Origin of the sequence: Methylobacterium sp. XJLW, assembly GCF_003254375.1 — a bacterium.
Lineage (GTDB): Bacteria > Pseudomonadota > Alphaproteobacteria > Rhizobiales > Beijerinckiaceae > Methylobacterium > Methylobacterium fujisawaense.
The window spans coordinates 1,074,307-1,300,789 of sequence record NZ_CP016429.1 but is presented as its reverse complement, the minus strand read 5'-3'; the positions used below and the strand labels follow the sequence as shown (position 1 = coordinate 1,300,789).

Here is a 226,483-nt window from a genome sequence, read left to right as displayed (position 1 = left end):
CGTCGGCTACGGCGAGCGGATCGCGGCCGGGCCCGAGCACCTCGCCGACGACATGCCGGCTTTCGTCGCCAGCGTCCGCCGCGATCCTGACGGGACGGGCCTCCGGCTCGCCCTGCAGCGGCCTTACCAGGTCAACGTCCAGACGGCCGGCGAGCGGGTGTTCGTGGACCTGCTGCCGGAGGGCTGGTCCGGCCTGCCGCCGCCGCTCCCGCCGGAGGTGATCGCCGAACTCGCCCGCCGGGCTCGGGCCGCCGAGGAGGCGCTCAGGGCGCGCATCCCGGAACCCGTGCGCCGGCCGCTGGCGCTCGAACTGGCGCGGCTTCCGACCTTGACGCGGCTGTCGCTGCGCCTGCCCGCCGAGGCCGTCTCAACGGTGACCGCCGAGGGGCCGGCGACGCGGGTGCGGGTGGTGGGGGCCTGGACCATCGACACGGGCGAGACCCGCGGCCGTCCGAGGCCGGGCATCGCCAAGCTGGCCACGGAGATCGACGCGAGTTCGGCGAGCCTGCTCGTCACCCCCGAGGACGGGTTCACGATCGGCACCGAGCGCGAGGACGGCGCCATCATCGTGGACGTGGTCCGGCGCAAGCCGCCGGAGCCGGCGACGGCCGCCGTCGACGTGCCGGGTCCAGCCGCTGCGACAGCGTCGCCGCCGATCCCGGTCCCGGTCCCGCCACGCCAGGCGGCGCCGGCCGCTCCGCCCCGGCCTCCCGAGGCACCGCCGAAGCGCCGTGCCGGCGGCGGCCTGGTCTTCCCGTTCCAAACCCTGCCGCCGGCCATCCTGTTCGAGCGCGGCGGCGTCGCGACCCTGGCCTTCGAGACCGCCGAGCCGGTGACCCTGCCGCCGGCGAGCCAGGGGCTCGCGCCAATGGGGCCGCCCGCCCGGAGCGGCCCGCTCACGGTCATGCGGTTTCCCGTCCCGCCCGGACGCCTCGTCGATCTCAGCGCCGTCACCACCGCCAGCGGAGTCGCCTGGGAACTCTCGGCGGGCGAGACGCTGAGTCCGAGCGACACGATCGATCCCGTCCGCAAACCCGATCCGTCCGGCCGCATGGCCGTCACCCTGGCGCTGCCGCATCCCGGTTCGGCGACGTGGCTCACCCTCGACAACGAGCGGATCGCGGTGGTCACCTCGGCCGCGCAGCGCCCGGTCGGCAACCCGAAGAGCCGCCGCTTCGTCGATTTCGAGATCCTGCCGAGCCGGCACGGTCTCGCGGTGCTGGCCGGCGCCGACGATCTCGCCGTGCGGCCCGAGCTCGAGAGCGTCTCGATCGGCCGTGAGGGCGGTCTCGCCGCCTCCATGGCGGCCCGCAAGCCGGAAGCGGTGCTCGCGGATGCGGGTGCGCTTGCGATCGCGAAGGAGCCCTGGGAGCGTGCCCGGATGGGCAACGTCCGCGAGACCCTGCGCGGCCTCTTCGACGCGGCCGTCGCTGCGACGCCATCCGAGCGCGGTCCGGCCCGCCTCGCTTTGGCGCGTGCGGATCTGGCCAACGGCCTCGACTACGAGGGCCTCACGGTCCTCGAGATCGCGGCCGCCGACGATCCGCTCCTGGCCTCCCAGCGCGAGACGGCCATCCTGCGGGGCATGGCCCTGGTGCGGATCGGCCGGAACGCGGAGGCGCTGAAGGCCCTCAGCGTGCCGCCCCTGGCCGATGATCGCGAGGCCGCCCTGTGGCGGGCGATGGCGGCAGCGGGTGCGGGCGACTGGAAGGCGGCGGAAGCCGGCTTCCTCAAGGTGCTGCCGCTGGCCAGTGGCTATCCCACGGATGTGGCGCAGCTGATCCGGGCGAGCGCGGCGGAATCGGCGATCGAGAACGGCGATGCCGAGACCGCCGCCGCCCGGGCCGAGGCAGAGCGTCATCTGGCGCCCTGGATCCGGGACCGCTTGGCCCTGGTCCGCGCCCGCGTGGCCGAGGCGACCGGCCAGACCGAGGCGGCCCTCGACGCCTATGCCCGCCTGGAGGATTCAGCCGTGCGGCCGGTCTCGGGCGAGGCCGCCCTCAGGGGGGCGCTCCTGGCTCGGGCTTCCGGCAAGCTGGCCCTCGATGCCGCCACGGAGCGGCTGGAGCGGCTCGCCCTGACCTGGCACGGCGGCCCGGTCGAGGACGGCATCACCGCCGGCCTCGCCCGCCTCTACCTCGACGCGGGCCGGTGGCGGGACGCCTTCACGGTGGTGCGCCGGGCCAATGCCTCCGCGCCCAACGCCCCCACCACGGAGGCCCTGACGCGGGAGGCGCAGATGGCCTTCGAGAACCTGTACCTCACCGACAAGGGCGACAAGCTCTCCGGGATCGAGGCCGTGGCGCTCTTCTTCGACTTCCGGGAGCTGAGCCCGATCGGGCGGCGCGGCGACGCGGTGGTGCGCCGGCTGGCCGACCGCCTCGTGGGCCTCGACCTCCTCGATTCCGCCGCCGACCTCCTGAAGTACCAGATCGACAACCGCCTCACCGGCCCGGCGCGGTCCGCCGTGGCGACGCGGCTCGCGACGGTGCGGCTGATGGACGACAAGCCGATGGAGGCGCTCAAGGCCCTCGACGCCACCGAGCTGCCCGAGCTCCCGGGCGAGCTCAGGCGCGCCCGCGGCCTGATCCGCGCCCGTGCCCTGTCGGACCTGACCCGGACCGACCTCGCCCTGGAGACGATCGACGGCGAGAGCGGCCCGGATATCGACCGGCTGCGCGCCGACATCTACTGGGGCGCACGCCGCTGGCGCGAGGCCGGCGAGGCCCATGAGGCGCTGCTCGGCGATTCGTGGCAGTCCGGCCAGCCGCTGGACGATCAGGCGCGCGCCGACGTGATCCGCGCCGCGATCGCCTACGATCTCGCGCACGAGGCCATCGGCCTGGAGCGGCTCAAGGCGAAGTTCTCGGAGGCCATGGCGGCGAGCCCGGACGCCCGCACCTTCGCGCTCCTGACCGGCATGGACCCGACCCGGGCGCCGGGCTTCCGGGACATCGCCGCGCGCGCCACGAAGGCTCAGACCCTGTCGGCGTTCCTGGCCGAGTATCGCAAGCGCTACCCGGACGCCGCCACACCCGCGCGCGGCGGGCCGGACGCACCCGGCGCGAGCGGCGAGGCGTCCCAGGAGGCTCCGCAGGCAGGCGGGGCGGGCGGCCAGCAGAGCAGCGCCGGTTCGCCCGGCGCGCCGCCCGGGTGAGCCGGCCCGTCGATCCGGACGCCTTCCTGACGACCGACGACGGTCGCGTCTGCACGCCCGAACGGAAGGCCGAGCGGCGCGAGATCCTGTGCGGCCTGCAGGGCGCCGGCACGTCGAGCGGGATCGCCCGGCAGGGGCCGCAGGCCGGCCGCGTCTAGGCCGATGCCGCGCGGCCCGTCAGGCAACTCCGCGCACCGATCCCCGCCATCGCGCGATCCTGCGGTGTCGCCGCGGAGGCCGTCCGGATTCGCCCGGATCGTCGACGGCCGGTCGCGGCTGCCGTCATCCGCCGTAGCTCTGGACCAGCGAACCGGCGACCAGGGTCCAGCCGTCGACCAGCACGAAGAAGATCAGCTTGAACGGCAGGGCGACCGTCGCCGGTGGGACCATCATCATGCCGACGGCCATCAGAACCGACGCGACCACGAGGTCGATGATCAGGAACGGGATGAACAGCAGGAAGCCGATCTCGAAGGCACGGCGCAGTTCCGAGATCATGAAGGCCGGGGTCACGATTTCCAGGCCGACATCCTCCGGGCCTTTCGGCGCCGGCACCTTGGCGAGGTCGAGGAACAGCTTCAGGTCCTTCTCGCGCACATTGCGCAGCATGAAGGTCTTGAACGGCGCCGAGGCGCGCTCGAACGCCTGCGCCTGCGTGATCCGGCCGGCGACCAGCGGCTCGATGCCGGCGCTGTAGGCCGCGCGGCCCGTGGGGGCCATCACGAAGGCGGTCAGGAACAGCGCCAGGCTGACCAGCACCGCGGTCGGTGGCGCCGTCTGGGTGCCCAGCGCCGACCGCAGGATCGACAGCACCACGACGATGCGGGTGAAGGCCGTGGCCATGACCAGCACCGACGGGGCCACCGCCAGGACGGTGATCAGCGCCACGAGCTGCAGGGCACGCTCGGTGGTGCCGCCGGCGCCCAGATCGAGGGTGACGCTCTGCGCGAGGGCGGGGCCGGCGGCGAGCAGACCGCCGGCCAGTCCGGCCAGGGCGAGCAGCCGCAGGCGCGGCTTCGGGACAAGGGCCGCCGGGCGAGGCGGCACGGGACGATTCTGGGTCACGGATTGTCGCAGCTGGGTGTGGCCGGACGCACCCCGGCCCGGCGCGCTTCGAGGTTCTGCCAGACGAGGAGCGCCGGCAGGCCGAGCACCACGTCGGGCACCCGGCGGGCGAGCGAGAGGGCGAGGGCGGTGCCGGCATCGATACCGAACAGACCGCAGACCAGGACGAGCCCGCCCTCCTGCACACCGAGGCCGCTCGGGACCGGAAAGGCGGCGGCCTTGATCGCCTGGCTGAGCGCCTCGATCACCAGGATGTCGGCCAAGCCGACATGATCCACGCCGATGCAGGCGAGGACGACGGCGATCTCTGCCGTGCCGAGCAGCCAAGCCAGCGCGTGCAGGACGAAGGATTGGGCCAGGTGGCCCCGTCGGCTCGGCGCCCAGATCGTGTCCAGAGCCCCCTGGATCCGCCGGGGCGGCTCGGGGCGCGCTTCGGTCTCGCGCACGAAGCGCCGGCCGAGGGCGGTGAGCCGATCCTCGATCACCCGCACGATGCCGATCCGCTGGAGGGCGAAGAACGCCGCGACCACCAGACCGGCCACCGCCAGCGTCCGCAGCGTCCAGCTGGCGAGCGCAGCCGCTTCGGCGCCCTGGACCCGGCTCAGGAGGCCCGCGCCGAGACTGGCGAACAAAGCGAGGGTTCCGACCTGGAAGAGCAGGTCGGCCAGGACCGAGGCCGCCGCCAGGGACCCGGCAACACCCCAGAAGGTGAGGAGGCGTGCCCCGAGGACGTCTCCGCCCACCGAGGCGACGGGCAGCAGAACGTTGATGCCTTCGCGGACGAAGCGCAGGATCAGACAGGCCGGGCCGGCCGGGGGCGGCAGCCCGTCGAGGATGCGCGCCCAGGCGAGGCCGCAGAGGAGGATCACGAGGATCCGCACCAGCGTGACGCCGGCGAAGCCCGCGAAGCCGATCCGCCCGAAGGCCGTGGCCACGGCGGCCAGATCGTTGGTCGCCACGAGCCAGACGGCGAGACCGAGGCCGATCAGGGTACCGATCAAGGGGAGGCGACGCAGCACGGCGTGGGCTGCCCGCCGCTTCCGGGAAACGTGGTTGCCGGTCACGGTGCGGGGGCCTCGCGTCGAGAGGCGGGCAAGAGCGCGCTCCAGGTTGTGCCGGTCAGCGGACCGGCGGCGATTCGTCGGATGGTATCGCCGCTAGAGCGGTATTGGGGCCGAATTCGGGGATTGCACGACGGGGCAGGACGGGATCGAGTACGGCGGCACGCGCTTCGGCCGGGCCGGCGGTGGGATCGAGCAGGAAAACGCGGCCCGCAGCCAGGCTCGCGCCGGTGGCGACCGCCACCGCGCGCTTGGGGCAGGGGCCGAGGCAGCCCGATTCCACGACACAGAGCTTCCTCCGGCGGCCGGCTCCCCCGTCCTGGACGGCCTGCTTTCCGGCCTTTTTCAGCAGGGCACGGAGGTCTCGGCCGCGCAGACCCTGCCGCTTGGCGCATTTGGAACAGACGACGACGATCTCGGTGAGCTTGGTCTTGGCCGAACGGCCGGTCGGGCGGCCATCCACGCCCGGGACATGGGGTTCTGTCATCATCCAGAGACTGTAGGACGCGATACCCGGTGCGGGCTACGGTGCCTGTCGCCGCGGTGCAGCGACGGGCGGAGCGGCCAAGCCGGGTGCCATAAAAAGGGCCTAAAAGAACGGGATTCCGGTTATCGCGCACGGGCCGCCCCTCGGCCGGCGCCGCGGCAGCGGAACCGGCGCAGACCCAGGAACAAAGAGCGGATGAGCTTCGACGACGTCAAGGACGACACGCGCGAAGGCGAGATCGTGACGTTCGCCGCACCGACGATGACCGAGTTGCGGCGGAGCGCGGAGACGATCCGGCCGGTGCCGGAGAAGCGCACCGCACGAGCGCTCGTCGCCTCGGTCCGTGAGCGCCTGGACTGGACCCGTCTGCCCGGTCTGCGCCCGCGGCAGGAGGACACGTCGAGCTACGGCGCACGGATCATCCGCCGGATCGGCTTCTTCGTGCTTTTGCCCACCCTGGTGGTCGGCCTCTACCTGTTCGCCTTCGCGTCCAACCAGTACGTCGCGGAGGCCCAGTTCGCGGTCCGCGGCAATGTCGAGCCGATGGAGAACATCTCGCTCGGCCAGTACACGAACCTGATCCAGAAGCATAACAGCCAGGACAGCTTCATCGTCCGCGACTACATCAACAGTCAGACCCTGGTCGAGGCTCTCGAGAAGAGCATCGGCATTTCCAAGATGTTTTCGCGGTCCGAGGCGGATTTCTGGGCGCGCTTCGATCCGATCGATCCGATCGAGGATCTCACCAAATACTGGCGCAAGCACGTCGAGGCGCATATCGACTCGATCTCAGGCGTGATCCGCCTGTCCGTGCGCGCCTTCACGCCCGAGGACGCCCTGACCATCGCCCGCGCGGTGGTGTTGCGCTCTGAGGCTCTGATCAACGACATCTCGAAGCGGGCGCAGTCCGACATGGTCGCCCAGGCCGAGGCGGACGCCAAGGTCGCGCAGGACCGTCTGCGCAAGGCGCATCTCGCGCTGCAGGCCTTCCGCAATCAGTGGGGCGTGATCGATCCGATCAAGTCAGCGGAGGGAACGCTGACGGCCCTGACGTCCCTGCGGAAGGACAAGCTGAAGGCCGAGAACGACCTGCAGGTCCTGCGCGGCTCCAATCTGGACGAGCGGTCGCGCTCGATCCAGACGCTGGTGGCCAACATCGCGGCCATCGACCAGCAGATGAAGACGCTCCAAGACGAGATGACGAGCGCCACCGCCGGCGCGGGCGGGCAGAACCTGACCGAGGCGCTGCTCCAGTACGAGGGCCTGCTGGTCGAACGGACCATCGCCGAGAAGCTCGAGGAATCAGCCCACACCCTCCTCGACCGGGCCCGCGTCTCTGCCAGCAAGCAGCACATCTTCCTGGCCACCTTCGTGCCCCCGGTCCTTCCCACCGACAGCCTCTACCCCGAGCGGGGCCATACCCTGCTGGTGGCGTTCTTCTGCTTCCTGGTGATCTGGAGTTCGTCCGCGCTCCTGCTCGCAGGCATCCGCGACCAGAGGATGTAGCCGCGGTCGCGGCTCCCGGATCTGGATCCGGGGCGGCGCGGTCTGTAGAGGGAGGCGGCCCGGCCTTTCGGGCGTCCCAGAATGAGCGAACGCTAACACGCCATGTCGGATTTCTCCGATCTCGTCGCGAAGGCGATCCAGCCGTCGATGACCCGTGAGGAGCGCGAGGCGGTCTACACGGTGGTGCGGCAGGCCGTGCTCCGGTTGCAGGAGCGGGAGGCGCTGCCCGCCGACGATCCGCGGGTGGCCCTCCAGCGCCACCTGGTCGAGGAGACGATCCGCGACGTGGAGGGCGACGTGGCCCGCTACGAGTCGCTGCGCAAGCTCGACGCGGCCTTCGCGGCCCAGACCGAGGCCCACAAGGCGGCGCAGAGCGGGCGGCGCTAGGACCGTTCACCACCGCGTCGAGACACCGCCATCCGCATCGATTCCGGGCCGGATTTCCGCCGAGCGGCAGCGCGCCTGAGCGGGGATCGGTCCCGCGACCCCTGGCGCGTCAGCCGCAGGCGACACTCGTCCGGACGCTCCCGGGCTCGGCCACTTCGAGCCCTGCCGAGACGTATTCGTTGAGCTTGTTGCGCAGGGTCCGGATGGAGATGCCGAGGATCCGGGCGGCGTGAGTCCGGTTGCCGAGGCAATGATCCAGGGTGTCGAGGATCAGGTCGCACTCGACCTGCGCCACGGTCCGCCCCACCAGCCCGCGGGTGGCGGCCTCGGCGACCTGCGCGGCGCGCGCGGCCGGTCCCTCGGCCGCGAAAGTCTCGCCGTCGGGCGAGAGAATCGCCTCCGGGCCGATCGTGTCGCCCGAGGCGAGCAGCACCGCCCGGTGAAGGGTATTCTCCAGCTCGCGGACGTTGCCGCGCCACGGGTTCTTCAGCACCAGGGTCCGGGCTTCCGGAGAGAGCGGGCGGACCGGCATCCCGTTCACCGCGGCGTATTTCCGGGCGAAGTGGGTGGCGAGTTCGATGATGTCGGCCGGACGCTCCCGCAGGGGCGGCAGCCGCAGGGCGACGACGTTGAGCCGGTAGAGCAGATCCTCGCGGAACGTGCCCTTCCGGACTTCCTCGGCGAGGTTGCGGTTCGAGGTGGCGAGCACGCGGATGTCGACCCGCACCGGCGCCGTGCCGCCGACCCTGTCGATCACCCGCTCCTGGAGGGCCCGCAGCAGCTTCGCCTGCAGGCGCACGTCCATCTCGGAGATCTCGTCGAGGAGCAGCGTGCCGCCATTGGCCTCCTCGAACCGGCCGATCCGTCGGGCGACCGCCCCCGTGAACGCCCCCTTCTCGTGGCCGAACAGCTCGGATTCGAGCAGCGCCTCGGGGATCGCCGCGCAGTTCACCGACACGAAGGGCTTGCCCGCCCGGTTGGACTTCTGGTGGACGTGGCGGGCCAGCACCTCCTTGCCGGTGCCGCTCTCGCCGGTGATCAGCACCGAGGCTTCGGAGCGCGCGACCTGCTCGGCGAGCTTGACCACCCGCTCCATGGACGGGTCGCGCCAGACGAAGGCCGCGCGATCCGTGGCGACCGCCTCCAGCACCGCGGCGATCATCTCCGGGTCGGGGGGGAGGGGGATGTACTCCTTGGCGCCGGCCCGGATCGCCGCCACGGCGGCCGACGCGTCCGCCGACACGCCGCAGGCGACCACGGGCGTGCGGATCCGCTCCGCCTCCAGGGCGGTGACGAGCTCGCGGATCGGCAGCCCGACATCGATCATGATCAGGTCGGCGCCCCGGGCGCGCAGGACGTTGAGGCCCTGCGGCACGGCATCGGCCTGCGTCACCGACGCGCCGCGCTGCATGCAAATCTTCGAGGCGGTGATCAGCTCGCCATTGAGCCGCCCGATCATCAGGAGCCGCATGGTTCGTCCCTCTCAAACATCCTGGCGCGGGTTACGCGCCGAACTGGCCTGCGGCCGTCGCCGGCGCCCGGGCCACATTCTCGGTCGCCCGGGTCATTCACCCTTGACGATCTCGGTCATCGTCACACCGAGCCGATCCTCCACGAGGACGACCTCGCCGCGGGCGACCAGCCGGTTGTTGACGAACACGTCGATCGCCTCGCCGACCTTCCGGTCGAGTTCGAGCACCGCCCCGGGCGCCAGCCGCAGCAGGTCGCCGATCGGCATCCGGGCCGAGCCCAGGACCGCCGAGACCATGACGGGCACGTCGAAGAGCTGCTCCAGGTCGGCGGCGGTCTTCGGGGTGGTGGGCGCGTCGCGGATCGAGCCCGCCGCGTAGTCGGTGTCGTGCTCGCCGAGCTGGGGCAGGCTGAAATCGTCGGACATCAGGATCTCCTCACAGGCTCGTCGGCAGGCCGAGGGCGTCCAGCACCGCCGCCTCGATGCGGGCGCGCTCGCGGACGATGCCGCCGTCCGCCCACTCGATGCGGGCGTCGCCCGCCGCCATGTCGGGGTCGCCGAGGACGACGAGGCGGCCCTCGTAGCCGCGCTCGCGGGCGAGGCGCTTCACCAGGGTCTCGACCTCCTCGACGAGGCTGTCGTGCACCCGCACCACCAAGTGCGGCACGCCGCGCAGATGCTGGAGCGCCGTCCGGGCCGCCTCGCCGATGCCGGCGAGCGGGGCGGCATCGAGGGCGTCGCCCGCCACCTTGCGGGCGATCAGCATGGCCACCTCGACCGCTTGCGCCTCGCGCTCGGTGTCGCGGGCGTCGGCCTGGGCGATCAGGCCCGCGGCGGCGAGCGCGAGGCGGGTCATGGCGTCGGCGAGCCGCCCCTGGACCTGCGCCTCGGCCTGGGCGCGTCCCTCCTGCAGGCCGCGGGCATGCGCCTCGGCCTCGGCGCGGAGCGCGGCCTCGGCGGCGCGCTGGGCCTCGGCGCTCGGGCGGGCGCTGCGGAAATCGGTCTCGAACAGGAACGGCTTGGCGCTCCGGGCGGATTGGGCGCTCAATAGACCAGCTCCTCCTCGGCGCTATTCTTGGCGATCATGATCTCGCCCTTCTCGGCGAGGTCCTTGGCGATCTCGGTCATCTTCGCCTGGGCCTCGTCGACCTCCTTGAGCCGGACCGGCCCGAGGGCGGCCATCTCGTCGGTGAGGTTCTTGGCAGCCCGGGTCGACATCTGCTGCATGAAGAAGGCCCGGGTCCTCTCGTTGCCGCCCTTCAGGGCGCGGCACAGGGTGTCGTTGTCGACCGAGCGCATCAGCGTCTGGACGCTGCCGGGATCGAGCTTCAGCAGGTCCTCGAAGGTGAACATCAGCTCGCGGATGCGCTTGGCCGAGCCGCGGTTGGCCTGGTCCAGGGCGGCGAGGAAGCGGCCTTCCGTCTGCCGGTCGAAGGCGTTGAACACATCGGCCATCATCTCGTGGGCGTCGCGGCGCTGGGTCTGGGCGATGGTGGAGACGAACTCGACCCGCAGGGTCTCCTCGATGTGGCGCAGCGCCTCCTTCTGCACCGTCTCCATGCGCAGCATCCGGTTGAGGCAGTCGATGGCGAAATCCTCGGGCAGGATGGTGAGCACCTTGGCGGCGTAGTCGGCCCGCACCCGCGACAGCACCACCGCCACGGTCTGCGGGTACTCGTTGCGCAGGAACGAGGCGAGGATCTCCGGGTCGACCTGGGCGATCGAGGCCCAGACGCGCTTGCCCGACGCGCCCTTGATCTCCGCCATGATCAGCGAGACCTGATCGCTCGGGAAGATCTTGAGGAGCAGCGCCTCGGTCCGCTCGAAATTCGACGAGATGCCGCCGCTGTTGCCGAGCTTCGTCACGAACTCGATGATCAGCTTCTCGACGGTCGTCGCCTCCAGCGTGCCGAGCTGGACCATCGCGGCGCTGACCTTCTTGATCTCCTCCTCTTCGAGCGCCTGCCAGATCGGCGCGCCTTCCTCCTCACCGAGCATCAGCAGGAGCGCGGCGGCGCGCTGCGGACCGGGCATCGCCGCGAACGAATCGCCGCCCGCCGTCGCCAGCGTGTTCGCCAAACCCTGTCCCGCACCTGCCGCCATCGTGTTGCCCTCGACGCCCTACGCTTCACTCTTCCTGGATCCAGGTGCGCAGCACCTCGACGGTCTCGGACGGGCTCGCCCGGACCATGTCGACCACGCGCTGGACCGTCTCGGCCTGGACCTGGCCGTTGATCTTGGCGAACTCCATCAGCCGCGCGGTCGGATTGTCGCGGTCGATGACCGTCACGGTCCCGCTCGGACCCGCAACCACGGCGTCGCCGGGAAAGCCCATGCCGGCCGCGGCCAGAGCCGGCGCCTCAGGCACCGGCGCGAGCACCTGGCGCACCAGGGGGCGGACCACTGTGAGGAGGACGATGAGGGTGAGCAGCGCCAGGACGGCGAGTTCGGCCATCCGCAGCACGTCCTCCTTGGTGGGGGCGAGCAGCGACTGGATGAGCGTGGGCTCGATGAATTGCGGCACGCTCGGCGCCTCCGCGAAGCGCAGGTTCACCACCTCGATCTGGTCGCCGCGGGCCTTGTCGAAGCCGACCGCGCCGCGGACCAGGGCGGTGATCCGCTCGATCTCGGCGGGCGTGCGCGGGCTGTAGGTCTGCTTTCCGTCGGGCGCGGTGGCGTACACCCCGTCGAGGACGACGGCGACCGACAGGCGCTTGATCCGTCCGCCCTCGGCGATCTCGGTCTTCGTCACGCGGGAGATCTCGTAGTTCGTGGTCTCCTCGTTCTTGTTCGTCGCGTCCTTCGGCGTGGGCGCCTTGTCGCCGCCATTGGCGCCGGGCAGCTCGTTGCCGACGCTGACCTGCCCCTCGGCATTGCCGGTGACCGCCGATTCGGTGCGGGTCTGGGCGGAGCGCACGACGCGGCTCTCGGGATCGAAGGTCTCGGAGCGGCTTTCGATCCGGTTGAGGTCGAGTTCGGCGTTGACCTGGACGCGGGCCCGGCCGGTGCCGACGATCCCGGCGACCACGTCCTCGATCTGGCCGCGCAGGCGCCGTTCGAGGGCGGCCTGCCGGTCCTCGAAGCCGCTGGCGACGTCGGTCCCCGCGTCCCGGGCGCCGTCCGCCAGCAGCCGGCCGCGCTCGTCGACGATCGAGACCCGGTCGGGCTTGAGGCCTTCGACCGCGGAGGCCACGAGATGGCGGATCGCCCGAACCTGCCCGGCGTCGAGGTCGCCCATCAGCTTCAGCACGATGGCGGCGCTCGGGCTCTCCCGGTCGCGCTCGAACAGGCGGCGCTCCGGCAGGACGAGGTGGACCCGGGCCGCCTGGACCCGGCCGATCGCCCGGATCGAGCGGGCCAGCTCGCCCTCCAGGGCGCGCAGGTGATTCACGTTCTGCACGAAGTTGGTGGACGAGAACGCATCGCCCTTGTCGAAGATCTCGTAGCCGACCCCGGCCTGGGTCGGCAGCCCCTTGCCGGCCAGATCCATGCGCAGCTTGGCGAGGTCGGGGCGGGGAGCCAGGATCGTCTGCCCGGCATCGCCCCGGGTCTCGTAGCGGATTCCGCGGCTGTCCAGCTCGCGGACCACGGAGGCCGAATCCTGCATCGACAGGTCGGAGAACAGCACGCCCATATCGGGGCGCGAGACCCGCAGGATGATGAACGCGAAGAAGCCGATGAGAGTCAGCGTCACCGCCGCCATGGCGGCGATTCGGGCCGGTCCGAACTTCGTGACGAGATCGAGGACCGGCTTCACGGGAGGATTCGCTGCACTCTAACGCTGGCGGACCCCGGCGGCCCGCTCGGCAGAAATTGCCCAGGTCGTGGTTAGCGAGGCGTTAATGCCGCGCAACCGAGGCCCAAAGGCGGGCGCCGGAACAGCACGAAGCCGCGCCCGGAATCCGGACGCGGCTTCGTGGGTTCTCGGATTCGGGCGATCCACCCCACCGGCGCCGTCGACGTGGTCGCTGCGGGAGTGAGGCCATCGCGTCAGTCCAGGATTGCGAAGCGGAGCCCGTCATCCAGAGCCGCCGACGCGCCGGGTTTCGGCACCCTCGGTCGTGTTGGGGTTCCGGGGGCGTCTGCAGCATCCCGGAACGATGGCGCCCGACAGAGGCGTCGGATAATCAGTGGCGGTAATGCTGGATCCGCGTCGTCCGCAGGCCGGCGAGACCGTGCTGGTCGATGGAGAACTGCCAGCTGAGGAATTCCTCGGTGGTCAGCGTGTAGCGCTTGCACGCCTCCTCCAGGCTGAGAAGGCCGCCGCGCACCGCGGCCACGACCTCGGCCTTGCGCCGGATCACCCAGCGACGGGTGCTCGGGGGCGGAAGATCCGCGATCGTCAGGGGGCTGCCGTCGGGCCCGATCACGTACTTCACTCTCGGGCGGCTCGGTTCGGTCATGATACGCTCTACACTCGACTGACCTGTCGAGCATTGAAGGTACTTGCGCCCGCTTAAGAGATGTTGAAGCGAGTCACTCGGATGTGATTCGTTAAGTGCCACTTGTGGACAACCCGATGGTCTGCACGCTGGACAGCGGCACTTTCTGGGAGCCGATGATCAGCACCGGTGTCGTCCCGCTGAGATCGACCTCGTCGACGGTGCCGGTGAGGCTCGTGTCGACCGCCACGGTGGCGCCGGTGGCGTCGGTGGCCGAGACCTTGATCGAATAGTTCCCATCCGGCGCGGTCAGGCCCGCGGAGGTCTTGCCGTTCCACGTGTAGGCCTGGCTTCCGGCGGTCAGCGTCGTGCTCTGCGTGGCCACGACGTTGTTCTGGGAATCGAGGATCGAGATCACCGCCTTGGAGGCGGCCCGGGCGGGCGTCAGCGTCCAGGAGGCCGAGCCCTTGGACAGCTGCGACGCGCTTCCATCCGCCGTCACGGTCTTGCCGATGTAGCTCGTGGCCGAGGCCGAACTCGCCGATTGCGACGCGCTCAGGATGCTGTCGAGGCGGTCGTTCGATTTGAGCTGCTGCTCGACGCCGGCGAACTGGACCAGCTGCTGGGTGAACTGATTGGTGTCCATCGGATCGAGGGGGTTCTGATTCTTGAGCTGCGTGGTCAGCAGAGTCAGGAACTGCGTGAAGTTGCTGGCGATCTCGGTGGAGTTGCCGCTGCTGCTGCTCGACGACGCGCTCTTCGTCGCCGTCGTGCTGGTGAGGCTCGATATGCCGCTCGTCATGCTGATCTCTCCGGTGCTGCGCCCTGGCGCGGGCCTGGATGCGCGCTGTGTCTGTGTCGGTTCGCGATGCGGGCGCTTGCGCGCGCCGCCTAGATTCTCATGTCGACGCCGCCGTAGCCGCGCAGAAGGCGGATCGGGGCGATGTCCTGGGAGGCCTCGGCCTGATCCTGGGACCAGTTCACCCCGTTGCTGCGGGGGGAATCCCCCTGCTGGCCGCCGCTGCCGCCCTGGGCGCTCCCGTCGCCCCGCAGCGACAGGTTGATTCCGCCGCCTGAGGGGTCGAATCCGGCCTGGGACAGCGCCTGTTGCAGCTGGCCGGCGTCGCGCTGGAGCAGGGCCAGGGTCTCGGGCCGGTCGACCACGAGGTGGGTCATGACCCTGCCATGCGCCTTGTCGATCTCCAGCTTGACGTCGATGCGCCCGAGTTCGGCCGGATCGAGCCGGATCTGGAACTCGTTCGATCCGCGCAGGGAGCGCAGGCCGATGGTCATCGGCACCTGGCCAAGGGGGATGGGCGGATCGGTCTGGACCGGCGCGGCGGTCTGGTTCGGCGCAGCGGTGCCCTCTGCGGCCTTCGTCGTGCCGACGGCCGGGCTCGACGGGACCGGCGGCGTCTGGCCGCCCTGCGGGGCCGGGGGCGTGCCTGGGAGCGGACCTGCGCCCTGTCCCATATCGGCCAGGGCAGTCAGGAAATCCTGGCCGTCCTTGTCCGATGTCGCGACCGCAGAGCCGCCGGCCGCCGGGCCCTCCACCGGGACGGTGCTCTTCCCCACCGAGCCCGGCTCGTTGCCGGCGCCTGCCGCCTTCGCCCCGGAGGGGATGCCGGCGATGCCCGATACGGCATCACCCGCGGGGCTGCCGACCGGCCCGCCGCTGCCGGGAGCGCCCACGGCCGCGCCCGTTCCGAGGAGCGCTGTCCCGCCGTCCTGCGCGGTCGCCGCGCCGGTGCCCGCGGGCGCCTCGGTCTTGACCGTTCCGGTCGCCGCGCCGCCTTCGGTCAGCGCGGCGATGAGGGCCAGCAGCGAGGCGGCAGGGTCCGAACCGGCGGGCGTGGCGGCGGGCTCGGCCGTCTGCGGCGCCGTCTGCGGCGCCGTCGTCTCAGCCTGCACCGTCGTCTCGGCCTGCGCCGCCTCGGGAGCCGCCGTGTCGCCTGTGGCGGAGGCGCGATCCGATGAGGTCGTGGCAGCCTCGGAGCCCTGTCGTGCGGCGGGTTTCGCCTGGCCCGTCTGTGCGTCGCGCGCCGCGGCCGGCATCCGCGCTTCCGGGCGTGCGTCTGCGGCGGCGCGCGGTGCGTCGGCCTTGCCGGTACGCCCCGCCGGAGCCGCCGCCTCCGCCTGTCGGGCGCGGTCGGCCGTCCGGTCCGCGGCGCGGGCCTCGGCCTGCCGCGCCGAATCCTGCGCACGGTCGCCGGCCGCCCGGGCGGCCTGGGCCTGATCGCGCTGATCGGCCTGTCGGGTGCGGGCCGACGCGGCGAGGTCGCGCAGGTCGACCGTGCGGGCGCGCGTCTCCGCCGCGTCGTCGCGGGCCTGGGCGGCGGTCAGGGCGGCGCCGAAGCGATCCTGCGTCGAATCCCCGGCCCGGGCGGCCACGCCCGCCGCCTCCCAGCCTGACCGCGGGGCAGACGCACTCCGCGCGGACGGAATCCAGGTGGTGACATCCAAACGATCCGCCGCACCGCTCGCCATACCGGACTCCTCTGGGCCGCCCGCAGCAAGCCGCGCGCCACCGGGGTGGCCCGCTAAGAGACTGAAAAATATAGTGCTCTTCCGCGGCGCGCGGCGCGGCCCTGATCGAACCTGCCGCCCGATCGGCAGGATCTGCCGGGTGTCGGCGCTGGCCGCCCTGGAAAGCCGGGCGAAGTCCCGCTATAGACGGCCCGTGCAGCCAGGAAGCTTCCGGGCCGGCGGCTGCGGACCCTCGCGATGAACGCCCTCGATCTTCCCAAAGCCCCCCACGAGACGCGCGTCGTCGTCGCCATGTCGGGCGGCGTCGATTCCTCCGTGGTCGCTGGCCTGCTGAAGCGGCAGGGCTTCGACGTGGTCGGCGTGACGCTCCAACTCTACGACCACGGCGCGGCGAGCCACCGCAAGGGCGCCTGCTGCGCCGGCCAGGACATCAACGATGCACGGGCTGCGGCGGAGCATCTCGGCATCCCGCATTACGTCCTCGACTACGAGGACCGCTTCCGCGACGCGGTCATCGAAAAGTTCGCCGAGAGCTACCTTGCGGGCGAGACGCCGATCCCCTGCGTCGAGTGCAACCGCACGGTGAAGTTCCGCGATCTGCTGGGCCTCGCCCGGGACCTGAACGCCGACGCGCTGGCCACCGGTCATTACGTGGCGAGCCGGGCGCTGCCGGGCGGCGGCCGGGCGCTCCACCGCGCCCTCGATCCGGCCCGGGACCAGAGCTACTTCCTCTACGCCACCACGGCGGAGCAGCTGGCATTCCTGCGCTTTCCCCTGGGCGAGATGGAGAAGACCGAGACCCGCGCGCTCGCGAAGGATCTCGGCCTGTCGCTCGCCGAGAAGCCGGACAGCCAGGACATCTGCTTCGTGCCGCAGGGCCGCTACAGCGACGTGATCGCCCGCCTGCGCCCCGATGCGGCGCGGCCCGGCGAGATCGTCGACCTCGCCGGCCACGTCCTCGGCCGGCACGACGGCATCGTCCACTACACGGTGGGGCAGCGGAAGGGCCTCGGCCTGTCCGGGCCGGAACCGCTCTACGTGGTGCGCCTGGAGCCGGATGCGGCCCGGGTGGTGGTCGGACCGCGCACAGCCCTGGCCACGACCCGGATCCGCCTCTCGGACCTGAACTGGCTCGGCGAGGGCCCGGCCGAGGCCGTGCGCGACCTGCCGGTGGCGGTGCGCGTGCGCTCGACCCGGCCGCCGCGCCCGGCGACACTCACGGTCGGGCCGGACGGCACGGCCGAGATCGTTCTCACCGAGCCCGAGGACGGCGTGTCGCCGGGCCAGGCCTGCGCGATCTACGCGGATGACGGGCCCCGGGCCCGGGTCCTGGGCGGCGGCACCATCCGGCGTGTCGACGCGTTGTCGGCCCGGCCCCGCGAGGCCGCCTGATCTCAACCTCTGGAACCTTCGAACGATGCTGAGCGAGCCGCAGATGGCCGGGCCGAGCACGGCCCTGATGCGCAAGGCCTATGCCCGCTGGGCCCCCGTCTATGACGTGGTCTACGACAAGCTCACCGAGCCCGCGGCCCGCGCCGCCGTCGAGGCGGCGGCCGAGCATGGGCCGCGGATCCTGGAGGCCGGCGTCGGAACCGGGCTGGCGCTGGGCTACTATCCGACATCGAGCTTCGTCTGCGGCGTCGACCTCTCCGAGGACATGCTCAAGCGCGCCCGTGCCAAGGTCCGGCGCCGGAACCTGTCCCACGTGAAGGGGCTGCAGGTGATGGATGTCTGCCACCTGGGCTACGCCGATGCGAGCTTCGACGCGGTGGTGGCACAGTTCCTCATCACCCTGGTGCCGGATCCCGAGGCCGCGATGTCCGAGTTCCTGCGGGTGGTGCGGCCGGGCGGCGGCATCGTGCTCGCCAACCATTTCGGCCAGAGCGACGGCCCGGTCGCCCGGGTCGAGGAGATCGTGGCCCCGCTCTGCACCAAGATCGGCTGGTCGTCGGACTTCAAGGCGACGCGGATCGAGGCCTGGGCCCGGCGCAACGGCGTCGAGGTCCTGGGATTGAAGCCGACCTTCCCGGGCGGGTTCTTCAAGATCCTGCGGATGCGCAAGCCCGGGTGATCGAGACCGGGAACGCGCCCGTCGGCGAAGAGCGGCGTGACGGACGCTGGAAGCGGCTGCGGCGCTGGCTCCCGCTGGTGCTGCTCCTGACGGTGTCGGCGATCGTCGTGGTCTCCGGCGCCGCCCAGCTCCTGAGCCTCGACCGACTCCTCGCCTCGCGGATCTGGCTGCGCGGCTTCGTCGAGGCCGGCTATCTCCGCGCCTTGGTCGCGGCCTACTGCCTCTATGTCGGGGCCGTGGTCGTGTCGGTGCCGGCCACGCTGATCCTGACGATGGTCTGCGGCTTCCTGTTCGGCATCGTGCCGGGCGCGCTCACTGCGGTCTGCGCGGCCACCACGGGGGCCGCCCTCGTGTTCGCCATCGGCCGGGGGCCGGGGGCCGACCTGCTCCGGCGGATCGGCGGCACGCGCCTCGCCGGGCTGGCCGAAGGCTTCCGGCGCGATGCCTTCGGCTATATCGCGGTCCTGCGCCTCCTCCCCCTGTTCCCGTTCTGGGTGACCAACCTCGCCCCCGCCGCCTTCGGGGTGAAGATGCGGGTCTTCGTCCTCGCGACCTTCCTGGGGCTGCTGCCCGGCGCCGTCGTGTACGCCACCACGGGAGCGGGCATCGAGGACGTCGTCGCCGCCCACGAAGCCGCCAAGGCGGCCTGCCTGGCGGCGGGGGCGGGCGGCTGTGACGACGCCCTGAGCCTGCGGGCCCTCGTCACGCCCAAGATGGTGGCGGGCCTCGCGATGCTGGCCGTCTTCGCCCTGGTCAGCGTGCTGCTGAGCCGGCGCGCCAGACGCGGCTGAGAGCGACGCCCGGGATACGCAATCCTCCGCCGGCTGTGTTTTTCCGTGTCTGAGGGCACATGCAACCGCCTGCGGGTGGATATCGTATAGTGCTCACTGCCGAGAGCCTGTATTGCCGCCTGCGAATCTGTGGCTTGCGAACATGTATCCCGCGAAGGCCGGACCCGGCTCGAGCTTTCTCAATCCGCCCTCCGCCGATCCGAATCCGCGATGCCCGCGCGGAGCGTGACCGGCGTGTCCGTCGAGTCCGATGAGGCCGCGGCACCGGCGATGCCGGCGTCCGCCCCGAGCCGCGATCTGCCGGAGCGGCGCACGGCCCGCCTCGGCCTGTCGGGGCGGCTGTTCCTCGTCACCGTCGCGTTCGTGGTGGTGGCCGAGGTGCTGACCTATGTGCCGGCGGTGGCCAATTACCGGGTCGAGTGGATGTCGGACCGCCTGGCGGCCGCGCAGGTCGCCGCCCTGGTCCTCGACGGCCGGACCGGGGAGCCGGTCTCCGAGGCGCTGGAGAGCCGGCTCCTGGCCGGGGTGAATGCTCGGGCGATCGCGGTTCGCGGCGGTGGCGCCCAGCGCCTGCTCGCCATCGAGCCCATGCCCGAGCAGGTCGCCGACATCGTCGATCTGCGCGACGTCACAGCGCTGTCGGCGATCCGGGGGGCGTGGCGCACCCTTGTGGCGCCGGTCCGCGAGCCGATCCGCGTGATCGGGGAGGGGGGAATCGGCTTCGACCGGGTCGAGATCCTCCTCGACGAGGCGCCGCTGCGCACCGCCATGATCGACTATGCCCTGCGCCTGCTGGTCTCCTCGCTGATCATCGCGGCCGCCGCGGCTGGCCTCGTCTTCGTGGTGCTGCAGGTGCTCATCGTGCGGCCGGTCCGGCGGCTCGCCACGAGCATCACGGTCTTCGCGGACGATCCGGAGGATGCGGGGCGGATCATCGCCCCGTCCCGCCGCAGCGACGAGATCGGCCAGGCCGAGCGGGCGCTCGGGCGGATGCAGCGCAGCCTCGCCGACCAGCTCCGCCAGAAGCGGCGGCTCGCCGAACTCGGGCTCGCCGTCAGCAAGATCAGCCACGAGCTGCGCAACCTGCTGACCGGCGCGCAGCTTCTCGGCGATCGCCTGGAGGGTACCGAGGATCCGACCGTTCAGCGTGTGGCCCCGCGCCTCGTGGGGACGCTGGCCCGGGCGATCCGCTTCTGCGAGGCGACGCTCGCTTACGGGCGCGTCTCCGAGCGGACGCCGCTCCTGGCCAGCACGCCGCTGGCGCCCATCTTCGCGGAGCTTCCGGATCTCGCCGCGCTGGCGGCGCATCCGGTCTCCGTGCAGGTCGCGGCGGCCGACCTGAGCGTGCAGGCCGATCCGGAGCAACTGGCGCGGGCGCTGGCCAACCTCGTCCGCAACGCCGTGCAGGCGCTCGACGGGGCCGCCGTGCCGGAGGCTGCGGTCCGCGTCGTGGCCTCCCGCGGGGCGCCGGGCCGGATCACGATCCTGGTCGCCGACAACGGCCCCGGACTGCCGGCGCGCGCCCGGGAGAACCTGTTCGCGCCGTTTCAGGGCTCCATGCGCTCCGGCGGCACGGGGCTCGGCCTGCCGATCGCCGCCGAGCTGATCGGGATCAACGGCGGCACGCTCACCCTCGATGCCTCCGAGGCCGAGGGGCTGAGCGGCGCGCGCTTCCGGATCGTCCTGCCGGAGGGCTGACGCGAGCGGCCGTGGGCGGCGGCCGTCACCACCCCATCAGCGCGCGCGGCAAGGTCCGAGCGGAAAGGCGTCCGTGGGCCTATTCCGCCGCGGCCCGAACCGGCTCGCCAACCCGGATGCCGAGATCGGCCAGCAGGGCCGCGTCGTCGTCCTGCCCGTTATTGGCGGTGGTCAGCAGCCGCTCGCCGTAGAAGATCGAGTTGGCACCCGCGAGGAAGCACAGCACCTGCGCCTCACGGGTGAGGCTCTTGCGGCCGGCGCTGAGACGGACCCGGGATCGCGGCATCACGATCCGCGCCGTGGCGCACATGCGCACGAGATCGAACGGATCGACCGCCGGCTGGTCCTCCAGCGGAGTACCGGGCACCGCCACCAGGGCGTTGATCGGCACGCTCTCGGGATGGGGGGCGTGGTTGGACAGCACCTGGAGCATCGCGGCGCGGTCGGTGACGCCCTCGCCCATCCCGACGATGCCGCCGCAGCACACGCCGATCCCGGCCTCGCGGACATTCGCGAGGGTCTGCAGGCGTTCGTCGTAGGTCCGGGTGGAGATGATGTCCTCGTAGAAATCCGGGCCGGTGTCGAGGTTGTGGTTGTAGGAGGTCAGCCCGGCCTCGGCGAGCCGTCCGGCCTGGGAGGGCGTGAGCATGCCGAGCGTCACGCAGGCTTCCATGCCGAGGCCGCGCACGCCACGCACCATGGCGAGAACCGCGTCGAACTCGGGCCCGTCCTTGGGCTGGCGCCACGCGGCGCCCATGCAGAAGCGCTGGGCCCCCGCGGCCTTGGCGGCGGCGGCCTCGGCCAGCACGGTCTCCACCGGCATCAGCCGCTCGCGGGCGACGCCTGCGCCCTTGTGGTGGGCCGATTGCGGGCAATAGGCGCAATCCTCCGGGCAGCCGCCGGTCTTGATGGACAGGAGCGACGCCCGCTGGATGTCGGCCGGGTCATTGTGCCGGCGGTGGACCTGCGCCGCCCGGAACACGAGGTCCATCAGCGGCAGGTCGTGGATCGCGCGGATCTCCGCCACGCTCCAGTCGTGGCGGATGTCGCCGAGGTCGGGCTGCGGGGAACCGGGAAGGGAAGTCGCGCTCATCCGGTGTTTGAGCCGGATCGGCGGACAGAAATCAAGCGGGCCGGGCGCCCGAACTCCCCGCGGACGGATCGGTCTGGACTTCGAGGCCGTGCCAACCGAGGCCGCGCGACGTCTCGCGGCCCGGTATCCGGGGGAGGGCCGTGCCCGTGCCGGTCCCGCTCGACGCCGCTCGTGAGACCGTCCGGTTGGCAGGACGCCCGCCCGGTCAGCGATCCAGTCTGATCGGAGGCCCCAAGGATCCGGCCGCCGGCCCCGACCAGGCGCGCGAGGCGATTGGGCTGCGCCGCGATCCGCTGGATCCGGTCGGGCTCGTCCCGCACCGCCTGCTTGACGGTGTCGGCCCGGATCTCGATCACCTTGCGCGTCGGCGGCTCGGGTTCCGACCCTGCGCGCGGGCCTGCGGACAATCCGATGTCGCAGTCTTGTCCGGCCGAAGCGCGGGACGATCACCGATACCGGTGTCTGTTCCTGGAACCGGCACCGCCGCCCGGATGCGGGCGGCGGCGCGGCCAGTCAGTCCGTCGGCTCGCCGGCGGAGACCTTGGCGGTCCAGTCGTCGAAGGCGATGACCTGCTGACGCTGCTCGCCGAGCCGGTCGATCCGCAGGACCATCTCGTCCCCGGCCTTGAGGTAGCGCGGCGGCTTCATGCCGAGCCCGACGCCCGGCGGGGTGCCGGTGGTGATCACGTCGCCCGGCTCCAGCAGCATGAAGTGCGACGTGTAGGCGACGAGCTGGGGAACGTCGAAGATCATCGTGGCGGTGGAGCCGGTCTGACGGCGCTCGCCGTTCACGTCGAGGCTCATGGCGAGGTTCTTCAGGTCGGGAATCTCGTCCAGCGTCACCAGCCAGGGGCCCAGCGGCCCGAAGGTCGGTGCGCTCTTGCCCTTGGTCCAGGTCGGACCGCGGTTCATCTGCCATTCGCGCTCGGAGACGTCGTTGCAGATGCAGGCCCCCGCCACGTAGCTCAGCGCCTCGTTGGCGTGGACGTAGCTGGCGCGCCGCCCGATCACCACGGCGAGTTCGACCTCCCAGTCGGTGCTGTGCGACCCCTTGGGGATGATCACCGTGTCGTTCGGCCCGCACAGGCTGGACGGCGCCTTGTTGAAGATGATCGGCTCGGCCGGGATCGGCGAGCCGGTCTCGGCGGCGTGGTCGGCGAAGTTCAGGCCGATGGCCACGACGTTGCGGGTGCCGCCCACGCAGGGGCCGAGGCGCACGTCCGGCGGCAGCTTCGGCAGGGTCTCGGGATCGAGGGCGCGCAGGCGCGCCAGCGAATCGGGCGACAGCGCCGGCCCGGCGATGTCCCGCACGATGCCCGACAGGTCGCGCAGGCCGCCTTTCGCATCCACGAGGCCGGGCTTCTCGTCGCCGCTCGGGCCGTGCCGGAAAAGCTTCATGGCCGCACTCCTCATCCTTCCCTGTGCCGGTCTGCGCCGGACGCCGGGACCATGGCCGGGCCTCGACCCGGGTGCAAGGCCGGCGGTCCGCACGCAGCGCCCCGCCGGGTGTCGCAGCCAAGCAACAGGCCTGCAAAAAGTTCATGGTCTGATGATAGTGGATCTATTGTTCAGGGCGCGGCGCAAGAGGAAAAGTTGGGTGCGTAATTATCGAAAACAGGTCTTCGCCGGACGTCGGCCGCAGTGAGACAATGCATCCCGATGTCTCTACGGATCTCCTTTTCGCCTCCTGAGGCCGTCCTGGTCATTGCGGTTCAGTCCCCGCAACCGGCACCATGCCCGAAAGGGTGCCACCTGATGAAGCTCTAACAATCCTCGGCGCCCGCCAGAACGACAACGCTTGGGGGACGAGATGGGCGGAACGGTGCGCGCTGCAATGCTGGCGGCGACGGCAATGATCCTCGGTGCCGGGCAGGTTCAGGCTGGGGCGTTCGGTCTGCGGGAGCAGAGCACGCAGGCGCAGGGGCTGGCGTTTGCGGGCGCGGCCTCGGGATCGGGCGGCGTGTCGTCGATGTTCTGGAACCCCGCGACCATCACGATGAACCCGGGCTTCGTCGCGGAGCAGAACTTCACCTATATCGGCCTGTCCTCGGAGATCCGCCCGGCGCCGGGCACCAATCCGGGCTTCGCGCGGCTGGGCGGCTCGGGCGAGCTCGGTCAGGGCGCCCTCGTGCCGGCGGGCGCGACCTCGTACCAGCTGAACGACCGCCTGTGGCTCGGCCTCTCGACCGGCGCGCCCTTCGGGCTCGTGACCAAGCCCAACCAGGTCTGGGCCGGGGAGGTCTACGGACGCTCGTCGCGGATCTTCTCCCTGGCGATCAACCCGGTGATCGGCTTCAAGGTCAACGAATGGCTGTCGATCGCGGCCGGGCCGAACATCGAGTATTTCCGCCTGACCCTGCGGCAGGCGCTGCCGGTCCCGGGCCTCCTGCCGACCGCCTATCCGAGCTCCTTCCTCAAGGGGAATCCTGGGGGTGGGCTTCACCGCGGGCGCCACGCTGACGCCCCGCGACGGGACCGTGCTGGGCATCGGCTACCGCTCCTCGGTGCACCACGACATCGACGGCTCGATCGGCGTGCCGCTGCTCGCCCTGGCCCCGCTCGCCGGCCAGGTCCGGGCGAGGCTGAACACCCCCGACAAGCTGAGCGTCGGCCTGACCCAGGCGGTCTCGCCGGTGGCGCGGGTGAACCTCGGCTTCGAGTGGGACAACTGGTCGAGGCTCGGGACCATCGGGATCGTGTCGAAGACCCTCGGCCTGCCGGTGAACACCCTGCCGCTCAACTACAAGGACGGGTTCACCTACGCGATCGGCGCCGAGTACGACGCCTCGCCGAACCTGACGCTGCGCACGGGCTTCGCCTACGAGACATCGCCGATCGACTTCCGCAACCGTTCGGTGCGGCTGCCGGACGGGGACCGCTACATCGCCTCGGTGGGCGCCAGCTACCGCTGGAGCCGGCAGCTGACGCTGAACCTCGCCTATTCGCACTTCTTCCTGGACCGGTCGCGGGTCCTGGCGGGCCTCGGCCGCGACTACAACGTCGGCAACATCGCCTTCGCGGGGGTGGTGGATTCCAGCGCCGACATCGTCTCGGTGGGCTTCCGCTACGTGTTCGGCGCGCCGCCCGCCCCCGCTCCCGCGCCCCTCGTGCGGAAATGGTGATGCGCCTGCGCGGGGCGCCCGGCTCCCCCGGGCGATCCGCGACGGGCGGTGCCCCGCTCCGGTTCGCCGCGGATGGCGCGCCTCAGGCCCGCATGCGCACGTAGGTCCCCGGCGCCGGGCCGAGGGATTGGAGCGCATCCCCGCCGGGTTTCCGGGCCGGCACCCGCTCCGGCGCCTGTGCCTCGATCCACTGGAACCAATACGGCCACCACGAACCCTTGGTCTCGACCGCGGCGCTGATCCAGTCCTCCAGCGTCCCCTTGACCGGGCCGCCGGTCCAGTAGCCGTATTTCGGCTTGGACGGGGGGTTGATCACGCCGGCGATATGGCCCGATCCCGCCAGCACGAAATCGACCTTGCCGCCGAACACCTTCGAGCCCTCGAAGACCGAGAGGGCCGGCGCGATGTGATCCTCCCGGGTTGCGAGGTTGAAGATCGGGACCTGCACCTTCTTGAGGTCGAGGCGGACGTTGCCGAGCACCATCCGTCCCTGCGCCAGCGTGTTGTCGAGGTAGCAGTTGCGCAGATAGAAGGAATGATTGGCCGCTGGCATCCGCGTGGCGTCGGAATTCCAGTACAGCAGGTCGAAAGCCGAGGGCGATTTGCCCTTGATGTAGTTGTTGACGATGTAGGGCCAGATCAGGTCGTTCGGCCGGAGCATGTTGAAGGCGTTCGCCATCCGGGCGCCCTCCAGGTAGCCCTGCTCGGCCATCCGGGCCTCGACCTGCCGGATCTGCTCCTCGTCGGCGAAGACCTTCAGGTCGCCGGCATGGGTGAAGTCGACCTGCGTGGTGAGCAGCGTCGCGCTCTTGATCCGCCGGTTTCCGGTGGCGGCCTGCATGGCCAGCGTCACGGCGAGCAGCGTCCCGCCGACGCAGTAGCCGGCCGCCGTGACCTCGGTCTCCCCGGTGGCGACCCCGATCGCGTCGATGGCCGCCTCGATCCCCTCGCGCATGTAGGACTCGAAGTCCTTGTCGGCATGCCGGGAATCCGGATTCACCCACGAGATGCAGAAGACCGTCAGGCCCTGGTCGACCATCCACTTCAGGAAGCTCTTCTGGGGATTGAGGTCGAGGATGTAGAACTTGTTGATCCAGGGCGGAACCATCAGGAACGGGCGCCGCAGCACGGTCTCGGTGGCGGGCGCGTACTGGATCAGCTCGATCAGATCGTTGCGGAACACCACCTCGCCGGGGGTGACCGCCATGTTGCGCCCGACCTCGAACCCGCTCGGGTCGGTCTGGCGCACGCGCAGATGTCCGCCGCCCGCCTGTAGATCCTCCTCGTACATCTTCAGGCCGCGGACGAGGTTGGCGCCGTTCTCCTGGAGGGTATGGCGGATCAGCTCCGGGTTGGTCGGCAGGAAGTTCGACGGCGAGAGCATGCTGGTGAGCTGGCGCAGGTAGAATTGCGCCTTGTGGCGCGTGTGCGCATCGAGCCCCTCCGCCTCGTCCACGAGGCTTTCGGCCCAGCGGGCGGCGAGCAGGTAGGCCTGCTTGATGAAGTCGAAATACGGGTTGGTCGACCACTCGGCATGGGCGAAGCGCGCGTCCCGGGGCTCTGGAAGAACCACCGGGTCGGCGGGCTGGCCCTGCAGGCGCAGGTAGGTCGAGCCCCAGAGCGACAGGAAGGCCTGCGACAGGCGGGCCTGGGCCTCGGCGCTCCGCTTCGGGTCGGCGAGCCAGGTCTCGGCCACCTGTCCGAGGACCCTGGCGGCCTCGTTCATCTCGCTTCCGGGGGCGCCTCCCTGTCCCTCGGGCCCGAGGGCGCGGGCGATATTGCGCCCCATCGCCTCGACGAACTGTCCGGCATTGCGGGACAGCGCCTCGAAATCCGGCATCGGAGCAGCCATGCCGTCCGGCATCGCGCCGTTCGAGACCGACTTCGGAGGGGCGGTCCGATCCGGCGCCTGCGGACTCGTCAAACGTGCCTCCCTGTGTTTCGTCTGTCGACCCGATCGCGCGGGCCTCGTTTCCGACAAAATAAGGAGCGAGCCAGAGCTTTCGCCACCCCGGTTGCGGACGTCGCCGAAACATCCGGCCGTTCTTTTCAAACCCATGTGACGATGGATCGTGCCATTTTGAACCCTGTCGCCCGCATGTCCCGCAGCCTGCCGCTGATCCGCACGGCCGGCCTCGGGCTGCTGGTCAGCCTGCTCGGGGCCTGCTCGGGCGACGTCGTCCGCTCGCTGGCCTCCGATGCAGGCTACGGGCCGCGGACCGTCGCCGCGCCGGATTTCGTCGCGGAATCCCGCAGCAAGGCGCAGCCCGACTTCATGCCGGTGGGCGTCGACGCGCCGAAGCGCCCGGTCCGGGCCAAGTCGGTCACCGGCCAGAAGGCCCTGGAGGCGGAGCTGGAGAGCGCCCGCGGCCGCAACGAGGTCCGCGGCCGGGCGGCGGCGAGCGCCGGGCAGGGCGCCGCGGCCACCATCAAGCCGGCCCCGGCGCCGCCGCAATAGCACCGATTTGAGCACCGATTTGTGGGTCGGCGGCGGCCCGCAACTCTGCTAGAGCATGGGGTTCGCGCGACCGGCCCAGACGAAAGACGCCAGATTCGGGACGCGCCGATGGACACGCCCATGACCGACTTCCACCGCATCAAGCGACTGCCGCCCTACGTCTTCGAGCAGGTCAACCGGATCAAGGCCGCCGCCCGCGCGCAGGGCGCCGACATCATCGATCTCGGGATGGGCAATCCCGACCTCGACGCCCCCAAGCACGTGATCGCCAAGCTGTGCGAGACGGCCGGGCGGCCCCGCACCGACCGCTACTCGGCCTCGAAGGGCATCGCGGGCCTGCGCAAGGCCCAGGCCGGTTACTACCAGCGCCGGTTTGGCGTGACCCTCAACCCCGACACGCAGGTGGTGGCGACGCTGGGCTCCAAGGAGGGCTTCGCCAACATGGCTCAGGCGATCACCGCCCCGGGCGACGTCGTACTGGTGCCGAACCCGAGCTACCCGATCCACGCCTTCGGCTTCCTGATGGCCGGCGGCGTCATCCGCTCCGTGCCGGCCGAGCCGACCCCGGCGATGTTCCCGGCCCTCGAGCGGGCCATGCGCCACTCGATCCCGAAGCCGGTCGCCCTGGTCGTCTGCTACCCGTCGAACCCGACCGCCTACGTGGCGAGCCTCGACTTCTACCGGGATCTCGTGGCCTTCGCGAAGCAGCACGAGCTGATCCTGCTGTCGGACCTCGCCTACGCGGAGGTCTATTTCGACGACAACCCGCCGCCCTCGGTCCTGCAGGTGCCCGGCGCCATCGACTGCACGGTGGAGTTCACCTCGCTGTCGAAGACCTACTCGATGGCCGGCTGGCGCATGGGCTTCGCGGTGGGCAACGAGCGCCTGCTCGCGGCGCTCACCCGGGTGAAGTCCTACCTCGATTACGGCGCCTTCACGCCGATCCAGGTCGCCGCGACCGCCGCCCTCAACGGGCCGGACGACTGCATCCACGAGATGCGCAGCATCTACAGGAAGCGCCGCGACGCGCTGGTGGAATCCTTCGGCAAGGCCGGCTGGACCATCCCGTCGCCCGCCTCCTCGATGTTCGCGTGGGTTCCGATCCCGGAGCGCTACCGGGAGATGGGCAGCCTCGAATTCTCCAAGCTGCTGCTGGAGAAGTCGGATGTCGCGGTGGCGCCCGGCATCGGATTCGGCGAATTCGGCGACGAGTATGTCCGCATCGCGCTGGTCGAGAACGAGCAGCGCATCCGGCAGGCCGCGCGCAACATCCGCCGGTTCTTCGACGGCACCGACAAGACCCTGCACAACGTCGTGCCGATGGTCCGGGCCGGCTAGCCGACCCCGCGCGGATTGTTGCCGCGGGGCGACAGGCTCCGCCAAAGGCGCCGACGCCCCGCGCCGGCGCTTGTCAGGACGGATCGCGATGGCCAGGGTCAGGTGCGGGGGTCCTCCCGCGTCCCGAGTGTCGCATGCGCCGCCTGAACCTGATCGCCGCCCTGCTGCTCGCCGCCGCGGCCTCGGCCTGTGCGCCGAACCCGATCATCGCCCGGGATCCGATCCCCGCGCCCGGCCCGGCGGACGTGTATGCGTGCGACTCGAAGCCGTTGCCGGTCAACGCCTTCACGACGGATTGCCGCCCCGTGCCGGCGAGCCCGCAGGTTGTCCTGCGCGCCCGCGGCTGATCTGCGCCGGCATTTCGGTAACCGGTCGATTCGGATGGGCCGGACAAGCCGCCCGCGATCAGCTAGACTGTAGGCCAGATGCCGGCCCGGCCGGCCCCCTGACGGAGCATCGCGTGAGCACCAAGACCCTGATCGCCGCCGGACTGCTCGCCCTCCTGGCGGGGCAGGGCGCCTCGGCCTCCGACGCCGCCTACCCGCCCGCGCCGTACCAGCCCCGCGCCTTCGTGTTCACCGCGCCGAACGGGCCCACCGTTCTCGAGACCGAGGGGTGCTGCCAGGTGGTGGTGCCGCCGGGCCGTCCCGATCTCGCGCAGCCCGCGGTCCCGGTCGCCGAGGTGATGAACGGCGGTGGTTTCGGCTATACGGGCTTCGACTATTACAACGACCAGATCACTGAGGGCCGGTTCGGCGCGCGCAAGCGGCCGAAGGAGTACGTGATCGCTCCGTCCTACATCGTGCCGCCGCGCTACTGAGCCGCCGGGCGTTCCGGAGCCTCAATCCTTGTGCGGATCGTGGCCCCAATTCATCAGCGACAACCGCCACGGTGAGTCGGGGTCCTTCCGGGCCTCTCCGCCCTGCTTGAGGTGGCGGTGGACGTAGCCCACCACCTTGCGCATGGCGGCGTAATCGTCGTCCGTCAGGTCGGCCTTCTTCGTATCCTTGATCGCCAGGATGCGCCGGCCCATCGCGTGGCCGGTGGACTCGCCGCCGCCCTTCTTCTGGCCGACCTCCTTGCTGGCCTCGCTGTCGAGGTGCTTCTTCAGCGCCGCGGGCGTCATGTTGACGGCCTCGTTGAAGTCCGCCCACGTCGCCGCGTGATCGTCGTCCGCCATCCGCTTGCCTCCTGGGCCCTGTCGTTCGTGCCCGACAACGCGCCCGAGGCTTGCCGGCTCGCCTCCTTCCCTGCGGTCGGGCGCCGCACGGGCGGCATGCGACGCGACGCGGAAGCGTTTACAGGCCGGGTCCCGGGGGCTATCACCCCGACCCGACGGACCTCCATTCTTTCCCCAAACCCCATTCCCGAAAAACCAGATGCGCGCCGAGATCGAGCAAGCCTCGGATGCCGCCAAGCAGTCTATAGGGCTGCTGAGGAGGCATCTTTGACTGGGATACAGTCGATAAACGCCTCGCGGAGCTGAACGCGGCTTCCGAGAACCCCGACCTCTGGAACGATGCCGAGGCCGCCCAGAAGGTCATGCGCGAGCGCCAGCAGCTCGACGAGGCCGTCACGGCGATCAAGAAGCTCGAGCGCGATCTCGAGGACGGCGCCACGCTGATCGAGCTCGGCGAGATGGAGGGTGACGAATCCTCGATCCGCGAGGGCGAGGCGGCGATCCTGGCCGTCGAGAAGGAGGCCGCGAGCCGGCAGGTCGAGACCCTGCTGTCCGGCGAGGCCGACGGGTTCGACACCTATCTCGAGGTCCATGCCGGGGCCGGCGGCACCGAGAGCCAGGACTGGGCCAACATGCTCCAGCGCATGTATGCCCGCTGGGCCGAGCGTCGGAAGTACAAGGTCGAGGTCGTCGAGATGACCGACGGCGAAGAGGCCGGGATCAAGGGCGCCACGCTCCTGATCAAGGGCCACAACGCCTATGGCTGGCTCAAGACCGAGTCCGGCGTGCACCGTCTGGTGCGGATCTCGCCCTACGATTCCAGCGCCCGGCGGCACACCAGCTTCGCCAGCGTCTGGGTCTATCCGGTGATCGACGACCGGATCGAGATCGAGATCAAGGAATCCGACTGCCGGATCGACACCTACCGGTCGTCGGGCGCCGGTGGCCAGCACGTCAACACCACCGACTCGGCGGTACGTATCACCCACAATCCGACCGGGATCGTGGTGGCGTGCCAGCAGGAGCGCTCGCAGCACAAGAACCGGGCGACCGCCTGGAACATGCTGCGCGCCCGCCTCTACGAGGCGGAGCTGAAGAAGCGCGAAGAGAAGGCCAACGCCGAGGCCGCGTCCAAGACCGATATCGGCTGGGGTCACCAGATCCGGTCCTACGTGCTGCAGCCGTACCAGCTGGTGAAGGACCTGCGCACCGGCACCCAGTCCACCGATCCGGACGAGGTGCTCGACGGCGATCTCGACCCGTTCATGGAGGCCTCGCTCGCCCAGCGGGTCTACGGCGGTGGCGAGGCGGTCGAGGATATCGACTAATCCGAACCTCCGGGGATCCGAACGACTGTCGTTCCGGTCCCCGGGGCGTCCAATCCGATCACCTCATCCTGAGGTGCCGGAGCGTAGCGGAAGCCTCGAAGGAGGCCTCCGGATACCGTTGCGATTGCTGGAGCCCTCCTTCGAGGCCCGCTGACGCGGGCACCTCAGGATGAGGGCGGTGGGTGGCAAGGCCTTGAGCATCCCACCGGCCACGCCCCTCAATACCCCAGCGCCGCCCCGTCCTTGCGCGGGTCCGAGCCGGCCGCCAGCGTGCCGGCCTTGCGGTCGATCCAGATGATCTGGCCGCCGCCGAGCGGCAGCGGCGCGCGGATCGCCGGGTGGCCGCGCTCGATCAGCCCCGCCATCACCGCGTCGGAGATCCCGCCCTCGACCTCCAGGCTGCCGCCATAGGCGAAGCTGCGCGGGGCATCGAGCGCCTCCTGCACGTCGAGGCCGCGGTCGATGAGGCCGGAGAGCAGCTCGACATGGCCCATGGCCTGATAGTGGCCGCCCATGACGCCGAACGGCGCGACCGCCTGCCCGTCCTTCATCAGCATGCCGGGGATGATCGTGTGCATCGGCCGCTTGCCGGGCCCGACGCTGTTCGGGTGGCCGCCCTCCGTGCGGAACGACAGGCCGCGATTGTGCAGCAGGACGCCGCTCTCGGGTGCCAGGATGCCGGAGCCGAAGCCCTGGAAGATCGAGTTGATAAGCGACAGGGCGTTGCCGTCCCGATCGACCACGCAAAGATAGACCGTGTCCTTGTGGGCGCGGCCCTCGGCGATCTCCTGCCTGATCTCGGGATAGATCTCCGGCTCGCGGGCCCGGCCCATGTCGATCGCCCCGTGGGCGGCGGCCTTCCAGGCGTCGGAGAGGAGGTGCTCGATCGGCACCTGGGCGAGGGCGGCGTCGCCGAACAGGACGTCGCGGTGATGATAGCCCTGCTTGCAGGTCTCGGCGAAGAGATGCAGCCGGTCGAGGTCCGAGAGGGCGCCGACGTCGTAATGCGTGAGCACGTTGAGCATCATCAGCGCCGCCAGGCCTTGGCCTGCGGGCGGGCACTCGTAGACGTCGTAGCCCCGGTAGCGGGTTGAGACGGGTGTCACCATGTCGGGCCGGGCAGCGGCGAAGTCGTCCAGGGTGTGCAGGCCGCCGAGCGCGTTGAGCCGGCTCACCATGTCTTCGGCCACCGGCCCCGTGTAGAAGCCGCGCGCGCCCTCCTGGGCGATGCGCCGGAGCGTCGCCGCGAGCTTCGGCAGGCGCAGGACGCTGCCGATGGCCGGCACCTGCCCGCCGGGCAGGTAGGTCTCGGCGGCGTGCGGATCGGCGGCGACGCGCTCCGCGCCCCGCTGCCAGTCCCAGCCGACCCGTTGCTGGATCACGAACCCGTCCTCCGCGTAACGGATCGCCGGCTGGAGGAGCTCACCCAGCGAGCGGGTGCCGTGCTCGCGGACGAGCAGGTCCCAGGCTGCGACGGCACCCGGCACCGTGACGGCGTGCGGCGAAGTCGGCGTGATGGCGACGCCGTGCTCGGCGTACCAGTCGGGCGTGGCGGCCGCCGGGGCGCGGCCCGAACCGTCCAGGGCGAGGGGCTTGGTGGCGCCGGCGGGGGCGTAGAGGGCGAAGCAGTCGCCGCCGATGCCGGTCATCAGCGGGTCGACCACGCATTGCACGGCGACCGCCGCGATGCCGGCATCCACGGCGTTGCCGCCCGCGCGCAGCACCTCGATGGCGGCGAGAGTCGAGAGCGGGTGCGAGGTCGCGACGGCGGCGTTGGCGGCATAGACCGGGGAGCGGCCGGGGGCGGAGAAGTCTCTCACGGGATGTCCTGCTGTATGGATCGTCTCGACGAGACGACGCTGCTTGATCCAAAAATCGGCCTGAGTTGCCGGAGCGCAGCGGAGGCCTCGAAGGAGGGCTCCAGGGATCGTGCGGCTCGCTGGAGCCCTCCTTCGAGGCTCGCTGTGCTCGCACCTCAGGATGAGGGAGGAGGGTGGGAAAGAGAAAGTGCGCTTGTCACGCGCCCTGACCCTCGGGCATCGCCACCCAATGCCCCGGCGCCACTTCAATGAGCGACCCGTCCGGCGGCTGGTCGTGGCCGGCGAGGTCCCGCGCGGCGAGCCGGGCGCGCTCCTCGGCCGGGTGCGGCACCGGCACGGCCGCGAGCAGGCGGCGCGTGTAGGGATGGCGCGGATCCTCGTAGAGGGCGTCGGCCTCGGCCATCTCGACGATCCGCCCGCGCCAGAGCACCGCGACCCGGTGGCAGAGGTAGCGGACCATCCGGAGGTCGTGGGAGATGAACAGGTAGGACAGCCCCATCTCGTCCTGCAGGTCCTGGAGCAGGTTCACCACCTGCGCCTGGATCGAGACGTCGAGCGCCGCGATCGGCTCGTCGGCGACGATGAAGCTGGGCTTCAGGGCGATCGCCCGGGCGATGCAGATGCGCTGGCGCTGGCCGCCCGAGAACTGGTGCGGGTAGCGCCCCAAGAACCGCGGATCGAGCCCGACCCGCTGGAACAGCGCCGCGACGGCCTCACGCCGCTCCGGGCCCCGCATGTCCCGCCGGTGCAGCTTGAACGCTTCGGCGACATAATCCCCAGCGGTCATGCGCGGGTTGAGGGCCGCGTAGGGGTCCTGGAACACGGTCTGCATCCGGGCGCGCATTCTGCGCATCGCCCCCGCCGAGAGCTTGGCGAGGTCGGTGCCCTCGAAGGCGATCGTGCCGGATGTCGGCGGGTTGAGCATCGTCACGGCCCGGCCGATCGTGGACTTGCCGGAGCCGGATTCGCCGACGAGCCCCAGGGTCTCGCCGGGACGGATGTCGAAGCTCACCCCCTCGACGGCGCGGAACACCGAGGCCTTGCCGCCCCACCACGAGCGCAGGGGATAGTGCTTGGACAGGTCCCGCACCGAGACGACCGGATAGTCCTGCGGGCTCATCGCGCGGCCTCCCGGCTCAGAAGCTGCGGCAGGTCGTACCAGGCGGCGACGAGGTGGCCGGGGGCGGCGCCGGGCGCCTGCGCCAGGGGCGGCATCTCGGTCCGGCACCGGGGCGTCGCGTAGGCGTTGCGCGGCGCGAAGGGATCGCCCGGCGGCAGGTGGCGCATGTCCGGGGGCGCCCCCTCGATCTGGTGCAGGCGACGGCGCCCAGCCCGGCCGCCGGAGAGGTCCGGCAGGGAGCGCAGAAGCCCCAGCGTGTAGGCGTTGCGGGGATCCGAAAAGATGTCGTCCACCGGGCCGCGCTCCAGGATCCGGCCGGCATACATCACCTGAACGGTGTCGCTGATGCCGGCCACCACGCCGAGGTCGTGTGTGATCCAGATGATCGCCATGCCGAGCTCGCGCTTCAGCTCCTGCACCAGGCCCACGATCTCGGCCTGGACGGTCACGTCGAGGGCGGTGGTCGCCTCGTCGGCGATCAGCAGCTTCGGGCGACAGCTCAGGCCGATGGCGATCATCACCCGCTGGCGCTGGCCGCCGGAGAACTCGTGCGGGTACTGGTCGAGGCGCGCTCCCGCGTTCGGGATGCGGACGAGGTCGAGCAGTTCCTTCGCCCGGACGCGGGCGGCGCGGGCGTCGAGGCCCAGATGGATGCGCAGGGGCTCGATGATCTGCGCCGCTACGGTCATGCCGGGGTTGAGCGAACTCATCGGGTCCTGGAACACGAACCCGATCGCGCCGCCCCGAACCTTTCGGAGTTCCCGCTCCTTCAGGGCGAGGAGATCGCGCCCCTCGAACAGCACCTGCCCGCCGGTGATGCGGCCGGGCGGGCGCGGGATCAGGCCCAGCATGGCGAGCACGTGCACGCTCTTGCCGGAACCCGACTCGCCGACGATCCCCAGGGTCTCGCCCTCGTGCAGGGTGTAGGAGACGCCGTTGACGGCGTGGACCGCGCCGCCGTCGGTGTCGAAGGCGACCGCGAGGTCGCGGACGTCGAGGAGAGGCTTGGTCATGGGCGCTGTCATGTGCGCTGCCTCGGGTCGAGGGCGTCCCGCAGGCCGTCGCCGAACAGGTTGAAGGCGAGGACGGCGAGGAAGATCGAAAGGCCGGGCCAGATCGCCATCCAGGGCGCCTCGTCCATGAAGTTCTTGGCGGTGTTGAGCATCGCCCCCCAGGAGGGTTCCGGAGGCTGCTGGCCGAGGCCCAGGAACGACAGGCTCGCCTCCGCGATGATGGCGGCCGCGATGGTGAGCGTCGCCTGGACGAGGATCGCCGGCACGATGTTGGGCAGGATGTGGACCCGGGCGATCCGCCAGGGCGGGTTGCCCATGGCCCGGGCCGCCTCCACGAACTCCTCCGCCGCCACGGCGCGCACCTGCGCCCGGGTCAACCGGATGAAGGTCGAGGTCGCCGAGAGGCCGATGGCGATCATCGCGTTGACGAGGCTGGGGCCCAGGAAGGCCGCGAGCGCGATCGCCAGGATCAGGAAGGGAATTGCCAGGAGCGCGTCGGTAAGGCGCGAGATCGCCCCGTCGATCCAGCCGCCCGCGTAGCCGGCGAGCAGTCCCAGCGGCAGGCCGAGGGACACCGCCAGCGCCACCGACACGAGGCCGGCGCCGAGGGAGGCGCGGGCGCCGAAGATGATCCGCGAGAGGACGTCGCGGCCGACCTCGTCGCCGCCGAACGGGTGCGCGAGGCTCGGCGCGCCGCGGACGTTGCCCCAGTCGGTGGCGGTGGGATCGTAGGGGGCGATCCAGGGGGCGAAGACCGCCATGAGGATCAGCAGGCCAACGATGATGAGGCCCGCGACGGCGCTCGGGCGCGCCCGCAGGCGCCGCCAGAAGGCCGCGAGGGTGCCGGGTTCCTGGATGAGGGCCGGCGTGCCCGCGGGGGCCGCGAGGCCGGTGGCTTCGGCGATGGGGGTGCCGGTGCTCATCGGGGGCTCGCGGGGTTGGCAGCGATGCGTACGATCCGCGCACACTGCTTTTCAGCGCAGCCCATGATGGTTTCAGGCCGGCCAGTGCGAGATGCGACGCGCTCCCTCTCCCGCTCGGGAGAGGGGACCCGCGCTTCACTCTGTGCACTCAATTGTAACTCCCGAAGTCGCAGCTCTGAAGACTGCGAGAGCGAGGCGCGGGCAATCCTTGCGCTCATGCCCGCCTGAGCTTCGGGTTCACGGCGGCCGAGAGCAGGTCGGCGGCGAGGTTGAGGGCGATGTAGGTGGCGGCCGTGCAGATCACGACGCCCTGCACCGTGGCGAAATCCCGGTTGAACACCGCATCGACCATCAGCTTGCCGAAGCCTGGCACGGAAAACACCTGCTCGGTGAGCACCGCCCCCGACAGGAGCTGCCCGAATTCCAGCGCCCCCAGGGTGATGATCGGGATCGCGGCGTTCGGCAGCGCGTGCCGCAGGGTGACCCGCAGGGGCGAGACGCCCTTGGCGCGGGCCGTGCGGACGTAGTCGGAGCCGAGCACGCCCAGCATCGCCGCGCGGGTGTGGCGCATCATCACCGCCGCGATGGCGTTGCCGAGCACGAAGGCCGGCATCACCATGGCGGCGAGGTTGTCCGACAGGCTCTCGAACGGCGAAACGTAGCCCGAGGCCGGCAGCCAGCCGAGTTCCACCGAGAACAGAAGGATCAGCAGGATCCCGAGCCAGAAGTTCGGCACCGAGAGGCCCCACAGGGCGATCCCGTTGGCGATCGTATCGGCGGCCTGCCCGCGCTTCACCGCCGAGAGCACGCCCGTCGGTACGCCGATGGCCAGCGCCACCAGCATGGCGAGACAGGCGAGTTCGAGGGTGACCGGCAACTTCTCGACGATCAGCTCGGAGACCGGCTTCTGCAGCCGGATCGACTCGCCGAGATCGCCCCGCAGCACGCCGCCGGCCCAGTAGGCGTAGCGTACCGGCAGGGGCTCATCGAGGTGGTACTTCTCGCGGATGAAGGCGATCACCTGCGGGTCGCGCTCCTCGCCGGTCAGCGCGGTGGCGACGTCCCCCGGCAGCAATTGCTGCAGGGCGAAGATGATCATCGAGGCCAGGATCAGGGTCGGGACCGCCAGGGCGAGGCGGCGCGCCAGGAAGCGAAGCATCAGGCGCGCAGCGTCAGTTGAGCTTCAGGCCGGTGAAGCGCACGAGCCCGTCCGGGTAGGGTACGAAGCCGGTGATCTTCTGGCTGTAGGCCCAGAGCAGCTTGCGGTGCAGAATGTAGATGCCGGGCCGGTCCTTCAGCACCTGATCGGCCAGGGCCTTCCAAGCGGCCTTGCGCTTGGCCGGATCGATGGTGCCGCGTTCGGCCTGGAGGGCCGCGTCGGCCTCCGGGCTGCAGTATTTGGGATAGTTCAGCGCCGCCTTGCAGGCGAGGAAGCTGTAGGTGTTCCCGTCCGGGTCGGACCGGCCGCTCCAGGAATAGAGCTGCGCCTCGTAATTGCCCTTGTCGGCGGCATCGAGCGCCGTGGTGAAGTCCACGGCCTGGATCTTCACGTCGAACCCGGCTTCCTTGGTCATCGCCTGGATCACTTGGCCCACCTGGGGCGACTCGCTGTTGGCGTAGACGGTGAGCGTGATCTGCGGGTTCGGCTTGCCGGCCTCGGCGAGCAGGGCCTTGGCCTTGGCCACGTCCCGCTTCGGGATCGGGTATTCGGCGACGTAGTTCGGGTTCTTCGGGTTGACCCACTGATTCCCGGCCAGGAACTCGCCGTTGTAGACGACCTGATTGATGGCGTTGCGGTCGATGGCGGCCTCGAAGGCGGCGCGAACCTTCGGGTCGGCCACCGGCGAGCCGGCCTTGTTGGGATTGAACAGGATCTCCTGGAAGCCGAGTTCGGTGGTGGACTCGAGCTTCAGCTTGGCGTCGCGCTTCACCTGCGGAACGTCGGTGGGGGCGAGCCGCTCCAGAAGGTCGAGCTGTCCGGCGCGCAGGTTGGTCAGGCGCACCGTGGCGTCGGGGATCGGCCGGAACTCGATCCGCTGGATGTGGATCGCGTCCTTGTTCCAGTAGTCGGGGAAGCGTTCGACCACGATCCGGTCCTGCGGCACCCGCTCGACGAACTTGTACGGCCCGGCGCAAACCGGCGCGGAGGCGAACTTGTCGCCGAGCCGCTCGGCGGCCTTCGGCGAGACCATCATGCCGGCCCGGTCGGTGAACTGCGCCAGCAGCGGCGCGAAGGGCTGCTTCAGGTTGATGCGGACGGTGAGGTCGTCGACCACGTCCACCGAGTCGATCGGCGCGATCTCCGAGCGGCGCTGCGAGCCCGGCATCGTCCTATGCCGCTCGATGGAGTACTTGGCCGCGGCCGCGTCGAGCTTCTCGCCGTCATGGAACAGCACGCCCGGACGCAGGTGCAGGGTCAGCGCCTTCTCGTCCGGCGACAGCTCCCAGGAGGTGGCGAGCTGCGGCACCGGCTTCAGGTCCGGCCCGATATCCACGAGCTTGTCGCACAGGGCGGCGAAGACCATCCGGCTCGCGAAGGTACGGGCGAGCGTCGGGTCGAGAGCGTCCGGATCCTCCATCATGCCGTAGCGCAGGGTCTGCGCGGCGGCGGGCCCGGCGAGGGTAAAACCGGCAAGGAGGCAGGCGGCGAGACGCAACATGAGACCAGTCCGGATGCAGGCGGAGAGGGCGGCACGGATCGGCCGCAGCCGATCCGGGAGACGGGCGACACTGTCGCGCAGCCTCCTGGCATGCACAATCCCAGGCAGCATCCATGCCATGCGGCCAATCTGCATCTTGTATTCGGTTTTCCGTGGCAATCTGGCCCGGGCCTCCCGGATCGGGCCGGCGCCGCATCCGATCGGCGCCCCCCGCAGGCCCGGCGCCGACCGCGTCCGCGATGCGAAGGTCCGGCTCGAGAGGGATTGTACAGGGCCCGAGATAAATCCAATTTTATAGATCGCCTGAACAACCCGGAAAAATTTTGGGCCGCAAAAGACAGCCTGTGTATTCCTATTGATGATGCAGGTGTGATGGTCCGGCGGCACGTCGTCATGTTGCCTGCGTTGTGCTGGAACCAGCGCCGTCGCGACTTCTACGCCGTGACCGCCGACGTCTCGACGGAGGGGATCCGCTTCCGCTCCTCCTCGCTGTTGGCGATCGGCGAGGATCTGACCTGCAGCATCCGCCATGTCGGGACTCTGGAAGCGCGCATCGCCCAAGTGGCCGGTCAGGAATTCGTCGCCTGCGTCCGGGGTGGCCGCGCGATCCTCGCCGACCTCGCCCGACAGTTCGTGACGCTGGCGCGCGCCCAGGACCTGCAGCCGGAGCCGATCCGAGCCCACAAGCGGATCGTGCCGAAGCAGAAGATCGTCCAGGTCACCACGGCCTCCGGCCAGGCCTTCCTGGGGCATGTGCTCAACGTTTCAGCCTCCGGGGTGGCGCTGCTCGTCGACCACGAACTCGAGATCGGCGCGACCATCCAGGTGGGGCACAAGGCTGCGACGGTGATGCGCCACTTCGCGCACGGCGTCGGGGTCGCCTTCACGGAGCCGTTCGAGCCGGCTGCGGTCCACGAGGCGATGTCGTTCTGACGCGCCGACCCGGGGCGGCCTGATCCGGGGAGGCGCCCCGCGGCGATGGCCGCCGGCCCCTCGCAGCAGCGGTGGAACGGCGCTACATCTTCGCAGATCCAGCGAAGGATTTCCGATGAAGCGTCTGCTCTCCTCCCGACCCGCCGCGTCCCTGGCGCTCCTGCCGGCCGCGCTCATCCTGCTGCCCCAGGCGGCGCTCGCCCATCCGGGCCACGGAGCCGCGACGGGCGCGGAGGCAGGCTTCCTCCACCCGCTGATGGGCGCCGACCATGTGCTCGCGATGGTGGCGGTCGGACTCCTCGCCAGCCTGCGCGGCGGACGCGCACTCTGGGCGCTGCCCCTGTCCTTCCTGGCGCTGATGAGCGTGGGGGCCGGCCTGGGCATGGCCGGTTTCGGGCTGCCCCATGTCGAGGTCGGGATCGCGCTCTCCATCGTCGTGTTCGGCCTTGCCGCCATCATCGGCCTGCGCGCGCCGGTCGCCCTCTTGGCCGGCTTGGTCGGCGTCTTCGCAGTGTTCCACGGCTACGCCCACGGGACCGAGATGCCGGAGACCGCCACAGGCCTGACCTTCGGACTCGGCTTCCTGGCGGCCACCGCGCTCCTGCACGCGGCCGGGATCGGCCTCGGCGTCGCGGCGGCCCGGATCGGGGCGACGCGGGCGGCGCCGACCCTCGGCGCCGGCCTTGCCGCGGCCGGTCTCGCCCTTCTGGTGCTGCCCGCCTGAGTGCGGCGGCCGATAGGGTCCCGGGGCGAGCCTCCGCCGCAGGCGAAGGGCCGCGCCTGAGCATTCGCATCGATCTCGGGCCGGGGCACCGCCTCGGTCCCGGCAAGGTGCGGCTTCTGGAGATGATCGCCGAGCACGGCTCCATCGCGGCGGCCGGCCGCGCGCTCGGGATGTCGTACCGGCGGGCGTGGATGCTGGTCGAGGCGATGAACACCGGTTTCGGCCGGCCCGTGGTCGAGGCGCAGACTGGCGGGCGGGCCGGAGGGGGCGCCCGCCTCTCGGACTTCGGAACCGATGTGGTCCGTCGGTACCGGGCCATCGAGGCGGCCGCGGAGGCCGCGGCCGCCCCGTTCCTGGGGCGGCTCGGGCAGGTCGGGGACACGTAACCGCCCCGGGCCCGGGCGCGATATCCGGGGTGCGATGTCACAGGCCCCCCGGGGCTGACCTCGCCCCACGCCGCCCCACGTCCCGCCGGTCGCATCGATCCCGGCGGCAGGAAAAGGACCCGACATGACAAAGTTACCGACGCTCGTCCTGGCGAGCCTGCTGGCCGTCGTCACCGGCGCGCAGGCGGCCCCGAAGATCGAGCGCCTGCGCGGCACCGTCGAAGCGGTCTCCGGCGATGGCTTCACCGTGAAGACCCTGGACGGCGCGTCGGAATCCGTGGCGCTCGCCCCCGACGCGAAGGTCTCCTGGGTCGTCCCGTCGAGCCTGGACGCGATCAAGGACGGCGTCTTCATCGGCACGGCCACCAAGGGCGAGCCCCCGGTGGCCCTCGAGGTCGTCCTGTTCCCCGAGGCGATGCGCGGCACCGGCGAGGGGCATTACGACTGGGACATGATTCCCGACCGCACGGCGGCCGGGGCGCCGGTGAAGAGCGCCATGACGAACGGCACCGTGAAGGCGGACGTGCATGCGACCGCGCCGGACGCGCCCCGCGTGAAGAGCGCGATGACCAACGGGACGGTCAAGGCGAGCAGCGGCAGCGCGGAGCGGACCCTCACGGTTGATTACGGCCAGGGCCAGTCCCTGCAGATCCTCGTGCCGCCGCAGGCGCCGGTCGTCAGCTTCGAGCCTGCCACCGCGTCGGCCGTCGCACCCGGCGCTAAGGTCTTCGTGATCGTTGCGCGCGGGGATGACGGCCGCGTCACCGCCCGGCGGGTCGCCGTCGGCAAGGACGGCCTGACGCCGCCCATGTGAGGGAGATCCGCCGGCGCCCCGTCGCCGGCGAATCGCGAGACGCTGATGCGCCGCCCGGCCCGGGATCCGAGTCGGGCGGCGTCCTGCCTGTCGACGCGGCACATAAGCCTGTCAGGACAGCATTCGTGCACATTGCACGACCCGTTGCCGACTAAATCACCCGGGGAATGTTGCGGGGCCGCAACATCACTCTGGAACTGCCAAGGCGCTCACGAATCCTCGTTGCTCGCCGAAACCCGTTCGCACATGGTGATCGTGCACGGGGGCATCGCCAAGCGAGAGCCCGCAGGAGCCTGCCACCTAAGACGCGGGCCAAACCTACAGAACGTGCGGCTAGACCCGGACAACCGGGCACGTCCGCATCATTGGGTCTCGAAGCTTTGGAGATGTCTATGAAGCTCTTGAAGAGCTCATTGCTCGGGTCTGCTGCTGCGTTCGCGGCGGTAGGCGCAGCTCATGCCGCCGACCTCCCGGTCAAGAAGGCGGTTCCGATCGAGTACGTCCGCGTCTGCGGCGCCTACGGCGCCGGCTTCTTCTACATTCCTGGCACCGACACCTGCCTGCGCATCTCGGGCCGCGCCCGGTTCGAGGGCGGCTACATGACCAGCTACTCGCGCCAGGGCAGCAACGGCGACACGTCGGGCTACCAGGGCCGCTTGCGCATCAACATGGATGCCCGCACCCAGACCGCCTACGGCACGCTGCGCGCCTTCGTCCGCCTCGATGCCGGCTCCCGCACCGGCTACTCCGGCGTCGGCACCTCCGGCACCCAGCAGCGCATCGGCCAGGCCTTCCCGGGCCTCGGCATCGACCAGTTCGGCCGCGCCCAGCAGTTCGTGAACGTCGACAAGGCCTTCATCCAGTTCGCCGGCATGACCGCCGGTCGCGCCTCGTCGTTCTTCGACTTCTACGCCCACGACTTCGAGTTCGCCGGCGCCACGCTCGGCTCCGACATCGCCTCGACCAACCTGCTCGCCTACACGGCGACGTTCGGCAACGGCCTGTCCGCCACGATCTCGGCCGAAGATCCGGTCTTCCGCCGCAGCGTGATCTTCTCGCAGACCATCAATCCGGCTGGCGTGACGGTCAACGGCAACCTCGCGAACTTCGCACAGACGTCCTCCCCGGCCGAGGTGTTCATCGGCTACACCAACGGCGTGCCGACCCGGTACAGCTTCGTCGACGTGATCCAGCGCTCGCGCATGCCCGACTTCGTCGGCGCCCTGCGCCTCGACCAGGCCTGGGGCTCGGCTCAGGTCTCGGCCGCCGTCCACGAGCTGAACGTCGGCAACGTGGCGAACGGCGCCGGCACCGGCACCGGCTCGAACATCAGCATCCCGCACGCCAGCAACTCGTACGGCTGGGCGGTGCAGGGCGGCCTGAAGATCAACACGCCGTTCATCGCGCCGGGCGACGCCCTCTACCTGCAGGGCGCCTACGGCTCCGGTGCCCAGATGTACACCGGCTACTGCGCCTTCAGCGGCTGCTACTCGCAGAACCCGGCCACCATCCAGGGCCAGAAGTTCGCGCAGTACATGAACGACGCGACGCTCAACCCGTTCACGGGTCAGCTGGAGCAGTCGACGAGCTTCACCGCGACGGCCTCGTACCTCCACTATTGGTCGCCGGAGTGGCGCTCGGCCTTCTTCGGGTCGTACGGTGAGATGAGCTACGGCAGCGGCGCTCGTCTCGCCCAGGGCGCGGCCTTCGCGCTGGCGAACAACACCGGTGGCAACTCGTTCGGCGTGAACGGCGTCGGCGTGCCGGGCACCCGGTTCTTCCAGCTCAGCGAGGCGCTGCGCGACACCTACCAGTTCGTGGCGGGCGGCAGCATCATCTGGTCGCCGGTGAAGGACCTCGATATCGGTGTCGAGGGCTTCTACACCCAGATCGGCGTCAAGAACGGCCGCGTGATCGACCGCGACAAGAGCCCGACCGCTTACGCCAACGTCGCCGGCATCAACAACGGCACCTTCGTGCCGCGGACCACGACGGCGGACAGCGTCTCCACCTTCCGCTTCCGCGTCCAGCGCGACTTCTAAGCCGCTTTACCGGCGCCGGGGCTTCGGTCTCGGCACCGGTCCCCGTGCTTCAGGAACCTCAAGGCTCGGCTTCGGCCGGGCCTTTTTCGTTGTGGTCGCCCTTTTGGACGCGCGAAGCGGCGCGTCGCCACGCGGCCTGATCGAGCTCCACAATCGCGCCTGTCGAGAACGGCGCCGAAGCAATTCGGCCGCCCTCCGGCGCCCGTCCCGGCGCACGCAGGCGCCATCTCGCTTCCCCCTTCCCGTATGCGTCGAACCGAGGCGTCGGGCCGTCCCGCCGCCTGTTCGGGTCCGGGCCGCACGCCTCTCCACGCCGACGCGGAGCGCGGGTCCGCCTGCTTCGGCAATTCGCGGGACCGCGGATTCCGGGTCGAGAGAGCCGCGCCATCGGCGCACGATCCCCTCTCTCGCCGCCCCGTCCGCGAGCGAAGCCGGGACCCTGTGTCGGGATGAACCGGCCGTGCCCTGGGCCGGGTCAGGGCCCGCGATCCCTTCTCAATCCTGATCGACGGCCCGGACGAGGGCCGCTCGCACGCCGAATCGGCGCCCCGGAATCACGCCGCGCTGCGGGTCCGTAGCGGCCTTCGGCCCGGTCCGTCGCGGCTGCTCCGGCGACGCGGAGTGTCCGGAACTGGCGTTTGCAGCCGCCTCGGGCGGAGGGATTTCGCGAGCCTCTGCGGTGTCTTTGATCGATGAGATGGCCTCCATCGGGAAGAAGACACTCGATTATTTTGCGGAATGAACAAAGCAAAAATCCAATACGGCTTCTGTATTGAAAGAAGAAATGTTGCCTATCTACAACAAAAACATAAGCGTTTCTGCGGCGTCAGGTTTTATGTTGCTCTGATATGTTCATGCGCACAGTGTTGTCGGCGTATCTTCTCGGCTTGGGACGAAATCAGTGAACGGAGACCCGGATCGGACTCTGTGTTTCCCAAGGGGGAGATAATTACTCTTTCGTTGTGTCGTAAATATTGAGGGATCGGGGGGTCTCAATGAACTATTTGGAATCGGTATTGCTCGGGGCCGTGGCGGCGATCACGACGGTGGGTGTCGCAGAGGCCGCCGACCTGCCGGCCAGGACGGCGGTGCCCGTCGCGTATGTCCGCGTCTGCGGCGCATACGGCCCCGGCTTCTTCTTCATCCCCGGCACCGACACCTGCCTGCGGCTCTCGGGGCGCGCCCGTTTCGAGGGCGGCTACAGAACCAGCTACGGGCGGCAGTTCGGCACGAACCTCGGCGACACGGCCGGATTTCAGGGCCAGATGCGCATCAACCTCGATGCCCGCACCCAGACCGCCTACGGCACGCTCCGCGCCTTCGCGCGCCTCGATGCCATCGCGCGGACGGGCTACATCACGTCCGGGACCCAGCAGCGCATCGGCAACGCTTTTCCGGGCTTGGGCATCGACCAGTTCGGCCGCGACCAGCAGCACGTGAATGCCGACAAGGCGTTCATCCAGTTCGCAGGGCTGACCGCCGGGCGTGCATCCTCGTTCTTCGACTTCTACGCCCACGATTTCGAGATCTACGGTGCCACCGCTGGCTCCGACGTCGCCTCGACGAACCTGCTCGCCTACACGGCGACGTTCGGCAACGGCCTGTCCGCCACGGTCTCGGCGGAAGATCCGGTCTACCGTCGCAGCCCGATCTTCTCGCCGACCAACAATCCGGCGGGTCTCCAGAACAATGCGACGCTCGCGAACTTCGCGCAAACCAGCGCACCCGCGCCGGTGTTCATCGGCTACACCGACGGTTTACCCTCGCGGTACAGCTTCGTCGACGCGATTGAGCGCTCGCGCGTGCCCGACATCGTCGGCGCCCTGCGCCTCGACCAGGCCTGGGGCTCGGCTCAGGTCTCGGCCGCCGTCCACGAGCTGAATGTCGGCAACGTGCAGAACGGCGCGGGTATCGGCACCGGCTCCAACCTCAGCATCCCGCACACCAGCACCGCGTATGGCTGGGCGGTCCAGGGCGGCCTGAAGATCAACACCCCGTTCATCGCGCTGGGTGACGCCCTCTACCTGCAAAGTGCCTACAGCAATGGCGCGCAGATCTATGCCGGATATTCGGCCTTCGCCGGGAGCTATACGCAAACCAGCGCCGGATATCATGGACAGAAATTCAATCAGTATTTTTCGGATGCGACGATCGATCCGTTCACCGGCCAGCTGCGGGAGTCGCGGGCCTTCTCGGCGGTCGCGTCGTTTCTGCATTACTGGACGCCGGAATGGCGCTCGGCCTTTTTCGGATCGTACGGCGAGCAGGATTTCGATCGGAGCGCCCGGCTGGGGCAGGGCGCGATCTTCGGACTGGCGAATCCGAGAGGCGCCAACAGGTTCGGCGCCAGCGCCGTCGGGTTGCCGGGGACACGGTTCTACGCGCTCAGCGAGGCCCTGCGCGACACCTACCAGGTCGTGGCGGGCGCCAGCCTCATCTGGTCACCGGTCCGCGATCTCGATATCGGCGTCGAGGGCTTCTACACCCAGGTCGGCGTGAAAAGCGGCCGCGTGATCGACTTGGACAAGAGCCCCACCGCCTACGCCAACGTCGCCGGCATCAACGCCGGCACGTTCGTCCCGCGCACCGTGACGCAGGATTCGGTCTCGCAGGTCCGCTTCCGCGTCCAGCGCGACTTCTGATCGGCAAAGCCGGTGGCGGCGCGCTGTCCCGCCGCTTGCCGCCGTGCCCGCCGACTTCGAAGCCCGGCACCCAGCCGGGCCATTGTCATGCGCACAACGATGGAGAGTGGTCTTTAATCCCGGCTTACGGGACAGGTGGCGCCCTTTGTTCCGCGGGTCGCGTTGCCGCCCATTCTCGACGCTGATACGCCGAATGTCACTTTATCTCCGCCGACCGTGCGGGACTCGACGGACCGCGTCCCATCACGCGGCCGCGACGGCGCGGCGAAAGGCGAAACGGCCCGCAGGCGGCGAGATATCCGGGGGGACGCCATGACCAGCACCGCTTCGACGAGCCCGATCCCATCACCGTCGAAAGGCCGTACCCGAGACGGGCGCGCGACCCGGTTCTGGCCGGACGTGTGGTGGCGCCTCATCGACCTCAAGATCGGCATCATACCGCTGCCGATCTTCGTCGTGCTGGCGATCCTCCTCACCGTTCTGGTCCAGGAGGGCGAGATCAAGCCTGACGGGCCGACCATGATCGCCGTCCTGGTGATGGGCGGCTTCACCTGCGCGGAGATCGGCAAGCGGATCCCGATCCTGAAGAACATCGGGGCCGGCGCGATCTTCGCGACCTTCATCCCCTCGGCGCTGGTCTACTACGCCCTGGTGCCGCCGCAGATGGTGAAGGCGATCACCGATTTCACCAAGTTCACCAACTTCCTCTACATCTACATCGCCACGATCATCGTCGGCTCCATCCTCGGGATGGACCGCGAGGTCCTGATCAAGGGCTTCCTCAAGATCTTCGCGCCGCTCGCCCTCGGCTCGGTGGCGGCGGCCCTGGTCGGCACGCTGGTCGGCACGCTCCTCGGCCTCGGCCCCTACAAGACGTTCTTCTTCATCGTCGTGCCGATCATGGCCGGCGGTGTCGGCGAGGGGGCGATCCCGCTCTCCATCGGCTACGCGGCGATCCTGGGCGTGCAGCAGGGCGTCGTCTTCGCTCAGGTTCTGCCGCCGGTGATGCTGGGCTCGCTCACGGCGATCATCCTGTCGGGCACGCTCAATTCCGTCGGCAAGCGCTACCCGCACCTCACCGGCGAGGGGCGGCTCCAGCCCGATTCGGACGAGATGAAATCCAGCGATGCGCAGGCCAAGTCCGAGGCCGCACGCGGTCAGATCGACCCCGCCACGATCGGCGCGGCCGGGCTGACGGCGATCACCCTCTACCTGCTCGGCGTCATGGCCCACCACCTCGTCGGCCTGCCGGCCCCTGTGGCGATGCTGTTCCTGGCCGTGTTCGCCAAGCTCGCCAGCGCGGTGTCGCCCCATCTCCAGGCGGGCGGCTTCGTGGTCTACAAGTTCGTGCAGGTCTCGATGACCTACCCGCTGCTCTTCGCCATCGGCGTGGCGATGACGCCCTGGCACGAGTTGATGGCCGCCTTCACGCTGGTGAACCTGATCACCATCGTGTCGACCGTGGCGACGCTGATGACCGTGGGCTTCGTCGTCGGGCGCTGGCTCGGGATGTACCCGATCGAGACCGCCATCGTGAACGCCTGCCACAGCGGCCAGGGCGGCACCGGCGACGTGGCGATCCTCACGGCGGCCAACCGCATGGCGCTGATGCCCTTCGCGCAGATCGCCACCCGGATCGGCGGCGCGCTGACCGTGACCGGCACCATCATCGCCATGAAGTGGATCGGTGCCTGACGGGCACCCGGAAAGGACGTCGTCATGGCCGGTGATCCCGGGGCCGTCGAGGCCACCCTCAAGTCCAGGATCGGAGCGATCCTCCGCTCGACCAGCGGCAACTTCCTGGAGATGTTCGACTTCTTCCTGTTCGGCTTCTACGCCACCTATATCGCGCGGGCGTTCTTCCCGGCGGGCAACGAGACCACCGAGCTGCTCCTGACCTTCGGCACGTTCTGGCTCGGGGCGCTGATGCGGCCGCTCGGGGCGATCGTGCTGGGCGCCTATATCGACCGGATCGGCCGCCGGAAGGGCCTGATCATCACGCTCGCGATCATGGCGAGCGGCACGGTGCTCATCGCCTTCTGCCCGAGCTACGACACGATCGGCGTCGCGGCCCCGCTGATCGTGCTCGCCGGGCGCCTGCTCCAGGGCTTCTCGGCGGGCGTCGAGATCGGCGGCGTCTCGATCTACCTGTTCGAGATCGCCACGCCCGGGCGGCGCGGCTTCTACACCTCGTTCCAGTCGGCGAGCCAGCAGGTGGCGATCATGTTCGCCGCCTTGATCGGCTACGGGCTGAACGCCTTCCTGACCAAGCAGCAGATCGGCGATTTCGGCTGGCGCATCCCGTTCCTGATCGGCTGCCTGATCGTGCCGTTCATCTTCTTCATCCGGCGCTCGCTCCAGGAGACGCAGGAATTCGCCAAGCGGACCCGCCACCCGACCACCCGCGAGATCCTCACCACGGTGGCCGCCAACTGGCGGATCGTGCTGCTCGGCATGATGCTGACCACGATGACCACGGTGACCTTCTACATGATCACCGTCTACACCCCGACCTTCGGCAGGAACGTCCTCAAGCTCACCGAGACCGACAGCCTGATCGTGACGCTGTTCGTGGCGATCACCAACTTCATCTGGCTCCCGGTGGGCGGAGCCCTGTCGGACGCGATCGGGCGCAAGCCGGTGCTGCTGACGATCTCGACCCTGTCGCTGCTGACGACCTACCCGGCGCTGCACTGGCTCGTGGCCGATCCGACTTTCGGCAAGATGCTCGCCGTCGAGCTGTGGTTCTCGTTCTTCTTCGGCGTCTACAACGGCGCGATGGTGGTCTCCCTCTCCGAGGTGGTGCCGGCCCATGTCCGCGCCAGCGGCTTCTCGCTGGCCTACAGCCTCGCCACCGCGCTGTTCGGCACGGCCACGCCGATGGTCTCCACCTTCCTGATCGAGAAGACCGGCGACCGGGCGGCGCCGAGCTACTGGCTCATGGCGGCGGCCGCCTGCGGCATCGTCGCGACGCTCGCGCTGTTCCGGGGCCGGCCGAGACTGGGGCGCGTACCCGCCCACGCCTGAGGGCGATCGCCGCTCAGCTCTCCTGCCAGATCCGGATCCGGGCCTTGAACGCGGCCCGGATATGCGCCCGGGCCGCCGCTTCTGCGCCGTCTGCATCGTGCGCCCGGATCGCCGCCACGATGGCGGCATGTTCGGTGAGCGACTCCGCGGCGCGGTCGGGGGCCGCCAGCGTGGTGGCGCCCGGCAGCAGCACCAGGGACAGGCGCATCGTCTCCAGCGTGCTCTGCAGGAAGCGGTTGCGCGCCGCTCCGTGGATCTGCCGGTGGAACAGGCGGTTGGTCCGCGCGAGCGCCGGCGCGTCCCCCAGCAGCGTCCGGTCCCGGGCGACCATCTCCTCCAGGATCTCGGTCTCGACCGCGCTCGCATGGATCGCCGCGAGGCGGGCGGCCGTCCCCTCCAGCACCTCGCGCAGATCGTAGAGTTCGCTCACCTGCCCGTAATCGAGCTGCGCCACGCTGGCGCCCCGGTGCGGTTCGTGGGCGACGAGGCCCTGCGCCTCCAGCCGGCCCAGCGCCTCGCGCACCGGCGTGCGGCTGATCTGAAACCGCTCGGCCAGCTCCGCCTCGCGCAGGCGGCTGCCGGGCGCGAGTTCGCCCTCCTCGATCGCCCGCAGCAGCCGCTCATAGGCGCCGGCGCCGCTGGAGCGCTCCGATTCGCTCGCCTTCATTCCCGGCTCTCCTCGGCTTGGCCATAGCCCGAAACCGACGCCGCCGAAACGCTTGCGGCATATTGCATGCACTCGTATACAATAACGCGAGGCCGAACGGCGAAGAGGAGGTTGGCATGCAGCGCCCGGGCGACGCGCAGTGGGACGTGGTGGTGGTCGGGTCGGGAAACGCCGCCATGAGCGCCGGGCTCGCCGCCCTGGAGCGCGGCGCCTCGGTGCTGATAATCGAGAAGGCCGAGCGGGATCTGGCCGGCGGCAACACCGCCTACACGGCCGGCGCCATGCGCTTCGTCTACGCGGGCAACGACGACCTGATCCCGCTGCTGGCCGACCCCGAGGATCCGCGCCTGCCGCGCACCGATTTCGGCGCCTATACGGCGCAGACGTTCGAGAAGGACTTGCTCGGCTTCAACGACGGGCGGCCGCTGTCGCGCGAGCAGCGCATCCTGATCGACGAGAGCGGCGCGGCCCTGCGCTGGCTGGCGACGCAGGGCGTGAAGTTCGAGCCGATCTACTCTCGGCAATCCTTCGAGAAGGAGGGGCGCTTCGTGTTCTGGGGCGGCCTGACGCTCGCCACCCACGACGAGGGCTTCGGCCTCGCCCGGACCGAGTTCGAGGCCTTCACCGAGGCCGGCGGTACGATCCGCTACGGCTGCCCGGCCACCGGGCTGACCGTCGAGGACGGACGCGTCGTCGGCGTGGAGACGCCGCAGGGAGCCTTCCGCGCCAAGGCCGTGGTGCTCGCCTGCGGCGGCTTCGAGTCGAACGCCGCCCTGCGGACGCGCTTCATCGGCGAGGGCTGGGACAAGGCCCGGGTGCGCGGCACGCCGCACAACCAGGGCGACGGGCTCCAGATGGCCCTGGACCTCGGCGCGAAGGCCCACGGCTTCTACGGCGGCTGCCACGCCACGCCGATGGACCTGCACACGCCCGATTACGGCAACCTCGACCTGCCGCACGGCGAGCGCAAGCACTACCGGAAGATCTGCTACTTCCTGGGGCTGATGCTCAACGCGAACGGCGAGCGGTTCGTCGACGAGGGCAAGGATTTCCGCAACTACACCTATGCCCAGTTCGGCCGCGCGATCATGGAGCAGCCCGGCCACGTGGCCTGGCAGATCTTCGACGCCAAGGTCGATCACCTGCTCTACAGCGAGTACCGGTTCCACGACGCGCATTTCGTCGAGGCGGATACCCTGGACGGGCTCCTCGACAGGCTCGACGGCATCGACCGCGCAGCCGCGAAGAGGACCATCGCGGATTTCAACGCCGCCGTGGACGGGACCGTGCCGTTCGACCCGACCGTCAAGGACGGGCGCGGCACGAAGGGTCTCGCCCTGCCGAAGTCGAACTGGGCCCAAACGATCGAGACCGGGCCGTTCAAAGCCTACCCGGTCACCGGCGGCATCACCTTCACCTATGGCGGCGTCGAGGTCGGCGACGATGGCGGCGTGAAGCGCGAGGACGGCCGTGCGATCCCTGGCCTCTACGCCTGCGGCGAGATGGTGGGCGGCGTGTTCTTCAACGGCTATCCCGGCGGCTCGGGGCTGACCTCCGGCGTCGTGTTCGGCCGCCGCGCCGGCTACGGCGCCGCCGCGGGGGCGCGGGGCTGAGGACCCTCGGCCGAGCGCGACAGGCTCCGTCTTCCGTGGGGGCTAGGGTGCTTGCCCATCGGCCCGGACCGGGCCCGACGCGCGCCCCTTTCCCGCGTGGGGGAGGGGACCCGCGCGTCCTCCTGTGCCCGCGCTGCCAGACTGAGGTGTGAATCCGGTCGCCCGCAGAGGGGGGAGGGCGCGTGGGAGACCCGTCCGATCCCCGCATCTCGACCCCGCGCCCCCTGTCCGAGCCGCCTCGGCGGGCGTAGAAGCCCGCCCATGCCCGCCCGACACGCCGTCTTCACCATCTCCCGCGGCGTCCCGTTCCTTCCGACGCTCGCCGAGGCGCTGCTCTCCGGCCGGCTCGTCGGGCCGGTCGCGGACGATCCGCTGGCGCTCGCCGCCGTCACGATCTACCTGCCGACCCGCCGCGCCGCCCGGGCGCTCGGCGCGATCCTGGCCGAGAGGCTTGGCCGGGACGCGCCCGGTCGGGCCACCCTGCTGCCGCGGATGATTCCCCTCGGGGAGGCCGACGAGGCGGAACTCGACCTCGCCGCCGAGCCGCTGCTGGAGGCCAACGCCGATCCCCTGAGCGCGCCGATGCCTCCGCTGGAGCGCCGGCTGATCCTCGCCCGCCTCGTCCAGGCCTGGGCCAAGACCGTCGACCGGACCCTGCTGCCGCTGGACGCCGAGGTGCCGTTCCTCGTGCCGTCCTCCCCGGCCGACGCGGTCGGCCTCGCCGGTGATCTCGAACGGCTGATGGACGCCCTCACCGTCGAGGGCCTGCCCTGGTCGGAGATCGGCGCCGCCGTCGAGGCCGAATATTCCCGCTACTTCGGCCTGACCCTCGACTTCGTGAAGATCGCCGCCGAGAACTGGCCGAAGCTTCTGTCCGAGCGGGGCCTCGCCGATCCCGTCGCCCGCGCCCGCGGCCTCGTGCTCGCCGAGGAGCGGCGTCTGTCGCGCAATGCGACGCCGGACCCCGTGATCGTCGCCGGCTCGCTCGGCTCGGTCCCCGCCACCGCCCGCCTCATCGCCGCCGTAGCGAAGCTGCCGCGGGGCGCGGTGGTGCTGCCCGGGCTCGACCTCGACCTCGACGCAGCCGGCTGGGACGGCATCGACACCGGCGAGGGCTTTTCCCGCGTCATCGCGCACGGCCACCCGCAGGCGGTGCTGCACCGGCTGCTCGGGCCTGAGAACCTCAACCTGGACCGCGCGGAGATCGTCGCCCTCGGCGCGCCCGACGCCGGCCAGGCTGCGCGGGCCGCGCTCCTGTCGCAGGCTCTGCGGCCGGCCGACACGACCGACGCCTGGGCCGCCCTCGACCCGGCCGAGCGCGACACCGTCGCCCGGCGCGGCCTCGAAGGACTGGCGCTGGCCGAGGCCGCCGACGAGCGCGAGGAGGCGCTGGTCGCGGCGTTGGCGCTGCGCGAGACCCTCCAGACCCCCGGCGCCACCGTGGCCCTCATCACGCCCGACCGGGGGCTCGCCGGCCGGGTCGCCGTCGAACTCCTGCGCTGGGGCATCGTCGCCGAGGATTCCGCCGGCCTGTCCCTGGCCGGAAGCCCGGCCGGGCGGCTTGCCCGGCTCGCCGCGGAACTCGCCGCCGATCTCGCCCGCAGCCAGGCGGACACGATCCCGGCCCGGCTGATCGCGCTGCTCTCGCACCCGATGGTCCATCTTGGTCTGCCACGCGCGGAGGTGGTCCGGGGTGCCGCGGCCCTGGAGATCGGGCTGCTGCGTGGCCCGGTTCCGGCCCCGGGTTTCGACGGCCTGCGCCATGCCCTCGCCGCCGAGCGCGCCGGACCGCCCGAGCGCCGACCCCGGGCCAAACGCCGCCTGAAGGATATCGACTGGGACTTGGCCGCGGACCTGCTCGACCGGCTGGATCTGGTGTTCCGGGATTTCCCGGGCCCGGACGGGACGGGGGCGTGCGACCTCGTGGCGACGGCTGCACGCCATCGGGAGGCCTGCGACCGGCTGATCGCCGGGCCGGAGGACGCCCCCGAGGAGGAGCCGGACGGATCCCTGTCCTGCCTCGACGCCCTGTTCGACGATCTGGAGATGGCCGAGCCCGACCTGATGCCGGGTCGGTTCGACGATTACGCCACCTTCTTCACGTCGCTTGCCCGGGAACGCACCGTCGCCTGCTCGGGCGAGGCGCCGCATCCGCGACTGCGCATCCTCGGCCTGCTGGAGGCGCGCCTGCTCTCTGTCGACCGGGTGGTGCTCGGCGGGCTCGACGAGGGCGTCTGGCCGGTGCGCACGCTGACCGATTCGTTCCTCAACCGGCCGATGCGCGAGCGGGTCGGCCTCAACCCGCCCGAGCGGCGGATCGGGCAGATGGCCCACGATTTCGTGCAGGCGCTGGGCTGCCGGGACGCGGTGATCACCCGGGCCCTGAAGCGCGAAGGCGCGCCGACCGTGCCGTCGCGGCTGATCCAGCGCCTGCGCGCGCTCTCGGGCGACGCAACCTGGGAGACGGTCCTGGACGCCGGGCGCCGGTTCAACGGCCTCGCGGCCCGGCTCGACGCCGCCCCGCCGGAGCCGCGGCTGAAGCGCCCCGCGCCCAAGCCGGACCCGGCGCTGTTTCCGCGCTCCCTCAGCGTCACCGAGATCGAGACGCTTGTGCGCGATCCCTACAGCATCTTCGCCCGCCACGTGCTCGGGCTCGACCCTCTCGATCCGCTGGCGGCGGCGCCGAGCGTCGCGACCCGCGGCTCCCTGGTGCACGAGGTTTTCGCCGAGTTCGCCCGCCGGCATCCGCAGGATCTGCCCCCGGATCCGGCAGAGCGCCTCCTGAACCTCGCGGTGAACGCCTTCGCGGAGATCGAGGCGGAGTACCCGAACCTCTACGCCGAGTGGTGGCCGCGCTACGAGCGCATGGCCGCGGCCTATCTCGACTGGGAGACGCAGCGCCGGCCCGGGCTGAGCCGGATCCACCCCGAGGTTTCCGGGCGCTGGGTGATCCCGATGGGCCGGGAGACCTTCACGCTGCGCGCCCGGGCCGACCGGATCGAGCTGCGCCCGGACGGCACTGCCTGCATCGTCGACTACAAGACCGGCACGCCGCCCTCTGCCAAGCAGATCTTCTCCGGCTTCTCGCCGCAGCTCACCCTGGAGGCCGCGATGCTCATGCACGGCGCCTTCGCGGATCTGCCGGCCGTGACGGTCACGCCGGACCTGTTCTACGTCCACGCCTCGGGCGGGCGTAAGCCCTTCGTGCCGGTGCCGGTGAAGCCGCCGAGAGGCGAGGAGCGCGCCGTCGCGGCGATCGTGGCCGAGCACGCCGAGCGGCTGCGGGGTCTGGTCGCCCGGTTCATGACCGGTGAGGCCGCCTATACGGCGCGCCCCTATCCGCAATACGCCAGCAAGTACGGCGCCTACGATCACCTCGCCCGGGTGCTGGAATGGTCGCTGGGCGGGGAGGAGGGCGGGGAGTGACGCCGTCCCATCGGGCCGAACTCATCCCGCCCGCGCCCGCATCCTGAGACGCCGGAGCGCCGCTAACGCCTCGAAGGCGGAGTCCGCACGGCGCCGCGATCCCTGGGCTCCGCTTTCGAGGCGGTTCCGCTGCACCTCAGGATGCGGGGATCGGCTGGCAGGCGCGTCCCCCGGGGCTCAGAAGAACGCCTGCAGCCCCGTCTGCGCCCGGCCCAGGATCAGGGCGTGGACGTCGTGGGTGCCCTCGTAGGTGTTCACCGTCTCGAGGTTCTGGGCATGGCGCATCACGTGGTACTCGCCCATGATGCCGTTGCCGCCGTGCATGTCCCGAGCGGTGCGGGCGATGTCCAGCGCCTTGCCGCAATTGTTGCGCTTGACCAGCGAGATCATCTCCGGCGCCATCTTGCCCTCGTCCATCAGCCGCCCGACCCGCAGCGAGGCCTGGAGGCCCAGCGCGATCTCGGTCTGCATGTCGGCGAGCTTCTTCTGGACGAGCTGGGTCTGCGCCAGGGGGCGACCGAATTGCTTGCGCTCCAGCGTGTAGGTGCGGGCGCGGTGCCAGCAATCCTCGGCGGCGCCCATCGCGCCCCAGGAGATGCCGTAGCGCGCCCGGTTGAGGCAGCCGAACGGCCCCTTCAGCCCCGAGACGTTCGGCAGCAGCGCGTCCTCGCCGACCTCGACGCCCTCCATGACGATCTCGCCGGTGGTGGAGGCCCGCAGGGACAGCTTGCCCTTGAGCGTCGGAGCCGAGAGGCCCTTCATGCCCTTCTCGAGGACGAAACCGCGGATCGCGCCCTCGTGCGCGTCGGACTTCGCCCAGACCACGAACACGTCCGCGAAGGGCGCGTTCGAGATCCACATCTTGGCGCCGGTGAGCCGGTAGCCGCCGTCGATCTTCTCGGCCTTGGTCTTCATGCCGGCCGGATCCGAGCCGGCATCGGGCTCCGTGAGGCCGAAGCAGCCGATCCATTCCCCCGAGGCGAGCTTCGGCAGGAACTTCTGGCGCTGCTCCTCCGAGCCGTAGGCGTGGATCGGGTACATTACGAGGGAGGATTGCACGCTCATCATGGAGCGGTAGCCGGAATCCACCGCCTCGACGGCGCGCGCCACCAGCCCGTAGGCGACGTAGGACGCGCCGGCGCATCCATACTCCTCCGGCAGGGTGACGCCGAGGAGGCCCAGTTCGCCCATCTTCCGGAACAGGCCCGGATCGGTCGTCTCGTTCGCGTAGGCCTCGACGATCCCGGGCAGGAGCTGCTCCTGCGCGAAGCTCTGGGCGACGTCGCGGATCGCCCGCTCATCCTCGGTGAGCTGATCCTCCAGCAGGAAGGGATCGTCCCAGACGAAGCGGGGCGAGGCCGGGGCCGACGGGGAGGCGCTGCCCGGAGGGCGCATCGGAGCGTTCATCGAAATTCCTCGCCTGCAGGGATGCGCCGGGCCTCGCGGACCCGCGCTTGCGCCTACCCTAGACCCGGAAAACGCCCCGTCCAACGCGCGCGGTGACGCCGGGGCGCCGCCGTCACGCCCGGCCGAGGAGCATCAGCCACGCCAGAGTGGTGAGCGGCGCCAGCAGGGTCGAGACCAGCACGGAGGCCGCCACCATCCCGGTCTCGGTCTTGTAGCGCGCCGCCAGCAGGTAGGCGTTGATCCCCACCGGCATGGCGGCGAACAGGGTCGCGACGCCCGCATAGGCGGCCGGCATCGCGAAGACGTGGAAGGCCAGGATCCAGACCGCCAGCGGGTGCAGGAGGTTCTTCAGGAGAGCGATGACCAGGGCGCCCTTGAGGTCGAACAGCACCCGGTAGCGCTTCAGGCCGGCTCCGAGCGCCACCAGCGCACAGGTGGAGGCGGTGCCCGCGAAGGCGTCGATGAGCGATCGGGCGATGCCCACCGGCGCGAGACCGAGCCCCTTCATCGCCATGCCGATCAGGAGCGCCACGAAGATCGGGTTGCGCAGCAGCACCAGGGCGAGCCCCCGGATCCGCGCCAGGACCGGCAGGCCGGAATCGGATTCGATCAGGAAGGTGGCGCTGCCCATCATCAGCGGCAGGTGGACGGCGAGCAGCATGAACAGCGGGAAGGCGCCCTCCTCGCCATAGGCCTGGAGGATCATCGGCACGCCGACGAACACCGTGTTCGACTGGCTCGCCGCGAAGCCGTGCAGGATGGCGCCCCGCCGCTCGATCCCGGCGCGCCGCCGGGCGATCAGCGTGCCGACGAACCACGAGATCGCGGCGCCGCCGAAATACGCGACCCAGTAGGACCATGTGACGGTCCCGCTCATGCCGGGCTTGGTCAGCGTGGCGATGATCAGGGCCGGGACGGCGACGGCGAAGACGTATTCCGACAGACCGTCGCTCACCTTGTCGGAGAGAAGGCCCGCGAGGGCTGCCGCCCAGCCGATCAGGACGATCCCGAAGATCGGGGCGATGATGGCGAGGGCGTTCACGGATCCGGGCGACGTGCGGGAAGGCGGGGATGACCGCCCTTAGCACGCCGCCTCGGTCCTATGCCTCGGCGCCGGGAGAATGGCTCGTCGGCGCCCGCCGCGGCCGGGACGGTCTCCGGCGCGCGGGCCTATTTGTTCTCCAGCACCTTCATGGGATCCGTGCGCTGGCTCGCGGGCGGCTCCTTGGTGAGGCTGGCGGCGCCTTCGCGCTGCACCTTCACGTCCCGCGGCGAGCCCGGACCGCCCACCGCGCGGCCACCCTCGTCGCTCTGCGTCGGCACGGTACCGGAGGCGAGTTCCAGGCAGGTCACCATCTCGACGTAGGACGGATAGCCGCCTGCCTTGAACTGATCCTCGCACTGGCGCTTGGCGGCGGGGGTGTAGCTGCTCCAGTGCCGCTCGGCCTCCTTCCGGGCTTCGCGCTCGGAGCGGAGGCAGCCGTCGTAATTCGCCTTGTCGCTGATGGACGTGTTGGTGACCTGCGCCGACTGGCAGGTCCGCTCGACATCGAGAGTCGGGACGGCGTCGGCGCGCGCCGGGAGCGAGGCGAGCGCCAGGGTGAGCAGCGCGAGGGTGCCGGGGACCGTCGCGCGGAAACGGGTCGTCATGTCGTCGGACTCGCGATCTGTGGCGGCGTGCGCCGTCGGAACTGCCGGCACAACGCGCCAGGAACCCGTTCGGCACCAACCACCCTCGACAATCACCCCCCGTGGGCGCTGCGCAGAGCCTGGTCGAGATCGCCGTACAGGTCCTCCGTGTCCTCGATGCCCGTGGACAGGCGCAGGAGATCCGGCGGGCAGGGGCTGCCCGGGCCCTCCACCGAGGCGCGGTGTTCGATGAGACTCTCGACGCCGCCGAGGGAGGTCGCCCGCTTCCAGAGCCGCACCCGCGCCGCCGTGGCGATGGCGCCGGCCTCGCCGCCGGCCACCCGGATCGACAGCATGAAGCCGAAGCCGTCCCGCATCTGACGGCGGGCGATCGCGTGCCCGGGATCGTCCGGCAGTCCCGGATAGAGGACGTGGGTCACGAGCGGGTGCCCGCTCAGGCGCTCGGCGAGCCGCAGGGCACCCGCCGATTGTGCCGCGGCCCGCAGGTGCAGGGTCCGCAGCGAGCGCATCAGCAGGTAGGCCTCGAAGGGCCCGAGGATGCCGCCGCTGCCGGCCCGGATCCCCCGGATCCGATCCCAGAACGCGTCGGCCCGCGCGCCCGCCAGCACGCCCGCCACGACGTCCGAATGGCCGTTCAGGATCTTCGTGGCCGAGTGCATCACGATGTCGGCGCCGCGTTCCAGGGGACGCGTGTGCACCGGCGAGGCGGCCGTGGAATCGACGGCGAGCCGTGCCCCCGCCGCGTGGGCGATCTCGGCGGCGGCGGCGATGTCGGTCACCGTCCAGAGCGGGTTGCCGGGGGTCTCGATCCAGACGAGCCGGGTCCGGCCGGGCGCGACCGCGGCGCGCAGGGCATCCAGATCGGCCGTGTCCACGAAGGTGAGCGTCAGGCCGCGCCGGGGCGCCTCCTCGCGCAGCCAGCGCTTCAGCGCCCAGTACATGACCGTGCCGGCGACCACGTGGTCGCCGGGCTCCAGGGCGCCGAACACCGCGGTCGCCGCTGCCATCCCGGAGCCGAACAGCAGCGCGCCGGCCTCCGCACCCTCCAGCATCGCCAGGACGGATTCGGCCTCGCGCACCGTGGCGTTGTCGGGCCGCGCGTAGCTGTAGCCGGAACTGTAGCCGTTGTCGGGATCGCGGATGAAGGTGGTCGAGACGTGCAGCGGCATGACCACCGCCCGCGTCCCGGGCTCGATCCGGCCCATGGCCTGGGCCGCGAGGGTTCGGGGCGTGAATCCCGGCGCAGCGTCGCTGCGGCTATCCGACGGACCCTGCGGCGCGTTAGGCAGTGACATCTGGCGATTCTCGGCGGATGGAGACGGCCGCGTGCCACGGCGCGTGGGCCCCGGCAAGCCACGCCCGCAACCCGCGCCTGCAAGCCACGCCCGCAAGCCCTGCCCGGTGGAGACGAACGATCATGACGGCCGCCATACACGTCCCCCAGGGGGCGCCTCTGTCGCGCTGGCTACGGCTCGCCGCCGCGATCCTGCCGGTGGCGGCCACCGCGGTGGTCGGCTCGATGGCGACCCAGGCCGAGATCCCGGGATGGTATGCCGGCCTGAACAAGCCGGTCTTCAACCCGCCGAATTGGGTGTTCCCGGTCGCGTGGACGATCCTCTACACGATGATCGCGATCGCACTCTGGCGGCTGCTCGGCACCATGCCGCGCACCGGACCGAGCCGCACGGGCTGGTGGCTCGCCCTGGCGGCCTTCCTGGTGCAACTGGTGCTCAACGCCGCCTGGACGCCCGTCTTCTTCACCGCCCACGCGATCGGCGCGGGGCTCATTGTCGTCGCGATGCTGCTCGTGATGGTGCTCTGGACCATCCGGCTGTCCTGGCGGTTCGACCGGATCGCCGCGTGGCTCCTCGTGCCCTACGCCGCCTGGGTGGGCTTCGCGACGCTCCTCAACGCGGCGATCCTGCGGATGAACTGAGCGCGCATGCGGCCTTCGCTCCGTCATCGCGGACGGAGCGAAGCGACCCGGAGCGGGTGAGCCGCGTCAGGATTCGCCGGCGGGCTTCTCCTCGCCGGCCGGCCGCCCGTCGTCGCGGGCGCGGTGGAGCAGGAAGATCGCGAAGACCATCGTGAGGATCAGCCCCGCCAGCACGCCGAGTTCGATCATCGATGCCTGGAACAGCGCCTGCTTCTCGGGCGACCAGTCCTTGGCGTGCATGATCTCGGAGGATTGCAGCGTGATCACCAGGACGCGCCGGATCGAGGCGATCAGCCCGACGATCAGGAACGGCTCGCAGGTCAGGGTGCCCGACCGCATCGAGACCCGCACCGTGTGCAGGATCTCGATCAGCATGAGCAGGAACAGCAGCCGGTCGATCACCTCCAGGATCTGCTGGGCGCCGCCGAGCGCCCGCATGGCCTCCCAGGTGAGCCCCGCGGCATCGACCAGCGCGACAATGGCGGTGAGGGCGAGCAGAAGACCGAGCGCCGCGTAGATCGCGTGCTCGGTGTGCAGGAAGATCGCGCTGGCGAGCCGCGTCAGGCGGCCCTGGTCTTCCGAATGAGCTGACATCATTCCCCCCTGGAATGTGCCGAAACGATCAGCTTCCGGCGCGCGCGTCCAGCCCATGGACGGGCGCGGCCGATCAATCGGACGCGAGGGTGGCGTTACGCCGCTGACTCGCGGGGCGATTCCTCAGTGGAAGAACGGCAGGGCATGCGGCGCGAGATAGCCGAAGCCGAGGAGTGCGGCTCCGGCGAGACCCAGGAAACCGCCGGCGAAGACCAAGAGGGTGATGCCGGTGATGACCTCGGCCGATGCCAGCACGATGCCGATCTGGAAGGCCGCCGAGGCCAATTCGTAATGGTGGTAACGCAGCAGCGCGAGGTCGCGCCGGCCTTCCGAAGCGCGGGCCTTGGCGGTCAGCTCCTTGCGCCCCTCGCCGGTGGCGGGCTCTGATTCCCAGCGCGTCAGGGTCTTGGCCCACTCGGCACGCTTGGCGGCGATCGCGTCCTGGTTCGGTCCCGGCGGAAGCAGGGCCAGGGCCTCGTCGGCGGTCTTCAGCACCGTGGAGCGGATGGTGCGGGCCTGAAAATAGGCCCATTGGTTTGCGGCCTCGACATTGGCCCCGATCGACTCCGTCTGGGACGCCTTGCCCAGGGTCTCGCTGAAGGCGAGGAACAGCGCCAGCACCGAGATCAGCAGCGCCACGCGCTTGTTCGACCCTTCGATCGCCCCGTGACCACCCGACATCGTTTAGCGCGTCTCCGTTGATTCGATGGGGGGAGTCACAGCCCATCGCGGCGCGGGACGCAATGCACCGCGTCGCGTGGGTCCTATTCCGCGGCGATTCGCGGCGGCAGCGGATGCCCGTCGTTGGCCGGATGGGCCGGGTCGAAGGTCGTGGCATCCTCCGGGTCGTCGCGCTCGCCCACGAAGCGGCCGAACAGGCGCTTCAGCAGGCGCGACAGGTCGTCCATCAGGACGAAGATCGCCGGCACGAAGACCAGGGACAGCACCGTCGAGACGATCAGGCCGCCGATCACCGCCACCGCCATGGGCGAGCGGAACTCGCCGCCGATCCCGTAGGCCATCGCCGACGGCACCATGCCGGCCGCCATGGCGATGGTGGTCATCACGATCGGTCGGGCGCGCTTGCGGCCCGCATCCACGATGGCGACGTTCCGGTCGACGCCGGCGCGGATCTGCTCCACGGCGAAATCCACCAGCATGATGGCGTTCTTGGTCACGACGCCCATCAGCATCAGGATGCCGATCACCACCGGCATCGAGATCGGCATGTGGCAGATCAGCAGGGCCAGGATTGCGCCGCCGATGGAGAGCGGCAGCGAGAACAGGATGGTCAGCGGCTGCAGGAAGTTGCCGAACAGCAGGATCAGCACGCCGAAGACCATCATCAGGCCGGCGCCCATGGCGAGCGCGAAGCCCTCGAACACCTCGCCCATGACTTCTGCGTCGCCGGTCTGGCTGATCGTCACCCCGGGCGGCAGGTTCTTGGCCGTCGGCAGGTTCATCACCTGGGTGATCAGCTCGGCGAGCGCATCGGTGCCCTGCATGTCGCCCTCGAGGGCGACGCGCACGGCGCGGTCGTAGCGGTCGATGCCGGTCGGGCCCTGGCCGAGGCTGATATCGGCGACGGTGGCGAGCGGCACGGCGGCCCCGCCCTTGACCGGCACCTTCAGGGTCTCGAGATCGGAGAGCCGGCCGCGCAGGCGCTCGGGCAGCTGCACGCGGATCGGCACCTGCCGGTCGGTGGCGTTGAACTTGGCGAGGTTCATGCCGATGTCGCCGATCGTGCCGACCCGCACCGTCTCGGCGATGGTGTCCGTGCTGACGCCGAGGTCGGCCGCCACCGCGGGCTTCGGCCGGATCCGCACCTCGGTCCGGTCGAGCGGCGCCGTCGACATGACGTTGACGAGGTGGGGGACCCGCTGGGCCTCGCGCTGGAGCTTGGCGGCGACCTCCGCCACCACGGCCTTGTCGGGGCCGGCGATGATCAGCGCGAGATCGCGCTGGCCGCCCTCGCGCAGGGCCCAGAACCGCAGGTCCGGCTCCTCCCGCAGGATCGCCGCGACCTCGGCGTCGACCTGCTTCTGGGTCTTGTGGCGGGCGTTCTTCGGGGTGAGGTTGATGGTCAGGCTCGCGAGCCGCACCTCCTTCTTGGCCGGCAGCTGGCGGCCGCCGTCCACGAACACGCTCTTCACCTCGGGCAGCGCGCGGATCTTCTCCTCGATGCGGTCGGTGACCCGGACCGTGTCCGGGAGCCGGGCGCCCGGCGGCAGCTCGACCACGAACAGGGTGCGGGCCTGGTCCTCCGCCGGCAGGAAGCCCGCGGGCAGCAGGCCCGTGGAGGCGATCGAGGCGGCGAAGCACGCGATGCCGAGCACCAGCGTGATGAACTTGTGCCGGACCGACCAGGCGACGAGGCGGGTGTAGCCGCGCATCACGAAGCCGTCCCGCTCGTGGTCCGGCCCGTGGTCGCGCAGGAAGTAGGCGGCGAGCAGCGGCGTGATCAGCCGCGCCACGAGCAGCGACATGAACACCGCCGCCGCGATGGTCAGGCCGAACTGCTTGAAATACTGGCCGGCGATGCCGCCCATGAAGGAGACCGGCGAGAAGATCGCGATGATCGTCGCCGTGATGGCGATGACCGCCAGCCCGATCTCGTCGGCGGCCTCGAGAGACGCGCGGTAGGGCGACTTCCCCATCCGCATGTGCCGGACGATGTTCTCGATCTCCACGATCGCGTCGTCCACCAGGATGCCGGTGACCAGGGTGATCGCCAGCAGGCTCACGGCGTTGAGCGAGAAGCCGAGTGCGCTCATCACCCAGAAGGTCGGCAGCACCGAGAGCGGCAGCGCCACGGCGGCGATCAGCGTCGCCCGCCAGTCCCGCAGGAACAGCAGCACCACCACGACCGCGAGGGCTGCGCCCTCGATCAGGCCCATCATGGCCGAGTGGTAGTTGCCGATCGTGTTGACGACGCTGGTGTCGATCAGGTCGAACCGCACGTTCGGGTTCGCCGCATGGAGCGCCGCGATCTTCTTGGCGACGCCCACCGAGACGTCGGCGTCGCTGGCGCCGCTCGCCCGGGAGATCGCGAAGGCGACCACCGGCTCGCCGTTGAAGCGCGCGAAGGTGCGGGGTTCCTCGGCGGTGTCGGACAGGGTCGCCAGCTCGTCGAGGCGGACCTTGCGGTTGCCCGGCACGACGATGGAGGTCTTGGCCAGCGTCTCGAGGCTCGCCGAGGCGGCGAGCGCCCGGATCGACTGCTCCTGGCCGCCGACCTCGGCCCGGCCGCCGGCCATGTCGGCCGAGGTCAGGCGCAGCTGCCGGTTCACGTCCGCGGCGGTGATGCCCAGCGCCAGCAGCCGGTCGGGCTTCAGGGTGACGCGGATCTCCCGGGCGACGCCGCCCAGGCGCTCGACGCCGCCGACGCCCTTCACGCTCTGCAGGCCGCGGGCGACCACGTCGTCCACGAACCACGATAGGTCCTCGGGGGTCATGGCGGGCGCGGAGGCGCCGTAGACCATGATCGGCAGGCCGGCGATCTCCACGCGGGAGACGATCGGTTCGTCGATGGTGCGCGGCAGGTTCTGCCGGATCTTGGCGATGGCGTCCTTGACGTCGTTGGTCGCCCGATCCTGGTTTACCTCCAGGCGGAACTCGATCGTCGTCGTCGAGGTCCCCTCCGTGATGGTCGAGAGGATGTGCTTGACGCCCTTCACGCCGGCGACCGAATCCTCGACCCACTTGGTCACCTGGGTCTGCAATTCGGACGGGGCCGCCCCCGATTGGGTGATCGTCACCGAGACGATCGGGATGTCGATGTTGGGAAAGCGGGTGATCGGCAGCGAGCGGAAGCTCACCAGCCCGAGGATCATCAGGACCAGGAACAGGACCACCGAGGGCAGGGGCTTGCGGATCGCCCAGGCGGAGACGTTGAGGCGCATGGCCGGATCCTTCGACTCGTCCTACCGCGGGGCCGCGTCGGCGATCGGCGTGCTGCTGGCGGCAGCCGGCACGGGGCGTACCCGGTCGCCGTCGCGCAGGAAGCTGCCGGCGCGGGCCACGACGCTCTCGCCGGCGGCGACGCCCGCGCGGATCTCCGTGAAGCCCTCGGCGGAGAGGCCCGTGGTCACGGGCCGCGCCTCGACGCGCCCGTCCTTCACCACGAGGACGCTGGCGCGGCCGTCGGCGGCGTAGAGCAGGCTGGAGACCGGCACGGCGATGCCCGTACGGCGCGCGATCTCCACGTTGCCGCGGGCGAAGGCGCCGATGCGCAGGGCCGGATCGTCGCCGAGGCGGATGCGCACCTTGCCGAGCCGCGTCGCCCGGTCGACCTCCGGATAGACCCGGCGCACCGTGCCGGCGAGGCGGCGGCCGTCGTCGAGGTCGAGGCTCGCCGGATTGCCGACCTGGAGGCGCGCCAGGGACGTCTCGGGCACCTCGCCCTCCAGCTCGATCTCGCCCCGGGCGATCAGCCGGAACAGCGGCTCGGCCGCCGCGGTGGCGGTGGCCCCGATCCGGGCGGTGCGGCGGTTGATGATCCCGGCCTCGGGGGCGCGGATATCGGTGCGGGCCCGCCGCAGGGCGATCTCGGAGCCCGCGGCGCGGGCGGTGGCGAGGTCGGCCTGGGCGGATTGCAGACCGCCCTTGGCGGCGGCGAGGCGCCCTTCCGCCCCCTGGGCCGCCGAGACGCGCTGCTCCAGCACGGCCGCGGTGGCGTTGCCGGTCTTGGCCAGCGCCTGGGCGCGTTCCAGGGATTGCCGCGCCTCGACGTTGGCGGCCTCCGCCTGGACGATCTGGCTCCGGGCCTGGACGATGGCCGCCTCGGCCCGGGCGATCGCCGCGGCGTTGGAGGCCTCCTGCGTGGCGATCATCTCCAGCGACAGCTTGGCGAGGACCTGCCCCTTGGTGACGCGGTCGCCCTCCTCGACGAGCAGGTCGGTGATGCGCAGGCCCTCGACTTCGGGGGATACGAGGATCTCGTCCCGGGGGACCAGCGTGCCGGTGACGACGGCCCGCTCGACGATCTCGCGGCTCTCGGCCGGCACGACGGTCACCGCCGGGGCGATGGCGGCCGCGTCGGGAACGGCGGCAGTCTCGACGGCCCGGGCCGGCGCCGCGGCGAGGATCGCGAGCCCGCACAGGAGACTGAGGCGGGACGCGCGCCAACGGACATACTTCACGACGGGGGCCTCACAATCGGCGCTCGATTGATCTTGTCTCTCCCTCGCCGGGCAGGTCGGCGTTTTCATGGCGAGTCATCCTGGATGCGGATGAGAATAGCGCCATTGCGCGATGCCGTCGCCGGGCCTCGCGCCGCAGGGGATTGGCGCCGACGAACCGCGGCTGTTGCGTTCGGTCCCCCTGCAACCGGCGACGAACGGCGACGTTAATACCGTGAAGGTCTTTTCGCGACCGGGGAGGGATCGATGAGCATTTTCCAGATTAGGCAGACAAAGAGCGGCGCCGTGCTCTGGACCGGGGCGGCCGATGACGAGCAGACGGCCCTCGACGCGATGGCGCGCGAGGCGGGATATCGTGACTTCTCTTCGCTGCCGGACGCGATCCGCGCCGACGGGATCGAGGCCGCGAAGCTCGATCTGATCTCCTGAGCCCAACCTAAAACACGTCCGCCGGAGCGAGCTTCGCTTCGGCGGCGGTGCGTTTGGAGACGGAGTTCGCTCTCCCGCCTCGCTGCGCCCGCAAGGACGCCCGCCCCGGACCGTCGCGGGCCGATCATTCAGACGTGCCGCACCAACGCCTCGATCGCCGCTGCGCAGCCCCGGACCGCATCCGGATCGTGCAGGGCGCCGATCACCGCCGGGTCGAGGGCGAGGCCGTCCCGGATCAGGCCCGGCCAGGCCGAGGCCGGGGGCCAGCCCGGATGGACGATCGCGGCGCCGAGCCGCGCCAGCGCCTCCGCCTTCTCGGTCTGCTCGCCGTAGGCCCGCTCCTCCGGCAGGCAGAGGAAACGCTTCGCCTGCGCGGCGGCGAGCGCGACCACACCGTCGCCGCCGCCGCCAACCAGCAGCGCCGCCTGCGCCACCCGCGCCTCGACGTCGGGGACCCAGCCGTGCAGGTGCAGGTTGTCCGGCATCTCGCCGCTGCCCGAGACCGGCCCGAGGACGTGCCAGGGCCGGTCGGGCACCGCCCGCGCCGCCGCGGCGAGATCCGCGAGGCTGCCCCCCGTGCCGCCGCGGCCGAACACCACCACGATGTCCCGGCTGCCCTCGGTGAGCCCTTGGGCCGGAGCGCCGAGGAAGCCCGCATACAGCGTCTTGGCCCGGACCCAGTCCGGGACGGACGACCCGTCGAGCGCGGCGGGGAAGGGCGCCAGCAGTCGCGTGGCGCTGCGGAAGGCTTCGAGGTGTGGCCGGTCGGTCCGCGTTCCGGCAAGCCGCACCACCAGGGTCGGCACCGACAGCAGGCGCGCCAGGAGCGCGACCTCCACCGAGACGTCGACCACGAGCAGGGCCGGGTCCGTTCGCTCCGCCCAGGCGGCGATGCGTGCCATCCGGGCGCGGATGCCGGGATGGTTCAGAGGGGCGTAGTGGAGCGCCTGCGGCCGCTCGGCCTCGCCGTCCCGGCCGTCGAAGGCCGCGGCGCCGAGGGGGCGATCATCGGGCAGATCGACGACGTCGAGGCCGGCGGTGTCGAAGCCGGCGAGCGTACCGAGGATCGTGCAGGGTCGAGGCAGGGCCCCCGCGACGGCCCAGGCGCGCTGGAGATGGCCGGCGCCCTGGTGGTGGACGTACCAGCCGATGCCGCGGGTCACGCGGCGGCCTTCAGGGAAAGGGCGAGGGCGTCGAGATCCGCGACCGCTTGATCCAGGGCACATTCCCGCGCCGGCGCGCTGCGGGATTCGAGGATGCGGTCGGCCCGCTCCACGAAGGCGATGTCGTTGGGGCAGGCGCCGACGGAGTCGAGATCCTCCGGGGCGAGCCCGAGCCGCCCGCAGGCTGCGACGCGGGCCTCGGGGTCCAGATGGAAGGCCCGGCGCAGCGCCGCCCGGCGCAGGATCAGCGCCTGCCAATGGGCGGCCTCCGGCAGCAGGTAGGCCTCTCCGTGAAGGACACGGGCGCGGCGCAGCATCTCGGTGGCCATGCCCCCCGAGACCCGCCCCTGATGGCGGGACGAGACCAGCACATGCACCTCCGGGCAGTGGCGCAGGCGCGCCCCGTTGGCGCGCAGGAGCCCGACGAGGGCATTGTCCTCGCCGCAGGGCAGCGCCGGCAGCCCCCCGACCGACCGGTACAGGACGGCCGGAACGGCGAGGCTCGCCCCGGTATGGTCGCCGTGGCGGGGGGCGGGATCGTGCGGCGGCGGGTCCAGGAGATCCTCCAGGCGGCGGACACCGGACCAATAGCGCTCGATGCGTGCGTGCAGGGCCACGAGGTCGGGATCCGCGGTGCCGTCCTCGTCGATCACGAGCCGGCCGCCGACGACGTCCGCGGCCTCCAACGCGCGCAGGTTCGCCGTCACCCAGTCGGCGGGCAGGCGGGCATCCGCGTCGGTGGTGAGGAGGATTCCGTCCGGCTGTCCGTCGGCCTCCAGCCAGTCGGCCCCGGCCTCCAGCGCCATGCGCCGGGCCGTGCCGACATGGGCCTCAGCGCCGGCCAGCTCGACGTCGGTCAGGCGGAGGGCGAGGGTTGCGAGAATGCCCGAGGCTTCGACGTCCCGCACCGCCTGGACGGTCCCGTCCGTGCAGTTGTTGGTGAGAACCACAACCCTGAGGGGCGCCCGTGCCGAAACGCCCTCCTGCGCGGCCAGGGAGGCGAGCAGGCGGGGCAGGCGCTCGGCCTCGTTCCGGGCGGGAATGCAGACGACGCAGGGCAGGGGGGCCGGATGGTCGGCGTCCGTGGTCATGTCAGGTCTCCCGTGGCACCGTCATGCGCCGCGGAGGTCGGGGGCGGGGCGTCGAGCCGCCGGGCTCCGGGCTCGGGTGCGGAAATGCGGCACGGCGCGCGTATCTGCGCCGCTCAGCCGCGTCCTCCGGCGACGCGCAGGGCGGGCCGCGCCCGCTCGGCGCAGCGCGCGATCACCGCATCGTACGCTTCCAGGTAGCGTCCTGTCATGGCGGTGGCGTCGTAGAGCGCCTCGGCCCGGTCGCGGCAGGCCCGGCGCGACAGGCCGGCGGCCTCCCGGATGGCCACTGCGAGATCCTGCGGATCGTCCGGACGGGCGAGGCGGCCGCAGGACGCGTCCAGGATGTCGGGCATGGCACCGCGGCGGAAGGCGGCCACGGGGGTGCCGCAGGCGAGCGCCTCCGCCACGACGAGGCCGAAGGGCTCTTCCCAGCGGGGCGAGACGATCGCGACCCGCGCCCGGCCGAGATGATGGGCCAGATCCCGGTGCGCGAGATGGCCGAGATGCGTCAGGTCCGGCCCCATGCGTGGGGCGATCTCGGCGGCCCAGTAGCCGGGATTGAGCTTCGGGCCGGCGAAGGTCAGCGGCAGCCCGGCGGCGCGGGCGGCGTCGATGGCGAGGTGCAGACCCTTCTCGGGCACGATTCGGCCCGACCAGAAGGCGAAGGCCGGAACGTCGGCTTCTTCCGAGAACACGAAGGTCGACAGATCGACGCCGTTGTCGACCACCTGCGCGTTCGGGACGAGATGCGCCCATTCCTGCGCCAGCGACGGCGAGACCGCGAGGAAGGCCATGTCGGGATCGGCATCGACGATGCCGGCGACCAGGGACTCGAAGGGCGGCGTGTGCAGCACTGTCACCCAGGGGAGGCCGATCCGGGTGCTCTCGCACAGCGGCAGCGCGTGCAGGGAATTGTTGTGGACCAGATCGAAGCCCCCGGCCGCAACCATCTCCATCATGCGCCGGTAGGCCTCGTGCTCCGCCCGGTCGATCGCCTCCTCGCGGTCCGGGTCCAAGAGGGCGTCCCCGGTGGGATCGCAGAGCATCACGGGATCGAGCGCCGGGTCCGAGCCCCGGCTGGCGAACAGCGTGACGTCGTGCCCGTGCCGCTTCAGCGCGACGGTGAGGAGATGCGTGTGCATCTCCAAGCCGCCGGCATAGGGCTGGCCGATCGGGTATTTCAGATGTGCGAGGACAGCGATCTTCACGCGCGCACCGGATCCGGTTGGGTGGGGATTTCTGCCGCCCGCAGCGGCGCGAAAGGACTTCTTTCCGCGGCGAGGGTGGCGGGGATCATGCCGAATGTTTCTTCAACAAGCGTTGCGTTGGAGGGTCTGGAGCGACGACGAACGCGACGCTTGCCGACTTCCTAAGCGCCGCGGCCTGAACCAAAGATGATCGAAATGAATGGGGGCCCGTTCACGCCGGGCCGCGGCGGCCCCGTTTCTCGGCTGTCCGGGACCGCGGTCGCGAGGCGCGCATCGGCCTGCTAGGCTGCGTCTCGCGCGCCGGACGCGCGGCCGGGACGGAGAGGGTGTCGATGGGGCTGCCGTTCGGGCTGAGCGTCTTCGCGGTGGGCGTGGCGGCGCTGGCGGTCATCACCCTGGCCGCGGGCGTGAAGATCGTCCCCCAGGGCTACGTCTACACGGTGGAGCGTTTCGGCCGCTACGCCCGCAGCCTCGATGCCGGCCTCGGACTGATCACCCCCTTCGTCGAGCGGATCGGCCGGCGGGTGAACGTCATGGAGCAGGTGATCGACGTGCCGAGCCAGCAGGCCTTCACCCGCGACAATGCCGGCGTCACCATCGACGCGGTGGTGTTCTACCAAGTGCTCGACGCGGCGCGCGCCTCCTACGAGGTCTCGAACCTCGACCTCGCCGCCACCACCCTGACGATGACCAACATTCGCACCGTGGTCGGCGCGATGGATCTCGACCAGCTCCTCGCTCACCGTGACGAGATCAACGAACGCCTGCTCCGGGTGATGGATGCGGCGGCCTCGCCCTGGGGCGTCAAGATCAACCGGATCGAGATCAAGGATATCGTGCTTCCGGCCGATCTCGCCGGGGCCATGGCCCGCCAGATGAAGGCCGAGCGCGAGAAGCGCGCCTCGATCCTGGAGGCGGAGGGGCAGCGCGCCGCCGAGATCCTCCGGGCCGAGGGACGCAAGCAATCGGCGATCCTGGAGGCGGAGGGCCGGCGCGAGGCCGCCTTCCGCGACGCGGAGGCCCGTGAGCGCTCCGCCGAGGCCGAGGCGGCGGCGACCGGCATGGTCAGCCGGGCGATCGCGGAGGGCGACATCGCGGCGGCGAATTTCCTCGTGGCCGAGAAATACGTCGAGGCCGTACGGGCAATCGCCACCGCGCCGAACCAGCGGGTGGTCGTGGTGCCGATCGAGGCGGCGGCTCTCGCCGGCACCCTAGGCGGGATCGGTGAACTCACCCGCACCGTGTTCGGCGATGGTCCCTCGGCGCCCAGGCGCGCGGGAACGCCGCCCAACGTCGCCCCGCCGCGGACCTGACGCCGGCGATGCCCGCCTCCGTCGCCGACGCCGTCGCGGCTCTCGGGCCCGCCTGGAGCTGGGTGATCGCCGGGCTAACCCTGGCGGGGGCCGAGATCCTGCTGCCCGGCGTCTTCCTGATCTGGCTCGGCCTCGCCGCCGTCGCGACGGGCGTGGCCGCCGCCGCGCTGCCCCTGCCCTGGCAGGGTCAGACCCTGCTGTTCGCGGTGCTGGCCGTCGGCTTGGTCGCCGTCGCGGCGCGCCTGCAGCGTCGGGGTACCGGACCGCCGGCTCCCGCGCTGAACCGCGCCGACAGGGGCCTCATCGGGCGCGCCGGCGTGCTCGACGAGCCGATCGTGCAGGGGGCTGGCCGCATCCGCTTCGACGATACGCTCTGGCGGGTCGAGGGACCCGATTTGCCGGCCGGGGAACGGGTTCGGGTGACGGCCATTCGTGGGACGATCCTGCAGGTGGAGGCCGCGTGAGCGCGTCTCCGCGGATCCCCGCCTCAGGCTGAGGCCCGGGGCCGTTCGAGTCGCCGGGCGAGGTGCTGCAGCCGGGGCCTGACCCTCAGGAACACGCCGTAGAGACGCTCAAGGACCTGCAGGACGCGGCCCGACCGCGCGAGGAGCCCGAGCGGGCGCAGAACCGGGATCGCGCGCCACATCGCCGCGAAGGCCGCGGCGCCGGTGAGGACGGACTCGCCCTCGCGGGCATGGAAGCGCGCCAGCATGTCCGCCCGCGAGGCCGGGCAGGTGTCCGCATCCTCTGTCACGTCGACGAAGGTGATCGCGCCGCGCCGGTCCAGCCGGCGCATCAGCGCGATCTCGCGCCGGCAGAGGGGGCAGCCTCCATCGAACCAGACGACGACCTGTTCCATGGTCGACGATATAGGCCGGCGCCGAGGTCGGGCCAGATTGCGCGTCCGGCCTCGGCCTGCGGGACGGCGTCGCGGTCATCCGAACGCGCCGACCTCGTGCTGGATCATCCCGGAGATCTCGCGGACCTGGTCGAACATCCGGCGGATCGGCTGGAACAGGTTGGCGTGCTCCGCCTCGTAGGTGCCGACGTCCCGCGGGCCGGCCGGCTCGCCGAAGTTCAGGCCGAGCGTCGGATCCGGCGTGATCGGGAAGATCGCGTCGAGGAGCTTCAGGCAGCCGTCGATGTCCAGCCGCAGGAAGCGCTCCAGCAGCTGCTCGCGGGAGATGCCCGCCTGGGGCCGGAAACCCGGGATGTGCACCGCCAGGAACCAGATCCGGTGGATCAGCGCGAGCCGCAGGGCGTGGAGCAGGGTCAGCCGCGCCGACATGGCGGGAAGGTCCGGGGCGGCCGCGCGCAGGGCGAGCCAGTCGCGGGTCAGGCGTCCGAACAGGTTCCGGAGCGCGGGGGCGAGATCGAGGCGCTCCAGGGCCCCGGAGATCACGACCAGCTCGTCCCTGCGGAAATCCTTCTGCGTGCGCCGCGCCCGCTCCAGCCACACGGCCGGATCGAGGGTGTCGATATAGGCGCGCAGCACGTCGAGGTCGCCCACCGAGGCGGCGTGCTGCACCAGCCGGAAGGCCCGGGAGAAGCGCACCGAATCGCGGCGCATGTCGCGGAACAGGTCCGGGCCGCGCTGGGCGGCCCGGCCGATCCCGTGCAGGGAATTCGCCAGGAAGCCGAGCTGGTGCAGGATCGCGTTGTTGGGGATCGCCCGCATCTGGCGCGGATGGGTGATCCGCGCCGGGCCGCCATTGTCGGTCTGGCGTGCCACCGGACGTGAGCCGGTCCGGTCGATCAGGCTCGGGCCGAAGGTGCCGAGCAGGGCGGCGTAGCCCGGATCGTCGACCAGCGCCTCCATGTCCTGGCGGGCCGCGGTGAAGAATTCGAGGGCGAAATCCGGCTCGGCGTAGATCGGATCGACCTTGGCGTCGGCCGCCTTGGGATGGTCGTTCAGGGCGTAGTCCGAGAACGAATCCTCCTCCGTCACGTCGAGCGCGTAGACGTGCTCGGCGATGCGGGCGACGCTGGCGCGGGCCAGCGCCTCGGTGCCGTACAGCAGGTAGCCGTCGGTGCCCTGGAAGCTCGATTCGAGCCGGACCCGGATGCCGGCCTTGCGGGCCCGGTCCCGCGCATCCTCGGGGGCGAGGTAGGCGAGGCGGTCGCGCAGGGAGGTCGGATGGGCGCCGCGCCCGATCGATTCGCCGTGCGTGTCGAAGATCGCGAGCTCGACGTCGGACAGGCCGTTCTGGACCAGCATCTCGGTGATGCGCAGCCGCAGTCGCTCGATCCAGAAGGTCGCCGCAAGCTGGCCGACATAGCGGCCCGAATCGGAATAGCCGAACTGCACGGTCAGCCGGCCGATGCGCTTCAGATACTGGCGCCAGTGGGGGTTGCGCAGGGCGTCGTCGAGCACCCGAATGCCCTGTTCGAGGGCGCTTGCCGTCTCGAACAGCGGCGTGATCTCCAGCTTGTCGGCGATGCCGTAGTGCCGCGCCAGCCAGAGGGCGGCCAGCAGGGTGTAGCCGGTCTCGGTCTCGGCGATGAGGAAGCGCACCGGATGGGTGCCGTCGACGTGCTTGAGGATCTGGGCGATCGTCATCATCAGCCGGGCGGCCGAGGCCCGCTCGGCCGCGAGCGCCCCGAAATCGACGGCGACCGGCCGGACATCGTTCAGCAGGGTGTGGATCGTCGCGAGGTGCGACCGGCGCCGGGCCGCGTCGGTGGGCTCGCCTTCGAGGTCGATCACCCGGCGTACCGCATTGTGGATCTGGCTGGCGTTCAGCCGGAAATGCGGCAGGGCGTTCGACAGGCCGTGCGTCGCGACGCCCGCGCGCAGGACCGCGATCCGCCGTCTGTCGGCCCCGTCGTCGGCAGCCTCGAGGGCCTTGGTCAGCGCGGCGACGAGGGCGCCCGCGTCGGTCTGGGCGCGCTCGCGCTCGATGATGAGGGCCAGGGCGAAGCGGTGCACCGCCTCGAGGGACGGCTGGTCGCCGAGGCGCGGCGCCACGGTGAGCTGGCGGTTCACCGCCGCCAGCGCGTTCTCGGCGAGGGCACGGACCTCCCGGCACGCGGGACTCGCGGGCAGATCGCGCATCACCCGGTCGAACTGCATCCGCTTCGAGATCAGCCGGTAGCGGAGAGTGTCCCACCATCCGATGTCGGTCCGCCCGTCCGTGTCGCAGCCGACCCAGCTGGCGATGGCGAAGGGGCGGGGCGTCAGTTCGGTCCAGCGGTCGGGCCAGCGGGCGCGGGCGGCGTCGAGCAGGGCGCCGTTGAAGGCGTCGAGGGCGAGCCGCCCGTTATTGGCCGCCGCGCAGGCCTGCTCGAACTCGACGTCGAGGGTGATCGGCGCGTCCGGCCGCGTGGACAAAGTCGCCGCCCGTTCGATCAGCCCGGCGCGGGCCGCAGCGTCGGGCAGGCTCGCGGCCTCGGCGAGGAGGCCGGCGACCGCCCGGGGCATGCCGAAGGTGGGATGGGCGGTGAATACCACCGCGAAGGCGGTGCGGTGGATGAGGGCCGCGAAGGCCTCGACGCTGTCCGACCGGTCGGGGATTGCCGCCACGAGACGGGCGGGAATCCCCGCCTGCGGATCCTCGGGGCTGGCATCGAGCCCGACATAGGCCCGCAGCCGCTCCGCCCGGGCTGCCAGGGCTTCGGCGCGCAGGCGCACGAACAGGCCGTCCAGGTCGCCTGCCGAGATCTCGTTCCTGTCGAACCGCCGGGTGATCGCCAGGGTCACCGCCAGGACGGGATTGCGGAACGGGTCCTCCCGGGCCTGTTCCCGGGCAGCCTCAATCAGTCCGAGGAGGTGCGCCTCCAGTTCCTCGGGCTCGCGGCTCGGCTCGTGCTGCATCGGTCGGTCCCGGCTCCGGTCTGCCCGCATCTACCCGGTCCGGCGGCGCACGCAAGGAGCGTTCCGCACGCGATCGGGGACGCGATCGGACACGCGACGGGGTGGCGGCGGCCTGAACCGCAGGTTAGAGCTTGCCGCCTTATGGAGCGCCTGTTCATCATCCTGGCCATCCTGGTTTTCGCCATCGCCGTCGTCGCCGTCGCCGCGATGGTGGCTCGCGGCCGGCGCGAGCCCCTGCGCATGGGCTCCGACCTCGATCTTGAGGACGAGGATCTGCTCATCGGCTCGGTCGGTCCCCGCAGGAGCCCGATCGACCGCAGCGCACAGGTGCTCGATCCGCGAGTGCTCGATCTGGAAGCGATGGAATTGGAACCGATCCGCGCCCTCGACAGGACGCAGCGCAGCGAGGCGCTTCACCGCGATCCGCCCGGAGGCAGCCGATGACGGTGAGCCTGCGCGGGGCGGCCGGTCTGCTGCTGGCCGGCCCCCTCTACCTGACGATGGCGCAGTCCGTTTCGGCCGCGCCGGCCGGAAAGCCGCCTGCGCCGGACGTTCCGGCACAGACCGCGCCCGCTGCGCCGGCTCCCGCCCCGGAGCCGAGTGCCCCTCAGGCGACGAGCCCGACGCCGGCGGCCGGCCCGGCCCTTGAGCAGCCCTGTGGGACCCAGGCGGCCCACTTCGAGAGCGGCAAGGGCTTCAAGATGGTGATCACGCGGTCCGGGCAGATCCGCACGACGAACCCGCTCAGGCCGCTGACGCCCGAACTGAACGAGGTGCTGCAGGTCGTGATTGCCGGGAAGGTCGCCACCGCCTACGGGCCTGACTTCACGACGCTGCGGCGCGGCGGCGCCCCGGCGGGAATCGAGGCGATGCTCGGCGGCCCGATTCGCTGGCAGCCGACGCTGCCGACCTTCCCCGATCCGATCGCGATCGTCACCGAGGAGGGCACGCCGCTGGCGCAGCTCACCTTCCGCGCCTGCGAGACCCCGCCCGCCGTCAAGGCGCCGAAGGAGCCGAAGGCCGAAGCCCGCAAGAAGGCGCCCCGGCACGCGGCGCCGAAGGCCGCCGCGGCCCCGAAGACGCCCCCCGGCTTCTCCATGCCTCAGGGGGCGATCGCCGAGTAGCGGCTACTTCTGCTTGGCGATGACCTTGTCCTTGATGCCGTCGTAGACGGTCTTCGGGATGATCTTCTTGGAGACGAGATCGTCCTTCCCGCGATACGGCCGCCCCTTGATGATCGCGGCCGCGCGCGCCGCGCCGATACCCGGCAGGGCGTCGAGTTCCTCGGTGCTGGCGCTGTTGAGGTCGATGAGCGCGCCCTTTGCGGCGTTGGGCGATCCGGCCACCGGTGCGCTCGGTGCCATGGGTTTCGCGGGGGCCGTCGGCGCTGCGGTCGTCGGCGTCTGGGGCGCCTGCGCCAGGGCGGGGGCCGCCACGAGGCTCGACAGGAGGGCGAGAAGGGCGAGGGTCTTGGTGGAGGAAGCCATGGCGTTCTCCCGAAGGACGCGGCCCGCTGCGCGGTGCCGTCGTGGCAGATCTGCGACGGCCTGCTTGAACCCGCGCTTAACGCCCGCGCTTAACGGTTGTGGTCCGGCACCCCTAGCCACGGGCCGGCGCCGGAGCTATAAGCCCGCCCTCATCCGTATCCCGCGGTGTGCGTGGCGATCCTCGATTGAGGAGCCGCCCGCGCGCCGCTTTGTCCGCGGCGTCACGAAGGATCCTGCCATGGCCGTTCCGAAGCGAAAGACCTCCCCCTCCCGCCGCGGCATGCGCCGCTCGGCCGACGCCCTGAAGGCGCCGACCTATGTCGAGGACAAGGATTCGGGCGAGCTGCGCCGTCCGCACCACATCGACCTGAAGACCGGCATGTATCGCGGCCGTCAGGTTCTCAAGGTGAAGTCCGCCGAGGCCTGAGCCTCGCGAAGGCGGCGCCTCAGGCGAGGCGCCGCGCGGCCTCCGCGTAGCGCGCGGCGGCCATCTGGGTCCGTGTCAGGCGTGACGGCAGCAGCGTCGGATCGTCGGCCGTGAGCAGCTGGGCGACAAAGCCGGCGCGGGGTCTTCCTCGGCCCGCGCGATCCGCCGGCCGACCCTCCGGTTCCCCCTCGGACCGCCCCCCGTCGATCACCACCAGCGCCTGGGCTGCGGTCTCGGCCGGCTCCGGAGACGCGTCCGGCTCCGACACCGGCTTGCGCCGGGTGGAGCGGACCTGTGTCGGGCCGAGACGGCTGACTGTTCCGATACGCACCATGCGCACACCTTTCGCACGTTTCCGTGCCGATGTCGCAAAGGTGGGGCCGGTGTTTACTAATCGTCAACCCTTTGTTCGGTCGCGCCGACGGGAATTTACTTTTTCGCCAGCGCTTCGAGCCGCTGCTGCATCTCCAGCATCTGGCGCTTGAGATCGTCCAGTTCGCCCCCGGCATAGGGCGTGGGCTGTGTCGGCGCCGGCGGCTGCGTCCCGGGGGCGGGCGGCCCGAAGCCCGTGAACATCTTCATGGCGTCGCCGAAGAAGTTCATGTTGGTGCGCACCTGCTGCTCGATCGCGTTCTGGAACGCCGACGGACCGAAGCTCTGAGCGAATTTCTCGCGGAGCCCGTCCTGATCCTTGGCAAAATTCGCCATCGAGAATTCGAGGAAGCTCGGCACCATTGTGCGCATGCTGTCGCCGTAGAAGCGGATCAGCTGGCGCAGAAAGGCCACCGGGAGCAGGTTCTCGGCGCCGGCCTTGTTCTCCTGCTCGAAGATGATCTGCGTGAGGACCGAGCGGGTGATGTCGTCGCCGGTGCGCGCGTCGTACACGACGAAATCCTCGCCGTTCTGGACCATCGTGGCGAGGTCCTCCAGCGTCACGTAGGTCGAGGTACCTGTGTGATAGAGGCGCCGGTTGGCGTACTTCTTGATGACGGTCTGGGTGGCCTTGACGGTATCCGCCATCGGGAACGGCCTTTCTGGACTCGGGACCGGGGGGCGTTGCAGACGCGCGGTGCAGTCTGGCGGGGCTGTCTTCGCGCCCGCAGCACGATCCTTAAAGCCTTCCCCGGGCGCAGAAAACAGCAAACTGCACCTCTTCAACGCAGAATAATGCAGAGGGTGTGGGGCCGGAGCGCCATTTCAGTTTCGCGGACGCGTCATCGGCACGTTTTGGCGCTTTGATAGACAACCTTGACTTCGCCCATCTCAAGCCCTTCATCCCAGGGCCGGCACAGAGCGCGCCCCAAAACGTGGAAGGCGCGCCGGCTCGCGAGAGGAGAACGTTCACATGGCAGGCAGCGAAGAGATCGTCATCGTCGGGGCCGCGCGCACGCCGGTCGGCTCGTTCGGCGGCGCCTTCGGGGCGGTGCCGGCCCATGAGCTCGGTGCGACCGCCATCAAGGCCGCCCTGGAGCGGGCCAAGGTCTCGCCCGACGATGTGGACGAGGTGATCTTTGGCCAGGTCCTCACTGCGGGCGCCGGCCAGAATCCCGCCCGTCAGGCGGCCATCAAGGCCGGCATTCCCGAGAAGGCCACCGCCTGGGGCCTCAACCAGGTCTGCGGCTCGGGCCTGCGCACGGTCGCGATCGGCATGCAGCAGATCGCCAACGGCGACGCCAAGGTCATCGTCGCCGGCGGCCAGGAATCGATGTCGCTCTCGCCCCACGCGCAGTACCTGCGCGGCGGCCAGAAGATGGGCGACGTCAAGCTCGTCGACACGATGATCAAGGACGGGCTCTGGGACGCCTTCAACGGCTACCACATGGGTCAGACCGCCGAGAACGTCGCCCAGGCCTTCCAGCTCACCCGCGAGCAGCAGGACCAGTTCGCGACCCGCTCGCAGAACAAGGCCGAGGCCGCCCGCAAGGAGGGCCGCTTCAAGGACGAGATCGTCCCCGTCACCGTGCCGGGCAAGAAGGGCGACACCGTCGTCGACACCGACGAGTACATCCGCGACGGCGCCACCATCGAGGCCATGGCCAAGCTGAAGCCGGCCTTCGCCAAGGACGGCACCGTGACGGCCGCCAACGCCTCGGGCCTCAACGACGGCGCCGCCGCCCTCGTGCTGATGTCGGCCTCGGAGGCCGAGCGCCGCGGCCTGACCCCGCTCGCCAAGATCAAGTCCTGGGCGACCGCGGGCGTCGATCCCAAGGTGATGGGCACCGGCCCGATCCCGGCTTCCCGCAAGGCCCTGGAGAAGGCCGGCTGGAAGCCCTCCGACCTCGACCTGATCGAGGCCAACGAAGCCTTCGCGGCTCAGGCGCTGGCGGTGAACAAGGACATGGGCTGGGACGACGCGAAGGTGAACGTCAACGGCGGCGCCATCGCCATCGGCCACCCGATCGGCGCGTCCGGCGCCCGCGTCCTCGTCACGCTGCTGCACGAGATGAAGCGCCGCGACGCCAAGAAGGGCCTCGCCACTCTCTGCATCGGCGGCGGCATGGGCGTCGCGATGTGCATCGAGCGGACCTGAGCGCAGCGGGGCGTCAGCCCCGCTGGACAACTTAGACTTAAGGCCGAGATCACAAAAATTCGCGTGCGGACGCCATCCGCACGCGGCATCACGGGATGCGAACAGGAGGAAACAATGGCTCAAGGACGCGTCGCCCTGGTCACGGGCGGCACTCGCGGTATCGGCGCGGCGATCTCGAAGCGGCTCAAGGACAAGGGCTATCGGGTCGCGGCCAATTACGGCGGCAACGACGAGGCGGCCAACGCCTTCAAGGCCGAGACCGGCATCCCGGTCTTCAAGTTCGACGTGGGCGATCTCGCGAGCTGCGAGGCCGGCATCAAGGCCGTCGAGGCCGAGCTGGGGCCGATCGAGGTGCTGGTGAACAACGCCGGCATCACGCGGGACGGTGCCTTCCACAAGATGACCTTCGACAAGTGGCAGGCGGTCATCAAGACCAACCTCGATTCGATGTTCACCTGCACGCGTCCGCTGATCGAGGGCATGCGCAGCCGCAACTTCGGCCGCATCATCATCATCTCGTCGATCAACGGCCAGAAGGGCCAGGCCGGCCAGACCAACTACTCGGCCGCCAAGGCCGGCGTGATCGGCTTTGCCAAGGCCCTGGCGCAGGAGAGCGCGTCCAAGGGCATCACGGTGAACGTGATCGCGCCGGGCTACATCGCCACCGAGATGGTGATGGCGGTGCCGGAGGAGATCCGCAACAAGATCATCTCCACGATTCCCACGGGTCGCCTGGGCGAAGCCAGCGAGATCGCGCACGCGGTCGAGTACCTCGCCAGCGACGAGGCCGGCTTCGTGAACGGTTCGACGCTGACCATCAACGGCGGCCAGCACTTCGTCTGATCGCCAGCGGGCGCGCCGGATCGATCCGGCGCGCCCGACGCAGGGCCGAGGCCCCCGCGGCCGGTCCCTCTCGCGCCCGATCGCTTCGATGACGGCCGCCTCGGGCTGCGCCTCATCGAGTGCGCCGCGCAGCCGGCGCGCCGCCCGTTCCCCATCGGGGTGCGCTTCGCCCGTGCAGACCGTCGCCGCGGAGAGAGTCCGGCGGCGCCCGCTGATCGCCCGAGTGCCAGACGTCGCGCGGATTCCGCAGATCGGCGACGCGGACGATCCGACCCGGCAAGCCTGACGAAAGTCCTACCTGGCCTGCGCGGTCTCCGCGCGGCTTCGGGATAACGGGCATTGCGGGCAGCGATCGGCCCCGGCGCCCGCGTGTTCTGCGACACGAACAATTCGACCTGCCTCGTATAGACCTTCTTTCATCGGCTCGCGGATGGTCCTGCCGACAGAAATCGAGGTCCCGGGCGTCATGAACAACTGGTTTCACGGTAAATTCGGCGTTCATTTTATCGGTGGCGGCCAGGACAGTTCTTTGCGCGACACGGCTTCGCGTGCCGGCCAGAGCGAGGGCAGCCTCAACCGCACGCTGCCCACCGTCGCGAAGCTCGGTCTCGCCGCGGCCTGCGCCCTGGGCTTGGCCGCCTGCGTCACGCCGCAGGAGCGCCACGCGATGGATCAGAACCAGTGCTACGCCTTCGGCTTCGAGCCCGACACCGACGGCTTTGCCGAGTGCATGATGGGCCTCCATCAGCAGCGCGCCGTCGCCCAGGCCAACAGCAACCTGTATTGGCAGGCGCAGCTCGCCGAGCAGAACCGCCGCCGCGAGGCCCGGCAGGATCTCTACAAGATCGCCAGCCTGCAGCGGAGCGGCGACCCCCGCTTCCCCATCTGCGGCGCCTCGTCCGATGGCGGCATGGATCGCCGGACCATGACTTGGTACGGCCCGAACTGCCGCGCCCGCTGACCGCTATCAGGGAGATCGACGATGTCGGACGTCATCACGCCGCGGCCGGGGAACGCCAGCACGTTCATCTTCGCCACGACGGCGATGTTCGCGGCCACGATCGGGATGGTCACGCAGGACTGGGGATGGTTCGTCTTGGCGATGCTCGGAAGTGCCGGGGTGCAGTGCGTGATCTACGTGCCGCTTCAGCGATGGTTCGGCTGGAAGCCGCTCGATTTCGGCCATCTGGGTCATCTCGTCCTGCTGCTCTCCCCGCTCTGAGACGCCCATCCCCGGCAGCGCCCCGAGGGGCTGCTGCCGGTTCTCCGGATCGTTCACCCCGAGACAACGCTCATGACGCTCGCCCTGATCATCACCGGCTTCCTCGTCGTCAACTTCATGATGGCCGGCGTCTTCTCCCTCGTGGCCCTGTGGGCCGACTGAGCCGCACCCCTTAGGGCGCGCCGACGCAGTTGGCGTAGAAGGTCGTGGTCGCAGGCCAGTCGGAAAAGACGCCCAGCACGCCCACCTGCCCGTGCAGGACATCGAGCAGCCGCAGGATGTCGCCGTCGCCGGTCACCACCGGCTTGATCGACTGATAATAGTACCCGCCGCCGCCCTTCAGGGGGCCCGAGCGCTCCAGGGACCACGCGATCAGGCCCAGGCCGGCCTTCTTCGCCTCCCGGGCGTAGGTCGAGGGCTCGATCGTCCCGTCAGGCCCCGGCCGCACCAGCATCCAGAGCGGTGGCGCCAGGATCTTCACGCCCTTCTGCGCGAGTTCGGTCATGCCGGGCTGCCACGTAGCGGGCTTCTCCGGGTCGAAACCCTTCGCGGTCTCGTCGCGGTCGTCGAGGAAGATCGCCTGGCGGCCGAAATCCGGATCCTTCTCCAGCCAGTACAGGATGTCCCGCAGCTGGAAGCTCTGCGGATAGACGTCGGAGGCCGGGATGCCGGCCTGCCGGTACTCGTCGATCAGCTGCTGGGCGTACATGTCCTGGGTGTAGGTGCCGTCGAACGGCATCGGCACCTGGGGGGCCTTCAATTCGGGGGTGAACTTCCGCCCCAGCCCCTTCACCAGCGCGATGTACTCCTTGTGGGACATCAGCGTGCCGGTGCCGGCGTAGAGATCGGTACGCCAGCGCGGGGTCGCGTTCATGTAGGCCGTCACGCTGGTGGCGTCCGGATCGGCGGCGTCCATCTTCCCGTTCAGCGACTTGAACTCGTCCAGCGTCAGGTCGCTGGTGCAGCACTTGGCCGAGGCCCTGCGGCCGGTGGCCGGATCGGCCGGCGTGAAGCCCTGCGTGCATTTCGCCGCGAGCTCGGGTCGGGCCAGGATGTCGGTGGTCGTGTGCAGATCGCACTGGCTGTGACGGCAGACGAGCTGGCGGTCCTTGGTGAAGGCCACGTCGCACTCGATGATCCCGGCGCCCATCCGGTCGGCGGCGAGCACCCCCTCCCGTGTATGCTCCGGAAACATCAGCGGCGCGCCGCGATGCGAGATCGAGAAGGCCCTGGGCGTGTAGGTCCGGTCGATTCCGCAGGCGGCGAGCGTGTCCTTGAGCGGGCCGGGCTTCAGCTGGTCGACGAGGTAGAAGGGCCGCGGCCCGAGCTGGGCGGCCTCGCCGGCGAGGCCGGGTCCCGGCCCCAGGAGCAGCCCCAGCCCGATCATGAACGCACGCATCGCGAACCTCCCGTTTCAGGTCGCCGGTAGAGGGCCACGGTGACAGCGGCGTGACCCCGGTCTCGCCGACTCGGAAGCGGCGTGATAGCGGCACGCCATGACCGCGCCTGCATCGATCTCGACCCTGCGCACGCAGAGCGCAACCGCCACTGTCGCGGGCTTCGGTGCGATCCTGCTGTGGTCGCTGCTCGCCCTGTTCACGGCCGCCTCCGGGACGGTGCCGCCGTTCCAGCTCGCCGCCATGACCTTCCTGATCGGCGGCCTGTGCGGCTGCGCAACCTGGATCGTCCGGCCGAGCCGCGCCCGCGCCTTGATCCAGCCCTGGCCGGTCTGGCTGCTCGGGGTCGGAGGCCTGTTCGGCTACCACGCCCTTTACTTCAGCGCCCTGCGCCTCGCGCCGCCGGCCGAGGCCGGGCTGATCAACTATCTCTGGCCGCTGCTGATCGTCCTGTTCTCGGCCCGCCTGCCGGGCTCGGGCGGGTTGCGCCCGGGCCATCTCATCGGGGCGGTCCTCGGTCTCGCCGGCGTCGCGGCCCTGTTCGCCGGACGGGCCGATCTCACCTTCGCTGCGGGCGCGCTGCCGGGCTACGCGGCCTCCCTGGCGGCGGCCTTCGTCTGGGCCGGATACTCGGTGCTCTCGGCCCGGGTCGGGCAGGTGCCGACCGACGCGGTCGCAGGGTTCTGCCTCGCCACGGCGGCGCTCAGCCTCGCGTGCCATCTGGCCTTCGAGGCGACGGTCTGGCCGGCCGATGCGGTGCAATGGGGCGCCGTGCTCCTGCTGGGTCTCGGGCCCGTGGGGGCGGCCTTCTATCTCTGGGATATCGGCTGCAAGCGCGGCGACGTCCGGCTCCTCGGTGTCACGGCCTACGCGGCGCCGGTCCTCTCGACGCTGATCCTGGTGGCGGCGGGCTATGCCAGCCCGAGCCCCGCCCTGGCGGTCGCCTGCCTGCTCATCGTGGCGGGGGCGCTCACGGCGGTGCGGACGTCGCGGACGGCGCCGAAGCGAGGCTAGCGCCGCGGCGTCGGCCGCCAGTCCGGCGGCGCCATCTCGAAGCCGGCGAAGTCGAAGCCCGGCGAGACCGTGCAACCGACGAGCGTCCAGGCGCCCAGGCTGGTGGCGGTCTGCCAGTGGCCGGTCGGCACGACGCATTGCGGGCGCTGCCCCGCGGCGAGATCCGGGCCGAGATGCTGGGCCGTGGCGTCGTGCCCGTTGGGGCTCGTGGTGATCACGAGCGGCGCGCCGGCATGCCAGTGCCAGATCTCGGTGGCGTCGACCCGGTGCCACGCCGAGACCTCGCCGAGATCCAGCAGAAAGTAGATTGCCGTGCCGACCGAGCGCCCCTCCACCGTGCGGGGATCGCGAAAGGTCTCGCGGTAATGGCCGCCCTCGGGATGGGGTTTCAGCCCCAGCGTCGCGATCACCTCGGCTGCCGTCATGATCCGCCTCTCCATCCGCCGCGCCGGCGTCCGGCCGGCCGCTTGCCGGCACTGGACGCCGATGCTACCGGCCGAAAAACCCGTAAGGTCCGAAAAAGATGCCGAGCCCCACCGTACGTCTCCACCGCGGCGACCTGCCCGCCGATTACGATGCGGGCCGGGCGGTGGCCATCGACACAGAGACGCTCGGGCTCAACCCGCATCGGGATCGTCTCTGCGTGGTGCAGCTCTCCACCGGCGACGGGACGGCCGACGTGGTCCAGATCCCGCAAGACGGTCCGGAGCCGGTGATGCTCAAGCGCGTCCTGGCCGATCCGGAAATCCTCAAGATCTTCCACTTCGCGCGGTTCGACGTGGCGGTCCTGTATCGGGCGCTCGGGGTGATGCCGATGCCGGTCTACTGCACCAAGATCGCCTCGAAGCTCGCCCGGACCTATACGGATCGCCACGGCCTGAAGGACGTGGTCCGCGAACTCGTCGGCGTCGACCTGTCGAAGCAGCAGCAATCCTCGGATTGGGGCGCCGAGAATCTGTCGCAGGCCCAGCTCGATTACGCGGCGTCGGACGTGCTCCACCTCCACGCGGCCCGCGACCGGCTCGACGCGATGCTGGCCCGGGAAGGGCGCAGCGATCTCGCGGCCGCCTGTTTCGCCTTCCTGCCGACCCGGGCCCGCCTCGACCTCGACGGCTGGCCCGAGACCGACATCTTCGCGCATACTTGAGGAGGCGGAGGATTCTGCACACTTCCTGTGCGGAGTGAGACTTTCCTGTCACCGCACCGCGATGTGTCGCTGGTAAGTTGTGGTTGCCAGGGCTTCCGGGTCCCGGCCAGTCCCTCCTCGCCGGTCACCCACCCGATCAGGCCGGCGAGGAGGGTCCGTCGTGCTCAGGTCAGCGTCCGCGGGCCGGACGGCGTCGTGATCCGGGCGGTCCAGCGCGGGCCGGGGCCCGCCACGACCCGCGGCGGATCGGCGAGGCCGAGCGCGGCGTGCAGCTCCGTGACGGCGTCGGGATCCGGATGCGTCAGGATGAGCGCCTCCAGACCGGCGCCGAGATCCGGCATCCGCCCCGCCGGATTCCCGCGTTGCCCCCAATCCATGACGCACGGCGCTGCCCCGTCCGCCGGCCACACCCCGCCCGGGGGCACCGCGAAGCGCCAGGACAGGTCGCCGCGGGTCATCGTCGCCGCCGCGCCGAGGAGCGCGCCATGGGCGGCGAGAACGCCGTCGAGATCGTCCGTGCGGGCGACGAAGCCGCGCAGCCGCCGGCCCGAATCCCAGTCGGCCCGCACCCGTGCGGCATCGCCGAGGCCGAACCAGCGCGCCCGCGGCGGGACCGGCGCCTCGGGATCGACAGCGATCACCTCCAGGAACGTGGCGTCGCCGAGACGCATCAGATGGTTGCGGGTGCCCATCTCGCGGTGGCGCCCGCCTTCCGGCATCGTCAGGCCGAGGCAATCCCGGACATGCGCCACGCCTTCCGCGAGATCGGGCGCGACGACGACGAGGTGGTCGAGGGTAAGCATCGGGCGGGCTCCGTGTGACCGCTAGCGCCTGGGCGGCCGGCGGCCAGGGCATTCCCGGGGCCGCGCAGGTCCCGACCCGGCCTTCGTGCTGACGGGCGCCGCAAAATCAGGTGGGGATGGGTAACTCCGGAACGTCCCCAAGAAAAAGGCCGGGGCCCCGCGAGAGGCCCCGGCCTGGGAGAGATCCGGGCCGGGCATCGTGCCCGGCCCGCACTCACCTTACAGCGAGTAGTACTGCACGAACTCGATCGGGTGCGGGGTCATCTCGTAGCGCAGCACCTCGGTCATCTTCAGCTCGATGAACGAGTCGATCTGGTCGTCCGAGAACACGCCGCCCTCCTTGAGGAAGGCCCGGTCCTTGTCGAGGTTGGCGAGCGCCTCGCGGAGCGAGCCGCACACGGTCGGGATCTTCTTCAGCTCCCGCGGCGGCAGCTCGTAGAGATCCTTGTCCATGGCCGGACCCGGGTCGATCTTGTTGCGGATGCCGTCGAGGCCGGCCATCAGCAGCGCCGAGAAGGCGAGGTAGGGGTTCGCCATCGGGTCGGGGAAGCGGACCTCCACGCGCTTGGCCTTCGGGCTCTTGGTCCACGGGATGCGGCAGGAGGCCGAGCGGTTGCGCGCCGAGTAGGCCAGCAGCACCGGCGCCTCGTAGCCCGGCACCAGGCGCTTGTACGAGTTGGTCGACGGGTTGGTGAAGGCGTTCAGCGCCTTGGCGTGCTTGATGATGCCGCCGATGTACCAGAGGCACTCCTGGGAGAGGCCGGCATACTTGTCGCCGGCGAAGACCGGCTTGCCGTCCTTCCAGATCGACTGGTGGACGTGCATGCCCGAGCCGTTGTCGCCGTAGACGGGCTTGGGCATGAACGTCGCCGACTTGCCGTAGCTCTGCGCGACGTTGTGGATGCAGTACTTGTAAATCTGCATGTGGTCGGCGAGCAGGGTCAGCGTGTCGAACTTCATGCCGAGCTCGTGCTGGGCCGAGGCCACCTCGTGGTGGTGCTTCTCGACCTTCACGCCCATGGACTGCATGGCCGCGAGCATCTCGCCGCGCATGTCCTGCGCCGAATCCTGCGGCGGGACGGGGAAGTAGCCGCCCTTGGTCTGCACCCGGTGGCCGAGGTTGCCGCCCTCGTAATCGGTGAAGCCGTTGGTCGGCAGCTCGGTGGAGTCGAGCTCGAAGCCGGTGCGGTAGGGGTCGGCGCCGAACTTCACGTCGTCGAACACGAAGAACTCGGCCTCGGGGCCGACATAGATCGTGTCGCCGATGCCGGTCTGCTGCAGGTAGGCCTCGGCGCGCTTGGCGGTGCCGCGCGGGTCGCGGCCGTAGGGCTCGCCGGTGGCCGGCTCCAGCACGTCGCACACGATCGACATGGTCGCGGCCGAGAAGAACGGGTCCAGGGTGGCGGTCACCGGATCCGGCATCAGCAGCATGTCGGACTCGTTGATCGCCTTCCAGCCGGCGATCGAGGAGCCGTCGAACATGGTGCCCTCGTCGAAGATCTCCTCGTCGATGAGCGACACGTCGAACGTGACGTGCTGCCACTTGCCGCGCGGGTCGGTGAACCGGAAGTCCACGTAGCGCACGTCGTTGTCCCGGATCGTCTTCAGCACCTCGGCCGCAGTGGTCATCGTGGGCATCCTCCAGGGATCTCTGAATCGTCTCTCGGGGCGCACCCGCACGCGGTCGCGTGCGCCGGCAAGCGGGGCTTGATATCCGGCGCGGGCGTGCCTTGCCACCCGCCGGGCCCCGGAATCGGCGGCCGGATAGAACGATCGGTCCGCGATTGCGTCCGATCTCGAAACCGTGATCGCGCCATACCGTTTCTAGGGCATCGTTGTTCTCCGGCAATGGCCCTGCTGGCACGATCCATGCGAAGGCGGCCGCAGCCGTCGACGAGGCGGCAAGCCGTTCGCGTCTTCCCGGGTTGCCCAGGTCGCGCATCGATACGGACGAGAGAACCGGAATGACCAAATATAAGCTCGAGTACATATGGCTCGACGGGTACACGCCGACCCCGAACCTCCGCGGTAAGACGCAGATCAAGGAATTCGACAGCTTCCCGACCCTCGAGCAGCTCCCGATGTGGGGCTTCGACGGCTCGTCCACCAAGCAGGCCGAGGGCGGCAGCTCCGACTGCATGCTGAAGCCCGTGCGCCACTTCCCCGACCCGGCCCGCAAGAACGGCGTGCTGGTGATGTGCGAAGTGATGATGCCGGACGGCGTGACCCCGCACGAATCCAACAAGCGCGCCACCATCCTGGACGATGCCGGCGCCTGGTTCGGCTTCGAGCAGGAGTACTTCCTGTACAAGGACGGCCGCCCGCTCGGCTTCCCGGCCTCCGGCTACCCGGCGCCGCAGGGCCCGTACTACACCGGCGTCGGCTACTCGAACGTCGGCGACGTCGCCCGCAAGATCGTCGAGGAGCACCTCGACCTCTGCCTCGATGCCGGCATCAACCACGAGGGCATCAACGCCGAGGTGGCCAAGGGCCAGTGGGAGTTCCAGATCTTCGGCAAGGGCTCCAAGAAGGCCGCCGACGAGATGTGGATGGCCCGCTACCTCCTGCAGCGCCTCTGCGAGAAGTACGGCATCGACGTCGAGTACCATTGCAAGCCGCTCGGCGACACCGACTGGAACGGGTCGGGCATGCACTGCAACTTCTCGACCGCGTTCATGCGCGAGCACGGCGGCAAGGCGTATTTCGAGAAGCTCATGGAGGCGTTCAAGAACGCCCGCGAGGAGCACATCGCCGTCTACGGTCCGGACAACCACATGCGCCTGACCGGCAAGCACGAGACCGCCTCGATCCACGAGTTCTCGTACGGCGTGGCCGATCGCGGCGCCTCGATCCGCGTGCCGCATTCCTTCGTGAACAACGGCTACAAGGGCTACCTCGAGGACCGCCGTCCGAACTCCCAGGGCGACCCCTACCAGATTGCCTCGCAGGTGCTGAAGACGATCGCTTCCGTGCCGGCCGAGGCCGCTGCAGCCGCGTAAGACGCGGGGGAAGCGTCAGAGCTTCCCACAGAACGAACGAAGCCGGGCCCTTTGGTCCGGCTTCGCCGTTTCCGGATCGGGTGGGCCGGTCCGTGACCCGTGCCCGCGCTTTAAGATAACGCGTTCCGCTGGGCGGCCCTGGTATCGCGGGGATGTCGCGGGGTGCGTGGAGGGGCGGAGCGCCCGAGTTTCCGGTTTCAGGATCGGCGCGGGCGCTCGTCGTCGCGGATCGCCGCCTCGTGGTACCACGCGCCGCCGCCGAGGCTCGGCACGGGTGCGGGTTTCGCGTCCGGAGCGGCCCGCGCGGTCAGGCGCGAGCGCCGGAACGCGGACAGATCGTAGATCTTGGCGCTCTCGCGCGGGTCCGTCGCGGCCATCGCACATCCTCCTGCATCGGGTTCAAGCGGCCGACCAGGCCAGCCGTTCCCGATGATGTGGGGTGTGGAAGGCGGCGCTCCAGTGCGGAACGCGCCGATGCCGGACATTCGCGCAGTGCGAAATCTTAGGCAGAGAAGCGTTGCGGGAGCGGGACGGCCCGCGTCAGATCGCGTCCGTTCCGGTCTCGCCGGTGCGGATGCGGATCGCTTCCTCGATGGTCGAGACGAAGATCTTGCCGTCGCCGATGCGGCCGGTCTGGGCCGACTTGCGGATCGCCTCGACGGCGCCCTCCACAAGGGCGTCGGACAGAACGATCTCCAGCTTCACCTTGGGCAGGAAGTCGACCACGTATTCGGCGCCCCGGTAGAGCTCCGTATGGCCCTTCTGACGGCCGAAACCCTTCGCCTCGATGACGGTGATGCCCTGGAGACCGACCTCCTGGAGCGCCTCCTTCACTTCGTCGAGCTTGAAAGGCTTGATGATCGCTTCGATCTTCTTCATGCCGCTCGGGCCTGCGCTGCGGTGCCGGGCATTTCTAACATCCTCGTGACGCCTCCGCCATGCCGTTTTCGCGGCGTGCCCAACCATAGTGCCTATTTCATGTGCGATCCACGCACATCCTTCAGGCGCTTCTCCGGTTTTTGGCGCGTTTTTAGTCAGGGCTGATCGGTGCACGGGCAGAGGGGAGGGCGGACATGCGGTTGTTGACGGTCGCGGCGATGAGGCGGGTCGATGCGGCAGCCATCGACGGCGGCGTGCCGGGCCTCCGGCTGATGGAGGCTGCCGGCGCCGCGGTCGCCGCCCGCGCCCGGGCTCGCCTGCCGGCGGGCGGAAAGACGGTCGTCCTGTGCGGACCCGGCAACAACGGAGGCGACGGCTTCGTGGCCGCGCGCCTGCTGGCGGAGGCCGGCTACGGCGTCGACCTCGTCCTTCTCGGTGAGCGTGCGGCGCTAAAAGGGGACGCCGCCCTGGCCGCCCAGGCCTGGACGGGACCGGTGTGTCAGGTCGACGGCAGCCCGCTGCCGTCCTGCGACCTCGTGATCGACGCCCTGTTCGGGGCCGGTCTGTCGCGCGATCTCGACGGCGCCGCCCGCGCGCTCGTCGAGGCGGTGAACGCCGCCGGGGTCCCGGTGCTCGCGGTCGACGTGCCGACCGGGATCGACGGCAATACCGGTGCGGTGCGAGGTGTCGCGATCCGGGCGGTGGAGACCGTGACCTTCGTGGCGTTCAAGCCCGGACACCTGCTCCAACCCGGACGCAGCCTCTGCGGGCAACTCAGCCTCGCGGATATCGGGACCGGACCGGAGGCGCTCGCGGTCGGTCTGGCCGTCGGCCCGCCGCTCCATCGGAACGGGCCCGACCTGTGGGCCGGAGCCTTCCCGCGGCTCAGCGGATTGAGCCACAAATACACCCGCGGCCACGCCCTCGTGCTGTCCGGGCCGGCCACGAAGACCGGGGCCGCCCGGCTGGCCGCCCGCGGTGCCCTGCGGGTCGGCGCCGGGCTCGTGACCGTCGCGTCGCCGCCCGCGGCGCTCGCTGAGAACGCCACGCATCTCACGGCGATCATGCTGCGGCCTTGCGAGAGTGCCGATGACCTCGACGACCTGCTCACCGACGAGCGGCTGAATGTGGTTCTGGCCGGTCCGGGACTCGGGACCGGCGAGCCCACCCGGGAACGCGTCGCCGTGGCGGCGGCGGCCGGGCGCGGCCTCGTTCTCGATGCCGACGCGCTGACGAGCTTCGCCGGGCAGGCGCGCCTTCTCGCCGCCCATTTGGCGGATGGCGATGCCCGGGCCGTCCTGACCCCCCATGCCGGCGAGTTCGCGCGGCTCTTCGACGGTACGGCGGCGGCAGGCGCCGCCGACAAGGTCGCGCGGACCCGCGCGGCGGCGGAACTCACCGGCGCCGTCGTGGTCCTCAAGGGCGCCGATACTGTCGTCGCCGCCCCGGACGGCCGCGCGGCGATCAACGACCACGGCAGCCCCTATCTCGGCACTGCGGGCTCCGGGGATGTGCTGGGTGGCCTGATCGCCGGCCTGATGGCCCAGGGCATGGACCCCTTCGAGGCCGCCGCAACCGGGGTGTGGCTCCACGGCGATGCCGGCCTGCGCCACGGTCCCGGCCTGATCGCCGAGGACATCCCGGAGCTGATGCCGGCGGTGCTCCGGGACCTCGTCGAATCCGCGCTCAGGTGACTTCGAAGACGGTCCACAGGCCGGTGTCGAACCGCTCCAGCACCGTGGCGCTGATCAGCCAGCGCCCCGGATTGTCGGCCAGGAAGCCGATCCGTGCGGTCCTGCCCTCCAGGAGCTGGAACGTGTCCAGCCAGTAGGGCTCCCAGCCATCGTCGAGGGGGTGGAGCAGCCGGAAGCAATGGCCGTGCAGGTGCAGGGCCTGGGGAAAGGCGGTATCGTTGCGCAGGGCCAGCACCACGACCTGGCCGCGCTTCACCGAGAAGATCGGCTGGAGGCCCGTGGTGCCGCTCACACCGTTCACCGACCAGATCTTCTGCGGATCGCCCGTATAGACGGCGTCGGGCGCCGGACCGTCCTTGGCGCCTCCCTTGTCCTTCGGCACGAAGGCGCCGCTGGTGATCACGACGTCGCGGCGCAGGGCGTTCTGGAGCTTGACCTCGGCCGGCAGGCGCTTGTTCTCGCCGATCGGCCCGATCGGCGGCCGCTTCTCGGTGATCTTGGCGCCCTTCGTGGTGACGCTGGCCAGGATGAGGCCCTTGCCGATCAGCGCGTGGATCGCGCAGGTGGCGCCTTCCTCCTCCGGCAGGTCGACGAGCAGGTCGTAGCGGGTTCCCGGCGGGAAGGGCAGGGTGGCCCGGAGCGGCTCGAACGTGTCGGTGGGCTGCCCGTCGACCGCCGCCACATAGACCTTGACGCCTTCGAACTTGATGCGCGTCGCCCGGGCGTTGCAGGCATTGCCGAGGCGCAGGCGGACCCGGGCCCCGGGGCGGGCCTCGAAGATGCCCGGCACCGGCTTGCCGTTGACCGTGACGAGGTTGCCGAGGCGCCCGTGTGCGGCCGCGAGCGGAACCTGCCCGAAGGGCAGGAGCGTGCCGTCATCCTCGAGCCGCCAATCCTGCAGGACGACGCTGACATCGGCATCGACGGCGGGCGGATTCGCCTCCTCGACGACCAGCATGCCCGCGAGCCCGCGCCCCGACGGTTCGCTCGACCCCCCGACGACCAACGGCCGGATCAGGTAGGAGCCGGCATCCGGCGGCGTGAACGCGTAGAGGAAGTCGCCGCCCGGCGGGATCGGCGCCTGGGTCACCCCGCCGACGCCGTCCATGGCGTTGACGTTGCGCACCCCGTGCCAGTGCAACGCGAGCGGCTTGTCGGTCCGGTTCTCGACCTTCAGCCGCACCGGCTGGCCGAGCTTGACCCGGACGACGGGCGGCAGGGCCTTACCGTCGAAGCACCAGACCGGCGTTTCGGGCGCGGGCTCCGACCGGAACCGAGCCCGGCCGGGGGCCGCCGGCAGGGCGGCCGGTTCCGGTTGCGCCGGAAACGCCGCCCCGCTGCCGGGGGGCGGGCTCGGCGCCTGGGCCCGCGCCGCGTCCGGCACCAGCCCGAAGGCGGCGGCGGTGGCGAGGAGGCTCCGGCGCGACGGCGAGCCGGCGCGCGAATCGGTCGGCGGCACGGGGCGGGATGGCGGCATGGGATCTCGGCTGCGGCTCGCGACGGGTTCGCTCCATAGCGGCGTGTCGGCTCCCGCGCCACAGGGGTAAGTTTTTTGCTGCGGGCCGGCCGGCCCATGCTATAGGGCGCGCTTCCGGCGGCCGGCGATGCGCCGGATGTCGGCGCGCGCGGGCGTGGCGGAACTGGTAGACGCGCTGGATTTAGGTTCCAGTGTCGCAAGACGTGGGGGTTCGAGCCCCTCCGCCCGCACCAGGACGTCTGCTGCGGTAGCGGTCCCCTCGGGACCCTCCGTCCCGTACCCGACATCTCGGCATCCCGGTCCGCGCGAGCACGACGCCGGCCCGCCCGGCGAACCCAGGTTTCTTTGAAGAGCGACGACGACGATGCAGGTGACCGAGATCAACGCCCAGGGGCTGAAGCGCGAGTTTCAGGTTCTGCTGGCCGCCCAGGAACTCGAGGAGCGCCTGACCAACGAGCTGTCCGGCATGAAGGACAAGGTGCAGCTCAAGGGCTTCCGCCCCGGCAAGGTGCCGGTCGCGCATCTGCGCAAGGTCTACGGCCGCTCCGTGATGGCTGAGGTGGTGCAGAACGCCGTCAACGAGGCCAATCGCCAGATCGTCGCCGACAACGGCCTCAAGCTCGCCCTGGAGCCGCAGGTCGAGTTCCCGAGCGATCAGGCCGAGGTCGAGAAGGCGCTCGACGCCAAGGGTGACCTCGCCTTCAAGGTCGCCCTCGAGGTGATGCCGAGCTTCGAACTCGCCGACCTCTCCGACGTCAGCCTGACCAAGCGCGTCGCCAAGCCTTCCGACGCGGAGGTGGACGAGGCCCTGGAGCGCATGGCCGGCCAGGGCCGCCCGTTCGCCGAGCGCGACGAGGGCGCGGAGGCCCAGAGCGGCGACCGCGTCACCATCGACTTCGTCGGCCGCATCGACGGCGAGGAGTTCCAGGGCGGCAAGGGCGAGGGCATCGATCTGGAGCTGGGCTCCGGCTCGTTCATCCCGGGCTTCGAGGACCAGCTCGTCGGCGCCAAGGTCGGCGACAAGCCGCTCGTGAAGGTCACCTTCCCCGAATCCTACGGGGCCGAGCACCTCGCCGGCAAGGACGCCGAGTTCGACGTGACGGTCACGAAGATCCAGGCGCCGGGCGAGGCCAAGGTGGACGACGAGTTCGCCAAGTCCATGGGCATGGAGTCGCTGGAGAAGCTCCGCGAAGCCGTGTCGGAGGCGATCGGCCGCGACTTCGAGGCCGCCACGCGCCGCCGCCTCAAGAAGGACCTCCTTGACGCCCTGGACGGCAAGTACGCCTTCGAGCTGCCTCCGTCCCTGGTGGCGCAGGAATTCGCCGCGGTCTGGGCCCAGGTCGAGCAGGACCTCAAGACGCGCGGCAAGACCTTCGAGGATGAGGACACCACCGAGGAGAAGGCCCAGGCCGAGTACCGGAAGATCGCGGAACGGCGCGTCCGTCTCGGTCTCGTGCTTGCGCAGGTCGGCGAGAGCGCCGATATCAAGGTCTCGGATGAGGAGGTGAACCAGGCCCTCATCGCCCGGGTCCGGCAGTTCCCGGGCCAGGAGCAGCAGGTCTGGGACTTCTACCGGAAGAATGCGCAGGCGCTCGCGGAACTCCGCGCGCCCCTGTTCGAGGAGAAGGTCGTTGACCACGTCCTCGGGCAGGTCAAACTCGTCGAGGAGCCTGTCTCGAAAGAGGCGCTTTTCGCAGACGAAGATGACGACGACACGACCGGCGAGAAGCCGGCAGACAAGGCCGAGGCCAAGACCGAGGCAAAGGCCGACTGAGTCCCGCCCTGTCCGAGCGACGGCGGGCAAGGGTTAGGCGATGGTTAAGCATCGCCGGTGTTCGCTGACATGCCCGGGGCTGCCCTGATTCGCGGCAGCCCCGGGCCTCACTCCTGGGCAGGACGAGATGAGAGATCCGATCGACGTCTACAACAATGCGCTCGTGCCGATGGTCGTCGAGCAATCGAGCCGCGGCGAGCGCGCCTTCGACATCTACTCCCGCCTGCTGCGCGAGCGCATCATCTTCCTCACCGGCCCCGTGGAGGATTACGGCGCGTCGCTGATCGTGGCGCAGCTGCTGTTCCTCGAGGCGGAGAATCCGAAGAAGGAAATTTCCTTCTACATCAACTCCCCCGGCGGCGTGGTCACCTCGGGCCTGTCGATCTACGACACGATGCAGTTCATCCGCTGCCCGGTGACGACGCTGTGCGTCGGCCAGGCCGCCTCCATGGGATCGCTGCTGCTCACCGCCGGCGAGCCCGGCCACCGCTTCGCCCTGCCGAACGCCCGGATCATGGTCCATCAGCCGTCGGGCGGCTTCCAGGGCCAGGCGACCGACATCCTGATCCATGCCCGCGAGATCGAGGCGCTGAAGCGGCGCCTGAACGAGATCTACGTGAAGCACACGGGTCGCGACTACGACACGATCCACACCGCCCTTGAGCGCGACAATTTCATGACCGCGGACGCGGCCAAGGAGTTCGGGCTCATCGACGAGGTGATCGAGAAGCGCCCCGAGCCGGCAGCCGCCTGATCGGATCCGCGACGCCTGACCGCCGCGGCGCGGCCTTGATCCCGCCGCGGCAGCGTGTTTGCATCCGAGATCGGGCCCTTCGGTCAAAGGCGCGCAGCACACTGTTTCTTTAAACGGGCCCCCTACATTCAAACGATGCGCGTCCGCCCCCTTGCCGGCTGCGGACGCGAGGAATCGGAGACCGATATGAGCAAGACTGGCGGCAACGACTCGAAGAGCACGCTGTATTGCTCGTTCTGCGGCAAGAGCCAGCACGAGGTCCGCAAGCTGATCGCTGGCCCGACCGTGTTCATCTGCGACGAGTGCGTCGAGCTGTGCATGGACATCATCCGCGAGGAGTCGAAATCCTCGCTGGTGAAGAGCCGCGACGGGGTGCCGACCCCGAAGGAGATCCGCCGCGTCCTCGACGACTACGTCATCGGCCAGGACTTCGCCAAGAAGGTCCTCTCGGTCGCCGTGCACAACCACTACAAGCGGCTCGCGCACGCGACGAAGCACAACGACGTCGAGCTGGCCAAGTCCAACATCATGCTGATCGGGCCGACCGGCTCGGGCAAGACGCTGCTCGCGCAGACGCTCGCCCGCATCCTCGACGTGCCGTTCACCATGGCGGATGCCACGACCCTCACCGAGGCCGGCTACGTCGGTGAGGACGTCGAGAACATCATCCTCAAGCTGCTCCAGGCCTCGGACTACAACGTCGAGCGGGCGCAGCGCGGCATCGTCTACATCGACGAGATCGACAAGATCTCCCGCAAGTCCGACAACCCGTCGATCACCCGCGACGTGTCGGGCGAGGGCGTGCAGCAGGCGCTCCTGAAGATCATGGAGGGCACGGTCGCCTCCGTTCCGCCCCAGGGCGGCCGGAAGCACCCGCAGCAGGAATTCCTGCAGGTCGACACGACCAACATCCTGTTCATCTGCGGCGGCGCCTTCGCGGGGCTGGAGCGGATCATCTCCCAGCGCGGCAAGGGCACCTCGATCGGCTTCGGCGCGACCGTGCAGGCCCCGGACGACCGCCGCACCGGCGAGATCTTCCGCTCGGTCGAGCCGGAGGACCTCCTGAAGTTCGGCCTCATCCCCGAGTTCGTCGGCCGCCTGCCGGTCCTGGCGACGCTTGAGGATCTCGACGAGGCCGCGCTGAAGAAGATCCTGCAGGAGCCGAAGAACGCCCTGGTCAAGCAGTACCAGCGGCTCTTCGAGATGGAGAACGTCGATCTGACGTTCCAGGACGACGCGCTGTCGCTCGTCGCCCGCAAGGCGATCGAGCGCAAGACCGGCGCCCGCGGCCTGCGCTCCATACTGGAGACGATCCTGCTCGACACGATGTACGACCTGCCGGGCCTCGAGTCCGTGGAGCAGGTCGTGATCGGTCCGGAGGTGGTCGAGGGCAAGTCGCGTCCCCTCTACATCCACGGCGACCGCAACAAGGAAGCGCCCGCCAGCGTCAGCGCGTAAGCGCTTGGTAGGGTTGCGTTAAGCGCCCGGCTCCGGCCGGGCGCGCTGCGGGGAACATCTTGAAAACGCTGCGCCCCGCAGCCACCTCAGGCTCAGCGCGGTGGCCGCACGCTCCTTCGAGGTCCGGTCCGCGTCACCAGCCGCAAAGTTTTCGAAATTCCGACCCTCGCGGCCCGGTCGGCCCCTGGCTGTAGGCGCGCTCCATGCTTGGAGGTGCTGAACCCGGGCGTCCCTGAGAGGAAGTCAGCATGTCACAGTCGAAATCGCGCCAGCCGGTGGTCCCGGGCACGACGGGCACCTACGCCGTCCTCCCCCTGCGCGACATCGTCGTCTTCCCGCACATGATCGTGCCCCTGTTCGTGGGGCGCGAGAAGTCGATCCGCGCCCTTGAGGAGGCGGTCCGCACCGACCGCCACATCCTGCTCGCCACCCAGATCAACGCGGGCGACGACGATCCGGCCACCGATGCGATCTACAAGATCGGCACCCTTGCCTCCGTCCTCCAGCTCCTGAAGCTGCCCGACGGCACCGTGAAGGTGCTGGTGGAAGGCGTCGGCCGCGCCAAGGTCACGGGCTTCACCCGCTCGGACGAGTACTACGAGGCCACCGCCGAGGCCCTGCACGACGAACTCGGCGACCGCGTCGAGGCCGAGGCGCTCGCGCGCTCGGTGCTCTCGGAGTTCGAGAACTACGTCAAGCTGAACAAGAAGATCTCGCCCGAGGTCGTCTCCGCCGTGACCCAGATCGACGAGCCGTCCAAGCTCGCCGACACGATCGGCTCGCATCTGCTCGTTAAGATTTCCGACAAGCAGGGCATCCTGGAGACCCCCACGGTGGCGCAGCGCCTCGAGCGCGTGCTGTCGCTCATGGAGAGCGAGATCTCCGTGCTGCAGGTGGAGAAGCGCATCCGGACCCGCGTCAAGCGGCAGATGGAGAAGACCCAGCGCGAGTACTACCTGAACGAGCAGATGAAGGCGATCCAGAAGGAGTTGGGCGACTCCGAGGATGGCCGCGACGAGCTGGCTGAGCTGGAAGAGAAGATCGAGAAGACAAAGCTCTCCAAGGAGGCCCGCGACAAGGCGACGGCGGAGCTGAAGAAGCTGCGCCAGATGTCGCCGATGTCGGCCGAGGCGACCGTCGTGCGCAACTACCTCGACTGGATGCTCGGCATCCCGTGGGGCAAGCGCTCGAAGATCAAGAAGGATCTGCTCGGCGCGCAGGCGCTCCTCGACGAGGACCATTTCGGCCTTGACAAGGTCAAGGAGCGGATCGTCGAGTACCTCGCCGTGCAGCAGCGGGCGAATAAGCTCACCGGTCCGATCCTGTGCCTCGTCGGTCCCCCCGGCGTCGGCAAGACCTCGCTCGGCAAGTCCATCGCCAAGGCGACGGGTCGTGAGTTCGTGCGCATGTCGCTCGGCGGCGTCCGTGACGAGGCCGAGATCCGCGGTCACCGCCGGACCTATATCGGCTCGATGCCCGGCAAGATCGTGCAGTCGATGCGCAAGGCCAAGACCTCGAACCCGCTCATCCTGCTCGACGAGATCGACAAGATGGGCATGGACTTCCGCGGCGATCCGTCGGCGGCGCTCCTCGAGGTGCTCGACCCTGAGCAGAACAGCACCTTCAACGACCACTACCTGGAGGTGGATTACGACCTCTCGAACGTGATGTTCGTGACCACGGCCAACACCCTCAACATCCCGGGCCCGCTCATGGACCGGATGGAGGTGATCCGCATCGCCGGATACACCGAGGAGGAGAAGGTCGAGATCGCGCGCAAGCACCTGATCCCGAACGCCCTGAAGAAGCACGGGCTGGGGACGCACGAGTGGTCGATCGACGATGACGGGCTGATGATGCTGGTCCGCCGCTACACGCGGGAGGCCGGCGTCCGGAACCTGGAGCGCGAGCTGTCTAACCTGATCCGCAAGGCGGTGAAGGAGATCCTGATCACCAAGACCAAGTCGGTCGCGGTGACGACGGAGACCCTTCCGGTCTTCCTCGGCCCGCCGAAGTTCCGCTACGGCGAGATCGACGCGGACGATCAGGTGGGTGTGGTCACGGGTCTGGCCTGGACCGAGGTCGGCGGCGAGTTGCTGACGATCGAGGGCGTCATGATGCCCGGCAAGGGCAAGATGACGGTCACCGGCAATCTGAAGGACGTGATGAAGGAGTCGATCTCGGCGGCGGCGAGCTACGTCCGCTCCCGGGCGATCGACTTCGGGATCGAGCCGCCGCTCTTTGAGCGTCGCGACATCCACGTCCACGTTCCGGAGGGGGCGACCCCGAAGGACGGTCCGTCGGCCGGCATCGCCATGGCCACCGCGATCATCTCGACGCTGACCGGGATCCCGGTCCGCCGTGACGTCGCGATGACCGGCGAGGTGACGCTCCGCGGTCGGGTCCTGCCGATCGGCGGCCTGAAGGAGAAGCTGCTCGCCGCGCTGCGCGGCGGTATCAAGACGGTGCTGATCCCCGAGGAGAACGCCAAGGACATCGCCGAGGTGCCCGACAGCGTGAAGAACGGGCTGGAGATCGTCCCGGTCTCGCGGATGGATCAGGTGCTGGAGAAGGCGCTGGTCCGTCAGCCCGAGGCGATCGAGTGGGAAGAGCCGCTGCCGGTGGCCAAGCCTGCCCGGACCGAGGAAGACGGCGCCGCCTTCGTGGCTCACTGACGAAGACGTCCGAATGATACGAGCCCCCGGAGCTTCGCGCCCCGGGGGCTTTTTCATGCGCGGAGGCTTGGATGCGCGTCCTGCTGATCAACCCGAACACCAGCGCGCATGTCACCGACCTCGTCGCCGCCCATGTCCGTGCGCAACTCGGTGACCAAGCGGAACTGCGCGCCGTCACAGGCCGCTTCGGGGCGCGTTACATCGCGAGCCGGGCTGCCGCATCCATCGCCGGCCATGCGGCGCTCGACGCCCTCGCGGAGCATGGGGCTGAGTGCGACGCGGTGTATCTGGCCTGCTTCGGCGATCCGGGTCTTCTCGCCCTGCGCGAGCTGTCGCGGGTGCCGGTCATCGGCATGGCGGAAGCCGCCTGTCGCGAGGCCGCCGCGGCGGGCCGTTTCGGCATCGTCACCGGGGGCGCGGCCTGGGAGCCGATGCTGCGGGAATTCGTGGCGGCCCTCGGCCTGTCCGATGCTCTGGCGGCGCTCCACACGGTGGCTCCGAGCGGTGGCTCCATCGCCCGTGATCCGGACGCCGCCCTGGCGACCCTGGCCGAGGCCTGCCGCGCCTGCGCGGCGTCCGGCGCCGAGCGCGTCATTCTCGGAGGTGCCGGCCTCGCGGGACTGGCGCGGCGGATCGCGGCGCAGGTTCCCGTTCCGCTGATCTGCTCGGTCGAGGCGGGAACCCGTGCGGTTCTGGCAGCGGGGGCGACCGGGACGGTCCGGTTCAGGCCAGAGCCCGTGGAGAGCGTTGGCTTGGCGCCGGCACTGGCGGCGCGGCTCGTCGATCCCTGACGCCGATCCGAAACGGAGCCCCTTGCACCGCACCGGCGCCATGCCGTAACGGTCGCCGGCCGGGCGGTTAGCTCAGTTGGTAGAGCGTCTCCTTTACACGGAGAGGGTCGGGGGTTCGAGTCCCTCACCGCCCACCAGAAACCTCCCTCTTTCGCGGAGCTGGCCGTTCCATCGGTCGCACGTTCTGCGCGGGGACCGTTCTGACGGCACCGCCACGCCACCGAGCCGGCAAAGCGCGCCAGGGGGCGAGCCGGGCCTCGTAACGAGGTCCCGGAGGGGATCACGCGCGGTCCGGCGGCGCGTCGGTTTCGACGGCGTCTTCTGCGGCAGGACCGAGGGCCAATGCGTACCTTTCGATCCTGCGCATCTGTCCGCGCGCCACTTGGCCCGGGGTGGAGCATCGATCTGTGGGCTGAGCGGCAGCGCCTCCGAACGTCAACGATTGCAATTGTTTGAGAGCCATGTGCCGGTCTGGCGTATCGAGGGCCGATCGGCGCACGTCGTGTGAATCGCGACCTCGGGGCCGGCCTACGCCTCGGCCGATTAGGTCGCACCGCCAGGCGCGACCCGATCGGGCATCGCGAGGAGGCCTGCCGGGCGGGCTCAGGCCGCCCGGACGGTGGTCAGGAAGCGTCGCACCTCGGCCGACAGATGTTCGGATTGCTGCGACAGCTCGGACGCCGAGGTGAGGACGTGCGCGGCGGCTGCGCCCGTGTCTTCGGAGGCGTGGGCCACACCCGCAATGTTGCCGGTCACTTCGGCCGTGCCGCTCGAAGCCTGCGCCACGTTGCGCACGATCTCCTGCGTGGCGGCGCTCTGCTGCTCGACGGCCGCCGCGATGCTGGAGGCCACGTCGTTGATCTCGCGGATCCGCCCCGTGATCCCACCGATGGCCGAAACGGCCTGGTCGGTCACGCCCTGCACCTGCCCGATCCGCCGGCCGATCTCCTCGGTGGCCCGTGCCGTCTGATTGGCCAGCTCCTTCACCTCGGCCGCCACCACGGCGAAGCCGCGGCCCGACTCTCCCGCCCGGGCGGCCTCGATCGTCGCATTGAGGGCCAACAGGTTGGTCTGGCCGGCGATGTTCGAGATCATTCCCACCATCGCGCCGATCTGCTCGGCGGCCTGGCTGAGTTCCTGCACGAGGCGCGTGGTCTGGTCCGCCTCCGCCACCGCAGCCTGGGCGAGCCCGGCCGAGCCGGCCACCTGCCGGCCGATCTCCTGCACGGAGGTCCCCAATTCCTCGGCGGCTGCCGCCACGGTCCCGACATTGGCCGCCGCCTCCTCGGCCGCCGCGGCGACCGTGGTCGATTGCGCGGCCGTCTGGCTCGCATTGGCGGTCATCTGCTCCGCCGTGGCCTGCAACTCCGTGGAGGACGAAGAGACCATGCTGACGATGCCGCCGACCGCCCGCTCGAAGCTGTCGGCCAGTTCGACCATCGTGCGCCGGCGCTCCGCCGCGGCGGCCGCATCGGCGATCTGCCGGAGTTCCGCTTCCTCAGCGGCTTTGCGGGCGACCATGGTCTTGATGTTGTCGACGGCGCGGCCGAGCGCGCCGATCTCGTCGCCCCGCTGGCTTTCGGGGATCTCCGCGTCGATCTCGCCGGCGGCCATGCGCTCCAGCACCGCCACCAAGCGGGTGATCGGGCGCTGGATGTTGAGCATCAGCAGGATCGCGGCCGTGAGCAGGCTCAGCAGCATGGCCGCACCCGCCAAGAGGCCGAAGCGCGTCGCTGCGCTGACCTGCTCGGTCGTGGTCTCCATGGCCTTGTCGGTGAAGCCGCGCGCGTTGGCCACGGCCTGATCGATCATGCCCTCGGCCCGGGCGATCTGCTCCGTGATCGACCGTCGTGCCGCGTTCGCCGCGTCCGGATCGACCGCGCCGCCGCGCAGGTCCGTCCGTCCGGCGTCGGCATAGGTCCTCACGGCGCCGGCCAGATCCTGCAACGCTGTCCCGCTGTCACGCAGGATCTGCGGCTTCAACGCGATGGCGATCGGGCGCTCGAGGCCGCGTGACGCCTGCTCGGCTTCCTTGGCCGCCCGGGTGACGGCCGCGTCGGCCTCGGAAGCGGTCCGGGCCAGATCGACGGCCTTGAAGCTCAGCTGGATCCGGTTCAGGGCGACCTGCGCCTGCGAGATCCCGGTCAGGATCGTCTGCTCCCGGGCGACGGCGTCGGTCGCTTCCGCGATCCGACGGTCGCTGTTCCATTGGTTGTAGATCACGCCAGTAGCGAACAAGGCCGTCACGGCGGACGACAAAATCAGTTTGCGGCCGATTGTCAGGCGGGGCATGTGGATCGCCAGTATCCGAGGTGATTGAGCTGGAATTACGTGCTCAATCTTCGGGGTATCGGATAAAGAAAATCCTAATCGCGCGTTTTTTTCCTTGGTGTCGCGATTTTCGACTTGTGTGCGCAAGAGGTTTCGGGCGCGCGCAGGGATTGGCGGCACCGCATCCGCGTGCCCGACGCATGCGAAGGCGAAAAGTTCCGGGTCGGCTGAGATTTATTGCGCGGGAAACCGGGCGGTCAAAGCGACGGCGGCGGCGACGGGCAGCGATAACGGGCTGGATCGAGGTGAACGGCGCGTCGTTGGATCGGAACATTCCCGTCGCAGGCCGTGATCGGGCCGTGATCGGGCCATGTCCGGTGGACTGATCGGAATCTGCACGGGGCAGCATCTTCAAGCACCCTCGCCACGCGCGGGGCCGCCGGACGCGTCAGGCGCAGGCTTGCACCGCGCAGGCCGCGCGCACGACCGCAGCGGCCTGGAAATGATGGAGCATGTGGCCGGCGTCCGGCAGACGTTCGAACCGCGCGCCGGGGATCATCCCGGCCGCCCGCATTCCGTGCAGGGTGCTGTTCACCACCAGGTCGGCGCTGCCGCCCAGGATGCGGACGGGCCGGTGCAGCGACGGGTAGCCGAGGACGTTGCGGGTCAGCGCCGGCCAGAGCCAGCCGGCATCCTCCCCCTCGGCGGTGATCTGCCCCGGGCGACCCGCGAGATCGAACGGGAAGTCCCGAGCGAAGCGCGGCGGCATCGCCTCGGGAAAGAACATCGCGTTCCACAGGAGCGGCAGGAGCATCCGGTCGCTGCTCGCGGCCAGGAGGGCCGACAGAGCGTCGCCGCCGAACGGCAGCGCCCGCGGCCCGAACAGCACCTGCTCCAGCCGCGGCTCCGGGAAGCAGATCGGCGCCAGGGCCACGACGCCGGCGATCTCCTCAGGATGGAGCATCCCGTACGCCAGGGCGACGGCCCCGCCGAACGAGTGACCCAGGATCACCGGCCGCCGCAGGCCGAGGCGCTGCACGGCTTCCCGGATGCTCGCGGCCTGATCCCAGATGTCGGCGGCGGCGCCCCGCGGGCGTCGGCTGAAGCCGTGGCCCGGTCGGTCGACGGCGACCACGCGGAAATGCTCGGCCAGTGCCGGCACGGGGCCGAGCCAGACGTCCTCCAGGCACATCAGCGTGCCGTGGATCGCCACGAGGTCCGGTCCGGTGCCGGTCTCCGCGTAGGCGATCGTCCGGTCCTGCGCCAAAGCGACGATCCGGCGCGGCACGATCCGGGGATCGGCCCCGGCTCCCTGCGCCGGCCGAGCGGCGCCGGGCAGAGCCTCCGTGCCAGCGGCCACTTACAGGCGCCGCCGGCGCCCGGACGATGGGCCGAGCACCGCGAAGGCCGTGACCGCGCCGACGCCGAGGAGACCGGCCGCGGCGGCGAGGGGGTGCAGGCTCGCACGGGTATAGGCGCTGGTCCGCATGACCGGGACGGGCGGGTCGCCCCGCGTCTCGCCGGCCGCCACCGGCGCATGCAGGGCGCCGTCCGGATTGCGCGGCGCGTCCGTCCGCTTCTGCAGGGCGATGATCGCCGAGCTGAGGTGGTCGTAGGCCCCGGGCGCGAATTCCTTGCCGGCCACGAAGGCCTTGCCGGCCCCGCCCACGATGATGTCGCGCTGCGGGTGCACGGCCGCGTGCAGGATGGCGTTGGCGACTTCCTCCGGTGGGTAGATCGGAGGCGGCAGGCTCGGTTCGCGGTCCATGTAGTTGCGCGCCCGCTGGGGCAGGGGCGTGTCGATCGAGGCCGGCTTGATCAGCGTCACCGAGACCGGCGCCTTCTCGTCCATCAGCTCCATGCGCAGGGCATCGGTGAAGCCCTTCACGGCGTGTTTCGAGGCCGCGTACATGCCCTGGTACGGGAAGGCGAGATCCGAGGCGATGCTGCCGACGTTGATGAGGGCGCCACCGTGCTGCCGCAGGTGCTCGGTCGCCACCAGGGACCCGTAGACGGTGCCCCAGAGGTTGGTCTGGATCAGGCGCTCATGGTCGGCGTCGCTGATCTCGCGCAGCCGGCCGTAGATCGAGCCGCCCGCGACGTTCACCCAGGTGTCGAAACCGCCGAAGGTCGCCACGGCCCGGTCGGCGACCGCCTGCACGTCGGCCCGCCGGCCGACATCGGCCACGACGTCGATCGCCTTGCCGCCGACGCCCTCGATCTCGGCCCGGATGCGCGCCAGGGCGTCGCCGCTGCGCGCCGCCAGCACCACCCGGGCGCCGCGTTCGGCCGCCATACGGGCCGTGGCGAGGCCGATGCCCGACGAGGCGCCGGTGATCACGATCACCTGCGCGCGGAGCGGCTTATGCGTCATGCGGTATCCCCGATGCTGCCCGGCGCGGCCGCACGGAAACGGCCACACGCTGTGCTATCGATCGGGGAGGCCGCATGTTCCGAGCGCGCCTGCGGGCGATCGGGTCGCAGGGACGTCGGGTCCTGCGCGCTCAGCGTCCGTAGATGTCCTCCACGCGGATGATGTCGTCCTCGCCGGTATAGGAGCCGACCTGGACCTCGATCAGCTCCAGCGGGATCTTCCCCGGATTGGCCAGCCGGTGCATCGAGCCGATCGGCAGGTAGACCGCCTCGTTCTCGTGGACCAGCACCACCCGGTCGTCGATCGTCACCTCGGCGGTGCCGCGCACCACGACCCAGTGCTCCGCCCGGTGGTAGTGCTTCTGCAGCGATAGCCGCCCGCCCGGCACCACCTGGATCCGCTTCACCTGGAAGCGCTCGCCGATGTCGATGCGCTGGTACCAGCCCCAGGGCCGGTACATCCGCAGATGCGCGTCCGCCTCCGGCGCGCCCGAGGCCCGCAGGGCGTTGACCAGATCCTTCACCTGACCCGAATGCGCCTTGGAGGCCACCAGCACCGCGTCGGGGGTGGAGACCACCACCACGTCCTCCAGCCCGACCACCGCGGTCAGGCCCTCGCCCTGGCTGTGCACGAGGCTGTTCTTCGTGCCGATCAGCGAAACCCGGCCCCGCACGGCGTTGCCTTCCGTGTCGTGGTCCAGCACCTGCCAGACCGCGTCCCAGGTGCCGACATCCGACCACGAGAACGACACCGGCAGCACGCCGGCCCGGGCGGTCCGCTCCATCACCGCGTAGTCGATCGAGATCTTGGGCGCCTGGGCGAAGGCCGCCGCATCGAGGCGCACGAAGTCGAGGTCGGTCACCGCCGCCTCCAGCGCCGCCCGCGCGGCCGCCAGCACCTCGGGGACGAACGCCTCCAGCTCGGCCAGCATCAGGTCGGCGCGGAACAGGAAGTAGCCCGAGTTCCACAGGGCGCCGTCCGTGATCAGCGCCTCGGCGCCGGCCCGGTCGGGCTTCTCGACGAAGCGGGCGACCCGGGCCGCGCCGGGCGCCTCGGCGATCGGCTCGCCCCGGCGGATGTAGCCGTAATCGGTGGCGGGCCGGTCCGGCTCGATGCCGAGCGTCATGGTGTAGCCGGCCTGGGCGCCGGCGGCCGCGCGCCGCACCGCGTCGACGAAGGCCTCCGTGTCGGGCACGACATGGTCGGCGGCCAGGATCAGCACCACGGCCTGCGGGTCGGCGGCGGCGGCGTGCAGTGCGGCCACCGCCACGGCGGCGGCCGAGTCGCGGCCCTGCGGCTCCAGCAGGATGTCGGCGGCAAGACCCAGCTGGTCACGCTGCTCGGCGACGATGAAGCGGGCCTCCGCCGAGGCGATGACCGTGGGCCTGGCGAAGACGGACGCGTCCGACACCCGCGCCAGCGTCGCCTGGAAGGTCGAGCGCTCGGCATCCACCAGCCGGGCGAACTGCTTGGGCATGCTCTCCCGCGACGCCGGCCACAGCCGCGTCCCCGTCCCCCCGCACAGGATCATCGGGTGGATCTGGATCGAAGATCGGGACATGGCGGCGTCTCCCGAGAGGGCTCGGCGGGGGCGCGGCCGAGCCCGCCCCGCGCGGGTGCGATGGACTCTCGGCCGCCGATTTCCAGATCTGCCCTTACCGTCGGGGCGGAGACTGAACAACCTGCGCGCATTATCCGCGCCGGAACGGACTGGCTCCGTGCCGGGGGATGGTTATTTCTGACCTGACATGAATGCGCCCGTCCCCACCCCCCCGGCCGACGATCCGGTGCCGTCCCCGCGCCGGATCCCCTCGGTGGAGCGCCTCGTCGGCGCCGCGTCGCCCGCGGAACTCGAGACCTACGGACGGACGGCCTTCACGGATGCCATCCGGACGGTTCTGGCCGGGATCCGGGCCGGGGGCCGCCCCGTCCCGGACGCGGCGGCGATCCGGGCCGAAGCGTCCGCGCGGCTCGCCGCCGAGCGCCGCCCGTCCCTGCGGCCGGTCTTCAACCTGACCGGGACGGTGCTCCACACCAATCTCGGTCGCGCCCTGCTGCCCCGCTCGGCCGCGGAGGCGGTGGCCGCCGTGATGGTGCAGGCGAGCAACCTCGAATTCGATCTGGCGACCGGCGCCCGCGGCGAGCGCGACGACCATGTCGAGGCGCTGATCTGCCGCCTGACCGGCGCCGAGGCCGCGGTGGTCGTCAACAACAACGCGGCGGCGGTCCTGCTGGTGCTGAACGCGCTCGCCATGCGCAAGGAGGTGGTGGTCTCCCGCGGCGAGCTCGTGGAGATCGGCGGCTCGTTCCGGGTGCCGGACGTGATGGTGCGGGCCGGCTGCCGCCTGCGCGAGGTCGGCACCACCAACCGCACCCACCTGCGCGACTATGCGGAGGCCCTCGGGCCCCGCACCGGCTTGGTGATGAAGGTGCATCCGAGCAACTACGCCATCGCGGGCTTCACCGCGGCGGCGGATCCCGTCGCCCTCCACGCCCTCTGCCGGGAGCGGGGCGTGCCGCTGGCGGACGACCTCGGCAGCGGCAGCCTCGTCGACCTCGCGGCCTACGGCCTGCCCCCCGAGCCCACGGTCCGGGTCGCCCTGGAGCGGGCGGATGTCGTGACCTTCAGCGGCGACAAGCTGCTCGGCGCGGTCCAGTGCGGCATCGTCGCCGGCCGGAAGGACCTGATCGCCCGTGTGCGCAAGAACCCCCTGAAGCGCGCCCTGCGCGTCGACAAGATGACCTACGCGGCCCTCGAAGCCGTGCTGCGGCTCTATCTGCATCCCGAGCGGCTGCGTGCGGAGCTGCCGACCCTGCGGCTCCTCACCCGCGAGCGGCACGCGATCGCCGCACAGGCCGAGCGCCTCGCCCCCGCGGTGGCGGAGCGGCTCGCCGGCCGGGCCACGGTCTCGGTCGCCGACTGCATCAGCCAGATCGGATCCGGCGCCCTGCCGGTGGAGACGCTTCCCAGCGCCGCCCTGGTCCTGACGCCGAACGCCCCGGGGGGACGGGGCGGCGGCGGGCGGTGCCGGCGGCTCGCCGAGGATCTGCGCCGGCTTCCGGTGCCGGTGATCGGCCGCATCAGCGACGAGGCCGTCCGCCTCGACCTCCGGACCCTGGAGGACGAGGCCGGCTTCCTCGCCGCCCTGGCGGCGCTGACGCGCGCTGAAGACGGGCGACGAACCACATAGGGTTGTTGAGAGAACGGATCACACGTCTGGATCTTGCGCGCCGGCATCCCGTGTTATGGTATAATGACGGACCTGCGGTCGCGGTCGAGAGTGGCGGTGCGTGGACCGCGATGGGCGAACGATATGGCGTATATTGCCGATACGGCTGAGGCGGAGCCGGAGACGGATCCGCTGCTTCTCGATAACCAGCTTTGCTACGCGCTCTATGCTGCCGCGCATCGAATGACCAAGTCGTACCGGCCCCTGCTCGAGCGGCTCGGACTGACATACCCGCAATATCTGGTCCTGCTGGTGCTGTGGGAGCAGGACGGCGTCACCGTGTCGGAGATCGGCCGGCGCCTGCGTCTGGATTCCGGCACGCTGACACCGGTGCTGAAGCGCCTGGAGGGCGCGGGCTTCCTGCTCCGGACCCGCCGCCAGTCCGACGAGCGCGAGGTCGAGATCGCCCTGACGCCCGAGGGCGCCGCTTTGCGCGCCGACGCGGTCTCCGTCCGCGAGAGCGTGATGTGCCAGCTCGAACTCAGCGAGCCGGAGATCCGCGCCCTCCGCAAGGATCTCAGCCTCGTCATCGAGCGGCTCAGCGTGAGCGACTGAGGCGCCCTCGGAGCCGCGATGAGCCGCTTGCGCCGCGCTGGAGCGATCGGCCTCACCGCCGCAGGCGGTTGCCCAGGACGAAGCCGTAGAGCCCCATCAGGATGATGCCGACGCCGCCCTCGATGCCGACCAGCAGGTTGGTGACGCGGCCGGTGGGCTTGAGGCCGATCTCCGGCGGGTTGGCGGTCATCATGTTGAGCGCGCTGTAGCTCAGGAGGTCGAGGGGATTGTAGGTCGGCCCCGCCTCCGGCCCCTCCAGGATGAACAGGCCGCCGGTGAGCCCGAAGAGGCCCGCGAACACCACGATCAGCAGGGCGAAGGCCCGGGCGATGCGCGACAGGCTCTCGCCGTAATCGCACAGCCACTCGACGAAGCGGTCCGCGGTCCAGCGATAGCCGTGGCGCAGGAAGCCGGCCCCGTCCCGGGCGCCCCAGGCGCCGCGGGCCTGCTGGCCGGCATGGAAGCGGCCCATCCGCCGGCCGCGCTTGTAGGCCCAGCTCGCCGCGTCGTGGCTTCCGATGCTCTTCCAGTTCTGCTCCAGCGCGAGGTAGCTCGCCTGGGCGGCCTCGTAGGCGCCGGCCACTTCCTCGCCCACCGCCCCGCCGAGCTGCTCCACGCTCATCCGCGTTCCGTTGAGCCAGGCGCCGGCGAAGCGGGCATGCCGCAGGCGGCAGGTGCCGAGGTTCAGCCGTACGAGGTCGGTGTCCGAGAGATCCGCGCCCGAAAGATCGGCACCGTCGAGCTTCGCCCCGGTGAAATGCGCCCCCCGCAGCCGCGAGCCGGCGAGCGACGCCTTGGTCAGGCTCGCCTCGGCGAAATCCGCATGGGTCAGATTGGCGTCGGTGAGCTTGGCCTCGTCGAGCCGCGCCCCGCGGAAGACCGTGTCGTCCGCATCCGCCCCGGAGAAATCCGCACCCCAGAGGTCGGCCTCGGCGAAATCGGTCCCGTCCAGGAGGGCGCCGGACAGGTCGGCGAAGCGCATCGCGGCGTGCCCGAAGCGGGCATCCTCCAGCATCGCCCCGGCGAACTTCACCTGACCAGCGACGATGCCGGTGAAGTCCGCCCCCGAGAGGTCGGCCTCGGACAGGTCGGCCTCCTCCAGGATCGCGCCGGTGAAGCGCGTCGAGCGTCCGACGGCGCCGGCGAGGCGTGCCCGGCGCAGGTTGGCGCCGGAGAGGTCGGCCTGCTCCATGCGGGCACGGGACAGGTCCGCACCGGCCAGCGCCAGTCCGCCGGACTCGACGTCCGTGCCGATGCCGGCGTCCGGCTGTGCGGCGAGCGCGTCCGGCCCGGCGCTCAGCTGCGACAGGTCCGCGCCCGGCTCATGCAGGGGCGCCCCGCCGGCGATCCGGTCGAGGAGGGCGCGCAGCCGCGACTCCACCGGAGTGTCCGGTCGTGCATCGGGTGGGGTCGCTTGGTCCATGGTCGTTCCTTGCCGGAACGCGCGACCGGACGCCAGACACGCCGCTCACGGGCCCTGGGTCGCGGCCGCCACCCGCACGGCGATCGCCTTGGCGGCCGGCGTCTTGGACTGCTCGTCATGGTGCCAAAGCGGCAGCAGCACGTTCAGCTCCGGATAATACCCGGCGCAGTTGCCCTCCGGGATGTCGTAGGCCACCACGCGCAGGCCGCCGACGCGCCGCGGCACTTGGTCCTCGGCCTCGGTCGCCACGGCGACGGTGAGGCCGTCCCTCAGCCCCAGCCGGGCGATGTCCCGCCGGTTCATGAACAGCACGTCGCGGGTGCCCTTCACCCCGCGGAAGCGGTCGTCGTAGCCGTAGACCGTGGTGTTGAACTGATCGTTCGACCGCAGGGTGATCAGATCGAGCACGTCCGGGCCGCGGGCGGGAAGGTCCGGATCGGCCTCGAGGCCCTCGGGGACCGCGAAATTCGCCTTCCCGGTCTCGGTCTCCCACTTGCGGTCGCGGGCGCCCAGCGGTTTCAGCAGGCCGCCGGGCTGGAACATCCGACCGTTCAGGTCGTGGAACACGCTCGGGTAGGTCGCTTCGATCGCGTCGCGCACCCGCGCGTAATCGGCGACCCAGGCATCCCAGTCGATGCGGGGATTCGGCGGCAGGGTCGCCTTGGCGATCTCCGCCACGATCCAGGGTTCGGCGCGCACATGCGGACCGACCGGATCGGCCACCCCCCGCGAGCCATGGAACTGCGCGGTGGAGCTCTCGATCGACACGGCCTGCGGGCCGCTCGCCTGCCGGTCGATCTCGATCCGGCCGAGGCACGGCAGGATGTAGGCGACGGCGCCGTTCACGAGGTGGGAGCGGTTGAGCTTGGTCGAGACCTGCACCGTGAGCCGTTGCCGGCGCCAGGCCGGCTCCATCCGGCCGGTATCGGGGATCGCCCGCAGGAAGTTGCCGCCGAGCCCGATGAACGCCTTCACGCGTCCATCGAGGAGCCCCTCGCAGGTCTCCACCGTGTTGAGCCCCTTCTCCCGCGGTGGCTCGAAGTCGTAGAGTTCCTTCAGCCGGTCGAGCGGTGCCAGTTCGGGCTTCTCGGTGATGCCGACGGTACGCTGACCCTGCACGTTCGAGTGGCCCCGCACCGGGCAGATCCCGGCGCCGGGCTTTCCGATATTGCCGCGCAGAAGCAGCAGGTTGACGAGCATCCGGACGGTCTCGGTGCCCTTGCGGTGCTGGGTCAGGCCCATCCCGTAGATGCCGATCACCGCCTTCGCGCGGGCGTAGACGCCGGCGGCCGCCTCCAGCGCCGTCCGGGTCAGTCCGGAGCGCCGCTCCAGGGCGGCCCAATCCTGCCCGTCGCAGAAGCGGACGAAGGCCTCGAAGCCGTGGGTGTGCTCGGTGATGAAGGCGCGATCGAGGACCCCCGGCCGGCCGGCGGCGTCCGCCGCCCGGTCGAGGGCGAGCAGCGCCTTGCACAGGCCGGTGAGCGCCGCGAGATCCCCGCCGGCTTTCACTTGGTGATACTGCGTCGAAATCTTGGTGGAGGAGCGCGTCAGCATCTCTACCGGCGATTGCGGGTCGGTGAAGCGCTCCAGCCCGCGTTCCCGGAGGGGGTTGAAGGTGATGATCTGGGCCCCCCGGCGCCGCGCCTCCTGGAGCGGGTGCAGCATCCGCGGCGAATTCGACCCGACATTCTGGCCGAAGAAGAAGATCAGATCGGTGGTCTCGAAGTCCTCCAGCAGCACCGTGCCCACCGGCGCGCCGATCGATTGCGGCAGGGCCACCGAGGTCGGCTCGTGGCACATGTTGGAGGAATCCGGCAGGTTGTTGTTGCCGTAGAGCCGGGCGAGCAGCGCCCACATGTAGCTGGTCTCGAGGGAGGCCCGTCCCGAGGCGTAGAACACCACCGATTTCGGGTCCTGCGCGCGCAGGTCCTTCAGCTCCCGGCCGATCTCCGCGAGGGCCTCCGCCCAGGCGACGGGCCGGTAGCGGTCCGTCTCCGGATCGTACCGCATCGGATGGGTGAGGCGTCCCTGCTCTTCGAGGGCGTAGTCGCTCCAGCCGAGGAGTTCGGTCACCGTGTGTTCGGCGAAGAAGTCCGGGGTCGCCCGCCGCCGCGTCTGCTCCCAGGCGGTCGCCTTGGCGCCGTTCTCGCAATACTCGAAGGCGAGGGGCTTGGCGGGCTTCGCCCAGGCGCAGGACGTGCACATGTAGCCGTCCGGCTTGTTCTGCTTCAGCAGCATCGCCGAGCCGGTGATCGGCACGCCCTCACGGGTCAGGATCTCGACGAGGGAGCGGGCCGAGCCCCAGCCGCCCGCCGGGCCGTCATAGGGCTCGATCCGGACGTCGTCGGTCTTCTGATCGGCCATGCCGTCCTCCCATCCGGCGCATCGATCACCGGACGAAGGGAACGCACGAGGGAGCGAATGGGATCACGGGCGCGTCACCGCGTTCTTGGACGGCTTTCCTTGCCGATGGCGCGGATCTAACGTCGAGCCGCGGACCGACCGCCGGAGGAGGAAACCATGGCCAGCGTCGACGTCGAGATGGTGAAGTGTGCGTGCCAGGATTGCGTCTGCGTGATTCCGGTCTCCAAGGCCGTGTCGCGGGACGGCAAGGCCTATTGCTGCGACGACTGCGCGGACGGCCACAAGAATCACGCCGGCTGCGAGCACGCCGGCTGCGCCTGCCACGGCTAGGGCCGCTCGCAATCGCGCTGCGACGGTCTGGAGAAGGCATCTTTGGTCGAGACAGCCGCGACGCGCCCCCTCTCCCGTGCGGGAGAGGGTTGGGGTGAGGGATCAGGTCTTTCCGGAAAGCTCTCGCCCCTCACCCTGTCCCTCTCCCGCACGGGAGAGGGGACCCGCGCCTCGCTCGGCGCGGGCTCGGCTGTCGTCACTCCGCCGACCTGATCGGGAGCGGCTCTGCGTCCGTGCCCGTCCTCGCGGTCAGGAGACCGCCGCGAGCTTGTCGGCCATCGACTGATCCTTGTCGCGGCGCGTCGAGAAGATCAGCGTGAAGAAGGTCCGCTGGACGCCGAGTTCGGCGAGCTTCGCCTCGCATCGCTCGGCCAGCGCGCAGATCTCCGACAGCTCACCCTCGATGTTCGTGCCGTTGGGATGCATCGTGGCGGTGAGCCCGCTCGCCTCGATGATGTCCTTGATCGCCCGGACGTAGGGCGAGACCGACGGGCCGACGCCCATCGGCACGATGCAGAGGTCGGCCGAAACTTTCATGGTGCCTGCCTGATCCGGGGGAAGCGGCCCCGCACGGTTCTGCGACCGGACGCGGGGCGGGCCGGCAGGCTATCGCCGGCCGCATCGACTTTCCAGGGCGCTGCCGAGCCGGCCGTCACGCCTCGCCGGTTTCGAGCGCGGCGGCGCGCACGGAAGGCAGGCACGGATTGGCATTGTCGGTGCGCCACGCGAGCCACAGCTCCGGCCCGGTCGTGGCGGGCAGGGCGATCGGCCGGAGCCGGATATCGGCCATGCTGTTGCCCCGGGCACTGCCCGGCACCAGCGCGACGCCGATGCCCGCGCCGACGAGCGCCAGCATCGCGTGGACCTGATTCACCCGCTGCACGATCCGCGGCTGCACGCCCCCGGCCTCGAACAGCCTGTCGAGGAGGTCGATGAAGTAGCGGCCACCCCGGGGCGACCACGTCACGAAGGCCTCGCCGTCGAGATCCCGCAGGGTCGGGGTGCGGGCGGTCGCCAGGCGGTGTCCGCGCGGGACCGCGAGCAGCAGCCGTTCCCGTGCGAGCGGCGCCGTCGCGATCGCGGATTTCGGATCCTGCAGGACCGGACTTGGCCGCAGGATCGCGAGATCGGTGCGGTTCTCGCCCAAAGCCAGGATCTGCTCGTCCGAGACCATCTCCTCCAGCACGAGGTCGACCTCGGGCAGGGTCCGGCGGACATGGGCGACGACCTGGGGCAGCGTCCGGTAGGCCGAGGCGGCGGTGAAGCTGAGGCGCAGCACCCCGCTCTCGCCCCGGTCGGCGCGCTGCGTGATGCGCGCGGCGTTCTCGGCCGCCGCCAGCACCCGGTGGGCCTCCGCCAGGAAGGTCCGGCCCGCCGGGGTCAGGCGCACCGCCCGTGTGGTCCGCTCGAGCAGCGTCACGCCCAGCGTCTGCTCCAGCATCTGGATCTGCCGCGACAGGGGCGACTGGGTCAGGTTCAGCCGTGCCGCGGCCCGGCCGAAATGCATCTCCTCTGCGACGGCGATGAAGCTGCGGGCGTGGCCGAGATCGAACATTGATGCAAAATCCGGGATAATCCAGCCAAAATCAACGTTGGACGCATCGAAGGCCTGCGCCTAACCCCGGACGCGACACCGAACGGTGCGCATCAGAGAGAGGAATCGATGGCGCGGATGACCCCGGTCGAGATGGCGCGCGTGTTGGGCTCCGGCCTGCTGTCGTTTCCGGTCACCCATTTCCGCGACGATCTCGGCTTCGACGAGACCGCCTATCGGGACAATCTCGGGCGGCTGGCCGACTACAAGGTCTCGGGCCTGTTCGCGGCCGGCGGCACCGGCGAGTTCTTCTCGCTGACGCCCGCCGAGATCGACCGGGTCCTGCGCGCCGCCGTCGCGGAGACCCGCGGCCGCACGCCGGTCATCGCCCCCGCCGGCCAGGGCACCGCCCTGGCGGTCGAGATGGCCCGGGCCGCCGAGGCCGCCGGCGCGGACGGAATTCTGCTGCTGCCGCCCTACCTCGTCGGCTCCGAGCAGGCCGGTCTCGCCGCCCATATCGAGGCGGTCTGCCGCGCGACCTCTCTCGGGATCATCGTCTACAACCGCGCCAACGCCCAGCTCAACGAGCAGACGCTCGCCAGCCTGTGCGAGCGCTGCCCGAACCTCGTCGGCTTCAAGGACGGCGTCGGCGATGTCGAGCTGATGACCCGGATCTACGCCGCTTTGGGCGACCGCCTGACCTATGTCGGCGGCCTGCCCACCGCCGAGACCTTCGCGCTGCCGTATCTGGAGATGGGCGTCACCACCTACTCCTCGGCGATCTTCAACTTCCTGCCCGAATGGGCGCTGTCCTTCTACGACAGCGTGCGCCGCCGGGACCGCGACGCCGTCTACCGGGAGCTGCGCGACTTCGTCCTCCCCTACATCGCGATCCGCAACCGCAAGCGCGGCTACGCGGTCTCGATCGTCAAGGCGGGGATGAGCGCCGTCGGCCGCCACGCCGGCCCGGTCCGGCCGCCGCTGACCGAATTGGACGCGGCGGAGCGCGCCGAGCTGACGGCGCTGATCGGCGACCGCCGCTGAGCCCCCACGAGACGACCAACGACAGACCCGCCGAGCCAACGGCGGCAACGACCCGCCTCCTGGATCAACCGGGCGGCGACGAGCCAGGGAGAACGTCCATGAGTGCCAGTTCGAGCGGCGCGGCGAGCACCCTGCTCGACGCCGCCGATGCGGGTCGCCGCACCCGCGTCCGCCTGCTGATCGTCGCGATGCTGTTCGCCGCCACCACGATCAACTACGCCGACCGCGCGACCATCTCGATCGCCGGACCCGACATGGCCAAGGAACTCGGCCTGTCTCCGGTCCAGATGGGCTACGTCTTCTCGGCCTTCGCGTGGTCCTACGTTCTGGCCCAGATTCCGGGCGGCTGGCTCCTCGACCGCTACAGCGTCAAATGGGTCTACGCCGCCGCCGTCGCCCTCTGGTCCGGCTTCACCCTGGTCCAGGGGGCCGTCGGCTTCTTCTCCGGCCTCACCGCCGTGGTGCTGCTGTTCGCCCTGCGGCTCGCCGTCGGCCTCACCGAGGCGCCGGTCTTCCCCGCCAATGCCCGGATCGTCGCCGCGTGGTTCCCGACCCGGGAGCGCGGCATGGCGTCGGCGTTCTTCAACTCGGCGCAGTACTTCGCCACTGTGCTGTTCACGCCGCTGATGGCGTGGATCGTCCACAATTTCGGCTGGCACCACGTCTTCACCAGCATGGGCCTGCTCGGCCTCGCCTTCGCGGTGGTGTGGCTGCGCGTCGTCGACAGCCCGAAGAACCACCCGTCCATGAATCAGGCGGAGCGGGACTACATCGAGGCCGGTGGCGCGCTGCTCGACATGGACGGGCAGAGCCGGACCAGGCAGGGCGATGCCGGCCGGACGCTGCGCCAGCTGCTCGCCAACCGCATGCTGCTCGGCATCTATATCGGCCAGTACTGCATCACCGTGCTGACCTACTTCTTCCTGACGTGGTTCCCGGTCTACCTCGTCAAGGAGCGCGGCCTGTCGATCCTCCAGGCCGGCTTCGCCGCGGTGCTGCCGGCGCTCTGCGGCTTCATCGGCGGCATCCTCGGGGGCGTGATCTCCGACCTGCTCCTGCGCCGCGGCTTTTCCCTGACGGCGGCCCGCAAGATCCCGATCGTCGGCGGCATGCTGCTGTCGATGAGCATCATCGGCTGCAACTACGTCCAGGCGGATGCCCTCGTGGTCGGGCTGATGGCGCTCGCCTTCTTCGGCAAGGGCATCGGCGCGCTCGGCTGGGCGGTCGTCGCCGACACCTCCCCGCGGGAGAGCGGCGGCCTTTCGGGCGGCCTGTTCAACACCTTCGGCAACACCGCCGGCATCACCACGCCGATCGCCATCGGCTACATCGTCCAGAGCACGGGCTCGTTCAACGGCGCCCTGGTCTTCGTGGGCCTGAACGCCCTCGTCGCCTGCTTCTGTTACCTCGTGGTGGTCGGCGAGATCCGCCGCGTCGAGCTGAAGGCCCACTGACCCGCGGGCCGGACCGGCCCCGTTCCGAACCCGCCCCGCGCCCGGCTCAGGCCGGCCGGGGATCTTCGAGGAGGACGCCATGCCGAACGACAGCCGTCATGCCGCGCGCAACACGCCCACCGTGACCGAGATGAAGGTCGTGCCGGTCGCCGGCCACGACAGCATGCTCCTCAACCTCTCGGGCGCGCACGGCCCGTACTTCACCCGCAACCTCGTGATCCTCACGGACTCCACCGGCGCCACCGGCCTCGGCGAAGTCCCCGGCGGCGAGGGCATCCGCAAGACCCTGGAGGATGCCCGGGACCTCGTGGTCGGGCAGCCGCTCGGCGCCTGGAACGCGGTGCTGAACGCCATGCGGACGCGCTTCGCGGACCGCGATTCCGGCGGGCGCGGGCTGCAGACCTTCGACCTGCGCATCACCATCCACGCGGTGACGGCGGTCGAATCCGCCTTCCTCGACCTGCTCGGCCAGTACCTCGACGTGCCGGTGGCCGCCCTCCTGGGCGAGGGCCAGCAGCGCGACGCCGTCGAGATGCTGGGCTACCTGTTCTACGTCGGCGACCGCACCCGCACCGATCTCGATTATCGCGCACCGATTGCCCGCGACGGCTGGTTCCGCCTGCGCGACGAGGCGGCGCTGACACCGGAGGCCGTCGCCCGGCTCGCCGAGGCCGCCTACGACCAGTACGGCTTCAACGATTTCAAGCTGAAGGGCGGCGTGCTGCGGGGCGAGGAGGAGATCGCCGCCGTCACCGCGATCCACGCGCGCTTCCCCAAGGCGCGGGTGACGCTGGACCCGAACGGCGCGTGGTCCCTCGACGAGGCGATCCGCCTCTGCAAGGGCCAGGGCCACGTCCTGGCCTACGCGGAGGATCCCTGCGGCGCCGAGGGCGGGTTCTCGGGCCGCGAGATCATGGCCGAGTTCCGCCGCGCCACCGGCCTGCCCACCGCCACCAACATGATCGCCACCGACTGGCGGCAGATGAACCACGCGATCCAGCTCGGCGCCGTCGACATCCCGCTCGCCGACCCGCATTTCTGGACGCTCGCCGGCTCGGTCCGGGTGGCCCAGCTCTGCCGCGACCACGGCCTGACCTGGGGCTCGCACTCGAACAACCATTTCGACGTGTCGCTCGCCATGTTCACCCACGTGGCGGCGGCGGCCCCGGGCAACGTCACGGCGATCGACACCCACTGGATCTGGCAGGACGGCGAGCGCCTGACCAAGGAGCCGCTGGCGATCCGCGGCGGCCTCGTGCGGGTGCCGGAGCGGCCGGGCCTCGGCATCGAGCTCGACATGGCGGCGGTGGAGGAGGCGCACGCCCTCTACCGCGACCACGGCCTCGGCGCCCGCGACGACGCGGCCGCCATGCAGTTCCTGATCCCCGGCTGGAGCTTCGACAACAAGAAGCCCTGCCTGGTCCGCTGAAGCCCGGCCCGGGCCTGCGCCGTCAGACGCGCGAGCTGGGGCGGTAGAACGGCTCGTGCCGCGACGGGTCGATGTAATCGGCGTAGAAGCGCCGCGCGTGGGGCAGCAGCGCCTTCGAGAGCTGGCGCCGCTCGACCTCGTCGTCCGACAGCGCCCGCGACAGGTCGTCGTGGAGCGCCTTCAGGGCGGCATCCTTGTCGACCCGGGTGAAGCGGCCGTCGGCGTAGAGCACCTCGCCCTCGCACAGCACCGTGGTCACGCCGCCGGTCTTGGCCCGCTGGATCACGGCGTCGAGGAGCGGCGTCTCCGGGTCGAGATACGGGTAGGCGATCTGGTCCCAGTCGATCAGGACCATGTCGGCGCCCTTGCCGACTTCGATCGTGCCCAGGCTATCGCCATAGGGCGTGGTGCGGGCGCCGCCGACGGTCGCCATGCGCAGCACCTGCGCCATGCTCGGCACGTCGGCCTCGTCCATGCCGGGCACCCGGTGGGCGCGGAGCACGAGGCGCATCTCCTGGAGCATGTCGCGGTCGTCGTTGATGCCGGCCTCGTCGAGGCCGATCGCCGTGTTGATCCCCTTCGCCTCGAACCGGTTGAGCGCCGCCACGCCGGAGCGCAGCCGGAAGTTCGACGAACAATTGTGGCAGATGCAGGTGCCGGTCGCCGCGACCCGCTCGATGTCGGATTCGTTCAGCCAGACCCCGTGGCCGAGGGTCAGGCGCGGACCGAGCATGCCGAACCGATCGAGATACTCGACGGCGGTGCCGCCGCCGCGCTTCTCCGCATAGGCCTTCTGGTAGGCGGTCTCGACGAGGTGCATGTGCATCGGCACGTCGTAGGATTCGGACAGGCCGGCGAGCCCTTCGAGGGCCGCGTCGGAGCACCAGTGGAGGTTGGCGGGCGCGAGCTGGATCTTGGACCGCGACGCCCCGGCCTGTCCGGCATGCAGGCTGCGGAACAGGGAGAAGTTGTCTTCCAGGGACATCTGGAAGCGCTCGAACCAGCGCTTCATCGGGTCCTGCAGCGGCGCCGGCAGGCTCGCCACGAAATCCATGTCGGCCTGATAGACGAGGCGGTTCTGGTCGCGGACCGCGAAGCAGTACGAAACCCGCATGCCGATGTCGCGATAGGCGCGCAGCACCTCGTTGGAGCGCGCCTCGACCTCCTCCAGGCTGCCGGGCATCCAGCCGTGGATGTGCTGGACCGTGGTGATCCCGGAGCCGACCATCTCGAAGGCCGAGTACAGGGTGTCGAGGTAGAGGTTCAGGTTGCGCGCCACCATGCGGGTGACGAACCACAGTTCCAGCGGCATGTCGGGGGAGCCGAGCTGCACCGGCGTCAGGCCGACATGGTGGTGGCCGTTGACGAAGCCCGGCAGCAGGATCTCGCGGCCGGAGCCGATCACGGGGGCGTCGGGATAGCGGGCATGCAGGTCCGCGTAGGTGCCGACCGCCTCGATCACGCCGTCCTTCTGCAGGACCGCGCCGTCGGCGATCTCCTCCCAGCGGTCGTGATCGAGGGTACGGGTGATCATCCGCCGGCTGCGGATCAGCGATGTGGCCATGGTCGTGTCCGTGTTGGGGGAGGGGGTCAGACGAGCGCTTCCTGCTCGGCGAAGGCCCGGTCGACCTCGTCGCGCAGAAGCTCGGTGAGGTGCCGCCGCATCGCCTCGGCCTCGGGGGAGAACGGGTCGCGCGGGCGGGGCAGGTCGTTGCGGACGATGGTCTTGATCCGCCCGGGCCGGGCCGTGAACACCACCACCCGGTCGGCGAGCGCCACCGCCTCGTCGATGTGGTGGGTCACGAACAGCACCGAGGCGCCGCTGTCGCGCCAGACGTCGAGCAGAAAGTCCTGCATCTTCTGGCGGGTCTGGACGTCGAGCGCCGCGAAGGGCTCGTCCATCAGCAGGACCTTGGGACGCATGGCGAGCGCCCGGGCCACGGCCACGCGCTGGCGCATGCCGCCGGACAATTCGTCCGGCCGCTTGTCGAAGGCCTCGGCGAGGCCGACGCGCTGGAGGGCGGCCCGCGCGATGCTCCGGCGCTCGGCCTCCGGCACGCCTTTCAGCGACAGGCCGAAGCTGACGTTCTGCCAGACGCTGAGCCAGGGCAGCAGCGAGGTCTCCTGGAAGATCAGGCTGCGCTCCGGCGACGGGCCGGTGACGGCCTCGCCGAAGGCCAGGAGCGCGCCCCCGGAGGCGGGTTCGAGCCCGGCGATCAGGTAGAGCAGCGTGCTCTTCCCGCAGCCCGAGGGGCCGAGGAACACCACGAACTCGCCGGGCCGCACGGTGAGGTCGATGTCGCGCAGGGCCTCGTGGGCGCGAGCGGTGCCGGCCGCCCAGACCTTGGCGACGCCCCGGCAGGAGACGGCGTCCTGGGATGCGGGATCAGAGGCCAAGGGAGGACCCCGCGTCGCGCGGCAGCCAGTAGAGCATCCGCCGCTGGACCAGCCGGAACAGCAGGTCGAAGGCGAAGCCCAGGAGGCCGATCAGCGTGATGGTGAAGAAGACGAGCGACGGGTTGAAGGTGTTGCGCGCCAGCATGATCACCTGGCCGAGCCCGTAGCCGACGCCGGTCGCCTCGGCGACGAGCACCACCATCCAGGCGCCGAACAGGTTGAGGCGCAAAACCGCGAGCAGCCCCGGCAGGATCGCCGGCACGATCACCCGCGCGTAGATCTGGCGCTTCGTCGCCCCCATGGTCCGGGCGACGTTGATGTAGTTCCGGTTGACCCCGTCGATCTGGTGGATGGTCGAGAGGACCATCGTGAAGAACAGGGCGATAAACACCATGAAGATCGCCGGGGCGTTGCCGATCCCGAACATGAAGATCGCCACCGGCAGCCACGCGATCGGCGAGACCGGGGCCAGCAGCGTGATGGTCGGCAGGGTCAGCCGCTCGAACAACACGACGTAGCGGATCGCCACGCCGACGAGGATCGACAGGGTCGCGGCCAGGGCGAGGCCCGCCAGGACCCGGCCCGTGGAGGCGAGCACGGTGATCAGCACCGCCATGGCGGGGCTCGGGCCGGTATTCATCCCGGTGCCGATCTGCCAGCGTTGCGCGGTGTTGAAGAAGCGCGCCTGCTCGGCGAGGTTGCCGAGGAAGATGTGCGGCGGCGGCAGGAGCTTGGCGTCGGCGATGCCGAGCGCCCAGAGCAGCTCCCAGAGGCCGGCGAAGCAGCCGACCGAGACCAGCATCCAGCCGATCCGGCGGAGCAGGGGGACGAGCCCGTCGGGCAGCGCGAGGCGCTGACCGAAGGGCACGCGCGGCCGGATGTGCGGGACGGCGGCGCGGGCGAGATCGACGGCCATCCGCTCAGGCCGACTTCAGCTTGAGCTTGCCGTAGAGATCCGGGTTCTCGGCGATGACCTGCTCCAGCAGGGTCCAGTCGATCGCGTCGCGGCCGGGCTTCTTCTTGATGTAGCCCATCTCGGCGACGGAATCGGTCCGGTCGAGGATGAACTGCGTCTGGTTGCGGGCGTCCACCACCGAGGGCTGCCGGCCCATGGCGAGCTGGGCGTTGCTCATCGAGGTCTTGTAGTAGGAGCCGACGAGCTTGTTCAGGGCGGCCTGGGGATCGCCCTCGGCCAGGGCCTGGGCCTTCATCATGCCCTTGATCAGCGCCTTCACGGCGGCCGGGTTCTTGGCGATCAGCTCATTGCGGACCGCCAGCACGCAGTCGGTGTAGCCCTTGCCGTAGATGTCGGTGCCGTCGGAGAGCTTCACGGCGCCCTTCACGTCGGTGAGGAGCGCGGTGCCGTAGGGCTCGATGGTCGAGATGATGTCCAGCGCCCCGGCGCGGAACGCCTCCACGGCCTCCGGGGTCGAGCCCATGTAGCGGACCGTGATGTCCTTGAAGGCGACGCCGTTCTTCTTCAGCCAGTCGTAGGGCAGCACCTCCAGCGTATCGAGCTGGAAGGTGCCGAGCGTCTTGCCCTTGAGCTTCTCCGGGCTGTCGAGGCCGGGCTGGGCGACCAGCACGCAGCCCTCGATGCCGCCGCCGGCCACGATCTTCACGGGGGCCCCCGCGTCGTAGAGCGCCATGAAGCTCGTGTAGGGCATCACGCCGGCATCGACCTGCCCCATGCCGAGGAAGGTGACCTGATCCGAGAAGGTCGGCGTGTTGACGAAGTCGATGGTCAGGCCGTCATCCTTGGCGAGCTGCATCGCCTCGGCGAGGAAGAAGTTCAGGTTGCAGAAGCCGGTGCCGTGGGTCGCGCGGATGCCGGTGGCCGCCGCGGCCGGGCCGGTCAGGCCCGGACCCACCGCCAGGGTCAGCGCGGCGGCGGTCCCGCCGAGGAAGCGCCTGCGGCTGGGCTTGAACCGCGTGAAATCCGGGACGCGATAATCGCCGTGACGGTCGCACATATCGACTCTCCTCAGAGGGCGGATCGTGCGATCCGCCGGACGGCGCGTGCCGGTGCTGAAACGGAGGGATCGGAGCTCGGGACAGGCTCAAGGCAGTCGCGGAGATCCGGTCGCCCGGCACCTCACCACATCGACGGCACGCCAACCTCTAGCCGCCGCCGGGGCGACGCTGCGCTGGTGAAGACGAACCAAGAAGCGTGCCAGATGCAGGGACCGACCGTATTGGCGGCGCGCCTTGCCCGTCGCCGCTGTCGAAGAACTGCACCGCCGTCATTGCGAGCGGAGCGAAGCAATCCAGCAGCGCTAGGCCTCCGAACGTCGCGCTGCCCTGGGTCACTTCGCTGCGCTCGTGATGACGGACACCGTCTTCGCGCCGTGATTCGACCGGTCCGACGCCCGCGAAAGCAGCTGAATGCCGCCGGCGTATTCAGCCGGGGTCTTTGGACAGTGCCGGACCGGCCTCAGCCGCGCGCGGAGCGCTCTGCCCATTTCCGGCGCAGGATGGCGTACTGCATCGTGTTCTCGAGGATCGGGTTGCCCTGATCGTCGTCCACGAAGGTGACGAACTCGCGGAACAGGCCCTCGAGGCGCATTCCCAGCGTCGCGCACAGGCGGTGCGAGGCGGCGTTGTCCTCCTCGACATAGGCGTAGAGGCGCCGCGCCTGCCGCTCGCAGAACAGGTGCCCGAACAGAGCGGCCGCGGCCTCATGGGCGTAGCCCGCGCCGCCATACGCGGCGTTGAAGTTCCAGCCGACCGAGAAGGTGTCGGGCGGTTCGGGGAGGCAGAACAGGTCGCCGATCAGCCGGCCGCACGCGGTCAGGCACACGGCCACGTGCTCGTCGTCGCTGGCGCGCCGCTCGGCCTCCGCCTCCGCGTCCGCCGGCGTATCGAGGCGGCTGCTCAGGAAGCAGCGTGCCCGCGGCCGGTGCAGGTAGGCGAACAGGTCGGCGGCGTCGTCCGGCCTGAAGCGCCGCAGGATGAGGCGGTCGGTCCGGATGGCGATCATCGGGCTCCCGGTCGGCGCCGCCCTACGCGGCCACGAGGTTGAAGGTGCGGTCGGCCGGCGCGAGGCTCACCCGCCGCCCCCAGTCGAAGGCGACGAAATCCTGCTCGATCCCGTCCGAGAACACCACGCCGCCCTCGTTCATCCGCGACACCACCGTGAGGGGCGATCCGGCGAACTTGCCGCCGCGCAGGTCGGTGCCGGTGGCGACGCTCGGGAACGGCTCGCGCACCCAGTAGCCGAAGGCCGCCTCCTCGATGCCCACCTCAACGGTGAGGTGCGTCGCCTCGCTGATCGAGCGCGCCCAGCCGGTCAGGCCCGTGCCCGAGGCCACGATCAGCCCGCTCGACGAGTGGTCCTCCGCCCGCGCCCCGTCGTCGATGCGGTAGCGCGCCGATTGGTGGCTGCGGTGGCCGACGAAGATCTCATTCAGGGCGAGCAGCCGCTCGCCGCCGTCGAAGGTCGCCTGCACCATGGTGCGCCGCTGCAGGGGCGCGGCGCCGGCCGCGCTGGCGGGCAGCAGGGCACGCAGGGCCTCGACCCGGGCCCGGGCCAGCACGCCGTCGTAGAGGTCGGGCGCCGGGTTGACGCCGACCACCGGCTGACCGTCGAGGTATTTGGCGACGTTGGCCACGAGCCCGTCCTGCCCCACGGCCACGACCACGTCCTCGGGGGCGAAGAGGAAGCGGTCGAGGTCGGGGCGCCGCACCAGGGCCTGCCGCCAGTCCAGGGGCACGGCGGACCGCGCCTCGGCGAGCACGGCCTGGAACTGGGCGTGGCGCGCCTCGACCTCCGCGAGCGTCTGGCCCCGGCTCTCCAGGAAGAACCGAACCTGGCCGCGGGTCGCGTGCCGGGCGATGAGCAGCTCGTAATCCGTGTCGCGGATCACGAAGACGACCCGGGGGGTGATGGCCGGCATGGCGGGCCTCCTCAGCGCGGCGCGAGCCGCGCGGGCAGCGCGCCGCGGAACTCCCCGAGGACGGCCGCCAGCAGATCGGGCGTGACGTTGACGTGCTCGATGGTCTCCAGCTTGCCGGCGAGTTCCCGGGCCGCCAGACCGAGCAGGACGGCGGGCGGCATGTCCCGGTAGATTGCGGCGCGGCGCTGCTCCGCCTCGGCCCGGGCCCCCTCGACGAGCCGGATCCGCTCGGCCTCCGCGGCGGCCTCCAGGCCGCGGGCCTCCGCGACGCCGGCGGCGCGGTCGCGGGCGTTCTCGGCTTCTTGCGCGATCAGCACGGTCTCGCGCCGGGCCAGCTCGGTCTTCGTCGCGAGCTCGTTCTCCGCGATGGCGCGCTCCTTCTCGACTGCGAGCGCGCGCCGGGCGAAGGTCGCCTCGTCGGCCTTCTGCTGCAGGGCCTCGAAGGTCGGCGTCTGCAGGGCGCGCTCCAGCTCGCTCGTCGGCGCGAGGTTGGTGAGCCGCACCGCCACGGCCGCGATGCCGATCTCGGCCAGGGCCGGGGCGGCGAAGAGCACCCGTTCCAGAACGGCGCGCAGCGGCTCCGGCCCCGCGTCGAGGAGGGCGCCGATCGGGCTCGCCCCGAGATATTGCAGCACCGCCTGACCGGCGATGCCGCCGAGGCGCGCCTCGATCCGCTCGATCGGCTCGCCCTGCAGGCGCCCGGTGCGGAGGTCGATCGAGAAGTCGACCCGGCTCGCCAGCAGCTCGGGATCGACGACGTGCCAGCCGATCGTCCCCTGGACCACGACGGTCTGGAAGTCCCGGCTGCGGCCGCGGACGAACAGGGTCATCTCGCGGTCGTCCACCGGCACCTCGCTGATGCTGGCGGTCTCGGGCCGGAACCAGAAGACCAGCCCCCGCCCGCTCTGCCGGACCCGGCCGTTGCGGAAGCGGATGATGTGGCTGCTCGCCTCGCTCCGAAGCTGGGCGATCACACCGATGTTGCGGACCGTGGCCATGATGGTCTCCTCAAAACTGACCCGACCTGTCGAAGCGGAAGAGTTCGGCGGGGCGGAAAGCCGTCCCGGCCTCGCGGGCGCCCGTCGGCGCGATCCAGCCCCGGTCGCGCATGCGGCGGCGGAAGGCGGATTTGTTGTGGGGCGCGCCGCGGATCGCCGCGTGTACGTCCTGGAGCTGGCGGAGGGTGAAGTGCTCCGGGAGCAGCGCGAAGCCGACATCCGTGTAGTCGAGCTTGCCGCGCAGCCGCTTCACGGCGAGCGCCAGGATGTCGGCGTGGTCGAAGGCGAGGGCGAGGGGGGCGCCGTCCTCCGTGACGGCCGAGACCGGGCCACCGGCCTCGCCCGCCCAGGGCACGACCAGCGTCGCCGCCGTCAGCGCGGCGCCGCCCGCCAGGGCCTCGGCGAAGGCCGCCTCCGGCAGCAGCGCCAGATAGGCGACCGAGACGATGCGCATCCGCGGATCCCGGTCCACGCCACCGAAGGTGTAGAGCTGTTCGAGCCGCGCCCGCCCGATCCCGGCCTTGTCGCGCAGGACGCGCTCCGCGGCGGCGTCGAGGGTTTCGGCGATGCCCACGAACCCGCCCGGCAGGGCCCAGCGGCCCGCCTGCGGCTGCTGGCTCCGCCGCAGCAGGAGAGCGGCGAGCCGCCCCGCCCGGATCCCCAGCAGGACGAGATCCACCGCCAGGGCGGGCCGCTCGTAGGCCGCAGGATCGTAGCCTGCCAGGAACTCGGATTCGGTCATCGCTCGATTTCTACTCAGGTTGAGCATAACTAAGACGCAGGTTGCGCATATGTCAAGGCGACGGCGGATCCGTCAGGACGCGCCGCCGGGCGCACAGCTCCGCACCGGCTCCGCACAGATCCGCCGCGGCGCGGCCGGCCGGTGCGGGCCGAGCCTGGAAAAGGGCGAAGCTTCTCGTGGCGGCCGAGGGGCGGGCGCGGGAGCTTCAGCGGCGAGCCGGCCCCGATCCGCCGGCGCAGGAGGTTCCCCGATGCCGTTCTTCGCTCCACGACCCGCGGTCGAGCCCCCCCGCAACGCCGCGTTGTCACCGCTCTTCCTCGCGCTGCTGGCGCTCCTCATCATGCTCGCCTCGGCCCACGCGGCGCCGGGGCCGGCGCGGGGCGGCCTGATGCTGCGCGGGCCGGCCGGCGCCGCGCCGGCCGAGGCCGTCCAGCTTGCCACCGACATCAGCGTCGATGTCAGCGGCCCGACCGCCCGGGCCACGGTCACCCAGGCCTTCCGCAACACCACGGCGGACTGGGTCGAGGGCACCTACGTGTACCCCCTGCCGGAAGACGCGGCCGTCGACGGGATGAAGCTCGTCGTCGGCAACCGCGTGATCGTGGCCGACATCCGCGAGCGGGCGGCGGCCAAGCGCGCCTACGAGGCCGCGAAGGCGGCCGGGCAGTCGGCGGCCCTGACCGCGCAGGAGCGGCCCAACATCTTCACCAACGCGGTCGCCAATATCGGCCCCGGCGAGACGGTGGTGGTCCAGATTACCTATCAGCAGACGATCCCCGTCTCCGGCGAGACGCGGACGCTGCGCCTGCCGCTGGTGGTGGCGCCCCGCTACACTCCCGCCCCCGCCGCGGTGGACGCGGTCTCCCTCGACGGCGTGGCCGAGGCGGCCCGCGACCCGGTTCCGGATCGCGCCCGGATCAGCCCGCCGGTGCTCGACCCGGCCCTGTCCCCGCCGACCAACCCGGTCGCCGTCACCGTGCGGCTCCAGGCGGGCTTCGCCGTCGGCGCCGTCCGCAGCGCCACCCACGCGATCCGCGTGACCGAGACCGGCCCGGAGGCGCGCACCGTCACGCTGGCCGACGGCGTCGTGCCGGCCGACCGCGACCTCGAGCTGACCTGGGAGCCCGCTCCGAGCCGGGTGCCCGGCCTCGGCCTGTTCCGCGAGACCGTTGCCGGCCGGACCTACCTGCTGGCCGCCGTGAACCCGCCGGCGCTCGAGGCAGACGCGGCCACCCGGCCGGCGCGCGACGTCACCTTCGTGATCGACAATTCCGGCTCGATGTCCGGCGCCTCGATGCGGCAGGCCAAGGCCGGGCTGCTGGCCGGCCTCGCGCGTCTGACGCCGCAGGACCGCTTCAACGTCATCCGCTTCGACGACACCTGGGACGCGCTGCATCCCGAGCCGGTCCCGGCGACGCGGGCCGCGCTGGCGGAAGCCGAGCGCTTCGTCGCCGCCCTGGAGGCCCGCGGCGGCACCGAGATGCTGGCGCCGCTCAAGGCGGCCCTGGCCGATCCCCATCCGGAGGACGGGCGCGTGCGCCAGGTCGTGTTCCTCACCGATGGCGCCGTCGGCGACGAGGAGCGGATCTTCGCGGCGATCCACGCCAATCTCGGGCGCACGCGCCTGTTCATGGTCGGCATCGGCTCGGCGCCCAACGGCCACCTGATGCGCCACGCCGCCGAGATCGGCCGCGGCAGCTTCACGGAGATCCGCGACCTCGCCCTGGTCGGCGAACGGACCCGCGCGCTCTACGAGAAGCTGGAATCCCCCGCCGTCACCGACCTGACCGCGACCTTCTCGGTCCCGGGCGTCGCCGTCACGCCGGGCGCGCTGCCCGACCTGTATCGCGGCGAGCCGCTGGTCTTCGCCGCGCAGCTGCCGGAGGCGGCCGAGGGGATCGCCCACAGGACCGTGACCGTCTCGGGCCGGGTGGGCGGCCGGACCTGGACCCGGACCCTGCCCCTCGCCGCGGCCGGTACGGGCGCCGGCATCTCCAAGGTCTGGGCGCGCTCCCGGATCGGCGAGACCGAGACCGCGCGGATCACCGGACGCCTCGGCGCGGAGGCGGCCGACGCCACCATCCTGGCGCTGGCCCTGGAGCACGGCCTGACGACGCGGCTGACCAGCCTCGTGGCCATCGACGCCACGCCCCGCCGGGCGCCGGGCACGCCCCTCGTCGCCGCCGACCTGCCGCTGAACCTGCCGGCGGGCTGGGACTTCGCCAAGGTGTTCGGCACGGACCGGAGCGGCGAAGCGCCCGCCGACGACAAGGCCGCCCGGATCGTGCCGATCCATGCCGGCGAGGCGGGCGTCGACCTGCCGCAGACCGGGGCCGGGATCCTGGCGCAGCTCGGCCTGGGCCTGCTCCTCGCCCTCCTGGGCCTCCTGCTGGGCGCTGGCCTGCAGCGGCGCGGCGTCCGGCGGATCGGGGACGCGCGATGAGCCGCTCCCCGGTATCCGGACTGGGGAGGGCCCTCGCGGCCCTCCTCACCCTCGGGGGGCTCGGATTGGCGGCGCAGGCCGCCTGGATCCCCGCCAAGGCCGCCCTGGCGCAGGTGCTGCTGGAGCGCGCCTTCGCCCGCACGCTGGCCGAGGGGCACCCCGCCAAGCCCTGGCCCTGGGCCGACACCGAGCCGGTCGCCCGGCTCACGGTCGCGGGCCGCAGCTTCGTGGTGCTGCGGGGCGGGAGCGGCCAGGCCCTGGCCTTCGGCCCGGGCCATCTGGACGGTACGCCGGAGGCCGGCGCGCCCGGCACCGCAATCTTCGCCGCCCACCGCGACACGCAGTTCGCGGTGCTGGGGCGCCTCGGGCCCGGCGATCCCGTCACGGTGACGGGCCGCGACGGCCGGACCCGGCATTTCCGCGTCACCGGCACGCGGGTGGCGCGGTGGGACGCCTCGGGCATCGACCCGCAGGCGGCCGGCCGGCATCTCGACCTCGTCACCTGCTGGCCCCTGGAGGCGCTGCGGGCCGGACCGCTCCGGCTGATCGTCGAGACGGAGCTGGCGTCGGAGGCGGGGCGTTCCTGACGGGCCGCCGTGGATGGCCAGCTTGGCCGCGCTTGCGCAATTGTGCGGTTTCGTGCGGATCTGTCCGGATCAAGCCCGCGCGAGCCGTGCCTGTGAGCGAGATCGAACTGTCCGAGGCGCAGAGCCGCGCCATTGCCCAGACCGTGCGCGAGGCGCTGGCCCGCCGGCGGATCTCCCGGCAGACGCTGGCCGAAGAGGCCCGGATCAGCATTTCGACCCTGGAGAAGGCGCTCGCCGGCCGCCGGCCCTTCACCCTGGCGACGACGATCCGGCTGGAGGAGGCCCTGGGCCAATCCCTCCGCCAGGAACCGGGGCGACCGGCTCCGGAGACGGCCCGTCACGCGCCCGACGAACTCGGCTCCTATTCCCGGGAGAGCGTGGCCTGGATCGAGGGGCGCTATCTCACCCTGCGGCCCTCCTTCGGGACGGCCGGCGCGATCTTCGCCTACCGTACCGAGATCGCGTGGGACGCGGAGTCGGCCCGCCTCGTGTTCCGCGAGGCCGAGCGGCTCGACGCCCCCTTCGCGCAATCCGGCAGCGTCGCCGTGCCGAGCCAGTCGGGCATGATCTATCTGGTGACCAACTGGCACGGGCAGCATCGCCTGGCGGTCCTGTGCCGCCCGAACATCCAGGGCGAGATGTACGGGGTCCTGACGACGCTCCATGCGGGGCGCGGCACCCAGCTGACCCCCGCCGCGGCGCCCCTGGCGCTGCTTCCGGAGCAGGCCGACGCGTTCGGCTACGGGCGCATCGGACCCGAGGAGCCGGGCTTCGCACCGTACCGCGCCTATCTCGCCCGCGTGCACGAGGACGGCTACGCCACCTTCTTCACGGGTGTCGCCTGACGGGGCCGGGCGCGATGCGGATGGGCCGGCGCCCCTGGCCGTGATGGGCCGGTCGACACAGCAGCCGACGCGTTCGGCCGACCGCGCGTTGCGCCGGCTGCGGACAGGAGGCGTCCCCCGCCGGATCGGCCCCCTCGCGCAGGCGCCGGCCGGCCGAAGACCCTGCGCCCGTTCGGGTGCCCGTCGAAGCCTCCGTCCTTGGAGAGGGCCGCTCCGTGAGCAGACCCTCTCCGGACCCGGCGGGCCGCCGGGTTCAGGCCGCGCTACTGGGCCGCGATGTTGTAGGCGAGCGCCGACGAGGCGAGGGAGGCCCCCCACACGCAGAGCGTCGTGCTCGTTCCCATGGTCGGCACCGCGATCAGCGCGCCGACGCTGGCCACGGCGAGGCCGATCGCTGCCCCGTACAGTGCGTCGTCGCTCACGCCGCCGGCGACACAATCGATCTCTTCATCCGTCAATTCGCGGATCTCTGGCACATTCTTCATCATCGCGACCTTTCGATATCGATGGTTGAATGCCGAATTATCCATCGGCGTCGCGCAGGCAGCCCCAAAGCGTTCGAGAGATCAAATCGTATAGAAGCACTATAGCCTGCGTCCGGGCGAGGTCCTATCGCCGGTGCCGTCCTGCCCTGGGCTCCGGAGCCGCGACGGCAGAGGTGAAGACCTGCCGCTTCGATCGCGACGACTGCGCCGCGATCACCGAGGCGAGTCGGCATCCGGTGGGGCTCCGAGCCCGCGTCCGGAGCGCGCCGACGCTCGCCCATGCTCCGATGCTGCGGGCGTCCGGCCTTGCGATGGCGTTGGTGATCACATCGCGGCGTCGAGGCTGAGCAACCGTCGATCAACGCACCGGGTCGACGGGGCGTCGAGGCATGCGCGAGGCGGGCTCGTCGATCGACGGCATGGGATCGATGCCCAGGAGGGCTGCGAGATCCGGCCCGGCATTCGGCTCCAGCAGGTCGGCGAGGGTATGTCGGTCGAGGACCGCGAGGAACGCGGCGAGCGCTTCGTTCAAGACACCCTTGAGGCGGCACGCGGGCGTGATCGCACAGGCCGCACCGGCGAAGCAGGGGACCAGCGCCAGATCCTCCTCCATGGCCCGCACGACGTCTCCGACGCGGATCTGGTCCGCAGGCCGGCCCAGAAGCAAGCCGCCGCCCCGGCCACGCGTCGTCCGGATCAATCCCAGCCGGCCCAGCTGATGCACCACCTTCACCAAGTGATGCTCGGAGATCCCGTAGGCCGCCGCGACGCCGGCTATGGAGCCCTGCCGGGGGCCCAGCGAGCCGAGATAGATCAGAGTGCGCAGGCCGTAATCGGTGAAGCGGGTCAGCCGCATGTCAACTCCGTAACAGCCCTTAAGGTGCATAACGATTGCACCTTTAAAAATGGGCCGTCATAAGGTGCATGTAATATGCATCTTGAGGACCGCCATGCCTGCCCCGCTGAGTCCCTCCACCGTCGCCCTCATCAAAGCCACGATTCCCGCCCTGGAGGCGCGAGGCCTAGACATCACGCGGCGCATGTACGAGCGACTGTTCGAGAACGCCGAGATGCGCGACCTCTTCAACCAGTCGCACCATGGGGCAGCGGGCTCGCAGCCGAAGGCCCTCGCGCAAGCCGTGCTGGCCTATGCCCGCAACATCGACAATCTGAGCGTTCTCGGCGGGGCGGTGGAGCGCATCGCGCAGAAGCATGTCGCGCTCAACATCCTCCCCGAGCACTATCCGCATGTCGCGGATGCGCTGCTCGGCGCGATCGGCGACATTCTGGGCGATGCGGCGACGTCCGAGATCTGCGCGGCCTGGGGAGACGCGTACTGGCTCCTGGCGGAGATCCTGATCGGGCGCGAGGCGGCCATCTACCGCGACCACGCCGCAAAGCCTGGAGGCTGGACCGGCTGGCGCGCGTTCCAGATCGAGAACGTGACCCAGGAGAGCGAGACGATCCGCTCCTTCGTGCTGGCGCCGGTCGATGGGGGGCCCGTGCTGCGCCACCAGCCCGGTCAATACCTGGGCTTCCTCTTCGACCTGCCAGGCCAGGGCGTTCTGAAACGCAATTACTCGGTCTCGTGTGCCCCGAACGATCGCGTCTACCGCATCACCGTCAAGCGCGAGAACGCGCCCGGTGCGCCGGCCGGTGTCGTCTCGAACTGGCTACACGACGCGGCCGGCATCGGCACGATCCTGCGCGTGGCACCGCCGGCGGGCGACTTCTTCCTCGACCGGTCGACGAACGGCCCGGTGGTCCTGGTCAGCGGCGGCGTCGGACTGACGCCGATGGTGAGCATGCTGGCCGCCATCGCGGATGAGATGTCCGGGCGCCCGACTTGGTATGTCCACGGAGCCCTCAACGGCCGTGTCCATGCGCTGCGGGACGCAACGGCCGCCGCAGCCTCGGGGCGCGCGCATATCCGCGTCCGGACCTTCTACGCCCAGCCGGACGCGCAGGACCGGCGTGGCGAGCATTACGACGAGGCGGGTCTCATCACGGCGGATTGGCTCGTCGCGAACACGCCGCAGGCCGAAGCGGTCTACTACCTCTGTGGTCCCAAGCCGTTTCTGGCCGCGCTCGTCAACGGCCTGCAGCGCCACGGCGTCCCGGCCGAGCGGGTCCGCTTCGAATTCTTCGGGCCGGCGGACGAATTGCTGGAGGACGAGGTGCGGCGCGTCGCCTGATCGTGGCGCCACGGCCGGGTGTCGGCGGCGCCGCGAACGGCGCTGCCGCCTCCCGTGATCGCGCGTGCGGGCGCCGGACCGCCCGGTGCCGACGGAACGGGCGTCCGCCGTCGAACGCCGCGGGCCGCCCTGCCGTCCCTATCCCTTCAACCGCTCGATCAGGGCCAGGGTCCGGCGACCGGTGTCGTCGAAGGCAGGCAGATCGATCATGGGGTCGGGCTTGGCGACGGCGGTCAGTCGCGCGCGGTCGCGGATGACGATCTCCTGGCCCGCAACGCCGATGCCGATCTTGGTGAGGGCTTTGAGGGCGCGGGAGAAGGACTCGCGCGTCATCCCGAGTTCGGACGCGATCATGTGCTTCTCGTAGGGCAGGATCGCGCGGTCCGGCGTGCCCTGCCGTTCGGATAGGACGAGGATATGGCATCCGACGCGCTCGGCCGCGGAGCGCAGCTTCAGATTCTTGGTCTGCCGCACCATCCGACGGAACTGCTCGGCGAGCGTTTCCAGAACCGCCTTCGCCAGATGCGGGTTGCGGTCCACCGCGTCGCGGAACGCATCGGCCGGAATGAGCAGGAAGCGGGTCGGCTCCGGAGCCCGCCCCTGCATCAGATACGGCGATGCGGTCACGACGGCGGCAGGGATCAACAGGTCCGGCGCCCTCACGACTTCGATGAGCACCTCGCGGCCATCGCGGGATCGTCCGAAGAGCTGAACCGATCCCGACAGGACGACGATCTGGAAGGTCGGGACCTCGCCCTGCGCAAAAAGGATCGTCCCCGCCGGCACTTCGTGCTCGAGCGTGTGCTGGAACATGGTGCGGATGCGCGGTGCCTCCTTGCTGCTGTCACCCGTTCCGGGATCGGTGTTCGCTTCTCCGCGCATGGCAAGCTGCGCTTCCACTCGACCGCGGCATCGTGAGAACCGGGGCGCATTCCGGCCTTGATGCATATCAACTGCAGATTTGGCCCAACCCCGATCCCGATCCGGCATCGACCGCGCGCCGCCGACCCGCGGCGAACGCGAACCGCCGGGGCCGGCAAGCGCCCTGGGGCCGGATGTGACTGCCGTGCGCCGATCCACCCGATGTCGGCGCGGAGGCGGGCCTGCAGCCCTACGACCAGCTGTGGGCGGGCGCCGAGAGGGCATTGGGCATGCCTTCGAAGAGCGAGCCTCTGCGTCGAAGCCCGTCCCCCTAAGGCATCCCGGAATCTGCATCTCGACGGGGCGCAACGCGCGTCCGTCTTCAGTCGCCCTTCAGGCTTTCTGCGATCAGTGCCATGCGCACCAGCTCGGACAGGCTGCCCGCCTGCAGCTTGGACATGACGTTGGCCCGGTAGATCTCGACGGTCCGCGGGCTGATGCCGAGATCGAGCCCGATGACCTTGTTGGCCTTGCCGGCGACCAGTCCTTCCAGGACCTGGCGCTCGCGCTCGCTGAGTGCGGCCAAGCGCGCCCGCACCGCGTCCCCCTCGGCGTCGCGCGTCCGGGCGCGATCCGCCCGCGCCAAGGCCGATCGGATGCTGGCGAGAAGAACGTCGTCGTCGAAGGGTTTCTCGATGAAGTCCACCGCGCCGGCCTTCATCGCTTCGACCGCGAGCGCGACGTCCGCATGGCCTGTCATGACGATCACGGGCGGCATCCGGCCTCTCTGCCGGAGGCGGTGCAGCAGTTCGACGCCGTCGATGTCGGGCATGCGCACGTCCGTGACGATGCATCCGACACGGTCGGTCCCCGCGGCGAGGAAGGCGGTCGCCGAGTCATGCACCTGGACCGCCAGTCCGTCGGTCGCCAGCAGGAAGGCGAGAGATTGGCGCACCGCGAGATCGTCGTCCACGATGTGCACGGGCGCGTCAGTCGACATGAGCCATCTCCTCGCGGTCGAGCGTGCGCAGGGTGAAGCGGAAGGTCGTTCCGCCGTCCGGACCCGGGCAGGCCAGGATCTTGCCGCCATGGGCCTCGACGATGGTTCGACAGATCGACAGGCCGACGCCCATGCCGTTCGCCTTCGTCGTCACGAAGGGCTGGAACAGCTGCTCGGCGATCTCGGGCGCGATGCCGGTCCCGGTATCCGACACCCGTATCTCGACCAGGCCTTCGGCCGGACGCGCCCGCGTCCCAACGACGAGTTCGCGCCGGGTCACGTCCTGCATGGCCTCGATCGCGTTGCGGATGAGGTTGAGCAGGACCTGCTGCACTTGGATCCGGTCGGCCAGCACGAGCGGCGCATCCGGATCGAGATCGAAGCGGACGCGCACGCCCTTCTCCTTGGCGCCGACGAGGGCGAGGGCGCTCGCCTCCTCGACCAGCTTGGGCAGGCTTTCGATATGCCGCTCGTTCTCGCCGCGCGATACGAAGTCCCGCAGGTGCCGGATCACCTGTCCGGCTCTCAGGGCCTGATCGGCCGCTTGGTTCACCGCGTCGGAGAGCCGGGCCGCCTCCGGGCCTTCCATGCGCCCGAGGAGGCGGCGGCAGCCCTTGAGATAGCTCGCGATTGCCGTGAGCGGCTGGTTGATCTCGTGCGCCAGCGTCGATGCCATCTCGCCCAGGGCGGTGAAGCGCGACATGTGCACCAGCTCGGACTGCAACTCCTGCAGACGCATCTCCGTCTGGTTCCGTTCGGTGAGGTCGCGGATGAAGCCGGTGAAGTAGCGCACGCCGCCCGAACGCATCTCGCCGACCGCCAATTCCATCGGGAAGGTCGAGCCGTCCTTGCGCTGGCCGACCACGACGCGGCCGATGCCGATGATGCGGCGTTCTCCGGTCGAACGGTAGCGCGCCATGTAGGCGTCGTGCTGGCTCCGATACGGTTCCGGCATCAGCAGGCTGACATTCCGGCCGACCATCTCGTCCGGCCCGTAACCGAACTGCCGCACGGCCGCCGCGCTGAACGATTTGATCTGCGCCTGCTCGTCGATGACGATCATGGCGTCGGGGACCGTGTCGAGGATCGAGCGCAGATGCGCCTCGCGCGCCCGCAGGTCTTCATCGGCCTGCTTCTGTTCGTGAATGCTGAAGACCACGCCGCGGTGGCGGCACGGCCGACCGTCGGCGCCGAGCTGCACGCGGCCGCGCGAACGCAGCCAGTGGACGCGTCCATCGGGATGCACCACCCGATAATCGACCTCGTAGCGTCCGCCCTCCGCCAGCGCGCGCCCGATGGCGTCCGCCCTGGCTGCGCGGTCGTCCGGATGCACGAAGGCCTGCATCGCGTCGAAGGTGGTCAGGCGGTCCGGCGGCACCCCGAACAGACGAAGGCAGGACGGCAAGATCGTGACGCGCCCGGTCCGGACGTCGAGGGCCCAGCCGCAGATGCCCGCTTCGTCGAGCGTCAGCCGAAGTCCCTCCGCGTCGAAGGGGTCGTCGCCGCGGGAACCCGGATCGTTGGGAGGGTCAGACGTCGTCATGTCGGCCGTACGGGGGGACGGCATCGTCATCCGTCCGGATCGTCGGCGCCCGTCTTACAACGCCGGGTCCATCAAGAAACAGCCGGCGCGCACCGCGGTCGTCGGTCCTCCGGGAGGGCCTGGCCTGCGGGGCTCCTGGCGGCCCGCGATCCTGGCCTCGAGCCGCCGACGCCTCCGCCCCGCATCCGGCTGCCCGCGGCGCGGCGGGGCCGGGAACGCAGCTTGCACGGCGCAGGGGGCGGCCGCGCGACGCCTGAGGAGGGCCGGCCGGTTACGCTTAAGCGCGTGATGCGATTTCGGATTTTGGAATGGAGCGGGTGAAGGGAATCGAACCCTCGTATTCAGCTTGGAAGGCTGACGCGCAGCTTTCGGGGGCATTCGGCTGACGACTCCACCCTTTACCAACCCTCAGTTCTGCCTGTGGAATCCCTGCCGCGAACGCCCGGGGACTCTTGCCAGGGCTTTCCAGGGCCGGCTGGTATCAGGCTGGTATCAGCCCTCGGAGCCCGCATGGCAACCGCCGCCAACACCTGGCATCGCACCCGCGCCAAGCTCACGGTCGCGCACGTCAAGGCGGCGCAGAAGCTCCTCGCCTCCGGAAAGATAGAGGGTCGCGGCCACGAGTGGGCCGACGAACAGGAGCGCGGCCTGGTGCTGCGCGTCGGGAAGACGGGCGGGGCCTGGTACCTCAAGACGGAGCAGAGGACGGTCCGCTTGGGCGACATGGACCTCCCGGTCGCCGCGGCGCGCGAGGCGGCGCAGCGCGCCCGCGTCGACCTGCGCGACGGGCGGGTCCCGAGCCGGGCGAACCTGCGCGTCTGGCAGGAGGCGCACCGGCGCGGCCTGTCCCCGGCCGACGCGATGGACGCGGCATTCCCGGAGACCGTCCCGGAGCAAAGCCAAGACGACCGCCGGCGGGACGGGCCCTGGGAGTGGGCCGACCTCGTCGACCTGTACCTGACGAAGATCCTGCCGACCTACGTGCCTCGCTGGGGCAAGCAGTTCGAGAAGCACTTGCGGCGGACGGTGACGCCCGAGCTCGCGCGCAAGTTAGCGTCCGATGTCGACCAAGCCGATCTTCTTCGGGTCCGGGACGCCGTCGCCGCGGCGCAGACTCTGAGCGCGGCCGCCGACACGATGGAGGCCGCACGAGCGGCGCTCGACTGGGCCAAGCGCGATCAACCGGTGCTGTCCGGCCTCGCGTCGACGCCGTACCCCTGGTGGCGGGACGGGCTACACGTGGACTGGTCCTCGACCCCGAGGGAGCACACGCCGACCGTCTCGGAGCTCGTCCGGACGCTGATCATCGCGGAGCGGCACCGTAGCCTCGGCGGGACGGCCAAAGAGACCTCGGACGGCATGTTGGCCGCGCTGTGGGCCATCGTGTTCACCGGCCAACGCGCGGGGGCCCTGACCGGGACGAAGCGCGCGACGGTGCGGGCATGGCCGGAGCGTCCGGGCTGGCAGATCTGGACGTGGACCGCCGTGGAGATGAAGGGGCCGAAGTCAGCGAAGTCTAAGAAGCCTGCCCGACCGCACGCCGTACCGGTTCCGCCCGAGGCACTCGCCGTCCTGGCTCGGTTCAAGACCGACCCGGATTCGCCGTTCCTGTTCCCGTCGCGCGTGGCCGGTAAGGCGGTCTACCCGACCGGGCTGACGCAACTTTTCGGGCGCCTGCAGGGCGACCCGAAGGGCGGCCGCGCCGGCAAGGTCACGAGCCGCCCCGGGGCCGACCTGTTCGCCGCAAACGACATCAGGCCCTGGACCCCGCACGACGCCCGCCGGACGCTCGGGACGTTTCTCGACCTGGAGAAGCTGGGAGGCGCCGGGAGCGCCATCCTCGCCCACAAGGCGGCATCTCGCAGCGGTGCCGACGCGGAGCGCGAGTTGGCGGCGGCCATCACCCTGAAACACTACATCCACTCGCAGCGCCTCGACCTTAAGGCGGAGGGCATGGAGCGCTGGGTAAGGGCGGTCCTTGATGCCTACGAGGAGGAGCGGGCGCGCCTCGACGGTTGAGCCCGCCGGTCTCGGCCAAGAACTCTGGCGAGATCTCGCGGCCTCTCGGCCGCGACGAATCCCCGCCCGCCGCGCCGCTGCGCGGAGGCCTCCATCATTTCCTCCGCGAGGGCGCGCATGATGGCGTCGCGCTCCTCCGGTCCCGCATCCGCGACGTCCTGAAAGCTAAGCATCGACCACTCCGTCCTTGAGAACGAAGTAGGAACATCCGCGATCGGTTCAACGGGGGCGGCCCTACGTTCAGGATATGCCGCTTTCAAGCCGCTTATGCGCAGAACATAACGGCATCCGAATATCTCGCCGCCCCTTATGTTCAACTCCGGCGCGAGGCCCAGGGATAACCCCTCGGCCGCCGTTGACCGCTTGAGTCCGCGCCGCGATCATAGCAGCCCTCACCAGCCGACCGAGGCCGACGTGAAACGAATAGCGCTCCCCCCGAACACGACGACACCACCCGGGGCGTGACCGCGCGCGGCAGCCCCCTCAAGGAGGCTGCCCCTATGACGAACCAGAATTTTCCCCGCGTGCTCGTGACCGCGGATCATCATTTCGGCCACTCCAGCATCCTGCGGATGGGCCGAGCGCACTTCACCGACATCGATACCCACGACGAGATGCTCGTGGCCGCCTGGAACGCCGCGGTGCGCCCCGGCGACGAGGTCTGGCATCTCGGCGACTTCTGCTACCGGTGCCCGCCCGAACGCGCCGCGAAGGTCTTCGCCCGGCTGAACGGGACCAAGCGGCTCGTCGTAGGCAACCACGACCGCGGGGCTCGCCACCTGCCGTGGGCGTCGCAGCACGAGGGATTCGTCGACACCGTCCTGGAAGGGCAGCGCGTCACCCTTTGCCATTATCCGATGCGGGCGTGGCAGGGCGTGTTCAGAGGCGCCTGGCATCTCTTCGGACACACGCATGGCCTCTTGGAGGACACGTCGCAGTCCTGCGACGTGGGCGTGGACCGCTGGGGCTACCGGCCAGCGACCATCGCAGAGATCCGCGCCCGGCTGGCTGTGACGCCGGACCTCCCGGAGGAACGGCGCCGTGCGGCGGAGCGGGACGAGGGAGGCGACGATGCGTGAGACCGAAATCCCCGACGAGTGCGTCACGTGCCTCCGGTGCGGTCGCGTGTCCATGGCGGTATCGAAGGCGACCGCCGAGGCGCACATCGAGCGCCACAACCGGCTGCGGGAGTCCTCCCTGGAGAACATGCGATGGTGGCCCAGGCCGGCGACCCTGGACGGGTACCGGTGCCTCGGCTGCGGGACCTGGGGGCCGTACCGCAAAACTAGGGCGGGCGACTGTCCCGTCGGGGCGACCATCAACACCGTCATCTGCGAGCACGCAGAATGAAGAAGGCCCCGGCATGACAGCCGGGGCCTTAACGCATCACGTCCTAGAGACGTGATGTCAGCCGAAGATATATCCCCTGATGCGCTTCTTGGTTTCCGCAAAATTGGCGGGCGCGATATTGATCCAGAGGGTGAATGCTTGCCTGTACGCCTCGGGGTATGCATCGGCACACGTTTCGAGACCCACGTAGATCTCGCGTGTCAGGTCAGCGTGGTCCTCGCTCTCCTGGAAGACCGCCTCAACCGAGAACTCCCCATTCGCAGCGACCCGCCGCTTGGCAGCACTGCCCTTCCCCCCCTTCATGATGCTGTACGCGTAGCCGCCGGGCTGGGATGAGTCCGGCCAGAGACCATAGACTCGGTCCGCCGAATTGAATGTCCGTAGGAGCAGCAACGCTTGATTGCCCCCGTCCATACTCGACATGGAGTTGCTTGTTTCCCGCGCCAGGCCGATGAGTTCCTGGACTTGCGCGCTCGTGAGCTCGCGCTTCCACTGCTTCGCATTGCGCTTCGTCATCTTGGCCCTCAACATCGAGCCGCCCATGCGGCCGTCGAGGGCGACCCTGCCCACCTAGATCATCTTGCTGGAGTCGAGAGATGGTCCAAGGTTAACAGAGTAGTTAATCGTCCACAGCCGAGTTCGCTCACCCGCGCGACGGGTGGCGCTCTCTCTCCGCCCTGGACTTCCACTCGCCCTCCGCGGCGACGAGCCGGTCGTGAAGGTCGCAGGCCTCTGCGGCGAGGGGGTGGTCCATGTCGAGGAACGGCCTGACTCTCGACGCCGCCCCGGCGCACCCCGCCGCCCGGAGTCCCGCGATATGCACGTGCTCGTCGAGGCTCGTTGGCTCGGGTCCGTAGCCCCAACGGGTAAGCGTCCGCGGCCGGGCCAGGGTCTCGCTCGCGCCGGCGATGGCCTCCTCCAGCGCGCGGACCCTCGCCGCATCCCGAGCAGCCTTCATCAGCACGGGGTCGGTCTCTTCAACAGCCTTTGCAAGGGCCGCGGCCTGATCGGCCAGGACCTCCTCGACCGGGGCGTCCGCCGGCGGGGCGAGCGGGGATTCCGGCAGCGCGGGCGACGCGGCATGGAGCGCCCGGCAGGCTCCCCGGGCGACCGGGGGCAGGCGGGGCGTGAACGGGGCGGCGGTCATGCGCGGTTCCACTTGGCTTCCTCGACCGCGCGACGGCGGGCCGAGTTCTCGGCGGCGGTGACGGTCTGGATCAGGTGGGCGGCGGCCCAAGTCCCAAGGGTGCTCTTGATCAGCCCGGGCTTGGGGAAGGCCCGCAGGCGCCAAGCATCCCGGGCGTCGGCGAGAGAGGGATGGCGCGAGACAACCGCGCCGGTCATGCGGTGCACGATGACGTGCGTGGCGGGCGGGCGCGGCTGCCGAGGTCTAGTCCCAGGCATAGCTGACCTCACAACCGATTTGGCTGACGCGGTCGCGGTCGAGCTTGCTCCGGGGCGCCCGGCACCAAGCGCGGATCTCCGCGTCGAACTCGGCGCTCGGCGGAACGCGCCAGGTGTAGCGGCCGACGTTGATGCCGGCCCTCTTGGCGAGGCGAGCTACGGTCGAGCGGCTGAACGCCAGCATGGCCGCGACGTCGTCGACATCGACCTCGGCGCCGACCTGCGGGAGCGCGGGTTCGAACGGCACTGCCATCAGGGTCTCGACGGCCGCCGTGATGCGCGCTCGTCGGTGCGCCTGAAGTTGCTCCGCGAACCGCTCGGCACGTCGACGCAAGCGGCGGTCTCGCTTCTCGTTCCGGACAGGCAGGGTGGCGCGGTAGGCGACCCGCTCGATGTGCGCGGCGTAGAGCGGTTCCGCCGCCGGGCCGACGACGATGAGGCGGAGCGACCAAGCCTCGCCGTCGCCCTCGTCGTACACGTAGGCCCTGGCGGCAGCGCCGGCGTCGAGCAGCAGAGCGACGGCGGTGGCTGCGTAGCGTGGCAGGTGCCCGATCTGATGCGCATTTCGCCACCAGACCCCAATAGCGTTGGCGTCGTGCGGGTTCTCCGGGTCTCGCACGAGGTGAAGGCGGTCGCCGAGCCGGGGCATGATGCGCTCCCCCGTCAGGTCGTCGCGGCGGCCGTACGCGTAGAACTGGAGCCCGGCGCACTCGCTGACGAGCCAAGCCTCCCCTCGGTTGAGCGCCGGGATCTCGACGCCGAGGTCGGTGTCCTCGTAGCCGCGCAGGTCGGGGACGGCGTCGTCGCTCATGGGCATCCTCCGGCGGTGTCCCGCTCCCTGCCCGCGCGCATCATGTCGCGGATGAGCTTGGGGATGCTCTCGTCATCGAGGGCATCCGGCACTGGCGGCCGGTCGGCATCCTTCAGCGCGGCATCCAGCCGGCTGACGGCGTCCCGGGCCGCCCGGAGCAGGTCGCCCTCGACCGTGGCAACGGCGCGCTGCAGGGACCGCGCATGGGGGCCGTTGGCGTAGCCCGGGTGCGCCCGGACGGCGGCGAGGGCCTCTGTCAGGCGGGCCCGGGTCGTGCGCGCGTCGAGCTCGTAGAGCCCGTCGACGAATCGGGAGGTCATGCCAGGACCTCGGCCTCAATGAGGGTGACGCCATCCGCGTCGTAGAGCGTGACCGTTTCGGGCTTGCGGGGGACGTAGCGGACGTCGCGCTGCAGCCCGAGGCCACGGAGCACGCCATCTCCGGGGTCCCGGCGACCACGGCAGACGTCGCTGACGTACGCCCCCGACAGGCCGTGTGTCGCCGCCCAGGCCGACTGCCCGCCTGCGGCCGCGCATGCGGTCTTCAGCTTCTCGACGACTGCATCCACTCGCAACGAAGCGCTCATGCCCTGTCTCCGTACCGATCAACGGAGGTAAGATTACGTGCGTTCCGCTTAAAAGCAAAAAATCTGGAATATTCGACTTTCGAGGGATTGTCATACCAAGTGGTAGATAAATGATACCACTTATAATTTTGCCTGCCCGGCGGTGATTTGCTCTTTCAACCGGCGGGTCGGAGTGCTTGAATCGGGCAATCAGCTAATTGCCAGAAGGCGCCCTGCCATGTTCACGATCTTCCTCGTCAGCGTCGGCCTCGTCGCCGCCGCGGCCGCCTCAGCGGCACACCGCCCGCTCCCCCTCGACGTCGCGCTCCCGGTCGGAGCGCTCGGGCTCGCCTGGCGCAGCGCCGGTGAGCGCAACACGCGCAACGGCAAGCGCACCCTCTGGAAGGGTGAGGGCGACACGATGCGCTACAGCCGTGCCTACGCCGCCGACCGCGAGGGGATGCGTGCGGTCGGGTTCTCGTGGGACGGTGGCGTGCCGGTCTGCTGGGAAGCCATCCCGGCGCCCGTGCCCTACGCCCACAACGAAGCCATCTCCGCCGCCGAGGCCCGCGCGGATGCGGCCGACCGCGCCAAAGAGCGGGATGCCCTGGCCAAGCTGGAAGCCGAGGAGGCGGAGTTCGCCGCGGCTTGCGCTACGCGGACGGCAGCCATCGACAGGCTACGCGCATGCCTCTCCGGGAAGCCGTGGGCCTGGAACAGGAGGAAGCGGGAGTTAGCGGAATCCCTGCTGGTCCCGCGCCCATCCGCCCGGGCTGCATGGCTTGCAACGGACCTAGTCGATGAAGTCGAGGCGATGATCGCGCAGGTCACCGCGCGGCTCGGCGAGGAAGTCATCGCAGACTGGTGGGAGCGCGCAGGCCTGACCGAGGTCCGCGCCGCCGTTCACGAGGCCAATCGCGTCCTTTCAGGCATGGACGAGGACTTCGCAGCGGTACGGAACGGTATCGGCTGGTCGGCGGCGCACAGCCATGCGGGGCATGTCCTCGCCTCCCTCCGGAACTCAAGCAGGTCGAGGCCTCGCACGCCCTCAGGGCGGTGTGGGCGCATCGGAAGCAAATCTCACCCGAGCTACGGCTCTCGGTGTTCGGCTCGGCGGAGGCCTGAGGTGGCCGCGCAACTCACTCTTGCGATGCCGGCCCCCGGCGTGACGTCCGAGGAGGAAGCCCGGGTCCACGCCTACGTCGACAACATCCTGCCGAAGGGCGTGCCGACTTACGTGCGACGCGTCCTGGCCCTAAGACCCCTAGCCCAAGCGGACGTCGCTGCCCTTCGCCCTCACGCCTCCTGGATGGGTCCGACGCCCCAGGGATTCGTCGCGACTGTCGAGGTCTTCGACGGCGGCACCATCGACATCACCGTAACCGGTCCGCTCGGCGGCGCCGGCTACTCGTGGAGCATCCCCGACGGGGGCGCGCCCATCTGGTGGTGCGGCCGCTGGAACCGTTGGGTCCGGGACACGAAGGGCACGGCGCGCCGGAAGGCGGACGACGGGTAGCCCACCCCTTTTAGCTTTCGTCCCCCCGCCGACAATCACCCCGTAGCCCTGAACAGGATCACCTACCGTCATGCGCAAGCTCAGCCAACTCGCCGCCCTCGTCCTGGCCGCAATGGCCGCCGCCGCACAGAAAGTCTGGGACGGCTCCCGTTGGGTCGCCCGGGCCTTCTCCGGCATCCCGACGCCCGCCGGCGCCGAGTTCGAGGACGCTTTCGATGGCGTCGCCGCCCGGGCCGCCGCGCCCGTGACACCGTCACAGTCCGCCCAGCCCGCCCGTGACACCGTCACGCCCGCTCCGGCGCCGACCCCGAAGCCCGTGCCAACACCTGCCAAGATCGTTGAGCTAGACCCGGTCTTGGCGCGGGGCCGCCTCGCGGTCCGATTCGTGGACGCGACGTTCATGCTTGAGCCGGAGGAGGCCATCCTCAAGGAGTGCGACCCCATCCTGCGGTCCTGGCTCCTCAGCCTGAATGCCGCGGAGATGATGGAAATCCACCGGTCCGGCCCCCACAAAGTGGCCGCCCACCTCGCCGGCAAGAGGCTCCTCGAAGGCCTCCCGGAGATCGCGACCGAGTCCGAGTTCGCGCACTGGATGGGACAGGCCGCGCGCATCACTCCGGAGCGCCGGGCGAACATGGAGGAATGGGACCGGACCATGGACGCGGCGTTTGCCGAGATGACCGCGGACCCGGCCTACGAGCTCAAGTGCGGGATCTAAACTCGCCCCCAAACAGCACGAGGCCCGCCCGGAGCGTCCGGGCGGGCCTCTCTTTTTGTCTGTCCTCAAGCCGGTTCGGGCTTGTGCCTTGCCCCGTGCGCACTTGGTAGCATCACGTCATGCTACGGCGTGCGCACGTCATGCCGCGCGGAATCCGACGGCGCCGCGAAGAAGGCGCTTCACGCGGACCGTCTCCTGCTGCTGGGCGGCAAGCTGCTGCCGGGCGGTAGCGGTCTCGGCGCGGGACGCGGCGAGCGCCTGCTGCAGGGCGGCGACCTGTTCACGGAGGGCGGCCGCATCGTCTACGGCGGCCTGATGGTGAGCCCTTTGGCGGGTGACGGCGGCCATCGCGCGACCGGCGGCGGTCTGGTTGCGCAGGGACTGCTCGTAGTCGGCATCCGCCTGCCGCTGCCTGGCATCCGCGAGGCTCGTCGCCAGGACGCCCGCGAGGGTCATGCCAACGCCGTCGAGGGTGGAGGTGATCTCGTGGGCGCGCATGGGGGCTCTCCGGGTCTCGGTGTTGCCCTCACGATCGGGGGTCGAGGACTCGCTGTCGAGGTGGAGTCAACACTTGTCCCTGGCCCGGACGCCAGAACGTGGGGAGAACTCAGACGGTGGTTAGCGCCCCGTTACTTGCTGGGTCTGTAACGCTTTGTGGGAAGTACGGCGTCACCGGCTCCGCGGCATGTGTGGTCCGGTGCAGCGGGGGCGGGCACGCTCCCCGGCATGGAGATCAAGCTCACCGTCGACATCCCGGAATTCAGCCAGCAGGGCGAATCCTACGTCACCCGCCGGTTCGCCCCCGCGCTGCAGGAGGTCGCCGACTACCTCGGCGCGTCGGCCCGGCAGCGGCTCATGGTCGAGACGACCCGCCGGTTCAGCGACCCGGTCGCATGGACCATCAACGCCTTCGCCTACCGCCGCGCCGGCACGCCCGATTCCCCGGGCAGCTACGTCTACGTCCTGGAGAGGCAGGCCCGGTACCTCGGGCTGGAGGTGACGGGCGGGCCGCGCGTCGGCGGAGACTACGCCACGAACGCGGGCGGCCCCCTCGTCCCGGCGTCCGGGGCCAGGGGTGATCTCGACCCGCAGGGCAACTTGCCGCGCGACTTCGTCCGTGACGCCGTCGCGGCCGGCGCCCGCTGGGCCAAGCTCAAGCCCGGCCAGCCCGAGGCCTTGGTCCTGCCCGGCCGCGGCCCCCTGCAGGTCCTCGCGGTCGTCGCGCGGAAGGTCGACTACCAGCCGCGCTTCCCGTTCCAGGACATCGTCCGTGACGCCGTCCTGGAAAAGGCGCCGGCCGCCGTCGCCAAGTACCTGGCGTGACGTGTCCTAGGTGACGAACAGGGGCCGGCAGGAAGCGAGCTCGGCGTAGTCCGGATCGCCCGGCGGCCGCGGGGACGTCGGCTTGGTCGAACCCCGTGCACCCCACGCCTGGATTCGCTGCCAGGTCTTGCCGAAGTCGAAGCTCGCGTAGGTCACGGCGTAATCGTTGACCGGGTACACGAGGGCATCGAGTTGCGGCAGGTAGACGAAGCTGAAGTCGCTGAACGTCCCGTCCGTGTTCTGGTTGCGGTTGCCCGTCCCGACCCTGTTGCCGGCATAGTCGTAAAGAACGATGGTCGTCCCGGAGCCCTGCGCCACGACGTAGTTGGTGGTCAGGAACAGGGGTAGGTCCCCGGTCGTCACCGCGGCGCTGTTCGGCAGGGCCCAGGCGCCGGCCGACTTCTTGATGAACTCCCCCGAGGGCGTGCCGTCGGTGTTCACGTATTGGAGGTAGTCGTCGGCCGAGCGGTCGTTGTCGGTGCGGCGGATGACGAGGAAGCCGATGCCCTTGTTCCTGGACACGCTCATCACGCCGACCAGCGTCGACGAGTAGAATCGGATCTGGTGCCGGGTGACCGCCTGCCCCTGGTAGGTCGTCGTCTCCAGCGCCGGGCCGATCTCAAGCTCGAACGTGGTCACGGTCCGGGTAGCCATGCTGACGCCGTGGTACAGCCGCCGGGGGCCCATGTCCTGCTGGCTGCCGCCCCCGCTCGAATCCGCGAACGCGTACCCGCGCACCCGCGTCGCCGTCGTCATCGGGCGGCGGTTCGGGAAGAAGTACAGCGGCTCTGGCGACGCGTCGGCGCGCATCCGCTGCAGCACCGCGGCCGGCGCGTCCTCGTAGACCTGGCGCGCGATGGAGACTCGGGCGACGCGACCGTTAGCGGCCGGCAGTTGCTTGGCGTAGCCGGTCGACGGGTACCCGAAGAAGTCGGCGTCGGTCCCGACGAACAGGTCATCCCCGGTCCACCAGTCCTGCAGCCGCGAGACCTTTCCCATCGGCCACGAGGTCCCGCTCGCCAGGTCGACGTGCACCAGGGTGTAGACCCCGTCCGACAGGGTGTACCGGCAGGCCGCGCGCCCATAGACCTGCCACACCACGCTGGGCGGCCGGCCGTAGGTCGCGACCGCATTGCCGGCCGGGCCCGCAGAGTTGGTCCCGTAGACCTTAACGGTGGTCTCGTCCGACCAGATCAGCGGCACCGTCCCGTCGCTCCCCGTCGCCGTCGGCGTGAACCCGAATGGGTTTGTCAGAGCTTTGGCGCGGTACCGGTAGAGCATGTTCGCCCCCCGGTCGTAGTCGTAGGTGACGTAGCTCCCGAGGCACCAGTACGACCCGATGTCCCATGGCGTGAAGCGGATGGGTACCGAGACGCGGCCGCCCGAGGTCATGAGGTGGCGAGCGAACATCAGGACATCCGCCGCCCGGAGACGAAGGCGAACCAGCCGTTTGCCGGCACGTACATCGCCGTGAAGATGTCGATCTGCCCGTCCCCGGCCGCCGGCGCGAAAGCGCTGTCGGAGCCCGAGGTGGCGCGGACGTCGGCCGAGAACTTCCAGTCGCCCGGGAAGGTCACGTTCGCCCCCTTCTGCCGGAGGAGGAACACCGTGACCAAGGAGGCCTGCGGCGCCTGGACGAGGTCCGCCGGGTTGTCCGAGTTCCCGACGGTCGGCGGCGGCTGCATGTCCCCGACCGCCAGGGTCACGCTGCCCGCGCAGTTGAACCACCAGTTCGCCGAGGTGTCCGGCCGGATGGTCGCGGTGCCGGCCGCATCTACGTCGGCGAACTTCACGTGCTCGCGGTATCCGCCGAACTCCGGGGGGGCCTGCCGCCTCCAGGCCCAGTCGCTGGGGCTGCCCTGGTAAGCGGGTCCGGTCTCGTCGGCATCGGGGTAGTCCGACTGGCGACCGGCCGACAGGCTGCGGGTCACCGTACCCCGACCCGTGTCGGTGACCGGCAGCGCCTGGTTTCCGAGGGTGTCCGGCGCGGTCGAGCCGGCATCGTAATCCTGCCCGGCGATGAGGCGGCGCAGCGCGCGGGCGAGCTCGTCGTTCGAGGCCATGTCACACCGTCGGGAAGGAGATCTGCGCCGGGCCCAGCCACGCGCCGGCGCCGAGGGCGATATCGTTGCGTAGGGCCGGTTGCCCGGCGATGGGTGCGCAGGCGAAGGTCACCTTGGTGTGGCACTTCGTGAGGAGCCGCTTCGGGTCGTTCTCCGTGCGGTCGTTGCGCCCCGGCTGGCCCGTGAAATCGTTGGCCTGGATGAAGGCGACCTGCGCCTGGGGGTGGAACTCGACCGAGACCGCCGCCCCCGGGACGGCCATTGGCGGGTACGGCTGGCCGATGGGCGACGCCAGGAAGACCCCGTCCCACGGTTGACCGCTCGGGTTCGGGCCCTCGGTCGAGCGCGTACCCGGGACCCCGGACCCGTCGCAGCAGGTGATGGTCACCGTCGCCCTCGGGTAGTCGTTCAAGCCCGAGCGCGAGATCTCGACGTTCGTCACCTTGCCGGTCGCCACGCCGCCGGGCAGGAGCGAATCCGGGGCGGTGACGGTTGCCGCGCAGGCGGTCGAGACGTCGGGCCAGTCCTCCAGCAGCACCGTGAACGTCACGCTGACCGAGCGCTGCGACAGGGCGATCTTCTTCAGGCCCTTGTAGGCGACGGCAACCACGGTCGCGACGCCGCGCGGCGTGGTGAAGTAGGTGGCGATGTTCGCCCCTCCGCTCGGCGCCTGGGTGGTGCCGACCAGCCGCCAGAGGTCGGTCCCGTCCGAGGCTTCCTGGTCCGCGGAGAAGTTGGCCGCCGTGACATGGGACCGGTTGCAGGCCCAGACGTAGAAGCCCACCCGGCGCTCGGCGCCGGCCTCGACGTTCTGCCCGGGCAGCCACGGCTCGGTCGTGGTGTCGACGGTCGGGTCCTCGCACTTGCACGAGACCGTCTCGACCTTGCCGTCGGCGTAGGCCACGTTCCCGTTCGTCAGGAAGTAGCCGACCTTCTCCTGGCGGCGCTGCCGCTTGCTGTAGGAGAGGATGTCGTCGTCCGGCTCGGTCATGATCGTGCCCGGCTTGATCGGGGCATTGGCCGGCACGTGGGTGCCGGTGGTCAGGCAGGCATCGCCGCCCTGGAGGCTCACGATGAACGCCAGGTCGCGGACGGGCTCACGGAACATCGTCATCGTGGGGACCTCACTTGCTGTTCGCGGCGGCCTTGGCCGCGCGGATCTCGTGGACGGACATCAGGCGCTCGGTGCCGCCGGCGCCCCCGGCAGCGGTGCCCAGTGGCGGATTCGGGGCCTCGGCGGCCATGGCGCGCCGGAAGGCGTCGCCCTTCGCGCCGGCGGGCGGGGTCGCCGCCGCGGCTGCGGTCACGTCGCCCGAACTCGCGGATGGCGCCGGCCAGCTTCTCAACCTGCTCGGTCGAGTGGGTGCGCGCGTTCCGGTCGTAGCCTTGCACCTCACCGATGGGGACGAGCTCGATGGCCTGGTGGCGGAGGATGTCGGCGGCGCTCATGCGTACCGCCTCATGCCGTGCCGGGCGCGGAGGGTACGCACCGCCCCGAAACCCGCTCCTGCGTACCCTGTGACCGCGTCGGTGCGCACCTGCTAACCCTCTGACGTTTCAGGCACGACCGGGCGCGGTGCGTACCTGCGTACCCAAAATTTCGACCTTTGAGCCCCTGGGCCCTGGAATCGGGAAACCTGCGGGTCAGCCCCCCCGGCGGGAAGGACCCGTGACCCCACCCATCGCCCCCCTCCCGCCCCGCCACGGTGTCGCGTCGGGCTCGTCGAGGGACACCACGGCGCCAGGGATGTCGGCCATGCTGACCCACCGGCGGGCGGGCTCTACGCGGGTCTTGGGCTCGCGGGCGAGGCAGAATTCCCTGCGCTCCAGCAGCGCAAGGGCGTCACCCTGGCCCTTGTCGAACCCAACGAGGCGGGCGGTCCCGTTGCGGACGGCCTCGGCCACGTGGCGGGGGATGGACCACTTCAGCAGGTCGCTGGGGCGGACGATGGGGGCGAGGTTGTAACGGGGCATGGGGGCGGGCCTTGGTGGATGACCCCTCGACCGTCAGGCCGCCCCGTGCATCGGCCAACAGATGCCGGATGGGACGCGGCTCAGGCCTGCCGGGTCAGCCCGAGGCGCTGCATGAGGGCGCGCTTGGCCTGTGGCTGCGCGACGCCCCGGCGCTCGACCAACTCCTCCATGGCCTGCCCGAGGACGGCGTCGAGGCCATAGGCGATGCCGTCGTAGCTCCTCTGTTCTTTCGCGCGCGCGCGAAGCCCACCTCGACGAGACAGGTCGCAGAGGGCGGTGGCGATGGCGGCGTCCACGAGGCGGGGCTCAGGGATGCCCTCGGCACGGCGACGGGCACGCTCGGCCCGCTTGCGCTCGGCGGCGTCCCGGCGCTGGCGTGCGGTGCGCGCCGAGCCGGACTCGGGGGCGCTGGCATCTTCGGCCTCGGGCTCAGGGTCGAGGTGGATCTCGTACGGCATCTGCTCGCACAGGCCGGGGAGGACGAAGCTCTGCTCGGTGAACATGCGGGCTGGCTCCTGTTGGAGATCATGCCAGCCGGCCCGGCAAGGCACAGCATCAGAACGAAGAAGGCCCCCCGCCCGGGTGGGACGGAGGGCCTTCACGATGAGATGCATCGTTAGCCCGCGAGAGCCTTCCGTTATATTGCCAGGTTGTTCGGCAATAGACAACGCCTATGGTGCGTGGGCGTGTGCACGCTGGCGTGATGCGAGTGCCCTGAGCTCCGCCATGCGCGCATCCCCAGCCGCGAGGCCAGCAGGGTCGCGCAGGGCACGAGTTTGGGCTGCGAGCCTGCCGAGCAACCCCACCCTCCCAACGGGCAGAAGAAGCACCTCGGGGGCTTCCTCAGGGCATCCACCATCCATTGCGGCCAGGGATGCAGGGGTAGGTCTCGGAGGGGTGACGGCGGGCCTTAGCGGTGCGAGGTCTGAGGGGACGTCGGCGGGTGGCAGGTAAGGGGCGAGGAGCGCTAGGGACGAGCGAGTGTGAGGAGCAGCGAGGACGGGCGGCGTCTCTTCAGGAGAGGGGACAGGCTAGGCCGCAGCCGGGGTCCGGAAAGCCAGGAGGAAGGCCGGAACGGGCACGGTGGCAACAGGCGCAGGGGGCTCTACAGGGGCCGGAGAGGGAGCCCCGGGCTCCGGAGGAAGGGCGTCAACACGGGGACGGGGAGAACCCGGGCGGGTCGGGAGGAGACCCAGGAAGGGGCGGAAGCGAGCCCCGGTCCCGGAGGGGGCGACCTCGGGCTCCGCGATGGGGGTCTCAACAGGTCCGGCCACCCCCGGCTCCCTATATCGGATCATTTGGGTCGTCTCACCCATAGAATCCTTCCGCAAACCCCTTAAAGTTGCAGGTGAAATCCGGTCCAGCGTACCTTCCAGGACATCGTTCATGATGCCCTTCAACTCGGCCTGCCGACCCTCCGGTGCGAGGAAGCTGTCGTGGACCGGCAGGGCCGGGAGCTCAGCCTTCTCGCAGGCCTTGAGGACCTCTAGGGCCATGCGGGCATCGATGGCCATCAGCGAGACACCAGCGTCGCTCCCGATGTAGCCCGCGATGGCCGGGTTGTGAGCGATGACCTTGTCGATGATGCGCCGGGTCTCGGTCCAGCCGTAGGGCCACACTGGCGAGCCGTCGGCCTTCTTTTGGCGGGCCTTCTCCATCAGGGCCCCGGCCGCGGCGTTCAGAGTCGCGGCGTTAATGGCCACGTTCAGCACAAGCTTGCCGACCCACCGCTGGTAGTGAGGCAGCGCGTAGCAATCGAACCCGGCGGGCATCCTCTCCCCGCGCATGGCGTACAGGAGGCGCGGGTGCAGGGAGGCGAAATCTTCCTCGATGACCACTTCGCCGTTGATAAACAGGTCGAGCCGCCGGTCCTTGGGCAGCCCCTCCCAAAAGCCGCCGTAGATTCGACCGCCCTGCCGGAATCCGCTACGGCTGAAAACACGGTATACATCGACCTTCGGCGTGATGCGGGCGCAGGCCCATGTCTCGACACCGTCTTTCACCTTCCGGGCGCGGACGTGGTGCGCGGTCCGCTCCCAGTTGTCCGGCGAGGCCGAGGCCGAGACGTCGACCGTGAAGCTGTTCATGAACCGGTTGAGGTTGCCGATTTCGCGCGTCAGCCGCCGGGTTTCGGATGTGTCCTCGTAGTCGATGCGGGAGCCGTCCTCGCCCTTCAAGACGAGCGGGCAGCGCGAGCCAAGATACTCGATCGGCTGACCGGCCAGGATCTCGACGAGACGGTTCGAAGCCCGCATGCGGCTCTGCATGCCATGGGTCAGGTGGGCGCCGGGCTTGGAGCGGATCTCCTCGATAAGGCCGAGGCGCCCAAGTTCGTTCACGCTCTGCAGTACCGACGAGTAGGTGTAGTCCGTCCCCTCGTACCGCCCTTGGGCCGCGTAGAAGTCCCGAGAGCGGCTGTAGGAGACGTAGGGCCGGTCGCTGTCTGATGCCAAGGCGAGCGCCGCCAGGACGCTTGCCATGGCTCTGTTGATCTTGGAGCGGGAGAACTTCGGCAGGCCTGCGGCGGCAACCAAGTCTTCGGATACGCGCCAGTGGAAATCCAGAGCGCGGGCCTTGCGCGCCAATTCGTCATCGTGCTCGGGCATGTGGCTCTCGCGGTGGAGCACACGCCGGGGCACCTCTGACCCGACGCGGCTCGCACATGCTCCGCCGCGCTTTTGCTAATAGCTAGAGGCGCTTAGCGGCGCGCCATGAACGCGATTCCTGATCCTTGGCCGAGCGGAAAGCGCCTATGCGAACCGCGGCAGGGAGGCCCGTCAGGGCACTTCAATTTTGAAAGTTGACCCCGGCATCATCCAGGTCGCTCAATCCAAACAAATCGGCTCTCCGGTGCCTTCCGCGTGGGTGCGACAAAAGCGCACCATCGGAGACCTGTCTGTGGATGGGTCGGACTGCTCGAGTGCGGCGCTCCACCTCAGCGGGCAAGTGGCTGCCGCTTACCTTGCACTCGGCGTAAGCGTCATAGCCGATTTCAGTGCTTATCCGTCCCGATGCTCCCGTCAATGATGCGCAGCAACCTGCGATAATTAATCATTATAGGTAAAAGCTAAACAGTTCGATGTTGTGCTTTAATCATAAGTTTAAGCAATGCTAGATAGTTGGGAGGACACCTTGCGATTGCGAGCCACCAAAATTTATCAGTATTTAGAAAAATGAGCTATTATATTCTGGCTGAGAAGTCTTATTACTGAGATTTAGAATGAAATGGGCCCCAGCAGTGATGCCGGGGCCCAATTGGACGTCTCAGAGTGCCGACGTACGGAAATCTTCCATGTTGTAGGCAACCTCGTCGAGATCGTCGAGCCAGTTTAAGACGGCCAAACCGCGGTCGCCTTGTTGCCACTGCTCTGACATGAACTCGAGCCTGTACCTCTGATCCTCGATGAAATCTTGGAGAGAGTGGTACGAGGCCGCGAGTTCAAGTTCGAGCTTCTTGGGCATCTTCATTCTGACCCGCATTGCTGGGTACCTCACACGATCCGCTCCCAAAGCCGAGAGCAATAATAAGGACCGGCCTTGTGGGTGTGTGAGCAGCGCCGCCTTCAACATACTGCGCCGCGCGAGTTTCCAACAAGTTAAGACCTGTTCTGAACGTCGTCGCTGATGTCGGCCTACCGGGGAGTATGAACGGGCTCTAAGATGTGAACCGAACCAAGGCGTTGCAGGGTTTGTGGTTTTGTAATTCAGGGCCACCGTTTACAGCGTGGAGGCTGCGATGGCGGACCTGATCTGGCTTCGGATGAGCAGTGGGCGGTGATGGCCCCGTTCATGCCCAAGGATCAGCCCGGACCCGAGCGAAAGGACGACTGGCAGATCATCTCTGGCATCCTGCAAGTGCTCACTCGGGCTGCCGCTGGCGTGACTGCCCGGTCGCGTATGTGTCTCGCACGACCGTCTACAACCGTTTCAACCGCTGGTCCCGGCGTAGCTTCTGGAAGGCGATGTTGGCCGCCCTGGCCAAGGCCGGCTGGTCGGGCGAGGCGGCTGCCATCGACAGCACCTACGTGCGAGCACATTGATCGGCGCACGGCGGGATAGGGGGGCGCAGGCCCAGGTCATCGGCCCGTCGCGTGGCGGCCAGACGACCAAGGTCCATTCGCTCACCGACGTCCTCGGTCGGCCCGGCGTGCTCCTACTGACGCCCGGCATGTCCGCCGTCAGCACTCCTAAGACAGATTGAGGGCCTTCACGAACGGAGGATGGTTGGTTCATCGTAGCCCCCAGGAGCGAAGATGAAACAGACGTCCGGGCCGGCACGAAAGCCGGCAGAAGCCGTGATCAAGGATATTCGTCGAGCCACACGCCGTCAGTTCTCGGCCGAGGAGACGATCCGCATCGTGCTGGAAGGCCTGCGCGGTGAGGACAGCATTGCCGAGCTGTGCCGGCGCGAGGGCATCGCCAGTTCGATGTACTACGGATGGTCCAAGAAGTTCTTGGAAGCTGGCAAGAAGCGGCTGGCCGGTGACACGGCTCGGGCCGCGACCGCCGACGAGGTCAAGGACCTGCGCCGCAAGGCAGGCGCGCTGGAGGAGGTCGTGGCCGACCTCGATCGCCGCCATCACCTTCAGCGTATCCAGGCTCAGATGCCCGGCCTGCTCGGCGCGATAGGCCGGACCGGCGGCGCGGAAGACGTCGGCCAACTCGATCGCGGCGGGCATCGTCTCAGTCCGGCGCTGCCCCCTGTCTATGGAACAGGGCGAGCCTGTCGAGGGGGCTGGTCACCGGCTGCACCGTGCGGGTTGCGACCTTGGCGTTGAGGGCGGTCGTGTCGAGCCGGCTGTGCCCGAGCAGGACCTGGATGACGCGGATGTCGACGCCGTCCTCCAGAAGATGGGTGGCGAAGGAGTGGCGCAGGGTATAGGGACCGACGCACTTGGGGATCCCGGCCGCGCGCGCCGCCTCGACGACGACGCGGTGAAGCTGGCGTGTGCTGATCGGCCGTGCCCAGTCCCGGCCGGTGAACAGCCAGCCCCGGCGCTGCAGGACACCCTGCCGGTGGCCCTCGCTCCACCAGCGCCGCAGCGGGTCCAGGAGATCGGCCGACAACATGGCATTGCGGTCGCGGCCGCCCTTGCCGCGTTCGATCCGCAGGATCATGCGGGTCGAGTCGATATCGCCGATCCTGAGTCCGGCGACCTCGGCCACGCGCAGGCCCGCGCCGTAGGCGAGCGACAGGGCGGCGAGATGCTTCAGGCAGACCGTGGCATCGAGCAGACGCCCGACCTCGTCGGCGCTAAGCACGTCGGGCAGGGTGCGGGGCTGGTTGAGGCGGACCAGCCTGCGGGCGAGATCGGGGCGGCTGAGCGTGTAGACGAAGAAGAAGCGCAGGGCGGAGACGATGGCGTTCATCGTCGGCACGCCGAGGCCGAGTTCCTGCTGGGCGATCTGGAAGCGGCGCAGGTTGTCGCCGGTCGCGGTATCGGGCGATCGCCGCAGGAAGGCGGCCAGCCGCTCGACGTCGCGGATGTCGTTGCGCTGGGTCGCCCGGGAGAACCGGCGCAGGGTCATGTCGTCGATCAGGCGCTGACGCAGCGAGCCGCCGGCAGCGGCGGGAACGGCAAGGACGGTCATGGGATGGCTCCGCTCGCAGGGAGCCGGGATCGTCCGCCCGGGCCGGGCGACGCTCAATCGGCGCAGGGCGTTCGGGTCAATCCGCCGACCTCGAAGCTGCCATCAATCCCGCGCGAGCGGGTTCGTTCATCCACCCAACCCAGCCGTTTAGTGCTGTCAGCCATCGAGGCCGGAAGTGGCCGTAAGTGGAATGACCGCTTCGCAGAAGGCCGGCCAGAAAAGCAGACAGCCTCCTATCGACCCAACACAGTCGCCAGCACTACCGTCGAGGCTTCTCCGAAGCGGTCGTTCGCCGGGCCTTCGTCAACTTCGGCTGAGGCTCGCAAGCGGTCCGCCGCCCGGCCGGATCAGTGATCTTGGGCGGTGGCAGGCGGCTGCATGAACTCAATGGTCGCGCCGTCAGGGCCAACTGCGTAGATCACCCGCGTTCCAGTCCGCGCACCGCTTGCGATTGACTGCGGAATGCCTTGCGCCTTCCAGCCGTAGGCGGCGATCCGCACCAGGAGCGCGTCGATGTCATCGACGACAAGGGCCAGATGCGCGAACCCAGGGTCGAACGGTCTGGCTGGCGCGCTGGGTCGGTCCGGACCCTGATACTCCAGGAGTTCGACCGTCTGGTCCGCCAGCGAAACGATTGCCATGCGCACCTTCGCCCCATGTGCCCCGGTCACCTGACCGAGGAACTCTCCCCCCATCTCGCCCGTCCGCACAAGCCGCGCGCCGAGACCATCGACCCAGAACCGAAGGGCCTCGTCGAGGGAGGCGACCGCGAAGCCGACATGATCGGCGCGCCGTACGCGGACGCCCGTGTGTTCCGTCATGAGGGACAATCTACTGGCAAACGGGCCATTCGTCTGCAACGGGTCGCGGCCCGTCCATTGGCCATGTCCGCTTCAGGGCTTCCGCCGCTCGAAAGCGGATTGACAGGAAACCACCCATCCCAGTCATTCAGAGGCGCATGCTTACGAGACTGGAACTGGCCGATTACAGCTCGTCTGCTTCTGAACCAGAAACGAGAAAAGCAGACGTCGTTGCGATGCCCGCTCGTGGCTCTACCTAAGCACTCACGATTACTTTTTGCGATACTTTAAGGTCGCGTTTTACCGTCGTCACAGATGCGGCAAGACGGTGCGGGCGCGGTGATCCGCCTTTGCCTCTGGCAGAGTGGCCGAGAGGTGGACCTGCATGTGAGTCAAGTAGAGCATGACGTCGATCCTTGGCGGCCGGAGTTGCTGAACGCGTCTGACGCGTGATCTACACTGTGGTGCACCGGCTGGCCGAAAACGATACAAGGCTGGAGCCACCACGGTGCCGTCGTGGACCCGCGCCGCGCTGCGGCTCCCGGGCGGGCTCGCGATGGAGGGGGCTCCTCAGGCATCGGCGCGGATCAGGTCGGCCGCCTTCTCTGCGATCATGAAAACCGCGGCCTGAGTGTTCCCGGAGACGATGCGCGGCATGATCGAAGCATCCGCCACGCGCAAGCCCGCCACGCCGCGCACGCGCAGGTTCGGATCCGTGACCGACCCGGGATCGGCCCCCATCCGGCAGGTGCCGCAGATGTGGTAGATTGTCTGGCCGTCGCGGCGGGCGAAATCGAGCCAGTCTGCATCCGTCCGGCAGTCCGGGCCCGGGTTGAGCTCGGCCCCGCGGAAGCGATCCATTGGCGCCTGCTCGACGATGGACCGGGCGATCTTCATGCCCTCGACCATAGCCCGGCGGTCTTCCTCCGTGGCGAGGAAGTTCGGGCGGATAGCGGGGGGATCCAGCGGGTCGGGCGAGGCGGCGTGGATCGTGCCGCGCGATTCTGGCCGCAGTTGCGTGACGCCGATCGTCATGCCGGGCAGGCGATCAAGCTTGCGCTCGGCGGCGTTGGCGTAGCTCGCGTGCATGAAGAAGTACTGCACGTCGGGCCCGTCGAGCCCAGGCCGCGTGCGCACGAAACCGTGGGCGAGGCCGGTCCCGAGCGACAGGATCCCCCGCCGGGTCGCGAGGTAGCGCGCCGCCGCGACGCCGAGGCGGACACCGCGGGTCTGCTCGTTCAGCGTCACCGGCAGGCGCACACGCCAGTTCATGCGCGTGCAGTAATGGTCCATATAGTCGGCGCCGACGCCCGGGAGTGCGCGACGCACCGTGACGCCAAGACCGGAGAGGATCGCCGGATCACCGAGGCCAGACAGTTCCAGGATCTGCGGGGTCTGGGCCGCTCCCGCTGCGAGGATTACCTCCCCGCGGCAACGAAAGAGCCGCTCGCGCCCGCCGACCAGCGCAGCGACGCCGCTCGCCCGCTTCTGGTCGAAGGTAAGCCGCAGGACGTGCGCGTCCGTCACGACCGCGAGGTTGGCGCGCCCCAGCGCCGGTCGCAGATAGGCGTCGGCAGCGCTGACCCGCCGCCCGCGCCGCTGATTGACCTGGTAATAGCCGAAGCCGTCCTGGCTCGCCGCGTTATAGTCGGGATTGCGCGGATGCCCGGCCGCCTGCGCGGCGGCGATGAAGGCCTCCGCGATGGCCGGCCGCTCGGCGACTTCGGTGAGCGGCAGCGGGCCGCCGCGGGCGCGTAGCGGATCGGCCGCCCCGTCGTAATCCTCGAGCCTGCGGAAGTAGGGCAGCACGTCGGCGAAGCCCCAGCCGCGGCACCCGGCCTGCGCCCAGGCGTCGTAATCCTGCGGCTGCCCGCGCACGTAGATCATGCCGTTGATCAGCGTCGACCCGCCGAGTCCTCGGCCCCGCGGAACCGCGATCACGCGGCCGCCGGTCGCCTCCTCGGGTTCGGTCCGGAAGCGCCAGTTGTAGGACGGGTGCTGGAGCAGGCGGCTGAACCCGGCCGGGATCGCGACCCAGGGGCTGCGCGCCCGTCCCCCCGCCTCGAGGAGCAGCACCCGGCGCGTCCCGGACTCGGTCAGCCTGTTGGCCAGGACGCAGCCCGCCGTGCCGCCGCCCACGATCACGTAGTCGAAGTCACCCGCCTCGATTGCGTCGGTGCCGGTCGGTTCCAAGGTCTGCGCCATGGTTCGTCTCAAGATCCGGCCTCAGAGTGCGCCCATGTGACGAGCCATGAGGGCGATTTGACACTCCAGCATTGGCAGGCCCCTCTGGATACGGCAGCCCGCCGCCTGCGCCGCGGCGAGCAGCCGCGTCGTCTCCGGATCCATGATTGCCTCGGCGACGAACTGGCCGGCGTGGAGGGCGCCCAGGTCGAAGGGAGCGGCGTCCTGCGGGCGCATCCCGAGCGACGTGCCGTTGACGAGGAGGTCGTGCTCCGCCTGGGCGCTCTCGGCGGCGACCGCCAGCGTGGGATAGGCGGCGCGCAGGCGCTCCGCGAGCGCCCAGGCGCGGTCGGCGGTACGGTTCAGGATCGTCAGGCGGGCGACACCGGCCTCGGCGAGCGCGAAGGCGATGGCGCTCGCCGCACCGCCGGCCCCTGCCAGCGCCGCGCTCCGGCCGCGCGGCTCCAGGCCCGAGCCGCGCAGCGCCTCGACGAAGCCGATCCCGTCGAGCATCGTGCCGACCATGCGCCCGTCCGCCTCCCGCCGGACGCAGTTGACCGCCCCGATCTGCTCGGCTTCGCGGGTCAGCGCGTCGCACAAGCCGGTCATCGCCGTCTTGTGCGGGACCGTGGCGATGAAGCCGCCGAAATTGCGCAGGTGCCTCAGCCCGTCCATCACCGTGGCTAAGCCGTCCGCCGTCACGTGCAGCGGGACGAGCACGCCGTCCACGCCGTGGCGGGCGAAGAGCGCCCCCATCACCTCGGGCGCCTTCACGTGGTAGATCGGGTCCGCCAGGATTCCGTAGACCCGGGTCCGCCCGGTGATCCCGGGCGCGGTGACCGCACTGTTCATGGCCGTCCTCCCGTCCATCGCCTGTCCCGACCGCCCCGGCTCACGTCATGTACAGGCCGCCGGCCACGTCGACGGTCTGGCCCGTGACGAAGCTGGCCTCGGCGGAGGTCAGGTAGAGGGCCAGATCCGCGACTTCCTCGGGGGCGCCGAGCCGGCCCATCGGGGTCAGGCGCACCTGCTCGTCGTTGACGGCTCGGCCCACCGCCCGGACCATCGGGGTCTCGATGCGCCCCGGCGCGATCGCGTTGACGCGGATGCCGAACGGACCGAGCTCGGCCGCGAGGTGCTTGGTGAGCCCGATCAGCCCGGCCTTCGAGGCCGCGTAGTGGCAGGCGACGATCGGCGAGTGGGTCTTGCCCGCCACCGACGACATGTTGACGATCCAGCCGCGCCCGGCCGCGCACATCGCGGGCGTCAGCGCACGGACGGTGTTGAACGCCCCCGTCAGGTTGACCGCGACGACGCGGTTCCACTCCGCCGAGTCCATCTCCCAGACCCGGTGGGCCGCCCCGTCGTGCTTGGGCGAGATGCCGGCGTTGTTGATCACCGTGTCGAACGCGCCGCCCATCGCGGCGGCGGCCTCCGACAGGGCCGCCTCGACCGCCGCATAGTCGGCGACGTCGAGCCGCAGCGGCAGGGCGCGACCGGCTCCGCCCTCGATCGCCGCGACGGTCGCCGCGACGTCGTCCGCATTCACGTCGGCCACGCCCACCAGGGCGCCCCGCGCGCCGAACCCCTCCGCGATCGCCCGGCCGATCCCGCGGCCGGCCCCCGTGACGAGGACGCGCCGTCCGGCGTGGCTCGCGCGCCGGACGATCGCCTCGGGGTTCGTCTGCCGCTCGGTCATCTCAGATCCCCAGATAGGCGCGTCGGACGTGGTCGTTGTCGAGCAGGGCCGCGGACGCGTCGGCGAGGACGATCTCGCCGTTCTCCAGAACGTAGCCCCGGTCGGCCACCTGCAGCGTGTGGAACACGTTCTGCTCGACGATCAGGACGGTGGCGCCGGTCTTCACGATCCGGTCGACCACCGCGAAGACCTGCGCCACCACGATCGGCGCGAGGCCCAGCGAGGGCTCGTCGAACATCAGGAGCTTGGGACGGGCCATCATCCCGCGGGCGATGGCCACCATCTGCTGCTCGCCGCCCGAGAGGGAGCCGGCGTTCTGGTCGAGGCGCTCGCGCACCCGCGGGAACAGGTCGAGCACGTCCGCGAGCGTCTCCGACTGGCGCTCGCGCGCCGCGCGGCGGTAGGCGCCCATCAGCAGGTTCTCCCGCACCGTCATCTCGGGGAAGAGTTGGCGCCCCTCCGGGATCAGGGTGACGCCGCGCGCCACCATCTCGTGGCCCGATAGCCGGGTGACGTCCTCGTCCTCGAACAGGATCCGGCCGCGGGTGGGCTTCACTAGGCCCGCGATGGTCCGCAGCGTCGTCGTCTTGCCGGCCCCGTTCGCGCCGACGATCGTCACCACCTCGCCGGCGCGCACCTCCAGCGAGACGGCGTGCAGGATGCTGGTCGCGCCGTAACCGGCATCCACGCGCTCAAGCGTGAGCATGGGCGAAGTCCTTGCCGAGATACGCCTCGATCACGGCGGGGTCGCGCACCACGTCCTGCGGGCTGCCTTGGGCGATGATCTGCCCGGAACTCAGAACGATCACCCGGTCGGAGAGCGCCATCACCGCCTGCATGACATGCTCGATCGCGATGATGCTGACGCCGGTGTCGCGGATCGACAGCATCAGGTCGATGGCGCGGCGGACGTCGGTCTGGTTGATGCCGGCCATCACCTCGTCGAGGAGCAGCACCCGCGGCCGCATGGCCATCACGCGGGCGACCTCAAGCCGCTTGAGGCCGCCGATGGTGAGGCCCCGCGCCTCGCTCCCGAGCCATGGCGCGAGGCCCATGCGCTCGGCGGTCTCACGGGCCACTTCCCGCGCCTCCCGAACGTCGCGGTGGCGGTAGAAGGCACCGACCATGATGTTCTCCTCCACCGTCATGGCCGCGAAGGGCTGCACGATCTGGAAGGTCCGGCCGACGCCGAGCGCGGCGAAATCCGCCGGCCGGCCCGGGTTGTGCCACGTCCCGTCCGGCGCACGGACGCTCACCGCGCCGGAATCTGGCTTGAGGAAGCCCGAGATCATGTTGAAGACGGTGGTCTTGCCCGCGCCGTTCGGGCCGATCAGGCCGAGAATCTCGCCCTCCCGGAGGGTGAAGCCGACGTCGTTGGTCACGTGCAGGCCGCCGAAGTGCTTCTGCAGGCCCTCGACCCGCAGGACGGCTTCGCCGACCGGCGGCCGCTCCGCGGCGCGCGGCGTAGCCGGAACGGCCCCGGCCTGAACGCCGCGACCGCCCGCGCCGGCCCGCGCGAAGCGGGACACGAGGCCCATCAGCCCGTTCGGCAGGAACAGGACGACGAGCACCAGCACGAGACCGTAGACGAGGCCGTGCAAGCCCAGCGCCTTCGCGCCGAGCCAGCCGCGGGCCAACTCGGTGATCGGCACGAGGAGGAGCGCGCCGAGCAGCGGCCCGAACACCGTGCCGAGTCCGCCGATCAGCGCGAACATCGCGATCTGGATCGACAGGGTCAGCGAGAACATCGCCGCCGGCTCGATGAAGGTCAGGTACATGGCGTGGAAGGTGCCGACCATCGCGGTGAGCGCCCCCGACACCGCCACGGCGACGAGCCGCACCCGCACGGTGCGCACGCCCGCGGCGCGCGCGGCCGATTCCCGCTCGCGGGTGGCGACGAGGTAGAAGCCGATCCGGTGGCTGCGCATCCACCACGCGACCGCCAGGGTCAGCAGGAGGAGCCCGAAGGCGATGGCCAGCGGCGGCCAGCGATCCCGGAACACCATCCACGTCCAGCCGAACTTCAACGGGATCATCAGACCGGTGGCGCCGCCGGTCAGGTCCCGGAAATGCAGTGCCAGGACGCGGAAGACTTCGAGGAAGGCGATGGTCGCCAGCGAGAAGAACGGCCCGTGCAGCCGAAAGCACGGGTAACTGATCGCCAGCGCCACCAGCACGGCGAGGGCGGCGCCGGCCACCATGCCGATCCAGGGGCTGATCCCGGCGCCGACGAGCAGCATCCCGCAATAGGCGCCGAGGCCGTAGAAGATGCCGTGGCCGAGGGAGAGCTGGCCGGCGTAGCCGCCGACGATGTTCCAGGCGGTCGAGAGCGCGGCGAAGACGCAGATCGTGATGAAGACGTGGTAGATGAACGGGTTGCCGACCGCGACCGGCACGGCCACCAGGGCCGCGAGGACGAGCGCCAGCGCCGCGGCGCCCCGGCGCGGGAAGGCGGACGGTGCGGCGGACGGTGCGGCTGTCGGGGCCGCGGACGGTGCTGAAGCGAGCGGGATATCGGTCATCGCGGGCTCCCTCACGGCGAGACGTGGGACAGCCGGAGCTGCCGCCCGAAGAGGCCCGAGGGCTTCAGGATCAGGATCGCCAGGAACACGCCGAAGACCGCGACCTCGCGCATGTCGGCGCCGACGTAGAAGCCCGTGACGCTGTCGATCAGGCCGATCAGGATCGCCCCGACGAAGGCGCCGCGGATGGAGCCGAGGCCGCCGAGCACGACGACCACGAAGGCGATCAGCACGAAGTAGGTGCCGCTGTTGGGCGAGGTCGGGTAGAGCGGCGCGATCAGCACCGCCGCCACCCCGACGCAGGCCGCGCCGATGCCGAAGGTCAGGGCGTAGATCCGGTCGACGTCGATGCCCATCAGCTCGGCCGCCGCGCGGTTCTGGGCGACCGCCCGGATCGCCCGGCCTGTTCGCGTGCGCGCCAGGAACATCTGAAGCCCAGCAACAAGCACGATGGCCGTGCCGAGGATCACCACCTGCCCGAGCAGCACCCGGACCGGCCCGATTACCAGCGGCTGGCGCAGGCCAGACGGTGGCGTGTTGGCGATGTCGGCCCCGAAGACGAGGAGGGCGAGGTTGATCAGCACCGTCGATAGGCCGACCGTGGCGAAGATCTGGATGTGGTGGTCGCCCGCGGCGAGCAGCGGCTGGATCAGGAACCGCTGGGTCAGGGCGCCCAGCAGGAACAGGACCGGCACGACGAGGATCACCGCGGCGAAGGGGTGCAGCCCGAGCCCGGTGACCGCGAGATAGGTCAGGTACATCCCGACCATCAGGAACTCGCCGTGCGCGAAGTTGACGACCTTCACGATGCCGAAGATCAGGGTCAGCCCGACGCTGACGATCGCGAACAGGCCGCCGAGCATTACCCCGTTGGCGAGCACTTGGAGGAAGACGTCCATCCCCGATCTCCGTGGATCTGCGTGACGGCGACGCTGTTACCTTTGGAGACTCGCGGTTACTTGCGCATCTCCATGGGCGCGACGGCGGCGCTGTCGGGATAGACCGTGACGAGCTTGCCCCCCTGCCACTGCATGCCCATCATCGCGGCGCGCTCGTTCTGGTTGTTCTTGCCGAACTTGAACCCGTAGCCGACCGCGGTGACGCCGTCCTTCACGTCGATCCCCTGGGCCGCCTTGACGACGGTGTCGGGGCCAAAGCCCTTCGCCTTGCCGATGGCCTGAAGGATGAGCTTGGCCCCGACATAGTTGTTCAGGGAATGCCCGGAGCGGGGGGCGCTTGCGTACTTCTTCTGGTAGGCCGCGACGAAGTTCTCGATGCCGGGCGTGTACTTCGTGTTGACGAGATACTGAGTGAAGTCGGTGTCGAGCACGCCCTCGATGACCTTGTGCCCGACCGCGTCGGCGGTGGGCTGCATCGAGTAACCGCCGCCGCCGCCAATGATGGCGCCGGGCTTGAAGCCCGCCTCGTTGGCCTGCTGTAGGAACAGGACAGAGTCGTTCTGGTAGGACGTCTGGAGCAGGACGTCGATGCCGCGCCCCTTCAGGTCGAGGACGAGGGACGACATGTCGACCGTCGAGGCCGGGTAGCCCTGCGCGGTCACGACGTTGAGCTTGGCCTGGGCGGCGAACTTCTTCTGGAATCCCGCCACCGAGGTGCCGTAGCTCGAATCCTCGTAGATGATGCCGATCTTCAGGTCTTCGGGCTTCTTGCCCAGCCCGGCGGCGACCTTGTTGACGATCATCTCCACCGCGAGCTTGGCCATGTCTTCGGCCGTCGGGTTGGTGCGGTAGAGATACTGAAGGCCGCGCCCGGTCACCTCCTCGGCCACCGCGCCGAGCTCGAAATACGGGATGCCGGACAGCTCGGCCACCTGGCTCGCGGCGATCGAGCGGGCCGACGAGTAGGAGCCGAAGATCGCCACCACCTTCTCCAGGGAGATGAGGCGGCGCGCCTCGCCGATCGCCTGGTTGTTGTCGACCGCGTCGCCGCGGGCGAGCACCACCTTCTGCCCCTGGACGCCGCCCGCGGCGTTGATCTCGTCGACGGCGATCTCGACGCCGCGGGCGCTCTCCTCGCCCAGCAGCGCGAGCTGCCCGCTGAACGGGAAGAGCGCGCCGAACTTCACGTCGGCGGCCTGGGCCGTCGTCGGTCCCGCCGCCTGGGCCGCGGCGCCCAGCGCGAGGGCGGCGGCGAGTGCACGCACCAGAACTTTCATCGTTTCCTCCCGTGTCAATCGTCGACCCGGCACTTCACGCGCCTTCTCGTCGGGTCGGGCGGCGGCGTCAGTAAGCGAGGGCGTCCTTGCCCTCGAAGCTGGTTATCGGCGGGTAGGCGCGCTGGTCGGTGATCACGTCGATCACCGTGACGGCGCCGCCGGCGAGGGCATCGCGCAGCGCCGGCGCGAGGTCCGCGGGCCGCTCGACCCGCGTCCCGGCGCAGCCGCAGGCCCGCGCGATCGCGGCATGGTCCACCGCCTCGAAGTCGCAGACGTCGGTGAAGTCGCCGAACAGGCTCAGCTCCGCGTGCTTCTGGTAGCCGAGGATCTGGTTGTTCAGGACGACGACGATGACCGGGAGCCGCATGCGCCGCGCGGTCTCCAGCTCCGACCAGACGTGGCCGAAGCCGCCGTCGCCGGTCACGCAGATCACGGGCGCGTCGGGGCGGGCGGCCTTGGCGCCGAGGGCGAAGGGCAGACCCCAGCCGAGGCCCGCGATGCCGCGCGGCGTCAAGAAGCGCTGGCCGGCCTTCCGCGCCGTGAGGAAGTTGGCGATCCAGATCGAGGCGTAGCTCGCGTCGGCGACGACGACGGTCTCGGGCGTCGACACCGCGTCGATCTCGGCCATGATCCGCTCCGGCCGGATCGGCGTGGCGTCCATGTCGACGAGGCGGCCCATGTCGGCGGTGTGGGCCTCGCGGGCGCCGGCGATGGTGCCGGCGAGCGCCGCGCGGCGCCCCTCCAGCCCGGACAGATCGCGCTGCCGCAGGGCGTCGGCGAGGGCCGCCAGCGTCAGCTTGGCGTCGCCAACGAGGCGCAGGGATTCGTAGTTCCGGCCGACCTCGCCCCCGTCCACGTCGAGGTGGATGAAGCGGGCGCCCTCCGGATAGAGCGACCAGCTGTCGGTACCGTTCTGGTTGGTGCGGTTTCCGACCAGAAGGACGACGTCGGCCTCTGTGACCAGCGCGCGCAGATGGGACGAACGCGCCCGCGGCGCCATGAAGTACCCGGCGACGCCCACGGAGAGCGGGTCGGTCTCGGCGACGGCGCCCTTGCCCATCACCGTCGTGGCGACCGGCAGTCCGAGGGCCTGCAGTGTGGCGAGTTCCGTATAGGCGCCGGAGGAGTGGACGCCGCCGCCCGCGATGACCAGCGGACGCGTCGCCCCGGCGATCAGGTCGGCGGCCTGCGCGATCCGGGCCGGGTCGGCGACGGTGCGGTCGAGCGGGTAGGTGCCTAGGCTGGCCGAACGCCGCGGCGCGGCGGCCTCGAAATCGGGCCGCTCGTCGAGCAGGTCCAGGGGCACCAGCAGCACCGCCGGTCCGGGGCGCCCGGACGCCGCGGCCGCGAAGGCCATGTCGACGTAGTCGTCGATGCGCTCGGCGACCGCGACCCGGCGCACCCATTTGGCGACGCCCGCGAACAGCGCGAGGTGATCTAGTTCCTGGAAGGCGTTCCGGTCGGTGAAGCGGCGGTGGACATCCTGGACAATCGCCACCACCGGGATGGACGCTTTCAGGGCTTCCGCGAGGCCCGGCACCAGCAGCGTCGCGGCGGGACCGTTTTGGGCCGCGACCACCGCGACCCGGCCGGAGATCCGCGCGTAGGCGTCGGCCATCGCGGCGCCGGCATTCTCGGTGCGGTAGCCGATCTGGCGGATGCCGTGATGCGGCGCGGCTAGGAACAGGGCCGAGGGGATGCTCTGACCGAACACGTCGCGGACCCCGTGCCGGTGGAGCGCGGCCGCGAGGGCGTGGGCGCCGGTCATGTTGGCGCGCTCGGACATCTCGGACATCAGCGGCTCCCCTGCGCGGCGTCGCCCATCGACAGGACGATCTTCCCGATATGCTGACCCGCATCCATCCGGGCATGGGCCTCGGCGACCCGGTCGAACGGGAACACGGAATCGATCGGCGGCCGCGCCCGGCCCGCCGCGAGCAGTGGCAGGACGTGCTCGGCGAGGGCGTCGGCGAGGCCCGCCTTCAGGGGGACCGGACGGGCGCGCAGCGTCGAGCCTGTCAGCGTCACCCGCTTGATCAGGAGCGGCTGGAAATCGATTTCCGTTACCCGCGAACCCTGCTGGAACGCGATCTGCGCGATGCGCCCGTCGACCGCCACGGCGTCGAGATTGCGGGCGATGTACGAGCCGCCAACCATGTCGAGGATCACGTCGGGCCCGCTTCCGTCGGTGGCCGCCCGCGCCGCGGCGACGAAATCCTCCCGCCGGTAATTGATGGCGGCGTCCGCGCCGAGCTTGAGGCAGGCCGCGCACTTCTCCGGGGAACCCGCGGTGACGATCACCCGGGCGCCGCGGGCTTTCGCCAGCAGGATCGCCGTGGTGCCGATGCCCGAGGAGCCGCCATGGATGAGCAGGGTTTCGCCCGCCTTCAGCCGGGCGCGCTCGAACACGTTGCTCCAAACGGTGAAGTAGGTCTCAGGGATAGCGCCCGCCTCGACTGCTGGCAGGCCGTCCGGCACGGGCAGCGCAACCGCCTCGTCGACGACAGCCCATTCGGCGTAGGCGCCGCTGTGGACCAGCGCCATCACCCGGTCTCCTCGACGAAAGCGTCCGGCGCCGGGCCCGAGCACCTCCACGATCCCGGCGAGTTCGAGCCCGAGCACGTCGGAAGCGCCAGGCGGCGGGGGGTAGCGACCCTCGCGCTGCATCACGTCGGGGCGGTTGATGCCCGCGGCCTCCACGCGCACGAGCATCTGGCCCTGGCCCGGCTGGGGACGGGGGCGCTCGACGATCCGGAGGACCTCGGGACCGCCCTGTCCCGAGGCGATGACCGCTCGCATCCCGATGCTCATTGCCCCTCTCCCTGCGTCGCCGCCGCCTCCGGAAGAAGCAGCACCTTCATGGCTTGCCGGCTGCGCGCTAGGTCGAACGCGGCGCGGGCCTCGGCCAGGTGGCGTCGATGCGTGATCAGCCCTTCAAGGGTCCCGGCATGGGCAGCGAGAAGGCGGATCGCCTCGTCGAAAGCGCGCGCCGTCGTGTCGTGGGCCGCGCGTAACTGCTTCTTGCTGCGGACGAAGCCGGTCAGGTCGAGGTCGAGGGATCCGGAATGGATTCCAGCCACCACCAGCACGCCCCCCGAACGCAGCACGTCCAATCCCTCGACCACCGACCGGCCGGATCCCGTCGCCTCGATCACCCGGTCGGCCTCGCCGCCGAAAGCGTGACGGACTGCAGCGTTCAGGCTGCCTTCAGCGAGATCGGCCGTCTCACGGATGCCGATCCGGCGGGCGAGATCGAGGCGGGCGGCGTCGTCGAGGCCGGCAAGCAGCACGGCCGCGCCCCGGAGCTGCGCCACGAAGGCGATGCAGAGGCCGATCGGGCCCGGCCCGAGCACCGCCACACGGTCGCCCGGCTCCACCTGCGCCACGTCCACCGCGTTGACCGCGACCGCTAGCGGCTCGGCCAGGGCGGCGACGGCCAGTGGCACGCCATCGGGGAGACGGCGGCAATTCGCGGCCGGAACAACGACCTGTTCGGCGAAAGCCCCGTTGGCGTGCAGGCCGATGACCCGCCGGCCCTGGCAATCCTGTGGCCGGCCGGCGGAGCAGGCGGGGCAGCCGCCGCACGGCACCGTCGGCCAGCAGGTGACCCGGTCGCCGACAGCGAGAGAGGTCACGCCGTCGCCTACGGCTCGGACCGTACCGGCGAACTCGTGGCCGAGCGTGACCGGCATGAAGGCGGTCATGAAGCCGTAGCCCGGCGTCCACTCGAAGGCGTGAATGTCGCTGCCGCAGATGCCGGCCGCGGCAACCGCGATGGTGACGCGGCCTGCGCTCGGCTCGGGCGGTGCATCGACATGGGCGAGGTCCGCCCCGAAGGTGGCCGTCACCTTGCGCAACGCAAGCATTTCCGTCCCCTGTCTGCCGCCGAGCCTCGCGGCCCGGCAGCCCACGACGCAGTCTGGGCCGTCGACGCAGACTGTAATTTGTTATAACAAGCATCGGGCAAAGGGGAGGAATATGTCAAGCGCCTCGGCGGCAGCGCCAGACACTGGCGAAATCCTGCCGGATTGGGTCCGTCCGATCGTCAAGGAGAGTCTGAGCGAGCGCGCCTATCGCGAACTGCGGGTCGCGCTGATGCGCGGGCAGCTGCGCCCAGATACGCGGCTGCGTCTGCGCCCAATGTCGGTCCGGTTCGGCATCAGCGCGACGCCCATGCGCGAGGCCCTGCTCAGGCTCGTTGCGGAGAAGGCGCTTGCGCTCGACGCGCGCGGGAGCGTGGTCGTCCCTCGGCTGACCTTGGATCAGCTCCTGGAGATTCGGGCGATCCGTACCGATCTCGAGGGGCGTGCCGCGGCCGCGGGGGCTGACAGGCGCGCGACCGAAGTCGACGAGTTGGAGGCAATCCACGCGCAGATCTCGCAATGCCATGCGAGCCGCGACTTTGAGCGCGCGGTGAACCTCAACACCGAATTTCATCTGGCGCTCTGCAGGCTCGGGCAGATGCCGATCCTCTACGAAATCGTCGAACTGCTATGGGTGCGATGCGGCCCGATCCTCTCGCACCTCTATGACGACGGAGTTCCTGATTGGGAGCCCCATCCCCATCAGCGCATCATCGACGCCCTGCGCCGCGGCAACTCGGACGCGGCCCGCGATGCGGTCCGGGAGGATATCGAGCGCGGTGGCAGCGGGTTGATTGCCCATGTCCGCGCCTCGCCGGCGGGGTGACAGAGGCTCGTGCCAGGAACCCACTCAATGCTCCTACAGCATGGCTGCCGTGGCCACGAATTTTCGCTATCGACGAGCGGCGGAGCCTCCTTGAACGACCGGATTGGGCGCTTTTCGGACAAAGAGCCTCGCATCGCTGAGTAGGTTATCGGCCGGCAACATGCATAGAGCCGCCGCCGGCTGGGTTTGTGACTCAATCGCGATCAGGTGTCGGCTGCCGCGGCCGCGTCCGGGTTCAGCAAGGCCATCTCGTCGCGCCGGCGCATCAGCAGCGGCAGATACTGCCACGCCTTGTTGGCGCTACTCGCCCGCCCCCTGTAGGTCTCCGGCACGCTGGCGCTGGCTGCCCTGTTGGAGACTGCCGGAAAGCCCACCGTGCGGCTTTGGGCCGAGGGGGCATCCAGGGAGCTGAAAGAGCTCCTGAAGGCCCGGCGCTATCGCTGGAGCCCGACGCGCCGCACCTGGTACATCGACCTCGACGAAGAGCAGATCGAGATCGAACACGGCTACCTGGCCGAGCGGATCTACCACCGGCCCGTCACCGGCCTTCCATCAGACCGGTTCACCGCGCGCGACCGGTTCTCTGTGCGAACCAACCCGGATCTGTAAGCTGTTTGCCTCGAGCTTTTCGCGTCTGTCCCATCGAGGGATCGCGTGCAGTCAATGACTGAGGCGAGAGGGGACCTGCACAGCCCGATGGGTCTCGATCAGCAGCGCGAGGGGCAGCCACGGTTTTGGGAGCGTGGTCACTGCCGGCGGCAGACGCGATGGTGGACCGCCCGCTGTTGCCAGAATGACGGGGATCCCCGGCCATGATCGGCGCAGCTCCTCGGTGAGGCCGAACCCGTCAAGGGCGCCGGTGAGCTGCTGATCGGCGACCACGAGCGCGACTTCGCCACTGCGCTCCTGCAAAGCCTGCGAAGCCTGCTCGCCCGTGTCACAGCACTCGACGTTCAGCTCACTGGCACGCAGCAGCGTGGCAGCCTGTTCCGCCATAGTCGGGCAACGCCCGACCACCACGACAAGCGGTGTGGGGGTCGACTCCTCAATATCCGGCAGTTCCAGGCGTGCCAGCAGTTCCAGCAGCGGCTGGGGCCAATCCTCGCACTCCTCGATCGGCAGCAACTGCGCGAGCCCGTAGGCGACTGCATTCAGCAGTGGGTTATCGGCACCGTCAGTGCCGCCTTCGTGGACGTATCCGATCTGCTCCATCCAACTCCCGTACGGAGGATGCCCTTCCTGCACCGGTCCGGCCCTATTGATCTGCATTAAGGTCTGCAGGGTGAATGGCGCGAAACGTCGAGGGTTGCACGGCGGAGACCGGAAAATCATCCGTCGGTTGAGCGAGGTCGCTCACGCGTGGCCTACCGATCCAGCTCAAATCGCGGCAGGTTGGACACGCGAGAGCAAGGACGTTCGATGCGTTCTGCAGCCACGAAGGTTTGCCATACGGCCCCATCGATACCCCGACCCAAGGACAGGCTAAAAAGGCTTGGTGCTGCTTCTCAAGGCGATGGAAAACAGGGCGCTCCGCTGGTGTTGATGGGGGGCACTCGCGCCATCGTGTCTGGCAGGTTCGGCCGCTCGCTGTCTGGGATTACCTTCTGAAAACCCGTTGTGCTGCATGGCGGTCCAAGTTCACCGAGCCCGGTCTGTCTTGTGGTCAACAGCAGTGCTTCCCACACATCAGCGATCAACAGGCGTACGGCGGGGATCGTATTCCCACCATGCGGCTCGCCACGATCCGGTTCGACGACGGTGAGGAAATCCCATGCGTGCTGCGGGATCTGTCACCGACTGGTGCGAAGCTAGCAGTTTCGCGTCGCTATCGGCTGCCTGCAAGCTTCTACCTGATTGTGCATGGCCGGGAAATAGCTTTTCCGGTTCGGCGTGCTTGGCAGCGCGGTGACTTGGCTGGCGTCATGCTTGCGGTGAAGATGGCCGAGCAAACCCGCATACCTCCCACTCAGACATCGCCCGATCGTTCATCCGGAAGTTGACCGGTTACTACGCTGGTTCCGACGACCTCCTCGTCGGCGTGCACGGCCTGATGGCCGCCCTCCAGCATGCGTCGCTTCCACGAAAACGGCAGGCTGGGCGAGAGGCCGTAGCGGCGGGCGACGAACAACACGGACGAGCCGGGCTGCTGGCGCTTCTCGACGAGGCGGATCTTCTCAGTGGTGGGCCAGCGCCGGCGGTGCTGAACGCCGGTCACGATCTCGCCGTGCACCGGTGGGGCGCTCGGATCGGATGACATAGCCTTACCCATAGGCCAACGCCTTTGCTTTCGTGAGCTATGCCACTTGTCCGATCAAAACGGGGTGCGGTTCACTTCATCAATTCATGTGAGCGACAATATTAGACCCGTATCTTATGCTGCCGCGCGACTGCATTAACGAAATTAATACACGCCGTTCGGTCGGCTTGATCGATGATGCGGTCAAAATCACTGAGAATCAGTAATACTTCGTGATTGGATTGATGCTTGCCGCCCTCAATCCAGAGATCGGCCGTCTCAATACCGAGCGCATTCGCTATCCGACACAACATGCGATCCGCTGGCCTGCGATCATCGGTCATCATCGTGCCTCGATTGGAGAGATCAAGTTATGTTGTAGTCTAGTATATCATGTGTCGGTCTATTGAATGTTTCTAATGCTAGATAATTTTCGGCCGACATGCAGGAGAGTTGCGGACAGCAATAGATCCAGTACTTGATCGTGCGATTGTTTGCTGGAACTATAGGCGGCCATCAGATGCTCAGAGACGCTCTCCAGGCAATCGGTCTCCTCGAGAGTTGTGGTGTCGTCGGCGTTGTGCTGTGCGAGAAACTTGCGGACTTGTAGAAGTATGGTGACTTGCCGTCCGAGTGCTCGAAGAGCTTCGGTCTGTGCCCGAGACAGACCCGCTGGATGCGGCTTTGTGTCGAGAACGCAGAGAGTGCCCACGCCGAAGCTTGACTCCAGACGCAGCGGCACGCCCGCATAGAATCGCAGTGCGGATTCCCTGGTCACCAGAAGATTGGTACGTGTGCGAGGATCGTCTCTCAGATCGTTGATGATCAGATCCGTCTGCTCTGCGATCGTGTGCGCGCAGACGGACTGCTCGATCGGCGTCTCGGTCGCATCACTGCCGACGCGTGACTTGAACCATTGCCGATCTTCGGCGACCAAGGTGACGTTGGCGACAGGCGTATCACAGATCGTGCGGGCGATCCCGGCGAGGTCGTCGTAAGATTGTTCCGGCAAGGTATCGAGGATGTGCAGCTCCTAAAGATCCCGGAGCCGTTGTGTATCCATGACGACGGACCACGGTATCTCGCTCATCGTATTCCCGCTCGCAAAGGGTCGGCTGCTGCCAAGCTTTTGCGCAACTTCTGATTGAATCCAAGGGTATTGTTTGCGGAGGCTTAACGCAGGGCTTCTGATCGAGTTCGGTTGGGGGCGGCGGCAGTTGCCGTGATGGCGGCCATCCTTGATGCGGCTCGCACCCGGGCTCCGGTCGGATGAACGCCCTCAGGCTCGACGTCGTGGTGCTGGCTGTCGCGACGCCGGTGCCGCCCTGCCACGCCGCTTGCCTCGCCCGGCAGGCTCCCTGGCTTTGGCTGCGCCGGAACTCGGCGTCTCCGCTCCACGCTGCGGCCGAGCGGCGTGCGCGTCGAGGAAGCGCCAGCATGCGTCGAAGTCGGTCTCAGCCTCCGGCGGACAGGTGATGCCACGCTGCTGGGCCAGATTGTGTGCGTACTTGAGCATTGCCGCGCTCGGAGTCCCGCGGTCGCGGGATTGATCGGCGTCGCCCTCCTGAGGTACGCGTGGCCCGGCGTGGGTGTCGAGAAAAGCCCGGCACACGCTGATGCTGCTCTTGCAGCCACGCGGCAGCTTCACGCCCTTTCTCTCAGCTAAGCTCGCCGCAAACGACACCATGGCCGGCGTCGGCGGCCGGTTGTCGGCCTGACCGGGCGGGATCAGGCTCGGATCGAGGCTGACGACCGGTGAGTTCGCGATCGCGGCGATCAGCTCATCCAGGCGCGTGCGCGTGCGCTGCCGGAAGGCGTTCGCGCGCTCGACGGCCTCGGCACGCGTGGCCGCACGACCGATCTCGGCCAGTTCCGCTTCGAACAGGGCGCGTCCGACCGGGTCGCCGTAGGTCGGAAACACGCGCCGCACCGCCGTCATGAAGGCCAGCCCGACCTCGGTCACCTCAATGGCCGGGTCCTTGCCGTTGGCCAGGGTGATGTAGCGGCTCTTCAGAAGCTTGGGCAGGATCGTGTCGCGGGTGGCGGCCGTGCCGAGGCCCTTGGGTTCGTTCGGATTGACTGGGTTCTCCAGGGCGCGCTTGACCGCCGGATCATCGACCTGGTCGATCAGCCGACCCATCACCACCGGCAACTCGCCTCGGGTGATCCGACGCGGCGGCTCGGTCATCGCGGTGGCGACATCCGCGCCCGCAGCCGATGCGCCCTCTCCGTCGTCCACGAGCGGCAGGCGCGCGGACGTGGCCTCCGCCTCGCGCTTGGCCTTGCCGGGCACGACGTCCGCTTCGAGTTCAGCCTCGCTGCCGTAGACCGCACGCCACCCAGGGGCACGGATGACGCTGCCCGACACGGCAAACCGCTTCGCGCCCAGCGGCGTCCCGACCTCGGCCGTGACGCTCGTGCGTGCGTCGATGCCGTCAGGCAGGTGGGCGGCGAGAAAGGCTTTCGCGACGAGCTCCCACAACCGGAACTGGTCGACCGAGAGGCGGCCACGCTCCGGCACCTTGCGCAGGGGCACGATGGCGTGGTGCTCGCCCGGGTCCTTGACGTAGTGCCCCTTCGCCCCGCGTCGGATCAGGGGCAGTTCGCCCGCCGGGACGACATCGCGCACATCGGTCAGCACGGTCGCGATGGCGGTGACGATCGCGGCGGCATCACCCGCCTGCCCCTCCGGCAGGTACTCGGACTCGGTGCGCGGGTAGCTGAAGTAGCCCTGATCGTACAGCTCCTGGGCGAGCCCGGCCGTGTGCTGCGGGTCCCAGCCGAACCGCTTGGCGCAGCGCCGTGCCAGCGTATCCTTCGAGAACAGCCGGGGCGGTGCACGGCGCACGTCCTTGTGTTCGACCGCCAGGGGACCTGACCACGTCGCGGCGGCCGTCCGGATCGTCTCGGCGGCCGCCGCGTCGAAGATCCGCTCTTTGGGTGCATGCCATAGGGTCAGCGCGGCACCGGATTGCGTGCCGAGGTGCAGGGCGACCTTGAAGAAGTCCCGCGGCACGAAGGAGCGAATGCGCTCCTCCAGATCGGCCAGGATGGCGAGGGTCGGCGTCTGCACGCCGCCGAAGCGCCAGGGTTCCCGGAACGCGGGCGGGCGCAGGCGCAGCGAGATGGCCCGCGTGCCGTTCAGGCCGAGGTGATAATCCTCGTACTGCCTGCACAGCGCTTCGAGGTAGGCGGCATAGTCGCGCTCGCCTGAGCCCGGCTCCTTGGCCAGGGCCGCGAAGGCGCGGCGTATCGAGACCTCGTCGAGCGCGCCGAGCTTGAGCCGGTCGACCCGGCCGCGCCAGCCGAGGTGCTCCAGCACCTCCCAGGCGATCATCGAGCCCTCGCGCCCGGGATCGGTCGCGATGATCACGCGCTCGACGCCGCTCAGCGCCTGCCGGATGGCGGCGATCTTCGGCTCGTGCGACTGGCCGGACCGGTTGGTGCCGCAGCTGACCGGGATCGTGGCGAGCTTGATGGGCAGCGCGTCGAAGCGCCAGGGCTTCCACTCGGGCCGGATGCTGCCCGGCTCCTCGGCCGACAGCAGGTGCCCCTCGGCGGCCACGCAGACGGTGTTCGGTGAGCGGAAGAAGCGCTGCAGCTGCCGCATCGCCGAGGGTTTCTCGAAGAAGAACAGCGTGCGGCCCGAACTAGGAGGAGACATGTCGTTGGCCGCTCAGGCGCTCACAAGCATGTTCGTATTTTGTTCTAAATCGACCAAACATGCAATCGCGGTGATCATGAGCAGACGGTTTCGACCCCTCCCAGGGTCGCTGCGGTATCACGGATCAAGGCGTAAGGACCTCAACCGGCTGGCTTCACCTCAGGCTGATTGAGAGGATCAGCCAAGCAGAAAGAGGCGGGCACGCGGCGAGGTTGGAAAACGCACGCGGAGCAGGTCGTGCTGAAGCTGCGCTATATCGAGTTGCAGATGGCCCACGGCAAGAGTTTGGCGCTGGCGTGCAACGGGGTGGAGATTTTCGAGTAGAGCTACTGCGGGATCGTTGGTCAGCACCGTGGCGCGCAACGCTACAGGCTGACCGCACTCAGGGCGACACCCTCGGTGATGATGTCCGCTTTCCGCGGTTGTCAATTCCGGAGGGGACGACTGGGATGGGCGCGAAGCAGAACGTCCGGTTATGCGCGCTATGGCGATCCATCGTGGCGGAATCTGGCCGGAAGCTGCTGGTCCGCTTTGGGGGCCGGGTCGTGGGTAAGCGGACGTTTGGCGCGGCTCAGCTGAATGCCTTAGATTGACCGATTGTGTTGAAAAACTCAGAGGCGACGCCTGCTAACTCGTTCTGAGGCTCACCACAGGGGAGGTTTTTCTCTTTTCGTCGCCTTGCACTCCGATATTGATCGAGATACGCGAGGTCACCGAATAATCTTTCTCCGGATGGAGCGGTGTGGTGCACTGCTTCGGTTGCATCCCGAGTTTTTCAACACAATCGAACCCTTGCGAACCTTCCGCTCTGCCTACCCGGATGTCTGCTCGGAGGGCAGAAACGGACCTGAAAGTGGCCGCCGCAACATCGGCATGTCCTGCCTCATCATCCGACGCGGTGGCCCAGAGCGAACGTCATCGTATCTGCCTCCGATAAAGTCGCCTCGGTTGCGACGACCCACGCTACCCGCCTCGGGGGGAAGCTCCGGCGCGAGGGGCTCGTTACCGACCGCGTCATGGTCTTCTTCCATACCTCAGAGCACGATCGCGACCGGCCGCAGCGCTCGGTCGCGATCGTGGTGAGTTTGCCCGAGGCCTCGAACGATACGCTGGTGCTACTGAAGGCATCGACGCACGGCGTGCGCAAGGTTTGAAGTGACAGCTACCGTTATTCCAATGCCGGGTGGTCACGTCCGACCTCGTGCCCCTGGCCGCGTCGCAACGCGCCTTACCCGGCTTCGGCCAGCTAGACCGGGAGCGCGGCGCTGATGGCGGCGCTCGATGCCTGCATCGGCCGGTTCGGTCGCGGGGCCCCGGTCCCGGCGGCTGCAGGGTTTCCCGAGAGGCGCGACTGGTCGACGAAGTTCGAGATGCGCTCGCCTCGTTACACCACGCGCCTTGCCGAGGTGCCCGTGATCGCGGCCGCCTGAGCGGGCGCGCCGTCGTACGACGAGCCGGCACATGCCGGGACGCGACGGGCATCGCCGTCTCGCCCGCTCGACGCTATCCTGCCTCCCGAGACATGCGGCAGTCCGCCTGCACGGGAGCGGCGGCCAGGGAGAGGGCTCATGCCGAACGGTTACTGGATCGCGCGCATCACCGTAACGGACCCGGCCAGGTACGCCCCTTACGCCGAGGCGCTGCCGGCGGTCGTCGAGCGCTTCGGCGGTCGGTTCCTGGTCGTCGGCGGACGCTTGGAAGCCGCCGAAGGTGAGGCGAGGCCGCGCAACGTGGTCATCGCCTTTGACGACTACGAGACGGCCCGCACCTGCTGGCATTCGCCGGAATACGTCGAGGTGGCCCAGCTGCGCGAGGGAGCGGCGGTGGTCGACGTGGTGATCGTCGAGGGCGTCGGGCCGTAACGATCGCCAGGGTCGCCGGCGGCGTGCCGGGCTACGCGGCGGCATGGGCGGTCTCCCGACCCGACGGTCACAGGTCGGGCGCACCGAGGGGCATCGGCTCGGGACGGTCCGGGAGCGCTAGGGTCGGGCGCGGCGTTGCCCTATGGCCGAGGAACACCGGGCGGTTGGCCTCGCTGAACGCCAGCGGGAGGATCTCTCCGGCACGGATGCGGCCGATCCATCCGGCGGCGGCGGCGGCCTCCCCGAAACGCTCGACCGGGTCGGAGCGCGTCTCGGGGCCGCAGATCACGAATGGCGTCGGATCGGAGGTGTGCAGCACGCCGGATCTCGACGGCGTCGCGTGGTCCCCGGTCACGATGACGACGGCGCGCCGGCTGAGCTCCACGAGGCCTTCCAAGCCCGCGTCGAGCGCCTCCAGAACTTCGAGCTTCCCGCGCGGGTCCTTGGTGTGCCCGGCCTCGTCGGTGGCCTTGGTGTGAACGTGGACGAAGCGTGCGCCCCCCGCGATGAGCGCGTCGGCGGCGACGAGACGGGCGCGCATGTCGTCGGCGAGGTCCTTCAGCGGGGGCTGCTGGATCTCGGCTAACGCGAACAGCGCGCAGAAGCCTCTGTAGAGCCGGCTGTTGGTCACTGCGGCACCCGGCACCCCGGCGATGGTCTCGAAGGCGGGGAGCTCGGAGCGGTGACCGCCCCACTTTGTCGTCAGCACGTCGAGGGGCGGCCTAGACTCGGCCGCGCGGCGGAGGTTGATCGGATTGCCCTCCAGCATCTGCCGGGTGGTCAGGAGCATCGTGTTGAGGTGCGTCGCGAGGTCGGCGGCCCGCTCGTGGACCGGCCGGACCCTGAGCCACGGGTGGTAGTCCTCGAAGAACGGGTCGGAATCGGTGACCTCGCCGTTCGCGAAGGCCGGGAAGAAGACGATGGCCTCCCCGCGGCCGAGCCGGTGCACCTGCGCGCCGAAGGCGGAGAAGGTCGGACCGAGCTCCTCGTAGAGGCCGTCCGCGTCGGTCATGTCCCGCTGGTCGCGGCGGGCGCGCCCGGTCACGCGGACCTGCCCGTCGACGACGCGCGAGGTGCGCAGGCACGCGAACGTCGTCGCCGTGTCCATGGGAACGGGGATGCCCCCGCCCAGGGCCTCCAAGATTGCCCGGCCCGGGAACGGAACGCCCGAGTAGCCGAAGATCGACCAGTGCGCGACCTCCGAGGACGGGGCGGCACCCCACCCGAACGGCAGGTGCCACCCGGATGCGCCGCGCCGGGCGAAGGCGTCGAGATGGGGCGTGTGGGCCGCTTCCGATGGCGTCCGTCCTCCAAGCTCGGGAAGAGCGCGGTCACCGAGCCCGTCGAGCAGGACCAGCACGACCGGAAGCCTGTCGTCGTCGTAGCGCGGCTGATCCTCTCCGTAGCCGGGAGCCTTCATGATGCCGTCACCTCCGAACGGACCGCGAGCATCTCGCGCAGGAGCGGGATCGTCGCGGCGGGAACGAGCGTAGTCCAATCCCCGCCGCGGGCCATCGCATCGCGGATGTCGGTCGCGTGGACCTTGGACGCGGGATCGCCGGCCACCTCCCAGACCCGGTAGCCCGCCTCCCGCAACTGCCGGGCCTTCTCGCGCTCCCACTCGCTGAAGACACGGACCACTTGGAGAGCGTCGAGAGGCACGTACTCGGGCCAGCAGGCGGGACGGGTCAGGTCGAACGGCACGATCATGACACGCTCCTCCCAGCCCTTTGCCCATAGCGCCGCGCGCAGCAGAGTGAGCCGCTCGAAGTAGTTGAAAGGGTTCGCCTTGGAGGTGTGGCGGTGCCGGGATGTCGCCTCAGCTCGCCGCGCGTCGGTATCCGGGTTCGTGACCCCCACCACCGCCCGCCCGGCACGGGCCAGTGCCATCCCGATGAGTTCGAGGTGCTGGTCGTGCACGGGCTGGAAGCGCCCCGTGACGCAGGCGTACGTGGTCATGCATTCCCCACCCCCTGCTTGCCGATCGGTTTCCATACGAACCCCGAAACCCTTTGACAAAGATTCAAACACCGTTAAACTATCTAACGGTGTTCGATAAATCTAGCAAGTGGGAGGTGGACCGCGATGGCTGAGGGAACGGCAACGACGACACAGCAGGCGCTTGAGCCGAGCGCACGCGTCCGCGACTACACGGACCGGTTCGCGCGGTTCCTGGCAGACGACGTCGCGCCCATCGAGCAGGAGCTCGCCAAGCAAGGAGCCGGCACTCCGGACAACCCCGCGCTCGACTCCGAGGGGCGCATGCATCCGGCGGTGTGGGAGGCCCGGCGCCAGGTGCAGCGTCGAGCTGGCAAGCTGGGGCTGCATTGCCCTCACATCCAGGAGCGGTTCGGCGGCGGCGGGTTCGGCCGGGTCGAGATGCACCACGTCGAGGAGTTCATCTACCGCCACTCCGGCCTCGGCCTCGGCCTCGCGGCGCTGGCCTGGACGGAGGGAGCCAGCCCGCCGTTCGAGCACGTCTCGGACGCGGCGCGGGAGAAGTACCTCCTGCCGCTGGTGCGGGGCGAGATCACGACCGCCTTCGCGAACACGGAGCCGAACGTGGGGTCCGACGTGCTCGGAATGGAGACCTACGCGACGCGCGACGGCAACGACTGGATCCTCAACGGTCGCAAGGCGTGGATCACTAACGCGCACTTTGCCGACGTCTACCAGGTTGTCGCCGTCACCGATCCCGGGAAGGGGACCCGCTCCCTCTCCATGTTCCTCGTCGATGCCAAGATGCCGGGCTTCAGCCGGATCGGGGACCAGCCGACGCTGATCAACGATGGCCTCACCGGCCGGCTCCAGTTCGAGAATGTTCGCATCCCGGCCGAGAACATCGTCGGCCAGATCGGTGACGGCTTCGCCCTGGCGATGTCGTGGATCAACTGGCGCCGCCTCTGCCGCGGCGGCATGTGCGCAGGCTGGGGCGAGTGGCTGGTCGAGCGCGCGATCATCTACGCCCACGAGCGCAAGTCAGGCGGCAAACCGCTCGCGCAGCTGCAGGCCGTCCAGCACCTGATCGCGAGGATGGACGCCGACGTCTACCAGGCCCGAGCCGCCTCCCTCGTCGGCCAAGCCCGGCTCGACCAGATCGGCGCCTTCTCCATCCCCCTCGATCGCGAAGCGCCGCGGCTCGTCTCCCTCGTGAAGGTGACCAGCGACGAGGCGTTCTACCGCGTCGCCGACAACGCCGTTCAGGTGCACGGTGCGAACGGCATGCTGCGAGGCACGCCCGAGGAAAAGCTCTTTCGCGTCGCCCGGAACCTGCGCATCCCGGCTGGCGCCACCGAGATCCAGCTCAACGCGGTCTCGCGGACGTTGCTCAAGGAAGGCAAAGCCGCATGAACGCGCTGCCCCAGCCGCTGATGTCGTACTCCCCGGCAGGTGGATGCGCCTGCAAGGTGCCGCAGTCCGTCATCGAGCAGGTGACCGCGTTCGTCGGCGGCGGGGGCAGCGACGGGAAGTTGTTGGTCGGCCTGGATGCCCCCGACGACGCCGCCGTGTACGCGCTCGACGACCACAGGGCGCTCGTGGTCACGCTCGACTTCCTCACCCCGGTCGTCAACGACGTGTTCGACTGGGGGAGGATCGCGGCGGCCAACGCGCTGTCGGACGTCTACGCGATGGGCGGCCGGCCGCTGCTGGCCCTCAACATCCTGGCCTGCCCGCGAGAGTTCCCGCAAGAGATGCTGCAGCGACTGCTGGCCGGCGGCATGGACTCGGTGACGCGGGCCGGCGCGGTGCTGGCCGGCGGACACAGCATCGTCGATGCCAGCCCGAAATACGGCCTGGCCGTCGTCGGCGAGGTCGAGCGCGACCGGATCATCACGAAGGTTGGCGGCCGCGTCGGCGACGTCCTGGTGCTCACCAAGGCGCTCGGGGTGGGCGTGGTCAGCACCGCCATCAAGAGAGGTCTCGCTTCCGAGGCCGACATCGGGCGCGCCACCCGTAGCATGGTGCGGCTCAACGCGGCAGCCGGGAAGGTGGCGCGGGATTTCGGCGTCCGAGGCGGCACCGACGTGACCGGCTACGGTCTCATCGGCCACCTGCACGAGATGGCCGCCGGCGCCGGAGTTGGCGCCCGAATCCTTCGAGGCCGCGTGCCTACATTGAACGGGGTGCAAGATCTGCTTCGCCAGGGTTGCGCTCCCGATGGAAGCGTTCACGCGCTGGCGGCCGGCTGGCTCGATCACGGCGACGCCGATCGGGACAGCTAGGTTCTGCTCGCGGACGCTCAGACCTCGGGAGGCCTCCTGCTAGCCGTCGCGCGCCAGGATGCGGATGCGCTGGTCGCCGCCCTGCACGCGGCCGGCGAGCGGGACGCGGCGGTCGTCGCCGAGTTCGTCCCGGGTGAGGCGGGGGCAATCGCCCTCTAACGGTCCAGACCTGACCCTGTTACCTACGCGCGAGGACCGCTCGGGGTCGGGAGCGGGCCCTCAGGACAGGCATAAGCCATCGGTCTGGCCACCAAGACATGCCCGCGCATGTGCGGGCGGGGTTGCCTATCCTGTCTCGACCGTGGCGTCACTTAATCAGCGCGACGGCCTCGCGGAACCGAGGGTGTTCGCAGGTGGAGAGCCACTCGAACACCACCATCTCGGTCGTGACGATCTCGGCGCCGTGCCGCTCCATGCGGCGCAGCGCGGTTTCCTTGTTCTCCGCCCGGCGGGCCCCGAGGGCATCGCGTACAGCGAACACCTTCCGGTCCCGCGACAGCAACCCGAGCACGGTCTGAAGGACGCAGACGTGGGCCTCGCAACCGGCGACGACCACGGCATGGCCCGGGTCGAGGCGGTCCAGGAAACCGGGGGCGCGGCAGGCATCGAAGGTCATCTTGTGGGCCAGGATGGCGGGATCCGGCTCCAGTTCCGCCACGGTCGGTCCGAGCCCCTTGGCGTTCTGCTCGGTGAACAGGCTCGGGACGTCGAGCAACGCTGCCGCCTCGATCAGGCGCTTCGCGTTCGCCATGGCGGTCGCGCCCTGGTCGATGGACGGCATGAGCCGGGCCTGGAAGTCGACGACGAGAAGGGTCGACGCGCGTACCTCGATGGTCAGCATGTCAGTCCCCGATCCTGGCCATCCGGTAGTGGAGGTAGTCCTCCATCAGCGCCGAGGCCGAGGCGGAGAACATGCGGATGCGGCCGGTGTGAAGGAGAAGTAGGAGCCCGGTGGCGTGGGCGAACACGTCGACCATGACGACGTTAGCGTCGGCCTCGGAAGCGCCGAGTTCCACGGCCGCGGCCGCGATGGGGTGCAGGGCCGTCTCCAGCGCCGCGTTCAGCTGCTCGTCGCGCTCCTTGCCGAGGCCCGCTGGCTTCATGCCCCCGCGCAGCAGGTAGAAGCCCAGGTCGAGGTCGCGCGGGTTTTCCGCGTAGAACCGGAAGAACCCGAGGGCCGCCGCCCGCAAGCGATCCTGGGGCGTCTTCGCCTTCGCGACGGCGGCCTGGACGGCATCGCCGAGCGCCGCGAGCGAGGCGCGCAGTACCTCGGCGTAGATCGCCTCCTTCGAGTCGAAGTGGAAGTAAAGGGCTGCCGGCGTGTACCCGGCCCGCCCGGCGATGGCGCGCAGGCTCGCCCCTTCGAGACCCTCGGCCTCGAACACCTCACGGGCGGCGGTGAGGATAAGCCCCCGCTTGTGCTCGCTCACCGCCTCGCGTCGACCAATCCGTTGCTGTTCCATGCCACCGGCTCCCTACCTACCATGCCTGCTTAGCATCCTGATCGGCAAAATAAACGATTGACTGATAAATCTAACGCGGTTTAATTACCTGAACTTCGAAGCAGGCAACCGCGCAATGCTGCGGGCGCTGTGGCGGCCAGACCCGGCGCCGCCGCGGTTGACGACGGCCACCTTGGGACCGTCCCTCCGCTTCGCGGCCGTGGCCGCGGTGCCGGACCATCTAGAACGACGCCCAAAGGGCGCACGAACCGACGCCCACAGTGGCGCCTGGAGGAACGCATGGGCTATCGCGACACCTACGACGGGTGGCGCCGGGATCCGGCTGGCTTCTGGATGGACGCAGCGGGCGTCGCCGACTGGTTCGAGCCGCCAGGCGTCGCCTTCGACCCGAATGCCGGCGTCTACGGGCGCTGGTTCCCGGACGCGGTCTGCAACACCTGCCACAACGCCCTCGACCGCCACGTTGCCGAGGGCCGGGCCGACCAGCCGGCCCTGGTCTACGACAGTCCCGTCACGGCGACAGTCCGGACCTTCACCTACGCCGAGCTGCTGCGGGAGGTGCAGGCCTTCGCGCTCGTGCTTCGGGACCTGGGCGTCGAGGCCGGCGACCGGGTCGTCATCTACATGCCGATGGTTCCCGAGGCCGTGGTCGGCATGCTGGCCTGCGCACGCATCGGCGCGGTGCACTCGGTGGTGTTCGGCGGCTTCGCCGCCCGTGAGCTCGCCACCCGCATCGACGACGCCGCGCCGAAGGTTGTCCTGTCGGCTACCTGCGGGATCGAGGTGAACCGGGTCGTCGCCTACAAGCCGCTGCTCGACGAGGCGTTGACGCTGGTGCGGCACCGTCCCCAGGCCTGTGTGATCCTCGGACGCGAGCGGCTCAAGGCCGAGCTGATGCCTGGCCGCGACCATGACTGGGGGGCGTTGCGGGACAAGGCCCTGGCCGCGCTCGACGGCGGCCGCGAGTGCCCATGCGCGCGGCTGGCGGCGACCGACCCGCTCTACATCCTCTACACCTCGGGGACGACCGGGAAGCCGAAGGGCATCGTCCGCGACAACGGCGGCCACATGGTCGCCCTGCGCTGGACGATGGACGCCATTTACGGGATGGCGCCGGGCGAGGTTTTCTGGGCGGCCTCCGACGTCGGCTGGGTCGTCGGCCACTCCTATATCGTCTACGGGCCGCTGCTGCACGGCTGCACCACCGTCCTCTACGAGGGCAAGCCTGTAGGCACGCCCGACGCCGGCGCCTTCTGGCGCGTCATCGCCGATTACGACGTCAAGGTCCTGTTCACGGCCCCGACCGCGATCCGGGCGATCCGCAAGGAGGATTCCGAGGGCCGTCTGCTCTCGGGGTACGACCTGTCGTGCCTGCGCGCCCTATTCCTGGCCGGCGAGCGCGCCGACCCGGAGACGGTGCGTTGGGCGGAGGGTCTGCTCGACGTGCCCGTTATCGACCATTGGTGGCAGACCGAGACCGGCTGCGCGGTCGCGGCCAACCCTCTCGGCCTCGAACGGCTGCCCGTGAAGCACGGCTCCCCGGCGGTGCCGATGCCGGGCTACGCGATCCGCATCCTCGACGGCGACGGGCAGCCCGTCGGTCACGGCGAGATGGGCAGCATCGTCCTGGAGATGCCTCTTCCCCCAGGCGCGGCGGTCACGCTCTGGAACGCGGACTACCGCTTCCGGGAAAGCTACCTTGCTGCCCGCCCGGGCTTCTACGACACCGCCGACGCCGGCTCGCTGGACGAGGACGGCTATGTCTGGGTGATGGGCCGGACGGACGACGTGATCAACGTCGCCGGGCATCGTTTGTCGACCGGCCTGATGGAAGAGGTCGTCTCTGCCCACCCGGCGGTCGCCGAGTGCGCCGTCATCGGCTGCCGCGATACCTTGAAGGGCGAGGTGCCTTGCGGCCTGATCGTCCTCAAGGCCGGCGTGAGCACCGATCCGGGGCGGGTCGCCGACGAGGTGGTCGCCCTGGTTCGAGAGCGGATCGGGCCGGTGGCAGCTCTCAGGCGCGTCGTCGCGGTCGACCGCCTGCCAAAGACGCGCTCGGGCAAGATCCTGCGCGCGACCATCAAGCGGATCGCGGACGGCGAAGTTTATGCGGCGCCGGCTACCATCGAGGACCCCACCGTCCTGGCCGAGATCGAGGGCGCTCTGGCGTCGAAACAGGGGCAGCCTGGGTGATCGTGAGGCGACGGCGTTAGGGGCGAGGCATGATGATCGAGATCAACCGCGTCTGCGTCATCGGCGCCGGGCAGATGGGCACCGGCATCGCCCAGGCATGCGCGACCGCGGGCTTCGCCGTGCGCCTGAACGACCGCGAGGAGAAGCGCATCGAGACGGCGTTCGCTAACATCGACCGAAGCTTGGCCAAGCTCGTGTCGAAGGGGAAGCTTGGGGAGACTGCGGGGAGCGACGCGCGCAAGCGCATCGTCCCGGCCCACAGCTTCGCGGACTTGGCGGAGTGTGACCTAGTGATTGAGGCGGCGACCGAGAACGAGGCGACGAAGCGCGAGATCTTCTCCGCGCTGTGTCCGTCGCTCCGCCCGGAGGCCCTGGTCGCGACCAACACTTCGTCCATCTCGATCACGAGGCTCGCCGCCGCCACGGACCGTCCCGAGCGCTTCATCGACGTCCATTTCATGAACCCGGTGCCAGTGATGCAGCTGGTCGAGCTGATCCGCGGCATTGCGACCGGAGAGGAGACCTACGAGGCGGCCAGGACGTTCGTCGCCAAGCTCGGCAAGACGTCGACGATGTCGGAGGACTTCCCGGCCTTCATCGTCAACCGCATCCTGCTGCCGATGATCAACGAGGCCGTCTATACCCTCTACGAGGGCGTCGGCTCGGTGGAGTCCATCGACAACGCGATGAAGCTCGGCGCGAACCATCCCATGGGCCCGCTGGAGCTTGCCGATTTCATCGGGCTGGATACCTGCTTGTCGATCATGCAAGTCCTCCATGAGGGCCTCGCCGACTCGAAGTACCGGCCATGTCCGCTCTTGGTGAAGTACGTCGAGGCGGGCTGGCTCGGCCGCAAGGCCAGCCGCGGCTTCTACGACTATCGAGGCGGGATGCCCATCCCGACGCGCTGACCGGACCATTGACACGAAGGCGGCATGGCCGATCGATCGTGCCGCATAGCTACATGTCGAACCACGGGTTTGCGATGACCTGCCGTCGGGAACGTCGAAAGGCTTTGCGGCTTCGTGAGCGGCAGTTAGGCCGAAGGGGTGATCGCCCTCGCAGCGCCGGTCCGTAGACGACCCATTTTTAGTGTTACACAGCATCACGACTTTGTGGCTGCCGGACCGACCATTCCATCTCAGCGGTAGCTGTGCGGCTACAAGCGGCCATTCCAGTGGTTTCGACGTAAGGTCCGCTGATGGCGCAACTGAGACCCACAAGCAGAGCTGCTGCAACGTCCGCTTCGGAGAAGTCACGAGAGACGGCCGAGCGGCTGGGATGGGCGCAAAGCCGAACGGCTGATTTTGCGCGGGTTGGCGATCCGGCATGGCGTAATCTGGCCGAAAGCGGCCGGTCCGCTTTGGAGGGGGCTTGCTGGAAAAAGGGACAGCCTCTTACCCGATCCAATCCGGTCATTCCGTCGAGGAGGCGAACCCGCCGAAAGCTGTCGGGCGGCAACGTGGGCGAACGTGCCCAGTACCACGGCTGGGCTTTGTCCTCGCCCGGATTTGGAAAGCTCGATCTGGATGAGGCCTGGGAGGCAGGTGACTCCAAATAACCCTGTCAACGAACCTGACACCGCCTCCTGCCCCCCCACGGGAAAGGGGGCCGGCATCCGGCCTCGCGACTGTGTGTTTCAAGGTCAATCAGACATTGTCTTGTGGAGACTTAATTTCTGCTCAAGACAGGTGTGACGAAGCGGGCGATGACGTCGGCAGTTTCTGCCAACGCTTCGCGATGTGGGTGATGCCCAACATTCGGCATCTCATAAACAGTCAGCAGACCGGCCGGGCAAAGTCTGCGAGCGGCACCAATCTGGGCCTTAGTTCCGTAAGCATCCTTTGTCCCCTGGATGATGATTGCCGGGACGGTCCATCGCGTAAGGGCTGTCTCGATTGTCCATCCGCGCCGAGCCGGATCCAACCAGGCGTCGTTCCAGCCGCGAAAGGCTCCCTCGACGTCGGTATGCCGACGGCCGAGACGGACCTTCAGATCGCCATTGTCGTAGGCGTCCCGGGCCCGTCGGGCCCCGGCCAGCGTCGCCTCCTCGACGAAAAAATGGGGCGCGATGAGGACGCCGCCCCGCACGCGGGTGTCGCCCTCCGCCAACGCGAGGGCCGCGATCGAGGCGCCATCGGAATGGCCGATCAGCAGGCCGCTTCGCAGTCCCGCGAGGTCGAGGACCTGGGGAAGTATGGTGCAGGCTTCATGTTCGAGAAAGTCGGTCCGGCGGGGCAGAGGCACGGGACTCGAGGCCCCATAACCCTGGCGCGAGAAAGCCAGGACACCGCATCCGGTCTTCTCGACCAGAATTTCCGGCAGCGGACCCCACTGCATGGCAGAACCGAGACCCTCATGAAGCAACACCAGCGTCGGCGCCAAGTCCGGCTGCGGACCGACGAAATGGTATTCCAGCCGTAGGTCGGCCACCGCAAAGGTGCCGAATGTGTTGAGAGGGATCATCCCATCTCCACCATCATCCTCTCCGCGATCTTTTCCGCAATCATCAAGGTCGGGACGTTCGTGTTTGCGCTAGGAAGGCGGGGCATCACCGATGCGTCGGCGACGGACAGGTTGTCGGTTCCGATGACGCGTCCCCCCGGATCGACCACCGCGCCGGGATCGTCGGCCCGGCCCATGCGGCACGTACCGCTCGCATGCCAGACCCCGAAGACGTTGTCCCGGACAAAGTCGTCGAGAGCGCCATCGTCCTGAAGCACTGTCGCCCAAGCGTGGCCGCCTAGGACCGCGCGCAGCAGCGGGGCGCGCAGCATGGCCGGTGCATCGAACACGGGGGCGAGGAGGCCGGTGAGCCGCCGGTTGCGAGGGGAGACGGCGCTCAACCGCCGGATCAGCGGCGAATAGTTCGCGGGGAAGAGGTCGTCTGAGCGGGGGTTCAGCGTGGGCGAGACCACGAGGTCGCTGAGCAGTCGAATCCCCGAGGCGAGGCGTTCGAGATCGCGGCGATCCGAGAGCAGGCCGAGGTCGATGTCGGGCGGGCCGGACGGGTTTGCTGGATCGAGACGCAGGCGCCCGACCGAGTGCGGCTGGTTCACCCAGAGGAAGTAGAGCGCAAGGCGTCCGCCGAGGGCGTGCCAGCCGGCACGGGCGGAGGCGGTGAGATACATATCGGAGGCGCAGCCTTCGGGATGGCCGGACGAATAGCGCAGGGCCAGCAAGCTCGCGCGCCGGAAGGTCTCGGGCAGCCGGAGCGGGCGGGGAAGGACCTGGGCCATCGTCAAAGCGGGATGATCCCGCAGGTTCTCGCCGACGCCCGAACGATCCAGCCGGACGGGTATCCCGCAGGCGGAGAGCGCATCGCCCGGGCCGATCCCGGCACGCAGGAGGAGCACCGGCGATTGAAGAGCGCCGGCGCACAGGACTACGGAGGCGGCTCTCACTTGTTGCTCGGATCCGTCGCCCCGCCGCAGCACGGCCCCGGTCGCGCGGCGCCCGTCCATCACCAGCGAACGGACCTCGAGGCCGGCGGCAATGGTGAGATTCGGCCGGGCCCGCGTCCCCACGTCCAAATACGCGGCGGCGGCCGAGACCCGCGCGTCGTCCCGGTTGGAGAAGGCCGGCGGGAAGATCCCGTCCTCGAACTCGCCGTTCTGATCGACGCGCCGGGGCAGCCCCGTCGCATCGAAGGCGCGGGCGACCGCATGGGCGAAGGGAGGCCATGCGGGCTCCAGGATGCGCCGGATCGGGAGCGGCCCATCATGGCCGTGCAGCGGACCGCCGCAATCGAGGTCGGTCTCGAGCCTGCGGAAATACGGGAGCACGTCGTCCCAGGCCCACCCCTCGGCGCCGAGCGCGGCCCAGGCCTCGTAATCGCGCGGCAGCCCGCGGTTGGCCGCCTGGACGTTGATGCTGGACGAACCGCCCATCACCCGGCCCTGCTCGTAGGCCCGCCGCCGCATGCGACCGCGGGAGTCGCGGGTGACCGCCGCGTCGAGCCCCGGCCAGATGTAGGTGTCGCCATGGAACAGCGGCATCGGATAGCTATCGAGGATCTCCGCCGGCACCCGGCCCGGCGGTGTATCGATGCCGGCTTCGACGAGGAGCACCCGGCGCCGCGGGTCGGCGGAGAGCCGGTGGGCCATCACGCAGCCGGCAGAGCCCCCGCCGACGATCAACACGTCGACCGTTTTGGGCAAGGCGTTCACGGGATCAGCCGATCACCGCGCGCCAGTCGGCGCCGGGCGCGAGCACCGCGTCGAGATCGACCTCGGCCTCGCCGGGAACACGGATGCGCTTGAATTTCATGGGCGGCGCGTCCAGCAGAACGGTCGCGTCGAGACCCATCTTCGCGCCGACACCCTCGCGGCCCGAGGGATCGAGCTTCGAGCCCTGGGCGTGAGGGATGACGACGAGGTCTCGGTCCGCCTGGAACCGCGTCGAGACCGCCCATTCGACCTCTTGCGGATCGTGGATGTCGACATCCGTATCGACCACGACGGCGTGCTTGATGTCGTAGTGGGCAGCGAAGGCCCCGAGCAGCACGTTCTTGGCCTCGCCCTCCTGCGTCTTCCGCAGGCGGACGTAGAGGTGGTAACGGCCGACTCCCCCGAGGGACAGATGCACGTCCTCGACACCGGGGAAGCTGCGCTGCAGCGTCGCGAGGATCGTGGCCTCCCGGGGGATCGCCCCCAGCAGCAGATGCTCCAGACCGCCGCCGACGATCATGTGGAAGATCGGATCGCGCCGGTGCGTCACCGCATCGACCTGCATGACGTGCCGCTTGGCCCGCTCCCCGTAATATTGCGGGAACTCCCCGAACGGCCCTTCGGGCTCGCGGATTTCGGGCAGGAGGCGGCCCTCGATCACGATTTCTGCGTTCGCCGGAACGCGCACATCGTTCGTCAGGCACTTGATGACGTCGAGGGGCTGGCCGGTGAGCGCCCCGGCGATCTCCAACTCGTCGTGGCCGAGGGGCACGATAGCCTGGGATGCGAGGAGGCAGGCGGGATCGACGCCGACCACGAGGGCGACTTCGAGGCCCCGGCCCTGGGCCTCGGCCTTGCGGTAGAAATTGTCGGTATGCCGGGGCAGGACCAGCACGCCGATCCTGTCTGAACCGCTGATCTGGCAGCGCAGGATGGCGACGTTCTGCAGGCCGGTCTCCGGGTCCCGGGAGATCATCAGGCCCGCCGAGATGTAGGGGCCGCTGTCGTGCTCGTTCAAAGTCGGCACCGGCAGGAGCTTCAGGATGTCGAGTCCCTCCCGGTGGACGACCTCCTGCGCGGGGGCGGAGTTGCGTTCGTGCCAGGGGAGCGGCTGAGCGGCGGCCTGCTGGAAATGGGCGACGAGGCGATCCTGCGTGGTGCCGAGGGCCTCCGCCATCCAGGCCCGGCTCGACACGAGGCCCGAGACGATGGTGCCCGGATGCCCCCCGGGCTGCGGAAATAGGCTGGCCTGCCGGCCGTCGAGGCGGTTCGCCACCGCCGCTGCCTCGTGGCGCAAGCCGATTCCCGGCCGCGCGATGGCGAGGCGCCCATCCCCGGACAGCCGATCGAGCCAGTCGCGGAGGGAACGAACGGGAGTGGGCGCGTTCATGCTGTCCTCACGGCGGGGTCATCTCAACCGAGCTTGCCAGGGGAGGAAGCGTTAAGCTCTTCCCGCAGGCGGGAAAAATAACGATTGGTGATACCGCCCATCAGCCGGTTTGAATTGCGCCGACCGGCCCGCACATGGTCCTCTGGCGCGTTGCTCGTGTCGCCTGGGTCCCGTGTATGGATCTCCGTCAGATCTCCTACTTCGTCGCCCTGTTCGAGGAGGGCAGCGTCACCCGCGCCGCGCAGCGGATGAACGTCGTCCAGCCCGCGCTCAGCATGCAGATCGCCAAGCTGGAACGGGAACTCGGCCAGCGCCTGTTCGACCGCCAGCCGAAGGCCATGGTGCCGACAGCCGCCGGCCGGACGCTGCACCGGCTGGTCCACCCGATCCAGCGGGATGTCGCCGACGCCCGGGCGGCCATGGCGCGCCTGTCCCAAACAGTGTCGGGCCGCGTCACGGCGGGCATCCTGTCGTCCCTGTCGATGAGCGTGATCCCCAGCGTCCTCGCTCGCTTCGCGGCGGCCTACCCAGAGGTCGAGCTATCGCTGGCCGATGGCTACAGCAGCACCTTCATCGAGGGCGTCGGCACCGGCGCCCTTGACCTCGCTGTGATCAACCGGCCGGCCCGACGCCTCGGCCTCGTCATGGCCCCCCTCCTCGACGAGGAAATGGTCGTGGTCGGCGGGCGCGACACACCGTTGCCGTTGCCCCTGCCCATCCGGATGGCGGACCTCGCCGCCCTCGACCTGATCCTGCCTTCGACCCGACACGGCCTGCGCGTCGAACTCGACCGCCGTGTCGCCGCCGCGGACGTGACCCTGTGCCCAAAGCTCGAACTCGACCTGCCCCCCGCGATCGCGGACTTTGTGGCGCGCTCGACGCGTTTCACTGTGCTGCCGAGCATCGCCGTCAGCCGACAGCTCGCCGACGGGTCCCTCAAGGCCTACCGCATCGTCGCGCCGCGCATCGCCCGCGAATTGGTGATCATCCACCATCCGCAGAAACCGCTCAGTTACGCGGCGCAGCTCCTCATCGGTATCCTTGAGGAGGAGTTGAACGCGGCGGCGGCCGCACTCCAGGCCCATATCATCACCGGTTGAGCCCCCCGGACTGATGGCAGCGATCAGCCGACGTTATTCGACACGGGCGAGCACACCCCGATACTGTCACCGGCAAGGTCGCCGCGCCCGTTGCGGCCGGGAGGAACGATGACACCGCTGCCCCTCGTGGTCGGCATCTCGGGTGCTTCGGGGGTGATCTATGGGATCCGTCTCCTGGAAATCCTGCGCGACCTCGCGATCCCGGCCCATCTCGTGATGTCGCGCTCGGCCGAGGTGACGCTGGCCCATGAGACCGACCTCAAGGTCGCCGACGTCCGCGCCCTGGCCGCCAAGACCTACGCCCAGGGGGACATCGGCGCCTCAATCGCCTCCGGCTCCTTCCGGACCCGCGGCATGGTCGTGGCTCCCTGCTCCATGCGGAGCCAGGCCGAGATCGCGACCGGCGTCACATCCGGCCTGCTGACGCGGGCCGCCGACGTGACCCTGAAGGAGCGCCGCCGCCTCGTCCTGATGGTGCGGGAGACTCCCCTCCACACCGGCCACCTCCGCACCATGACGGCGCTCTCGGAAATGGGGGCGATCATCGCCCCTCCGGTTCCGGCCTTCTACGCGCGTCCGGAGAGCCTCGCCGAAATGGTGGACCATACGATCGGGCGGGTTCTCGACCTGTTCGACATCGATGCACCCGGCGTCCGGCGTTGGCGGAGCGGAGAAGGCTGACCGGCGCTCAGCCCTCCAGCGCCGTCGCGAGAACCCGCAGCGGTGCCTCCGGCCAGGTCCGGCCGAGATGGGCGGCATAGAGGACCAGCGCCTCGCCGCCCGAACTCACCGGCATATCTGGGACCGGCGCGGCCTCGAAGAGAGCCGCGAGGGTGAGGCGCTCCGCCTCGATCTCCGCGAGCTTGATCCGCTCCCGGAGCGCCTCCGTCCCCTGGCCCGGCATGAGGTCAGACCGCATCGCCCGGCGGATCGCCCGTAAGGGAATAATCACCTGTCCGCGCCAGGGGCCAATCCGGGCTTCCGCTCCGGCGAGCGCCGAGGCGTCCAGCCTTCGTCCGGTCCTCCCGCACCAGATCAGGTACAGGAGCAGGGGCACATCGGCGCCGCCCTCGTCCTGGAGGGCGAGGCAGGCCGCGGCGACGCCGGGCCGGCCATAGAATGCGCAGGCGAAGGTCCAGAGGGGATCACTCGTCATGGGAGGCCTCCGCCCGCGCAGAACCGTATCGTCAGGCCCGGTCGAGATTGCCCTGCGTCTCGTCGGTCAGGAAGGCACCGACAAGATAGACCAGGGTGACGCCGGTCGTGATGACGGCCAGCACCATCGGAATCTGCGTCGGCCCGTCGGCGACAAGGGAGACGAGCGTCGGCAGCATGCCGCCGAGGGCGAAGCCGATGTTCCAGGTCAGGCCCGTCCCCGTGGCCCGCACCGCCGTCGGGAATTTTTCGTTGAGGAAGATCAGCAGCGGCCCGTAGCTGGCGTTGGCGATGAGCGCCAGCAGGAAGGCGCAGGCCGCGACCCCAACGAGGCTCGTCGTGTTCGCCATGGTCAGGAACAGGGCGGGAAAAGCGAGCAGGCGGATGACGCCCATCAGAAGGAACGACCGTTTGCGCCCGATATGCTGGCTCAGTTCGCCCATGCCGCAGGCGCCGATCGCCGCCGCGACGTTGGCGCCGATCAGGATCATCGAGGCGGTGGCGTTCGGCACGCCGTTCACGAGCTTGAGGAGGGTCGGCAGGTAGCCGGACGTAAGGTAGTAGGCTGCGCCACCACCGAAGGAGATGAGAGTCGCGACCGCGAAGCTTCCCCGGTTGGACGGTGAGAACAGGGAGCGGATCGGCGAGGCCTCCGCCGGAGCGCCTGCCCGGAGCGCCGCCTTCCGGGCCTGGAGATCCTTGAAGATCGGGGATTCCTCGAGATTGCGGAAGAGGATCAGGCCGATCACCGAGGTCAGGAGACCCGAGAAGAACATCAGCCGCCAGCCCCAGTCGGCGAAGGCTTCTCCCGGCGCCATGAGCGAGACGACATAGAAGACCAGGGAGGCAAGCAGGCCGCCGATGGCCGAGCCGCCACCGCCGACCGCCCCGGACATCAGCCCCCGCCACCGCTCCGGCACGGATTCCGTACCGATCGTGTGGGATGCCGCGACGACGCCGCCGACGAAGATGCCCTGGACGAGGCGGAAGAAAAGGAAGACCGCAGTCGCGAGCCATCCGATCTGGCCGACCGTCGGCAGGAGACCGAAGACCGCGGTCGATATGCCGACGCCGACCACCGCCACCATGAGGGCGCGACGGCGGCCGAAGCGGTCCGCATAGGAGCCGAACAGGGCCGAGCCGAGGGGCCGGATCAGCAGCGTGACCGCGAAGGACGCATAGGCGCCGGCCAGCGACAGCATCGGCTTGTCCGCCGGGAAGAACAACGTGCCAACGACCGGCGCGACGTAAAGCAGGATGAACAGGTCGAAGAGATCGAGCCCCCAGCCGAACAGCGAGGCCATGGCGGCGGTCACCGTCTGCCGGCCTGTGGGTTTGGCGAGGGCGGGGGGATCGGATGCGAAGGTGGCGGCGGTCTGCATAGATTTCCTCCGGGGGATGCGGTCGTTGCCGCGGGGGGGCCGGTTCGGGCTCTGGGTCTGGGCGGGAGCCATTCGGGCGTGCGCCGTCGTTTCCCGCCTGGGCGGGATCGAAGCGGTGCGGTAGGCGTCACAGGATGGGGGGAACCGCTCGGCAGCCCCCCCGGCGCGGCCGGACTATGAGCCGGTGAAGCGCGGCGCGCGCTTGGCGTGGAACGCCTCGACGCCCTCGCGGAAGTCGTCGGCCTGACGAAGGCGGCTGTAGCAGTGTCCTTCGAGCTCGATGGCGATGGACAGGCTCGCGTCCTCGGTGTCGTTGAGGAGCTTCTTGGCGGTGCGCTGGGCGATGGGCGAGAAGGCGCGCAGTTCCTCCACGAGGGCGTCGGTGGCCTTCTCCAGGTCCGCATCGGGTACGCATTCGGTGGCGATGCCCCAGTCGAGGGCCTGCCGCCCGGGGATGCGCTTGGAGCGCATCACGATATCCTTGGTCCGGGTGATGCCGACGATCTTCTGGAGCCGGGCCGAGCCGCCGGAGCCGGGAATCTGGCCGAGCTTCTGTTCGGGAAGCGCGTAGCGGCAGGTCTCGGAGACGATGCGGAAATCGCAGGCCAGCGAGATCTCGAAGCCGACACCGAACGTGTAGCCCCGGTTGGCGGCGATGACGGGCTTCGAGCAGCGGGCCGGCGCCGCCATGTTCCAGGCGAGCTTCGAAACGTGCTCGGGAGAGGCGTCGAGGAAGCCCTTGATGTAGCCCCCCGACGAGAAGTGCTCGCCCTCCGCCCGCAGGACGATGACCCGCACGCGGGGATCCTCGTCCAGCGCCTCGAAGACCTTGCGGATCTCATCGCGCTGGGGCATCGCGATGACGTTCATCGGCGGCCGCGCCAGGATCACGTCGGCGCGCTCGCGCTCCACGTCGATCTCGACGCGGAAGCCGTCGAGGTTCGTCATGCGCGGGTCGATGGTGGGGGTGTCACTCGTCATGGGTTGGGCTCTCGCTGGAAATTCGGGGAGGGGGCGGGACCGTCAGGCGGCCTCGTGGCCTTCGGCATGGGGCTCGGTCGTACCTTCGGGCACGTACTCGCCCGCTACGAGCTGGCGGCGCAGCAGCTTGCCGACCGGCGATTTCGGGATCTCGTCCACGAAGACGTACCGGCGCGGCAGCTTGTGGCTCGGCAGGCCGCCCGCCCGGCAATGGGCATCGAGCGCCGCTTCGTCGGTGCTGCCGCTCCGCTTGATGAAGGCCGCGACGATCCGGCCCCAGCGCTCGTCGGGCAGGCCCACAACGGCGACTTCGGACACGGCCGGATGCAAGGAGAGGCGGCTCTCGATCTCGACGGGCGAAACGTTCTCGCCCCCGGTGATGATCATGTCGTCCACCCGGCCGGTGACGTAGAGGTCGCCATCGGCGTCGGCGAAGCCGGTATCGCCGGTGAAGTACCAGCCATCACGAAAGGCCTTCGCGTCGGCTTCGGGGCGATGCCAGTAGCCCTCGAAGGCTTCGTCGCCCTTGGCGATGACGGCGATCTCGCCCTCCTCGCCCGGCGCGGCGGTTCGGCCTGGGTCGCCCCCCATGGGTACGACGCGCACCATCGTGTTGAGGCCCGCCCGCCCGGCCGAACCGGGTTTCACCGCCGCCTCGTGGTTGATCGTAAAGGTGTAGACCTCCGACGAGCCGTAATGATTGACGAACAGGTCCGGCCGGAACGCCTCGGTCAGGCGGGCGAGCAGGCCGTCCGTCATCGGCGCTCCGGCGAAGCCGAGCTTGCGCACGGAGGTCGTGTCGGTCGCCGGGAAATCCCGATGGTGCACGAGGTCGTGATAGAGGGTCGGCACGAGGTAGAGGTTGGTGATCCGCTCGGCCGCGATCAGCCGCAGCGCGCCGGCCACGTCGAACCGGGGGAGGCAGACGAAGGTCCCGCCGATCAGCGACATGGCGAGGAGCGAGCGCACCCCCATCGTGTGATAGAGCGGCATCACGCCGAGGGTGCGCTCGCCGCGCCCGTAGAGGTTTTGCGCCACATGGGCCACGGCCGCCGCGCGCTCCGCCCGGTGTCGCCGCGGGACCCCCTTGGGCTTGGCGGTGGTGCCGGAGGTGTAGAGCATCAGCGAGATCGCCTCCGCGTCGGCCCGGGGCGTCACCGGAGGCCCCTCGCTGGCGGCGAGGTCGGCGAAGGCCGTCTCGCCGGGGCCGGGTGGCGTGCCGACGGCGATGCGCGGGATTCGCTGCGACGCCGCGCTGTCTCGCAGGCTCCCGGCCGAGACCGGTTCGTAGGCGATGGCGCGGGCCTGCGCGTTCTCGACCGCGTAATCGATCTCCTCGGCCTTGGCCCGCCAGTTGATCGGCGTGATCACGATGCCCGCGAACTGGCAGGCCCAGTGGAGGGTCGCCGCCTCGTGCCGGTTCTGGAGGACCGTGACGAGGTGGTCGCCGGGCTTCAGCCCGAGCCGGTCGAGCCCGGCCACGGTTGCGGAGATGACCCCGAACCACTCCGCGTAGGTCAGCCGGGTCTCCCCATCGACGAGGGCCAGGGCGCGGGGATCGCGGGAGACGCTCGCAAGGAAGCTGGTGCCGAGATCAAGCATGGGCGGCCTCCGGGGATGACGGGGCCGGGATGTCGCCCCTGAGTTCCGCAGCCGCCTCCAGGGCGGCCTCGATGATCGGCGCGTAGCCGGTGCAGCGGCAGAGATGGCCGCCGATCACTTCCGTGATCTCCCGGCGCGAGGGGTTCGGCCGGAAGGCGAGATAGGCGTCGAGCGACATCAGGATGCCGGCGGTGCAGAAGCCGCATTGCAGGGCGTGCCGCCGCCGGAACGCCGCCTGCAGCACCCCGAGGCGGCCGGGCTCCGGAGCCAGACCCTCGACGGTCCGCACGGCGCAGCCCTCGACCCCCACGGCGAGCGTCAGGCAGGCCCGGGCGGGCACCCCGTCGATGGACACCGTGCAGGCGCCGCAGACGCCGTGCTCGCAGCCGACATGCGTGCCCGTGGCCCCGAGCCCGTGGCGCAGGGCGTCGGTCAGCAGGGTGCGGGTCTCGACCTCGACCGTGGTCTCGCGCCCGTTGAGGGTAAAGGCCACCGTGTGACGGCCCTTCGCGTCTAGCTGTGGCATGGCACGGCCTCCTGATGGGTGTCGCCGCGGGCGACCTTGACGGCCTGTTCCAGCACCCGGCGGCCGAGGCTGCGCACGAGCTCGCGGCGGTAGCGGGCGGTGCCGTGGAGATCGTCCCCCGCGCCGAGGTCCCAAGCGAAGGCGTTGAGGGCATCGTCGAGCGCCGACCCGTCGAGGTGGGGGAAGTCGCGGGCGGTGGGCCGGTCGGCGACGCCGCCGACCGCGAGCCGCATCCGGGTGCCGTCCACCACGGCGGCGCAGGCGACGATGGCGTAGTCGCCGTGCCGACGCCCCACCTCGGCGAAGGCCGTGCCGGTGCCCTCCCGGCGCAGGGGATAGGCGATGGCCTCGATCATCTCGTCGTCGGCCCGGTCGGTGACCATCATGCCGGTGAAGAAGTCCTCGGCCGCCACGCGCCGGACTTTTCGGCGGCTGCGCAGGTGAATCTCGCCCTGCAGCGCCACGAGGCAGAGGGGGATTTCCGCGCTCGGGTCGGCATGGGCGACGGAGCCGCACAGCGTCCCACGCGCCCGGGTCTGGATGTGCCCGACCCACGGCAGGGCGGCGGCCAGCAGCGGCAGATCCCTCGCGAGACCCGGCCGGTCGAGGAGGATGGCCTGCCGCACGCCCGCCGGGATGACGAGAGCCCCCTTGTCGAGACGGGGCTCTTTGAGGGCGGGGATGCGCATCACGTCGACGAGGACGGCGGGCTTCGTCAGCCGCATGTTGAGCATCGGCATCAGGGACTGGCCGCCCGCGATGATCCGCGCCTCGGGGCCGTGCTGGCGCAAGGCTTCGAGGGCGTCGTCCAGGGATGCGGCGCGGAGGTAGTCGAAGGGAGCGGGCTTCATGCCGGGACTCCGAGGCGGGCAAGCAGGCGGCGCAGGAAAGCCGGAAGCCGGGAGGACGGGCCGGCGGAGCCTCCCGCCCGCCGGGCGAGGGCGGTGAAGAACCCGCCGATGATCACCCGCGCGGCCCCGTCGAGGAGACGTCCGCCCACCGCCGCGACCTTGCCGCCCACCGCCGCCTCGTAGACGTAGGCGATCCGCGTGCCCCCCGTGCCGTCGGGCTCCAGGGTCAGGCGGCCGGTGCCGCCACCGCTGCCGAGGCCGCCCGTCACCGTGCCGGTGAGCGTCACCGCCCGGGGCTCGTCGAGGTCGGAGAGGATCACCTCGGCCTTGTAGCGGCCCTTCACCGGGCCGACGCCGAGCGTGACGTCGGCCTGGAACCGTGTGCCGGAGAGCTTCCGCACCCCGTGCGAACCGGGGATGACGGAGGCGAGCACGTCCGGGTCGAGGAGCATCGCCCAGACCGTCTCCGGCGGAGCCGTGACGGTGGCCGAGCCCTCCCCACGCAAGGTGCGGTCGCCCGTCTTCGTGGCGGGCTTCGGGGCAGAGTGGCCGGCGGGGGGCGCTCGTTCCTCCCCGCCCGCCGCGAGGGCAGCGAGCTTGGCGGGCGTCAGGGGCAGGTCGATGGCTTCCAGGCCCAGGGCGTCGGCCACCGCGTTGGCGAGGCAGACCGGCGTCGACATGCAGTTGCCCTCGCCGACCCCCTTCGCGCCGAGCGGCGTGAAGGGCGACGGGCTCTCGACGTGCAGGATGCGCAGGTCCGGCACCTCGGTCGCGGTGGGCAGCAGGTAGTCAGCGAAGGTGCCGGACAGGAAGGCGCCGTCGTCGCCGTAGGCGAGTTCCTCGTAGACCGCCGCGCCGAGCGCCTGCGCGAAGCCGCCGCGCACCTGCCCCTCGACCATGCCGGGGTGCAGGATGCGCCCGCAATCGTGCATCGAGACGTAGCGGTCGATGGCGATCTTGCCGGTGACCCGGTCGATCTCCAAACCGCAGATGTCGAAGATGAAGCCGTGGCACAGGGAGGAGTTGATGTGGTCCTCCGCGTCCGGCGCCGTCAGCTCCGGGGGTGTCCAGAACACCGTCTCGCGGATCACCGCGCCGAGCTCCTCGGGCACGAGGCCGGGCGACCAGTGGCTCGTGGCGGCGACCCGCGCGAAGGGCAGACCCGCATCCGGGTTCACCCGCGAGGCGATGCGCCCGCCCGCGAAGACGAGATCCTCCGGGCGCAGGTTCAGCTGCGCCGCCGCGATCCGCGCGAGCCTGTCGCGCAGGCGGGTGGCGGCGAGGTGCGCGACCCCCGCCACGGCGGCGGCGAAGCGGCTCGCGTAGTTGCCGGAGGCGATCGACCACGCATCCTTGGCGGTATCGAGGTCGGCGGTGACGCGGACCTGCTCCATCGGGAGGCCGAGCACGTCGGCCACCACCTGGGCCAGCACCGTCCGGTGTCCCTGGCCCTGCGGCACCGAGGCGACCTGCACCGTCACCGAGCCGACGGGATCGAGGGTGATGGTGGCCGTCGATTGCGCGCCGTTCTTCGGTCCCGCCTTGGCGCGCTCCTGTGCCGTCAGCACGGTGGTGATGTAGCCCATGTTGGAGACGCTGGGCTCGACCGCCGCCGTGAGGCCGATCCCATAGAGGCGGCCCTCGGCGCGGGCGGCGTCCCGCCGCCGCTTCAGCTCATCGAGCCCGCCGTCCCGGGCGGCTTCGTCGAGGGCGCGCTGGTAATCGCCGGAATCGTAGAGGGCGCCGGTCGCGGTGCGATAGGGAAAGGCGTCGGCCGGAATCAGATTCCGGCGGATCACCGCGAAGGGTTCTAGGCCCAGCGTCAGCGCGATGCGCTGCATCAGCCGTTCGAGCGGATAGTAGACCTGCGGCCCGCCGAAGCCGCGCACGAGGCCGGTCGGCGTCTTGTTGGTCAGCACCACCCGGTTGCGCACGGCGACATTGCGGATGGCGTATGCGCCGGTAAGGTTGCCGTGCATCCGGTAGAGCGTGGCGGGTTCGGGCGCCCGCAGGTAGGCGCCACAATCCTCGATCTGGTCCCAATCGAGGGCGGTGACGCGCCCGTCCGCCTCGAAGGCGGCGCGGAGCGTCGTGACCCGGTTGGTAGCGGAGACGGAGGCCGAGAGGTGCTCCAGCCGGTCCTCGATCCACTTCACCGGCTGGCCCACGAGGCGCGCCGTGGCGGCGATTAGGACGGCGTAGGGCGCGACGCCCTGCTTGACCCCGAAGCTGCCGCCGGAATCGGGGGGCGTGCGCAGGCGCAGGCGGTTGCCCGGCACCTTGAGCGCCCGGGCCACCACTGCATGGATGCTGAATGGCCCCTGGAAGTTCGCGAGCACGTCGTAGGAATCGTCGGTGGGATCGTAGGAGGCGACGACGCCGTAGGTCTCCATCGGCGAGCCGGTGTTGCGCGGGTAGCGCACGGTCACGGACAGGCTGCGCGGGCTCTCCGCGAAGGCCGCCTCGGGATCGCCGTAGCGGAAGCGTCGGTCGCTGACGCAATTGGCGCCGACGGCCTCGTGCAGGATCTCGCTGTCGGGGGCGAGGGCCGCCAGCGGATCGACCACCGCGGGGCGCACCCGGTACTGCACCTCAATCAGGTCGCAGCCGTCCTCCGCGAGGTAGCGGTCTCGGGCGACGACGATGGCGACGGGCTCGCCGACATAACGCACCCGGTCCACCGCGATGGCGCGGGCATCGACGGCCGCCCGCAAGGCCGGGACGAGGCCGGTCGTGACGGCGTCGAGGTCCCGGCCCGTGACCACGGCGGCGACGCCGGGCAGCGCCTTGGCCGCCTGAACATCGAAGCCAAGGATGTCCGCATGGGCGTGGGGCGAGCGCAGGATCGCCGCGTGCAGCGTGCCGGGCCGCATGCCGAGGTCGTCGATGTAGCGCCCGAGCCCGGAGAGCAGGGCTGCGTCCTCGACGCGCTCCACGGACCGTCCGACATAGCTCGTTGACACGATGCCCAAGCCGCTTCCTCCGCCGGACCTCTCCATGGGGTCCGTGTTGCGGAGAAAGTGGCGGATCCAGGGGGGCGCCACGATGCCGAGGCGTCTCGCGACTTACCCAAACGTCTCATTTTCGCGGCGGCCAGGGGGCCTCCGACTCACACGGCAGGCTGGCCGCTCCGCCGGACGATGCTGCGAAAGATGCTCGGCGGCACGCTGACGTGATCGCGAAAGAACCGCGAGAAATGGGCGGGAGCGGCGAAGCCGAGCCGTGTGCCGATCACCGCCAGAGGCTCGTCGCTGCCCACGATGGCTTCGACGGCCTGCTCGATCCGGATCGCGTTGAGGAAGACATGGGGCGGGGCCCCGGTGGATTGCTCGAACAGGCGATAGAACTGGGCCCGGGAGAGACCCGCTTCACGGGCCAGGGCCTCGATCCCCATGGTGGCTCCGGGCTCGGCGCGCACGCGGGCAATGGTGCGCCGGATCCGCCAGTCGCCGGCGTTGCGCCGGGCGGCGGCGCGAAGCGACTCCGCCGCCTCCCGCCAGGCGGTGAACCGCTCGATCACCGCGATCATCAGGCCCGACAGCAACTGATCCTGGATGTGCGAGGAATGCGGCGCGTAGACCATCTCGGCGGCGAGGTCGTGCGCGAGGCGGCGGATCGTCGGCGTCACTCCACCCGACGGTTGCCCGAAGAAGCCAGGTGCGCCGCTCGCCGCCCAGTTCCGCCGGAAGGCCCCCAGCCAGTCCGGCTCGATATAGAGGGCCAGGATCATCGCCTTGGCGCGGCGCGGATCATGCAGGTAAGCGTGCGTTTCCCAGGCATTGACGAGCACGGCCTGTTCATCGGTCAGCGCGACGACGCGGTCGCCGACGAGGAACTGCGTGTCGTCCCCCTCGACCTTCAGCAGGACATGGCAGTGCGGATGCGCGTGCCGGACGAGGCTCCGGTCCATGTCGAGGAGCGCCACGCGGCCGAAAGTGCCATGAGCGATCTCAAGAGCCTCGGACATCTGCACTATTTAGCATGGTCCGCGGGGGGCAGCTAGATCGCCGCCGGGACACCCGTCCCGTCAGGGCGCCGCAACCTGTTCGTTCCGGAGCGTGGTCCTCTTCCGGAGTTCGGCTGTACCCATCACCGCTAGGGGAATGACGAGGGCCACATAGGCGTTGTCGATTCCCCAGGGATCGCCGGCGAGGAACCAGCCGATCGTCAGGACGAGGGAAACCAGGATGCTGACGACGGCGGCCCGCGGGGTGCCGAAGCGCGGAGCGTAGAAGGCAAAGATGACCAAGACCGCCAGGGTCGCCCGCAGGGATTTCGCGAGGAACGTCACCTTCAGGATATCCGGCGCGAAGATCGCCAGGGGAATCGGGATCAGGCCCACGAGCACCGTCATGCTGCGGACGAACCGCAGGGACGACGTCCCATCCTCGCTCCGACGGCGGGGATGATAGAAATCCTTGAACAGTAGGGTGGCAGCGCCGATGCTAAGGGCCGAGATCGTGCCGAACAGCGATCCCGCCAATCCCGCCACCACGATGGCGGCCAAAAGATCGTCCATCCGGGCGATCAGGCCCGGCAAAGCCTGGATCGCGGGGATTCCCGGCAGCAGCGCCGCCGCGCAGACGCCGACCAGGGCAGCGCCGATGCCGAACGGCACGAGCAGGAAGGCACAATAAAAGCTGGCCTGCCGCGCCGTGCGCCCGTCCTGCACGGTATTGATGGCCTGGATCACGTATTGCGTCGAGAAGACCGCGCCGATGCCGGCGACCATCCACGCGAAGATCTGTGACCAGCCGACCGTATCGACCGCGAACATCGCTTCGGGCACGTGGGCCCGCAGGTTCGCGAAGCCGCCGACCTGAGACAATCCGAAGGCCACGGCCGCGAGGATGCCAAGATACTTCACGACGGCATGCAGGACGTTCGTATAGATAACCGAGCGCATCCCCCCGACACTGACATAAAGCGTCGCGACGATACCCGTGATGACGATGGCGCTGGTCCGGTCGACGTTGAGGAGGCCCGCCAGGATCGTACCGCCGCCCGCATAGGTCGAGACCGCGACGATCTGGAGCGCGAAGATCATGATGACCGAGGTCGCGAGCTTGGTCGGGCGACCGTAGGCCTTGGCCAACGCCCCGGAGATCGTGTTCTCGCCGAGTTCCTTGAAGCGGGGCGCCAGGAGAATGGCGTAGAGAACGAAACCGACGGCGAGGGCGAGGACGTTCCAGGCGGCCGACACGCCGACCCTGTAGGCCGTCTGTGTCGTGCCGACGCTCGTGGCGGTCCCGATGAATTCCGACATCAGCAGAAAGCCGATCAGGAATGCAGGATAGCGCGTGCCGCCGGAGGTAAAGCTTCCAGCGCTCCTCGCATGGCGTCGCACAGAGAAACTGATCAGCCCCATCGCCGCCATGTAGGCCAGGGTCAGGGAGAGAACGATCCAGTTTGGCTGCATGGGTGCGGCCTAACGGCGACGCCGTAGCGCTTGCGCGCCAAGGGAACCCAGCATGTTTCCTCCGAAATCATTCGGGGCCGCAGCTTTCCTCGCAGGAGCTAGAAGCGACGGCCATTACGGGGGAAACTAGATGCTGAAGAGGAAACGGACAAATTCTCTGATTTGATCGGCACCATCAGATTATCTGATTCAGCGCGATAAACCATATTATCTGATTCAGCGCGATAAACCATATAAAGCGCGCCCTAAGCAATTCGCGGCAGGTCAAAAATTGTTGTTATATACATTCTAATTTGTTGAATAATTTTTATCGATTAAATAGAAATTACTTTTCCTGTGTGCTCGAATGCCTAAAAAACAGACGATGAAATTGGTCAGAATGTTATCAGAGCGCATTTGTATCGACTTACGTATAATAGTCACTGAGTAGCAGGCTAGCCGAGAAAGCTAACATACTTCTCGCGACCCATGTCTGCCATCTAGGGCAGAGTTGGCGCATCCCGATAGCGGTCTTCCGCGGCAGTTGAGCAAAATCAGCTTAGCTTGGGGCACGAGGGGGCGTAGGCCGTTGGTGACGGCGCGAGGGCAAGGCTGACCTCAACGATGGTGTCGTCAAAGGTCCACCGGGGGATTGTGTGCCTCGGAACTTAATTCGTGAAGGCACCTGCGAAGCCTCCCTACGGCGATGCATTGTCGGATACATCGACAACCAGGCCATCGCTCAGCTGCCGATAGAACGTCTGCTTTCAGGTTGCTGCCCGGTTCGGCTGAGTGGCAGAAATGGGCGCAGAGCCGCCGACTGGGTTTGGCCGTAAGCGGAATGACTGCTTCGGAGACGGCCAATCGGAAAAGCGAACCGCATCCTAGCGACCCAACGCAGTCGTTCATGAGCGGCTGAGCGCCTCCCGTAAGCGGACAAGGCCTTGGACAGACGGAAGATACGTGTGCGGGTCTGGAAATTGCTTCGTCAAGTCGCGCAATCGAGGCAGGTGCGCCCGCAATGTCGGCTTATGACAGCCTACACCCCGTCGGCTACAGAATCGGCTCAGGCCATCAGGCGGTGGGTGTTGTCCGCGACGAGCTCCCGGTAGCGCGCGATGACGTCGCCCTGGCTGCCGCCCGCCATGAGGGTGTTGGCGGCCTCCATCGCGGCCACGACCTTCTCGCCGACCATCGAGACCATCTCGGCCTGGCCCTCGGCGCCGCCCCAGGCGATCCGCACGAGCCTCAACTCGATGACCTTCTGAGCCTCCACGGCAAGGAGGAACGCGGCGTAGAACGGGTTCAGCATAACGGCTCCGGTTGATCGATTGCATCCGACAACGCCTGGGCCGGGGCCTGGTTTCTGCGGACGATGACGCAGGCCTGGGCCGTCCCCATCACATCGAAGTGCGCCCCCTCCGTCGGCCCGCCCGCAAAAGCCCGCAATCGCGACCTAGGCGGTGGTAACGGACTTGCCGGTAGGCGATGCTGCGGCCCGGGCATCAGACCACGGTCGCATGTCGCCATCGCCCAAGAAGCGGCCCCGCTCTGCCGGCGCAGTCACGGACCCCATGACCCAGTACCTCGTCAGGCGCGCCAACCTCCTCGTGCTCGGTGTCCTCATAGCCATCGTCGCCTTGGTCGGCGCGGTGACCTGGGAACGCCTCAAAGCCTCGCGCGAGGCGCGGGAGTGGTCGCAGCACAGCTACCGGGTCCTCAGCACCATTAAGGACCTCGCCATCGCCCTGCGCGACGCCGAGCGTGGCCAGCGCGGCTACGTCCTCACCGGCCGCGACGAGTACCTCGCGCCCTACGACGCCGCCCGCGACCGGCTCGGCCTGCTCCAGGGCGAGTTGCAGAAGCTCACGGCCGACAACCCCACGCAGCAGGAGCGCATCCGCGCCCTGGCACCGGCCATCCAGCAGAAGCTTGAGGAACTCGCCCAGACCTTGCAGGCGCGCCGCGACGGCGGGCTTGAGAACGCCTTGCGCATCGTCAACGGCGACACCGGGCGCAACCACATGCGCGAAGCCGAGGCCATGCTCGACGGCATGCTGGCCGAGGAGCAGCGTTTGCTCGACGAACGCCTCGCGCAGAACGACGGTCGGGCGGCCTGGGTGCGCTGGATGGTCATCGCCGGATCGGCACTGGCCGTCCTCACGATGCTCTGGGCGGCCCGCCTCCTGAACCAGGCATGGTCGCGCTCCTACGCGACCGAGGCCGAGCAGCGGGCCCTGGCGCTGCGCCTACGCACCACCATCGACAGCCTCAGCCAGGGCGTCGCGGTGTTCGGCCCCGACCGCAAGCTCGCGAACTGGAACGAGTGCTTCCAGGTGCTGCTCGACCTGCCGAAGGCCATGCTCCGGCCGGGCACCGCCTACGGCGCCTTCGTCGAGCACACCGGCGAATCCGGCCGCCCCGCGCTGGAGACCGAGGACCAGGTCCGCCACGGCAGCCGGAATCCCCGCGAGGCGGTCACGTACGAGCGCGAGCGCGCGGACGGGCATCACCTTGAGATCCGCCGGACGCCGATGCCGGACGGCGGCTTCGTCCTGACCATCTCGGACATGACCAAGCGCGCCCAGGCCGAGGCCGTGCTGCGCGAGGCCCAGAAGATGCAGGCGGTCGGACAACTGACCGGAGGCATCGCGCACGATTTCAACAACCTGCTGCAGGTCATCCTGGGGAACCTGGAGTTCGTCCGGGCGAAGCTCGACGGCGACGCCAGGCTGCAGCTGCGGATCGAGCGCGCGTCCTGGGCTGCCCAGCGCGGCGCGACCCTGACGGGCCAGCTCCTCGCCTTCGCCCGCAAGCAGCCGCTCGCCCCGGCACCCGTCGACCTCGCCGCGACGATGCCGGACCTAGTCCCCCTCCTGCGGCGCACCCTCGGCGAGCACATCGAGGTGCGATACGTCGAGACCGCGGGCCTATGGCCTGCCATGGCCGACCCGGCCCAGTTGGAGAGCGCGGTCCTCAACCTGGCCCTCAATGCCCGAGACGCGATGCCTGGAGGCGGCCGGCTCACCATCGAGCTCGGCAACAAGGTCCTCGACGAGGCTTACGCCCGGGAGAACGCCGAGATCACGCCCGGCGACTACGCCATGGTGGCGGTCTCGGACACCGGCCACGGCATGACCCCGGACATCGTCAGGCGCGTGTTCGAGCCGTTCTTCACGACCAAGCCCGACGGCAAGGGCACCGGGCTCGGTCTCGCCATGGTGTTCGGCTTCGTCAAGCAGTCGGGCGGACACGTGAAGATCTACTCGGAGCCAGGCGAGGGCACGACCGTGAAGATCTACCTGCCCCGGGCGGTCGGTGCCGTCGCCGCCGCGCCGCTCACCGGCGCGCCCGTCGAGTTGCCGCGCGGCTCGGCCACGGTGCTGGTCGTCGAGGACGAGGCGGGGGTGCGCGAGATCGCATGCGCGATCCTCTCCGACCTCGGCTACCGGGTGATGGAGGCCGCCGATGGCGAGGAGGCGCTCCGGGTGTTCGGGGCCAACGCGGCGTCCGTCGACCTGCTGCTCACGGACGTGGTCCTGCCGGGCAAGGTTCGCGGGCGCGAACTCGCCGAGCGCGTCCAGGCTCTGAGGCCGGAGGTGCGGGTGCTGTTCATGTCCGGCTACACGGAGAACAGCATCGTGCACCACGGCCGGCTCGACGACGGGGTGCACCTCGTGGGCAAGCCGTTCAAGCGCGAGCAGCTCGCCCGCAAGGTCGCCGACGTCCTGAAGGGTGCCGCGGCGCCACCGGAGGCCGGGAACGTCGTGCCCCTGCGCCCCACCAGGGACGCGGGTCCCTGACGCCGGCGGGCTCCCCTAACGCCCGTTGATCGGCCCGGGAGGCTGGGGCGCCGGAGGCTCGCCCGGCGGATCGCCTTCCGGCGGTGCCGGGTCCGGCGGCGGATCGCCGATGGGCGGCAACGGGTCGTCCCCTGGCCTCGGCGTATCGGACTGCATCATGACCCCCCACGTTCGGCTCCCGGGAGTGGAAGCGGACGACAACGCGCGGAGGTCCGCGATGTCCCGCGCGAGGTGAACTCCGTAGGGCTGCCCGGAAATTCCGTGCCCGCGGGCGGACCTGCGCCGTGTCGACGCGTTGTCCGGCTCGTGGTTGTCCCACGCCGGTCGCAAAGCTACTCACGCCCGCAAGCGGGGCCCCATGGACGAAGAGAACGAAAGGCTGCGCCGGCGCGAGCGCGAGCTCGAAGACCGCGTGGCGAGGCTTGAGGCCCAACTCGGCGACGGCCTGCGCCGGCCGGGCCAGGGGCAGCGGACCTCCGCGGCCTCCACCGACCTGCTGTTCACGGCGGCGGAGAAGACCCGCATGCCGCAGATCATCACCGACCCCAACCTGCCCGACAACCCCATCGTCTTCGCCAATCGGGCCTTCCAGAACCTGTGCGGGTACGACGCCGACGAGCTGATCGGGAGGAACTGCCGATTCTTGCAGGGGCCCGGCACGGACCCCGCCGACATCGCCAAGGTCCGGGACGCCATCGCGGCCCGGCGGGACGTCGTCGTCGAGATCCTGAACTACCACCGCGACGGCACGCCCTTCCGCAACGAGCTCTACGTCAGCCCCGTCTTCGATCCGGAGGGACGGCTCCGCTACTTCTTCGCGAGCCAGCTGGACGTCACCCGGTTCCGCACCACCGAGGGCGTGCTCGCCGAGAGCGAGGCCCGCTACCGGGCCCTGTTCGATGCCGTCGACAGCGGCCTCTGCGTCGTCGAGATGCGGTTCGACGCCGACGACCGGGCGGTCGACTACCGCTTCGTCGAGGTGAACCCGGCCTTCGCGGCGCAGACGGGCCTTCACGACGCCGTCGGGCGCTGGATGACCGAGCTCGCGCCGGCCCATGAACGCCACTGGTTCGACACCTACGGCGAGGTCGCACGTACGGGACGACCGGTGCGGTTCGAGAGCGGCGCGGTCGCGATGGGGCGTTGGTTCGACGTCCACGCGCTGCGTGTGGGCGAGCGCGAACAGCACAGGGTCGCCATCCTGTTCAACGACATCACCGACCGGCGACGCCTCGAAAACCATCTGGAGGCCACCGCCCAGGAACGGGCCGACGAGCGCGACATGGTCTGGCGGGCCAGCCGCGACCTCTTCGTGATCTGCGGGTTCGACGGCATCTTCCGCAAGGCGAACGCGGCCTGGACCGAGACGCTCGGATGGGACGCCGCCGAAGTCGTCGGGGCGCGCTTCGATACGTTCGTACATCCCGACGACCACGCGGAGGCCACCGCGGCTTTCGAGAGGATCAGCAGCGGGCTCCCGCTGCACGACGTCGACGTGCGGGTCCGGACGAAGGACGGCGGCTACCGCTGGCTCTCCTGGAACGCCATCCCGAGGGGCGACCACTACTATGCCGCCGGCCGCGACGTCACCGAGCGCCGCGCGCTGGAGGAACAGCTTCGCCAGTCCCAGAAGCTGGAGGCGGTCGGCCAGTTGACCGGGGGCGTGGCGCACGATTTCAACAACCTGCTGACGGTCATCAAGTCGTCGACGGACCTGCTCAAGCGGCCCAACCTCGCCGAGGAGCGCCGGGTCCGCTACGTCGGTGCCATCTCCGAGACGGTCGACAGGGCGGCCAAGCTCACCGGGCAACTCCTCGCCTTCGCCCGCCGGCAGGCGCTCCGTCCGGAGACCTTCGCGGCCAATCGGGCCGTGGCGGCGGTTTCCGACATGGTGGGCACGCTCACCGGCTCGCGCATCCATGTCGAACTCGACCTGCCGGACGCGCAGACGCAGGATCTCTACGTCAACGCCGACCCGAGCCAGTTCGACACCGCGCTGGTGAACCTGGTCGTGAATGCCCGGGACGCGATGGACGGCCAGGGTCGCCTGCGCATCTGCCTTCGCCGCGCCACCCGCATCCCCGCCGTCCGGGCGCACCCGGCCCAGCGCGGCGACTTCATCGCGGTCTCGATCTCCGACACGGGATCGGGTATCGCGCCGGAGAACCTGGAGCGCATCTTCGAGCCGTTCTTCACGACGAAGACCGTCGGCCAGGGCACGGGTCTCGGCCTCAGCCAGGTGTTCGGCTTCGCCAAGCAGTCCGGCGGCGAGATCACCGTCGAGAGCCGGAAGGGCGCCGGGACGACCTTCACCCTTTACCTTCCCCGTGTCGCCCCGGCCGCCGCCTCGGTGCCCGACGTGGAGCCGGAGGCGTTGGCGGAAGGCCATGGCACCTGCGTCCTTGTCGTCGAGGACAACTTCGATGTCGGGGCCTTCGCCCAGCAAGCGCTAAGCGAACTGGGCTTCTCGACGGTCTGGGCGACCGACGCGGAAAAGGCCCTGGCCGAGATCGAGCGCATCCCGTTCCGGTTCGAGGTAGTGTTCTCGGACGTGATGATGCCAGGCATGAACGGCGTCGAGCTCGCGGGCGAGATCCGACGGCGACGACCGGACATTCCGGTCGTCCTGACCTCAGGCTACAGCGACGTGCTGGCGGCCGAGGGTACCCACGGCTTCGATCTGTTGCGCAAGCCGTACTCGGTGGCTGACCTGTCGCGCATCCTCCGTCGCGCGATCCAGGAGGCAAGGTCGAAACGTCCCTGACGACAAGACTGTTCGTACTCTCCGAAGCCCGACACCGAATTCATCCATGATCGGACCGGGATGTAACCTCAGACCACAAGACGGTTGCGCGCAACTCGTCTAGTCTACGATTCCGACTTTCGCCCGAGAACATGCCGAAGCCTGCCCTACCGTCCATGGTTCGCGATCCGGTCCGCCTCGAAGCGCTGGCGGCGACCGGCATCCTGGACACCCCGCCGGAGGCGGAATTCGACGACATCGCCCAACTGGCCGCATTGGTTTGCGACACGCCCGTCGCGCTCGTCAGCCTCGTCGCGGAAGACCGGCAATGGTTTAAGGCGCAGGTCGGTTTCCCGCTCTGCGAGACGGCCCTCAGCGCTTCGGTCTGCGCATACACTCTGGCCGCTCCGGACCTCCTGACCATCCCGGACCTGACCGTCGATCCGCGGACCCGGGACAACCCGCTGGTGACCGGGGAGCCGTTCATCCGCTTCTATGCCGGAGCACCGCTACGGGACGCGGACGGGCAGGTGCTCGGCAGCCTGTGCGTCATCGACCACGAGCCCAGGCCCGGGGGGCTGACCGACAGGCAGGCGGACGCCCTGCGACGGCTGGCCCGGCAGGTGATGACCGTGATGCGCGAACGGCGGCTCAACGCGGAGATGCGGACGACCCGCGACGCGCTTCGGACGTCGCAGGAGCGGCTGGCCTTCGCCTTCGCGGCATCCAGCAGCCTCGGGTGGTGGGACTGGGACATCCCGGCCAACCGGCTCTATGCCGGGGAGCACTTTGCCCGCATGTACGGCGTCGACCCGGCGGAGGCCGCCGAGGGGGCGCCGCTCGTCGCCTTCGTCGACGGCATCCACCCGGACGACCGGGCCTGGGTCGGCGAGCGTATCCAACACGCGCTCGATACCGGGGGCGAATTCAGCGAGGAGTACCGCCTGCTCCGCGCGGACGGCACGTTGACCTGGGTGCACGCCCTGGGACGGTGCTTCCTCGACGCCGACGGCAGGCCGCTGCGCTATCCCGGCGTCGCCGTGGACATCACCGCCCGCAAGCTGGCCGACGCGGCCCGCGCCGCGGGCGAGGCGCGGCTGAAGTCGATCATGGAGACCGTGCCGGTCGGCATCCTGCTCGCCGAGGCGCCCTCGGGCCGCATCCTGATGGGCAACCAGCGCCTCGCCGAGATCCTCGGCCACGACACGCTCTTCGCCTCGTCGAGCGACGCCTACGGTGCGTTCGTGGCCTTTCACGAGGACGGTCGGCGGGTCGAGGGGCACGAGTATCCCCTCGCGCGCATCACCGGGGGCGAGTGCAAGCGTGCGGTCCTGGAGGTGCTGTACCAGCGACCGGGAGGTGCGCGGCGCTGGATCATGATCACCGGCGAGGCGGTCGAGGACGAGCGGGGCTCGACGGTCGGGGCGGTTTGCGCGGTCAGCGACATCGACGACCGCAAGGCCGCCGAGGCGTCGCAGGACATCCTCAACCGCGAGCTCAGCCACCGTCTCAAGAACACCCTGGCCATGGTGCAGTCCATAGCGACGCAGACCCTGCGCAACGCGGCGAGCCTGCCGGCGGCGCAGGAAGCGCTGGCGGCCCGTCTGGTCGTCCTCGGCAAGGCGCACGACGTCCTGCTGCTCGGGCATTCCGAGACAGCCAACGTCCGCGACCTCGTGCGGGGGACGCTGGCGCTGCACGAGGACAAGGCCGGTCGGTTCCACATCTCCGGGCCGAACCTGTTCATCGGGCCGAGCGCGGCTCTGATGCTCGGGCTGGTGCTGCATGAGCTCGCGACCAACGCGACCAAGTACGGAGCCCTCTCCACTACGGCCGGCCGTGTCGACCTCGACTGGAGCGTGACCGGGGACGGGGAGGATGCCGAGTTCCGGCTGGACTGGCGGGAGCGGGACGGGCCCCCGGTCGCACCGCCGGACCGCAAGGGCTTCGGCTCGCGCCTGATCGAGCGCGGGATGGGCGGCGGACGAGTCGCCATCGACTACCGGGTCGAGGGCGTCAGTTGCGTGGTGAACGTGCCGATGGAGAGCCTGCAGTCGCGAGCCTGACGATAGGCCGACAGGGTGGCGGATCCCCTCCTGCGCTTTCGCCGGACAATCTTGGATGGCGAACTCCTCCAAGGCGTTGATCGGAAAGCCGCAGTGACGAGGTGTCGGTGCTTCGCTATCAGCCTCGCCCATGGACGATGCCGATTGCCGGGGGGCAGGCGAACTTCTCGATGGATAACGATTTGCGATGCCTCTCGCGCGAGGAGCTTGAGGAAGAGGTTCGCCGCCTAAGGGCGAAGCTGGCCGACCGACCGGACCACGGCCCGAGCCCATCCGACCAGCAGCCACGCCCGGCATCGACCGACACCGACGTGTTGTTCTCCGCCGTCGACAAGACCGGCCTGCCGATGATCCTCACGGATCCCAACCAGGACGACGACCCGATCGTCTTCACCAACCGGGCTTTCCTCGACCTCACGGGCTACGGCATCGAGGAGGTCGTCGGGCGAAACTGCCGCTTTCTCCAGGGACCGGACACTGAGCCCGACCGCGTCGATGCCATCCGCACCGCTCTCCGGGAAAACCGCGACCTCACCGTCGAGATCACCAACCACCGTCGCGACGGCACGCCCTTCGTCAACGCCCTGTTCGTCGGCCCCGTCTTCGATGGCGAGGGACGGCTGCGCTATCGCTTCGGCAGCCAGATCGACGTCACCGAGGCGCACCGCAACCGAGAGCGCCTAGCCGAGAGCGAGGCGCGCCAACGCGCCATCTTCGACAGCGCCAGCGAGATGGCGATCATCGTCACCGACACCTCTGGCACGGTGACCGACTGGAACGTCGGTGCCACGCGCATCCTGGGCTGGTCGGCCGAGGAGATGTGCGGGCAGCCCATCGAGCGGATCTTCACGCCCGAGGATCGAACGACCGGTCAGATGCGCAAGGAGATGGACGGCGTCCTCCGCGACGGCCATGCCGAGGACATGCGCTGGCATCTGCGCAAGGACGGCGGCCGGTTCTACGCGGTCGGCGACATGACCTCGCTGCGGGGGCTCGACGGGACACACCGGGGCTTCGTCAAGGCGTTCAGCGACCGCACGCAGGAGCGCAACCTCGCCACCAAGGAACAGGCCGACGCCGAATTCATGCGCAGCGTCCTGGCGTCGTCCGCCGACTGCATCAAGGTGCTCGACCTCGACGGCGGCCTGACCTTCATGAGCGAAGGCGGCATGAAGGTGATGGAGGTCAGCGACTTCAATCACATCAAGGGATGCCCATGGCCGAGCTTCTGGCAGGGCCAGGGGAATGCCGATGCCCTGGCGGCCTTGGCCACGGCCCGGGACGGGGGGATCGGCCACTTCCAGGGGGGCGCGGACACCTTCCTCGGCAACGCCAAATGGTGGGATGTCCAGGTGACGCCGATCTTCGGCCCTGACGGGCGGCCGGAACGGATCCTGTCCGTGTCGCGCGACATCACCGAGCAGAAGTCGTTCGAGGAGCGCCTCGCGGCGAGCGAGGCCCATTGGCGCGACCTGTTCGAGCGCTTGAGCGAGGGCTTCCTCGTCGGCGAGGTCGTGCGCGATCCGACCGGTCGCATCACGGATTGGCGCTACCTCGACGTCAACTCCGCCTGGGGCCGGCTCGTGGGCATCGCATCGGACAGCGTCGTGGGACGCACGATCCGCGAGGTGTTTCCGGGTATCGAGGATGCCTGGGTCGACGAGTTCGCCGACGTGGTCGAGACCGGAGAGCCGATGACGTTCATCCGACAGGTCGGCACCCTGGCGCGGTGGTACGAGGGCCGGGCCTTCCCGCTCGGGAGCGAGCGCTTCGGCGTGATTTTCCTGGAGGTGACCGAGCGGGTCGAGGCCGATGCACGTCGCAGCGGCCTCCTTGAGCTCGGGGAAAGGCTGCGGGCCGACATCGGCACCGACGCGATAGCGATGGCGGCCGCCGCCATACTCGGTCGCGTGCTCGGCGTTGGCCGGGTGGGCTACGGCACCGTTGGCTCGGATGGCGAGAGCTTCGTCGTGGAGGAGGACTGGACCGCGACGGGGGTCCCGACGCTGGCCGGCCGCTACCGCATGGACGATTACGGCCTCTACGCCGAGGACCTCCGGCAGGGGCGGACGGTCGTCATCCCGGACGTACGCGAGGATCCGCGCACCGCCGCCTCCGCCACGGCCCTGGAGGCGGTCTCCGCCCGCACGCTCGTCAACGTGCCCATCGTCGAGAAGGGCGAAACGGTGGCGGTGCTTTACGTGAACGACGACCGCCCGCGGGCCTGGGTCGATCCGGAGGTCGCGTTCGTCCGCCAGATCGCCGAGCTGACCCGCCAGGCCGTCGAGCGGCGGCGTGCCGAGGAGCGGCAGGACCTGCTGAACCACGAACTCTCCCACCGCCTCAAGAACACGATGGCGATGGTCGTGAGCATCGCGCACCAGACGCTTCGGACCGTCCCGAAGCGCGAGCCGGTGGAGGCGTTCCAGAAGCGCATCCAGGCTCTGGCGTCGGCCCACGACCTGTTGCTGCGCAAGGACTGGACGGCGGCGGACCTTCGGACCGTGTGCCGGGAGGTGCTCGGCAACGCGGCCGAGGCCCGCCGCTTCACGCTCGATGGCCCCGACGTGGCGCTCGGCCCTAGTGCCGCTCTGTCGGCGTCGCTGCTGCTTCACGAGCTGGCGACCAACGCGGCCAAGTACGGCAGCCTGTCAGGCGAGGAAGGCCAGGTCGAGTTGCGGTGGTGGATCGACGGCGCGACGGGGGAGCCGGGGTTGGTGCTGCGGTGGCGCGAGCACGGCGGCCCACCCGTGACGGCGCCGACCCGACGGGGCTTCGGTTCGCGCCTAATCCGCACGGGCCTCGTCGGAACGGGCGAGGTCGACGTTACATACGACACGGACGGGGTGATCGCGGTGATGCGTGCACCGATGGTCGAGGTGCATCGCTCATGACGACGACCGAGGCGGACGGCGACGGGGTGCGGCCGGTCGTGCTCGTGCTCCAGGACGAGCCGATCCTGGCAGGGATCATGCGGGACTTCGTCGAGGAGGCGGGGTGCGACGCGGTCGTGGTGCGCACCGCCCAGGCGGCGGTCCGCACCCTGGAGGAGCGTACGGACATCCGGGTGGTGTTCGCCGACCTCGACGTGCGCGGCTCGACCACCGGGCTGAAGCTGGTGGCGATGATCCGGGACCGGTGGCCGCCCATCGAGCTTGTCCTCACGGGTGCCCTGGCGCCGGACCTCGACGCCATCCCGGCGCGGGGCGTGTTCTGCGACAAGCCCTTCCGCGAGGGCAAGGTGATCTCGGTAATCCGTAGCTTCGCCGCTTGAGCCAAACGCTCCGGCCGCACCGTGGAGGTGATGGCGCAAAGGATCGGAAGCGAGTAAAACAGGGAAGTCCGCTTCCCTTAATCTAACGCTCGAAAGTGGAACGGCTCAAAACCACCCAACCCTGCCGTGGAGCGGCCGGGCGGTTATCGACCGAGGCTGTGTCAAAAGTCCGGTCTGAGATAGACTTTTGGCCTGATCTGCGGAGGCTAGTATGGGTCGGTTCGTCGAAGGGCAGGACCGTCGGCAGTCCTGGTTGCTGCCCAGTTCGCTGGACGACTACGTCACCGCGGACAATCCGGTTCGCGTGGTCGAAGTCTTCATCGACGAACTCGATCTAGGGGCCCTGGGCTTCACGCGCTTCGAGCCCGCAGCGACGGGGCGGCCTGCCTATGATCCGGCCACGCTTCTGAAGCTCTACATCTACGGCTATCTCAACCGGGTGCCGTCGAGCCGGCGGCTTGAGCGGGAGGCCCAGCGCAACATCGAGGTGATGTGGCTGACCGGTCGCTTGGCTCCCGATCACAAGACGATCGCCAACTTCAGGCGCGACAACGGGCCTGCGATCCAGGCGGCCTGCCGGCAGTTCGTGGTGCTATGCCGGGATCTGCAGCTCTTCGCCGGTGCAACCGTCGCCTTGAACGGATCGAAGTTCAAGGCGGTCAACAACCGGGACCGCAACTACACCGTGGCCAAGGTTGCCAAGCGCCTGGAACAGGTGGAGGCCAGCATCGCCCGCTACCTCGCGGCGCTTGACCGAGCGGATCGGGAGGGCAACGACGTGCCCGAGGCACGGACGCAGCGGATCGGCGAGAAGATCGCCGCCCTACGCCGCCAGATGGCCTTCCTGCGCGAGATGCAGGAGCAGGTAGAGGATGCGGACGACGGACAGGTCTCGCTGACCGACCCGGACGCGCGCTCGATGGCGACGAGCGGGCGCGGCACCGGCATCGTCGGCTACAACGTCCAGATTGCGGTCGATCCCGAGCATCATCTCGTCGTCGCCCATGAGGTCGTCAACGAGGGCCACGACCGAACCCAGCTCGTGCCGATGGGCGGTCGGGCCAAGCAGGCCATCGGCGCGGAGGAGGTCACGATCCTGGCCGATCGCGGCTACTATAGTGGCGACGAGGTTCTGGCCTGCGAAGGCACGGGCATCCTGCCGGCCATGCCGCGGGCCGACACGTCGGGTCGAGCCAAGAAGGGGCTCTTCGTGCGCGCCAACTTCGTCTACGACGCGGCGGCCGATCACTACGTCTGTCCCGCCGGCGCTGTGCTGACGAAATCTAACGCCCGCTCCGATCGACACGGTGACATCGATCATTATCGCAACCTGGACGCCTGTCATGCCTGCGCGATGCGGGCGCGCTGCACGACCGAGAAGTTCAAGCGCTTCAAGCGCTGGAAGCACGAGGCGGTGCTGGAAGCCATGCAGAGGCGGCTCGACGCCATGCCCGACGCCATGGCGGTACGGCGCGCCACGGTCGAGCATGTCTTCGGAACGCTGAAAGCCTGGATGGGCAGCACGCCCTTCCTGACGAAGGGCCTGAAAGGCGTGCGAACCGAGATGCCCCTCGCGATCCTCGCCTACAACATGAAGCGGATGATCCGCCTGTTCGGCGCAACCTGGCTCATCCAGGCCATTCGAGCCTGAAGCGGTCGACCGCGCCGCCGTCATCATCCTGCCGACCAGCGCTGGCGACCACGATCAATGCGTTTTGACACGGCCTCGACCCAATGCGGTCGTCCAAAGCGCCTTGGCACAACCGCTAGGTTGCTAAATCACCGATCTCAAAATTCGTTTGGGTCAAAATTTCGCCCCTGCCTTACCGTCTCAGCAGCAGCGGCGTAATATGCGCGTCATGCCGCTGCGCCAAAGGAGGCGGCACGCTATGAGGGGGCCTAGGACGGCGGCGCTGGATCGCCTGTTGCGACATCCTGGGAGACACTCATGCGTGCTGTTACCTACACCGAAGGCGCCCGGATCGATGCGCCGGACGCCCTCCTCGACACCACCTTTCCCGATCCCGTGCCGGCCGGGCGCGACCTGCTCGTATGCGTGCAGGCCGTTTCCGTGAACCCAATCGACACCAAAGTGCGCCAAGGCGCCTACAAGCAGGGTTGCGAGCCGAAGGTTCTCGGCTGGGATGCAGCCGGAACGGTGGTCTCGGTCGGACCGGACGCGCGCCTGTTCAAGCCCGGCGACGCGGTGTTCTATGCCGGTGCGCTCGACCGGCCAGGTAGCAACGCCGCGTTCCAGTGTGTGGACGAGCGCCTCGTCGGTGCCAAGCCAGCCAGCCTCGATTTCGCCGCCGCCGCGGCGCTACCGCTTACCGCGCTGACCGCTTGGGAGATGTTGTTCGACCGGCTCGACGTCGCCACGCCCGTTCCGGGTGCCGCCCCCGCGATCCTGATTGTCGGCGGCGCCGGCGGCGTCGGCTCGATCGCGATCCAGCTTGCCCGGCAGCTCACGGATCTCATCGTGATCGCTACGGCCTCGCGCCCCGAGACGGCGCAATGGTGCCGGGACTTCGGCGCCCACCACGTGATCGACCATGCGAAGCCCCTCGCCACCGAGGTGGCGGCGCTCGGTCTTCCCGGGGCGCCCGGGTTCGTGTTCGCGACGACGCAGACCGGTGCGCATCTTCCGCAGATCATCGAGCTCCTCGCGCCACAGGGTCGCCTCGGCCCGATCGACGATCCCGAGACCCTGGACGTGATGCCGCTCAAGCCCAAGAGCCTGTCGCTGCACTGGGAGCTGATGTTCACCCGCTCGCTGTTCCAGACCTCCGACATGGAACGGCAGCACGCGATCCTGACCGAGATCGCCCGCCTGATCGACGCGGGACGGCTGAGCACGACGTTGAGCGAGACCTTCGGTCCGATCAACGCCGCCAACCTGGCACGCGCCCACGCGCTCATCGAGAGCGGGAAGGCGAGGGGCAAGGTCGTCCTAGCCGGGTTCAGCGACTAAGCCGGCCCGCGAAGCGTCCCGGCTCAGAGCTGGAACGCCAGTCGAGCTTGCCCCGGTCCCGGCCATTCGGGACGCCGGAAGCGCCCTCTGACGCGAACCGTTTTGCGGTGGCGGCGCCGATGCCGCTTCCGGCACCAATGATGACGCGCCTCTTCTCGAAGCGGGACATGTTCGCTTCCTTCCTAACGGGCGATGCCGGATTTCAGGCGACGGGCGGGATGACCTTCAGGTCGCTCAGGTGCCGGAACTGGTTCCGGAACATGTCTTCGGTGTCGATGCAGGCATGAAATCCGGCCTGGCGGGCCTTGATCGTGCTGCTGATGTTGTCGAAGCCGCTGGCGAAGATGAAATCGCCGAAGGGCCACGAAGCCACCTTGTCGTAGGGGATCAGCTGTAGCCCGTAGCGTTCGGTCATTCTATTCCAGAGCGGCCCCTTGTCGGCCATGTAGGTCGCGAGCGGCATCGGGATCGGATCGGCCCAGTCCATGTTGAACATGCGCGCGATCCGCGGCCACATGTGCTGCCAGCGAAAGTAGTCGCCGTTGGTGATGTTAAAGATCTCGTTTCGCGCAGCCGGCGTCGTACCGGCCCAGTCGGCGGCCTCGGCCAGGATGTCGGCGGAGCTGACCTGGTAGAGCGCCCGGTAGGCGGCGTCGGTCCCCGGGAAGCGAAGCGGGATGCCGAGTTCCTTCGAGATGGCCGCATAGACGGCGATCACCGTCAGCAGGTTCATCGGGTTGCCGACCGCGAAGCCGCAGACCGCCTCTGGCCGAAGGGCCGTGAACGACCAATCCTTGCCCTCCTGGCGCTCACGCAGGAGATCCTCCTGGTCGTAGTAGAAGTTCGGCGGCATCAGGCGCGGGTCGTCTTCGCGGGCGGGCGTCTTGAACGGGCCGAGATCGGCGCCGTAGGCCTTGCCGCCCTGGTAGAACGTGACGTGGCGCAGGCCCGGTGAGGTCTCCTCGACGACGTCGAGCAGGTTGCGCAGGATCGCGACGTTGACCGTGCTCTTCTCGGCGGCGGTCTGCTTTTCGATGTAGGCGCCGAACACGATGTGGGTGACGTCGCGGATGCCGCCGAGGCGGTCCCGGACCTGTCCGGTGTCGAGCAGGTCGACCGAGACCGCCTCGACGTTCGGGATGGACGGCTCGGTCCGTCGCGACAGCCCCAGCACTTGGGTATCGGGTCGAGCAGCAAGGCGAGTGGCTGCGGCGCGGCCGATGACGCCCTGGGCGCCGGCGACGAGGACTTTTCTCTGCATGGTTGGCTCGCTCCCGTTTCCCGTAAGCTGGGGGTTGGCGGGACGCGTGTGAGGCGACCGCTTCCTGAACCAGTCTTACCCAACGGAAAGCCGCCGTCCTCGGCCTAGGTTCGCACGCTTGATGATCCGGTCCGCGCCTCGCCCATCGCACGCCAACAACGATCCTCGACCTCGGAGAGGTCGCGAGCGATGACCTTCTGCACGCCGAAGGCCCGTGTGAGCTCTATTCCAGCATGGCCTGCAGCTCGGCCCGTCGCGTATCGCCGGGCACGACCGTTTTGATCAGGCGACAGGACCACGCGAGGCGGTCGGGGTCGCGCTCCCCCCAGAGCCCGCGTGCCTTGTTGTCCCTTGAATCCTCGCAGACGTGGAGCGGTGGGCACAACAGGGTCAAAGCTCAAACTACCAGGCGAGGGTCTGCTTTTGACCCAACCCAGCCGCTCACCGCTTCAGATCCGGCGCTTGAAAGCGGATAAACGCTCGCTCAAGGCAGTCGTTTAGCGATCGTGATCGCTGGCTTGGTGGGTCGGAGACACCGGTTCGTCTGGCGCTGGGGGCTGAACGAACACGTCAGGTGCGGACGAGCCGTTGCCGCTAGATGATCCGGCGCGTTTCCTCGGCGGTCCACCGGCGCTTTCCGCAGCGCACTGAATGCGGTGTGCGCCATCCGCGCAGGTTTCACCCCAGGGAACCAAGGCGGCCCGGAACCGGTCGTGTGAGAGACGATCGTCCGACCGGAGAGACCATCATGCCCTTCATCGCGGCCCACGATGGCGCGCAGCTTTTTTTCAAGGACTGGGGACGCGGTCGGCCGGTCGTGCTCATCCACGGCTGGCCGCTCGATGCCGACATGTGGGAGTTCCAGCAGCGGACGGTCACCGAGGCTGGTTTTCGCACCATCGCCTACGACCGCCGCGGATTCGGCCGCTCTGACCAGACCTGGGACGGCTACGATTACGACACCCTCGCCGACGACCTGAAATCCGTTCTCGACGCCCTCGATGTGCAGGACGTGGCGCTGGTCGGGTTCTCAATGGGCGGCGGCGAGATCGCCCGGTACATGAGCCGGCATGGCGGCGCCCGGGTCACTCGGGCCGTGCTCGTCTCGTCGGTGACGCCCTATATGCTCAAGACGGCCGACAACCCAGACGGCGTCGACCCAGCGGTGTTCGACGGCATAATCGCCGGGCTGAAGAAGGACCGCCCGAACTTCATGGCGACTTTCGCAAAGACGTTCTTCGGGGTTGGGATGCTCTCATCGCCGGTCTCGTCCGACCTGATCGAATGGACCGGCACCCTCGCGATGCGCGGGTCGCCGAAGGCGACGACCGCCTGCGTGACGGCCTTCGCCGAGACCGACTTCCGCGCCGACATGGCCGCGTTTCGCGTGCCGACCCTCGTGATCCACGGCGATGCCGACCGGACCGTGCCGATCGACGTGTCGGGCAAGGCCACAGCCGCCGCGATCCCCGGCGCCGAGTTCGTCGTCTATGACGGCGCGCCGCATGCCGTGCCGTTCACCCATGCCGAACGGCTGAACGCAAATCTGATCACCTTCCTGAAGGGCTGACCCGCGCTCCGCTCACCATTACCCCGCACACACAATCCGAGGTACCATGACGACGAGCCCGATCCTCCAACCCGTGACAATCGGCGATCTGCACCTCAAGAACCGCATCGTGATGGCGCCGCTGACCCGCAGCCGGTCTTCGACCGCGGGCGTACCGCCGGACTTCGCCGCCGATTATTACGGCCAGCGTGCCAGCGCCGGCCTCATTGTCTCAGAGGCCACCAATATCTCGCAGCAGGCCGTGGGCTATGCCTACACGCCGGGCATCTGGTCGGACGAGCAGATCGAGGCTTGGAAGCGCATCGTCTCGACGGTCCACGCCAACGACGGCTGCATCTTCCTCCAGCTGTGGCACACCGGCCGGATATCCCATCCCGACCTGCAGCCAGGGGGCGAACTCCCGGTCTCCGCTTCGGCGGTGAAGCCGGAGGGAACTGCCTTCACGATGGAGGGGATGAAGCCCCACGTCACCCCGCGGGCGTTGGAGACCGACGAGATCCCTGGCATCGTCGAGGATTACCGGCGCGCGGCCGTGAACGCCAAGCGCGCCGGCTTCGACGGGGTCGAGGTCCACTCGGCCAACAACTACCTGCTGGAGCAGTTCGTGCGAGATTCGACCAACAAGCGAACCGATCGCTACGGTGGCTCGATCGAGAATCGTTTGCGGTTCCCGCTTGAGGTGGTCCGTGCGGTGACCGAGGCCTGGGACGGCGGAAGCCGCGTCGGCATCCGGTTGTCGCCCGCCACGACGCAGCCCGGCGAGACACCGCTCGATTCCGAGACGCATGCCACCTTCGGCGCCTATGTCGATGCGCTGAATGCGTTCGGCTTGCTCTACATTCACACGATCGAGGGCGTCACGCAGCAGACCCGTGATGTGCCGGACGGCGTCGATTTCCTCGACCTGCGTCGCCGGTTCGAGGGCGCCTATATCGGCAACAACCAGAACACCCTGGATCTCGCCGAGAAGGAACTGGCCGAGGGCCGCGCCGATCTATTCAGCTTTGGCCGGCCCTACCTTGCCAACCCGGACCTCGTCGGGCGGCTGGCGAGCGGGGCACCGCTGGCCGAGGCACCCAAGCAATACTGGTACGGCGGCGGTGCGACCGGTTACTCCGACTGGCCGGGCATGGACGGGCCGGTACCGGTACGGCGCTGAACCGATCACGGAGATCGGCACGTCGCCGATTGTGACCGAGGCGACGGCCGGTATCGTGTGAGTGTCTTGCTGCGCGCGGGAGAGCGCTCGGCCAACCTCGGCCTTGCCGGTAGGATCGAACCGAGCGGCCGGTGTGTACCCCGGCCGGCATCGGACGTGGGTCACTACCACCAGGGGCAAGTTGCTCGAAACCGCGCTCCGAGCCTCCGAGGCCGCCAAGTCGGTGAGTATGCGACGCGGCGCCAGGAATGCATCCTCGGTCGCCTACAACCCGTGCCGACATACGGGCCGGCGCGCCGCGTCGCTCCGGCACCGGGTCCAAGCGCGGCCTCGCGAGAGCGGCGTGCAACGACCGGGCATGGCGCGGGTTTCCTAGCCTTCGACTGAGACGCCCCGATCCTACCGATCCGAACCTAAGGAGCACCATGTCCCGCGAGAGCAGCATCCAGGCGACCGAGAAATTCGGAGAACTCGTCAACGGTGGCCGGTTCGACGCCTTCCCCGAAGTCGTCGCCCCGGACTGCCATGATCACGACCCGGCTCCGGGCCAGCACATGGGTCCCGAGGGATACAAGGCCTTCTTCACCGAACTCCGCACCGCGTTCCCCGACATGCAGGTCGAGGTGAAGAAGCTCGTCGCCGACGGGGACAGCGTCGCCTTCGCGTATACGCTCACCGGCACGCACCAGGGAGACTTCAACGGCCACAAGCCCACCGGGAAGGCCATCAAGGTCCGCGGCATGCAGATCGGCCGCTTCGTCGACGGCAAGATGGTCGAGCGGTGGGGGTCCTCCGACGAGCTCGGCATCCTGAAGCAGATCGGCGCCATCGAGGGTTGATGGAGGCATCCGCGAAGGCGTCCCGGCCGCGGGACGTCCTCGGGACATGGCCCAGGGCGACCCATGGGCCGCCCTGGGTCTCAAGAGCCAATCGTCGGCTTCCCGACTCCTCAGGCGCTCCGGGCCTGGTCGGGATGGCGGCCCTCGGCGAACTCCTCGACGATCTTGGCGCAGAAGGCCGGCAGGTCCTTGGGCGTGCGGCTGGTGACAAGCCCCTTGTCGCAGACGACCTCCTCGTCGACCCAGATGCCGCCGGCGTTCTCGATGTCCCGCCGAACGGTGGGGTAGGAGGTCAGCGTCCGGCCCTTCACGACGTCGGCCTCGATCAGGGTCCACGGTCCGTGGCAGATGACCCCGACCGGCTTGCCCGCGGCGAAGAAGTCCCGGACGAACGCCACGACATCCTTGCTCGCCCGGAGCTTGTCGGCGCCGACGCAGCCGCCGGGCACGACGAGGCCGTCGTAGTCCGCGGCCGACGCCTCCTCGATGGTCCTGTCCACCTTGTAGCGGTTGGCGGGATCGAGGTCGTTATAGACGGTCTCGGCGTCGCCAGCCTCCAGGCCGATGACCGTCACGGTCGCCCCGGCCTGCTTCACCGCCTCATGCGGCTTGGCGAACTCCGGATCCTCGGTGCCACGCGGTGCGATCAGGATCGCGATCTTCTTGCCCTGCAAGCTCATGTCATCGTCCTTGTGGGTGTCGGGATCTAACGAAGGCACCGTCGCGCCGTTCCTCACGACGGGATGCGGTCGATGCCGGCGGTATCTTCGGACTCGACGCAGTTTCCGCGGTGGCGGAAGTCGCTTAGCGCCCGGTAGACCTGGAGGCGCGCCCGCATCACCGAACCGAGCGGCCGGTGCGCCGCGAGACTGAGCGCTGGGCGGAAAGTCATCTCCCGGGATACGAAAGAGTTTCTTTGCGGCCCGAGGGGGCGCCCATCCGCTGAACGGTCGCCACGACGCATGTTCGAGGCGCCTTCACCTCTCGGCAGGCAGCGTGGGTCGTTCGGACGATCCGCCGATCCGCGAATCCCCGCCCAGCGGCGGGATCGTCCGCGGCCGGGTGGGGATGCGAGACAGCGGGACGATCATCTGCCCTGACCAAGCGGGCATCACGGGCCTACAACATAGGAAGGTGGCGTGGTCGGGGACCCCGCGGAAACGCCGCGTCGATCCGGATGTACTCGTCTTCCGTCAGCCGCAGCGGGCCAGCGCTGGCGTTGTCGGCGGCATGATCGGGACTGGACGCCTTGGGGATCGTGAAGGTGAACGGCCTCCGCGCCAGGAACCGGAGCGCGACCTGACGGGCGGTGGCGCCGTGGTTCGCCGCGATCTCATCCAGGACGCGGCCGCCCGATGTTCGTGGGCCAGGGAAGCTGCCATGGCCGAATGGGCTGTAAGCGACGACGGCGATGCCGTGATCCTCGCACCAGGGCTGGACGGCGTGCTCGATTGCACGCTCGTCCAAGTGGTAGAGAACCTGGTTGCAGGCGATGCGCCCCTCGCCCCCGACCTTCCAGGCGGCTTCGAGGTTGGACACATCGAAGTTGCTTACCCCCCAGGACAGGATCTTGCCCTGTTCGCGGAGCCGCTCGAAGCCGGCGAAAGTATCCTCAAGCGGATACGAGCCAGGCCAATGCAATAGGTAACAATCCAGCCTGTCGGTGCGCAGGCGCGCCAGCGAGCGCTCGCAGGCCGCCACCGTACCGACAAGGGAGGCGTTGCTGGGGAGAACCTTGGAGACGAGGAACACGCCATCGCGCCGCCCGGCGATTGCCTCGCCGACCACGGTCTCGGCGTCACCGTACATCTCGGCGGTATCGATGTGCGTCATGCCGAGGTCGAGGCCGCGGCGGAGCGCTGCGACCGCGGTGGGCCGGTGCGCGTCGTCGATATACTAGGTTCCCTGGCCGATCACCGCAACCTCGCGCGGCACGGGACCAAACGGGCGCTGCTCCATGGATTTCCCTCCATACGCGGACGGCACGTGCGCCTAAGGCGCGAACACCGCGCGCACGCAGCCGTCCGTCTTGTGATTGAACATGTCGTAGCCGCGCGGTCCGTCCTCAAGGGAGAAACGGTGGGTGGCGAGGCAGGCCGGGTTGAGCTCTCCCTTCTGGGCGTGCGTCAGCAGCCGGTCCATGAAGGCCTGTCCGTGTTGTTGGGCGGTGCGCACCGTCATACCGCACCGTTTGGTCGCGCATTCCGTCGTCGCCGTACCCCGCCTAAAGAACTGGATGCTACGATCTTGCGCTTAGGCGTGCCTTCCAAAGCCCGCTGATGTGTCAAAACATGAGAATGTCGTGGTCGCCGGCTTGATCGATGTCTGCTTCGGAGACGCACACGAGGGCCATCTAGTGGCTGGAATGGGCGCCAAGCCGAAAGTCCGGTTCTGCGCGCGGTGGCGATCTGGCGTGACCTGATCTGGCCGATAGCGGAATGACCGCTTCGGAGAAGGTCCGCGGGAAAAGCGGACAACCTGCTACCGACCCAACCCAGCCGTCAAGAACGTCGTTTGAGCTACTCTAAAGCGGACATTCGTCTGCCATCCAAGACTTTCGGCGCGTGGCCGGAACGATCTTTGGCCGTCCCCGAGCAGACGCCCCAGAAGGGACCCTTTCGGGTCGCACTCCCGCCCTGACGTTTCTCCAGTAAGCGACCGTTCAAGTTCACACGCTCGATGGCACGAGGCGGATGCGAGTTCCCCACGGGTCGTGAAGCACGGAGGCACCGTCGTCATCGGTCATCGCCAATCCGCCCTCCAGGCACCGCCCACGAACCTTAGCTAATGTCCCCCTGTCGATCAGGAGCTCGACCTCGGCCAGACCGGCCATGCCCGCAGGGCGCACCGGGGCGCCCCGGCTGTTCCAGATGTTGGTCGCGAGCTGGTGGTGGTACCCACCGGCACCGAGGAACGTCGCGCCCGGATACCGGCACATTATGTCGAACCCGAGCAGATCCGCGTAGAAGCGCTCCGCGGCGTCCAAAGCGCCGACTTGGAGATGGACGTGTCCAACGCGACCGCTCGCCGGCATGCCCCTCCAGGGGGCTGGGGCGGCACGCAGGAGCCCGGCATGGTCGAGCCGGTCGTTCCTCATGACGATGCCACCGTCCTCCGCACGCGGCCACTCGGAACTCGGGCGGTCCACGTACACCTCGATGCCGTTCCCTTCAGGATCGATGAGGTAG

At 69.6% G+C, this 226,483-nt stretch carries 199 protein-coding genes, 2 tRNA genes and 6 pseudogenes (2 of these 207 running past the window's edge); 85 read left to right on the top strand and 122 right to left on the bottom strand.

Going from position 1 to position 226,483, the window contains the following annotated elements; all coding sequences use genetic code 11:
- On the top strand, window positions 1-3,157 hold the 3' portion of the coding sequence (locus A3862_RS06035; protein ID WP_052083768.1) for a hypothetical protein. It extends 236 nt beyond the left edge of the window; 3,157 of the gene's 3,393 nt are visible here — the last part of the coding sequence; its start codon lies beyond the left edge, outside the window; the stop codon is at window positions 3,155-3,157.
- A complete protein-coding gene (locus A3862_RS31400; protein WP_158498481.1) occupies window positions 3,154-3,315 on the top strand; it encodes a hypothetical protein in 162 nt (53 codons plus the stop codon). The genes A3862_RS06035 and A3862_RS31400 overlap by 4 nt, the downstream gene beginning before the upstream one ends.
- Window positions 3,316-3,439: 124 nt before the next feature.
- Here A3862_RS31400 and fliP read toward each other — a convergent pair whose 3' ends face one another.
- Genes fliP through A3862_RS06020 form a run of 3 tightly spaced genes read right to left on the bottom strand, consistent with a single transcriptional unit; the run spans window position 3,440 to window position 5,746 of the window.
- The gene (gene fliP, locus A3862_RS06030) at window positions 3,440-4,204 is read right to left on the bottom strand and encodes a flagellar type III secretion system pore protein FliP (protein WP_043350145.1); all 765 of its coding nucleotides are present in this window, start codon (window positions 4,202-4,204) and stop codon (window positions 3,440-3,442) included.
- 14 nt (window positions 4,205-4,218) lie between these two features.
- Window positions 4,219-5,286 (bottom strand): lysylphosphatidylglycerol synthase domain-containing protein, encoded by a 1,068-nt coding sequence (locus A3862_RS06025; protein WP_043760168.1) that lies wholly within the window; start codon window positions 5,284-5,286, stop codon window positions 4,219-4,221.
- Between the two features lie 55 nt (window positions 5,287-5,341).
- Entirely contained in the window at window positions 5,342-5,746 is a 405-nt protein-coding gene (locus A3862_RS06020) for a hypothetical protein (RefSeq protein WP_236961786.1), read from the bottom strand.
- A 219-nt stretch (window positions 5,747-5,965) separates the two neighbouring features.
- Here A3862_RS06020 and A3862_RS06015 point away from each other — a divergent pair, with 219 nt between their 5' ends.
- Together A3862_RS06015 and A3862_RS06010 are read left to right on the top strand one after the other, a co-directional pair.
- Window positions 5,966-7,276, top strand: coding sequence for a capsule biosynthesis protein (locus A3862_RS06015; RefSeq protein ID WP_111473437.1), 1,311 nt, complete (start codon window positions 5,966-5,968; stop codon window positions 7,274-7,276).
- 102 nt (window positions 7,277-7,378) lie between these two features.
- Window positions 7,379-7,663 (top strand): hypothetical protein, encoded by a 285-nt coding sequence (locus A3862_RS06010; RefSeq protein WP_043347393.1) that lies wholly within the window; start codon window positions 7,379-7,381, stop codon window positions 7,661-7,663.
- A gap of 109 nt (window positions 7,664-7,772) precedes the next feature.
- Here the strand turns inward: A3862_RS06010 and flbD are convergent, their stop codons facing one another.
- The 8 genes from flbD to A3862_RS05970 all read right to left on the bottom strand — a co-directional run bounded on the left by flbD (window position 7,773) and on the right by A3862_RS05970 (window position 15,907).
- Window positions 7,773-9,134, bottom strand: coding sequence for a sigma-54-dependent transcriptional regulator FlbD (gene flbD / locus A3862_RS06005; protein ID WP_043386056.1), 1,362 nt, complete (start codon window positions 9,132-9,134; stop codon window positions 7,773-7,775).
- Window positions 9,135-9,227: 93 nt separating this feature from the next.
- Window positions 9,228-9,560, bottom strand: coding sequence for a flagellar motor switch protein FliN (fliN, locus tag A3862_RS06000; protein WP_012321962.1), 333 nt, complete (start codon window positions 9,558-9,560; stop codon window positions 9,228-9,230).
- Between the two features lie 10 nt (window positions 9,561-9,570).
- Complete coding sequence (locus A3862_RS05995; RefSeq protein WP_043347399.1) at window positions 9,571-10,182, bottom strand: FliH/SctL family protein; 612 nt, start codon at window positions 10,180-10,182, stop codon at window positions 9,571-9,573.
- The gene (locus A3862_RS05990) at window positions 10,179-11,237 is read right to left on the bottom strand and encodes a flagellar motor switch protein FliG (protein WP_043347401.1); all 1,059 of its coding nucleotides are present in this window, start codon (window positions 11,235-11,237) and stop codon (window positions 10,179-10,181) included. The genes A3862_RS05995 and A3862_RS05990 overlap by 4 nt, the downstream gene beginning before the upstream one ends.
- 25 nt (window positions 11,238-11,262) lie before the next feature.
- Window positions 11,263-12,891, bottom strand: a complete 1,629-nt coding sequence (fliF, locus tag A3862_RS05985; RefSeq protein ID WP_043760172.1) for a flagellar basal-body MS-ring/collar protein FliF — start codon at window positions 12,889-12,891, stop codon at window positions 11,263-11,265.
- A gap of 370 nt (window positions 12,892-13,261) precedes the next feature.
- Complete coding sequence (gene sciP, locus A3862_RS05980; RefSeq protein WP_007569077.1) at window positions 13,262-13,537, bottom strand: CtrA inhibitor SciP; 276 nt, start codon at window positions 13,535-13,537, stop codon at window positions 13,262-13,264.
- A 91-nt stretch (window positions 13,538-13,628) separates the two neighbouring features.
- Window positions 13,629-14,318, bottom strand: a complete 690-nt coding sequence (locus A3862_RS05975) for a flagellar hook assembly protein FlgD (protein WP_043386058.1) — start codon at window positions 14,316-14,318, stop codon at window positions 13,629-13,631.
- Window positions 14,319-14,407: 89 nt separating this feature from the next.
- Window positions 14,408-15,907, bottom strand: a complete 1,500-nt coding sequence (locus A3862_RS05970; RefSeq protein WP_236961784.1) for a flagellar hook-length control protein FliK — start codon at window positions 15,905-15,907, stop codon at window positions 14,408-14,410.
- Window positions 15,908-16,240: 333 nt separating this feature from the next.
- On the opposite strand from A3862_RS05970, the gene mnmA reads away from it, so the two are divergent.
- From mnmA to A3862_RS05950, 4 genes are all read left to right on the top strand, one after another.
- Window positions 16,241-17,395, top strand: a complete 1,155-nt coding sequence (gene mnmA / locus A3862_RS05965) for a tRNA 2-thiouridine(34) synthase MnmA (RefSeq protein WP_043760175.1) — start codon at window positions 16,241-16,243, stop codon at window positions 17,393-17,395.
- A gap of 25 nt (window positions 17,396-17,420) precedes the next feature.
- Complete coding sequence (locus tag A3862_RS05960; RefSeq protein ID WP_043357432.1) at window positions 17,421-18,074, top strand: class I SAM-dependent methyltransferase; 654 nt, start codon at window positions 17,421-17,423, stop codon at window positions 18,072-18,074.
- Entirely contained in the window at window positions 18,071-18,865 is a 795-nt protein-coding gene (locus tag A3862_RS05955) for a TVP38/TMEM64 family protein (RefSeq protein WP_043357430.1), read from the top strand. The genes A3862_RS05960 and A3862_RS05955 overlap by 4 nt, the downstream gene beginning before the upstream one ends.
- Before the next feature lie 210 nt (window positions 18,866-19,075).
- Window positions 19,076-20,563 (top strand): sensor histidine kinase, encoded by a 1,488-nt coding sequence (locus A3862_RS05950; RefSeq protein ID WP_043760176.1) that lies wholly within the window; start codon window positions 19,076-19,078, stop codon window positions 20,561-20,563.
- A 79-nt stretch (window positions 20,564-20,642) separates the two neighbouring features.
- Here the strand turns inward: A3862_RS05950 and bioB are convergent, their stop codons facing one another.
- Both bioB and A3862_RS05940 read right to left on the bottom strand, forming a co-directional pair.
- Window positions 20,643-21,656: a biotin synthase BioB gene (bioB, locus tag A3862_RS05945; protein WP_043386070.1), complete on the bottom strand. Its 1,014-nt coding sequence runs from the start codon at window positions 21,654-21,656 to the stop codon at window positions 20,643-20,645.
- A gap of 513 nt (window positions 21,657-22,169) precedes the next feature.
- Complete coding sequence (locus tag A3862_RS05940) at window positions 22,170-23,054, bottom strand: fumarylacetoacetate hydrolase family protein (RefSeq protein ID WP_043357420.1); 885 nt, start codon at window positions 23,052-23,054, stop codon at window positions 22,170-22,172.
- A 412-nt stretch (window positions 23,055-23,466) separates the two neighbouring features.
- Between A3862_RS05940 and A3862_RS05935 the strand changes: the two are divergent.
- Window positions 23,467-24,778: pseudogene (locus tag A3862_RS05935) on the top strand (OmpP1/FadL family transporter).
- Between the two features lie 82 nt (window positions 24,779-24,860).
- Here A3862_RS05935 and A3862_RS05930 read toward each other — a convergent pair.
- The gene (locus A3862_RS05930; RefSeq protein ID WP_043761696.1) at window positions 24,861-26,642 is read right to left on the bottom strand and encodes a PHA/PHB synthase family protein; all 1,782 of its coding nucleotides are present in this window, start codon (window positions 26,640-26,642) and stop codon (window positions 24,861-24,863) included.
- A gap of 216 nt (window positions 26,643-26,858) precedes the next feature.
- On the opposite strand from A3862_RS05930, the gene A3862_RS05925 reads away from it, so the two are divergent.
- The 4 genes from A3862_RS05925 to A3862_RS05910 all read left to right on the top strand — a co-directional run bounded on the left by A3862_RS05925 (window position 26,859) and on the right by A3862_RS05910 (window position 29,394).
- On the top strand, window positions 26,859-27,236 hold the full coding sequence (locus A3862_RS05925) for a hypothetical protein (RefSeq protein WP_236961774.1): 378 nt from the start codon (window positions 26,859-26,861) through the stop codon (window positions 27,234-27,236).
- A gap of 120 nt (window positions 27,237-27,356) precedes the next feature.
- Entirely contained in the window at window positions 27,357-28,574 is a 1,218-nt protein-coding gene (locus tag A3862_RS05920; protein ID WP_043357422.1) for an LL-diaminopimelate aminotransferase, read from the top strand.
- Window positions 28,575-28,708: 134 nt separating this feature from the next.
- A complete protein-coding gene (locus A3862_RS05915) occupies window positions 28,709-28,921 on the top strand; it encodes a hypothetical protein (RefSeq protein WP_020090818.1) in 213 nt (70 codons plus the stop codon).
- Between the two features lie 113 nt (window positions 28,922-29,034).
- Complete coding sequence (locus A3862_RS05910) at window positions 29,035-29,394, top strand: hypothetical protein (RefSeq protein WP_043357408.1); 360 nt, start codon at window positions 29,035-29,037, stop codon at window positions 29,392-29,394.
- Window positions 29,395-29,415: 21 nt separating this feature from the next.
- Here A3862_RS05910 and A3862_RS05905 read toward each other — a convergent pair whose 3' ends face one another.
- Window positions 29,416-29,754, bottom strand: coding sequence for a DUF3140 domain-containing protein (locus A3862_RS05905; protein ID WP_043385613.1), 339 nt, complete (start codon window positions 29,752-29,754; stop codon window positions 29,416-29,418).
- Window positions 29,755-29,953: 199 nt separating this feature from the next.
- Here A3862_RS05905 and prfB point away from each other — a divergent pair.
- A protein-coding gene (prfB, locus tag A3862_RS05900; protein WP_100794053.1) for a peptide chain release factor 2 occupies window positions 29,954-31,082 on the top strand; the annotation gives its coding sequence in 2 pieces (ribosomal slippage) (window positions 29,954-30,022 and window positions 30,024-31,082; 1,128 coding nt in all).
- 218 nt (window positions 31,083-31,300) lie between these two features.
- On the opposite strand, the gene ggt is transcribed toward prfB, so the two are convergent.
- From ggt to A3862_RS05870, 6 genes are all read right to left on the bottom strand, one after another.
- Window positions 31,301-32,902: a gamma-glutamyltransferase gene (ggt, locus tag A3862_RS05895; protein ID WP_043357403.1), complete on the bottom strand. Its 1,602-nt coding sequence runs from the start codon at window positions 32,900-32,902 to the stop codon at window positions 31,301-31,303.
- A 196-nt stretch (window positions 32,903-33,098) separates the two neighbouring features.
- A complete protein-coding gene (locus A3862_RS05890) occupies window positions 33,099-34,022 on the bottom strand; it encodes an ABC transporter ATP-binding protein (RefSeq protein WP_043760180.1) in 924 nt (307 codons plus the stop codon).
- A complete protein-coding gene (locus tag A3862_RS05885) occupies window positions 34,019-35,047 on the bottom strand; it encodes an ABC transporter ATP-binding protein (RefSeq protein WP_043385608.1) in 1,029 nt (342 codons plus the stop codon). The genes A3862_RS05890 and A3862_RS05885 overlap by 4 nt, the downstream gene beginning before the upstream one ends.
- Window positions 35,044-35,958: an ABC transporter permease gene (locus tag A3862_RS05880; protein ID WP_043760181.1), complete on the bottom strand. Its 915-nt coding sequence runs from the start codon at window positions 35,956-35,958 to the stop codon at window positions 35,044-35,046. Before A3862_RS05880 ends, A3862_RS05885 begins: the two co-directional genes overlap by 4 nt.
- A gap of 214 nt (window positions 35,959-36,172) precedes the next feature.
- Window positions 36,173-37,117, bottom strand: a complete 945-nt coding sequence (locus tag A3862_RS05875) for an ABC transporter permease (RefSeq protein WP_111473435.1) — start codon at window positions 37,115-37,117, stop codon at window positions 36,173-36,175.
- Between the two features lie 13 nt (window positions 37,118-37,130).
- Window positions 37,131-38,618 (bottom strand): ABC transporter substrate-binding protein, encoded by a 1,488-nt coding sequence (locus tag A3862_RS05870; RefSeq protein ID WP_111473434.1) that lies wholly within the window; start codon window positions 38,616-38,618, stop codon window positions 37,131-37,133.
- A gap of 393 nt (window positions 38,619-39,011) precedes the next feature.
- On the opposite strand from A3862_RS05870, the gene A3862_RS05865 reads away from it, so the two are divergent.
- From A3862_RS05865 to A3862_RS05830, 8 genes are all read left to right on the top strand, one after another.
- Window positions 39,012-39,551: a PilZ domain-containing protein gene (locus tag A3862_RS05865; protein WP_078947135.1), complete on the top strand. Its 540-nt coding sequence runs from the start codon at window positions 39,012-39,014 to the stop codon at window positions 39,549-39,551.
- Between the two features lie 115 nt (window positions 39,552-39,666).
- Complete coding sequence (locus A3862_RS05860; RefSeq protein WP_052083771.1) at window positions 39,667-40,275, top strand: HupE/UreJ family protein; 609 nt, start codon at window positions 39,667-39,669, stop codon at window positions 40,273-40,275.
- A gap of 107 nt (window positions 40,276-40,382) precedes the next feature.
- Window positions 40,383-40,661, top strand: coding sequence for a winged helix-turn-helix domain-containing protein (locus A3862_RS05855; RefSeq protein ID WP_244447716.1), 279 nt, complete (start codon window positions 40,383-40,385; stop codon window positions 40,659-40,661).
- A 124-nt stretch (window positions 40,662-40,785) separates the two neighbouring features.
- Window positions 40,786-41,475, top strand: a complete 690-nt coding sequence (locus A3862_RS05850) for a hypothetical protein (RefSeq protein WP_043385596.1) — start codon at window positions 40,786-40,788, stop codon at window positions 41,473-41,475.
- Window positions 41,476-41,867: 392 nt separating this feature from the next.
- Complete coding sequence (locus A3862_RS05845; protein ID WP_043385593.1) at window positions 41,868-43,517, top strand: porin; 1,650 nt, start codon at window positions 41,868-41,870, stop codon at window positions 43,515-43,517.
- Window positions 43,518-44,512: 995 nt separating this feature from the next.
- Window positions 44,513-46,159, top strand: a complete 1,647-nt coding sequence (locus tag A3862_RS05840; RefSeq protein ID WP_043760185.1) for a porin — start codon at window positions 44,513-44,515, stop codon at window positions 46,157-46,159.
- Window positions 46,160-46,471: 312 nt separating this feature from the next.
- Window positions 46,472-47,854 carry a 2-hydroxycarboxylate transporter family protein gene (locus tag A3862_RS05835; protein ID WP_043760186.1) on the top strand — a complete coding sequence of 461 codons (1,383 nt, stop codon included), beginning with the start codon at window positions 46,472-46,474 and terminating at the stop codon, window positions 47,852-47,854.
- 24 nt (window positions 47,855-47,878) lie between these two features.
- Window positions 47,879-49,186, top strand: coding sequence for an MFS transporter (locus A3862_RS05830; RefSeq protein ID WP_043760188.1), 1,308 nt, complete (start codon window positions 47,879-47,881; stop codon window positions 49,184-49,186).
- Window positions 49,187-49,199: 13 nt separating this feature from the next.
- On the opposite strand, the gene A3862_RS05825 is transcribed toward A3862_RS05830, so the two are convergent.
- Complete coding sequence (locus tag A3862_RS05825) at window positions 49,200-49,853, bottom strand: GntR family transcriptional regulator (protein WP_043357372.1); 654 nt, start codon at window positions 49,851-49,853, stop codon at window positions 49,200-49,202.
- Between the two features lie 116 nt (window positions 49,854-49,969).
- Between A3862_RS05825 and tcuA the strand changes: the two genes are divergently transcribed.
- Both tcuA and addB read left to right on the top strand, forming a co-directional pair.
- Window positions 49,970-51,466: an FAD-dependent tricarballylate dehydrogenase TcuA gene (gene tcuA / locus A3862_RS05820; RefSeq protein ID WP_043760189.1), complete on the top strand. Its 1,497-nt coding sequence runs from the start codon at window positions 49,970-49,972 to the stop codon at window positions 51,464-51,466.
- A 261-nt stretch (window positions 51,467-51,727) separates the two neighbouring features.
- The gene (addB, locus tag A3862_RS05815) at window positions 51,728-54,892 is read left to right on the top strand and encodes a double-strand break repair protein AddB (protein WP_043760192.1); all 3,165 of its coding nucleotides are present in this window, start codon (window positions 51,728-51,730) and stop codon (window positions 54,890-54,892) included.
- Window positions 54,893-55,069: 177 nt separating this feature from the next.
- On the opposite strand, the gene A3862_RS05810 is transcribed toward addB, so the two are convergent.
- The 4 genes from A3862_RS05810 to A3862_RS05795 form a co-directional block, all read right to left on the bottom strand.
- Window positions 55,070-56,299 carry an acyl-CoA dehydrogenase gene (locus A3862_RS05810; protein ID WP_043760194.1) on the bottom strand — a complete coding sequence of 410 codons (1,230 nt, stop codon included), beginning with the start codon at window positions 56,297-56,299 and terminating at the stop codon, window positions 55,070-55,072.
- Between the two features lie 112 nt (window positions 56,300-56,411).
- Window positions 56,412-57,341 (bottom strand): AEC family transporter, encoded by a 930-nt coding sequence (locus A3862_RS05805; RefSeq protein ID WP_043760196.1) that lies wholly within the window; start codon window positions 57,339-57,341, stop codon window positions 56,412-56,414.
- 128 nt (window positions 57,342-57,469) lie between these two features.
- Window positions 57,470-57,949 (bottom strand): hypothetical protein, encoded by a 480-nt coding sequence (locus A3862_RS05800; RefSeq protein WP_052083772.1) that lies wholly within the window; start codon window positions 57,947-57,949, stop codon window positions 57,470-57,472.
- Window positions 57,950-58,041: 92 nt separating this feature from the next.
- Window positions 58,042-59,244 (bottom strand): trans-sulfuration enzyme family protein, encoded by a 1,203-nt coding sequence (locus A3862_RS05795; protein ID WP_111473433.1) that lies wholly within the window; start codon window positions 59,242-59,244, stop codon window positions 58,042-58,044.
- Window positions 59,245-59,366: 122 nt separating this feature from the next.
- On the opposite strand from A3862_RS05795, the gene A3862_RS05790 reads away from it, so the two are divergent.
- Window positions 59,367-59,885, top strand: a complete 519-nt coding sequence (locus A3862_RS05790; protein WP_043760199.1) for a TspO/MBR family protein — start codon at window positions 59,367-59,369, stop codon at window positions 59,883-59,885.
- 66 nt (window positions 59,886-59,951) lie between these two features.
- On the opposite strand, the gene A3862_RS05785 is transcribed toward A3862_RS05790, so the two are convergent.
- From A3862_RS05785 to A3862_RS05770, 4 genes are all read right to left on the bottom strand, one after another.
- Window positions 59,952-60,479: a phosphate-starvation-inducible PsiE family protein gene (locus A3862_RS05785; protein WP_043353367.1), complete on the bottom strand. Its 528-nt coding sequence runs from the start codon at window positions 60,477-60,479 to the stop codon at window positions 59,952-59,954.
- Between the two features lie 123 nt (window positions 60,480-60,602).
- Complete coding sequence (locus A3862_RS05780) at window positions 60,603-61,160, bottom strand: DUF4337 domain-containing protein (RefSeq protein ID WP_043385577.1); 558 nt, start codon at window positions 61,158-61,160, stop codon at window positions 60,603-60,605.
- An 83-nt stretch (window positions 61,161-61,243) separates the two neighbouring features.
- Window positions 61,244-64,381, bottom strand: coding sequence for an efflux RND transporter permease subunit (locus A3862_RS05775; protein WP_043385575.1), 3,138 nt, complete (start codon window positions 64,379-64,381; stop codon window positions 61,244-61,246).
- Window positions 64,382-64,402: 21 nt separating this feature from the next.
- Window positions 64,403-65,689 carry an efflux RND transporter periplasmic adaptor subunit gene (locus A3862_RS05770; protein ID WP_043353353.1) on the bottom strand — a complete coding sequence of 429 codons (1,287 nt, stop codon included), beginning with the start codon at window positions 65,687-65,689 and terminating at the stop codon, window positions 64,403-64,405.
- Window positions 65,690-65,866: 177 nt separating this feature from the next.
- Between A3862_RS05770 and A3862_RS05765 the strand changes: the two genes are divergently transcribed.
- The gene (locus A3862_RS05765) at window positions 65,867-66,049 is read left to right on the top strand and encodes a hypothetical protein (RefSeq protein WP_043353351.1); all 183 of its coding nucleotides are present in this window, start codon (window positions 65,867-65,869) and stop codon (window positions 66,047-66,049) included.
- Between the two features lie 128 nt (window positions 66,050-66,177).
- Here A3862_RS05765 and A3862_RS05760 read toward each other — a convergent pair whose 3' ends face one another.
- From A3862_RS05760 to A3862_RS05750, 3 genes are all read right to left on the bottom strand, one after another.
- Window positions 66,178-67,212: a glycosyl transferase gene (locus tag A3862_RS05760; RefSeq protein ID WP_043760203.1), complete on the bottom strand. Its 1,035-nt coding sequence runs from the start codon at window positions 67,210-67,212 to the stop codon at window positions 66,178-66,180.
- Window positions 67,209-68,303: a glycosyltransferase gene (locus tag A3862_RS05755; protein ID WP_043760205.1), complete on the bottom strand. Its 1,095-nt coding sequence runs from the start codon at window positions 68,301-68,303 to the stop codon at window positions 67,209-67,211. The genes A3862_RS05760 and A3862_RS05755 overlap by 4 nt, the downstream gene beginning before the upstream one ends.
- A gap of 113 nt (window positions 68,304-68,416) precedes the next feature.
- The gene (locus A3862_RS05750; RefSeq protein WP_043353349.1) at window positions 68,417-69,511 is read right to left on the bottom strand and encodes a glycosyltransferase family 4 protein; all 1,095 of its coding nucleotides are present in this window, start codon (window positions 69,509-69,511) and stop codon (window positions 68,417-68,419) included.
- 332 nt (window positions 69,512-69,843) lie between these two features.
- Here A3862_RS05750 and A3862_RS05745 point away from each other — a divergent pair, with 332 nt between their 5' ends.
- Window positions 69,844-70,824, top strand: a complete 981-nt coding sequence (locus A3862_RS05745; RefSeq protein ID WP_043385564.1) for an SPFH domain-containing protein — start codon at window positions 69,844-69,846, stop codon at window positions 70,822-70,824.
- 8 nt (window positions 70,825-70,832) lie between these two features.
- Window positions 70,833-71,288 (top strand): NfeD family protein, encoded by a 456-nt coding sequence (locus A3862_RS05740; RefSeq protein WP_043760207.1) that lies wholly within the window; start codon window positions 70,833-70,835, stop codon window positions 71,286-71,288.
- A 23-nt stretch (window positions 71,289-71,311) separates the two neighbouring features.
- Here A3862_RS05740 and A3862_RS05735 read toward each other — a convergent pair whose 3' ends face one another.
- Window positions 71,312-71,683: a thiol-disulfide oxidoreductase DCC family protein gene (locus A3862_RS05735; protein WP_043760209.1), complete on the bottom strand. Its 372-nt coding sequence runs from the start codon at window positions 71,681-71,683 to the stop codon at window positions 71,312-71,314.
- 75 nt (window positions 71,684-71,758) lie between these two features.
- Window positions 71,759-74,638, bottom strand: coding sequence for a phosphoenolpyruvate carboxylase (locus A3862_RS05730; RefSeq protein ID WP_043357361.1), 2,880 nt, complete (start codon window positions 74,636-74,638; stop codon window positions 71,759-71,761).
- A gap of 141 nt (window positions 74,639-74,779) precedes the next feature.
- Between A3862_RS05730 and A3862_RS05725 the strand changes: the two genes are divergently transcribed.
- Together A3862_RS05725 and A3862_RS05720 are read left to right on the top strand one after the other, a co-directional pair.
- Window positions 74,780-75,082: a hypothetical protein gene (locus tag A3862_RS05725; protein ID WP_043385555.1), complete on the top strand. Its 303-nt coding sequence runs from the start codon at window positions 74,780-74,782 to the stop codon at window positions 75,080-75,082.
- The gene (locus A3862_RS05720) at window positions 75,079-75,762 is read left to right on the top strand and encodes a hypothetical protein (RefSeq protein WP_043760211.1); all 684 of its coding nucleotides are present in this window, start codon (window positions 75,079-75,081) and stop codon (window positions 75,760-75,762) included. The genes A3862_RS05725 and A3862_RS05720 overlap by 4 nt, the downstream gene beginning before the upstream one ends.
- Before the next feature lie 3 nt (window positions 75,763-75,765).
- Here A3862_RS05720 and A3862_RS05715 read toward each other — a convergent pair whose 3' ends face one another.
- On the bottom strand, window positions 75,766-76,125 hold the full coding sequence (locus tag A3862_RS05715; RefSeq protein ID WP_043357356.1) for a helix-hairpin-helix domain-containing protein: 360 nt from the start codon (window positions 76,123-76,125) through the stop codon (window positions 75,766-75,768).
- A 238-nt stretch (window positions 76,126-76,363) separates the two neighbouring features.
- Between A3862_RS05715 and rpmF the strand changes: the two genes are divergently transcribed.
- The gene (gene rpmF / locus A3862_RS05710) at window positions 76,364-76,552 is read left to right on the top strand and encodes a 50S ribosomal protein L32 (RefSeq protein ID WP_003601373.1); all 189 of its coding nucleotides are present in this window, start codon (window positions 76,364-76,366) and stop codon (window positions 76,550-76,552) included.
- 19 nt (window positions 76,553-76,571) lie between these two features.
- Here the strand turns inward: rpmF and A3862_RS05705 are convergent, their stop codons facing one another.
- Window positions 76,572-76,886 (bottom strand): hypothetical protein, encoded by a 315-nt coding sequence (locus A3862_RS05705; protein WP_043385547.1) that lies wholly within the window; start codon window positions 76,884-76,886, stop codon window positions 76,572-76,574.
- A gap of 95 nt (window positions 76,887-76,981) precedes the next feature.
- The gene (gene phaR, locus A3862_RS05700; RefSeq protein ID WP_043385545.1) at window positions 76,982-77,572 is read right to left on the bottom strand and encodes a polyhydroxyalkanoate synthesis repressor PhaR; all 591 of its coding nucleotides are present in this window, start codon (window positions 77,570-77,572) and stop codon (window positions 76,982-76,984) included.
- Window positions 77,573-77,897: 325 nt separating this feature from the next.
- On the opposite strand from phaR, the gene A3862_RS05695 reads away from it, so the two are divergent.
- The 4 genes from A3862_RS05695 to A3862_RS05680 all read left to right on the top strand — a co-directional run bounded on the left by A3862_RS05695 (window position 77,898) and on the right by A3862_RS05680 (window position 81,147).
- On the top strand, window positions 77,898-79,082 hold the full coding sequence (locus tag A3862_RS05695) for an acetyl-CoA C-acetyltransferase (RefSeq protein WP_043347468.1): 1,185 nt from the start codon (window positions 77,898-77,900) through the stop codon (window positions 79,080-79,082).
- A gap of 114 nt (window positions 79,083-79,196) precedes the next feature.
- Complete coding sequence (gene phbB / locus A3862_RS05690) at window positions 79,197-79,925, top strand: acetoacetyl-CoA reductase (RefSeq protein WP_043347469.1); 729 nt, start codon at window positions 79,197-79,199, stop codon at window positions 79,923-79,925.
- A 529-nt stretch (window positions 79,926-80,454) separates the two neighbouring features.
- Window positions 80,455-80,886 (top strand): hypothetical protein, encoded by a 432-nt coding sequence (locus tag A3862_RS05685; RefSeq protein ID WP_081948722.1) that lies wholly within the window; start codon window positions 80,455-80,457, stop codon window positions 80,884-80,886.
- A 21-nt stretch (window positions 80,887-80,907) separates the two neighbouring features.
- The gene (locus tag A3862_RS05680) at window positions 80,908-81,147 is read left to right on the top strand and encodes a hypothetical protein (RefSeq protein ID WP_043760213.1); all 240 of its coding nucleotides are present in this window, start codon (window positions 80,908-80,910) and stop codon (window positions 81,145-81,147) included.
- 172 nt (window positions 81,148-81,319) lie between these two features.
- Here the strand turns inward: A3862_RS05680 and A3862_RS05675 are convergent, their stop codons facing one another.
- A complete protein-coding gene (locus A3862_RS05675) occupies window positions 81,320-82,546 on the bottom strand; it encodes a glycerophosphodiester phosphodiesterase family protein (RefSeq protein WP_043760214.1) in 1,227 nt (408 codons plus the stop codon).
- Window positions 82,547-82,643: 97 nt separating this feature from the next.
- On the opposite strand from A3862_RS05675, the gene yddG reads away from it, so the two are divergent.
- Entirely contained in the window at window positions 82,644-83,558 is a 915-nt protein-coding gene (yddG, locus tag A3862_RS05670) for an aromatic amino acid exporter YddG (protein WP_051976168.1), read from the top strand.
- On the opposite strand, the gene A3862_RS05665 is transcribed toward yddG, so the two are convergent.
- Complete coding sequence (locus A3862_RS05665) at window positions 83,555-83,983, bottom strand: cupin domain-containing protein (RefSeq protein ID WP_078947133.1); 429 nt, start codon at window positions 83,981-83,983, stop codon at window positions 83,555-83,557. The two genes, yddG and A3862_RS05665, sit on opposite strands and share 4 nt — an antisense overlap.
- Window positions 83,984-84,081: 98 nt before the next feature.
- On the opposite strand from A3862_RS05665, the gene A3862_RS05660 reads away from it, so the two are divergent.
- Window positions 84,082-84,705 carry a ribonuclease D gene (locus A3862_RS05660; RefSeq protein WP_043760216.1) on the top strand — a complete coding sequence of 208 codons (624 nt, stop codon included), beginning with the start codon at window positions 84,082-84,084 and terminating at the stop codon, window positions 84,703-84,705.
- Window positions 84,706-84,869: 164 nt separating this feature from the next.
- On the opposite strand, the gene A3862_RS05655 is transcribed toward A3862_RS05660, so the two are convergent.
- Both A3862_RS05655 and glnA read right to left on the bottom strand, forming a co-directional pair.
- Window positions 84,870-85,508: a VOC family protein gene (locus tag A3862_RS05655; protein WP_043760218.1), complete on the bottom strand. Its 639-nt coding sequence runs from the start codon at window positions 85,506-85,508 to the stop codon at window positions 84,870-84,872.
- Window positions 85,509-85,727: 219 nt separating this feature from the next.
- Window positions 85,728-87,137: a type I glutamate--ammonia ligase gene (gene glnA / locus A3862_RS05650; protein ID WP_043385529.1), complete on the bottom strand. Its 1,410-nt coding sequence runs from the start codon at window positions 87,135-87,137 to the stop codon at window positions 85,728-85,730.
- A 335-nt stretch (window positions 87,138-87,472) separates the two neighbouring features.
- Here glnA and A3862_RS05645 point away from each other — a divergent pair, with 335 nt between their 5' ends.
- The gene (locus A3862_RS05645; RefSeq protein WP_043347488.1) at window positions 87,473-88,507 is read left to right on the top strand and encodes a glutamine synthetase beta-grasp domain-containing protein; all 1,035 of its coding nucleotides are present in this window, start codon (window positions 87,473-87,475) and stop codon (window positions 88,505-88,507) included.
- 197 nt (window positions 88,508-88,704) lie between these two features.
- Here A3862_RS05645 and A3862_RS05640 read toward each other — a convergent pair whose 3' ends face one another.
- A complete protein-coding gene (locus A3862_RS05640; RefSeq protein WP_043347490.1) occupies window positions 88,705-88,884 on the bottom strand; it encodes a DUF2735 domain-containing protein in 180 nt (59 codons plus the stop codon).
- Window positions 88,885-89,047: 163 nt separating this feature from the next.
- Complete coding sequence (locus A3862_RS05635; RefSeq protein ID WP_003600526.1) at window positions 89,048-89,386, bottom strand: P-II family nitrogen regulator; 339 nt, start codon at window positions 89,384-89,386, stop codon at window positions 89,048-89,050.
- 194 nt (window positions 89,387-89,580) lie between these two features.
- Between A3862_RS05635 and A3862_RS05630 the strand changes: the two genes are divergently transcribed.
- Window positions 89,581-91,080: a bifunctional ADP-dependent NAD(P)H-hydrate dehydratase/NAD(P)H-hydrate epimerase gene (locus A3862_RS05630; protein WP_043760220.1), complete on the top strand. Its 1,500-nt coding sequence runs from the start codon at window positions 89,581-89,583 to the stop codon at window positions 91,078-91,080.
- Here A3862_RS05630 and A3862_RS05625 read toward each other — a convergent pair.
- Window positions 91,073-92,557, bottom strand: a complete 1,485-nt coding sequence (locus tag A3862_RS05625) for a multicopper oxidase family protein (protein WP_111473432.1) — start codon at window positions 92,555-92,557, stop codon at window positions 91,073-91,075. The genes A3862_RS05630 and A3862_RS05625 overlap by 8 nt on opposite strands.
- Before the next feature lie 148 nt (window positions 92,558-92,705).
- On the opposite strand from A3862_RS05625, the gene A3862_RS05620 reads away from it, so the two are divergent.
- From A3862_RS05620 to A3862_RS05590, 7 genes are all read left to right on the top strand, one after another.
- Window positions 92,706-92,790 (top strand) — tRNA-Leu (locus A3862_RS05620).
- A 131-nt stretch (window positions 92,791-92,921) separates the two neighbouring features.
- The gene (gene tig / locus A3862_RS05615; RefSeq protein WP_043347496.1) at window positions 92,922-94,331 is read left to right on the top strand and encodes a trigger factor; all 1,410 of its coding nucleotides are present in this window, start codon (window positions 92,922-92,924) and stop codon (window positions 94,329-94,331) included.
- 127 nt (window positions 94,332-94,458) lie between these two features.
- Complete coding sequence (locus A3862_RS05610; RefSeq protein WP_012322036.1) at window positions 94,459-95,085, top strand: ATP-dependent Clp protease proteolytic subunit; 627 nt, start codon at window positions 94,459-94,461, stop codon at window positions 95,083-95,085.
- 186 nt (window positions 95,086-95,271) lie between these two features.
- The gene (clpX, locus tag A3862_RS05605; protein ID WP_043385521.1) at window positions 95,272-96,543 is read left to right on the top strand and encodes an ATP-dependent Clp protease ATP-binding subunit ClpX; all 1,272 of its coding nucleotides are present in this window, start codon (window positions 95,272-95,274) and stop codon (window positions 96,541-96,543) included.
- A 248-nt stretch (window positions 96,544-96,791) separates the two neighbouring features.
- Window positions 96,792-99,218: an endopeptidase La gene (gene lon / locus A3862_RS05600; protein WP_043357208.1), complete on the top strand. Its 2,427-nt coding sequence runs from the start codon at window positions 96,792-96,794 to the stop codon at window positions 99,216-99,218.
- A 71-nt stretch (window positions 99,219-99,289) separates the two neighbouring features.
- Window positions 99,290-100,009, top strand: coding sequence for an aspartate/glutamate racemase family protein (locus tag A3862_RS05595; protein WP_043760225.1), 720 nt, complete (start codon window positions 99,290-99,292; stop codon window positions 100,007-100,009).
- A 61-nt stretch (window positions 100,010-100,070) separates the two neighbouring features.
- Window positions 100,071-100,146 (top strand) — tRNA-Val (locus A3862_RS05590).
- 466 nt (window positions 100,147-100,612) lie between these two features.
- Here A3862_RS05590 and A3862_RS05585 read toward each other — a convergent pair.
- From A3862_RS05585 to A3862_RS05570, 4 genes are all read right to left on the bottom strand, one after another.
- Window positions 100,613-102,301, bottom strand: a complete 1,689-nt coding sequence (locus A3862_RS05585) for a methyl-accepting chemotaxis protein (RefSeq protein WP_043760226.1) — start codon at window positions 102,299-102,301, stop codon at window positions 100,613-100,615.
- Window positions 102,302-102,728: 427 nt separating this feature from the next.
- Window positions 102,729-103,640 carry an alpha/beta fold hydrolase gene (locus A3862_RS05580; protein WP_043760228.1) on the bottom strand — a complete coding sequence of 304 codons (912 nt, stop codon included), beginning with the start codon at window positions 103,638-103,640 and terminating at the stop codon, window positions 102,729-102,731.
- A complete protein-coding gene (locus A3862_RS05575) occupies window positions 103,641-104,654 on the bottom strand; it encodes an SDR family oxidoreductase (protein ID WP_043387397.1) in 1,014 nt (337 codons plus the stop codon).
- Between the two features lie 130 nt (window positions 104,655-104,784).
- Complete coding sequence (locus tag A3862_RS05570; protein ID WP_043760230.1) at window positions 104,785-106,215, bottom strand: mannose-1-phosphate guanylyltransferase/mannose-6-phosphate isomerase; 1,431 nt, start codon at window positions 106,213-106,215, stop codon at window positions 104,785-104,787.
- A 187-nt stretch (window positions 106,216-106,402) separates the two neighbouring features.
- On the opposite strand from A3862_RS05570, the gene selA reads away from it, so the two are divergent.
- Window positions 106,403-107,845 (top strand): L-seryl-tRNA(Sec) selenium transferase, encoded by a 1,443-nt coding sequence (gene selA, locus A3862_RS05565; RefSeq protein ID WP_052083774.1) that lies wholly within the window; start codon window positions 106,403-106,405, stop codon window positions 107,843-107,845.
- Between the two features lie 123 nt (window positions 107,846-107,968).
- A complete protein-coding gene (locus A3862_RS05560) occupies window positions 107,969-108,439 on the top strand; it encodes a MarR family winged helix-turn-helix transcriptional regulator (RefSeq protein WP_043760232.1) in 471 nt (156 codons plus the stop codon).
- Between the two features lie 52 nt (window positions 108,440-108,491).
- Here the strand turns inward: A3862_RS05560 and A3862_RS05555 are convergent, their stop codons facing one another.
- On the bottom strand, window positions 108,492-109,862 hold the full coding sequence (locus tag A3862_RS05555) for a pentapeptide repeat-containing protein (RefSeq protein WP_043760234.1): 1,371 nt from the start codon (window positions 109,860-109,862) through the stop codon (window positions 108,492-108,494).
- Between the two features lie 45 nt (window positions 109,863-109,907).
- A complete protein-coding gene (locus A3862_RS05550; RefSeq protein WP_043760236.1) occupies window positions 109,908-112,226 on the bottom strand; it encodes an FdhF/YdeP family oxidoreductase in 2,319 nt (772 codons plus the stop codon).
- 156 nt (window positions 112,227-112,382) lie between these two features.
- Here A3862_RS05550 and A3862_RS05545 point away from each other — a divergent pair, with 156 nt between their 5' ends.
- Window positions 112,383-112,556 carry a metallothionein gene (locus A3862_RS05545; RefSeq protein ID WP_043357024.1) on the top strand — a complete coding sequence of 58 codons (174 nt, stop codon included), beginning with the start codon at window positions 112,383-112,385 and terminating at the stop codon, window positions 112,554-112,556.
- A 249-nt stretch (window positions 112,557-112,805) separates the two neighbouring features.
- On the opposite strand, the gene A3862_RS05540 is transcribed toward A3862_RS05545, so the two are convergent.
- Together A3862_RS05540 and A3862_RS05535 are read right to left on the bottom strand one after the other, a co-directional pair.
- Window positions 112,806-113,093: an MTH1187 family thiamine-binding protein gene (locus tag A3862_RS05540; protein ID WP_043357022.1), complete on the bottom strand. Its 288-nt coding sequence runs from the start codon at window positions 113,091-113,093 to the stop codon at window positions 112,806-112,808.
- A gap of 115 nt (window positions 113,094-113,208) precedes the next feature.
- Window positions 113,209-114,111 carry a LysR substrate-binding domain-containing protein gene (locus A3862_RS05535; protein WP_043357021.1) on the bottom strand — a complete coding sequence of 301 codons (903 nt, stop codon included), beginning with the start codon at window positions 114,109-114,111 and terminating at the stop codon, window positions 113,209-113,211.
- 108 nt (window positions 114,112-114,219) lie between these two features.
- Between A3862_RS05535 and kdgD the strand changes: the two genes are divergently transcribed.
- The 3 genes from kdgD to gudD all read left to right on the top strand — a co-directional run bounded on the left by kdgD (window position 114,220) and on the right by gudD (window position 118,017).
- Window positions 114,220-115,134, top strand: coding sequence for a 5-dehydro-4-deoxyglucarate dehydratase (gene kdgD / locus A3862_RS05530; protein ID WP_043760238.1), 915 nt, complete (start codon window positions 114,220-114,222; stop codon window positions 115,132-115,134).
- Between the two features lie 98 nt (window positions 115,135-115,232).
- Window positions 115,233-116,588 carry an MFS transporter gene (locus tag A3862_RS05525; protein ID WP_043386722.1) on the top strand — a complete coding sequence of 452 codons (1,356 nt, stop codon included), beginning with the start codon at window positions 115,233-115,235 and terminating at the stop codon, window positions 116,586-116,588.
- Between the two features lie 79 nt (window positions 116,589-116,667).
- Window positions 116,668-118,017: a glucarate dehydratase gene (gene gudD, locus A3862_RS05520; RefSeq protein WP_043760240.1), complete on the top strand. Its 1,350-nt coding sequence runs from the start codon at window positions 116,668-116,670 to the stop codon at window positions 118,015-118,017.
- Between the two features lie 22 nt (window positions 118,018-118,039).
- On the opposite strand, the gene A3862_RS05515 is transcribed toward gudD, so the two are convergent.
- The 8 genes from A3862_RS05515 to A3862_RS05480 form a co-directional block, all read right to left on the bottom strand.
- Window positions 118,040-119,581 (bottom strand): amidohydrolase family protein, encoded by a 1,542-nt coding sequence (locus tag A3862_RS05515; protein ID WP_043760242.1) that lies wholly within the window; start codon window positions 119,579-119,581, stop codon window positions 118,040-118,042.
- 26 nt (window positions 119,582-119,607) lie between these two features.
- The gene (locus tag A3862_RS05510; RefSeq protein ID WP_043760244.1) at window positions 119,608-120,414 is read right to left on the bottom strand and encodes an ABC transporter ATP-binding protein; all 807 of its coding nucleotides are present in this window, start codon (window positions 120,412-120,414) and stop codon (window positions 119,608-119,610) included.
- Window positions 120,404-121,330: an ABC transporter permease gene (locus A3862_RS05505; protein ID WP_043760246.1), complete on the bottom strand. Its 927-nt coding sequence runs from the start codon at window positions 121,328-121,330 to the stop codon at window positions 120,404-120,406. The genes A3862_RS05510 and A3862_RS05505 overlap by 11 nt, the downstream gene beginning before the upstream one ends.
- 4 nt (window positions 121,331-121,334) lie before the next feature.
- Entirely contained in the window at window positions 121,335-122,387 is a 1,053-nt protein-coding gene (locus tag A3862_RS05500; protein WP_043760248.1) for an ABC transporter substrate-binding protein, read from the bottom strand.
- 461 nt (window positions 122,388-122,848) lie between these two features.
- Entirely contained in the window at window positions 122,849-123,394 is a 546-nt protein-coding gene (locus A3862_RS05495; protein ID WP_043760250.1) for a GNAT family N-acetyltransferase, read from the bottom strand.
- Window positions 123,395-123,416: 22 nt separating this feature from the next.
- Window positions 123,417-124,310, bottom strand: a complete 894-nt coding sequence (locus A3862_RS05490; protein ID WP_043386741.1) for an NAD(+)/NADH kinase — start codon at window positions 124,308-124,310, stop codon at window positions 123,417-123,419.
- A gap of 11 nt (window positions 124,311-124,321) precedes the next feature.
- Window positions 124,322-125,308, bottom strand: coding sequence for an SPFH domain-containing protein (locus A3862_RS05485; RefSeq protein WP_043760252.1), 987 nt, complete (start codon window positions 125,306-125,308; stop codon window positions 124,322-124,324).
- Window positions 125,309-125,318: 10 nt separating this feature from the next.
- Window positions 125,319-126,050, bottom strand: a complete 732-nt coding sequence (locus A3862_RS05480) for an NUDIX hydrolase (RefSeq protein ID WP_111473431.1) — start codon at window positions 126,048-126,050, stop codon at window positions 125,319-125,321.
- 250 nt (window positions 126,051-126,300) lie between these two features.
- Here A3862_RS05480 and A3862_RS05475 point away from each other — a divergent pair, with 250 nt between their 5' ends.
- The 3 genes from A3862_RS05475 to A3862_RS05465 all read left to right on the top strand — a co-directional run bounded on the left by A3862_RS05475 (window position 126,301) and on the right by A3862_RS05465 (window position 129,925).
- Window positions 126,301-128,493, top strand: coding sequence for a marine proteobacterial sortase target protein (locus A3862_RS05475; protein WP_043760255.1), 2,193 nt, complete (start codon window positions 126,301-126,303; stop codon window positions 128,491-128,493).
- Complete coding sequence (locus A3862_RS05470; protein WP_043353988.1) at window positions 128,490-129,080, top strand: class GN sortase; 591 nt, start codon at window positions 128,490-128,492, stop codon at window positions 129,078-129,080. Before A3862_RS05475 ends, A3862_RS05470 begins: the two co-directional genes overlap by 4 nt.
- Before the next feature lie 92 nt (window positions 129,081-129,172).
- Window positions 129,173-129,925, top strand: coding sequence for a helix-turn-helix domain-containing protein (locus A3862_RS05465; protein WP_043760259.1), 753 nt, complete (start codon window positions 129,173-129,175; stop codon window positions 129,923-129,925).
- 263 nt (window positions 129,926-130,188) lie between these two features.
- Here A3862_RS05465 and A3862_RS05460 read toward each other — a convergent pair whose 3' ends face one another.
- Together A3862_RS05460 and A3862_RS05455 are read right to left on the bottom strand one after the other, a co-directional pair.
- Entirely contained in the window at window positions 130,189-130,455 is a 267-nt protein-coding gene (locus A3862_RS05460) for a hypothetical protein (RefSeq protein WP_043345609.1), read from the bottom strand.
- A 313-nt stretch (window positions 130,456-130,768) separates the two neighbouring features.
- On the bottom strand, window positions 130,769-131,266 hold the full coding sequence (locus tag A3862_RS05455) for an Rrf2 family transcriptional regulator (RefSeq protein WP_043386753.1): 498 nt from the start codon (window positions 131,264-131,266) through the stop codon (window positions 130,769-130,771).
- 94 nt (window positions 131,267-131,360) lie between these two features.
- Between A3862_RS05455 and hmpA the strand changes: the two genes are divergently transcribed.
- Window positions 131,361-132,605 (top strand): NO-inducible flavohemoprotein, encoded by a 1,245-nt coding sequence (hmpA, locus tag A3862_RS05450; RefSeq protein ID WP_043760262.1) that lies wholly within the window; start codon window positions 131,361-131,363, stop codon window positions 132,603-132,605.
- Window positions 132,606-132,743: 138 nt separating this feature from the next.
- Here the strand turns inward: hmpA and A3862_RS05445 are convergent, their stop codons facing one another.
- The 3 genes from A3862_RS05445 to A3862_RS05435 form a co-directional block, all read right to left on the bottom strand.
- Complete coding sequence (locus tag A3862_RS05445; RefSeq protein ID WP_236961772.1) at window positions 132,744-133,685, bottom strand: cyclic nucleotide-binding domain-containing protein; 942 nt, start codon at window positions 133,683-133,685, stop codon at window positions 132,744-132,746.
- 163 nt (window positions 133,686-133,848) lie between these two features.
- A complete protein-coding gene (fixJ, locus tag A3862_RS05440) occupies window positions 133,849-134,466 on the bottom strand; it encodes a response regulator FixJ (RefSeq protein ID WP_043760263.1) in 618 nt (205 codons plus the stop codon).
- The gene (locus tag A3862_RS05435; protein WP_043761715.1) at window positions 134,456-136,009 is read right to left on the bottom strand and encodes a PAS domain-containing sensor histidine kinase; all 1,554 of its coding nucleotides are present in this window, start codon (window positions 136,007-136,009) and stop codon (window positions 134,456-134,458) included. Before A3862_RS05435 ends, fixJ begins: the two co-directional genes overlap by 11 nt.
- Before the next feature lie 510 nt (window positions 136,010-136,519).
- Between A3862_RS05435 and A3862_RS05430 the strand changes: the two genes are divergently transcribed.
- The 3 genes from A3862_RS05430 to A3862_RS05415 all read left to right on the top strand — a co-directional run bounded on the left by A3862_RS05430 (window position 136,520) and on the right by A3862_RS05415 (window position 139,378).
- Entirely contained in the window at window positions 136,520-138,028 is a 1,509-nt protein-coding gene (locus A3862_RS05430; RefSeq protein ID WP_111473430.1) for an integrase arm-type DNA-binding domain-containing protein, read from the top strand.
- A gap of 500 nt (window positions 138,029-138,528) precedes the next feature.
- Window positions 138,529-139,107 (top strand): metallophosphoesterase family protein, encoded by a 579-nt coding sequence (locus tag A3862_RS05420; RefSeq protein ID WP_111473428.1) that lies wholly within the window; start codon window positions 138,529-138,531, stop codon window positions 139,105-139,107.
- Window positions 139,100-139,378, top strand: coding sequence for a hypothetical protein (locus A3862_RS05415; RefSeq protein ID WP_124262939.1), 279 nt, complete (start codon window positions 139,100-139,102; stop codon window positions 139,376-139,378). Before A3862_RS05420 ends, A3862_RS05415 begins: the two co-directional genes overlap by 8 nt.
- Before the next feature lie 57 nt (window positions 139,379-139,435).
- Here the strand turns inward: A3862_RS05415 and A3862_RS05410 are convergent, their stop codons facing one another.
- The 6 genes from A3862_RS05410 to A3862_RS05385 form a co-directional block, all read right to left on the bottom strand.
- Window positions 139,436-139,948 carry a hypothetical protein gene (locus A3862_RS05410; RefSeq protein WP_111473426.1) on the bottom strand — a complete coding sequence of 171 codons (513 nt, stop codon included), beginning with the start codon at window positions 139,946-139,948 and terminating at the stop codon, window positions 139,436-139,438.
- A 73-nt stretch (window positions 139,949-140,021) separates the two neighbouring features.
- Window positions 140,022-140,525, bottom strand: coding sequence for a hypothetical protein (locus tag A3862_RS05405; protein ID WP_111473425.1), 504 nt, complete (start codon window positions 140,523-140,525; stop codon window positions 140,022-140,024).
- Complete coding sequence (locus A3862_RS05400) at window positions 140,522-140,722, bottom strand: hypothetical protein (RefSeq protein ID WP_111473424.1); 201 nt, start codon at window positions 140,720-140,722, stop codon at window positions 140,522-140,524. The genes A3862_RS05405 and A3862_RS05400 overlap by 4 nt, the downstream gene beginning before the upstream one ends.
- 46 nt (window positions 140,723-140,768) lie before the next feature.
- Window positions 140,769-141,593, bottom strand: coding sequence for an HIRAN domain-containing protein (locus A3862_RS05395; protein WP_205782326.1), 825 nt, complete (start codon window positions 141,591-141,593; stop codon window positions 140,769-140,771).
- Window positions 141,590-141,913, bottom strand: a complete 324-nt coding sequence (locus A3862_RS05390) for a hypothetical protein (RefSeq protein WP_111473423.1) — start codon at window positions 141,911-141,913, stop codon at window positions 141,590-141,592. The genes A3862_RS05395 and A3862_RS05390 overlap by 4 nt, the downstream gene beginning before the upstream one ends.
- Window positions 141,910-142,179 carry a hypothetical protein gene (locus A3862_RS05385; RefSeq protein WP_205782325.1) on the bottom strand — a complete coding sequence of 90 codons (270 nt, stop codon included), beginning with the start codon at window positions 142,177-142,179 and terminating at the stop codon, window positions 141,910-141,912. The genes A3862_RS05390 and A3862_RS05385 overlap by 4 nt, the downstream gene beginning before the upstream one ends.
- A 217-nt stretch (window positions 142,180-142,396) precedes the next feature.
- On the opposite strand from A3862_RS05385, the gene A3862_RS05380 reads away from it, so the two are divergent.
- Together A3862_RS05380 and A3862_RS05375 are read left to right on the top strand one after the other, a co-directional pair.
- Window positions 142,397-143,674 carry a hypothetical protein gene (locus A3862_RS05380; RefSeq protein ID WP_111473422.1) on the top strand — a complete coding sequence of 426 codons (1,278 nt, stop codon included), beginning with the start codon at window positions 142,397-142,399 and terminating at the stop codon, window positions 143,672-143,674.
- Window positions 143,675-143,744: 70 nt separating this feature from the next.
- Window positions 143,745-144,392 carry a hypothetical protein gene (locus tag A3862_RS05375; RefSeq protein WP_111473421.1) on the top strand — a complete coding sequence of 216 codons (648 nt, stop codon included), beginning with the start codon at window positions 143,745-143,747 and terminating at the stop codon, window positions 144,390-144,392.
- Window positions 144,393-144,530: 138 nt separating this feature from the next.
- Here the strand turns inward: A3862_RS05375 and A3862_RS05370 are convergent, their stop codons facing one another.
- Complete coding sequence (locus A3862_RS05370; protein ID WP_111473420.1) at window positions 144,531-144,890, bottom strand: response regulator receiver protein; 360 nt, start codon at window positions 144,888-144,890, stop codon at window positions 144,531-144,533.
- Between the two features lie 228 nt (window positions 144,891-145,118).
- On the opposite strand from A3862_RS05370, the gene A3862_RS05365 reads away from it, so the two are divergent.
- Complete coding sequence (locus A3862_RS05365; RefSeq protein ID WP_111473419.1) at window positions 145,119-145,715, top strand: hypothetical protein; 597 nt, start codon at window positions 145,119-145,121, stop codon at window positions 145,713-145,715.
- A gap of 6 nt (window positions 145,716-145,721) precedes the next feature.
- On the opposite strand, the gene A3862_RS05360 is transcribed toward A3862_RS05365, so the two are convergent.
- The 8 genes from A3862_RS05360 to A3862_RS05325 all read right to left on the bottom strand — a co-directional run bounded on the left by A3862_RS05360 (window position 145,722) and on the right by A3862_RS05325 (window position 153,214).
- A complete protein-coding gene (locus A3862_RS05360; protein ID WP_111473418.1) occupies window positions 145,722-147,125 on the bottom strand; it encodes a hypothetical protein in 1,404 nt (467 codons plus the stop codon).
- On the bottom strand, window positions 147,125-147,778 hold the full coding sequence (locus A3862_RS05355; RefSeq protein ID WP_111473417.1) for a hypothetical protein: 654 nt from the start codon (window positions 147,776-147,778) through the stop codon (window positions 147,125-147,127). The genes A3862_RS05360 and A3862_RS05355 overlap by 1 nt, the downstream gene beginning before the upstream one ends.
- A gap of 1 nt (window position 147,779) precedes the next feature.
- Window positions 147,780-148,892, bottom strand: coding sequence for a hypothetical protein (locus A3862_RS05350; RefSeq protein ID WP_111473416.1), 1,113 nt, complete (start codon window positions 148,890-148,892; stop codon window positions 147,780-147,782).
- A 10-nt stretch (window positions 148,893-148,902) separates the two neighbouring features.
- Complete coding sequence (locus tag A3862_RS05345; protein WP_111473415.1) at window positions 148,903-149,085, bottom strand: hypothetical protein; 183 nt, start codon at window positions 149,083-149,085, stop codon at window positions 148,903-148,905.
- Between the two features lie 337 nt (window positions 149,086-149,422).
- Window positions 149,423-149,752 carry a hypothetical protein gene (locus A3862_RS05340; protein ID WP_111473414.1) on the bottom strand — a complete coding sequence of 110 codons (330 nt, stop codon included), beginning with the start codon at window positions 149,750-149,752 and terminating at the stop codon, window positions 149,423-149,425.
- Between the two features lie 80 nt (window positions 149,753-149,832).
- A complete protein-coding gene (locus A3862_RS05335; protein WP_111473413.1) occupies window positions 149,833-150,255 on the bottom strand; it encodes a hypothetical protein in 423 nt (140 codons plus the stop codon).
- A gap of 528 nt (window positions 150,256-150,783) precedes the next feature.
- Window positions 150,784-152,358 carry a hypothetical protein gene (locus A3862_RS05330; RefSeq protein ID WP_111473412.1) on the bottom strand — a complete coding sequence of 525 codons (1,575 nt, stop codon included), beginning with the start codon at window positions 152,356-152,358 and terminating at the stop codon, window positions 150,784-150,786.
- 658 nt (window positions 152,359-153,016) lie between these two features.
- A complete protein-coding gene (locus A3862_RS05325) occupies window positions 153,017-153,214 on the bottom strand; it encodes a hypothetical protein (protein ID WP_124262938.1) in 198 nt (65 codons plus the stop codon).
- Window positions 153,215-153,488: 274 nt separating this feature from the next.
- On the opposite strand from A3862_RS05325, the pseudogene A3862_RS05320 reads away from it, so the two are divergent.
- Window positions 153,489-153,920 (top strand): annotated as a pseudogene (locus A3862_RS05320) (IS5 family transposase); the annotation flags it as partial.
- A gap of 85 nt (window positions 153,921-154,005) precedes the next feature.
- Window positions 154,006-154,338: pseudogene (locus A3862_RS05315) on the top strand (transposase); the annotation flags it as partial.
- Between the two features lie 97 nt (window positions 154,339-154,435).
- On the opposite strand, the gene A3862_RS05310 reads toward A3862_RS05315, so the two are convergent.
- The 12 genes from A3862_RS05310 to A3862_RS05255 all read right to left on the bottom strand — a co-directional run bounded on the left by A3862_RS05310 (window position 154,436) and on the right by A3862_RS05255 (window position 168,591).
- Window positions 154,436-155,344: a tyrosine-type recombinase/integrase gene (locus tag A3862_RS05310; RefSeq protein ID WP_111473411.1), complete on the bottom strand. Its 909-nt coding sequence runs from the start codon at window positions 155,342-155,344 to the stop codon at window positions 154,436-154,438.
- Between the two features lie 347 nt (window positions 155,345-155,691).
- Entirely contained in the window at window positions 155,692-156,165 is a 474-nt protein-coding gene (locus A3862_RS05305; RefSeq protein ID WP_111473410.1) for a VOC family protein, read from the bottom strand.
- Window positions 156,166-156,714: 549 nt separating this feature from the next.
- Window positions 156,715-158,349, bottom strand: coding sequence for a GMC family oxidoreductase (locus A3862_RS05300; RefSeq protein ID WP_111473409.1), 1,635 nt, complete (start codon window positions 158,347-158,349; stop codon window positions 156,715-156,717).
- Window positions 158,350-158,370: 21 nt separating this feature from the next.
- A complete protein-coding gene (locus A3862_RS05295) occupies window positions 158,371-159,180 on the bottom strand; it encodes a shikimate dehydrogenase family protein (protein WP_164706344.1) in 810 nt (269 codons plus the stop codon).
- 40 nt (window positions 159,181-159,220) lie between these two features.
- The gene (gene fabG / locus A3862_RS05290) at window positions 159,221-160,027 is read right to left on the bottom strand and encodes a 3-oxoacyl-ACP reductase FabG (RefSeq protein ID WP_111473407.1); all 807 of its coding nucleotides are present in this window, start codon (window positions 160,025-160,027) and stop codon (window positions 159,221-159,223) included.
- 1 nt (window position 160,028) lies between these two features.
- A complete protein-coding gene (locus A3862_RS05285) occupies window positions 160,029-160,733 on the bottom strand; it encodes an ABC transporter ATP-binding protein (RefSeq protein WP_020091696.1) in 705 nt (234 codons plus the stop codon).
- Entirely contained in the window at window positions 160,720-162,549 is a 1,830-nt protein-coding gene (locus tag A3862_RS05280) for a branched-chain amino acid ABC transporter ATP-binding protein/permease (RefSeq protein ID WP_111473406.1), read from the bottom strand. Before A3862_RS05280 ends, A3862_RS05285 begins: the two co-directional genes overlap by 14 nt.
- Before the next feature lie 11 nt (window positions 162,550-162,560).
- Entirely contained in the window at window positions 162,561-163,448 is an 888-nt protein-coding gene (locus A3862_RS05275; protein ID WP_111473405.1) for a branched-chain amino acid ABC transporter permease, read from the bottom strand.
- Between the two features lie 56 nt (window positions 163,449-163,504).
- Entirely contained in the window at window positions 163,505-164,725 is a 1,221-nt protein-coding gene (locus A3862_RS05270) for an ABC transporter substrate-binding protein (protein ID WP_111473404.1), read from the bottom strand.
- 67 nt (window positions 164,726-164,792) lie between these two features.
- The gene (locus A3862_RS05265) at window positions 164,793-166,520 is read right to left on the bottom strand and encodes an acetolactate synthase catalytic subunit (protein WP_111473403.1); all 1,728 of its coding nucleotides are present in this window, start codon (window positions 166,518-166,520) and stop codon (window positions 164,793-164,795) included.
- Window positions 166,520-167,536: an NAD(P)H-quinone oxidoreductase gene (locus A3862_RS05260; protein WP_111473402.1), complete on the bottom strand. Its 1,017-nt coding sequence runs from the start codon at window positions 167,534-167,536 to the stop codon at window positions 166,520-166,522. The genes A3862_RS05265 and A3862_RS05260 overlap by 1 nt, the downstream gene beginning before the upstream one ends.
- Window positions 167,533-168,591: a zinc-dependent alcohol dehydrogenase gene (locus tag A3862_RS05255; RefSeq protein ID WP_111473401.1), complete on the bottom strand. Its 1,059-nt coding sequence runs from the start codon at window positions 168,589-168,591 to the stop codon at window positions 167,533-167,535. Before A3862_RS05255 ends, A3862_RS05260 begins: the two co-directional genes overlap by 4 nt.
- 112 nt (window positions 168,592-168,703) lie before the next feature.
- Here A3862_RS05255 and A3862_RS05250 point away from each other — a divergent pair, with 112 nt between their 5' ends.
- Window positions 168,704-169,414: a GntR family transcriptional regulator gene (locus A3862_RS05250; RefSeq protein WP_111473400.1), complete on the top strand. Its 711-nt coding sequence runs from the start codon at window positions 168,704-168,706 to the stop codon at window positions 169,412-169,414.
- A gap of 203 nt (window positions 169,415-169,617) precedes the next feature.
- Here A3862_RS05250 and A3862_RS31810 read toward each other — a convergent pair whose 3' ends face one another.
- Complete coding sequence (locus A3862_RS31810; protein ID WP_205782324.1) at window positions 169,618-169,788, bottom strand: hypothetical protein; 171 nt, start codon at window positions 169,786-169,788, stop codon at window positions 169,618-169,620.
- A 1-nt stretch (window position 169,789) separates the two neighbouring features.
- Between A3862_RS31810 and A3862_RS05245 the strand changes: the two genes are divergently transcribed.
- Window positions 169,790-170,023, top strand: coding sequence for a hypothetical protein (locus tag A3862_RS05245; protein ID WP_205782323.1), 234 nt, complete (start codon window positions 169,790-169,792; stop codon window positions 170,021-170,023).
- Between the two features lie 51 nt (window positions 170,024-170,074).
- Here the strand turns inward: A3862_RS05245 and A3862_RS05240 are convergent, their stop codons facing one another.
- A complete protein-coding gene (locus tag A3862_RS05240) occupies window positions 170,075-170,626 on the bottom strand; it encodes a response regulator (protein WP_164706343.1) in 552 nt (183 codons plus the stop codon).
- Between the two features lie 515 nt (window positions 170,627-171,141).
- Between A3862_RS05240 and A3862_RS32580 the strand changes: the two genes are divergently transcribed.
- Window positions 171,142-171,414 carry a PilZ domain-containing protein gene (locus tag A3862_RS32580; RefSeq protein ID WP_442919052.1) on the top strand — a complete coding sequence of 91 codons (273 nt, stop codon included), beginning with the start codon at window positions 171,142-171,144 and terminating at the stop codon, window positions 171,412-171,414.
- 5 nt (window positions 171,415-171,419) lie between these two features.
- On the opposite strand, the pseudogene A3862_RS05235 reads toward A3862_RS32580, so the two are convergent.
- The 4 genes and pseudogenes from A3862_RS05235 to A3862_RS05225 form a co-directional block, all read right to left on the bottom strand.
- Window positions 171,420-171,683, bottom strand: a pseudogene (locus tag A3862_RS05235) (transposase); the annotation flags it as partial.
- Window positions 171,684-171,772: 89 nt separating this feature from the next.
- The gene (locus tag A3862_RS31020) at window positions 171,773-171,997 is read right to left on the bottom strand and encodes a hypothetical protein (RefSeq protein ID WP_124262937.1); all 225 of its coding nucleotides are present in this window, start codon (window positions 171,995-171,997) and stop codon (window positions 171,773-171,775) included.
- Between the two features lie 56 nt (window positions 171,998-172,053).
- On the bottom strand, window positions 172,054-172,662 hold the full coding sequence (locus A3862_RS05230) for a GAF domain-containing protein (RefSeq protein ID WP_164706342.1): 609 nt from the start codon (window positions 172,660-172,662) through the stop codon (window positions 172,054-172,056).
- Between the two features lie 267 nt (window positions 172,663-172,929).
- Complete coding sequence (locus A3862_RS05225; RefSeq protein ID WP_111473397.1) at window positions 172,930-175,314, bottom strand: type IA DNA topoisomerase; 2,385 nt, start codon at window positions 175,312-175,314, stop codon at window positions 172,930-172,932.
- Between the two features lie 923 nt (window positions 175,315-176,237).
- Between A3862_RS05225 and A3862_RS05215 the strand changes: the two are divergent.
- Both A3862_RS05215 and A3862_RS05210 read left to right on the top strand, forming a co-directional pair.
- A pseudogene (locus A3862_RS05215) lies at window positions 176,238-176,744 on the top strand (DUF4113 domain-containing protein); the annotation flags it as partial.
- A gap of 138 nt (window positions 176,745-176,882) precedes the next feature.
- Entirely contained in the window at window positions 176,883-177,176 is a 294-nt protein-coding gene (locus A3862_RS05210) for a DUF1330 domain-containing protein (protein WP_111473395.1), read from the top strand.
- A gap of 67 nt (window positions 177,177-177,243) precedes the next feature.
- Here A3862_RS05210 and A3862_RS05205 read toward each other — a convergent pair whose 3' ends face one another.
- Both A3862_RS05205 and A3862_RS05200 read right to left on the bottom strand, forming a co-directional pair.
- Window positions 177,244-178,596 (bottom strand): phosphoglycerate mutase, encoded by a 1,353-nt coding sequence (locus A3862_RS05205; protein ID WP_111473394.1) that lies wholly within the window; start codon window positions 178,594-178,596, stop codon window positions 177,244-177,246.
- Window positions 178,593-179,135 carry a cytidyltransferase gene (locus tag A3862_RS05200; RefSeq protein ID WP_111473393.1) on the bottom strand — a complete coding sequence of 181 codons (543 nt, stop codon included), beginning with the start codon at window positions 179,133-179,135 and terminating at the stop codon, window positions 178,593-178,595. Before A3862_RS05200 ends, A3862_RS05205 begins: the two co-directional genes overlap by 4 nt.
- Before the next feature lie 126 nt (window positions 179,136-179,261).
- On the opposite strand from A3862_RS05200, the gene A3862_RS05195 reads away from it, so the two are divergent.
- Together A3862_RS05195 and selD are read left to right on the top strand one after the other, a co-directional pair.
- Window positions 179,262-180,527, top strand: a complete 1,266-nt coding sequence (locus A3862_RS05195; protein WP_111473392.1) for an acyl-CoA dehydrogenase family protein — start codon at window positions 179,262-179,264, stop codon at window positions 180,525-180,527.
- Window positions 180,524-181,558 (top strand): annotated as a pseudogene (gene selD / locus A3862_RS05190) (selenide, water dikinase SelD). The gene A3862_RS05195 and the pseudogene selD overlap by 4 nt, the downstream one beginning before the upstream one ends.
- A gap of 148 nt (window positions 181,559-181,706) precedes the next feature.
- Here selD and A3862_RS05180 read toward each other — a convergent pair.
- The gene (locus A3862_RS05180; protein ID WP_111473390.1) at window positions 181,707-182,240 is read right to left on the bottom strand and encodes an isochorismatase family protein; all 534 of its coding nucleotides are present in this window, start codon (window positions 182,238-182,240) and stop codon (window positions 181,707-181,709) included.
- Window position 182,241: 1 nt separating this feature from the next.
- Complete coding sequence (locus A3862_RS05175) at window positions 182,242-182,862, bottom strand: TetR/AcrR family transcriptional regulator (protein WP_111473389.1); 621 nt, start codon at window positions 182,860-182,862, stop codon at window positions 182,242-182,244.
- Window positions 182,863-183,141: 279 nt separating this feature from the next.
- Here A3862_RS05175 and A3862_RS05170 point away from each other — a divergent pair, with 279 nt between their 5' ends.
- Window positions 183,142-185,055, top strand: coding sequence for an AMP-binding protein (locus tag A3862_RS05170; RefSeq protein WP_111473388.1), 1,914 nt, complete (start codon window positions 183,142-183,144; stop codon window positions 185,053-185,055).
- A 29-nt stretch (window positions 185,056-185,084) separates the two neighbouring features.
- On the top strand, window positions 185,085-185,966 hold the full coding sequence (locus A3862_RS05165) for a 3-hydroxybutyryl-CoA dehydrogenase (protein WP_111473387.1): 882 nt from the start codon (window positions 185,085-185,087) through the stop codon (window positions 185,964-185,966).
- Window positions 185,967-186,726: 760 nt separating this feature from the next.
- On the opposite strand, the gene A3862_RS05160 is transcribed toward A3862_RS05165, so the two are convergent.
- The 3 genes from A3862_RS05160 to A3862_RS05150 are packed head-to-tail and all read right to left on the bottom strand — an operon-like array spanning window position 186,727 to window position 190,614.
- A complete protein-coding gene (locus A3862_RS05160) occupies window positions 186,727-187,521 on the bottom strand; it encodes an alpha/beta fold hydrolase (protein WP_075381716.1) in 795 nt (264 codons plus the stop codon).
- Window positions 187,518-189,224, bottom strand: a complete 1,707-nt coding sequence (locus A3862_RS05155) for a GMC family oxidoreductase (protein ID WP_043758520.1) — start codon at window positions 189,222-189,224, stop codon at window positions 187,518-187,520. Before A3862_RS05155 ends, A3862_RS05160 begins: the two co-directional genes overlap by 4 nt.
- A 4-nt stretch (window positions 189,225-189,228) precedes the next feature.
- Window positions 189,229-190,614 carry a UbiD family decarboxylase gene (locus tag A3862_RS05150; RefSeq protein ID WP_111473386.1) on the bottom strand — a complete coding sequence of 462 codons (1,386 nt, stop codon included), beginning with the start codon at window positions 190,612-190,614 and terminating at the stop codon, window positions 189,229-189,231.
- Between the two features lie 176 nt (window positions 190,615-190,790).
- Here A3862_RS05150 and A3862_RS05145 point away from each other — a divergent pair, with 176 nt between their 5' ends.
- Both A3862_RS05145 and A3862_RS05140 read left to right on the top strand, forming a co-directional pair.
- Complete coding sequence (locus A3862_RS05145; protein WP_111473385.1) at window positions 190,791-191,714, top strand: LysR family transcriptional regulator; 924 nt, start codon at window positions 190,791-190,793, stop codon at window positions 191,712-191,714.
- Window positions 191,715-191,822: 108 nt separating this feature from the next.
- Complete coding sequence (locus A3862_RS05140; protein ID WP_012321644.1) at window positions 191,823-192,395, top strand: UbiX family flavin prenyltransferase; 573 nt, start codon at window positions 191,823-191,825, stop codon at window positions 192,393-192,395.
- 7 nt (window positions 192,396-192,402) lie between these two features.
- Here the strand turns inward: A3862_RS05140 and A3862_RS05135 are convergent, their stop codons facing one another.
- The 10 genes from A3862_RS05135 to A3862_RS05090 all read right to left on the bottom strand — a co-directional run bounded on the left by A3862_RS05135 (window position 192,403) and on the right by A3862_RS05090 (window position 204,921).
- Window positions 192,403-192,870: a TIGR02444 family protein gene (locus A3862_RS05135; protein WP_111473384.1), complete on the bottom strand. Its 468-nt coding sequence runs from the start codon at window positions 192,868-192,870 to the stop codon at window positions 192,403-192,405.
- A 31-nt stretch (window positions 192,871-192,901) separates the two neighbouring features.
- A complete protein-coding gene (locus A3862_RS05130; RefSeq protein ID WP_111473383.1) occupies window positions 192,902-194,251 on the bottom strand; it encodes an MFS transporter in 1,350 nt (449 codons plus the stop codon).
- 174 nt (window positions 194,252-194,425) lie between these two features.
- Entirely contained in the window at window positions 194,426-195,232 is an 807-nt protein-coding gene (locus A3862_RS05125; protein WP_043758534.1) for an enoyl-CoA hydratase/isomerase family protein, read from the bottom strand.
- A 42-nt stretch (window positions 195,233-195,274) separates the two neighbouring features.
- Window positions 195,275-196,834: an AMP-binding protein gene (locus A3862_RS05120; RefSeq protein ID WP_111473382.1), complete on the bottom strand. Its 1,560-nt coding sequence runs from the start codon at window positions 196,832-196,834 to the stop codon at window positions 195,275-195,277.
- A complete protein-coding gene (locus tag A3862_RS05115) occupies window positions 196,827-197,360 on the bottom strand; it encodes a (2Fe-2S)-binding protein (protein WP_012321639.1) in 534 nt (177 codons plus the stop codon). Before A3862_RS05115 ends, A3862_RS05120 begins: the two co-directional genes overlap by 8 nt.
- A complete protein-coding gene (locus A3862_RS05110; RefSeq protein ID WP_111473381.1) occupies window positions 197,348-198,211 on the bottom strand; it encodes an FAD binding domain-containing protein in 864 nt (287 codons plus the stop codon). Before A3862_RS05110 ends, A3862_RS05115 begins: the two co-directional genes overlap by 13 nt.
- Entirely contained in the window at window positions 198,208-201,210 is a 3,003-nt protein-coding gene (locus A3862_RS05105; RefSeq protein WP_111473380.1) for a xanthine dehydrogenase family protein molybdopterin-binding subunit, read from the bottom strand. Before A3862_RS05105 ends, A3862_RS05110 begins: the two co-directional genes overlap by 4 nt.
- A gap of 110 nt (window positions 201,211-201,320) precedes the next feature.
- Entirely contained in the window at window positions 201,321-202,178 is an 858-nt protein-coding gene (locus A3862_RS05100) for a helix-turn-helix domain-containing protein (RefSeq protein WP_075381713.1), read from the bottom strand.
- 60 nt (window positions 202,179-202,238) lie between these two features.
- Window positions 202,239-203,630 carry a sodium:solute symporter family protein gene (locus A3862_RS05095; protein ID WP_111473379.1) on the bottom strand — a complete coding sequence of 464 codons (1,392 nt, stop codon included), beginning with the start codon at window positions 203,628-203,630 and terminating at the stop codon, window positions 202,239-202,241.
- Between the two features lie 1,045 nt (window positions 203,631-204,675).
- The gene (locus A3862_RS05090; protein ID WP_111473378.1) at window positions 204,676-204,921 is read right to left on the bottom strand and encodes a hypothetical protein; all 246 of its coding nucleotides are present in this window, start codon (window positions 204,919-204,921) and stop codon (window positions 204,676-204,678) included.
- A gap of 262 nt (window positions 204,922-205,183) precedes the next feature.
- Here A3862_RS05090 and A3862_RS05085 point away from each other — a divergent pair, with 262 nt between their 5' ends.
- From A3862_RS05085 to A3862_RS05055, 7 genes are all read left to right on the top strand, one after another.
- Window positions 205,184-207,412, top strand: a complete 2,229-nt coding sequence (locus A3862_RS05085) for a CHASE3 domain-containing protein (RefSeq protein ID WP_111473377.1) — start codon at window positions 205,184-205,186, stop codon at window positions 207,410-207,412.
- Between the two features lie 358 nt (window positions 207,413-207,770).
- Window positions 207,771-210,176, top strand: a complete 2,406-nt coding sequence (locus tag A3862_RS05080) for a hybrid sensor histidine kinase/response regulator (RefSeq protein ID WP_111473376.1) — start codon at window positions 207,771-207,773, stop codon at window positions 210,174-210,176.
- A gap of 131 nt (window positions 210,177-210,307) precedes the next feature.
- Window positions 210,308-212,221, top strand: a complete 1,914-nt coding sequence (locus A3862_RS05075) for an HWE histidine kinase domain-containing protein (protein ID WP_111473375.1) — start codon at window positions 210,308-210,310, stop codon at window positions 212,219-212,221.
- A 311-nt stretch (window positions 212,222-212,532) separates the two neighbouring features.
- On the top strand, window positions 212,533-215,115 hold the full coding sequence (locus A3862_RS05070) for a PAS domain S-box protein (protein WP_164706341.1): 2,583 nt from the start codon (window positions 212,533-212,535) through the stop codon (window positions 215,113-215,115).
- On the top strand, window positions 215,112-215,495 hold the full coding sequence (locus A3862_RS05065; RefSeq protein ID WP_111473373.1) for a response regulator: 384 nt from the start codon (window positions 215,112-215,114) through the stop codon (window positions 215,493-215,495). Before A3862_RS05070 ends, A3862_RS05065 begins: the two co-directional genes overlap by 4 nt.
- A gap of 211 nt (window positions 215,496-215,706) precedes the next feature.
- Window positions 215,707-217,146: an IS1182 family transposase gene (locus tag A3862_RS05060; RefSeq protein ID WP_111473372.1), complete on the top strand. Its 1,440-nt coding sequence runs from the start codon at window positions 215,707-215,709 to the stop codon at window positions 217,144-217,146.
- Window positions 217,147-217,443: 297 nt separating this feature from the next.
- Window positions 217,444-218,466: a zinc-binding alcohol dehydrogenase family protein gene (locus tag A3862_RS05055; RefSeq protein ID WP_111473371.1), complete on the top strand. Its 1,023-nt coding sequence runs from the start codon at window positions 217,444-217,446 to the stop codon at window positions 218,464-218,466.
- Here the strand turns inward: A3862_RS05055 and A3862_RS31015 are convergent.
- Complete coding sequence (locus A3862_RS31015; RefSeq protein WP_124262935.1) at window positions 218,456-218,635, bottom strand: hypothetical protein; 180 nt, start codon at window positions 218,633-218,635, stop codon at window positions 218,456-218,458. The two genes, A3862_RS05055 and A3862_RS31015, sit on opposite strands and share 11 nt — an antisense overlap.
- 33 nt (window positions 218,636-218,668) lie before the next feature.
- Window positions 218,669-219,727, bottom strand: a complete 1,059-nt coding sequence (locus A3862_RS05050; RefSeq protein WP_111473370.1) for an SDR family oxidoreductase — start codon at window positions 219,725-219,727, stop codon at window positions 218,669-218,671.
- Between the two features lie 748 nt (window positions 219,728-220,475).
- On the opposite strand from A3862_RS05050, the gene A3862_RS05045 reads away from it, so the two are divergent.
- The 3 genes from A3862_RS05045 to A3862_RS05035 all read left to right on the top strand — a co-directional run bounded on the left by A3862_RS05045 (window position 220,476) and on the right by A3862_RS05035 (window position 223,295).
- Window positions 220,476-221,297: an alpha/beta fold hydrolase gene (locus tag A3862_RS05045; RefSeq protein ID WP_111473369.1), complete on the top strand. Its 822-nt coding sequence runs from the start codon at window positions 220,476-220,478 to the stop codon at window positions 221,295-221,297.
- Between the two features lie 46 nt (window positions 221,298-221,343).
- On the top strand, window positions 221,344-222,456 hold the full coding sequence (locus tag A3862_RS05040; protein ID WP_111473368.1) for an alkene reductase: 1,113 nt from the start codon (window positions 221,344-221,346) through the stop codon (window positions 222,454-222,456).
- Window positions 222,457-222,881: 425 nt separating this feature from the next.
- Window positions 222,882-223,295 carry an ester cyclase gene (locus A3862_RS05035; RefSeq protein WP_111473367.1) on the top strand — a complete coding sequence of 138 codons (414 nt, stop codon included), beginning with the start codon at window positions 222,882-222,884 and terminating at the stop codon, window positions 223,293-223,295.
- 110 nt (window positions 223,296-223,405) lie between these two features.
- On the opposite strand, the gene A3862_RS05030 is transcribed toward A3862_RS05035, so the two are convergent.
- From A3862_RS05030 to A3862_RS05010, 4 genes are all read right to left on the bottom strand, one after another.
- Window positions 223,406-223,975 (bottom strand): type 1 glutamine amidotransferase domain-containing protein, encoded by a 570-nt coding sequence (locus A3862_RS05030; protein WP_111473366.1) that lies wholly within the window; start codon window positions 223,973-223,975, stop codon window positions 223,406-223,408.
- A gap of 439 nt (window positions 223,976-224,414) precedes the next feature.
- On the bottom strand, window positions 224,415-225,188 hold the full coding sequence (locus tag A3862_RS05020) for an aldo/keto reductase (RefSeq protein WP_335645400.1): 774 nt from the start codon (window positions 225,186-225,188) through the stop codon (window positions 224,415-224,417).
- A 99-nt stretch (window positions 225,189-225,287) separates the two neighbouring features.
- The gene (locus tag A3862_RS05015) at window positions 225,288-225,476 is read right to left on the bottom strand and encodes a hypothetical protein (RefSeq protein ID WP_236961769.1); all 189 of its coding nucleotides are present in this window, start codon (window positions 225,474-225,476) and stop codon (window positions 225,288-225,290) included.
- A gap of 487 nt (window positions 225,477-225,963) precedes the next feature.
- A protein-coding gene (locus tag A3862_RS05010) for a VOC family protein (protein WP_003606898.1) crosses the window boundary here: on the bottom strand, window positions 225,964-226,483 show its 3' portion. Its footprint extends 410 nt past the window's final position; only the last 520 of its 930 coding nucleotides appear in the window; the start codon falls outside the window, past its right edge; its stop codon occupies window positions 225,964-225,966.

Excerpts from the sequence above, each read along its gene's own strand:
- A3862_RS05350 (WP_111473416.1), bottom strand. The coding sequence starts at position 148,892 with ATGACGATGTTCCGTGAGCCCGTCCGCGACCTGGCGTTCATCGTGAGC.
- A3862_RS05610 (WP_012322036.1), top strand. The coding sequence starts at position 94,459 with ATGAGAGATCCGATCGACGTCTACAACAATGCGCTCGTGCCGATGGTC.
- A3862_RS05015 (WP_236961769.1), bottom strand. The coding sequence starts at position 225,476 with ATGACGGTGCGCACCGCCCAACAACACGGACAGGCCTTCATGGACCGG.
- A3862_RS05770 (WP_043353353.1), bottom strand. The coding sequence starts at position 65,689 with ATGAAAACGCCGACCTGCCCGGCGAGGGAGAGACAAGATCAATCGAGC.
- glnA (WP_043385529.1), bottom strand. The coding sequence starts at position 87,137 with ATGACCACTGCGGCCGAGGTGCTGAAGACGATCCGGGACAACGACGTG.
- A3862_RS05280 (WP_111473406.1), bottom strand. The coding sequence starts at position 162,549 with ATGACCGATATCCCGCTCGCTTCAGCACCGTCCGCGGCCCCGACAGCC.
- A3862_RS05785 (WP_043353367.1), bottom strand. The coding sequence starts at position 60,479 with ATGTCAGCTCATTCGGAAGACCAGGGCCGCCTGACGCGGCTCGCCAGC.
- A3862_RS05725 (WP_043385555.1), top strand. The coding sequence starts at position 74,780 with ATGGAGCGCCTGTTCATCATCCTGGCCATCCTGGTTTTCGCCATCGCC.
- A3862_RS05505 (WP_043760246.1), bottom strand. The coding sequence starts at position 121,330 with ATGGCCGTCGATCTCGCCCGCGCCGCCGTCCCGCACATCCGGCCGCGC.
- A3862_RS05575 (WP_043387397.1), bottom strand. The coding sequence starts at position 104,654 with ATGACGCATAAGCCGCTCCGCGCGCAGGTGATCGTGATCACCGGCGCC.
- A3862_RS05455 (WP_043386753.1), bottom strand. The coding sequence starts at position 131,266 with ATGCGGCTGACCCGCTTCACCGATTACGGCCTGCGCACTCTGATCTAT.
- A3862_RS05745 (WP_043385564.1), top strand. The coding sequence starts at position 69,844 with ATGGGGCTGCCGTTCGGGCTGAGCGTCTTCGCGGTGGGCGTGGCGGCG.
- tcuA (WP_043760189.1), top strand. The coding sequence starts at position 49,970 with ATGCAGCGCCCGGGCGACGCGCAGTGGGACGTGGTGGTGGTCGGGTCG.
- A3862_RS05160 (WP_075381716.1), bottom strand. The coding sequence starts at position 187,521 with ATGATCCCTCTCAACACATTCGGCACCTTTGCGGTGGCCGACCTACGG.
- A3862_RS05100 (WP_075381713.1), bottom strand. The coding sequence starts at position 202,178 with ATGTCCGAGGCTCTTGAGATCGCTCATGGCACTTTCGGCCGCGTGGCG.
- A3862_RS05630 (WP_043760220.1), top strand. The coding sequence starts at position 89,581 with ATGCGGTTGTTGACGGTCGCGGCGATGAGGCGGGTCGATGCGGCAGCC.
- A3862_RS05180 (WP_111473390.1), bottom strand. The coding sequence starts at position 182,240 with ATGCTGACCATCGAGGTACGCGCGTCGACCCTTCTCGTCGTCGACTTC.
- A3862_RS05930 (WP_043761696.1), bottom strand. The coding sequence starts at position 26,642 with ATGCCGGACGGCATGGCTGCTCCGATGCCGGATTTCGAGGCGCTGTCC.
- A3862_RS05775 (WP_043385575.1), bottom strand. The coding sequence starts at position 64,381 with ATGCGCCTCAACGTCTCCGCCTGGGCGATCCGCAAGCCCCTGCCCTCG.
- A3862_RS05355 (WP_111473417.1), bottom strand. The coding sequence starts at position 147,778 with ATGGCCTCGAACGACGAGCTCGCCCGCGCGCTGCGCCGCCTCATCGCC.
- A3862_RS05665 (WP_078947133.1), bottom strand. The coding sequence starts at position 83,983 with ATGACGGCAGCCGAGGTGATCGCGACGCTGGGGCTGAAACCCCATCCC.
- A3862_RS05755 (WP_043760205.1), bottom strand. The coding sequence starts at position 68,303 with ATGACCACGGACGCCGACCATCCGGCCCCCCTGCCCTGCGTCGTCTGC.
- A3862_RS05105 (WP_111473380.1), bottom strand. The coding sequence starts at position 201,210 with ATGGAGAGGTCCGGCGGAGGAAGCGGCTTGGGCATCGTGTCAACGAGC.
- A3862_RS05495 (WP_043760250.1), bottom strand. The coding sequence starts at position 123,394 with ATGATCGCCATCCGGACCGACCGCCTCATCCTGCGGCGCTTCAGGCCG.
- A3862_RS05060 (WP_111473372.1), top strand. The coding sequence starts at position 215,707 with ATGGGTCGGTTCGTCGAAGGGCAGGACCGTCGGCAGTCCTGGTTGCTG.
- selA (WP_052083774.1), top strand. The coding sequence starts at position 106,403 with ATGAATGCGCCCGTCCCCACCCCCCCGGCCGACGATCCGGTGCCGTCC.
- A3862_RS05240 (WP_164706343.1), bottom strand. The coding sequence starts at position 170,626 with ATGGAGCAGATCGGATACGTCCACGAAGGCGGCACTGACGGTGCCGAT.
- A3862_RS05560 (WP_043760232.1), top strand. The coding sequence starts at position 107,969 with ATGGCGTATATTGCCGATACGGCTGAGGCGGAGCCGGAGACGGATCCG.
- A3862_RS05140 (WP_012321644.1), top strand. The coding sequence starts at position 191,823 with ATGACACCGCTGCCCCTCGTGGTCGGCATCTCGGGTGCTTCGGGGGTG.
- A3862_RS05080 (WP_111473376.1), top strand. The coding sequence starts at position 207,771 with ATGGACGAAGAGAACGAAAGGCTGCGCCGGCGCGAGCGCGAGCTCGAA.
- A3862_RS05765 (WP_043353351.1), top strand. The coding sequence starts at position 65,867 with ATGAGCATTTTCCAGATTAGGCAGACAAAGAGCGGCGCCGTGCTCTGG.
- A3862_RS05990 (WP_043347401.1), bottom strand. The coding sequence starts at position 11,237 with ATGGCGGCAGGTGCGGGACAGGGTTTGGCGAACACGCTGGCGACGGCG.
- A3862_RS05825 (WP_043357372.1), bottom strand. The coding sequence starts at position 49,853 with ATGAAGGCGAGCGAATCGGAGCGCTCCAGCGGCGCCGGCGCCTATGAG.
- fabG (WP_111473407.1), bottom strand. The coding sequence starts at position 160,027 with ATGACCGAGCGGCAGACGAACCCCGAGGCGATCGTCCGGCGCGCGAGC.
- A3862_RS05850 (WP_043385596.1), top strand. The coding sequence starts at position 40,786 with ATGACAAAGTTACCGACGCTCGTCCTGGCGAGCCTGCTGGCCGTCGTC.
- A3862_RS05225 (WP_111473397.1), bottom strand. The coding sequence starts at position 175,314 with ATGTCTCCTCCTAGTTCGGGCCGCACGCTGTTCTTCTTCGAGAAACCC.
- A3862_RS05625 (WP_111473432.1), bottom strand. The coding sequence starts at position 92,557 with ATGCCGCCATCCCGCCCCGTGCCGCCGACCGATTCGCGCGCCGGCTCG.
- phaR (WP_043385545.1), bottom strand. The coding sequence starts at position 77,572 with ATGGCGGATACCGTCAAGGCCACCCAGACCGTCATCAAGAAGTACGCC.
- A3862_RS05275 (WP_111473405.1), bottom strand. The coding sequence starts at position 163,448 with ATGGACGTCTTCCTCCAAGTGCTCGCCAACGGGGTAATGCTCGGCGGC.
- A3862_RS05325 (WP_124262938.1), bottom strand. The coding sequence starts at position 153,214 with ATGCCCAAGAAGCTCGAACTTGAACTCGCGGCCTCGTACCACTCTCTC.
- A3862_RS05065 (WP_111473373.1), top strand. The coding sequence starts at position 215,112 with ATGACGACGACCGAGGCGGACGGCGACGGGGTGCGGCCGGTCGTGCTC.
- A3862_RS05400 (WP_111473424.1), bottom strand. The coding sequence starts at position 140,722 with ATGACCGGCGCGGTTGTCTCGCGCCATCCCTCTCTCGCCGACGCCCGG.
- A3862_RS05120 (WP_111473382.1), bottom strand. The coding sequence starts at position 196,834 with ATGCTTGATCTCGGCACCAGCTTCCTTGCGAGCGTCTCCCGCGATCCC.
- A3862_RS05085 (WP_111473377.1), top strand. The coding sequence starts at position 205,184 with ATGACCCAGTACCTCGTCAGGCGCGCCAACCTCCTCGTGCTCGGTGTC.
- A3862_RS05555 (WP_043760234.1), bottom strand. The coding sequence starts at position 109,862 with ATGGACCAAGCGACCCCACCCGATGCACGACCGGACACTCCGGTGGAG.
- A3862_RS05640 (WP_043347490.1), bottom strand. The coding sequence starts at position 88,884 with ATGGCCGCGACGGACCCGCGCGAGAGCGCCAAGATCTACGATCTGTCC.
- A3862_RS05090 (WP_111473378.1), bottom strand. The coding sequence starts at position 204,921 with ATGCTGAACCCGTTCTACGCCGCGTTCCTCCTTGCCGTGGAGGCTCAG.
- A3862_RS05095 (WP_111473379.1), bottom strand. The coding sequence starts at position 203,630 with ATGCAGCCAAACTGGATCGTTCTCTCCCTGACCCTGGCCTACATGGCG.
- A3862_RS05490 (WP_043386741.1), bottom strand. The coding sequence starts at position 124,310 with ATGCCGGCCATCACCCCCCGGGTCGTCTTCGTGATCCGCGACACGGAT.
- flbD (WP_043386056.1), bottom strand. The coding sequence starts at position 9,134 with ATGCGGCTCCTGATGATCGGGCGGCTCAATGGCGAGCTGATCACCGCC.
- A3862_RS05920 (WP_043357422.1), top strand. The coding sequence starts at position 27,357 with ATGACCGACTTCCACCGCATCAAGCGACTGCCGCCCTACGTCTTCGAG.
- A3862_RS31015 (WP_124262935.1), bottom strand. The coding sequence starts at position 218,635 with ATGTCCCGCTTCGAGAAGAGGCGCGTCATCATTGGTGCCGGAAGCGGC.
- A3862_RS05795 (WP_111473433.1), bottom strand. The coding sequence starts at position 59,244 with ATGTCACTGCCTAACGCGCCGCAGGGTCCGTCGGATAGCCGCAGCGAC.
- yddG (WP_051976168.1), top strand. The coding sequence starts at position 82,644 with ATGACCGCGCCTGCATCGATCTCGACCCTGCGCACGCAGAGCGCAACC.
- A3862_RS05660 (WP_043760216.1), top strand. The coding sequence starts at position 84,082 with ATGCCGAGCCCCACCGTACGTCTCCACCGCGGCGACCTGCCCGCCGAT.
- A3862_RS05705 (WP_043385547.1), bottom strand. The coding sequence starts at position 76,886 with ATGGTGCGTATCGGAACAGTCAGCCGTCTCGGCCCGACACAGGTCCGC.
- A3862_RS05195 (WP_111473392.1), top strand. The coding sequence starts at position 179,262 with ATGGCTGAGGGAACGGCAACGACGACACAGCAGGCGCTTGAGCCGAGC.
- A3862_RS05720 (WP_043760211.1), top strand. The coding sequence starts at position 75,079 with ATGACGGTGAGCCTGCGCGGGGCGGCCGGTCTGCTGCTGGCCGGCCCC.
- A3862_RS05485 (WP_043760252.1), bottom strand. The coding sequence starts at position 125,308 with ATGGCCACGGTCCGCAACATCGGTGTGATCGCCCAGCTTCGGAGCGAG.
- A3862_RS05030 (WP_111473366.1), bottom strand. The coding sequence starts at position 223,975 with ATGAGCTTGCAGGGCAAGAAGATCGCGATCCTGATCGCACCGCGTGGC.
- A3862_RS05975 (WP_043386058.1), bottom strand. The coding sequence starts at position 14,318 with ATGACGAGCGGCATATCGAGCCTCACCAGCACGACGGCGACGAAGAGC.
- A3862_RS05385 (WP_205782325.1), bottom strand. The coding sequence starts at position 142,179 with ATGAGCGCTTCGTTGCGAGTGGATGCAGTCGTCGAGAAGCTGAAGACC.
- A3862_RS05635 (WP_003600526.1), bottom strand. The coding sequence starts at position 89,386 with ATGAAGAAGATCGAAGCGATCATCAAGCCTTTCAAGCTCGACGAAGTG.
- A3862_RS05915 (WP_020090818.1), top strand. The coding sequence starts at position 28,709 with ATGCGCCGCCTGAACCTGATCGCCGCCCTGCTGCTCGCCGCCGCGGCC.
- A3862_RS05050 (WP_111473370.1), bottom strand. The coding sequence starts at position 219,727 with ATGCAGAGAAAAGTCCTCGTCGCCGGCGCCCAGGGCGTCATCGGCCGC.
- A3862_RS31020 (WP_124262937.1), bottom strand. The coding sequence starts at position 171,997 with ATGATGACCGATGATCGCAGGCCAGCGGATCGCATGTTGTGTCGGATA.
- A3862_RS05740 (WP_043760207.1), top strand. The coding sequence starts at position 70,833 with ATGCCCGCCTCCGTCGCCGACGCCGTCGCGGCTCTCGGGCCCGCCTGG.
- A3862_RS05205 (WP_111473394.1), bottom strand. The coding sequence starts at position 178,596 with ATGAAGGCTCCCGGCTACGGAGAGGATCAGCCGCGCTACGACGACGAC.
- A3862_RS05500 (WP_043760248.1), bottom strand. The coding sequence starts at position 122,387 with ATGTGCGACCGTCACGGCGATTATCGCGTCCCGGATTTCACGCGGTTC.
- A3862_RS05145 (WP_111473385.1), top strand. The coding sequence starts at position 190,791 with ATGGATCTCCGTCAGATCTCCTACTTCGTCGCCCTGTTCGAGGAGGGC.
- A3862_RS05435 (WP_043761715.1), bottom strand. The coding sequence starts at position 136,009 with ATGACGACGTCTGACCCTCCCAACGATCCGGGTTCCCGCGGCGACGAC.
- A3862_RS05395 (WP_205782326.1), bottom strand. The coding sequence starts at position 141,593 with ATGAGCGACGACGCCGTCCCCGACCTGCGCGGCTACGAGGACACCGAC.
- A3862_RS05940 (WP_043357420.1), bottom strand. The coding sequence starts at position 23,054 with ATGAAGCTTTTCCGGCACGGCCCGAGCGGCGACGAGAAGCCCGGCCTC.
- A3862_RS05175 (WP_111473389.1), bottom strand. The coding sequence starts at position 182,862 with ATGGAACAGCAACGGATTGGTCGACGCGAGGCGGTGAGCGAGCACAAG.
- A3862_RS05550 (WP_043760236.1), bottom strand. The coding sequence starts at position 112,226 with ATGGCCGATCAGAAGACCGACGACGTCCGGATCGAGCCCTATGACGGC.
- kdgD (WP_043760238.1), top strand. The coding sequence starts at position 114,220 with ATGGCGCGGATGACCCCGGTCGAGATGGCGCGCGTGTTGGGCTCCGGC.
- A3862_RS05880 (WP_043760181.1), bottom strand. The coding sequence starts at position 35,958 with ATGAGCACCGGCACCCCCATCGCCGAAGCCACCGGCCTCGCGGCCCCC.
- A3862_RS05115 (WP_012321639.1), bottom strand. The coding sequence starts at position 197,360 with ATGCCACAGCTAGACGCGAAGGGCCGTCACACGGTGGCCTTTACCCTC.
- A3862_RS05110 (WP_111473381.1), bottom strand. The coding sequence starts at position 198,211 with ATGAAGCCCGCTCCCTTCGACTACCTCCGCGCCGCATCCCTGGACGAC.
- A3862_RS05870 (WP_111473434.1), bottom strand. The coding sequence starts at position 38,618 with ATGTTGCGTCTCGCCGCCTGCCTCCTTGCCGGTTTTACCCTCGCCGGG.
- A3862_RS05285 (WP_020091696.1), bottom strand. The coding sequence starts at position 160,733 with ATGCTCACGCTTGAGCGCGTGGATGCCGGTTACGGCGCGACCAGCATC.
- A3862_RS05890 (WP_043760180.1), bottom strand. The coding sequence starts at position 34,022 with ATGAGCCCGCAGGACTATCCGGTCGTCTCGGTGCGGGACCTGTCCAAG.
- A3862_RS05125 (WP_043758534.1), bottom strand. The coding sequence starts at position 195,232 with ATGACGAGTGACACCCCCACCATCGACCCGCGCATGACGAACCTCGAC.
- A3862_RS05680 (WP_043760213.1), top strand. The coding sequence starts at position 80,908 with ATGTCGGACGTCATCACGCCGCGGCCGGGGAACGCCAGCACGTTCATC.
- A3862_RS05585 (WP_043760226.1), bottom strand. The coding sequence starts at position 102,301 with ATGCCCCGCCTGACAATCGGCCGCAAACTGATTTTGTCGTCCGCCGTG.
- A3862_RS05695 (WP_043347468.1), top strand. The coding sequence starts at position 77,898 with ATGGCAGGCAGCGAAGAGATCGTCATCGTCGGGGCCGCGCGCACGCCG.
- A3862_RS05515 (WP_043760242.1), bottom strand. The coding sequence starts at position 119,581 with ATGGCCACATCGCTGATCCGCAGCCGGCGGATGATCACCCGTACCCTC.
- A3862_RS05365 (WP_111473419.1), top strand. The coding sequence starts at position 145,119 with ATGGAGATCAAGCTCACCGTCGACATCCCGGAATTCAGCCAGCAGGGC.
- A3862_RS05950 (WP_043760176.1), top strand. The coding sequence starts at position 19,076 with ATGCCCGCGCGGAGCGTGACCGGCGTGTCCGTCGAGTCCGATGAGGCC.
- A3862_RS05420 (WP_111473428.1), top strand. The coding sequence starts at position 138,529 with ATGACGAACCAGAATTTTCCCCGCGTGCTCGTGACCGCGGATCATCAT.
- A3862_RS05035 (WP_111473367.1), top strand. The coding sequence starts at position 222,882 with ATGTCCCGCGAGAGCAGCATCCAGGCGACCGAGAAATTCGGAGAACTC.
- A3862_RS05265 (WP_111473403.1), bottom strand. The coding sequence starts at position 166,520 with ATGTCCGAGATGTCCGAGCGCGCCAACATGACCGGCGCCCACGCCCTC.
- fixJ (WP_043760263.1), bottom strand. The coding sequence starts at position 134,466 with ATGTCGACTGACGCGCCCGTGCACATCGTGGACGACGATCTCGCGGTG.
- A3862_RS05835 (WP_043760186.1), top strand. The coding sequence starts at position 46,472 with ATGACCAGCACCGCTTCGACGAGCCCGATCCCATCACCGTCGAAAGGC.
- A3862_RS05780 (WP_043385577.1), bottom strand. The coding sequence starts at position 61,160 with ATGTCGGGTGGTCACGGGGCGATCGAAGGGTCGAACAAGCGCGTGGCG.
- A3862_RS05075 (WP_111473375.1), top strand. The coding sequence starts at position 210,308 with ATGCCGAAGCCTGCCCTACCGTCCATGGTTCGCGATCCGGTCCGCCTC.
- A3862_RS32580 (WP_442919052.1), top strand. The coding sequence starts at position 171,142 with ATGCGGCTCGCCACGATCCGGTTCGACGACGGTGAGGAAATCCCATGC.
- A3862_RS05545 (WP_043357024.1), top strand. The coding sequence starts at position 112,383 with ATGGCCAGCGTCGACGTCGAGATGGTGAAGTGTGCGTGCCAGGATTGC.
- A3862_RS05790 (WP_043760199.1), top strand. The coding sequence starts at position 59,367 with ATGACGGCCGCCATACACGTCCCCCAGGGGGCGCCTCTGTCGCGCTGG.
- addB (WP_043760192.1), top strand. The coding sequence starts at position 51,728 with ATGCCCGCCCGACACGCCGTCTTCACCATCTCCCGCGGCGTCCCGTTC.
- A3862_RS05200 (WP_111473393.1), bottom strand. The coding sequence starts at position 179,135 with ATGACCACGTACGCCTGCGTCACGGGGCGCTTCCAGCCCGTGCACGAC.
- A3862_RS05130 (WP_111473383.1), bottom strand. The coding sequence starts at position 194,251 with ATGCAGACCGCCGCCACCTTCGCATCCGATCCCCCCGCCCTCGCCAAA.
- A3862_RS05875 (WP_111473435.1), bottom strand. The coding sequence starts at position 37,117 with ATGCTTCGCTTCCTGGCGCGCCGCCTCGCCCTGGCGGTCCCGACCCTG.
- A3862_RS05390 (WP_111473423.1), bottom strand. The coding sequence starts at position 141,913 with ATGACCTCCCGATTCGTCGACGGGCTCTACGAGCTCGACGCGCGCACG.
- A3862_RS05045 (WP_111473369.1), top strand. The coding sequence starts at position 220,476 with ATGCCCTTCATCGCGGCCCACGATGGCGCGCAGCTTTTTTTCAAGGAC.
- A3862_RS05375 (WP_111473421.1), top strand. The coding sequence starts at position 143,745 with ATGCGCAAGCTCAGCCAACTCGCCGCCCTCGTCCTGGCCGCAATGGCC.
- A3862_RS05865 (WP_078947135.1), top strand. The coding sequence starts at position 39,012 with ATGTTGCCTGCGTTGTGCTGGAACCAGCGCCGTCGCGACTTCTACGCC.
- A3862_RS06010 (WP_043347393.1), top strand. The coding sequence starts at position 7,379 with ATGTCGGATTTCTCCGATCTCGTCGCGAAGGCGATCCAGCCGTCGATG.
- A3862_RS05810 (WP_043760194.1), bottom strand. The coding sequence starts at position 56,299 with ATGAACGCTCCGATGCGCCCTCCGGGCAGCGCCTCCCCGTCGGCCCCG.
- A3862_RS05150 (WP_111473386.1), bottom strand. The coding sequence starts at position 190,614 with ATGAACGCGCCCACTCCCGTTCGTTCCCTCCGCGACTGGCTCGATCGG.
- A3862_RS05255 (WP_111473401.1), bottom strand. The coding sequence starts at position 168,591 with ATGCTTGCGTTGCGCAAGGTGACGGCCACCTTCGGGGCGGACCTCGCC.
- bioB (WP_043386070.1), bottom strand. The coding sequence starts at position 21,656 with ATGAGCGCGACTTCCCTTCCCGGTTCCCCGCAGCCCGACCTCGGCGAC.
- A3862_RS05310 (WP_111473411.1), bottom strand. The coding sequence starts at position 155,344 with ATGACCGTCCTTGCCGTTCCCGCCGCTGCCGGCGGCTCGCTGCGTCAG.
- A3862_RS05460 (WP_043345609.1), bottom strand. The coding sequence starts at position 130,455 with ATGGATAATTCGGCATTCAACCATCGATATCGAAAGGTCGCGATGATG.
- A3862_RS05405 (WP_111473425.1), bottom strand. The coding sequence starts at position 140,525 with ATGACCGCCGCCCCGTTCACGCCCCGCCTGCCCCCGGTCGCCCGGGGA.
- A3862_RS05570 (WP_043760230.1), bottom strand. The coding sequence starts at position 106,215 with ATGTCCCGATCTTCGATCCAGATCCACCCGATGATCCTGTGCGGGGGG.
- A3862_RS05535 (WP_043357021.1), bottom strand. The coding sequence starts at position 114,111 with ATGTTCGATCTCGGCCACGCCCGCAGCTTCATCGCCGTCGCAGAGGAG.
- A3862_RS05040 (WP_111473368.1), top strand. The coding sequence starts at position 221,344 with ATGACGACGAGCCCGATCCTCCAACCCGTGACAATCGGCGATCTGCAC.
- A3862_RS05860 (WP_052083771.1), top strand. The coding sequence starts at position 39,667 with ATGAAGCGTCTGCTCTCCTCCCGACCCGCCGCGTCCCTGGCGCTCCTG.
- lon (WP_043357208.1), top strand. The coding sequence starts at position 96,792 with ATGTCACAGTCGAAATCGCGCCAGCCGGTGGTCCCGGGCACGACGGGC.
- A3862_RS05845 (WP_043385593.1), top strand. The coding sequence starts at position 41,868 with ATGAAGCTCTTGAAGAGCTCATTGCTCGGGTCTGCTGCTGCGTTCGCG.
- A3862_RS05055 (WP_111473371.1), top strand. The coding sequence starts at position 217,444 with ATGCGTGCTGTTACCTACACCGAAGGCGCCCGGATCGATGCGCCGGAC.
- A3862_RS05335 (WP_111473413.1), bottom strand. The coding sequence starts at position 150,255 with ATGTTCACCGAGCAGAGCTTCGTCCTCCCCGGCCTGTGCGAGCAGATG.
- A3862_RS05645 (WP_043347488.1), top strand. The coding sequence starts at position 87,473 with ATGACCAAATATAAGCTCGAGTACATATGGCTCGACGGGTACACGCCG.
- A3862_RS05340 (WP_111473414.1), bottom strand. The coding sequence starts at position 149,752 with ATGCCCCGTTACAACCTCGCCCCCATCGTCCGCCCCAGCGACCTGCTG.
- mnmA (WP_043760175.1), top strand. The coding sequence starts at position 16,241 with ATGAACGCCCTCGATCTTCCCAAAGCCCCCCACGAGACGCGCGTCGTC.
- A3862_RS05885 (WP_043385608.1), bottom strand. The coding sequence starts at position 35,047 with ATGACAGCGCCCATGACCAAGCCTCTCCTCGACGTCCGCGACCTCGCG.
- A3862_RS05270 (WP_111473404.1), bottom strand. The coding sequence starts at position 164,725 with ATGAAAGTTCTGGTGCGTGCACTCGCCGCCGCCCTCGCGCTGGGCGCC.
- A3862_RS05330 (WP_111473412.1), bottom strand. The coding sequence starts at position 152,358 with ATGCCCGAGCACGATGACGAATTGGCGCGCAAGGCCCGCGCTCTGGAT.
- A3862_RS05840 (WP_043760185.1), top strand. The coding sequence starts at position 44,513 with ATGAACTATTTGGAATCGGTATTGCTCGGGGCCGTGGCGGCGATCACG.
- A3862_RS05135 (WP_111473384.1), bottom strand. The coding sequence starts at position 192,870 with ATGACGAGTGATCCCCTCTGGACCTTCGCCTGCGCATTCTATGGCCGG.
- clpX (WP_043385521.1), top strand. The coding sequence starts at position 95,272 with ATGAGCAAGACTGGCGGCAACGACTCGAAGAGCACGCTGTATTGCTCG.
- A3862_RS05735 (WP_043760209.1), bottom strand. The coding sequence starts at position 71,683 with ATGGAACAGGTCGTCGTCTGGTTCGATGGAGGCTGCCCCCTCTGCCGG.
- fliN (WP_012321962.1), bottom strand. The coding sequence starts at position 9,560 with ATGTCCGACGATTTCAGCCTGCCCCAGCTCGGCGAGCACGACACCGAC.
- A3862_RS06015 (WP_111473437.1), top strand. The coding sequence starts at position 5,966 with ATGAGCTTCGACGACGTCAAGGACGACACGCGCGAAGGCGAGATCGTG.
- A3862_RS05475 (WP_043760255.1), top strand. The coding sequence starts at position 126,301 with ATGCCGTTCTTCGCTCCACGACCCGCGGTCGAGCCCCCCCGCAACGCC.
- A3862_RS05655 (WP_043760218.1), bottom strand. The coding sequence starts at position 85,508 with ATGCTTACCCTCGACCACCTCGTCGTCGTCGCGCCCGATCTCGCGGAA.
- A3862_RS05830 (WP_043760188.1), top strand. The coding sequence starts at position 47,879 with ATGGCCGGTGATCCCGGGGCCGTCGAGGCCACCCTCAAGTCCAGGATC.
- A3862_RS05525 (WP_043386722.1), top strand. The coding sequence starts at position 115,233 with ATGAGTGCCAGTTCGAGCGGCGCGGCGAGCACCCTGCTCGACGCCGCC.
- sciP (WP_007569077.1), bottom strand. The coding sequence starts at position 13,537 with ATGACCGAACCGAGCCGCCCGAGAGTGAAGTACGTGATCGGGCCCGAC.
- A3862_RS05960 (WP_043357432.1), top strand. The coding sequence starts at position 17,421 with ATGCTGAGCGAGCCGCAGATGGCCGGGCCGAGCACGGCCCTGATGCGC.
- A3862_RS05260 (WP_111473402.1), bottom strand. The coding sequence starts at position 167,536 with ATGAGCATCGGGATGCGAGCGGTCATCGCCTCGGGACAGGGCGGTCCC.
- A3862_RS05595 (WP_043760225.1), top strand. The coding sequence starts at position 99,290 with ATGCGCGTCCTGCTGATCAACCCGAACACCAGCGCGCATGTCACCGAC.
- A3862_RS05470 (WP_043353988.1), top strand. The coding sequence starts at position 128,490 with ATGAGCCGCTCCCCGGTATCCGGACTGGGGAGGGCCCTCGCGGCCCTC.
- A3862_RS05730 (WP_043357361.1), bottom strand. The coding sequence starts at position 74,638 with ATGCAGCACGAGCCGAGCCGCGAGCCCGAGGAACTGGAGGCGCACCTC.
- gudD (WP_043760240.1), top strand. The coding sequence starts at position 116,668 with ATGCCGAACGACAGCCGTCATGCCGCGCGCAACACGCCCACCGTGACC.
- A3862_RS05250 (WP_111473400.1), top strand. The coding sequence starts at position 168,704 with ATGTCAAGCGCCTCGGCGGCAGCGCCAGACACTGGCGAAATCCTGCCG.
- A3862_RS05170 (WP_111473388.1), top strand. The coding sequence starts at position 183,142 with ATGGGCTATCGCGACACCTACGACGGGTGGCGCCGGGATCCGGCTGGC.
- phbB (WP_043347469.1), top strand. The coding sequence starts at position 79,197 with ATGGCTCAAGGACGCGTCGCCCTGGTCACGGGCGGCACTCGCGGTATC.
- hmpA (WP_043760262.1), top strand. The coding sequence starts at position 131,361 with ATGCCTGCCCCGCTGAGTCCCTCCACCGTCGCCCTCATCAAAGCCACG.
- A3862_RS05415 (WP_124262939.1), top strand. The coding sequence starts at position 139,100 with ATGCGTGAGACCGAAATCCCCGACGAGTGCGTCACGTGCCTCCGGTGC.
- A3862_RS05800 (WP_052083772.1), bottom strand. The coding sequence starts at position 57,949 with ATGACGACCCGTTTCCGCGCGACGGTCCCCGGCACCCTCGCGCTGCTC.
- A3862_RS05905 (WP_043385613.1), bottom strand. The coding sequence starts at position 29,754 with ATGGCGGACGACGATCACGCGGCGACGTGGGCGGACTTCAACGAGGCC.
- A3862_RS05480 (WP_111473431.1), bottom strand. The coding sequence starts at position 126,050 with ATGACCGAATCCGAGTTCCTGGCAGGCTACGATCCTGCGGCCTACGAG.
- A3862_RS05165 (WP_111473387.1), top strand. The coding sequence starts at position 185,085 with ATGATGATCGAGATCAACCGCGTCTGCGTCATCGGCGCCGGGCAGATG.
- tig (WP_043347496.1), top strand. The coding sequence starts at position 92,922 with ATGCAGGTGACCGAGATCAACGCCCAGGGGCTGAAGCGCGAGTTTCAG.
- A3862_RS05715 (WP_043357356.1), bottom strand. The coding sequence starts at position 76,125 with ATGGCTTCCTCCACCAAGACCCTCGCCCTTCTCGCCCTCCTGTCGAGC.
- A3862_RS05540 (WP_043357022.1), bottom strand. The coding sequence starts at position 113,093 with ATGAAAGTTTCGGCCGACCTCTGCATCGTGCCGATGGGCGTCGGCCCG.
- A3862_RS05210 (WP_111473395.1), top strand. The coding sequence starts at position 176,883 with ATGCCGAACGGTTACTGGATCGCGCGCATCACCGTAACGGACCCGGCC.
- A3862_RS05300 (WP_111473409.1), bottom strand. The coding sequence starts at position 158,349 with ATGGCGCAGACCTTGGAACCGACCGGCACCGACGCAATCGAGGCGGGT.
- A3862_RS05370 (WP_111473420.1), bottom strand. The coding sequence starts at position 144,890 with ATGCGCGCCCACGAGATCACCTCCACCCTCGACGGCGTTGGCATGACC.
- A3862_RS05380 (WP_111473422.1), top strand. The coding sequence starts at position 142,397 with ATGTTCACGATCTTCCTCGTCAGCGTCGGCCTCGTCGCCGCCGCGGCC.
- A3862_RS05305 (WP_111473410.1), bottom strand. The coding sequence starts at position 156,165 with ATGACGGAACACACGGGCGTCCGCGTACGGCGCGCCGATCATGTCGGC.
- A3862_RS05430 (WP_111473430.1), top strand. The coding sequence starts at position 136,520 with ATGGCAACCGCCGCCAACACCTGGCATCGCACCCGCGCCAAGCTCACG.
- rpmF (WP_003601373.1), top strand. The coding sequence starts at position 76,364 with ATGGCCGTTCCGAAGCGAAAGACCTCCCCCTCCCGCCGCGGCATGCGC.
- A3862_RS05675 (WP_043760214.1), bottom strand. The coding sequence starts at position 82,546 with ATGCGTGCGTTCATGATCGGGCTGGGGCTGCTCCTGGGGCCGGGACCC.
- A3862_RS05295 (WP_164706344.1), bottom strand. The coding sequence starts at position 159,180 with ATGAACAGTGCGGTCACCGCGCCCGGGATCACCGGGCGGACCCGGGTC.
- A3862_RS05360 (WP_111473418.1), bottom strand. The coding sequence starts at position 147,125 with ATGTTCGCTCGCCACCTCATGACCTCGGGCGGCCGCGTCTCGGTACCC.